Source organism: Acidisoma cellulosilyticum (assembly GCF_020621385.1).
Lineage (GTDB): Bacteria > Pseudomonadota > Alphaproteobacteria > Acetobacterales > Acetobacteraceae > Acidisoma > Acidisoma cellulosilyticum.
Window position 1 is genome coordinate 1 of record NZ_JAESVA010000007.1, and the last position, 221651, is coordinate 221651.

Annotated in this window: 213 protein-coding genes, 2 tRNA genes and 1 other RNA gene (1 of these 216 running past the window's edge); 109 read left to right on the plus strand and 107 right to left on the minus strand. The window is 63.5% G+C overall.

The features are described 5' to 3' along the window. Together ACELLULO517_RS18730 and ACELLULO517_RS18735 are read right to left on the minus strand one after the other, a co-directional pair. Nucleotides 1-283: aldehyde dehydrogenase family protein (locus ACELLULO517_RS18730; protein WP_227308951.1), on the minus strand; the 283-nt coding region annotated here is incomplete at its 3' end. 73 nt (nt 284-356) lie between these two features. Next, entirely contained in the window at nt 357-1790 is a 1434-nt protein-coding gene (locus tag ACELLULO517_RS18735; protein WP_227308952.1) for a DHA2 family efflux MFS transporter permease subunit, read from the minus strand. Between the two features lie 412 nt (nt 1791-2202). On the opposite strand from ACELLULO517_RS18735, the gene lptC reads away from it, so the two are divergent. From lptC to ACELLULO517_RS18765, 6 genes are all read left to right on the plus strand, one after another. Further along, complete coding sequence (gene lptC / locus ACELLULO517_RS18740) at nt 2203-2898, plus strand: LPS export ABC transporter periplasmic protein LptC (protein ID WP_227308953.1); 696 nt, start codon at nt 2203-2205, stop codon at nt 2896-2898. Nucleotides 2899-2926: 28 nt separating this feature from the next. Continuing rightward, nucleotides 2927-4012 (plus strand): LptA/OstA family protein, encoded by a 1086-nt coding sequence (locus ACELLULO517_RS18745; RefSeq protein WP_227308954.1) that lies wholly within the window; start codon nt 2927-2929, stop codon nt 4010-4012. Nucleotides 4013-4054: 42 nt separating this feature from the next. Continuing rightward, entirely contained in the window at nt 4055-4810 is a 756-nt protein-coding gene (gene lptB, locus ACELLULO517_RS18750; RefSeq protein WP_227308955.1) for an LPS export ABC transporter ATP-binding protein, read from the plus strand. A gap of 39 nt (nt 4811-4849) precedes the next feature. Next, complete coding sequence (gene rpoN, locus ACELLULO517_RS18755) at nt 4850-6367, plus strand: RNA polymerase factor sigma-54 (protein ID WP_227308956.1); 1518 nt, start codon at nt 4850-4852, stop codon at nt 6365-6367. A gap of 115 nt (nt 6368-6482) precedes the next feature. Then, nucleotides 6483-7094, plus strand: a complete 612-nt coding sequence (gene hpf, locus ACELLULO517_RS18760) for a ribosome hibernation-promoting factor, HPF/YfiA family (protein WP_227308957.1) — start codon at nt 6483-6485, stop codon at nt 7092-7094. A gap of 232 nt (nt 7095-7326) precedes the next feature. Next, on the plus strand, nt 7327-8073 hold the full coding sequence (locus ACELLULO517_RS18765) for a phosphoadenylyl-sulfate reductase (protein WP_227308958.1): 747 nt from the start codon (nt 7327-7329) through the stop codon (nt 8071-8073). A 75-nt stretch (nt 8074-8148) separates the two neighbouring features. Here ACELLULO517_RS18765 and ACELLULO517_RS18770 read toward each other — a convergent pair whose 3' ends face one another. Both ACELLULO517_RS18770 and ACELLULO517_RS18775 read right to left on the minus strand, forming a co-directional pair. Beyond that, nucleotides 8149-8529 (minus strand): hypothetical protein, encoded by a 381-nt coding sequence (locus tag ACELLULO517_RS18770; RefSeq protein WP_227308959.1) that lies wholly within the window; start codon nt 8527-8529, stop codon nt 8149-8151. 194 nt (nt 8530-8723) lie between these two features. Beyond that, nucleotides 8724-9449, minus strand: coding sequence for a FadR/GntR family transcriptional regulator (locus tag ACELLULO517_RS18775; protein WP_227308960.1), 726 nt, complete (start codon nt 9447-9449; stop codon nt 8724-8726). Between the two features lie 185 nt (nt 9450-9634). On the opposite strand from ACELLULO517_RS18775, the gene rph reads away from it, so the two are divergent. Then, entirely contained in the window at nt 9635-10366 is a 732-nt protein-coding gene (gene rph / locus ACELLULO517_RS18780; protein ID WP_227308961.1) for a ribonuclease PH, read from the plus strand. Beyond that, nucleotides 10366-10983 (plus strand): RdgB/HAM1 family non-canonical purine NTP pyrophosphatase, encoded by a 618-nt coding sequence (rdgB, locus tag ACELLULO517_RS18785; RefSeq protein ID WP_406566278.1) that lies wholly within the window; start codon nt 10366-10368, stop codon nt 10981-10983. Before rph ends, rdgB begins: the two co-directional genes overlap by 1 nt. Nucleotides 10984-11022: 39 nt before the next feature. On the opposite strand, the gene ACELLULO517_RS18790 is transcribed toward rdgB, so the two are convergent. Beyond that, the gene (locus tag ACELLULO517_RS18790) at nt 11023-12081 is read right to left on the minus strand and encodes an AI-2E family transporter (protein WP_227308962.1); all 1059 of its coding nucleotides are present in this window, start codon (nt 12079-12081) and stop codon (nt 11023-11025) included. 95 nt (nt 12082-12176) lie between these two features. On the opposite strand from ACELLULO517_RS18790, the gene hemW reads away from it, so the two are divergent. After that, nucleotides 12177-13340: a radical SAM family heme chaperone HemW gene (gene hemW / locus ACELLULO517_RS18795; protein WP_227308963.1), complete on the plus strand. Its 1164-nt coding sequence runs from the start codon at nt 12177-12179 to the stop codon at nt 13338-13340. 396 nt (nt 13341-13736) lie between these two features. On the opposite strand, the gene ACELLULO517_RS18800 is transcribed toward hemW, so the two are convergent. The 3 genes from ACELLULO517_RS18800 to ACELLULO517_RS18810 all read right to left on the minus strand — a co-directional run bounded on the left by ACELLULO517_RS18800 (nt 13737) and on the right by ACELLULO517_RS18810 (nt 16681). Next, nucleotides 13737-14804: a calcium:proton antiporter gene (locus tag ACELLULO517_RS18800; protein WP_227308964.1), complete on the minus strand. Its 1068-nt coding sequence runs from the start codon at nt 14802-14804 to the stop codon at nt 13737-13739. 145 nt (nt 14805-14949) lie between these two features. Further along, nucleotides 14950-15651 carry a TetR/AcrR family transcriptional regulator gene (locus ACELLULO517_RS18805; RefSeq protein WP_227308965.1) on the minus strand — a complete coding sequence of 234 codons (702 nt, stop codon included), beginning with the start codon at nt 15649-15651 and terminating at the stop codon, nt 14950-14952. 115 nt (nt 15652-15766) lie between these two features. Next, a complete protein-coding gene (locus ACELLULO517_RS18810; protein WP_227308966.1) occupies nt 15767-16681 on the minus strand; it encodes a DMT family transporter in 915 nt (304 codons plus the stop codon). A 153-nt stretch (nt 16682-16834) separates the two neighbouring features. Here ACELLULO517_RS18810 and hrcA point away from each other — a divergent pair, with 153 nt between their 5' ends. Next, a complete protein-coding gene (hrcA, locus tag ACELLULO517_RS18815) occupies nt 16835-17914 on the plus strand; it encodes a heat-inducible transcriptional repressor HrcA (protein WP_227308967.1) in 1080 nt (359 codons plus the stop codon). Nucleotides 17915-17970: 56 nt separating this feature from the next. Here the strand turns inward: hrcA and ACELLULO517_RS18820 are convergent, their stop codons facing one another. After that, nucleotides 17971-18627, minus strand: a complete 657-nt coding sequence (locus ACELLULO517_RS18820; protein WP_227308968.1) for a glutathione S-transferase family protein — start codon at nt 18625-18627, stop codon at nt 17971-17973. A gap of 76 nt (nt 18628-18703) precedes the next feature. Between ACELLULO517_RS18820 and ACELLULO517_RS18825 the strand changes: the two genes are divergently transcribed. Further along, a complete protein-coding gene (locus ACELLULO517_RS18825; protein ID WP_319796440.1) occupies nt 18704-20017 on the plus strand; it encodes a polyhydroxyalkanoate depolymerase in 1314 nt (437 codons plus the stop codon). Between the two features lie 81 nt (nt 20018-20098). Here the strand turns inward: ACELLULO517_RS18825 and ACELLULO517_RS18830 are convergent, their stop codons facing one another. After that, on the minus strand, nt 20099-20833 hold the full coding sequence (locus ACELLULO517_RS18830) for a Crp/Fnr family transcriptional regulator (RefSeq protein ID WP_227308969.1): 735 nt from the start codon (nt 20831-20833) through the stop codon (nt 20099-20101). A 163-nt stretch (nt 20834-20996) separates the two neighbouring features. Here ACELLULO517_RS18830 and ACELLULO517_RS18835 point away from each other — a divergent pair, with 163 nt between their 5' ends. The 4 genes from ACELLULO517_RS18835 (at nt 20997) to ACELLULO517_RS18850 (ending at nt 24152) form a co-directional block, all read left to right on the plus strand. Then, the gene (locus ACELLULO517_RS18835) at nt 20997-21404 is read left to right on the plus strand and encodes a response regulator (protein ID WP_227308970.1); all 408 of its coding nucleotides are present in this window, start codon (nt 20997-20999) and stop codon (nt 21402-21404) included. 662 nt (nt 21405-22066) lie between these two features. After that, nucleotides 22067-22882, plus strand: a complete 816-nt coding sequence (locus tag ACELLULO517_RS18840) for a calcium-binding protein (RefSeq protein ID WP_227308971.1) — start codon at nt 22067-22069, stop codon at nt 22880-22882. Nucleotides 22883-23235: 353 nt separating this feature from the next. Continuing rightward, on the plus strand, nt 23236-23658 hold the full coding sequence (locus ACELLULO517_RS18845) for a hypothetical protein (protein WP_227308972.1): 423 nt from the start codon (nt 23236-23238) through the stop codon (nt 23656-23658). Nucleotides 23659-23666: 8 nt separating this feature from the next. Beyond that, a complete protein-coding gene (locus ACELLULO517_RS18850) occupies nt 23667-24152 on the plus strand; it encodes a hypothetical protein (protein WP_227308973.1) in 486 nt (161 codons plus the stop codon). A gap of 73 nt (nt 24153-24225) precedes the next feature. Here the strand turns inward: ACELLULO517_RS18850 and rsmI are convergent, their stop codons facing one another. Then, nucleotides 24226-25167, minus strand: coding sequence for a 16S rRNA (cytidine(1402)-2'-O)-methyltransferase (gene rsmI / locus ACELLULO517_RS18855; protein ID WP_227308974.1), 942 nt, complete (start codon nt 25165-25167; stop codon nt 24226-24228). Between the two features lie 59 nt (nt 25168-25226). Here rsmI and ACELLULO517_RS18860 point away from each other — a divergent pair, with 59 nt between their 5' ends. The 6 genes from ACELLULO517_RS18860 (at nt 25227) to ACELLULO517_RS18885 (ending at nt 32494) form a co-directional block, all read left to right on the plus strand. After that, entirely contained in the window at nt 25227-26396 is a 1170-nt protein-coding gene (locus tag ACELLULO517_RS18860) for a penicillin-binding protein activator (protein ID WP_227308975.1), read from the plus strand. Nucleotides 26397-26473: 77 nt separating this feature from the next. Next, complete coding sequence (locus ACELLULO517_RS18865; protein WP_227308976.1) at nt 26474-27766, plus strand: sensor histidine kinase; 1293 nt, start codon at nt 26474-26476, stop codon at nt 27764-27766. Between the two features lie 128 nt (nt 27767-27894). After that, nucleotides 27895-28461, plus strand: a complete 567-nt coding sequence (locus ACELLULO517_RS18870) for a nucleotide exchange factor GrpE (protein ID WP_227308977.1) — start codon at nt 27895-27897, stop codon at nt 28459-28461. Between the two features lie 162 nt (nt 28462-28623). After that, the gene (gene dnaK / locus ACELLULO517_RS18875) at nt 28624-30552 is read left to right on the plus strand and encodes a molecular chaperone DnaK (protein ID WP_227308978.1); all 1929 of its coding nucleotides are present in this window, start codon (nt 28624-28626) and stop codon (nt 30550-30552) included. Nucleotides 30553-30708: 156 nt separating this feature from the next. After that, nucleotides 30709-31854 carry a molecular chaperone DnaJ gene (gene dnaJ / locus ACELLULO517_RS18880; protein ID WP_227308979.1) on the plus strand — a complete coding sequence of 382 codons (1146 nt, stop codon included), beginning with the start codon at nt 30709-30711 and terminating at the stop codon, nt 31852-31854. Between the two features lie 73 nt (nt 31855-31927). Then, nucleotides 31928-32494: an RBBP9/YdeN family alpha/beta hydrolase gene (locus ACELLULO517_RS18885; RefSeq protein WP_227308980.1), complete on the plus strand. Its 567-nt coding sequence runs from the start codon at nt 31928-31930 to the stop codon at nt 32492-32494. A 238-nt stretch (nt 32495-32732) separates the two neighbouring features. Here ACELLULO517_RS18885 and ACELLULO517_RS18890 read toward each other — a convergent pair whose 3' ends face one another. After that, a complete protein-coding gene (locus ACELLULO517_RS18890; RefSeq protein WP_227308981.1) occupies nt 32733-34169 on the minus strand; it encodes an aldehyde dehydrogenase family protein in 1437 nt (478 codons plus the stop codon). A gap of 124 nt (nt 34170-34293) precedes the next feature. On the opposite strand from ACELLULO517_RS18890, the gene ACELLULO517_RS18895 reads away from it, so the two are divergent. Further along, entirely contained in the window at nt 34294-35691 is a 1398-nt protein-coding gene (locus ACELLULO517_RS18895) for an FAD-binding oxidoreductase (protein ID WP_227308982.1), read from the plus strand. 122 nt (nt 35692-35813) lie between these two features. Here the strand turns inward: ACELLULO517_RS18895 and ACELLULO517_RS18900 are convergent, their stop codons facing one another. From ACELLULO517_RS18900 to ACELLULO517_RS18925, 5 genes are all read right to left on the minus strand, one after another. Beyond that, nucleotides 35814-36044 (minus strand): tautomerase family protein, encoded by a 231-nt coding sequence (locus ACELLULO517_RS18900; RefSeq protein WP_227308983.1) that lies wholly within the window; start codon nt 36042-36044, stop codon nt 35814-35816. Nucleotides 36045-36135: 91 nt separating this feature from the next. Beyond that, entirely contained in the window at nt 36136-36777 is a 642-nt protein-coding gene (locus tag ACELLULO517_RS18905; RefSeq protein ID WP_227308984.1) for a cysteine hydrolase, read from the minus strand. Nucleotides 36778-37121: 344 nt separating this feature from the next. Beyond that, on the minus strand, nt 37122-37601 hold the full coding sequence (locus ACELLULO517_RS18915; protein ID WP_227308985.1) for a DUF805 domain-containing protein: 480 nt from the start codon (nt 37599-37601) through the stop codon (nt 37122-37124). Between the two features lie 86 nt (nt 37602-37687). After that, nucleotides 37688-38089, minus strand: coding sequence for an SHOCT domain-containing protein (locus ACELLULO517_RS18920; protein ID WP_227308986.1), 402 nt, complete (start codon nt 38087-38089; stop codon nt 37688-37690). Between the two features lie 92 nt (nt 38090-38181). Beyond that, nucleotides 38182-38745 (minus strand): LysR substrate-binding domain-containing protein, encoded by a 564-nt coding sequence (locus ACELLULO517_RS18925; protein ID WP_227308987.1) that lies wholly within the window; start codon nt 38743-38745, stop codon nt 38182-38184. Between ACELLULO517_RS18925 and ACELLULO517_RS18930 the strand changes: the two genes are divergently transcribed. After that, nucleotides 38717-39130: an SDR family NAD(P)-dependent oxidoreductase gene (locus ACELLULO517_RS18930; RefSeq protein WP_264481569.1), complete on the plus strand. Its 414-nt coding sequence runs from the start codon at nt 38717-38719 to the stop codon at nt 39128-39130. The two genes, ACELLULO517_RS18925 and ACELLULO517_RS18930, sit on opposite strands and share 29 nt — an antisense overlap. Before the next feature lie 39 nt (nt 39131-39169). Here the strand turns inward: ACELLULO517_RS18930 and ACELLULO517_RS18935 are convergent, their stop codons facing one another. Further along, complete coding sequence (locus ACELLULO517_RS18935) at nt 39170-40402, minus strand: M20 family metallo-hydrolase (RefSeq protein WP_227308988.1); 1233 nt, start codon at nt 40400-40402, stop codon at nt 39170-39172. A gap of 133 nt (nt 40403-40535) precedes the next feature. Between ACELLULO517_RS18935 and ACELLULO517_RS18940 the strand changes: the two genes are divergently transcribed. The 3 genes from ACELLULO517_RS18940 (at nt 40536) to ACELLULO517_RS18950 (ending at nt 42920) form a co-directional block, all read left to right on the plus strand. Beyond that, nucleotides 40536-40790 (plus strand): type II toxin-antitoxin system Phd/YefM family antitoxin, encoded by a 255-nt coding sequence (locus tag ACELLULO517_RS18940; protein WP_227308989.1) that lies wholly within the window; start codon nt 40536-40538, stop codon nt 40788-40790. Then, nucleotides 40787-41209, plus strand: a complete 423-nt coding sequence (locus tag ACELLULO517_RS18945; protein ID WP_227308990.1) for a type II toxin-antitoxin system VapC family toxin — start codon at nt 40787-40789, stop codon at nt 41207-41209. Before ACELLULO517_RS18940 ends, ACELLULO517_RS18945 begins: the two co-directional genes overlap by 4 nt. Before the next feature lie 88 nt (nt 41210-41297). Beyond that, nucleotides 41298-42920: an ABC-F family ATP-binding cassette domain-containing protein gene (locus tag ACELLULO517_RS18950; RefSeq protein ID WP_227308991.1), complete on the plus strand. Its 1623-nt coding sequence runs from the start codon at nt 41298-41300 to the stop codon at nt 42918-42920. A gap of 79 nt (nt 42921-42999) precedes the next feature. On the opposite strand, the gene ACELLULO517_RS18955 is transcribed toward ACELLULO517_RS18950, so the two are convergent. From ACELLULO517_RS18955 to ACELLULO517_RS18985, 7 genes are all read right to left on the minus strand, one after another. Further along, nucleotides 43000-43443 (minus strand): acylphosphatase, encoded by a 444-nt coding sequence (locus ACELLULO517_RS18955; protein WP_227308992.1) that lies wholly within the window; start codon nt 43441-43443, stop codon nt 43000-43002. A 409-nt stretch (nt 43444-43852) separates the two neighbouring features. Then, nucleotides 43853-44467 carry a phosphoribosyltransferase family protein gene (locus tag ACELLULO517_RS18960; RefSeq protein ID WP_227308993.1) on the minus strand — a complete coding sequence of 205 codons (615 nt, stop codon included), beginning with the start codon at nt 44465-44467 and terminating at the stop codon, nt 43853-43855. Continuing rightward, on the minus strand, nt 44464-45399 hold the full coding sequence (locus ACELLULO517_RS18965; protein ID WP_227308994.1) for a sugar kinase: 936 nt from the start codon (nt 45397-45399) through the stop codon (nt 44464-44466). The genes ACELLULO517_RS18960 and ACELLULO517_RS18965 overlap by 4 nt, the downstream gene beginning before the upstream one ends. A 21-nt stretch (nt 45400-45420) precedes the next feature. Further along, on the minus strand, nt 45421-46047 hold the full coding sequence (locus ACELLULO517_RS18970) for a bifunctional 4-hydroxy-2-oxoglutarate aldolase/2-dehydro-3-deoxy-phosphogluconate aldolase (RefSeq protein WP_227308995.1): 627 nt from the start codon (nt 46045-46047) through the stop codon (nt 45421-45423). Between the two features lie 32 nt (nt 46048-46079). Further along, the gene (locus ACELLULO517_RS18975; protein WP_227309189.1) at nt 46080-47462 is read right to left on the minus strand and encodes a pyridoxal phosphate-dependent decarboxylase family protein; all 1383 of its coding nucleotides are present in this window, start codon (nt 47460-47462) and stop codon (nt 46080-46082) included. A gap of 179 nt (nt 47463-47641) precedes the next feature. Next, nucleotides 47642-47836 (minus strand): hypothetical protein, encoded by a 195-nt coding sequence (locus tag ACELLULO517_RS18980; RefSeq protein WP_227308996.1) that lies wholly within the window; start codon nt 47834-47836, stop codon nt 47642-47644. Between the two features lie 167 nt (nt 47837-48003). Then, entirely contained in the window at nt 48004-48516 is a 513-nt protein-coding gene (locus ACELLULO517_RS18985; RefSeq protein ID WP_227308997.1) for a DUF3429 domain-containing protein, read from the minus strand. Between the two features lie 176 nt (nt 48517-48692). Between ACELLULO517_RS18985 and ACELLULO517_RS18990 the strand changes: the two genes are divergently transcribed. Further along, nucleotides 48693-50000 (plus strand): hemolysin family protein, encoded by a 1308-nt coding sequence (locus tag ACELLULO517_RS18990; RefSeq protein WP_227309190.1) that lies wholly within the window; start codon nt 48693-48695, stop codon nt 49998-50000. Then, nucleotides 49997-50746, plus strand: coding sequence for an alpha/beta hydrolase (locus tag ACELLULO517_RS18995; protein WP_227308998.1), 750 nt, complete (start codon nt 49997-49999; stop codon nt 50744-50746). The genes ACELLULO517_RS18990 and ACELLULO517_RS18995 overlap by 4 nt, the downstream gene beginning before the upstream one ends. 94 nt (nt 50747-50840) lie before the next feature. Here the strand turns inward: ACELLULO517_RS18995 and ACELLULO517_RS19000 are convergent, their stop codons facing one another. Beyond that, nucleotides 50841-51074 (minus strand): hypothetical protein, encoded by a 234-nt coding sequence (locus ACELLULO517_RS19000; protein WP_227308999.1) that lies wholly within the window; start codon nt 51072-51074, stop codon nt 50841-50843. Nucleotides 51075-51460: 386 nt separating this feature from the next. Between ACELLULO517_RS19000 and ACELLULO517_RS19005 the strand changes: the two genes are divergently transcribed. The 3 genes from ACELLULO517_RS19005 to ACELLULO517_RS19015 all read left to right on the plus strand — a co-directional run bounded on the left by ACELLULO517_RS19005 (nt 51461) and on the right by ACELLULO517_RS19015 (nt 55326). Next, on the plus strand, nt 51461-52207 hold the full coding sequence (locus tag ACELLULO517_RS19005) for a hypothetical protein (RefSeq protein ID WP_227309000.1): 747 nt from the start codon (nt 51461-51463) through the stop codon (nt 52205-52207). 284 nt (nt 52208-52491) lie between these two features. Then, a complete protein-coding gene (gene hflX, locus ACELLULO517_RS19010; RefSeq protein WP_227309001.1) occupies nt 52492-53835 on the plus strand; it encodes a GTPase HflX in 1344 nt (447 codons plus the stop codon). Nucleotides 53836-53967: 132 nt separating this feature from the next. After that, nucleotides 53968-55326 (plus strand): hypothetical protein, encoded by a 1359-nt coding sequence (locus tag ACELLULO517_RS19015; RefSeq protein ID WP_227309002.1) that lies wholly within the window; start codon nt 53968-53970, stop codon nt 55324-55326. 148 nt (nt 55327-55474) lie between these two features. Here ACELLULO517_RS19015 and ACELLULO517_RS19020 read toward each other — a convergent pair whose 3' ends face one another. The 6 genes from ACELLULO517_RS19020 to ACELLULO517_RS19045 form a co-directional block, all read right to left on the minus strand. Continuing rightward, nucleotides 55475-56422, minus strand: a complete 948-nt coding sequence (locus ACELLULO517_RS19020; protein WP_227309003.1) for an NADP-dependent oxidoreductase — start codon at nt 56420-56422, stop codon at nt 55475-55477. 413 nt (nt 56423-56835) lie between these two features. Continuing rightward, on the minus strand, nt 56836-57492 hold the full coding sequence (locus ACELLULO517_RS19025) for a TetR/AcrR family transcriptional regulator (RefSeq protein WP_227309004.1): 657 nt from the start codon (nt 57490-57492) through the stop codon (nt 56836-56838). 234 nt (nt 57493-57726) lie between these two features. Then, the gene (locus ACELLULO517_RS19030; RefSeq protein ID WP_227309005.1) at nt 57727-59145 is read right to left on the minus strand and encodes an efflux transporter outer membrane subunit; all 1419 of its coding nucleotides are present in this window, start codon (nt 59143-59145) and stop codon (nt 57727-57729) included. Further along, complete coding sequence (locus ACELLULO517_RS19035; protein ID WP_227309006.1) at nt 59145-60725, minus strand: MFS transporter; 1581 nt, start codon at nt 60723-60725, stop codon at nt 59145-59147. The genes ACELLULO517_RS19030 and ACELLULO517_RS19035 overlap by 1 nt, the downstream gene beginning before the upstream one ends. Beyond that, a complete protein-coding gene (locus ACELLULO517_RS19040; RefSeq protein ID WP_264481571.1) occupies nt 60722-61870 on the minus strand; it encodes an HlyD family secretion protein in 1149 nt (382 codons plus the stop codon). The genes ACELLULO517_RS19035 and ACELLULO517_RS19040 overlap by 4 nt, the downstream gene beginning before the upstream one ends. 192 nt (nt 61871-62062) lie before the next feature. Further along, nucleotides 62063-63475, minus strand: coding sequence for an aminotransferase-like domain-containing protein (locus ACELLULO517_RS19045; RefSeq protein WP_227309007.1), 1413 nt, complete (start codon nt 63473-63475; stop codon nt 62063-62065). Between the two features lie 91 nt (nt 63476-63566). Here ACELLULO517_RS19045 and ACELLULO517_RS19050 point away from each other — a divergent pair, with 91 nt between their 5' ends. The 3 genes from ACELLULO517_RS19050 to ACELLULO517_RS19060 all read left to right on the plus strand — a co-directional run bounded on the left by ACELLULO517_RS19050 (nt 63567) and on the right by ACELLULO517_RS19060 (nt 67100). Beyond that, a complete protein-coding gene (locus tag ACELLULO517_RS19050; RefSeq protein ID WP_227309192.1) occupies nt 63567-63737 on the plus strand; it encodes a DUF1127 domain-containing protein in 171 nt (56 codons plus the stop codon). Between the two features lie 187 nt (nt 63738-63924). Continuing rightward, a complete protein-coding gene (locus tag ACELLULO517_RS19055) occupies nt 63925-65019 on the plus strand; it encodes a branched-chain amino acid aminotransferase (RefSeq protein ID WP_227309008.1) in 1095 nt (364 codons plus the stop codon). A gap of 152 nt (nt 65020-65171) precedes the next feature. Continuing rightward, nucleotides 65172-67100, plus strand: a complete 1929-nt coding sequence (locus ACELLULO517_RS19060; RefSeq protein WP_227309009.1) for an AI-2E family transporter — start codon at nt 65172-65174, stop codon at nt 67098-67100. Here the strand turns inward: ACELLULO517_RS19060 and ACELLULO517_RS19065 are convergent. Then, complete coding sequence (locus tag ACELLULO517_RS19065; RefSeq protein WP_227309010.1) at nt 67090-67470, minus strand: DUF423 domain-containing protein; 381 nt, start codon at nt 67468-67470, stop codon at nt 67090-67092. The two genes, ACELLULO517_RS19060 and ACELLULO517_RS19065, sit on opposite strands and share 11 nt — an antisense overlap. A gap of 107 nt (nt 67471-67577) precedes the next feature. Between ACELLULO517_RS19065 and ACELLULO517_RS19070 the strand changes: the two genes are divergently transcribed. Continuing rightward, nucleotides 67578-67654: transfer RNA gene (locus ACELLULO517_RS19070), tRNA-Pro, on the plus strand. A gap of 102 nt (nt 67655-67756) precedes the next feature. Then, nucleotides 67757-69577 (plus strand): phosphogluconate dehydratase, encoded by a 1821-nt coding sequence (gene edd / locus ACELLULO517_RS19075; protein ID WP_227309011.1) that lies wholly within the window; start codon nt 67757-67759, stop codon nt 69575-69577. A 43-nt stretch (nt 69578-69620) separates the two neighbouring features. Here edd and ACELLULO517_RS19080 read toward each other — a convergent pair whose 3' ends face one another. The 8 genes from ACELLULO517_RS19080 to ACELLULO517_RS19115 form a co-directional block, all read right to left on the minus strand. Further along, nucleotides 69621-71408 carry a sulfatase-like hydrolase/transferase gene (locus tag ACELLULO517_RS19080; protein ID WP_227309012.1) on the minus strand — a complete coding sequence of 596 codons (1788 nt, stop codon included), beginning with the start codon at nt 71406-71408 and terminating at the stop codon, nt 69621-69623. A 171-nt stretch (nt 71409-71579) separates the two neighbouring features. Then, nucleotides 71580-72356, minus strand: a complete 777-nt coding sequence (locus tag ACELLULO517_RS19085; protein WP_227309013.1) for a helix-turn-helix domain-containing protein — start codon at nt 72354-72356, stop codon at nt 71580-71582. 219 nt (nt 72357-72575) lie between these two features. Further along, nucleotides 72576-73379 carry an alpha/beta fold hydrolase gene (locus ACELLULO517_RS19090; RefSeq protein ID WP_227309014.1) on the minus strand — a complete coding sequence of 268 codons (804 nt, stop codon included), beginning with the start codon at nt 73377-73379 and terminating at the stop codon, nt 72576-72578. After that, nucleotides 73366-73623, minus strand: a complete 258-nt coding sequence (locus ACELLULO517_RS19095; RefSeq protein ID WP_227309015.1) for a biotin/lipoyl-containing protein — start codon at nt 73621-73623, stop codon at nt 73366-73368. The genes ACELLULO517_RS19090 and ACELLULO517_RS19095 overlap by 14 nt, the downstream gene beginning before the upstream one ends. Nucleotides 73624-73646: 23 nt before the next feature. Beyond that, nucleotides 73647-76106, minus strand: coding sequence for an alpha-ketoacid dehydrogenase subunit alpha/beta (locus tag ACELLULO517_RS19100; RefSeq protein WP_227309016.1), 2460 nt, complete (start codon nt 76104-76106; stop codon nt 73647-73649). A gap of 174 nt (nt 76107-76280) precedes the next feature. Next, nucleotides 76281-76871 carry an NADPH-dependent FMN reductase gene (locus ACELLULO517_RS19105; RefSeq protein WP_227309017.1) on the minus strand — a complete coding sequence of 197 codons (591 nt, stop codon included), beginning with the start codon at nt 76869-76871 and terminating at the stop codon, nt 76281-76283. Nucleotides 76872-76903: 32 nt separating this feature from the next. Continuing rightward, complete coding sequence (locus tag ACELLULO517_RS19110; protein WP_227309018.1) at nt 76904-77467, minus strand: DNA-3-methyladenine glycosylase I; 564 nt, start codon at nt 77465-77467, stop codon at nt 76904-76906. Between the two features lie 46 nt (nt 77468-77513). After that, on the minus strand, nt 77514-78128 hold the full coding sequence (locus ACELLULO517_RS19115; protein ID WP_227309019.1) for a hypothetical protein: 615 nt from the start codon (nt 78126-78128) through the stop codon (nt 77514-77516). A gap of 123 nt (nt 78129-78251) precedes the next feature. Between ACELLULO517_RS19115 and ACELLULO517_RS19120 the strand changes: the two genes are divergently transcribed. Further along, complete coding sequence (locus ACELLULO517_RS19120) at nt 78252-79130, plus strand: MurR/RpiR family transcriptional regulator (RefSeq protein ID WP_227309020.1); 879 nt, start codon at nt 78252-78254, stop codon at nt 79128-79130. Nucleotides 79131-79453: 323 nt separating this feature from the next. Here ACELLULO517_RS19120 and ACELLULO517_RS19125 read toward each other — a convergent pair whose 3' ends face one another. Then, entirely contained in the window at nt 79454-80266 is an 813-nt protein-coding gene (locus ACELLULO517_RS19125; RefSeq protein ID WP_319796441.1) for an ABC transporter ATP-binding protein, read from the minus strand. Nucleotides 80267-80556: 290 nt separating this feature from the next. Here ACELLULO517_RS19125 and ACELLULO517_RS19130 point away from each other — a divergent pair, with 290 nt between their 5' ends. From ACELLULO517_RS19130 to ACELLULO517_RS19145, 4 genes are all read left to right on the plus strand, one after another. Then, nucleotides 80557-81360: a transporter substrate-binding domain-containing protein gene (locus ACELLULO517_RS19130; RefSeq protein ID WP_227309021.1), complete on the plus strand. Its 804-nt coding sequence runs from the start codon at nt 80557-80559 to the stop codon at nt 81358-81360. Nucleotides 81361-81434: 74 nt separating this feature from the next. Further along, complete coding sequence (locus tag ACELLULO517_RS19135) at nt 81435-82127, plus strand: ABC transporter permease (protein WP_227309022.1); 693 nt, start codon at nt 81435-81437, stop codon at nt 82125-82127. Next, on the plus strand, nt 82124-82828 hold the full coding sequence (locus ACELLULO517_RS19140) for an ABC transporter permease (RefSeq protein WP_227309023.1): 705 nt from the start codon (nt 82124-82126) through the stop codon (nt 82826-82828). The genes ACELLULO517_RS19135 and ACELLULO517_RS19140 overlap by 4 nt, the downstream gene beginning before the upstream one ends. 34 nt (nt 82829-82862) lie before the next feature. Beyond that, nucleotides 82863-83837, plus strand: a complete 975-nt coding sequence (locus tag ACELLULO517_RS19145) for a ketopantoate reductase family protein (protein WP_227309024.1) — start codon at nt 82863-82865, stop codon at nt 83835-83837. Between the two features lie 15 nt (nt 83838-83852). Here the strand turns inward: ACELLULO517_RS19145 and ACELLULO517_RS19150 are convergent, their stop codons facing one another. After that, nucleotides 83853-85148 carry an MFS transporter gene (locus ACELLULO517_RS19150; protein WP_227309025.1) on the minus strand — a complete coding sequence of 432 codons (1296 nt, stop codon included), beginning with the start codon at nt 85146-85148 and terminating at the stop codon, nt 83853-83855. 425 nt (nt 85149-85573) lie between these two features. Between ACELLULO517_RS19150 and ACELLULO517_RS19155 the strand changes: the two genes are divergently transcribed. From ACELLULO517_RS19155 to ACELLULO517_RS19165, 3 genes are read left to right on the plus strand one after another with little or no spacing between them, the layout of a single operon-like run. Beyond that, nucleotides 85574-86179, plus strand: coding sequence for a hypothetical protein (locus ACELLULO517_RS19155; RefSeq protein ID WP_227309026.1), 606 nt, complete (start codon nt 85574-85576; stop codon nt 86177-86179). A 60-nt stretch (nt 86180-86239) separates the two neighbouring features. Further along, the gene (locus tag ACELLULO517_RS19160) at nt 86240-86896 is read left to right on the plus strand and encodes a cytochrome b/b6 domain-containing protein (protein WP_227309027.1); all 657 of its coding nucleotides are present in this window, start codon (nt 86240-86242) and stop codon (nt 86894-86896) included. After that, complete coding sequence (locus ACELLULO517_RS19165; protein ID WP_227309028.1) at nt 86886-87641, plus strand: molybdopterin-dependent oxidoreductase; 756 nt, start codon at nt 86886-86888, stop codon at nt 87639-87641. The genes ACELLULO517_RS19160 and ACELLULO517_RS19165 overlap by 11 nt, the downstream gene beginning before the upstream one ends. Before the next feature lie 614 nt (nt 87642-88255). Here the strand turns inward: ACELLULO517_RS19165 and ACELLULO517_RS19170 are convergent. After that, nucleotides 88256-89431, minus strand: coding sequence for a M20 aminoacylase family protein (locus tag ACELLULO517_RS19170; RefSeq protein ID WP_227309029.1), 1176 nt, complete (start codon nt 89429-89431; stop codon nt 88256-88258). A gap of 83 nt (nt 89432-89514) precedes the next feature. Then, nucleotides 89515-90471 carry a carbohydrate kinase family protein gene (locus ACELLULO517_RS19175; RefSeq protein ID WP_227309030.1) on the minus strand — a complete coding sequence of 319 codons (957 nt, stop codon included), beginning with the start codon at nt 90469-90471 and terminating at the stop codon, nt 89515-89517. Nucleotides 90472-90672: 201 nt separating this feature from the next. On the opposite strand from ACELLULO517_RS19175, the gene ACELLULO517_RS19180 reads away from it, so the two are divergent. From ACELLULO517_RS19180 to ACELLULO517_RS19195, 4 genes are read left to right on the plus strand one after another with little or no spacing between them, the layout of a single operon-like run. Continuing rightward, entirely contained in the window at nt 90673-93891 is a 3219-nt protein-coding gene (locus tag ACELLULO517_RS19180) for an alpha-1,4-glucan--maltose-1-phosphate maltosyltransferase (RefSeq protein WP_227309031.1), read from the plus strand. Nucleotides 93892-93902: 11 nt separating this feature from the next. Then, nucleotides 93903-97235, plus strand: a complete 3333-nt coding sequence (treS, locus tag ACELLULO517_RS19185) for a maltose alpha-D-glucosyltransferase (protein WP_406566282.1) — start codon at nt 93903-93905, stop codon at nt 97233-97235. After that, nucleotides 97232-99430 carry a 1,4-alpha-glucan branching protein GlgB gene (gene glgB / locus ACELLULO517_RS19190; RefSeq protein ID WP_227309032.1) on the plus strand — a complete coding sequence of 733 codons (2199 nt, stop codon included), beginning with the start codon at nt 97232-97234 and terminating at the stop codon, nt 99428-99430. The genes treS and glgB overlap by 4 nt, the downstream gene beginning before the upstream one ends. Then, nucleotides 99430-99858, plus strand: coding sequence for a VOC family protein (locus ACELLULO517_RS19195; protein ID WP_227309033.1), 429 nt, complete (start codon nt 99430-99432; stop codon nt 99856-99858). Before glgB ends, ACELLULO517_RS19195 begins: the two co-directional genes overlap by 1 nt. Before the next feature lie 4 nt (nt 99859-99862). Here the strand turns inward: ACELLULO517_RS19195 and ACELLULO517_RS19200 are convergent, their stop codons facing one another. Next, nucleotides 99863-101278, minus strand: a complete 1416-nt coding sequence (locus ACELLULO517_RS19200) for a mannitol dehydrogenase family protein (protein WP_227309034.1) — start codon at nt 101276-101278, stop codon at nt 99863-99865. A gap of 111 nt (nt 101279-101389) precedes the next feature. On the opposite strand from ACELLULO517_RS19200, the gene ACELLULO517_RS19205 reads away from it, so the two are divergent. Then, the gene (locus ACELLULO517_RS19205; RefSeq protein ID WP_227309035.1) at nt 101390-101719 is read left to right on the plus strand and encodes an antibiotic biosynthesis monooxygenase family protein; all 330 of its coding nucleotides are present in this window, start codon (nt 101390-101392) and stop codon (nt 101717-101719) included. A gap of 63 nt (nt 101720-101782) precedes the next feature. Here ACELLULO517_RS19205 and ACELLULO517_RS19210 read toward each other — a convergent pair whose 3' ends face one another. Both ACELLULO517_RS19210 and ACELLULO517_RS19215 read right to left on the minus strand, forming a co-directional pair. After that, on the minus strand, nt 101783-102277 hold the full coding sequence (locus tag ACELLULO517_RS19210) for a GNAT family N-acetyltransferase (RefSeq protein WP_227309036.1): 495 nt from the start codon (nt 102275-102277) through the stop codon (nt 101783-101785). An 18-nt stretch (nt 102278-102295) separates the two neighbouring features. Further along, on the minus strand, nt 102296-103255 hold the full coding sequence (locus ACELLULO517_RS19215; protein ID WP_227309037.1) for a LysR family transcriptional regulator: 960 nt from the start codon (nt 103253-103255) through the stop codon (nt 102296-102298). Between the two features lie 110 nt (nt 103256-103365). Between ACELLULO517_RS19215 and ACELLULO517_RS19220 the strand changes: the two genes are divergently transcribed. The 5 genes from ACELLULO517_RS19220 to ACELLULO517_RS19240 are packed head-to-tail and all read left to right on the plus strand — an operon-like array spanning nt 103366 to nt 106664. Then, a complete protein-coding gene (locus tag ACELLULO517_RS19220; protein WP_227309038.1) occupies nt 103366-103977 on the plus strand; it encodes an FMN-dependent NADH-azoreductase in 612 nt (203 codons plus the stop codon). A 28-nt stretch (nt 103978-104005) separates the two neighbouring features. Next, on the plus strand, nt 104006-104626 hold the full coding sequence (locus ACELLULO517_RS19225; protein WP_227309039.1) for a YceI family protein: 621 nt from the start codon (nt 104006-104008) through the stop codon (nt 104624-104626). Between the two features lie 27 nt (nt 104627-104653). Continuing rightward, nucleotides 104654-105256 (plus strand): cytochrome b, encoded by a 603-nt coding sequence (locus ACELLULO517_RS19230; RefSeq protein ID WP_227309040.1) that lies wholly within the window; start codon nt 104654-104656, stop codon nt 105254-105256. Between the two features lie 29 nt (nt 105257-105285). Beyond that, nucleotides 105286-105852 carry a YceI family protein gene (locus ACELLULO517_RS19235; RefSeq protein ID WP_227309041.1) on the plus strand — a complete coding sequence of 189 codons (567 nt, stop codon included), beginning with the start codon at nt 105286-105288 and terminating at the stop codon, nt 105850-105852. Then, nucleotides 105849-106664, plus strand: a complete 816-nt coding sequence (locus tag ACELLULO517_RS19240) for a DODA-type extradiol aromatic ring-opening family dioxygenase (RefSeq protein ID WP_227309042.1) — start codon at nt 105849-105851, stop codon at nt 106662-106664. The genes ACELLULO517_RS19235 and ACELLULO517_RS19240 overlap by 4 nt, the downstream gene beginning before the upstream one ends. Nucleotides 106665-106718: 54 nt before the next feature. On the opposite strand, the gene ACELLULO517_RS19245 is transcribed toward ACELLULO517_RS19240, so the two are convergent. The 10 genes from ACELLULO517_RS19245 to ACELLULO517_RS19290 all read right to left on the minus strand — a co-directional run bounded on the left by ACELLULO517_RS19245 (nt 106719) and on the right by ACELLULO517_RS19290 (nt 116192). Continuing rightward, nucleotides 106719-107294: a nucleoside 2-deoxyribosyltransferase gene (locus tag ACELLULO517_RS19245; RefSeq protein ID WP_227309043.1), complete on the minus strand. Its 576-nt coding sequence runs from the start codon at nt 107292-107294 to the stop codon at nt 106719-106721. A 189-nt stretch (nt 107295-107483) separates the two neighbouring features. Continuing rightward, nucleotides 107484-109418, minus strand: a complete 1935-nt coding sequence (gene acs, locus ACELLULO517_RS19250) for an acetate--CoA ligase (protein ID WP_227309044.1) — start codon at nt 109416-109418, stop codon at nt 107484-107486. A 127-nt stretch (nt 109419-109545) separates the two neighbouring features. Next, nucleotides 109546-110487 (minus strand): alpha/beta hydrolase, encoded by a 942-nt coding sequence (locus tag ACELLULO517_RS19255; protein ID WP_227309045.1) that lies wholly within the window; start codon nt 110485-110487, stop codon nt 109546-109548. A 10-nt stretch (nt 110488-110497) separates the two neighbouring features. Then, entirely contained in the window at nt 110498-110779 is a 282-nt protein-coding gene (locus ACELLULO517_RS19260) for a hypothetical protein (RefSeq protein WP_227309046.1), read from the minus strand. Then, on the minus strand, nt 110776-111000 hold the full coding sequence (locus ACELLULO517_RS19265; RefSeq protein ID WP_227309047.1) for a hypothetical protein: 225 nt from the start codon (nt 110998-111000) through the stop codon (nt 110776-110778). The genes ACELLULO517_RS19260 and ACELLULO517_RS19265 overlap by 4 nt, the downstream gene beginning before the upstream one ends. A gap of 71 nt (nt 111001-111071) precedes the next feature. Next, the gene (locus ACELLULO517_RS19270) at nt 111072-111527 is read right to left on the minus strand and encodes a SufE family protein (protein WP_227309048.1); all 456 of its coding nucleotides are present in this window, start codon (nt 111525-111527) and stop codon (nt 111072-111074) included. Further along, nucleotides 111524-112831 (minus strand): ATP-dependent protease ATPase subunit HslU, encoded by a 1308-nt coding sequence (hslU, locus tag ACELLULO517_RS19275; RefSeq protein ID WP_227309049.1) that lies wholly within the window; start codon nt 112829-112831, stop codon nt 111524-111526. Before hslU ends, ACELLULO517_RS19270 begins: the two co-directional genes overlap by 4 nt. Before the next feature lie 98 nt (nt 112832-112929). Further along, nucleotides 112930-113493, minus strand: a complete 564-nt coding sequence (hslV, locus tag ACELLULO517_RS19280; protein WP_227309050.1) for an ATP-dependent protease subunit HslV — start codon at nt 113491-113493, stop codon at nt 112930-112932. Nucleotides 113494-113575: 82 nt separating this feature from the next. Beyond that, nucleotides 113576-115459 (minus strand): DNA mismatch repair endonuclease MutL, encoded by a 1884-nt coding sequence (mutL, locus tag ACELLULO517_RS19285; RefSeq protein ID WP_227309051.1) that lies wholly within the window; start codon nt 115457-115459, stop codon nt 113576-113578. A 385-nt stretch (nt 115460-115844) separates the two neighbouring features. Then, entirely contained in the window at nt 115845-116192 is a 348-nt protein-coding gene (locus ACELLULO517_RS19290; protein WP_227309052.1) for a hypothetical protein, read from the minus strand. A 688-nt stretch (nt 116193-116880) separates the two neighbouring features. Here ACELLULO517_RS19290 and ACELLULO517_RS19295 point away from each other — a divergent pair. The 3 genes from ACELLULO517_RS19295 to ACELLULO517_RS19305 all read left to right on the plus strand — a co-directional run bounded on the left by ACELLULO517_RS19295 (nt 116881) and on the right by ACELLULO517_RS19305 (nt 118470). Then, complete coding sequence (locus ACELLULO517_RS19295) at nt 116881-117162, plus strand: hypothetical protein (RefSeq protein ID WP_227309053.1); 282 nt, start codon at nt 116881-116883, stop codon at nt 117160-117162. 304 nt (nt 117163-117466) lie between these two features. Next, entirely contained in the window at nt 117467-118102 is a 636-nt protein-coding gene (gene queE / locus ACELLULO517_RS19300; RefSeq protein ID WP_227309054.1) for a 7-carboxy-7-deazaguanine synthase, read from the plus strand. Then, nucleotides 118102-118470, plus strand: a complete 369-nt coding sequence (locus ACELLULO517_RS19305; RefSeq protein ID WP_227309055.1) for a 6-pyruvoyl trahydropterin synthase family protein — start codon at nt 118102-118104, stop codon at nt 118468-118470. Before queE ends, ACELLULO517_RS19305 begins: the two co-directional genes overlap by 1 nt. Before the next feature lie 9 nt (nt 118471-118479). On the opposite strand, the gene ACELLULO517_RS19310 is transcribed toward ACELLULO517_RS19305, so the two are convergent. The 6 genes from ACELLULO517_RS19310 to ACELLULO517_RS19335 form a co-directional block, all read right to left on the minus strand. Further along, complete coding sequence (locus tag ACELLULO517_RS19310; protein ID WP_227309056.1) at nt 118480-118773, minus strand: type II toxin-antitoxin system RelE/ParE family toxin; 294 nt, start codon at nt 118771-118773, stop codon at nt 118480-118482. Between the two features lie 6 nt (nt 118774-118779). Continuing rightward, complete coding sequence (locus ACELLULO517_RS19315; protein WP_227309057.1) at nt 118780-119055, minus strand: type II toxin-antitoxin system ParD family antitoxin; 276 nt, start codon at nt 119053-119055, stop codon at nt 118780-118782. Nucleotides 119056-119166: 111 nt separating this feature from the next. Next, a complete protein-coding gene (pgi, locus tag ACELLULO517_RS19320; RefSeq protein WP_227309058.1) occupies nt 119167-120846 on the minus strand; it encodes a glucose-6-phosphate isomerase in 1680 nt (559 codons plus the stop codon). Between the two features lie 28 nt (nt 120847-120874). Beyond that, nucleotides 120875-121810 (minus strand): histone deacetylase family protein, encoded by a 936-nt coding sequence (locus ACELLULO517_RS19325; protein WP_227309059.1) that lies wholly within the window; start codon nt 121808-121810, stop codon nt 120875-120877. Between the two features lie 2 nt (nt 121811-121812). Next, nucleotides 121813-122604: an SDR family NAD(P)-dependent oxidoreductase gene (locus tag ACELLULO517_RS19330; RefSeq protein WP_227309060.1), complete on the minus strand. Its 792-nt coding sequence runs from the start codon at nt 122602-122604 to the stop codon at nt 121813-121815. Nucleotides 122605-122675: 71 nt separating this feature from the next. Then, complete coding sequence (locus ACELLULO517_RS19335) at nt 122676-122909, minus strand: sulfurtransferase TusA family protein (protein WP_227309061.1); 234 nt, start codon at nt 122907-122909, stop codon at nt 122676-122678. Nucleotides 122910-123072: 163 nt separating this feature from the next. Between ACELLULO517_RS19335 and ACELLULO517_RS19340 the strand changes: the two genes are divergently transcribed. The 5 genes from ACELLULO517_RS19340 (at nt 123073) to ACELLULO517_RS19360 (ending at nt 126506) form a co-directional block, all read left to right on the plus strand. Beyond that, complete coding sequence (locus ACELLULO517_RS19340) at nt 123073-123336, plus strand: DUF3126 family protein (protein ID WP_227309062.1); 264 nt, start codon at nt 123073-123075, stop codon at nt 123334-123336. 121 nt (nt 123337-123457) lie between these two features. Then, nucleotides 123458-123694, plus strand: coding sequence for a con-10 family general stress protein (locus tag ACELLULO517_RS19345; protein WP_227309063.1), 237 nt, complete (start codon nt 123458-123460; stop codon nt 123692-123694). Between the two features lie 194 nt (nt 123695-123888). After that, nucleotides 123889-124323 carry a hypothetical protein gene (locus ACELLULO517_RS19350; protein WP_227309064.1) on the plus strand — a complete coding sequence of 145 codons (435 nt, stop codon included), beginning with the start codon at nt 123889-123891 and terminating at the stop codon, nt 124321-124323. Nucleotides 124324-124350: 27 nt separating this feature from the next. Continuing rightward, the gene (locus tag ACELLULO517_RS19355) at nt 124351-125016 is read left to right on the plus strand and encodes a DapH/DapD/GlmU-related protein (protein WP_319796442.1); all 666 of its coding nucleotides are present in this window, start codon (nt 124351-124353) and stop codon (nt 125014-125016) included. Between the two features lie 68 nt (nt 125017-125084). Beyond that, complete coding sequence (locus ACELLULO517_RS19360) at nt 125085-126506, plus strand: aldehyde dehydrogenase family protein (protein WP_227309065.1); 1422 nt, start codon at nt 125085-125087, stop codon at nt 126504-126506. 150 nt (nt 126507-126656) lie between these two features. Here the strand turns inward: ACELLULO517_RS19360 and ACELLULO517_RS19365 are convergent, their stop codons facing one another. From ACELLULO517_RS19365 to ACELLULO517_RS19380, 4 genes are all read right to left on the minus strand, one after another. Then, entirely contained in the window at nt 126657-127427 is a 771-nt protein-coding gene (locus ACELLULO517_RS19365; RefSeq protein ID WP_227309066.1) for an ABC transporter ATP-binding protein, read from the minus strand. Next, complete coding sequence (locus tag ACELLULO517_RS19370) at nt 127427-128527, minus strand: FecCD family ABC transporter permease (RefSeq protein WP_227309067.1); 1101 nt, start codon at nt 128525-128527, stop codon at nt 127427-127429. Before ACELLULO517_RS19370 ends, ACELLULO517_RS19365 begins: the two co-directional genes overlap by 1 nt. Further along, nucleotides 128524-129663: an ABC transporter substrate-binding protein gene (locus tag ACELLULO517_RS19375; RefSeq protein WP_227309068.1), complete on the minus strand. Its 1140-nt coding sequence runs from the start codon at nt 129661-129663 to the stop codon at nt 128524-128526. Before ACELLULO517_RS19375 ends, ACELLULO517_RS19370 begins: the two co-directional genes overlap by 4 nt. A gap of 211 nt (nt 129664-129874) precedes the next feature. Beyond that, a complete protein-coding gene (locus tag ACELLULO517_RS19380) occupies nt 129875-131161 on the minus strand; it encodes a glycosyltransferase family 87 protein (protein ID WP_227309069.1) in 1287 nt (428 codons plus the stop codon). Between the two features lie 623 nt (nt 131162-131784). Between ACELLULO517_RS19380 and ACELLULO517_RS19385 the strand changes: the two genes are divergently transcribed. The 3 genes from ACELLULO517_RS19385 (at nt 131785) to pgm (ending at nt 137382) form a co-directional block, all read left to right on the plus strand. Beyond that, on the plus strand, nt 131785-132882 hold the full coding sequence (locus ACELLULO517_RS19385) for an acyltransferase family protein (protein WP_227309070.1): 1098 nt from the start codon (nt 131785-131787) through the stop codon (nt 132880-132882). Nucleotides 132883-133245: 363 nt separating this feature from the next. After that, nucleotides 133246-135729, plus strand: a complete 2484-nt coding sequence (locus ACELLULO517_RS19390; RefSeq protein ID WP_227309071.1) for a glycogen/starch/alpha-glucan phosphorylase — start codon at nt 133246-133248, stop codon at nt 135727-135729. Between the two features lie 15 nt (nt 135730-135744). Next, nucleotides 135745-137382, plus strand: coding sequence for a phosphoglucomutase (alpha-D-glucose-1,6-bisphosphate-dependent) (pgm, locus tag ACELLULO517_RS19395; protein WP_227309072.1), 1638 nt, complete (start codon nt 135745-135747; stop codon nt 137380-137382). 23 nt (nt 137383-137405) lie between these two features. On the opposite strand, the gene ACELLULO517_RS19400 is transcribed toward pgm, so the two are convergent. The 6 genes from ACELLULO517_RS19400 to ACELLULO517_RS28945 form a co-directional block, all read right to left on the minus strand. Further along, nucleotides 137406-138392, minus strand: coding sequence for a CorA family divalent cation transporter (locus tag ACELLULO517_RS19400; protein ID WP_227309073.1), 987 nt, complete (start codon nt 138390-138392; stop codon nt 137406-137408). Nucleotides 138393-138518: 126 nt separating this feature from the next. After that, entirely contained in the window at nt 138519-139286 is a 768-nt protein-coding gene (locus ACELLULO517_RS19405) for a sugar phosphate isomerase/epimerase family protein (RefSeq protein ID WP_227309074.1), read from the minus strand. An 80-nt stretch (nt 139287-139366) separates the two neighbouring features. Beyond that, nucleotides 139367-140122: an ATP-binding cassette domain-containing protein gene (locus ACELLULO517_RS19410; RefSeq protein ID WP_227309075.1), complete on the minus strand. Its 756-nt coding sequence runs from the start codon at nt 140120-140122 to the stop codon at nt 139367-139369. Further along, nucleotides 140115-141152 (minus strand): ABC transporter permease subunit, encoded by a 1038-nt coding sequence (locus ACELLULO517_RS19415; protein ID WP_227309076.1) that lies wholly within the window; start codon nt 141150-141152, stop codon nt 140115-140117. Before ACELLULO517_RS19415 ends, ACELLULO517_RS19410 begins: the two co-directional genes overlap by 8 nt. Continuing rightward, nucleotides 141149-142141: an ABC transporter substrate-binding protein gene (locus ACELLULO517_RS19420; RefSeq protein WP_227309077.1), complete on the minus strand. Its 993-nt coding sequence runs from the start codon at nt 142139-142141 to the stop codon at nt 141149-141151. The genes ACELLULO517_RS19415 and ACELLULO517_RS19420 overlap by 4 nt, the downstream gene beginning before the upstream one ends. A gap of 131 nt (nt 142142-142272) precedes the next feature. Then, a complete protein-coding gene (locus ACELLULO517_RS28945) occupies nt 142273-143511 on the minus strand; it encodes a GGDEF domain-containing protein (RefSeq protein WP_227309078.1) in 1239 nt (412 codons plus the stop codon). Between the two features lie 70 nt (nt 143512-143581). Here ACELLULO517_RS28945 and ACELLULO517_RS19430 point away from each other — a divergent pair, with 70 nt between their 5' ends. Both ACELLULO517_RS19430 and ACELLULO517_RS19435 read left to right on the plus strand, forming a co-directional pair. Beyond that, nucleotides 143582-145612, plus strand: coding sequence for a M3 family metallopeptidase (locus ACELLULO517_RS19430; RefSeq protein WP_227309079.1), 2031 nt, complete (start codon nt 143582-143584; stop codon nt 145610-145612). Between the two features lie 269 nt (nt 145613-145881). Further along, nucleotides 145882-147135, plus strand: coding sequence for an MFS transporter (locus ACELLULO517_RS19435; protein WP_227309196.1), 1254 nt, complete (start codon nt 145882-145884; stop codon nt 147133-147135). Between the two features lie 181 nt (nt 147136-147316). Here the strand turns inward: ACELLULO517_RS19435 and ACELLULO517_RS19440 are convergent, their stop codons facing one another. The 4 genes from ACELLULO517_RS19440 to ACELLULO517_RS19455 form a co-directional block, all read right to left on the minus strand. After that, the gene (locus tag ACELLULO517_RS19440) at nt 147317-147526 is read right to left on the minus strand and encodes a TOBE domain-containing protein (protein ID WP_227309080.1); all 210 of its coding nucleotides are present in this window, start codon (nt 147524-147526) and stop codon (nt 147317-147319) included. Between the two features lie 28 nt (nt 147527-147554). Next, nucleotides 147555-149405, minus strand: coding sequence for an ABC transporter ATP-binding protein/permease (locus ACELLULO517_RS19445; RefSeq protein WP_227309081.1), 1851 nt, complete (start codon nt 149403-149405; stop codon nt 147555-147557). A 9-nt stretch (nt 149406-149414) separates the two neighbouring features. After that, the gene (locus ACELLULO517_RS19450; protein WP_227309082.1) at nt 149415-150293 is read right to left on the minus strand and encodes an extracellular solute-binding protein; all 879 of its coding nucleotides are present in this window, start codon (nt 150291-150293) and stop codon (nt 149415-149417) included. 86 nt (nt 150294-150379) lie between these two features. Then, the gene (locus ACELLULO517_RS19455; protein ID WP_227309083.1) at nt 150380-150760 is read right to left on the minus strand and encodes a winged helix-turn-helix domain-containing protein; all 381 of its coding nucleotides are present in this window, start codon (nt 150758-150760) and stop codon (nt 150380-150382) included. Between the two features lie 67 nt (nt 150761-150827). Here ACELLULO517_RS19455 and ACELLULO517_RS19460 point away from each other — a divergent pair, with 67 nt between their 5' ends. The 5 genes from ACELLULO517_RS19460 to ACELLULO517_RS19480 all read left to right on the plus strand — a co-directional run bounded on the left by ACELLULO517_RS19460 (nt 150828) and on the right by ACELLULO517_RS19480 (nt 157517). After that, a complete protein-coding gene (locus ACELLULO517_RS19460) occupies nt 150828-151577 on the plus strand; it encodes an acid phosphatase (protein ID WP_227309084.1) in 750 nt (249 codons plus the stop codon). Nucleotides 151578-151892: 315 nt separating this feature from the next. Beyond that, complete coding sequence (locus ACELLULO517_RS19465) at nt 151893-153119, plus strand: MFS transporter (RefSeq protein ID WP_227309085.1); 1227 nt, start codon at nt 151893-151895, stop codon at nt 153117-153119. A gap of 114 nt (nt 153120-153233) precedes the next feature. Further along, nucleotides 153234-154961 carry an IlvD/Edd family dehydratase gene (locus tag ACELLULO517_RS19470; RefSeq protein ID WP_227309086.1) on the plus strand — a complete coding sequence of 576 codons (1728 nt, stop codon included), beginning with the start codon at nt 153234-153236 and terminating at the stop codon, nt 154959-154961. Between the two features lie 22 nt (nt 154962-154983). Beyond that, nucleotides 154984-155910, plus strand: a complete 927-nt coding sequence (locus ACELLULO517_RS19475) for a dihydrodipicolinate synthase family protein (protein WP_227309087.1) — start codon at nt 154984-154986, stop codon at nt 155908-155910. A gap of 29 nt (nt 155911-155939) precedes the next feature. Beyond that, a complete protein-coding gene (locus ACELLULO517_RS19480) occupies nt 155940-157517 on the plus strand; it encodes an aldehyde dehydrogenase (NADP(+)) (protein WP_227309088.1) in 1578 nt (525 codons plus the stop codon). 45 nt (nt 157518-157562) lie between these two features. Here ACELLULO517_RS19480 and ACELLULO517_RS19485 read toward each other — a convergent pair whose 3' ends face one another. Next, nucleotides 157563-159284 (minus strand): putative bifunctional diguanylate cyclase/phosphodiesterase, encoded by a 1722-nt coding sequence (locus ACELLULO517_RS19485; protein WP_227309089.1) that lies wholly within the window; start codon nt 159282-159284, stop codon nt 157563-157565. A 151-nt stretch (nt 159285-159435) separates the two neighbouring features. Here ACELLULO517_RS19485 and ACELLULO517_RS19490 point away from each other — a divergent pair, with 151 nt between their 5' ends. From ACELLULO517_RS19490 to ACELLULO517_RS19510, 5 genes are all read left to right on the plus strand, one after another. Next, nucleotides 159436-160752, plus strand: coding sequence for an LLM class flavin-dependent oxidoreductase (locus ACELLULO517_RS19490; protein ID WP_227309090.1), 1317 nt, complete (start codon nt 159436-159438; stop codon nt 160750-160752). Between the two features lie 356 nt (nt 160753-161108). Then, nucleotides 161109-162071 carry a substrate-binding domain-containing protein gene (locus tag ACELLULO517_RS19495; RefSeq protein ID WP_227309091.1) on the plus strand — a complete coding sequence of 321 codons (963 nt, stop codon included), beginning with the start codon at nt 161109-161111 and terminating at the stop codon, nt 162069-162071. Between the two features lie 96 nt (nt 162072-162167). Then, complete coding sequence (locus ACELLULO517_RS19500) at nt 162168-163223, plus strand: ABC transporter permease (protein ID WP_227309092.1); 1056 nt, start codon at nt 162168-162170, stop codon at nt 163221-163223. 1 nt (nt 163224) lies between these two features. Next, on the plus strand, nt 163225-164040 hold the full coding sequence (locus ACELLULO517_RS19505) for an ATP-binding cassette domain-containing protein (RefSeq protein ID WP_227309093.1): 816 nt from the start codon (nt 163225-163227) through the stop codon (nt 164038-164040). Next, nucleotides 164040-165002: a sugar phosphate isomerase/epimerase family protein gene (locus ACELLULO517_RS19510; RefSeq protein WP_227309094.1), complete on the plus strand. Its 963-nt coding sequence runs from the start codon at nt 164040-164042 to the stop codon at nt 165000-165002. The genes ACELLULO517_RS19505 and ACELLULO517_RS19510 overlap by 1 nt, the downstream gene beginning before the upstream one ends. Nucleotides 165003-165047: 45 nt before the next feature. On the opposite strand, the gene ACELLULO517_RS28950 is transcribed toward ACELLULO517_RS19510, so the two are convergent. Continuing rightward, entirely contained in the window at nt 165048-167513 is a 2466-nt protein-coding gene (locus tag ACELLULO517_RS28950; protein ID WP_227309095.1) for an MFS transporter, read from the minus strand. Between the two features lie 352 nt (nt 167514-167865). Here ACELLULO517_RS28950 and ACELLULO517_RS19520 point away from each other — a divergent pair, with 352 nt between their 5' ends. Further along, nucleotides 167866-168471, plus strand: coding sequence for a VC0807 family protein (locus ACELLULO517_RS19520; RefSeq protein ID WP_227309096.1), 606 nt, complete (start codon nt 167866-167868; stop codon nt 168469-168471). 60 nt (nt 168472-168531) lie between these two features. Here the strand turns inward: ACELLULO517_RS19520 and ACELLULO517_RS19525 are convergent, their stop codons facing one another. After that, a complete protein-coding gene (locus tag ACELLULO517_RS19525; RefSeq protein WP_227309097.1) occupies nt 168532-169242 on the minus strand; it encodes a class I SAM-dependent methyltransferase in 711 nt (236 codons plus the stop codon). 72 nt (nt 169243-169314) lie between these two features. Here ACELLULO517_RS19525 and ACELLULO517_RS19530 point away from each other — a divergent pair, with 72 nt between their 5' ends. Beyond that, nucleotides 169315-170091, plus strand: a complete 777-nt coding sequence (locus tag ACELLULO517_RS19530; RefSeq protein ID WP_227309098.1) for an AraC family transcriptional regulator — start codon at nt 169315-169317, stop codon at nt 170089-170091. Here the strand turns inward: ACELLULO517_RS19530 and ACELLULO517_RS19535 are convergent. Then, a complete protein-coding gene (locus tag ACELLULO517_RS19535) occupies nt 170088-171020 on the minus strand; it encodes an acetamidase/formamidase family protein (RefSeq protein WP_227309099.1) in 933 nt (310 codons plus the stop codon). The two genes, ACELLULO517_RS19530 and ACELLULO517_RS19535, sit on opposite strands and share 4 nt — an antisense overlap. 233 nt (nt 171021-171253) lie before the next feature. Here ACELLULO517_RS19535 and ACELLULO517_RS19540 point away from each other — a divergent pair, with 233 nt between their 5' ends. Then, nucleotides 171254-171685: a CBS domain-containing protein gene (locus ACELLULO517_RS19540; protein WP_227309100.1), complete on the plus strand. Its 432-nt coding sequence runs from the start codon at nt 171254-171256 to the stop codon at nt 171683-171685. 206 nt (nt 171686-171891) lie between these two features. Here the strand turns inward: ACELLULO517_RS19540 and ACELLULO517_RS19545 are convergent, their stop codons facing one another. Then, a complete protein-coding gene (locus ACELLULO517_RS19545) occupies nt 171892-173088 on the minus strand; it encodes an acyl-CoA dehydrogenase (RefSeq protein WP_227309101.1) in 1197 nt (398 codons plus the stop codon). Nucleotides 173089-173402: 314 nt separating this feature from the next. On the opposite strand from ACELLULO517_RS19545, the gene sthA reads away from it, so the two are divergent. Beyond that, nucleotides 173403-174845, plus strand: a complete 1443-nt coding sequence (gene sthA / locus ACELLULO517_RS19550) for a Si-specific NAD(P)(+) transhydrogenase (protein ID WP_227309102.1) — start codon at nt 173403-173405, stop codon at nt 174843-174845. 82 nt (nt 174846-174927) lie between these two features. On the opposite strand, the gene ACELLULO517_RS19555 is transcribed toward sthA, so the two are convergent. Together ACELLULO517_RS19555 and ACELLULO517_RS19560 are read right to left on the minus strand one after the other, a co-directional pair. Next, the gene (locus tag ACELLULO517_RS19555; RefSeq protein ID WP_227309103.1) at nt 174928-176100 is read right to left on the minus strand and encodes a hypothetical protein; all 1173 of its coding nucleotides are present in this window, start codon (nt 176098-176100) and stop codon (nt 174928-174930) included. Beyond that, nucleotides 176097-176999 carry a glucosamine inositolphosphorylceramide transferase family protein gene (locus ACELLULO517_RS19560; protein WP_227309104.1) on the minus strand — a complete coding sequence of 301 codons (903 nt, stop codon included), beginning with the start codon at nt 176997-176999 and terminating at the stop codon, nt 176097-176099. The genes ACELLULO517_RS19555 and ACELLULO517_RS19560 overlap by 4 nt, the downstream gene beginning before the upstream one ends. Before the next feature lie 210 nt (nt 177000-177209). On the opposite strand from ACELLULO517_RS19560, the gene ACELLULO517_RS19565 reads away from it, so the two are divergent. Further along, a complete protein-coding gene (locus ACELLULO517_RS19565; RefSeq protein ID WP_227309105.1) occupies nt 177210-177476 on the plus strand; it encodes an acyl carrier protein in 267 nt (88 codons plus the stop codon). Nucleotide 177477: 1 nt separating this feature from the next. Then, nucleotides 177478-178686: a serine palmitoyltransferase gene (gene spt, locus ACELLULO517_RS19570; RefSeq protein WP_227309106.1), complete on the plus strand. Its 1209-nt coding sequence runs from the start codon at nt 177478-177480 to the stop codon at nt 178684-178686. A gap of 2 nt (nt 178687-178688) precedes the next feature. Here spt and ACELLULO517_RS19575 read toward each other — a convergent pair whose 3' ends face one another. Together ACELLULO517_RS19575 and ACELLULO517_RS19580 are read right to left on the minus strand one after the other, a co-directional pair. Then, the gene (locus ACELLULO517_RS19575; protein ID WP_227309107.1) at nt 178689-179576 is read right to left on the minus strand and encodes a hypothetical protein; all 888 of its coding nucleotides are present in this window, start codon (nt 179574-179576) and stop codon (nt 178689-178691) included. 10 nt (nt 179577-179586) lie between these two features. Further along, complete coding sequence (locus ACELLULO517_RS19580; protein WP_227309108.1) at nt 179587-180567, minus strand: diacylglycerol/lipid kinase family protein; 981 nt, start codon at nt 180565-180567, stop codon at nt 179587-179589. Here ACELLULO517_RS19580 and ACELLULO517_RS19585 point away from each other — a divergent pair. Continuing rightward, nucleotides 180567-181499, plus strand: a complete 933-nt coding sequence (locus ACELLULO517_RS19585; protein WP_227309109.1) for a metallophosphoesterase family protein — start codon at nt 180567-180569, stop codon at nt 181497-181499. The genes ACELLULO517_RS19580 and ACELLULO517_RS19585 overlap by 1 nt on opposite strands. On the opposite strand, the gene ACELLULO517_RS19590 is transcribed toward ACELLULO517_RS19585, so the two are convergent. After that, complete coding sequence (locus tag ACELLULO517_RS19590; protein ID WP_227309110.1) at nt 181474-181899, minus strand: DUF2141 domain-containing protein; 426 nt, start codon at nt 181897-181899, stop codon at nt 181474-181476. The genes ACELLULO517_RS19585 and ACELLULO517_RS19590 overlap by 26 nt on opposite strands. Nucleotides 181900-182079: 180 nt before the next feature. On the opposite strand from ACELLULO517_RS19590, the gene ACELLULO517_RS19595 reads away from it, so the two are divergent. The 6 genes from ACELLULO517_RS19595 to ACELLULO517_RS19620 all read left to right on the plus strand — a co-directional run bounded on the left by ACELLULO517_RS19595 (nt 182080) and on the right by ACELLULO517_RS19620 (nt 189562). Next, entirely contained in the window at nt 182080-183444 is a 1365-nt protein-coding gene (locus tag ACELLULO517_RS19595) for an LptF/LptG family permease (protein ID WP_227309111.1), read from the plus strand. Then, nucleotides 183441-184502, plus strand: a complete 1062-nt coding sequence (locus ACELLULO517_RS19600; RefSeq protein WP_227309112.1) for an LptF/LptG family permease — start codon at nt 183441-183443, stop codon at nt 184500-184502. Before ACELLULO517_RS19595 ends, ACELLULO517_RS19600 begins: the two co-directional genes overlap by 4 nt. Before the next feature lie 390 nt (nt 184503-184892). After that, a complete protein-coding gene (locus ACELLULO517_RS19605) occupies nt 184893-186047 on the plus strand; it encodes a GNAT family N-acetyltransferase (RefSeq protein WP_227309113.1) in 1155 nt (384 codons plus the stop codon). Beyond that, entirely contained in the window at nt 186044-186823 is a 780-nt protein-coding gene (locus ACELLULO517_RS19610; protein ID WP_227309114.1) for a nucleotidyltransferase family protein, read from the plus strand. The genes ACELLULO517_RS19605 and ACELLULO517_RS19610 overlap by 4 nt, the downstream gene beginning before the upstream one ends. 43 nt (nt 186824-186866) lie before the next feature. Then, nucleotides 186867-188618, plus strand: a complete 1752-nt coding sequence (locus ACELLULO517_RS19615) for a fatty acyl-AMP ligase (RefSeq protein WP_227309115.1) — start codon at nt 186867-186869, stop codon at nt 188616-188618. Next, on the plus strand, nt 188615-189562 hold the full coding sequence (locus ACELLULO517_RS19620) for an NAD-dependent epimerase/dehydratase family protein (protein ID WP_227309116.1): 948 nt from the start codon (nt 188615-188617) through the stop codon (nt 189560-189562). Before ACELLULO517_RS19615 ends, ACELLULO517_RS19620 begins: the two co-directional genes overlap by 4 nt. Here ACELLULO517_RS19620 and ACELLULO517_RS19625 read toward each other — a convergent pair. Continuing rightward, nucleotides 189543-190661 (minus strand): hypothetical protein, encoded by a 1119-nt coding sequence (locus tag ACELLULO517_RS19625; RefSeq protein WP_227309117.1) that lies wholly within the window; start codon nt 190659-190661, stop codon nt 189543-189545. The two genes, ACELLULO517_RS19620 and ACELLULO517_RS19625, sit on opposite strands and share 20 nt — an antisense overlap. Nucleotides 190662-190709: 48 nt before the next feature. On the opposite strand from ACELLULO517_RS19625, the gene ACELLULO517_RS19630 reads away from it, so the two are divergent. Next, nucleotides 190710-192005, plus strand: a complete 1296-nt coding sequence (locus ACELLULO517_RS19630; RefSeq protein ID WP_227309118.1) for a lipopolysaccharide biosynthesis protein — start codon at nt 190710-190712, stop codon at nt 192003-192005. A 75-nt stretch (nt 192006-192080) separates the two neighbouring features. Here ACELLULO517_RS19630 and ACELLULO517_RS19635 read toward each other — a convergent pair whose 3' ends face one another. From ACELLULO517_RS19635 to ACELLULO517_RS19665, 7 genes are all read right to left on the minus strand, one after another. Further along, nucleotides 192081-192506, minus strand: a complete 426-nt coding sequence (locus ACELLULO517_RS19635; protein ID WP_227309119.1) for a hypothetical protein — start codon at nt 192504-192506, stop codon at nt 192081-192083. A gap of 118 nt (nt 192507-192624) precedes the next feature. Next, the gene (locus tag ACELLULO517_RS19640) at nt 192625-193482 is read right to left on the minus strand and encodes a glycosyltransferase family 2 protein (RefSeq protein ID WP_227309120.1); all 858 of its coding nucleotides are present in this window, start codon (nt 193480-193482) and stop codon (nt 192625-192627) included. Between the two features lie 33 nt (nt 193483-193515). Further along, a complete protein-coding gene (locus ACELLULO517_RS19645; protein ID WP_227309121.1) occupies nt 193516-194334 on the minus strand; it encodes a TIGR00282 family metallophosphoesterase in 819 nt (272 codons plus the stop codon). A gap of 9 nt (nt 194335-194343) precedes the next feature. Next, the gene (locus ACELLULO517_RS19650; RefSeq protein ID WP_227309122.1) at nt 194344-194952 is read right to left on the minus strand and encodes a 5-formyltetrahydrofolate cyclo-ligase; all 609 of its coding nucleotides are present in this window, start codon (nt 194950-194952) and stop codon (nt 194344-194346) included. Then, a non-coding RNA gene (gene ssrS, locus ACELLULO517_RS19655) (6S RNA) lies at nt 194939-195096 on the minus strand. The genes ACELLULO517_RS19650 and ssrS overlap by 14 nt, the downstream gene beginning before the upstream one ends. A 9-nt stretch (nt 195097-195105) precedes the next feature. After that, nucleotides 195106-195504 (minus strand): cell division protein ZapA, encoded by a 399-nt coding sequence (gene zapA / locus ACELLULO517_RS19660; protein ID WP_227309123.1) that lies wholly within the window; start codon nt 195502-195504, stop codon nt 195106-195108. 40 nt (nt 195505-195544) lie between these two features. Next, the gene (locus tag ACELLULO517_RS19665; RefSeq protein ID WP_227309124.1) at nt 195545-195805 is read right to left on the minus strand and encodes a hypothetical protein; all 261 of its coding nucleotides are present in this window, start codon (nt 195803-195805) and stop codon (nt 195545-195547) included. 80 nt (nt 195806-195885) lie between these two features. Here ACELLULO517_RS19665 and ACELLULO517_RS19670 point away from each other — a divergent pair, with 80 nt between their 5' ends. From ACELLULO517_RS19670 to treF, 5 genes are all read left to right on the plus strand, one after another. After that, nucleotides 195886-196299 carry a hypothetical protein gene (locus ACELLULO517_RS19670; protein WP_227309125.1) on the plus strand — a complete coding sequence of 138 codons (414 nt, stop codon included), beginning with the start codon at nt 195886-195888 and terminating at the stop codon, nt 196297-196299. Between the two features lie 110 nt (nt 196300-196409). After that, nucleotides 196410-197063, plus strand: coding sequence for a thiamine phosphate synthase (thiE, locus tag ACELLULO517_RS19675; protein ID WP_227309126.1), 654 nt, complete (start codon nt 196410-196412; stop codon nt 197061-197063). A 40-nt stretch (nt 197064-197103) separates the two neighbouring features. Continuing rightward, nucleotides 197104-198165, plus strand: coding sequence for a quinone-dependent dihydroorotate dehydrogenase (locus ACELLULO517_RS19680; protein WP_227309127.1), 1062 nt, complete (start codon nt 197104-197106; stop codon nt 198163-198165). Next, nucleotides 198165-199013 carry a TIGR01459 family HAD-type hydrolase gene (locus ACELLULO517_RS19685; RefSeq protein WP_406566281.1) on the plus strand — a complete coding sequence of 283 codons (849 nt, stop codon included), beginning with the start codon at nt 198165-198167 and terminating at the stop codon, nt 199011-199013. Before ACELLULO517_RS19680 ends, ACELLULO517_RS19685 begins: the two co-directional genes overlap by 1 nt. Next, nucleotides 199013-200650, plus strand: coding sequence for an alpha,alpha-trehalase TreF (gene treF / locus ACELLULO517_RS19690; protein ID WP_227309128.1), 1638 nt, complete (start codon nt 199013-199015; stop codon nt 200648-200650). Before ACELLULO517_RS19685 ends, treF begins: the two co-directional genes overlap by 1 nt. Nucleotides 200651-200827: 177 nt before the next feature. Here the strand turns inward: treF and ACELLULO517_RS19695 are convergent, their stop codons facing one another. The 3 genes from ACELLULO517_RS19695 to ACELLULO517_RS19705 form a co-directional block, all read right to left on the minus strand. Continuing rightward, entirely contained in the window at nt 200828-201832 is a 1005-nt protein-coding gene (locus tag ACELLULO517_RS19695; RefSeq protein ID WP_227309129.1) for a Gfo/Idh/MocA family oxidoreductase, read from the minus strand. Further along, nucleotides 201829-202656 carry an SDR family oxidoreductase gene (locus ACELLULO517_RS19700; protein WP_227309130.1) on the minus strand — a complete coding sequence of 276 codons (828 nt, stop codon included), beginning with the start codon at nt 202654-202656 and terminating at the stop codon, nt 201829-201831. Before ACELLULO517_RS19700 ends, ACELLULO517_RS19695 begins: the two co-directional genes overlap by 4 nt. Before the next feature lie 100 nt (nt 202657-202756). Further along, nucleotides 202757-203197 (minus strand): tautomerase family protein, encoded by a 441-nt coding sequence (locus ACELLULO517_RS19705; RefSeq protein WP_227309131.1) that lies wholly within the window; start codon nt 203195-203197, stop codon nt 202757-202759. Between the two features lie 96 nt (nt 203198-203293). On the opposite strand from ACELLULO517_RS19705, the gene ACELLULO517_RS19710 reads away from it, so the two are divergent. From ACELLULO517_RS19710 to ACELLULO517_RS19720, 3 genes are all read left to right on the plus strand, one after another. Continuing rightward, nucleotides 203294-204136: a LysR family transcriptional regulator gene (locus ACELLULO517_RS19710; RefSeq protein ID WP_227309132.1), complete on the plus strand. Its 843-nt coding sequence runs from the start codon at nt 203294-203296 to the stop codon at nt 204134-204136. A 137-nt stretch (nt 204137-204273) separates the two neighbouring features. After that, nucleotides 204274-205167, plus strand: a complete 894-nt coding sequence (locus ACELLULO517_RS19715) for an EamA family transporter (RefSeq protein WP_227309133.1) — start codon at nt 204274-204276, stop codon at nt 205165-205167. Next, nucleotides 205167-205550: a histidine triad nucleotide-binding protein gene (locus tag ACELLULO517_RS19720; RefSeq protein WP_227309134.1), complete on the plus strand. Its 384-nt coding sequence runs from the start codon at nt 205167-205169 to the stop codon at nt 205548-205550. Before ACELLULO517_RS19715 ends, ACELLULO517_RS19720 begins: the two co-directional genes overlap by 1 nt. A 208-nt stretch (nt 205551-205758) precedes the next feature. Here the strand turns inward: ACELLULO517_RS19720 and ACELLULO517_RS19725 are convergent, their stop codons facing one another. After that, the gene (locus ACELLULO517_RS19725) at nt 205759-206763 is read right to left on the minus strand and encodes a Gfo/Idh/MocA family protein (protein ID WP_227309135.1); all 1005 of its coding nucleotides are present in this window, start codon (nt 206761-206763) and stop codon (nt 205759-205761) included. A 238-nt stretch (nt 206764-207001) separates the two neighbouring features. On the opposite strand from ACELLULO517_RS19725, the gene ACELLULO517_RS19730 reads away from it, so the two are divergent. From ACELLULO517_RS19730 to ACELLULO517_RS19760, 7 genes are all read left to right on the plus strand, one after another. Further along, nucleotides 207002-207841: a MetQ/NlpA family ABC transporter substrate-binding protein gene (locus ACELLULO517_RS19730; RefSeq protein ID WP_227309136.1), complete on the plus strand. Its 840-nt coding sequence runs from the start codon at nt 207002-207004 to the stop codon at nt 207839-207841. 16 nt (nt 207842-207857) lie between these two features. Further along, entirely contained in the window at nt 207858-208667 is an 810-nt protein-coding gene (locus tag ACELLULO517_RS19735; protein ID WP_456304395.1) for a methionine ABC transporter ATP-binding protein, read from the plus strand. Then, nucleotides 208667-209326 carry a methionine ABC transporter permease gene (locus ACELLULO517_RS19740; RefSeq protein WP_227309137.1) on the plus strand — a complete coding sequence of 220 codons (660 nt, stop codon included), beginning with the start codon at nt 208667-208669 and terminating at the stop codon, nt 209324-209326. The genes ACELLULO517_RS19735 and ACELLULO517_RS19740 overlap by 1 nt, the downstream gene beginning before the upstream one ends. 14 nt (nt 209327-209340) lie before the next feature. Continuing rightward, nucleotides 209341-210573: an SfnB family sulfur acquisition oxidoreductase gene (locus ACELLULO517_RS19745; RefSeq protein WP_227309138.1), complete on the plus strand. Its 1233-nt coding sequence runs from the start codon at nt 209341-209343 to the stop codon at nt 210571-210573. A gap of 142 nt (nt 210574-210715) precedes the next feature. Beyond that, nucleotides 210716-212089, plus strand: coding sequence for an LLM class flavin-dependent oxidoreductase (locus tag ACELLULO517_RS19750; RefSeq protein WP_227309139.1), 1374 nt, complete (start codon nt 210716-210718; stop codon nt 212087-212089). Nucleotides 212090-212238: 149 nt separating this feature from the next. Next, nucleotides 212239-212988 (plus strand): electron transfer flavoprotein subunit beta/FixA family protein, encoded by a 750-nt coding sequence (locus ACELLULO517_RS19755; RefSeq protein ID WP_227309140.1) that lies wholly within the window; start codon nt 212239-212241, stop codon nt 212986-212988. 25 nt (nt 212989-213013) lie between these two features. Beyond that, nucleotides 213014-213943: an electron transfer flavoprotein subunit alpha/FixB family protein gene (locus ACELLULO517_RS19760; protein WP_227309141.1), complete on the plus strand. Its 930-nt coding sequence runs from the start codon at nt 213014-213016 to the stop codon at nt 213941-213943. Between the two features lie 217 nt (nt 213944-214160). On the opposite strand, the gene ACELLULO517_RS19765 is transcribed toward ACELLULO517_RS19760, so the two are convergent. The 4 genes from ACELLULO517_RS19765 to ACELLULO517_RS19780 form a co-directional block, all read right to left on the minus strand. Then, entirely contained in the window at nt 214161-214331 is a 171-nt protein-coding gene (locus tag ACELLULO517_RS19765) for a type II toxin-antitoxin system VapB family antitoxin (protein WP_227309142.1), read from the minus strand. Between the two features lie 59 nt (nt 214332-214390). Further along, nucleotides 214391-215356: a dicarboxylate transporter/tellurite-resistance protein TehA gene (gene tehA, locus ACELLULO517_RS19770; protein ID WP_227309143.1), complete on the minus strand. Its 966-nt coding sequence runs from the start codon at nt 215354-215356 to the stop codon at nt 214391-214393. A 68-nt stretch (nt 215357-215424) separates the two neighbouring features. Beyond that, nucleotides 215425-216081 (minus strand): 5,6-dimethylbenzimidazole synthase, encoded by a 657-nt coding sequence (gene bluB, locus ACELLULO517_RS19775; protein WP_227309144.1) that lies wholly within the window; start codon nt 216079-216081, stop codon nt 215425-215427. A 34-nt stretch (nt 216082-216115) separates the two neighbouring features. Then, a complete protein-coding gene (locus ACELLULO517_RS19780; protein ID WP_227309145.1) occupies nt 216116-217087 on the minus strand; it encodes an SDR family NAD(P)-dependent oxidoreductase in 972 nt (323 codons plus the stop codon). Nucleotides 217088-217181: 94 nt separating this feature from the next. Here ACELLULO517_RS19780 and ACELLULO517_RS19785 point away from each other — a divergent pair, with 94 nt between their 5' ends. Then, nucleotides 217182-218054: a LysR family transcriptional regulator gene (locus ACELLULO517_RS19785; protein WP_227309146.1), complete on the plus strand. Its 873-nt coding sequence runs from the start codon at nt 217182-217184 to the stop codon at nt 218052-218054. A 44-nt stretch (nt 218055-218098) separates the two neighbouring features. Here the strand turns inward: ACELLULO517_RS19785 and nusG are convergent, their stop codons facing one another. The 3 genes from nusG to ACELLULO517_RS19800 form a co-directional block, all read right to left on the minus strand. Further along, complete coding sequence (gene nusG / locus ACELLULO517_RS19790) at nt 218099-218629, minus strand: transcription termination/antitermination protein NusG (protein WP_227309147.1); 531 nt, start codon at nt 218627-218629, stop codon at nt 218099-218101. A 12-nt stretch (nt 218630-218641) separates the two neighbouring features. Beyond that, a complete protein-coding gene (secE, locus tag ACELLULO517_RS19795) occupies nt 218642-218836 on the minus strand; it encodes a preprotein translocase subunit SecE (RefSeq protein ID WP_227309148.1) in 195 nt (64 codons plus the stop codon). Between the two features lie 114 nt (nt 218837-218950). Then, nucleotides 218951-219027 (minus strand) — tRNA-Trp (locus ACELLULO517_RS19800). 225 nt (nt 219028-219252) lie between these two features. On the opposite strand from ACELLULO517_RS19800, the gene ACELLULO517_RS19805 reads away from it, so the two are divergent. Both ACELLULO517_RS19805 and ACELLULO517_RS19810 read left to right on the plus strand, forming a co-directional pair. Then, on the plus strand, nt 219253-220869 hold the full coding sequence (locus ACELLULO517_RS19805) for a Do family serine endopeptidase (protein ID WP_227309149.1): 1617 nt from the start codon (nt 219253-219255) through the stop codon (nt 220867-220869). A 176-nt stretch (nt 220870-221045) separates the two neighbouring features. Next, nucleotides 221046-221651, plus strand: the 5' portion of a protein-coding gene (locus ACELLULO517_RS19810; protein WP_227309150.1) for an NAD(P)-dependent alcohol dehydrogenase. 429 nt of this gene lie beyond the right edge of the window; only the first 606 of its 1035 coding nucleotides appear in the window; it begins with the start codon at nt 221046-221048; its stop codon lies off the right edge, out of view.

A 221651-nucleotide genomic window follows, 5' to 3' on the forward strand; every position in this document is an offset into this window, starting at 1 on the left:
CCTGGTTCTCCATCATCAGATTGAACAGACGGCGCAGGATGGCGCTGCGATCCTTGGCCAGCATCGCGCCCCAGGCCTTCTGCGCGCGATAAGCGGCGTCGATGGCGCGTGTGGTCTCGGCCGTCTCCATCGCGGGCACATGACCGATCACCGCTCCGGTCGCCGGATTGGTAACGGCGATCGTCTTGCCGCTGTCGGCCTGAACCCATTTGCCGTCGAGCAGATTGGCCTGTCGCAGAAGCGAAGCGTCCTTCAGCGGCAGCGTTGTCACTGTGTCGAGCATCGGATTTCTCTCCCAAATCTCGGAATTATGCGTCCCGAAAGCAGTTTAGTCCTGGACCGGCGTCGCGTCTAAATCACGCCTTGGCGGGTGACGGACGGTTGGTATGGCCGCTCATTTCCGCGCCGGCCGCGGCGGGCAGCTTGGCGCAGATGGGGCCGGCAAACAGGGAGGCGATGCTCGCGACCAGGAAAGCCACGCGGAAATCGGTGACGTCAGGCGCGGACCGGCCGAACAGATGGGCGGAAGCGGCGAGCGTGCCGGCGGCGACGCAGATGCCCATGGACAGCATGAGCTGCTGAAACACCGTGTAGAAGCTGGTCGCAGCACTCATGCGGTCGGCCTTCAGGTCGGCATAGGCGATCGTGTTATAGGCGGTGAACTGGAGCGACTGGAAAAAGCCGCCGGCCAGCAGCACGGCATAGATCGCGAATTTGGGCCAGCCGGGCGTGAAGGTCGCGCAGGCGGCGATGCCGAGGGTGGCCAGAAGCTGATTCCAGATCAGCACCTTGCGGAAACCGAAGCGCTTCAGAATGGGCCCGGCCGTGACTTTCATCAGCATGGCCCCGGCCGCTACCATGAAGGTGACCGCACCGCTGGCCGCCGCCGTCATGCCGAAGCCGAGCTGCATCATCATCGGCAGCAGAAAGGGCACCGCGCCCCAGGTGATGCGGGACAGCGAACCGGCGAGGGTCGAGACCCGGAAGGTCTGCACCCGCATCAGCCGGATATCGAGGATCGCGTTGCTGCGGCGTCGGGCATAGACGACATAGGCGCAGCCGGACGCCGTGCCGACGAGAAGCAGCGGCAGGGCCGTCGCCCATTCCGAACCGCGGCTCGCGACCGTCAGGCCGAAGGTCAGGCAGGCGAGCGCCGTGGCCGAGAGCACGAAGCCCGGCAGATCGAAGGAGGTGCGCTGGTCGGAGCGGATATCGGGAATGAGCAGCGTCGACAGGATGCCGCCCAGAATGCCGATCGGGATATTGATGAAGAAAATCCACCGCCAGGAGAGATAGGTGGTGATGAAGCCGCCGAGCGGCGGGCCGACCACCGGACCGACCAAGGCGGGCACCAGAAACCAGGCCATGGCGGAGACGAGTTCGGATTTCGGAACGCTGCGCAGAAGGATGATGCGCCCGACCGGCACCATCATGGCGCCGCCCATGCCCTGAATCAGCCGCGCCGCCACCAGCAGCGGCAGGCTGGTGGTCTGGGAGCAGAGGATGGAGCCGAGCGTGAACAGGATGATGGCGGCGTTGAAGACCCGCTTGGTGCCGAAACGATCGGCGATGGTGCCGCTGGCCGGAATGAAAATCGCGAGGCTGAGGAGATAGGAGGTCAGCGCGATGCTCATATGGAGCGGGCGGACCCCGAAACTATCCGCCATGCTTGGCAGCGCGGTCGCCAGCACGGTCGCGTCCAGCTGCTCCATGAACAAAGCGCAGGCGACGATCAGCGCAATGGTGCGGACGCGCTTCTGGGATGCGGTGGTGGGATCGGAAAGCGGCATTTGCCCGGCGAGCACAGCGATTGAAATTCAGCGCTGCACCATGCGCCCCGGTTGCCAGCGCGGCCAGAGCCGGCACCGTGTTTTGATCACGCCAGCGTGCAATGCAGCATCGATCTGGCTGACCGAGCGGTCAAATTATCACAACGATTTGATAGTAAAAGATATCTTAGCGATGACGCGGTGCAAAAAATCCGGTTGGTTACGAATTTGCCATGTGACTGCCTTTTTTCCCCGGCTATAAGACAAGCGTCTGTGAAACAGATTGCTAAGAACTGTGATGTGATTCGCAAGGTTGGTGTTAACCGCCTTTGCGACCATCGGCCCTGGGCAATCGGCCTGCGAGCCTTGCGAGACGGTAACTCGATCTTGAGAGACGCTTGTGCGATCGGCTGAGCTGGGTATGGGGGAATGAATGAGCGCGGTTCCTGACCGTCTTCAAATGCTGCGCCCGGCGCAGCAGGATGAACAGCATGGGCTGACGCGCCGGATTTGGCGTGGCCGCAAGATGCCGTCTGCTGGCGCCCTGCGCCGGCGCCGCCTGCTGGTCACCTGGATGAAGCGCCTACTGCCGCTGGGCGCGTTGATGCTGCTCAGCCTGGTGATGCTCTGGCCTGAACTGATCACCCAGCACAATCCGGCCCGCGTCACCTATCACCTGGGAACCGGCCCGGACGGCGCCGATCAGGGCAGCATGACCAAGGCGCATTACGAAGGGATCGACGATACCGGTCGCCCTTACACCATGACGGCGGTGCAGGCCGTGCAGACCGATGCCGATACCGTCGTGCTGACGCAGCCGGCCGGCGATATGACGATGAAGAGCGGTTCCTGGCTTATGGTCCAGTCGAAGGACGGATTGTACCATGCCAAGGCCCAGCATCTGGACCTTACCAATCACGTCGTTCTCTACCGGGATGACGGCACCACCGTGCGCAGCTCCCAGGCCGCGATCAATCTGAAGGATTCCAGCGCGTCCGGCCATGAAAAGGTCAATGCCGATGGTCCTTTCGGCACGCTGACGGCCCAGGGTTTCGATATTACCGACCGCGGCACACGCCTGCACTTCACGGGTCCGTCTAAGCTTGTGCTAGACGGGAGCAATGAGTGACCCCAAGGCGTTAGACCGGAAGACCCCAATGCTGACAATGATGGCGTGGCGCGCGCCCCGCGCGACGCGGCCAGTGCGGTTCGCGGCTGGCGTTCTGGCCTTGTCCTTGGCAGTGGCGCCGCTCGGCGCCCGGATGGCCAGCGCGCAGGCCCTCGATTTCTCGCATGGCGGGCCGGTGACGGTGACCTCCCAGGGGGGTATCGAATGGCGCCAGCAAAGCCAGGAAGTGATCGCCGATCAGGACGCGCAGGCCGTTCGCGGCAATGTCACGGTGACCGGCGACCAGCTGATTGCCCATTACCGCAAAAAAGCCGGTGCGCCGGGCGCGACACCCGCGAAGCCTGCGGCGTCTGGTACGACGACTGGCGCGACAGATGGCACGGCGGCCGGGGCCGACCCGGCATCGAACGGGCTTGAGGGCGATAACGAGATCTACCTCCTCGAAGCGCTCGGCCATGTCCATATTTTCACCCCGACCGATCAGGCCTGGGGCGATCACGGCGCCTATGACATGGATCAGGCCGTTCTGGTGCTGACGGGCCATGCGCTGAAGCTGACGACGCCGACCTATGTCGTGACGGCGCGGGATTCCCTGGAATACTGGTCGAACCAGCATATGGCCGTCGCGCGCGGGGACGCGGTTCTGGTGACGAATACGGGCCGCCGCATCGCCGCTGATGTGCTGGTCGCCTATACCGACCCCAGCCCGAACAATCAGGCCCAGCCCGCGACCAAAACGACCGTCGCGGCGAAGACGCCGGTGGGCAGTGGCACGGCCGCGTCCGATCCCAACGATCCCGCCTCGGGCAAGCTGAAGCGCGTCGATGCGATCGGTCATGTCGTGATCATGACGGCGACCGAAATCGTGCAGGGCGAACGCGCGGTCTACGACCCCAATCTCGACATCTCACGCATTGCCGGCAATGTGCGGATTACGCGCGGGCAGAACGTGCTGGTGGGCGACGAGGCGCTGGTCAATATGAAGACCGGTATCTCCCGCCTGTTGTCGCAGGGCTCGACCCAGGTCAAAGGCCTGATCGTGCCCGATCAGGCATCGGGTGCCGGAGCGCCGGCCGCCGGGGCACCGGCCGCCAAAAAACCGACGTCACACTAGGGTCAGACAAGTAAGATGCAGTCGGTTCAGGAGCCCATTCAGATGGCGGATGCCCCGCGCACGCAGCCTAAAGCCGGTGCCGGTCTTGTCGCGCGGGGCTTGGGCAAAAGCTTCAAGCAGCGCCCGGTGGTGAAGGGCGTCTCGCTCACCGTGAAACGGGGCGAGGCGGTGGGCCTGCTGGGTCCCAACGGCGCCGGCAAGACGACGACCTTCTATATGATCATGGGCTTGGTGCGCCCCGACAGCGGCGAGATCACGCTGGACGGCAATCCCATCACGGCGCTGCCGATGTATCGCCGGGCCCGTCTCGGCATCGGCTATCTGCCGCAGGAAGCGAGCATTTTCCGCGGCCTGAACGTGGAACAGAACATCAAATCCGTGATCGAGATCACCGAGACCGATCCCGACAAGCAGCAGACCATGCTGGACGGGTTGCTGCAGGAATTCGGCATCTCGCACCTTCGCCGCACGCCGTCTCTGGCACTGTCGGGCGGTGAGCGGCGTCGCCTGGAAATCGCGCGCGCGCTGGCCAGCCGCCCCGGCTATATCCTGCTGGACGAACCGCTGGCGGGCATCGACCCGATTGCGGTGGGGGAGATCCGCGATCTTGTCTCCCATCTCAAGCATCGTGGCATCGGCGTGCTGATCACCGACCATAATGTCCGGGAAACGCTGGAGATTATCGACCGCGCCTATATCATGCATGATGGGCAAGTGCTGATGGAGGGCCGGCCGTCCGAGGTCGTCAGCCACGAAGGCGTCCGTCGGGTCTATTTGGGTGATCGTTTTAGCATGTAACCACTTTTGCTGCAGCGCGATGCTGCTAAGCTAGGCCCGATGTCCATTGGAGCAAAAATCGGGCCAAGACTGGTGCTACGCCAGTCACAGTCCCTTGTGATGACCCCGCAGCTGCGGCAGGCCATCAAGCTTCTGCATTATTCAAACCAGGAACTGGCCGGCTTCGTTCAGGAGGAGTTGGACCGCAATCCGCTTCTGGAACAGGATGAGCGGCCTGAGGTTCCTCTGCTTGACCGGCCCGCCACCGACCAGCGGCCTGAAGTTGTCGGCGGCGAGAGCGACAGCCTGTCCCATGCGACCTCCGACCATCTGCCGGCGCCGGAACAGGCGCCGCTGGATGGCGATTTCTCCAATGCCTATGACGCGGGTGGGGTTGCCGATGGCGGCCTGAGCCCAAGCATGAGCTATGCCGGCACCGGCCGGGGCGGCAGCCATTCCTTCGATTCAGACCCGCACGGCATCGACGATCTGGCGGAAAGCCCGGCCAGCTTGCGCGAGCATCTGGCGCAGCAGCTTAGGCTCGGGTTCGCCGATCCTGCTGACAGGCTGATCGGCGCACATCTGATCGCCCTGCTGGACGGCGCTGGGCGCATTACGGCGGAACCCGCGGCGATCGCCACCGCCTTGGGCACGACGCTGGCGCGGGTGGAGGTTGTACGCGCACGGATGATGCGCTTCGATCCGCCCGGCATGTTCGCGCGCGATCTGAAGGAATGTCTGGCCGCCCAGCTGCTTGAACTCAATCGCCTGGACCCGGCGATGGCGCTATTGCTCGACAATCTGGAACTGCTCGCGCGCCGCGAGTTGAAGCGGCTGATGGCGCTTTGCCGCGTCGACGCGGAAGATATGATGGAGATGGTGGCGGAGATCCGCCGTCTCGATCCGAAGCCCGGCGCGACCTATGAAAGCGGTCCGATACAGCCTTTGGTGCCGGATGTTTTGTTGCGCCGCGCGCCCGACGGCAGCTGGCATCTTGACCTCAATCAGGAGACGCTGCCGCGTCTTCTCGTGAACCATGTTTTTCACGCGCGCGTTTCCGCAAGTGCGAAGCGCGAAGACCGCGTTTTCTTGTCTGAGCAGTTGCAAAATGCGAACTGGCTGGTGAAGTCGCTGCGCCAGCGCGCGCAAACGATCCTGAAGGTGACTGCAGAGATCGTGCGTCAGCAGGACGGGTTTCTGCGCCACGGCGTGACGCATCTGCGCCCGCTGACATTGCGCGATGTCGCTGATGCGGTCGAGATGCATGAAAGCACCGTCAGCCGTGTGACCGCCAACAAATCCATGGCGACGCCACGCGGCGTGTTTGAACTTAAGTTCTTCTTCACCACCGCGATCGGCGGTACCAGCGGCGAGACCTTCAGCGCAGAAGCGATCCGCTATCGCATTCGCGCTTTGATCGGCGCGGAACAACCGAACGATATTTTGTCCGATGATGCGATCGTGGCCGCTCTGCGTAAGGAAGGCGTGGACATCGCCCGCAGAACCGTGGCCAAGTATCGGGAGACGCTGCAGATCCCAAGTTCGATGCAGCGCAAGAAGGAGAAGACGGCGGCCTGACGGCTAGTCCGATTACCGATTGACAGAGTGGAAATCAGGCCCAGTCTTCTAAAGACATCCCCTGATCCGCACATCTGCGGATAACGTTCCCGCAGGGGGAGTATCTGGAGGTAAAATGCAAATAACGGTCTCCGGTAAGCAACTTGATCTTTCCGACGCGCTTCGCTTTCGCGTCTCCGACATGCTTGAGACGATCGCCCGAAAATATTTCGGCGATGCTCTTGAAGCAAATGTCACCTTCAGCCGCGCCCGCAGTTTTTTCACTTGTGACATCAACGTTCATGCCGGTCGCGGCTTGACGTTGCGCGGCGAGGGCGAAGCGGCTGACGCGAACAGCGCTTTCGACGACGCGGCGGAACATATTGCCAAGCGTCTGCGCCGCTACCGGCGGCGCGTGAACGAGCATGCGCGCGATATTGCGCAGCAGCGTGAGACGCCGGAAATCCTGGAACCCGCTCAGCATTATATTCTTCAGCAAAGGGACGAGGATTCGACCCCGAGCAAGGAGGCACCCGGTCCGAACGGTTTGACCAATGGGCATTTCGCGACGGTCATTGCCGAGAGCCCCTCGGTCATCGCGCGGTTGACCGTGGGGGAAGCCGTGATGCGCATGGACCTGGCCGATCAGCCGGTGGTGATGTTCCGCAATGCCGTCAGCGGCCAGTTGAATGTCGTGTACCGACGCGATGACGGTCATATCGGCTGGATCGATACCGCCGGCGAATAGGCAGTCCTTGAGACGGATGGATCAGCGATCTATCCGTCTCCTGCCGCAAAATCGCGAAATGCATGCCTGCTTTGTGGCCATGCATTCTTTAAAATCTACCGAAAAACAGAATTTTTTCTAGCCATGCGCAGTCGCGTGGAAGGTCCTACTTATTTTAAATCTGCTTATTGTAATCCGGAGAAAATTCATCTTTTTGGAGAGATCAGCCTCCTAGAATAAGGCTTCGCTAGAGATGGTCTCCGCCTCAGCTTCGCTGCGATCACCCGCTGAACAGATTTCCCGCCAGCTTTGCGCCGATTTGGATCGGCGTATCGCCGACCCGATGGATGCTTCGGCCATTCTGCGTGTTGCGCTGACCGAGGCGTTTGACGGCAGCATCGCGCTGGTTTCCTCCTTCGGCACCGAATCCGCGCTTCTGCTGCAGATGGCGGCTGAGATCGATCGCTCTGTACCGGTCATCTTCCTGGATACCGGGAAGCTTTTCCCTGAGACGCTGGAATATCGCGATCAGCTGGTGGATCAGCTGGGGCTGACCGATATCCGCGTCATCACGCCGCGGGCGGTTGAAATCGCGCGGCAGGATGCCGAGGGCAAGCTATGGCGCGACAATGCCGATCGGTGCTGCAGCCTGCGCAAGACGCAGCCTTTGAACGCAGCGCTGGACGGGTTCGACGCCTGGATTACCGGCCGGAAGCGCTTCCAGTCTCTTACCCGCGCGTCCGTTGGCCTGTTCGAGACGGCGGCTGACGGCAAGATCAAGGTCAATCCGCTGGCCCATTGGAGCGTCGATCAGATCGCCGCGGAATTTGATGCCCGTGACCTGCCCCATCATCCTTTGGAGGCATTCGGCTTCCTGTCGGTCGGCTGCACGACCTGCACGGCGCCGGTCGCGGCGGGCGAGGATCGCCGTGCCGGTCGCTGGCGCGGCATGGCCAAGACGGAATGCGGCATTCACCTGCCGGAACCGGCCTTCGCCTGATCCGTGCGGAGCGCAGATATAAAAAAGGCCGGCCCCGTGAGGGAGCCGGCCTTTTTTGTGGGTTAGGCGCTCAACTTAGGCGAGGTAAGCCGGACGCTGGCTGGGCAACACCTCGCTATTGCGCGCCAGATAGGTGGGGCGCTGGTTCGGCAGCACGGTGCTGTTGCGCGCGAGGTAAGCCGGGCGCTGGCTGGGCAGCACCTCGCTATTGCGCGCCAGATGAGCCGGGCGCTGGCTCGGCAGCACCTCGCTGTTGCGCGCCAGATAAGCCGGGCGCTGGCTCGGCAGCACCTCGCTGTTGCGGGCGAGGTAAGCCGGACGCTGGCTCGGCAAGACTTCGCTGTTACGGGCGATAAGCTGATTGCCCGAACTGTGGTGTGCCTCGGTCGTCGCCAGACCCGCACCGCCAATACCGATCGCCGCAGCGGCGAAAGCCGCAATGATACCCTTGTTCATGGTCCGCTCCATCTCGATGAGGGCCAGCACCCGATGGCGCCGGCGCGGGAGGGTGCTCGGTGAGAGCAAATCCATCCTGTTGCTAAACGATATGGAACCAATGCAGTGCGGAAAAAGGCCTTCGCGCGGATAGCGCTTATACACAAAACGTTTAAAAACGGCTCACGGACTGGTGATTTTGCCAGTTATAATCATCAATCTTGAGGAGCGACCGCGCTTTCGCCGTTCTCCAGATGGAGATCATGGGCCATGGCGGACAGAACGACGCGCATGCCGCGGTCGGCCGCTGCCGGATCACGATTGCGAATGGCATCCACGACGTCGCGATGGGCGGAGAAGGTCGCGTCATAGGAATGGGTGGCGCCCGTCGACAGGCGGAAGGCCGCGAGCAGAACCGAGGACACGGTCTGACCCCATTGCGCCAGGAAAAGATTGGCGCTGGCGCGCAGGATCGCGACATGGAAGTCCAGATCGGCCTGGACCCGATCTTCCAGCGATTCCGCATCCATCTGCGTCAGGGCCGCTTCGATCTCGGCCAGCTGCGCGGGCGTGGCCCGCTGGGCGGCGAGGGCCGCTGCCCCAGGCTCGATAAATTTCCGGCATTCGAGCAGGCTGCGCACGAGATCCTGATCCAGGATCGGGCCGGACCAGCTGAGCAATTCCGGGTCCATGAGATTCCAGGATGAGCGCGGCAGCACCCGCGTGCCGGTGCGCGGCCGCACATCCAGCATGCCTTTGGCGCTGAGGACCTTGATGGCCTCCCGCAAGGCCGAGCGGCTGACGCCGAGCGCAGAGCTGAGATTCTGCGTATTCGGCAAGCTTTCGCCCGGCTTGATGCCGCCCGAGAGAATGCGGTGTGCCAATGTTTCAACCACGTCACGATGAACGCGCGGGCGACTGGAGGTGGGGACGTCAGCCAAGGCGATATCCGATGGTTGCGATTTGCATAATCTGCATATCATAGCGCGCAAGCTTAAGCTTGCGAGGGGAGAGTTTGCCGATCCGATCATTCTCTGCCGCGTGGGGTGCGGCGGCAGGGGTGGTATGGTTTGTCGCTTGCGGTTAATCCTGCGCGCCCGACCGACCGAACTTAAGGGAAAAACCCATGCGACCGTCCGGCCGCGCTGCCGATAGCCTGCGCGCTGTTTCCTTTTCCACCGGCTTTGCCCGCCACGCCGAGGGTTCCGTCTTGATCCGCATGGGGCAGACGGAAGTGCTCTGCACGGCCAGCGTGGAAGGCCGTGTGCCGCCCTTTCTCCGCAACCAGGGGCTGGGCTGGGTGACGGCCGAATACGGCATGCTGCCGCGCGCGACCCATAAAAGGGGCGAGCGCGAGGCGGCGCGGGGCAAGCAATCCGGCCGCACGCAGGAAATTCAGCGCCTGATCGGCCGCTCGCTCCGTGCGGTCGTTGATCGCAAAGCCATGGGCGAGATGACCATTACGCTCGATTGCGATGTGCTGAATGCCGATGGCGGCACGCGCTGTGCCGCCATTACCGGCGCCTATGTCGCGCTGTCGCTCGCCTTCCGTCATCTGGTCGCCAAGCGCGTGATAGCGGCCGTGCCGCTGATCGGGCAGGTGGCCGCCGTCTCCTGCGGGCTTGTCAACGGCGAGGCCTTGCTCGATCTCGATTACGCCGAGGATTCGGCGGCCGAGGCGGACGGCAATTTCGTGCTGACGGCGGACGGCGGCATCGTCGAAATTCAGGCGACGGCGGAACAGAAACCCTTCACCGAGACGGATTGCCTGACCTTGATGACCTTGGCCAAAGCCGGCACGCGCGAATTGTTCGTGGCCCAGAATATCGCCATTGAAGCCGCCGGGAGCATTGTCTGATGGCCCGCCCGCTCGATCCCGGATCGCGTCTGGTTCTGGCCAGCCACAACCAGGGCAAGCTTGTCGAAATCCGCAAGCTGCTGGAACCTTGGGACATTCATGTCGTGCTCGCGGGCGACCTCGGCCTGCCCGAACCGGATGAGACCGAGACGACCTTTGCCGGCAATGCAAGACTGAAGGCGCAGGCTTCGGCCGGGGCCAGCGGCCTGCCGTCACTATCCGACGATAGCGGCTTCTGCGTCGGCGCCTTGCATGGCGCGCCCGGTATCTATTCCGCTCGCTGGGCTGGCCCGTCGAAGGATTTCCGCGCCGCCATGCAGCGCGTGCAGGATGAAGCCGGCGACGGCGGCGACCGCAGTGCCTTTTTCATTTCCGTGCTCTGCCTCGCTTGGCCCGACGGCCATTACGAGCTGTTCGAAGGACGGATCGAGGGGGAGCGCGTCTGGCCGCCGCGCGGCAATCGGGGCTTCGGCTATGACCCGATGTTCGTGCCGCATGGCGAGACGGAGACGTACGGCGAGATGGACAGCGCACGAAAGACTGCGACCAGCCATCGCGCCCGCGCCTTCGCAGCGCTTGTGCGCGGCTGCCTGGGCGTGCCGCCGAAAGCGGAGTGATGGCGGCGGGGCGCAGATTGGTGCTGCGCCCCATGGGATTCAATGGCCGGTGACGTCCCGGCCGCTTTCGTCCTTCAGCACATCGACGACATAGAATTCCGAGACCAGAACCAGCGCGGCGGCAGCCAGCGGGGTGGCGAGCACGATGCCCATCGGCCCGAGCAGGGAACCGAGGAAGGTCATCGACAGAATCAGGAGCGCCGGGGGCAGCTTCACCATGCGGTCCTGCACCATGGGCGACATGATATAGCCTTCGACGAAATGGCAGACGCCGAAGACCACGGCCGTCAGGAACGTCATATGCATGCCCTGGCCCAGCGCGATGGCCAGCGCCGGGATCGCCGCCAGGATAGCGCCGAAATACGGCACGAAGGTCAGGATGCCGGCGATGACGCCTAAGGCAAGGGCCATCGGCATGCCGATGATGAGCAGGCCGATCGTGGTCAGAAGTCCCACGACCGCCATGTCGATCAGCTGGCCGAGAAACCACCAGCGCAGCACCGCCGCGACCTTGCCCAAAACCTCATGCACGCGCGCCCGGCGCGATTGCGGCACCAGATGGATCAGCCCTTTCACGTACAGATCGGGGCTGGAGGCGAAATAGAGCATGGTGACGATCAGCACGAGGGCGGCGGCGATGGCACCGACCGTGGACGTGGCGGCGGTCAGCATGGAGCCGGCCATGGCCTCCGCGGCCTGGCTGCCGGCGCTGCTCAGCTTCTCCAGAATGCTGCGGCCCCAATCGGTATGACCGTAGCGGGAGGCGAGGTTGCCGCCTTCCTGGGTCAATGTCTTGCCGAGGTCGATCCCCTGCTGGACCAGCTGCGGGCCGACCCACCACCAGAAGCCGATGAAGGCCGCGACCACCAGCAGCATGATAACGGCCATGGCCCAGCGCGTCGGCAGCCTTGTATGGCGGCTGATCCATTCGCTCGCACCGCGCAGCGAGACCGCGAAGAGGGTCGCCAGGAAGACCAGCAGCAATTCCTGATGCAGCAGCCAGATCATCAGGCAGCCGGCGGTGACGCCGAAGACCCACAGGATGGTGTCGCGGATGGACCAGCCGGCGGCGGATAGTCTGTTTGTGGTCCCGAACATGGCTGGCCCTTGGGTTGAAAGCGGAATCCCTCAGATGGGGTGCTTCCCGCTCATGTCGATTGTTTCATGATGAGGTCAGGCTTAGGAATTTCGCCATGACCTTGCTCAGCGCCGAACCTCTCGCGCTTTATATCCATTGGCCCTTCTGTCTCGCCAAATGCCCCTATTGCGATTTCAACAGCCATGTCCGCGACATCTTGCCGCAGGCGCGCTTTCGCGCGGCGCTGATCCGCGAGCTGGAATGGGAGGCGGAGCGCCTGGGGCGCCGTCCGCTGCGGTCGATCTTTTTCGGCGGCGGCACGCCGAGCCTGATGGAGCCCGAGACCGTGGCGGCCTTGATCGAGGCCGCCCAGCGGCTATTCGCGCCCGAACCCGATCTGGAAATCACGCTGGAAGCCAATCCGACCAGTATCGAGGCCGGGCGCTTCGCGGGCTATCGCGCCGCCGGGGTCAATCGCATCTCCGTCGGTATCCAGAGCCTGAACGAGGCCGACCTCAGGCGGCTCGGCCGCCAGCATTCGGTGCCCCAGGCAATCGCGGCGCTGGAAATCGGGCGGAAGATCTTTCCGCGCATTTCCTTCGATCTCATCTATGCCCGCCCGGACCAGACCGAGGCGGCCTGGCGCGCGGAACTGGCCCAGGCGCTGGATTTGGCGGCCGATCACCTTTCGCTCTATCAGCTGACCATCGAACCCGGCACCGCCTATGAAGGTCTGCACCGGCGTGGCGAGATCGTGCTGCCGGACGCCGAGACCGCGGCCGGGCTGTACGAGGCGACGGTGGATGAGGCCGCGCGTTTTGGTCTGGCACCGTACGAAGTCTCCAACTACGCCAGGCCCGGTTCGGAAAGCCGCCATAACCTGACCTATTGGCGCTACGGCGATTACATCGGCATCGGGCCGGGCGCGCATGGGCGGCTGAGTCTCGCGGCGGGATTGACGGCGACGCGCCGTCATCGGGCGCCGGAAATCTGGGCGGATCGGGTGGAGGCGGCGGGCCATGGGTCCGGCGCCGATGTGATCGTGACGCCGGCCGAACGCGCCGAGGAAATGCTGCTGATGGGTCTGCGGCTGAGCGAGGGCATCTCGGCCGCCCGCTTTCACGCCCGCACCGGCATCGCGCTCAGCGATGCCGTCGATACCGAGATGCTGCCCGCACTGATCGCGGAAGGCTATCTCCTCCAGGACGGCGACCGGCTGCGCGCGACGCCGGAAGGGCGCATGCGGCTGGACGCCGTGCTCGGCGCTTTGGTTCGGTAGACGGTCTCTGACTTTAACTTAAGCGCATCCCCAATATCGTCATGCCCGGCCCCCGAGCCGGGCATCCATTCGTTGGGGCGCCCGAAGACTGGATGGCCGGGTCGAGCCCGGCCATGACGGGAGAAGGGATGCCATCGATACCGAGATGCTGCCCGCGCTGATCGCGGAAGGCTATCTCCTCCAGGACGGCGACCGGCTGCGCGCGACGCCGGAAGGGCGCATGCGGCTGGACGCGGTGCTCGGCGCTTTGGTTCGGTAGATGGTCTCTGATTTTAACTTAAGCGCATCCCCAATATCGTCATGCCCGGCCTCCGAGCCGGGCATCCATTCGTCATGGCGCCCGAAGACTGGATGGCCATGACGGAATAAGGGATGCTTCCAACGATCTCTAAGACTCTAAGGCACGACGGCAAAGAACAGAAAGACGGCAAACAGCATCAGGTGGATGGCACCCTGAAGGATGGAGGTGCGCCCCGTCGCAATGGTCAGCGTGCTGATCAGCATGGTCAGCGCCAGCATGACCGTCTCCTTCGGATCGAGACCGAGCGTCAGCGGCTGATGGATCAGCACCGAGACCACGGCGACCACCGGGATGGTCAGGCCGATACTGGCGATGACGGAGCCGAAAGCGAGATTAAGGCTGGTCTGCAACCGGTTCATTCGGGCGGCGCGAACGGCGGCCAGGCTTTCCGGCAGCAAAACGACGGCGGCGATGATGACGCCGACCAGGGATTGCGGCGCGCCGCTTTGCTTGACGGCGGCCTCCACCGCCGGCGACAGCGCCTTGGCCAGGCCGACGACCGCGACCAGCGAGACGATAAGCAGGCCGAGGCTGGCCAGCGTCATGGCGTTGGACGGCGGCGCGGCGTGGCTATCCTCATCCGCGACCTCGGGCAAAAAATACTCCCGATGGCGGACCGTCTGCACGAAGACGAAGACGCCATACATGACGAGGGAGACGAGGCCGACGAATTCGAGCTGGGAGACGGTGAAGCTGGGCCCCGGCTCCTGCGTGTAATTCGGCAGGACCATGGTCAGACCGGAGAGCGCGATGATGACGGCCAGCGCCCCATTCGCGCCCTGGATGCGGAATTCCTGTTCCCGATGGCGGGTGGCGCCTGCCAGCAGGCAAAAGCCGACGACGCCGGCGCAGACGATCATGACGGCGGAAAAAACCGTGTCGCGGGCGAGGGCCGCCTTGTCCGCACCACCGCCCAGCATGACGGAGACGATCAGTGCCACTTCGATGATGGTGACGGCCACGGCCAGTACCAGCGTGCCGAAGGGCTCACCCAGCTTATGGGCGATGACCTCGGCGAAATGCACGCCGGCGAAGACAGCGCCGCCCAGGGCCAGAACGAAGATCACGAGGATCGGACCTTCGACCGGAAGGAAGGTCTTGGCCACCAGCAGAACCCAGGCGACGAGCGGGCAGGCCCAACTCCACCATGGTATGGCTTTCACGCGACAGTCTCCGTTGGATCAAACGACCAAGAAGCCTGCCGCGCGACGGCGGTCAACCTTGGGTTGATGGCAAAACGGGTTTATCGCCCGATGGTTCCAAGCCGAGGCGGCCATCGGACGATAATGCGTTGTTTAGTCGCGCGATTCAGCCCTGCGGCTGAGTGTCTTCGGCCGTCACGCTCGGGCGCGCGAATTCCCGCATGAAGACGCCGACGCTCCAATCGACATGACGCGCCAGGTCCTGCTCGGTCGGCGTCTCGCGCAGCGCGAGCAGCAGTTCGGTCTGCAGGCTGGCGAAGGCGAGGCTGAAAAGGGTTTCGGTGGCGAGCGTCAGATCCGCGATCTGAAAGATACCCCGATCAACCTGGGCCGCGAGCCAGCTGCTCATGCCCGTTTTGGTATCGTTCAGACGGCGCGTGACGACTTCGTTGGCCTGCGGGACGCTGGCGATATTAGCCAGGATCAGCCGGGTCAGCGTGACCTGGCGCGGGCTGAGCAGCACGCGGCCGAAAGCCATCAGCATGCTGCGAAGCGCGTCCGGTGCGGCCTCGTCACTGGGGACGGAGGTCGTCGGCAGGGCCACCAGCCGCTCGATCATCAAGGCGTCGAACAGGTCAGCCTTGGAGTCGAAGATCTGGTAGATGGTCTTCTTCGACATGCTGGCGGCGGTTGCGATATCAGCCATGGTGGTGGCGACATAGCCCTTGGCCAGGAAGACCGTTTCGGCGGCGGCGATCAGAAGCAGGCGGCGGTCGGTTTCGCTGATGGAACGGGCGCTCGTCGGCTTGGTTGAGATCTCCTCCATCGGAGTCGCATCCGGGAAGACATCCCCTAGATAGTCCATCATCGCCACTGCTCCACTCTGCCGCTAGGCTGATCACATTTGGATGATCATGGGGCTTTCCCGGCCGAATGTGCCTGTCGATTTTTGGTTCTTTCGGTCGATTCCTACTAATTTAGACTTAAGCAGCTTTAAGCCGGCTCGCGCGGATCTCACTCAATACGACTAATCCGCCGCTGAGGAGGATCAAAGCAGCGCCTAAAAACACGCTGGCCGCCGGAATATCGCCGAAGAAGATAAAGCCGAGGACGAAGCTCCAGAGCAGGCCGCTGAATTCCATCGGCGCGATGACGCTGGCCTGGGCCAGCTTCACACCCTCGATCAGCAGAAGCTGGGCGGCGGTCGAGAGCAGGCCAAGACCCAGCATCAGCGCGAGCTGGGGCAGGCTCGGCGTCTTCCAGATGAAGGGCATCATCGCCCCGCAACAGATCAGGAACAGCATGGCGATGACGAAAACCTGGTCCCAGCCGCGCAGCTCCTTCGAGACCTGTCGCATCAGGATCATGGCATAGGCCCAGATGACGGCCGCCAGCGCCACGCAGATGGCCGGCAGCAAAGGGCTCGACCCATGCGGACGGGCGGCGAGCAGCACGCCGACGAAGCCGATGCCGAGCGCCACCCAGCGCACCAGCGTCACCCGCTCCCCCAGCAAGGGTCCTGCCATGACGGCGATGATCAAGGGGCTGGCGAAATAGATGGTGATCATCTGGGCGAGGCCGAGATAGCGCCCGGCCGAGTAATAAAGCAGCCAGGCGATGAAGGTCAGAACAGCGCGCACCAGCAGCTTGTTGCGCATGGGCGAAAAGAGACCGCGATGGACGACGCTGCGGCCACCGATGCCAAGGCAAAGCACGACGACCGTCAGGCTGCGCATGAAAAGGATCTGCGGCGCGTCGAAATGCGCGACCAGGATTTTGACCAGCGCATCATGCAGCGCGAAGGCGGAATAGGCGATGAGGACAAGGATCAGGCCGGTTCCGGTGGAGGACCGCTCAAGCCTGCTCCGCCAGGCCGAAACACTCGTCGCGAAGCCCATGCCCTGCCCGCCATTCCCTTTGGTTTCTCGGATGCCGAATTAGGCTAAGATCAGCATGAAGGACATGCGGCGCAGTACTCTTCTTGTCGCATGGCAGGGGTTCTGGCTGTTAGGATGACCGCTCCCAAGCCCGGGCCGGCATTAAGGAATTCGATGGACAGGCACGGCTTCTCGTCTCCCCCCAACCAACCCCCGGTTCTGCCGCAAGGGTTGGACAGCCGTTCGGCCGCCGTGCTGCGCGAAATCGTCGAGCAATATGTGGAAACCGGCGAGCCCGTGGGCAGCCGTACGCTGTCGCGGCGCCTGCCGCTGACGCTGTCGCCGGCGACGATCCGCAATGTCATGGCCGATCTGACCGATGCCGGTCTGCTCTATGCGCCGCATACCTCGGCAGGGCGCCTGCCGACCGATCGGGGCTTGCGCCTGTTCGTCGACGGATTGCTGCAATTCGGCGATCTGGCGGAGGAGGAGCGGGACGCGATCGACGCCGCCCTCAGCAGCCATGGCCGCAGCCTGCAGGATACGCTGGCCGAGGCGTCCACGCTCCTCTCCGGTCTTTCGGCGGCGGCGGGGCTTGTGCTGGCGCCCAAGGCCGAGGGCGCGCTGAAACACATCGAATTCGTGCCGCTCGCCTCCGGCCGCGCGCTGGTCGTGCTCGTCTCCTCGGAAGGCCAGGTCGAGAACCGCGTCATCGATATTCCGATCGGCGTGCCGCCCTCGGCCTTGCAGCAGGCGAGCAACTACCTCAATGCCCGGCTGGTCGGGCAGACGCTCGCGGATTTCCGCACCAATATGTCGGATGAGATCGCGCGTGACCGCAATACGCTGGACGAGCTGGCGGCCGGCATCATCGAAGCTGGCTTGGCCACCTGGGGCGGGGAGGGACGTGGCGGCAACCTGATCGTGCGCGGCCAGGGGCGCCTGCTTGCGGATGTCACCCAGATCGAGAAACTCGCCTCCATCCAGACCTTGTTCGAACGCCTGGAAGCGCAGGAGACGATGCTGCGCCTGCTGGAACTGGCCGAGACCTCAGACGGCGTGCGTATTTTCATCGGCGCCGAGAGCGGGTTGTTCGGTTCGGCCGGCGTTTCCATGATCGTGGCGCCGGCGCGCAACGCGACCAATCGCATCGTCGGCGCCATCGGCGTCATCGGGCCGACCCGGATCAATTACGGGAGGGTGATCCCGGTGGTGGATTACACCGCCCGGGTGGTCGGCCGGCTGCTGGGTTAAGCCGCCATTCTTGCCGCTACCGGTCCGGCGCGATCGGTGCTAGCCTTACCGATCGGTTAGAATTCTAGTTCCAGTTCGGTGATTTCTTGGGGTTCTTCCTTCGCGGCAGCTACCCATTCCGCCATGTCCGGCCAGGCCATGATGTCCCGGCAGTAGCGGGCGGCGCGCGCGTTCAGCGCCACGTCATAGGTTAAGAACCGGGTGACGACGGGCGCATACATGGCATCGGCCAAGGACAGCTTCTCCCCGAAGAGATACGGGCCCTTCCAGGTCTCGAAACACTCGTCCCAGATCGTCAGAATACGCTCGATATCCGCGCGCGCGGCGGACCAGATGGCGAAGCCGGGCCGATGGGCATGCAGGTTCATCGGCAGGGAGGAGCGGAGCGCCGAGAAACCGGAATGCATCTCGCCGCTGATCGCCCGGCAGCGCGCCCGCGCATGCCTGTCCTTCGGAAGCATCTCTGCCTCCGGCCGCAATTCGTTCAAATATTCTGCGATAGCGAGAGTATCCCAGATCGAGACGCCGTCATGGATCAGCGTCGGCACCAGGATGGACGAGGACTGCAGCAGAAGTTCGGCCCGCGCGGCGGGATCGGTCGGATCGACGGTCTTTTCTACGAACGGCAGGCCGGAGAGGCGGGCTATCAGCCATCCCCTGAGACACCAGGAGGAATAGTTCTTGCTGCTTATGAGAAGCGTGGCTTCAGCCATGAATACTGTCCTGTCCCCGAAGGATGGAAACCCACTCTATCAGAGCCTTGAGCTCCAACGGAACGGATGGCTTGGCTTGCCCGAAAAAAACCGTCAGTCGCTGTTTTACGAGATGGCAAAGCCCGTGGCCGGCTTGCCCGGTTCGGACGTGATGGCGGCCCTTGGCACGCCGATGCTGTATCAGATGTATCAGGCGCAGCAGGATATAATGGCGCCCGCGCGCCAGTATTTCCAATTCCTGTCCCATGTCCTGAACCAGTTCGACCTGACCCGGCCCGAGGCCCTGCCCTTGCGTATGGCGGCAGCGACTGCCGAGAGCCTGTGGCGCACGGCCAAGACGCATAAACGGCCGGCCTATGGCATGAAGCCGGTCGTGGTCGGCAATGCGCCGGTCGAGATCACCGAGGAGGTCGTGTTCGAGACCCCCTTCTGCGCCCTGTTGCATTTCCGCAAGGAGACCGCCGTCCGTCAGCCGCGCCTGCTGGTGGTGGCCCCCATGTCCGGCCATTTCGCGACCTTGCTGCGCAATACCGTGCAGACGCTGTTGGCCGATCACGATGTCTATATCACCGACTGGAAGAACGCCCGCGATGCGCCGCTGACGGCCGGGACCTTCGGCTTCGACGATTATACCGACCACGTCATCCAGCAGCTGGAAGCGATCGGGCCGGGTGCGCATGTGCTGGCCGTGTGTCAGCCGGCGGTGCCCGTGCTGGCCGCCGTTTCCGTGATGTCGCGCGAGGGCAATATCGCGACGCCCCGCAGCATGACGCTGATGGCGGGACCGATCGACACGCGTCTGAACCCGACGAAGGTCAATGTCCTGGCGCAGGAAAAGCCGATCGAATGGTTCGAGAATTCCCTCATCGGCGTCGTGCCCTGGCAGTTCAAGGGCGCCAATCGCCGCGTTTATCCGGGTTTCATGCAGCTGAATGCCTTTGTGACGATGAATTTCGACCGTCATCTGCGCGCCGAAATCCTGCAGGCACGCAATATCGCCGCGGGCGATGAGATACGCGCCGATCTGCACCGGAAATTCTACGACGAATATCGCGCGGTGATGGACCTGCCGGCGGAATTCTTTCTGGAAACGGTCAAGCGCATCTTCCAGGATCACGACCTGCCGCTGGGCCGCATGACCCATCGCGGGGAGCGTGTCGACCCCGGCGCCATTCGCCGTACGGCGGTGCTGACGGTCGAAGGCGAGCGCGACGACATCTGCGGTATCGGCCAGACGATGTCGGCGCTCGACCTTTGCAGCGGGCTGCCGACGACGATGAAGCAGCATCACCTGCAGACCAATGTCGGCCATTACGGCGTCTTCAGCGGCAGCCATTGGGCGCGGGAAATCTATCCCAAGGTCCGTGCGCTGATCGAGCAGAGCAACTAACCTCCCCGGATGTATTCCGGGGAGCTGCCCGGCGGAGCCTGCGCGTCGTCCGGGGCTGCGTGCCCCGACCCGGTCGGGCGTCTAATCGGCCGGATAAATTCCGTGCATGACCGTGTCGAAATGATTTTCGATGGCGAAGGTGCAGCGGCAGGATAGATCGGCCAGGCCGCGCTCGTTCAAGACCACGAAGACGCCACGGCGCGTCTCGATATAGCCCTGGGCCCGCAATTTCGACACGGTGCGGGTGACGAAGGTGCGGCCGACCCCCAGAAGCTCAGCCAGTTGTTCCTGCGTCATGTCGAATTCGCGCGACCCGGTGCGCCTGAAGGCCGCGATAAGCCATTTGGCGGAACGCTGGGTGATGGTGTGCTTGGCGTTGCAGGCGGCCGTTTGAAAGACCTGCGCCAGAAGGCAATCCGAATAGCGGGAAAACCAATGCCGCAGATGAAGGGAGTCGATTTTCGCGTGTTCCAGCGCCGATGTCTTGATGCGCAGGAATTTTCCTGCGTTGCGGACGGTTGCTGTGGAAAAGGACGGCAGGCTGCCGTTGGAGACGATGCCGCCGACCGCGCCTTCGCGGCCGATGAGGGCCACTTCGACCGCGTCATTGCTCGTGCTTGTGCTGACGATGAAGGAAGCCAAGGCAGAACCGCAGGGAAACCAGGTTTCCGTCACAGGATCGCTGGCCCGTTGCAGAACGTCCCCTGCCTTGAGATCGAAGATCAGCATATGCGGGACCAGACGGTCCCGGTCATTCTCTCGCAAGGTTGATAGGAGCGCGTTCTCGGCCAATTCCTGCGGTGTCGGTGTCGCCATTCCCATCACTCCAAAGACTTTTCGCCCAACCGTCTACAAGTGGACCGACGCCATCGGGGTTCTATGTTACTCGTGAACACAAGTGGTTGAAGTTGACGAGGACGCCAGTGCTTGCCGTTTTGAAAATGCCGTGTGGTCCTGTCGCAAAAGCGACATCGTCGCCGTGACAAGCGACGCAACGCCGTCCAATCTCGACGGGCAGTCCGTCCTCATTCTGGAAGATCAGGTGCTGATCGCGCTTGATATCGAGGACATGGTGCTGGACCTTGGCGCCGGCGTCTGCTGGGTAGTGTCCGGCGCTGTTACAGCCTTGACGCTTCTGGAAACGAAACGGCCGGATCTGGCGCTGTTGGATTTCAATCTCGGTGGGCGTGAAACCTCGGAAGGGGTTGCGGACCGATTGATGGACCTGCACGTGCCTTTCGTGTTTTTAACGGGATACGGGGATGGCCTTGTCGTCCCAGGTCGCTTCGGCGGTATTCCGATCGCCAGCAAACCGGTGACGAAAGCGACCCTGCTCACAAAGATAGCGCTGGCCCAGGACCGCTTCCGGTCAGAGCGCATGGTATAATTTGACCTAACAACTTAATAAAAAGTTAAATGTGAGCAGAGTCTCGGGCGCCGCGACAGTGTCGCGGTGCTAGCAGGAATCTGCGGGTGGATTTGGCCTGACCAGGCCGATAGCCTGACGCGTCGCAGAGCCAGCCCCTCCGGTAATAAAAAATTTAGACAGTTGCCGCCTTCCTGATTCCAGCGGCATCCGGCAGCAGGTTTCGTCATGCAGTATGCAACTAGACAATTATGATTAGCCCTATGCAGAGACCCCTCTCCAAGAAGAAAAAAGCTTTTCATCTTGAGCGAGAGCAAGATGCTAGAGTCAGCGGATCTGGATTAGACAACCGCAAATATTTCGAGACGATCAGGGCTCTATCCAGGAAAGATTCCAAAAATGGGAAAAGGACCCCACCCATTTGATCTAGTCGAAATCCAGAGTTATAAAATTTCGAGATTGGGACTCAGAATTATTCAACAGAAATAATCGAAGCAAAATTGCCCAAAGAAACTTTATGCCAAGAATAACGGTCTTTTCGTTGCAACGCGGCATAATATGATCTAGATACGGCTTCGCAATGTAGAGGCTATCTATTTTGCATGAATTCGAAAAACCAAGTTTTAGACTCGATAAATTCGAATATAACCCACAAACTAAATTTGTAATGGAAAGGTCAGAAGATGAGCACGTCTACCGTGATCGGCGGGACTGTGTTTTACAACTTCGTGCCCGGAACGATCAATCAGGTCTTTGACTTTGCAACAAACGACCTTGTTGTCGGGGGAGCGGGGTCAGCGAGTTATCTCCTGTCAGGAAATACAACGCTATTGCTCACCGGCGGTTACGGTGACAGTACCGTTTTCGCGGAAGGGCAGGATTCCATTTTCGGCGGCACCGGCCATGTTGTTGTCGGCGGCGGCGAGAAGCCACTGTATTTCATCGGCGGTACCGGTGATGCCGTGGTTCAAGCCGGTTCAGGAAGTGCCACCTTGTTGGGCGGAGCCGGGCCAGGCAAGACCAGCTTCTCGGCGGGAAGCGGCAACGCAACCTTGGTCGGCGGCGGGGGCGAAAGCCTGCTGGTCGGCGGATCCGGAAACACCTTGGCTTTCGCCGCGGCCGGACCGACGACGGCCATCGGCGGCAGCGGCAAGATTACCTTCGACGGTGCCGCAAGCCACGCGTCCGAACAGTTCTTCACCGGATCCGGCACGGGTGTTGCCACGATCGGCTCCGGTTCCGCGACGATCACCGGCGGCAGCGGTGCCTCGACGATTACCGCCGGCAGCGGCAAGGAGGTCTTCAATTTCGTATCGGGACATGCGGGCGGGACCGAGATCGTTCACGGCTTCGACCCATGCCACGACAAGATTACCTTCACCGGCTACAGCGATCCCACGCCTGTCGCATCTGAAACCCTGACCGGCAGCGCCGATGTCATCACGCTGACGGACGGAACCCAAATCACGCTGACCGGGATCGATCACAAACTGTTCTGACGCATAGAAGATAATGAGGATAATACTGTCGCGACGACATCTAGAGCAGATCCCGGTCAGATGGACTCATCTGGCCGGGTGAAGATGCTCGCAAAAACAATAATCTAGAGCGGTATCTGTGAGCGTAAGCGAACAGGAAACGCTCTAGGGCCGAAGGCACGGCATGGCCCTAGATGACGTTCATGCCGGCGAAGCGAGCATCCGAAGTTACGACATGATGACGTTTGTCTTATTAGGATATTACATCGTCGTTAAAAGATTTCGGCACAGGATAATATTCTGAAATTGTTTCCAATCTTGTGAAGCAATTGCCAAATGCGGTAGCATCATCCATGAGCCTGAGGGGGACGGATATGAGATCGCGTAATGCGGCATTCGGAGTTTTGGCTTTGCTCGGCTTGATGGCCAGCGGGCCTGCCTTCAGCCAAACGACGACGGCGTCTGCACCAGCCACAGCCCCGACATCGCCAGCGGCCGCGCCGAGCGGCACCGGTCCGGCCACCGTCGATTCGGACGAGGCCTTCATGACCGGCCTGCGCCGTATCGGTGTGATGGCCGGCGAGGTCGTGCAATGCGCGCCCGAGGCTGACCGCAAGGCCGAGATATCCGATGCCATGAGCCTCGCCAATCTGGTCGCCCTTCATTTCGGCCTTGCCGCCGCTTTCAATTTCAGCGGTGCTGTCGGCTATGGGTCGGGCAAGCCCTTCGACAAGGCCGGTTGCGCCGAGGCCAGCAGCGGCTGGAATAATATCAAGCAGAAATACCTCAACCAATGAGAGCGCCCATGGGCAAGCTTTGGTTCTGGGTCGGATTATGGGCCTTGGCCCTGACCGAGGGCGCGATGGCCGGGCCGCTGGTGGTCAAGGCTTTGCCGGCGGCGGAAGCGCCCAGTCATGGGTCTCTGACCTTGGTGCAGTATCAACGTCATGGCGGCGGTGGCCATCGCGGCGGTGGTGCGAACCGTGGGGGTGGCAACCGCCAGTTCAATTCCAATAACTTCCACAACAACGTCAGCGGCAATCGGAATGGCAACCGCAACGTGAACGCCAACCGCAATGTGAACGTGAACCGCAATGCGAACGTCAACGTCAATCGCAACGTCAACGTGAACGGGTATGGCGGCTACCACGGCAATTACGGGCCGAATTGGGGTGGCGTCGCGGCAGGTGTCGCGGTTGGGGCGGCTGTCGGGGTCGCGGTTGGCGCGGCGGCGACCGCGCCGAGCTATCCGCCGCCGCCGCCCTATCCCTATGCCTATCCCGGCTATTGATAGCGGGCGGTTTGACAGAGGACGGTTTGATAGAGGGCGGTCGGTCAGCGGCGTTTGTCACGGTGCGGCGGTCTTACGCCTCCGTCTCGCCGGACAGCGCCAGGGCGCGGGCATAGACCTGCCGGCGCGGCAGACCAGTTTCGGCCGCGACCTGGGCGACCGCTTCCTTCAGCCGGGTGCGGGTAAGCTCGTCCCGCAACCGTGCGTCGAGATCGAAGGCGGGCTGGCCTTCGGCCTCGGGATCATGCGGCCCCAAAACGACGCAGATTTCCCCGCGCGGCGGGTCGGCCTCGACACCCGCGATCAGGGCCGATAGCGGGCCGCGCCGCACCTGCTCGAAATGCTTGGTCAGCTCACGGGCCAGGGCGGCCGGGCGATCGCCGAAGACGGTTTGCAGATCGGCCAGCATCTCGGCCACGCGATGCGGGCTTTCGTACCAGATCATGCTGGCCGAGAGGCCGGCGGCCTCGGCCGCGCGCAGGGCCGCGAAAGCGGTGCGCCGCGCGCCGCCGCGCGGTGGCGGAAAGCCCAGGAACAGATAGGGATGCGGCGGCAGGCCGGACAGCGTCAGCGCCGTCACGGCCGCATTGGGGCCGGGCAGGGCCGTGACGCCGAAGCCTTCGGCGACCGCGGCCCGCACCAGACGGAAGCCGGGATCGGACATCAGCGGCGTGCCGGCATCGCTGACGAGGGCGTATTTCTGGCCCCGGCGCATCGCCTCCAACAACCTGGGCGTGCGGCTTTCCTCGTTATGATCGTGGAAACTCTCCAGTCTTGCCTTCAGGCCGAGCGCAAAGAGCAGGCGCTGGGTGACGCGGCTATCTTCACAAAGCACGATATCGGCCAATCTCAGAGCCGAGATCGCGCGACTTGTCACATCCCCCAGGTTGCCGATCGGTGTAGAAACCAGCACAAGCTGGGCGGGGCTGCCGTTCACGCTCGGCCAGACGCCAAGGGCGGGCTGAACCGGCTCCTGCTCTGACGGAGGATTTTGAAGTGCGTCTAGCTCCGGCATCTGCTCTCCTCGCGGCCCTCGGTCTCGCGGGCTGCGCTGTACCTTACGGGTCCCCCAGCATGGGCGCGCCCCTTGGTGCGCCGCAAGGTCTGGCGGGCGGCGCGGCGCCGCTGCCAAATCCCGCCGGCAGCCGTGTCGCCATTCTGGCGCCGCTGACCGGGCCTTATGCCGGTGTTGCGACCGAACTCGTCAATGCCGCCAAGCTCGGTCTGGGCGCCACGGGCGCCAGCGGGCTGGACGTGCTCGATACCGGCGGCACGCCGCAGGGCGCGGTCGCGGCGGCGCAGAAGGCGATCGCCGATGGTGCCGGCGTTATCATCGGGCCGCTGACCAATTCCGAGGCCGCCGCCGTCGCCGGCGTGACCGGTCCCGCCCATGTCGATGTGCTGGCGCTGACCTCCGACAGTTCGGTGGCAAAGCCCGGCCTTTGGGCGTTGGGCATCACGCCTGCCGAACAGGTGCGGGCCTTGACGGAGGCGGCGAGCACGCAGGGCCATGGCCAATTGGCCGCATTGCTGCCGGAAAATCCGCTGGGTGACGCCATGGGCCGCGCCTTGCAGAGCGCGGGTGGTGGCGGGCAGGTGCAGACCTATGCTTCCGGCAGCTTCTCCTCGATGAATGCCGCTTTGCGCAGCTTGTCCGACTATGCCGGCCGCCGTGGGCCGATCGACGCGCAGATCAAATCGCTGCGCGGGTCGCATACGGTGGATGGCCGCCGCGAGGCCGCCAAGCTGGCGCGGACGCCCATCCCTCCGCCGCCCTTCCAGGCATTGCTGGTGGCCGAGACCGGCAGCGGGTTGGGCGAACTCGCGTCACTGATGCCCTATTACGACGTCAATCCCGGCCCGGTTCTGGTGCTGGGGCCCGGCCTTTGGGCAGCCAATCCGGCCGCCGTCGCTGCTGCCGGCTTCCGTGGCGCGCTTTATGCCGCGCCCGATCCGGCGACGGCCGCGAGCTTCCAGTCCAGCTACGCCCAGGCCTATGGCGGGCCGCCTTCGAACATCGCCGCGATCGCTTTCGATGCCGGGGCGATTGCCCGCGTGACGACGCAGAACGGGCAGATCAATCAGGCGGCGCTGACCAACCCGTCCGGTTTTGCCGGGGCCGATGGTCTGGTGGCGCTGGGCGCCGATGGGTCGGTCAAGCGCGGGCTGGCTGTCTTCCAGGTCTCCCAGGACGGTGCGCAGATCGTGCAGCCGGCGCCCACATCCTTCGCCCCGGGAAGCTGATCCACCATCCATGACCGCCAGCGCCTGCAGAGTATTGTTTGATGGATGATTTGCGGGCGCCCGGTCTAGGCCGGTGGATGCTGCTGATTCTGGTCGTGCCGGTGCTCGGCCAGCTTCTGATGGTGATCGCGGGGACGGCCCCGCTGGATGTCGTCCTCATCCTGATACTGGTCGAGATGCTGGCGGCCATGGTCGTCGCTTTTCTGTGGCGCCAGGATCTGGAGCGGCTGCGGTGTGTCGTGACCGGTGAGCCGACCGATCCGCCGCGCCTGCCCGAGATCGAGCGGGTCGGCACCTTCCTCGGCCAGGCGGTGATCCGGACGCGGGAACGTCTGGCGCTGCTGGAAGTCCAGCTTGGTGCCGAACAGGCGATCCTGGAGCATCTGCCCGAGCCGCTGCTGCTGGTGACGGCGGATGGCACGGTGCAGCGAACCAATGAGGCGGCGCGGCAGACCGTCGGTGCCGATACCGCCGCCGTCCTGCGCCATCCGCTGCTGCGCGGCGCCATTGACCGCGCGCTGGCGACCAGCACGCCGCAGGCGGCTGATCTGCTGTTCGCCGCCCCGGTGACGCGCGAAATCCACGCCATGGTGACGCCGCTGGATGCTGGGCTGTTCGAGGAACGTCATGTCTCCGTCCTGCTGGTCGATCACACGCGGGAGCGTGCGGTCGAACGCATGCGCGCCGATTTCGTGGCCAATGCCAGCCATGAGCTGCGCACGCCCTTGGCGAGCCTGATCGGCTTCGTCGAAACCCTGCAGGGACCGGCCAAGGACGATCTGCCGGCGCGGGAACGGTTTCTGGACATCATGGCCCAGCAGGCCGCGCGCATGAACCGGCTGATCGACGATCTGCTCAGCCTGTCGCGGATCGAGCTGTCCGAGCATCAACCGCCGCAGGGCAAGATCCAGTTCAGCGAGCTGATCGAGCGGACGCTGGCGGCTTTCGAGCCGCGCATCGTCGCCCGTGGGGTCAGGCTCGATTTGCGTCTGGCCGATCTGCCGCCGGTCGCGGGCGACGTCGATCAGATGGCGCAGGTGCTGAGCAATCTGTTCGACAATGCCCTGAAATACGGTCGCGAAGGTGGCGTCATTACCCTGACGGTCGAGGCGGTCGCCGGCTTGCCTTGGCCGACCCGCCCTGGCGTGGTGATGGTGGTGGCCGATGACGGTGCGGGTATCCCGAAAGCCCATCTGCCGCGCCTGACCGAGCGTTTCTATCGGGTGGACAAGGGGCGGTCGCGCGCTGTCGGCGGCACCGGCCTTGGCCTTGCCATCGTCAAGCACATCGTGAACCGCCATCGCGGCCAGTTGACGATCACCAGCGAAGAAGGCCAGGGCACCCGTTTCAGCGTCTGGCTGCCGCGATGACGGCCTATCGTCAGGCTGCAGTCTGATGCGAGACGGTTGACGAAATTCGAGCCATGCGTATCTGGCAGCTCGCAATTTCGTGTATCCGGCGCTTGCACGGTGCCTTTCTCAAACCTAAGTCAGGGGCCATGACCGAAACCGACAAAACCCATTCGAACCCGGCTGACGAAGCGGACCTCTCCATGGCCGCTGAAGACGCGGAGCTTTCCCTGGAAGATCGCCTTGCCGCCGTCGAGGCGGAGCGCGATGAGATGCGCAACAACTGGATGCGATCCGAGGCCGAGATGGCCAATCTCCGCACCCGCACCAAGCGCGAGGTCGAGGATGCGCGGCTTTTCGCCGTGCAGAAATTCGCGAAAGATGTCGTCGAAGTGGCTGAGAACCTCAAGCGCGGCCTGACCAGCCTGCCGCCGCGCGCCGAGGGCGAGGCCGAGATCACCGGCAAGCTGCGCGACGGCTTTGAGGGCATCGAGCGCAGCTTCGTGGCGACGCTGGAACGCAACGGTGTGCAGATGGATGATCCGACCGGCAAGCTGTTCGATCCCAATCTGCATCAGGCGATGGGCGAGCAGGAAACTACGGAGCATCCGCCCGGCACCATCGTGCAGGCCTGGACCCAGGCCTGGACGCTGAACGGGCGTCTGCTGCGTCCGGCCATGGTTGTCGTCGCCAAGGCGCCGGCCGAGCAGGCCTGAGGCCTTATTTTATCGAAACGCGGCCATTCCAGGGTGATGCCCAAATTTTGGGCAGCATCTTCTTGTCTTGGCAATGTCGCGAAGCTATCTAGGTTAAAGTTATTCCCAAGGGGGGCACCGATGCTTCGGGTCGGCTGCCCCCGCTTATAAAGGAGACTAAGCATGAGCAAGGTCATCGGTATCGACCTCGGCACAACCAATTCCTGCGTCGCGATCATGGAGGGCAAGGATGTCCGCGTGATCGAGAATAGCGAAGGTGCCCGCACGACGCCGTCCATGGTCGCCATCACCGAAGGCGGTGAGCGTCTGGTCGGCCAGGCTGCCAAGCGCCAGGCGGTCACCAACCCGACCAATACCCTTTACGCCGTGAAGCGCCTCATCGGCCGCCGCTTTGAAGATCCGTTGGTTTCGAAGGATAAGGGCCTGGTGCCCTATGCCATCGTCAAAGGTGACAATGGCGACGCCTGGGTTGAGTCCCGCGGCGAGAAATACGCGCCGAGCCAGGTGTCCGCGTTCATCCTCACCAAGATGAAGGAAACGGCGGAAGCCTATCTGGGCGAGACCGTCACCCAGGCCGTCATCACCGTTCCGGCCTATTTCAATGACGCCCAGCGTCAGGCGACCAAGGATGCCGGCCGCATCGCCGGGCTTGAAGTCCTGCGCATCATCAACGAGCCGACGGCCGCTGCCCTTGCTTACGGCATGGACAAGAAGTCCGCCGGCACCATCGCGGTCTATGACCTCGGCGGCGGCACCTTCGACGTGTCCGTGCTCGAAATCGGCGACGGCGTCTTCGAAGTGAAGAGCACCAACGGCGACACCTTCCTGGGTGGTGAGGATTTCGATATCCGCATCATCGACTATCTGGCCGATGAGTTCCGCAAGGAAAACGGCATCGACCTGCGCAAGGACAAGCTGGCCCTTCAGCGCCTGAAGGAAGCCGCTGAAAAGGCGAAGATCGAACTCTCCTCCGCCAAGGAGACCGAGATCAACCTGCCCTTCATCACTGCCGACGCCTCCGGCCCCAAGCACTTGGTCCTCAAGCTGTCCCGCGCAAAGCTGGAAAGCCTGGTCGACGACCTGATCCAGCGCACGCTGGAACCCTGCCGCGCCGCGCTGAAGGATGCCGGTGTGACCGCCGGTGAAGTCGACGAAGTGATCCTGGTCGGCGGCATGACCCGCATGCCCAAGGTCATCGAAGCCGTGAAGCAGTTCTTCGGCAAGGACCCGGCCCGCAACGTGAACCCGGACGAAGTGGTCGCCATCGGCGCCGCCGTTCAGGGTGCGGTTCTGCGCGGCGACGTGAAGGACGTGCTGCTGCTGGACGTGACGCCGCTGTCGCTGGGCATCGAGACGCTGGGTGGCGTCTTTACCCGCCTGATCGACCGCAACACCACGATCCCGACCAAGAAAAGCCAGACCTTCTCGACCGCCGAAGACAACCAGACGGCCGTGACCATCAAGGTCTATCAGGGCGAGCGTGAGATGGCGGCCGATAACAAGGCGCTGGGCCAGTTCGACCTCGTCGGTCTGCCGCCCGCCCCGCGCGGCGTGCCGCAGGTGGAAGTGACCTTCGACATCGACGCCAACGGCATCGTGTCGGTCTCGGCCAAGGACAAGGCGACCGGCAAGGAGCAGCAGATCCGCATCCAGGCTTCCGGTGGTCTGTCGGACGCCGATATCCAGAACATGGTGCGCGAAGCGGAAGCGAATGCGGCGACCGATAAGGAACGCCGCGCCTTCGTCGAAAGCCGCAACCAGCTGGAAGGCCTGATCCATCAGACCGAGAAGGCTTTGTCGGAAGGCGGGGACAAGATCTCGGCCCAGGATAAGGGTGAGGCGGAATCCGCGATCGCGGCAGCCCGCACGGCGATGGAAGGCACGGATACCGCCGCGCTGACTGCCGCCAGCGAGCGTCTGACCCAGATCGCCATGCGCGTCGGCGAGGCGATGTACAAGGCGCAGGCCGAAGCCGGCGCGGCGCCGGGTGGCGAAGCGCCGGGTGCGGCCGGTGGCAGCGCCGGTCCGAATGGCGAGCACGTGGTCGACGCGGAATTCGAGGAAATCGACGACAAGAAGAAGTCGTCCTGATCCGTCCGGTTTACGGATTAGCATCTCTGTGACGTGAGAGACGCCTGCGCTTCATCTGAGGCGCAGGCGTCTTCCTTGCATGGGGATCGGTTAGACAGGTGGCTGACCCAGAGGCAAGGGACAGCGCCGCGGCCGCTGAAGGGCTGAGGGCATTCGATGGCGAAGAACGACTATTACGCGACCTTGGGCACGGCCCGCGACGCAAGCGCGGACGACCTCAAGAAGGCCTATCGCAAGCAGGCGATGCAGTTTCATCCGGATCGCAATCCGGGCGACAAGGCGGCCGAGGCCAAGTTCAAGGAAGTGAACGAGGCGTACGAGGTTCTGAAGGACGAGCAGAAGCGCGCGGCCTATGACCGCTACGGCCATGCCGCTTTCGAGAATGGCGGCGCGGGCGCGGGCGGCTTCGACTTCTCGCAGGCCGGTGGCCTGGGCGATATCTTCGACCAGATGTTCGGCGACTTCATGGGCGGCCGACGCGGCGGTGGCGGCGGACGAGCGACGCGTGTCGGCGGCGATATCCGCGCCAATATCGAGATCGATCTCACGGAAGCCTTCTTCGGCACCAAGGCGACGATCAAGGTGCAGACGCGGGTCAATTGCGACGCCTGCGACGGCACCGGGTCGGAAGGCAAGGACCGCGCGGCCAGCGATACCTGCACGACCTGCGGCGGCATGGGCAAGGTCCGCGCTCAACAGGGTTTCTTCCTCGTCGAGCGCAGCTGCCCGACCTGCGGCGGCACCGGCCGCGTCATCCGCAATCCCTGCCGCGTCTGCCATGGCGCGGCGACTGTGCCGCGCGAGCGCAGCCTGCAGATCACCGTGCCGTCGGGCGTGGAGGACGGTACACGCATCCGTCTGACCGGCGAGGGTGAGGCCGCCGGCGCCGGCGGGCAGGCCGGCGATCTCTATGTCCATATCGCGATCCGGCCGCATCAGATCTTTCAACGTGACGGCGCGACCATTCTGTGCCGCGTGCCGCTGCGCATTTCCCAGGCAGCACTGGGCGGCGAGATCGAAGTGCCGGTCATCGACGGTAGTCGCGCCAAGGTGAAGATCCCGGCCGGCACGCAAAGTGGGGAACAGTTCCGCCTGCGCTCCAAGGGCTTCTCGGTTCTGCGCAGCGCCGCGCGAGGCGACATGTATATTCAGGTCGCGGTGGAAACCCCGCAGCACCTGACCCGCCGCCAGCGCGAGCTGCTGGAGGAGTTCGAGCAGGAAGCGACGCAGCATGCCAAGGGCAGCCCCGAGGCCGAAGGCTTCTTCGCCAAGATGAAGGAATTCTTCGACGGCAAGAGCTGAGCCTATCCGTGCTCCCGCCGGTTGACCGGCGGGAGCAAGGGCGCACGAGCTGACACTGCCTGGAGAGTTGCCGTTGAGGGCCATCATACTGCACGGGGCCCATGGCGGGCCCGACACGAACTGGTTCCCTTGGCTGCATGCGGGGCTTGAGGCCGAGGGCATCGCGGTCCTGCGCCCTCGCTTCCCTACCCCCGAAGGGCAATCGCTGGCGGCCTGGCTCGACGTCTTTGACAGGACGCTTGAACCCTTGGCTGCCGCGCAGACCGTGCTTGTCGGGCATAGTCTGGGCGCGGCCTTCGCGCTGCGCCTGGTGGAACGCGCAGCCGCGCCGATCGCCGGATTGTTTCTGGCGGCAGGTTTCGCCGGCGCTTTGGGCCTGCCGGACTATGACCCGATCAATCAGTCTTTCTTCGCGTCTGAGTTCGACTGGCCGGGTATTCGCGCGCGCAAGGGCGCGGCGTGCCGCTGCTGGGCGGCCGACGATGACCCCTATGTGCCCCTCGCCCGCTCGCAGGAGATCGCGACCCGGCTGGCGGCACCGCTCGACATCATCCCGGGCGGCGGGCATCTCAACGCCGAGACGGGTTTTACGACCTTTCCCGCCATGCGGGATGCCATTCTCGCGGCCCGATCCGCTTAGGACAAAAAAAGGGCGCCGCGCGGCGCCCTTTTTTTGTTTTGAGCCTGTCAGATTTAGGTGGAAACGCCGCCAAATCCGTCGCCCGCGGCCTTGTGCCGCGGGTCTACCCATTCAGGCGCCCAGACACCGATGTGGCGCCGCGGCGGGTAGGTCCGGGACGCGCAGTCCGCGCAACAAGTGCGCGGATGACGAATTTATCTATTAAAACCTGACGACCTCCAGACCAGGATGGATCAGATCAGTCGGCGGCTTCGCCGTAGCCGACGATGCCCTTGATCTCCGTGAAATCGTCCAGGCCCCAATGGGACCATTCACGGCCGTTGCCGGACTGCTTGAATCCACCGAAAGGCGCGGAAATCGTGGTCGGCGGCGCATTGATATAGACCGTGCCTGCCCGCATGCGGTTGGCGACGCGGCGCGCCTTTTCCACATCTTCCGACTGCACATAGGCAGCGAGGCCGTAGATGGTGTTGTTGCCTTCCGCGATCGCGCCTTCTTCCGTGTCATAGGGCATGATCGACAGCACCGGCCCGAAGATCTCCTCCTTCGCGATCCGCATCTCAGGCGTCACATTCGCGAAAACCGTCGGGCGGACGTAATAGCCCTTCGAGAGCCCGTCCGGCAGGCCGGGGCCGCCGGCGACCAGTTCCGCACCCTCGTCGATACCTGACTGGATGAGGTTCTGGATCTTGTCGAACTGAACCTTGCTGACGACCGGCCCGAGGTTGGAATTCTCGCTGCGCGGATCGCCGACCGTGAAATTGCCGGCCGCCGTGCGGGCGATTTCCACCACTTCCGCGTGACGGTCGCGGGGGACGAACATGCGCGACGGCGCATTGCAGCTTTGGCCGCTATTGCTGAACATATTGGCGATGCCTTCCGGCACGCGGCGCGAGAAATCGGCCTCGGGCAGCAGGATGTTCGGGGACTTGCCGCCGAGTTCCTGATGCACGCGCTTGACGGTCTCGGCGGCGGCCTTGGCGACCAGGATGCCGGCGCGGGTCGAGCCGGTGAAGGACATCATGTCCACTTCGGGATGGGAGGAGAGTGCGGCGCCGACCACGGCGCCTTCACCGTTCACCATGTTGTAGACGCCCTTCGGCACGCCGACGTCATGCATGATCTCGGAGAAGATGATGCCGGTGATGGGCGCGATTTCGGAGGGTTTCAGCACCATGGTGCAGCCGGCGGCGATGGCCGGGCCGACCTTGCAGGTGATCTGGTTCAGCGGCCAGTTCCACGGCGTGATCATGCCGACGACGCCGATGGCCTCGCGGCTGATCTGCATGCCGCCTTCCATATAGGAGAAGCGGTAGTCCTTCATGACCCGCACCATTTCGCGCAGATGCGCCTGACCGATCCAGGCCTGGGCAGAACGCGCGAAGGCGAGCGGCGCGCCCATTTCCATCGACACCGCCTGGGCGATATCCTCATAGCGGCGGTCGTATTCGGCCAGGATCGCTTCCAGCAGTTCCAGCCGCTCGGCCGGCGAGGTGCGGGAGAAGCTGTCGAAGGCGGCGCGAGCGGCTGTGGCCGCGCGCTCGACATCGGCGACGGACCCGCCGGAGATCTGGGTGAAGACTTCCTCGGTCGAAGGATCGACAACATCGATCGGCTTAGGCGTGATCGGATCGACCCAGGCACCGTCGATATAGAATTTCAAATGGTTGCTCATGGCGGCCTCCGCAGATCGGCTGTTGTGTGTTTTCCGATCATCGCTTTCATTTGCCTGCCCGGCAACTCCCCCACTCTGCGGGCTGCCGGCCGAAACCTGCCATCGCCTGAGGAGAGCCGAACCCATGCGCCAAGATGTGATCGACAGCCTTGTCTCGGAGGCGACGGCTTTCATGGGCAGCCGTATCACCACCAATGTGACCGTGCGCGATCAGCATAGCCATGGCGAGGGTTCCTTCCCGCCCGGCCAGCCGGACGCCGTCGCTTTTGCCGAGACGACGGAGGAAGTGTCCAAGCTCGTGGCGCTCGCCCACGCCCGCGCGCTGCCTGTCATCGCCTTCGGCACCGGGACCTCGCTGGAAGGGCATGTGAATGCCGTCCAGGGCGGGCTGACCATCGACCTCTCCCGCATGGACCGCATTCTGGAGGTCAATCCGGATGACATGGATTGCCGGATCGAGGCCGGTGTGGTGCGCAGCAAGCTGAACGAATATCTGCGCGATCAAGGCCTGTTCATGCCGATCGATCCGGGGGCCGATGCCTCCATCGGCGGCATGTGCGCGACCCGCGCATCCGGCACCAATGCCGTGCGCTACGGCACCATTCGCGACAATGTCCTGGGGCTGACGGTCGTGATGGCGGACGGTCGCGTCATCAAGACCGGCGGGCGCGTGCGCAAATCCTCCACCGGCTATGACCTGACCCGGCTGTTCATCGGGTCCGAAGGTACGCTCGGCATCATCACCGAAATCCAGCTGCGGCTGCACGGCATTCCGGAGGCGATTTCATCGGCGACGTGCCAATTCACCGATATGGCCAGCGCCGTGCAGACCGTGATCGAGGTCATGCAGGCGGGCATCCCGATCGCGCGGATCGAGCTGCTGGACGAGGTGCAGATGGAAGCCTGCATCGCCTATTCCAAACTGACCGGGTTCGAGGTTCTGCCGGCCCTGTTCTTTGAGTTTCACGGCACCCAGGCCGGCGTGCGGGAGCAGGCGGAATTGGCCGAAAGCATTGCGCGTGACAATGGCGGCCGCGCTTTTGCCTGGGCGACCGACACGGAGGCGCGCAACAAGCTGTGGAAGGCGCGCCACGATGCCTATTGGGCCTGCCGTGCCATGCGCCCGACCTATGGCGCTTTGATCACGGATACCATCGTGCCGGTCTCCAAACTTGCCGAGGCGGTGCTGGGCGTGAAGGAAGACGTGGCGGAATCCGGCCTGCTGGCGCCCATGGTGGGGCATGTTGGCGACGGCAATTTCCACACCGTTATTCTCGTCCCGCCGGAGCCTGACGGGCTGGCGCGCGCCTGGGCGCTGGACCGCAAGATCGTCGCGCGCGGCCTGGCGTTGGGCGGGTCCTGCTCGGGCGAGCATGGCGTGGGCGGCGGCAAGCGTGGTTTCCTTGTCACCGAACATGGTGAGGAAACCATCGAGGTGATGCGCATGGTCAAGGCCGCCCTTGACCCCAGCGGCATCCTCAACCCCGGCAAGCTGCTGCCGGATCGGGTCGGGACGAATTGAGACGGCGGTAGACTGGCCATCCGCATCTTCTCGCCGTCGTCCTCGTCTTCTTTTTGTCGTCTTCTTTTTGTCTTCCGCGCACGTGTTGCGCGGATCTGCCCTTTCGAGCAGAAGCGACTCTCTCAACCCGGCGTATAGCCGGGTTTTTTGTACAGCGTCTCGGGCCTGTCCGTAATCTCGGGCTTGAAGACCTTATCGGCCCAGTCACCCTGCTCGAATTCCTCGATACTGACGGAGACGAGGTCTTCCGACAGATGGGCCGAGGACGCGATGGCGGCCGTCACCGCCGCCGTAATCTCCTGTTTCAGTTGTTCGGAACGCCCGGTGGTGAGTTTGACGATGACATGCGGCATTGTTGTTTTTCCTTGGCCAAGCGGCGGCAGATTATCCCTAATCTATCAGCGTGCGGGGAGCATGGGCTGCTTGGCTCAGCAGCCTGCAGCCCTATCGGCCATAACCGCGGGAGGCATCAGTTGCGCTGTCCTCGCCAGTCAGCTCGGCCAGGAAGACGTCATGCGTCATGGGACGTGAGAACATGGGGTAATTCTTGTCGATCGAAAAACGCTGTTCTTCGTCGCTGACCGTCGCTGTGCAGTCGGTCAGCGTGACCACGTCGAAGCCTTTCTCATAGCCGGTCCGCATCGTCGATTCGACGCAGCAATTGGTGAGGAAGCCGCCAAGTGCCAAGGTTTTGATGCCGCGCGCACGCAGGATGAAATCGAGATTGGTGCTGGCAAAGACGTCAAGACCACGCTTGCCCTCGATCACGATATCCTGCGCCTCGGGTGTCAGAACGTCCAGGATCTCGGCCCCCCAACTGCCCTGGCGAAAAGCTTTGGTATCGACCACGCCTTTGAGAATGCCATAGGGGGTGGGACTAAGCTCGCGATAATCGTCGGTGAAAGAGATCGGCGCGAAAATGATCAGTGCGCCGCTGTCGCGCGCCTGCTTGACCAGCGACACCGTATTGCCGAGCATGCCGGTACTCTGCATCACCGGCTTCACCGCCTCATGCAGGGCGCCGCCTTCGGTGGTAAAATCATTCTGATATTCGATAAGGACCAAGGCGGTCGTTTCGGGGGACATCGGACGGCTCCTGTTTTTCTTTTTCCGGATGCATTCCGGGATTTCTGATTTCTTGGAAGCTCACCGCTAGCTTAGCGCATTCCGAAGAAATGAGAAATCCGGTCCGGGTCTTGCCAGGAAAAGGCCGTATGGATCGCCCGATATCCGGGTTACCTTGCCCAGTTGCGCGCCGTTGCCTCTGAAGGCGGCGCTGGCCGATTGGTGCGAGCCCTTCGCGGGCTATCACCTTTACTACCCCAGCCGAAGGCAGCCTTCGCCCGCGTTTTCGCTGCTGGTGGAGCGGTTAAGGTTTCGCGGGTAGTGTTTTGGTGTCAGTGGGCGCCGTGTGGGTGGAAACGCGCCGCCTATAGAAGGGCCGCTTTCTTCATCTGGAATTCCGCCTCGGTCAACACGCCCTTGTCTCTAAGCACGGCCAGCTTCTCGATCTGCTCCAGGTTGTCGAATCCGGTCGCACGCCCCATGGACGCGTTACCCACGAATTCGGAGGCAGGTTTCGGGCAGCGACCGAAGCGGTTTGCGGACGGGTCGCTGTCCTGTGCCCAGAAGATGATGTTTGCAATCGGCAGCAAGGTCCACCAGCCGGACCGGTTCGTATCATGAAGCCGTCTGACGCAGACTGCGAAATAAGGAAAAATCAGCGCAAGGCTGAGGATGCCACTGGGCAAGCGATTGCCGATGCCGACACTGATGGCGCTGACGAAAGTACTCACGATCGTATGAAAAAGCATGAAATACCAGAACTCCCGGCGGCGCGACCTGCCCTGGAATTCCGCATATCGCTTTATGGCGAGGAGAAACCAATCAAAGCCGTTGTTAGGCTGCATATTGACTTAAGCCCTTGCTTGCGTTGATTAAGCATTTTTGCCTAATACTGGGTCAGGACACGGGTCTTTTTGCTTTTGCCGGCAGATTACAAGCTGCCCATATAGACCAGTCCGGACAAACCAGTCAGAACCAGAGCAATGATTGGCAAAATGACATTGGCGCCAGCCCGGCTTAAAAGCCAAATAGAGTGAGGAATCAGCCAAAGGCAGAATAAAATGATCATGCCTAGCGCTGTTTGAAGGTCATCCTGCGACACATGATCAGGAGACAGCAGGCCGACACTAATCAAAAAGAGAATCACCGCACCGATCAGCAAGGATACACCCTGCCCCAGCCTGGGGTTAGGAGTCTGGGCTGATAAGCCGCGCGAAGATGTCTCTTGACTCAGAATTTCAATCTTCTTCCGTTCATATTCGTATTCCGTCAAAACACCCCTGGATTTCAGGTTATGGAGGCGTTGAAGAGCATCAAGATCCGATTGGTGCATCGCTCCACTCCGTATGACCGGTCAGCGGACTATGGAACGCCAATTCATAACGTTTAAATAACGTATAGATTGATTTTTTGTAAGAATCGCCTCTATCCGAACAAGCCGGCTGCTTCGACGACCTTCACCATATGCTCGATGAAAGTCCTGACCCGGCGGGGGACCTGGGCGCCGCCGAGATGGATTGCATGGACGGCCTCGCGGTCGCCCGCATTGAAGGTTTCCAACACCGGTACCAGAGTGCCGCGCGCGATATCATCCGTCACATGCCAGCGGCCGAGCCGGGCCAGGCCAACACCGGCCAGCGCCATCTGTCGCAGCGTCTCCCCGTTATTCACCTGAACCGGCCCGCTGATCGGCACTTCAACCAAGGTACCTTCCTGGCGGAAAGGCCAGCCGATGCGCGAGCGGCGGAAGTTGAAGGTGATGCAATCATGATCACGCAACGCGGCCGGCACCTCGGGCATGCCGCGACGCGCCAGATAGGCGGGTGACGCCACAATGACCCGCGCGCTCTCACCCAGTTTGCGCGCGGTCAGTGCGCTATCCGGCAGATCGCCCATACGGAAGGCGATATCGGCCTTCTGCGCCAGCAGATTGACGATATCTTCCGTGAAACTGAGATCGATGCTGGAGCGGAATGATGGTCGCGTCATCTTCATCTCCAGCGAGACCGGTCTCGCCGTCGATCCAAGCATGATCCATTACGGCATGACGAAGACAGCGCAATTGTCGATCGCGCGCGGCCTGGCCGGGCTGACGCGCGGTACCGCCGTCACCGTCAATTCCGTCATGCCGGGGCCGACGCGGTCTGACGGGATCGTCGATTTTCTGAAGAGCGTTTCCACTAATCCGGATGCGACACCAGCGGAAGCCGAGGCCGAATTCTTTGCCGGTGCGCGGTCAGGCTCGCTATTGCAGCGGATGATCGAGCCGGAGGAGATCGCCTCCATGGTCACCTATCTCACGAGCCCCTTGTCAGCCGCCACCAACGGTGCCGCTATCCGCGTCGAAGGTGGATTGATCAATTCCTTGTCTTAATGCGGAGACGGGCGGGCCGCAAAGCCCGCCCGTCAAGAATCAGGTGCGATTGGCGCGGCGCAGAACGGCATGCATCAACACCTCCGCCCCCGCCGCGCAATGGTCGGGTGACGTGTATTCGTAGTCGCTATGCGAAATGCCGTCCCGGCTCGGCACGAAGATCAGCGCCGTCGGGCAGATCGGGCCCATGCTGAGCGCGTCATGCCCGGTATTGGCGGAAAGCCGCATGACGGAATGGCCGAGATCCTTCGACACATCCTCGATCAGCGTCACCATCTCCTCGGGGAAGATCACCGGTTCGCGGGTTGCATCGGCGCGGATAGTGAAGGTCAGACCCATCTCCGTGCCGATGCTGTCCAGCGCCGCCAGAATCTGCCCGCGCAGGGCCAGCATTTTTTCTTTCTGGGGTTCGACCATCATGACGGAGAAGGTCGTGCGGTGCGGGACATTGACGCGGTTGTTCGGCCAAACGTCGAGCTGAGAGACGGCCGCACGGCTTTCCAGCGTGGTCGCGATCCGCTCGATCTCCACCAGCGCCTTGGCCGACCCCAGCAGGGCATTGCGCTGGGTCGCGAAATGCGTCGCCTGGGTATGGCCGTTGGCGCCCAGGCATTCGACGGTGATGTAGACGAGGTAATTGCTGTGGGAGACGGCGGCGATGGTCGTGCCGGTGCGTTCCAGTTCCGGCCCCTGTTCGACATGCAGTTCGACATAGCTGTCGATCTCCCGGCCGCCGACGGGCTCCTCACCCAGATAGCGGATGCGCTTCAGCGCCGCGCCGAAGCTATCGCCCGCGCGATCCTGCGCGGCGTGGGCGGCCTCCAGCGTCACGGCGCCGGCGAAGACGCCGGACCCCATCAGGCCGGGGGCGAAGCGCGCGCCCTCCTCATTCGTCCAGTTCACGATCTCGATGGCACGGCGGGTCCGGGTGCCGGTGCGGCCGATGGCGCGGGCGGCTTCCAGCGCGGCCAGCACGCCGAGCGGGCCGTCGAACTTGCCGCCAGGGGATTGGGTGTCGAGATGGCTGCCCATCAGCACCGGCGGCAGGCTGGGGTCAGCCCCTTCCAGCCGCGCGAACATATTGCCCATGGCATCGACGCGGACCGTGAAACCGGCATCCTCGCACCACAGCCGGAACAGGTTGCGGGCAGCGGCGTCAGCCTCCGTCAAGCTCAGCCGGTCGCAGCCGCCCTGGGCCGTCGCACCCAGGCAAGCCAAGGCCATGAGGTCCTGCCACAGCTGGTCCGGGTTGATTTTCGGTGCGTTGCTCATCCTGCTGTCCCTATCCGTATGGCCCAGGACTAGCATGCTGCACCTGCGAAGCAAGCCGGCCTTGGGCGGATAGTTTTGACCTTTTGTGACAAAAGTAGTAACATTTATACATACAACGAATGGGTGGCGGACCATGAGCATCACCACGCTATCGAGCCGGGAATTCAATCAGGATACGAGCCGCGCCAAGAAAGCGGCGGCCGAAGGTCCCGTTTTCATTACGGATCGCGGGCGGCCGGCCCATGTGCTTCTCAGTATCGAGGCTTACCAGCGACTGACCAGCCGACGGACCAACCTGGCAGATGCACTGGCTATGCCCGACCTTGCCGATATCGAGGAGGATTTTCCGCCGTCGCGTTCTTTGTCGCGGGCGGCTGACTTTTCGTGACGTTTCTTCTCGATACCAATGTGATCTCCGAACTCCGCAAGGTCGGAGATGGCAGGGCCGACGCCCGTGTTGTGGCCTGGATTGAGGCGGTCGACGCGGGCGCCTGCTATCTGTCGGTCATCACGGTGATGGAGTTGGAGTTGGGTATTGCGCGGGTGCAACGGCGCGATCAGACCCAGGCGGCCAGGCTGCGCCGCTGGGTGGATGAGCTTGTCTTGCCCGAATTCGCAGGGCGCATTCTGTCGATCGATATGGCGGTCGCGGTGCGCTGTGCGCATCTTCATGTGCCGGACCCGCGCCCCGAACGGGATGGCTATATCGCGGCAACGGCGCTTGTGCATGGCATGACCGTCATTACGCGCAATACGGCCGATTATGTGCCGACCGGTGTGACGCTTCTCAATCCCTGGACGCATTAGACGAAAGCGGGGACGGCGGTTCCGCTCTTGCCCGGCATGCGCTAGACCCCCGGCGACTGCCGAAAGCCGCCCGAGGACCTGACCGCCCATGATCCGCCTGGACAATATCAGCAAGCAGAACGGCCAGCGCCTGGTCTTCATTGAGGCCTCTGCCGCCCTGCAGAAGGGCGAGAAGATCGGCCTGGTCGGCCCCAATGGCGCCGGCAAGACGACGCTGTTCCGCATCATCACGCGTGAGGAGGAGCCGGACGAGGGTCAGGTTCTGGTCGAGCGGGGTGTCACCATCGGCTTCTTCAGCCAGGATGTGGGTGAGATGGCGGGGCGTAGCGCGGTCTCGGAAGTCATGGACGGGGCCGGCGACGTCAGCACCGTCGCGGCAGAGCTATCCGAACTCGAAACCGCGATGGCGGACCCCGACAAAATGGACCAGCTCGACGAGATTCTGGAGCGGTTCGGCGAGGTGCAGGCCCGGTTCGAGGAATTGGGCGGCTATGCGTTGGATGCCCGCGCCCGCGAAGTGCTGCACGGATTGGGTTTCAGCCAAGAGATGATGGACGGCGACGTCAGCCGCCTCTCGGGCGGCTGGAAGATGCGCGTAGCCTTGGGCCGCATTCTGCTGATGCGCCCCGATGTCATGCTGCTGGATGAGCCGTCGAACCATCTGGACCTGGAAAGCCTGATCTGGCTGGAACAGTTCCTGGCCAGTTATGACGGCGCGCTGCTGATGACCTCGCATGACCGCGCCTTCATGAATCGTGTCATCAACCGGGTGATCGAGATCGACGGCGGCAATCTGACGGTCTTTTCCGGCGACTACGAATTCTACGAGCAGCAGCGGGCGCTGAACGAAAAGCACCAGCAGGCGCAGTTCGAGCGGCAGCAGGCGATGCTGGCCAAGGAAATCAACTTCATCGAGCGCTTCAAGGCCCGCGCGTCCCACGCCGCCCAGGTGCAGAGCCGGGTGAAGAAGCTCGATAAGATCGAGCGGGTCGAGCCGCCGAAGCGCCGCCAGACCATGGTGTTTGAGTTTGCAACCCCGCCGCGCTCGGGCGAGGACGTCGCCAACCTCAAAGGCGTGCACAAGCGCTACGGCAATCGCGTGATCTATGAGGGGCTGGACCTGATGGTCCGCCGGCGCGAGCGCTGCTGCGTATTGGGCGTAAACGGCGCCGGCAAATCGACGCTGCTGAAGCTCGTCACGGGCTCCACCACGCCGGATGAGGGCACCGTGACCCTCGGGGCGAGCGTGAAGATGGGCTATTTCGCGCAGCATGCGATGGATCTGCTGGACGGGGAGCGGACGGTGTTCGAGACGCTGGTCGATACCTTTCCGCAGGCGGGGCAAGGCGCGCTGCGGTCGCTCGCCGGTGGTTTCGGCTTTTCCGGCGATGAGGTCGAGAAGCGATGCCGCGTGCTGTCAGGCGGCGAGAAGGCCAGGCTGGTGATGGCGCTGATGCTGTATGATCCGCCGAATTTCCTGGTCCTGGATGAGCCGACGAACCATCTGGATATCGGGACCAAGGAAATGCTGATTTCCGTGCTCGCGCAATATGAAGGCACGATGCTGTTCGTGTCCCATGACCGGCATTTCCTGGCGGCCTTGTCCAACCGCGTTCTGGAACTGACGCCGGAGGGCGTTCATTACTACGGCGGCGGTTATACGGAATATGTGGCACGGACCGGACAAGAAGCGCCGGGGCTGCACGTATGAAAGCCGTTTGACAGTCACCTTTGTTTCGTCAAGCCCGAGGGTAGCGATTATGGGGCGGCTGCTTAACGTGTTTCGCTGATCAGCGCTTCGCGTTCAGCTTCTTCAGATCGTCCCGGTCGAGCGCGCCTTCCAGGATTTTATGCCACTCGGCCTCCGCCTCTTCCGGCGTAATCTTGTCGTCATCCTTCCGGAGGGTGAAAATCAGCGTGTAGGGGGTGGTGATCTGACGGCGGCACGAGGTCCAGCCGATGATCGTGAATGTCTCAAGGTGAGGCTGGATCTCGGCAGGTTTCGTCTCGATCGTAAGACCGGAGGATTCCTCCGTTCCCGCGCGCAGAGCGTCGATCGCCTTGTCGATTCGTTTCCCGCGGCCCTGCAGAGTGACCTTGACGATGTTGTTCGCATCGTTCTCGGCCGATCCGGAGAGATTGTAGGCGATGGCCTGTTTCATGACAGCGGCGCGGAAGCCGACCCCCTCGTCGTCTCCGGTGACGATCGCCTGGATGGCTTCTTTCTTGCTCATAACCCTGCCTTTTACCTTGCTTTATTCTGATTACCGGAGCGGGGCTCATCCTATCAGGAATTTGTTCTGAAATCGAATTTTTATCTGAAGGCAGCCGCGAGGGCGTTTCTTGCTCGCTTACGCTCACAGATGCCGCTCTAGATTATTGTTTTTGCGAGCATCTTCATACAGTCAGATCATCCCATCTGACTGTGATCTGCTCTAGAGTCTGTCAGGTTTTAATAGATAATTTGTCATCCGCGCACTTGTTGCGCGGACTGCGCGCCCCGGACCTACCCGCCGCGGCGCCCAGCCGGCCGATTGCTTGCTCCGCCGGGTAGATGCGCGGGTCGGGGTGCGGCCGGCTAGGCCCGCGCACGACAGATTTTTTGGCGTTTCCAACTAAACCTGACGGACTCTAGACTTCCGATTAAAGCGTCTCGGGAATCGCGATGGCCTCGCCACCCTCGATCCGAAAGACCGGGATATGGCCAAGTCCCTTGACGAGACCGGCATCCGCGCCGAGGGATGCTTCCCAGTCATGCCCCTCGGTCAGAATGACGCCGATGCCGACGATCTCGGCGCCCGCGCGGCGCAGCAGGCGCAGCATGGCGGCCAGGCTCGACCCGGTTGATGCGACATCGTCGACCACGAAGACACGACGGCCCGCGAGCAGCGGCAAGGCGCGCTTGTCCAGCATCAGCGTCTGCACACCGTGGGAGGTGACGGAGGTGACGCTTTCGCGCAGCGCATCCGCCAGATGGATCTTTGGCGACTTCTGCAGAATGACATAGTCATCCAGACCCAAGGCCCGCGTGACTTCGATGGCGACGGGAATGCCCAAAGTCGCTGGCCCCACCACGATATCCGGCGCCTGCGGCCGGGCGAGATCAGCGAGTGCCGCGCCGATGCGCGCACCGAAGGCGACCCCGCGATCGATCACCATCAGCAATGCGATGGCGACCGCCTCATTCAGCGCGATGACCGGCAGCTTTTCGTCGATACCGGCGATGGTGACGGTGTGGAATTCGGGGGAGAGGCTCATCGGTTGCGCATCGCCATGGCGGCCCAGACTTCCGGGGCGCGCGGGATAGGGCCGATGGCGCCATAGCCGGTGGTGGAGATGGCGGCGGCGGCGGCGGCGTAATGGGCCGCATCCTCGGGGCTTTCGCCCTTCAGCAGCCGGGCGATGACGGCACCGCAAAAAGTGTCGCCGGCGCCGGTCGCGTCTACGGGTGCCGCCGGGAAAGGCGCGATGCGCGTGCGGCCCTCGGGCGTGCCGAGATAGACGCCTTCGCTGCCCATTTTGAGGAGCACGAGGCCCGGGCCGAGGCCGAGATAGAAATCGAGCACCGCGTCCGGGTCCGTCAGGCCCGTCAGCGCCCGCGCGTCATCCAGGCCCGGCAGCGCGATATCGGCCTCACCGACAGCGGCATGGATGATGGCGGCGGCGCGGCGCGGCGCCCAAAGCGCCGGGCGGTAATTGGTGTCATAGGCGATGGCGACGCCGCTGGCCCGCGCGACGGTGAAGGCATGAAACACGGCATCCGAGGCTGAATCGGAAATGCCGTGGCTGATGCCGCTCGCGAACAGGATGCGGGCTTCGGCGATGGCCTTTTCAGGAATATCGGCGGGCGTCAGGGCGGAAGCGGCCGAGCCTTTGCGGTGATAGTTGAAGCGATGGCCTTGGGCGCCATGCGTCACGAAATAAACGCCGGTCGGGTGAGTCGCCGAGCGTTTCACGTGTGACGCGTCGACGCCTTCTTCCTTCCACAGCGCGAGCAGGGCCTCACCGGCCGGGTCCTGCCCAACCGCCGAGATATAGCCGGCCGAAATGCCCTGGCGGGCGGCCGAGACTGCGACATTGGAGGTGTCGCCGCCGTAACCCTGCTGATACAGGACGCGGCCATCCGGCAGCGCGGGCTGCTGGTTGAATTCCAGCATCGGTTCGCCGATGCAGAGTAGTTCGGCCGCCATCCTGTCCGCTCCCTCTAGCCGTCAGTTCTTGGCGAGAATCTGCTGGGCGACCGCCAGCACCGCTGCCTTGTCATTCGCGGCGACCAGGCTTTCGTCGACCAGCTTGCCGCCCATGCCGACGAAGGATGCACCGGCAGAGAGATAGGCGTCCAGATTGCTGGGATCGACGCCGCCCGTGGGGCAAAAAACAACGCCGGGGAAGACGCTCGCCAGCGCTTTCACGTGGGCAGGGCCGCCGGCCGAGGCCGCGGGGAAGATCTTCACCACCTCGGCCCCGGCCTTCAGGGCCGCGCGGACCTCGGTCGGCGTGGTGGCGCCGGACATCAGGATCGCGCCGGCCGCGCGGCAAGGGGCAACGAGATCGGGATCGACCCATGGGGAGACGACGAAGCGCGCGCCGGCCCGCAGGCAGGTTTCGGCCGTCGCCGCGTCCGGCACAGTGCCGGCACCGACCAGCAGCGAAGGATCGGAGGCGAGTTCGCGGATCAGCGCCGGGGCATCCGGGATCGTCATGGTGATCTCGAAAATGCGCAGGCCGGCATCATGGAGCCAGCGCACGGCGGTTGCCGCATGAGCCGCGTTTTTCATGCGCACAACAGGAACGACCCTTGCGGCTTTAAGCTGCCCGATCAGGGGATGTGCGCTCATCAGATTGTCCTCGTCCTATTCGAATGCTGCGATCAAACCGCTTGTGACACGGCCGCCCGCGCCGCCGCCAGCAGCGCATCGACCAGCGCATCGGCGTCTTCGGCCCGGCTGCGGTGGTTCACGAAAGCCGCGCGGATGGCGAGATGGCCGCCGATGGTGGTGGTCGACGGGGCGGCGAGCCCGGCTTCCTGGACATCGGCGACGATCGTCGCATTCAGCGCGTCCAGGCTGTCGGCCGGGGCCGCGCGATAGCGGAAGCAGACGATATTGAGCGGCACGGGGGCGAGCAGTTCGAGCGCCGGCTCGCGGGCGATGCGCGCGGCCAGATGGCCCGCGACGGCGCAGCTTTGTTCCGCCACCGCGCCCAGGCGATCGGCGCCGAAGACCTGCAGCGCGAACCAGAGTTTCAGCGCGCGGAAGCCGCGTGACAGGTCCGGCCCGAGATCGGCCGGCCAGGGCGCATTGCCGGACAGGCCGCGGTCGGTCGCCGTGAGATAGGCGGCCGGGCTTGCGAAGGTCGCGATCTGATCGGCCTGGTCGCGCACCAGGATACAGCCGGCGTCATAGGGCGCCTGCGCCCATTTGTGGAAATCGAAAGCGATGGAGCGCGCGCGCTCCATGCCCGCGACCTTCGGGCTGAGTTGGGGCGACAGGGCCGCGAGCGCCCCGAAGGCGCCATCGACATGGAACCATAGGTTTTCTATGGCCGCGATGTCGGCAATGGCATTGAGATCATCGAAGGCGCCGATATCGACGGAGCCGGCGGTACCGATGACCAGGAAAGGCGTGAAGCCCGCAGCGCGGTCGGCGGCGATGGCATGGCGCAGGGCATCGAGGTCCATGCCGAAATCAGGCCCGACCGGAATCTGGCGCAGCGCGTCACTGCCGATCCCGGCCATATCCAGCGCATCCGGCACGCAGCGGTGAACCCCGGTGGAGGCGTAGGCGGTGAGCCGCGCGTCACCAAGACCGGTGCGGCGGCTGTCCTGACCCAGCGCCGTGCGTCGCGCCATCAGCACCGCGATGAAATTCGCCATGGAACTGCCGGTGACGAGTAATCCGCCGGCGGTTTCCGGCAGGCCGAAGGCCGTGCTGGCCCAGCGGATGACCTGCCGCTCCGCCTCGATCGGCGCATGGTCGCGCCCGCCGAGATTGGCGTTGAGACCGCCGGCCAGCATTTCGGCCAGCATGCCGAGCGGCGTGCCGCCGCCATGCACCCAGCCCATGAAACGGGGATGCGTATTGCCGGTGCTATAGGGGAGGATGCTTTGCCGGAATCGGTCATAGACGTCTTCGGCGGCAGCACCTTCCACGGCCAGAGGCTGGCGGAAATTATCGCGCAGGTCGGGCGGCAAAGGCTGCCAGACGGGCTGATTACGCCGGTCGCGCAGATGATCGACCATATCGTCGAGCATGCGATGGCCGAGGGCGCGGAAAGCATCCCAATCATCGGGATCGAGATCGCGCGCCTGATCGGCCAGAGTGGAATGGGTCGGAAAATCGTTCACGCGCTGCCTTTATCTGGCGGGGAAAGCGCGTTCAGAAAACCCCCTGTCGCCGATCCGTCAAGCGGTCATCGGCAGCGCAGGCGTGGTTAGCAGCGGCCACCCCAGGCGCCGACCCATTGCTGATCCCGATGCAGGCCGCCGATATCAAGCCCGGTCCGGCCGAAGGTCTCAAAACCTGCAAAGTCACGGTCATCCGTCTTATCGGCCTCAATGGCCAGGGGCGCCGGCGGAGGGCGATGGCTGGCAACAAGGCCGAGGCGGGCTGCAATAGTCTGGAACATAATGTCGCACCACTTTCGTCGTGTTCGTGGCCCAATTAAGACATAATTGAGCCACAATCGCTATCACGAGCCGGTGATGTTTCGGCGGTTTCGATCACGAATTGCGTCACAATTGTGGCGCCACCCTGAATCGGCGCCGCAATTGGCGGGGTTTTGGGGCGGCAGGGTCAGAGAATGATGCGGGCGCCGGAGAGGCGCAGCACCAGCACCGTGACCAGAAGAGCGACCACGATGACGGTCAGAATCCAGCGCAGCCACAGATAGGTGCCCGGCACCCAGCCCCGCCGATGCGCGCCGTGTTCCGCGATATTGGTCGCCAGAAAGCCGGCGATCAGCACACAGAGGGCGATGGCCGGCGCCGGCACCAGAAAACCGATGAGCAGCGCCGCCCAGCCGATCAAGGCTGGCACCACGCCGAGCACCAGCCTTGGCCGATGCGCTGGGTCCTGGCTGCGCGGCAGCGGGGCGAGCCCCGCGAGCGATTGCGGCGGCTCGGTGAGCGCGAAGCCCCAATGCACGGCGCCGAGGAAGGACAGGATGACGGCGCTATAGGTCAAAAGGGCGGTCATCGCCTGGGCGTCGGACGGGCTGCGCCAGGCCGAGGCCAGATAGGCCGTGACGAAAAAAGGCAGCAGACCCAGAAAGCCGAGCAGCAAAACCATGGGGGCGGGGGCGCGCATGCGGTCTTCCTTATGTGATCCGACGATGAGGCCGAGATGTCTCGGAACGAGTGGCAGTTCTGTGGCAACGAGAGGCTTATCGGAATAACGGCTGGAGATGGTTTCGTCCTCCTGCTCTAACATGGGATATGGGCCGATTTTCGGCTTGTGACAGCGGAGGCGCGTAAGGCGTGGAGATCTCGATAGAGGCGATCGGCATTCTGGTGCTGATCCTGATCAATGGCCTCTTTGCCTGCAGTGAGCTTGCCCTTGTCTCAGCCCGGCGGGCGCGCCTGGCCGTGCTGGAACGCAAGGGCGTGGCGGGCGCGGCCGTCGCGCGCAAGCTGGCTGAAAATCCGCATATCTTTCTGCCCACGGTGCAGGTGGGCATCACGCTGGTCAGCGTCATCACCGGCATGTTCAGCGGCGAGCGCATAACGGGCGATGTGGAACATGCGCTGATCCATGTCGGTGTGCCGGTGCGTTTCGCCTATGGCACCGCCTTCTTCGTGACGGTGGTCTTGATCACCTTCCTGACCATGGTGCTGGGCGAGTTGGTGCCGAAACAGCTGGCGCTGCGCCGGCCGGAAATGGTCGCGGCCCGCGCGGCGCCGATGCTGATCGTCATCGCGCGCGTGACGAAGCCCGCCGTCTGGCTGCTGAGCAAGACCTCCGCCGGTATTTTGAGCCTGTTCGGCGTCACCGGCACGCGGCCGGATCATCCGAGCGAGGAGGAGCTGAAGGCGCTGCTGGCGGAAAGCACCCAGTCGGGCGTGCTGGACAGCGAAGAGAAGCTGATGATCGAGCGGGTGCTGCGCCTGGCCGATAAGCCGGTGCGCGCCATCATGACGCCGCGCCCGGAAATCGCCTGGATCGACCGCTCGGCGCCCTTGCCCGAGATGATCGCGCGGCTGCGCGGCAGCCCCCATTCGCGCTTCGTGGTCGGCGACGGGTCGGTGGATAATGCCATCGGCATCGTGCTGGCCAAGAACCTGCTGGATCAATTGCTGGCGGGCGGCAGCGTCAGCGTGGATGACGCGGTTCTGCAGCCGATGATCGTGCCGGATGCGATCTCGGCGCTGGACGCTTTCGAGCGGTTGAAGGGCGACGCCAATGGCATGGCCTTCGTTATCGACGAATATGGCAGTTTCGAAGGGCTGATCACGGCCGCCGATATGCTGGAGGCGATCGTCGGCGATGTTGACGAGAATGTCACCGATCACGGCCCCGGCCATGTCGGCAAGGCCGAGGAATCGAGTTTTGCGCTCGACGGGCTGATGCCGTTGGACGAGCTGATGGAGAAACTGTCCATCAGTCAGGTGCCGGCCCAGGGCACCTATCACACCGCCGCCGGTCTTATCCTGGCGCTGCTGCGCCGCGTGCCGCAGGTCGGCGACCGTATCGTTTTCAGCGGCTGGCGGTTCGAGGTTCTGGCCATGGACGGCAGGCGCGTCGACCGGCTGACGGCCGATCGCGAAACCGATGGTGCGGAGACGACAGAGTGAGCGAAGAGAGTGGCGTTCTCGTCCGGGCCGATGGGGTGGGGCTGGCCTGGAAGCGTATACCTGGCCTTGGACCGACGATCGTTTTCCTGCCCGGATTCCGCAGCGACATGGAAGGCAGCAAGGCGGTTTTCCTCGCGGGCTTTGCGGCGGAGCAGGGCCAGGCGATGCTGCGGCTGGATTATTCCGGCCATGGCGTCAGTGGCGGCCGCTTCGAGGACGGCAGCATCGGGCTGTGGACGGCGGACGCCTTGGCGGTGATCGACGCCGAGACGGAAGGGCCGCTGATCCTGGTCGGCTCCTCCATGGGCGGATGGATCGGCCTCAATATCGCGCTCGCCCGGCCGGATCGGGTCATCGGCTATATCGGTATTGCGGCGGCGCCCGATTTCACGGAGACGCTGATCTGGGGGCAGATGCCGCCGGCCATTCAGGAAAAACTGATGGCGGAGGGCGTTGTCTATGCGCCCTCCGACTACGGCGAGCCGCTGCCCTTGACGCGGAGGCTGATCGAAGACGGCCGCCGCCACCTGTTGCTGGGCGATACCATTGCGCTGACCTGTCCGCTGCGGCTGTTGCAAGGGCAGCAGGATCCGGACGTGCCCTGGCAGACGGCGCTGACCATCGCGGAGAAGGTCGAAAGCACAGATGTGCGCGTTGTTCTGATCAAGGACGGCGACCACCGCCTGTCGCGGGAGTCTGATCTGGCGTTGTTGAAGCAAGCGGTGGTGGAATTGCTGCCCGTTTGATTGGGCAGACAATCGGAAAAGGTTAGACCCAAGGGACTAACCTTGCGTAAAGAAATGCACGTGAGGTCGCCCGGCAGCGCTCGCCCGGAAAGCCTCAGCGCTCGGCGCCGACATAGTGCATATCCATCGAGACCGCCGGGCGGCGCATCAGCTCGAAGCCCGAGAGATGGAGATAATCGACCAGCCGTTCCGCGGTCACGCGCGCCAACGCCTCATCGCCGCGGCGGCGGCCACGGGCGCCCGGCCAGCTGCGCAGCACATAGGCGAGTTCCTTGACCACTTCCTGGTCTTCAGCGGGGCGCAGCGAGCGGTGCAGCGAGTCAGCCATGACGCAAACCTCGTGTTAAGAACAAGGTAAGGTTAGCGAATAAAACGGGAACAAGGCAAGAACATTTTTTGATCCTTGAGTCAGGGGGCTGAGGTTTAGGGGGCTGAGGTTTGATGCCCTGAGGTTTGGGTCGCTTGGACCTAAAGCTCAATCAGCCTTCGACCCCGGTCGGCTATTCACAGCGAACAACCGGATTCCGGAAAGCCGGCAAACGGCGCAGATATCTGCATCAGATTTATTGCTATTTCGTACCTTTACGCGGTGCACGAGATTCCTGCTTTATAAAGGTTGATGTAAATTTCTATCCAACGGATCGGCATTGCCCAGTGACGAGGCTGCTAGCCTAGCCACGATCTACGGAGCCAACCCCGAAGCGGAGCAGATCAATGAAGGCCGCCCGCCATCACAGAGCTTTTCTGATAGCGACCTTAGCGGGATTTCTTGCGATCAGTCTCTTTATGGGCGCGGGAAGCTCAAAGGGCGCTACCCTTCAAGCCAGTGGCGTAATCGCAATCGATGTTCTCCTCCTGCCGGACAGCACGATGGTTCAGCACGCCGAAGCGAACAACACCCGCCTGCGCAATCTCTTCCCGAAAGGCTTCGCCCTGGATGCGACGCACCGGCCGCATATCACGATGGTTCAGCGTTTTGTTCGTTCGGCTGATCTCGACAAGGTGTATGCCGCAGCGAATGCGGTTCTCGCCGGCGTTGACGTGACCGGGATGAAACTGGAAGCATTCAAATATTACTATATTCCTGCCAAAGATCTTGGCCTCGCGGGCATTGTCGCGAAACCGACCCCGGAACTGGTCAAGCTGCAAGCAAGCCTCATCTCGGCTCTCGCTCCCTTTTCCGTGGAGACGGGAGATTCCGGGGCGTTCGTAACCACGCCGGATGATCCCATCATAGATCCGCAATTGATCGCATATGTTTCGAGTTTTGTTCCGAAGGCTTCCGGCGATCATTTCAGTCCGCATGTCACCACAGGCATTGCCTTTCGCCGCGATCTTGATCCGATGCTGGCTGAGCCGTTTACGCCCTTCACTTTTTCTCCTGCCGGCGCAGCCGTCTATCAACTAGGTCAGTTCGGCACGGCAGCGAAAAAACTGAAGGAACTAAATTTGAAGCCCTGAGCCGCTGCGATGGTGCGGACGTCTTGAGTTTGCGCCGATGCGCGTGTTTCGCGTTCCGCGAATTATTCTAACCTCCGGTTGTAGCTGGGGCGTCCGCTTGCTTCGGATTTGGCCTCAAGAGCCGACAGTCTCCTTTCTCCCCACTCGGCCGTTGCGGATAGAGTTTAACCCTAGAGCGTTTCCTGTTCGCTTACGCTCACAGATGCCACTCTAGGTTATTGTTTTTACGGGCATCTTCACCCGGTCGGATGATTCTATCTGACCGGCGTGCTACATCACCGTCCATGGAAACTAAACCCCCGATCCCGCTCGCGATCCTCGTTGGCATCCAGGCGCCTGATGTCGATGACATCGCGCACCAAGGCAGCCTTGAGGAGCTGGGGCGCCTTGTGAAGACGCTTGGCTACGACGTGGTCAGCACTGTATCGCAAAAGCGCGAGGGCACCGGTGCCGCGTTGCTGCTGGGTAGCGGCAAGCTCGCGGAGCTGGCGGCGCTCACCGGGGGCACCGGCGTCGTCGGTCCGATGGCGTCGGCACCGAAGACTAAGGCAAGACAGCGGTTCGAAGGCGCCGCCGAGACGGCTCCGCCCCATCAGGACGCCGCGCGCAAGCCACAGTTTGTCATCGTTGACCATGAGCTTTCGCCCAGTCAGATTCGCAACCTGGAGCGCGCTACCGGTGCCGAGGTGCTAGACCGCACGGGCGTCATTGTTGAGATTTTCCACCGCCACGCCAATACCCGCGAGGCGAAGCTGCAGGTGGAAATGGCGCGCCTGAAATACGTGGCGCCCCGCTTGCGGGAATCTTCGGGAGGTGGCGGGCGTCAGCAGGGCCCCGGTGCCGGCGAAAGTGCACTTGCCCTCGATCGGCGCAAGATCCGCGATCGAATTTCGGAGCTGAAGGACCAGCTGGATGCGGTGCAGCGCGACAGCGACCAGCGCCGGTCTGCTCGCCGCGACCAGCTGCGCGTGGCGCTGGTCGGCTACACCAATGCCGGCAAGTCATCGCTCATGCGCGCCCTCACCGGCAGTCAGGTGCTTGTGGAGGACAAGCTGTTTGCCACGCTCGACACCACTGTCCGTGTTCTGCAGCCTGAGACCCGGCCCCGCGTGCTCGTCTCCGACACGGTTGGCTTTATCAAGCAGCTGCCGCACGATCTGGTCGCGTCGTTCCGCTCCACCCTGGCGGAGGCGCTGGAAGCGTCGCTGCTGCTTTTCGTCGTCGATGCATCGGACCCGACCTACGAAGCCCAGTTGGAGGTCAGTCTGACCGTGCTGCGTGACATTGGGGCGGATGTCGTGCCGTCGCGCCTGGTGCTCAACAAACTGGACCGGGTGGACGCGGATCGGCGCGCTGCATTGATGGAAAAACACCCAGACGCAATCATGCTCTCTGCCCATGCGCCTGAAGATGTGAGCGCATTGCGTGACACCATCATCGCGTTTTTCGAGACGATGATGGTGGAGGATGTGCTGGTGCTGCCTTATGCGAAACAAGGTTTGATCGGCGAAGTTTATGAAAGTGCTCGTGTGCTGTCAGAGGACTACAACGATACCGGCCTTGTGCTGACGTTGCGCGGCTTGCCCGCTGCTATCACAAGGCTGCAGCGGAGCGTTGCCGCGCACTGAGCAGCCCATTCGGTAACCTAAAGCGTCCATTTTCTGGAATTGCCGTTATTGGCTTTTGATGCCCATCCTGGTCATTTGGCGGCAGTTACACCCTCGATGCATAATGAGCGCCTCAACCGAGGACTTACGCGCTTGCCCCAGATGACCGACCGCCAGCTAGCCATCATCGCCGAAAGGGTGGAGCTCGCGCGCGACACGGCCTCCGACCTCAGCCAAGTCCTCCTGACACATTACCAAGACGCCGACACTCTCGACCTTTTCCAGCCCGGGAATACCGACCTCGAACTGACCCAGGCCATCAATCGGGCCGTCGCTGCCGAATTTCTGGAGTCTGGCGTGGAGGTCGTTGTCCAGCGGGCGGACAAGGCCGCCTTCCGGCGCTGGATGACCGACCGGGAGGATAAGCCCGAAACTCGGCATGGCTGGATCAATCGGACAAGGCTGCTTCGGGGCAAGGCCGCGATGGAGCTTCTTGGACTTAAAGACATCGATGGGCCTCCGCCGGCCTTTGGCAAAATCCCCGGACCGGTCGCGGACAGGCTACTGGCCGCCTATGAGGATGACGAAAGCCCGGAATTCGACACGCTTGTGCAAGCCCTTCTCCGGGCGGAGCGGATCGATATTCTCGACCTCGCAATACGGAAAATACGGGAAATGCAAGGCGACGACGCGGCCGATGACCTTAAGTGGGTCTTCCTGGTCGCCGCCGAGGGTGCCGAGATAGGCCCCTCAGGCTGGATGGAACTCGTGGCGCTACCTGTCGCTCTTGCCGCAGGGCGGCCGCCGGACGGAGCCGAACTGGGGCATGATCTTGTCGCCTCCGGTGCCCTCGGCCCGGAGGTTGAGGTTCATCTGCTGCCGGGATGGCGCTCAGCCGACGCGCTCGACGCGCTGTCGTATGGCGCCATTCGAAGCGTCCTGATGGCGGTTGCCGACGGGTGCGAGCCGTCTGACCTGCCGCCCGGTGATACGGACGATCTAGCAAAAAATGGTTTCGGCCTTCTCATCGGGTGCCGCCTCGACTGGGCCATTCCGATCTGGGAGGCCATCGTCGCCGATGGCGGGCTGCCCGAGCCCCCCGAAGAGGACGCCGCGGAGACGCCGGAGGAGGCCCGTCGCACCGCGCTGTTCGATGGCTGGCGAGAGAGGATTTTCGAGGATAGCAAGGGCTGCGTGCCGCTCGAACTGGTGCCCTTCTCCGAAGTGAAGGGCGAAATTGCAGCGTTTTGGGCCGACGCGGGCGACCAGACCAGAGGCCTCAATGATATCCGGGAATTCGTCACCATATGCCGCAACGAGGCCGGAGGGGAGGATGTCGTGTGCCGTCCCGAAGTCATCGGAAACGACCTGGAGTTGACCTTATACACTGTCGATGGCCGTTTTCTTGACAGCCTTACGATGCCCGCCAGCAGGCTCCCCGCCAAGGCGCAAGAGATGCCGAGGCTCATTGCGTCTTTTGTCGATTTGGTTCGCGACGCTCCCGGGCGGTAACGTGCGGTTCGGATCTGCCTCTCCGGTTCTAGCTATTACATAAAACTTCGGTCAATAAATCCGTTTTGAAAACACAATATGAATTCGACGTCGAATTTATTGATCGAAGATCAGATCTTTAAGAATCCTAGAGTTACTCGCCTTGGCTTTAAGCAATCTTGAAGTCCACAATCAGCCGTCCGGTTGTGCCACCGGCCTGGTTGATTGCCATGGCGTCGAGAAGCTCAGCGCGACGGAAAACCCGAGCGACCTTGGACTTGATCTCGCCACGTGCAAGCTGGTCAGCGATGGTCTCAAGCCGATTTGCATCGGCTTGGATGTGAGGGAAGAAACCTCTGTGCCCGTCAGGGATTTTTCCCAAAATGGCCGGATCGGCAACACTCACGATCGCGCCGTTGGGCTTGAGGACAATCCAGGACCGATCGGTGGTGTTCATGTCCCCGCCAAGCAACACAAAATCAAGAACCAGGTCGATATCCTTCACGCGCTTCTCGAACGTCTCCGTCCGGTAGTCGATGAATTCATCAGCCCCCAGCCCCAGCACGTAGTCACGGTTCTTGCCGGACGCCGTCCCTATCACATAGGCCCCTGCAGCCTTAGCAAACTGGACCGCGAAGGCGCCGGTGGTACCGGACGCACCGTGAATGAGCACCCTCATCCCAGGTTGCGGATCACCCGCCTCATACATCGCAGTCCAGGCTGTGAGACCGGGGATAGGAAGGGTCGCGGCTTCGATATCGCCCAGGCCGTCCGGCACGCGAGCCAGGATGGCCTCGTCCACGGCAATGTGCTCGGCATATGCTCCAAGACTGGTCGACAGGGTCATCACCCTGTCGCCGATCTTGAACCGCGATGAACCCTCACCGAGTGCCGCAACGGTGCCGACGAAGTCGACGCCCATGGTTGCGGGCAGGTTTAGATGCATGAAATCTTTCGCGTAGCCTTCGCGGACCTTCCAGTCGAACGGGTTCATGCCCACAGCACTCACGGCCACCAGAACCTGAGAAGTGCCGGGTGTCGGAACCGGCACGTCATCGAGCCGGATGCATTCGGGCCCGCCGTAAGAATGCAGACGATAGGCTTTTTGCGTTGTCACAGGACAATCTCCGTGAGTTGACATACCGGGTAAACCCGGAATTCGCTACGCTACGTATTCGTAGCATTAATACCGCTACCGTGTCGTAGCGTTTGTGTCAACGCTGGTCTTTTCGGGGGGCCGTCTCCAGGGATGTCACCGCTTCCTCTGGGAATTATTGCGGGCCGATAGTTTGGCAGGCTTTGCTATTTTGACCTTCAGGCGAGGATCGGGTCTGCAAAGCGATCACCTGTATCGCGGCAATGCCGGACCAAGGATGCCTCGGCCAGGATTCAGACTAGAGCGTTTCCTGTTCGCTTACGCTCACAGGTGCCGCTCTAAATTATTGTTTTTGCGAGCATCTTCACCCGGCAGATGATTCCATCTGACCGGGATCTGCTCTATGCTAATGCTCGCGTTTTATCGACGGCCGATCATCGAGACTTTTGGCGGCCGGAACGACGGGCGGGTGAGGGTTGCGTGCTCTTCGCGTCAGCGGCTGCCGCTCCCTGCGTCCCGCTCTCTATCGCGGTCTTTACCACGGCATCGATGACCGTATCGACGAATCGATCGTCGATCGTCTCCTTGGAAAACCAGCGCCGATAGAAAAGCGGGCCTAGCGTGGCGGCGATCAGGTCGGCAGCGGGCCTGTCCGACGGTATCTCACCCCGCTCCTTCGCGCGTTCGATGATGGCGTAGAACGGCGCCATATTCCCCTCATGCAGGGCAGACTGCATCGCGGCGATTTCCGAATCACGCTCGGCGGCATCGATGATCGAGGGAAGGACGGCAGGCCATGCAGCCGTCCGAAGTTGTTCCGCGACGGTTGTCGTGAGCACCCGCAAGTCGCCGCCGAAATTACCCTTGTCTGGAACGGCCTGTGGTCCACCGATCCGGGAGCAAGCATCGATCAGTAACGCCGATCGGGACGGCCAATGGCGATAGATGGTTGTCTTTGCCACGCCGGAGTTTCTTGCCACATCGTCGATACTCACTCCGCTCATGCCATTCTGCGTGAGCTGCCGGTAGGTTTCGGCCAGGACAGCGGTTTTCGAGCGCTCGACCCGCTTGTCCTGAGGATTTTCAGTCAATCTCAAACCTTCCGCTAGGCACCGAGCTACACTACGGTATCGGGTTATAGACACGATGCCGTAGTGTATCGTTTTTGAACGGAAAATCACAAGAGAGAAAGAAGAAATCTAGACGTATGACGGGCGATTGTGCCGCGCGTCTAGCCATGCCTGCTTTACCGATATCAGCTTGCGCTCTCCTGAAAGCCGATAGGCTGCTTTCCCCAGCCCGGCCTTGAACGACGACAGGGTTACCTATCGCAATTCCGCCTGCCATCCGCCGCCCAGCGCCTTGAACAGGGCGATCTGGTCCTGAATGAGGGCGGCGTCCGAGGATGCGACGGCGGCCGCCGTCGTCACCTGAGTCTGTTCGGAAGTCAGCAGGTCCAGATTGCTGATCTGCCCGGCCGTGAATTGTGCCTGTGCGAGCGCCAGCGCGTGACTGGCGTCTGCCGCCGCATCCGCCAGCGCGGCATGATGGGCGAGTTCGGCCTCATAGGTCGTGAGCGCCTGTTCGGTTTCCTTCAAGGCCGTCAGCACGGTCTGATCGAAACTCGCCAGCGCCCCGCGCGCACTGGCGCGGGTCTGCGCCAGTTTGGCGAGCGGCCCGGCGATATTCGGAAAGGTCCAGCTGATCGCCGGACCCAGACCCCAGGTGAGGCCGCTATTCGAGCCGAGCAGGTTGAACTGGGTCGCGGCACCGCCGTAGAAACCGGTGAGCGATACTTTGGGAAAGAGATCGGCCTTGGCGACGCCGATTTCGGCGAGCGCGGTGGCAAGCTTGCGGTCGGCTGCCCGGATATCCGGCCGCCGCCGCAGCAGCGCCGCGCCGTCACCCACCGGCAGGGGCGCCGCTAAGCGCGGCGGCGTGACGCAGCTTTCGACATTGAAGGGTGCCTCGGTCGGCGTTTTGCCAAGAAGAGCGGATAGTTCAAAGACCGCCGCGCGGCGCGCGCCGTCCAGCGGCGGAATGCTGGCCTGCACCTGCGCCACCAGTGTCTTTGACCGCGCGACATCGAAATCCGTGCTGGCGCCGGCATCCTCCGACGCTTGCACGATACGAAGCTGGTCGGCCGTGATGGCGAGCGACCGTTCCGCGACGGCGCGTTCCTCACCCAAGGCGCAGACCGAGCCATAGGCGCGCGCGACCTCGGCCGCGATGGTGACGCGCAGACCGTCCAGCACGGCGTCCACGGACTGGGCATTGTCGCGGGCGGCTTCGACCTCCCGCCGCACCTGGCCGAACAGATCGACCTCGTACGCCATGTCGAAGGTCGCGTCGAACAGCCAGGTGTCCTGCGGCTCGCGGTCCGTCAGTTCCAGGACGGTATCGACGGTGACGTCCCGGCCGTAGACCGCGCCGGCGGAGGCTGTCGTCTGTGGCAGTTGCAGGGCGCGCGCGCCTTCGAACAAGGCGCGTGAGGCAGCGAGATTCGCTTCCGCCACGCGGATGTCATCATTCGCCGCAAAGGCCTGAAGAATGAGGGCATCGAGCCGGGGGTCCTGATAAAGCTTCCACCAGCCGTCAGGCAAAGGATCGGCGCTGACGGCTGGGTTCGCGGCCGAGACGAAGCCGCCGGTCGCACTCGGCGGCACGGCAGGGGGCTTGTAGTCCGGCCCCAGCGTGCAGGCGCTGAGGCAGGCGAGAAGGCCGAGAGCGAGACGGCGTTTCATCAGGCGGACCGCCGCGCGAAAAGCGGGCGGTGGGACGCGGGGCCGCGCGGTGGCGCCCGCATGACCACGATCATGACGAAGAGTGCGACGACCGCAAAGGCCGAGACAGCGACGAAACAATCGATGGTGGACAAGGTGGTCGCCATGGCGCGCAGATCCTCGCCCAGAATAAGCGGCGCGGCCTTGGCCGGCTGGTCATGCCGGGCGATGACCTGCCCATAGGCCTGCAGGCGGTGGAGAACGGCCGGGTCGCCCGCTTTCACATGCAGCCCGATGAGGTTGGAGGATCGTTGCTCGCGCACCCGCGCCAGCGTGCTGATGAAGGCCTGGCCGGTCTCGCCGCCGAACAGGCGGGAGATCTGCAGCAGCGCGCCGAAGGAGAGCGCGTCCTGCGGGCGCAGGCGCAGGACGGCGTTGAAGACGATGCCGGACAGCGCACAGCTTTGCCCCACGGCCTGCAGCAATTGCGAGATCAGAAACTGATCGGACCCCCAATTGGGGGTGAGCGTATAGGCGACCGTCATGCAGGCGATGCCGATCAGGCAAAGGCCGAAACAGGCGACGAAGCGCGGATCGGTCCGGCGCAGGAAGACAGCGGCGAGCCAGCAGATGAGAAGCTGCGGCATCGCGATCCAGATCAGCGTATCGCCCACCTGCAGCGCCCGGAAGCCGCGCACGCCGCCGAGGAAATAGGGGATGAGAAAAGAGGTCGAGAGGATCGTCAGGCGCAGCAGCGCGATCATGAGCAGCAGGAAAGGCATCGGGTGGCGCAGCAATACCTGGAAATCCAGCCAGGGTTTCTCGGCCGTCCGCTCATGCAAGACAAAGCAGACGAGCAGGAAGACGCCGGCGATCAGCAATCCCCAGATCAGGCCGGAATTCAGCCAGTCGAGGCGGTTGCCCTGGTCGAGTGCCGCATAGAGCAAAGCGAGGCCCAGGCCGCAGGTGGCGAGGCCGTAGATATCCTTGTTGAGACGCAAAGCCGGCGGCGGTTGCTGACGCACCCCGAAATGCAGGCAGATCGCCATGCCGAGACCCAGCGGCACATTCTGCCAGAAGATCCAGTGCCAGGTGAGATGATCGACATACCAGCCTTCGACCGAGGCCGAGATATTGAGCGATAGTTCGAGGTTGAGCGCGTAAAGCGCCACGCCATAGGCCCAGAGCCGGGGCGGCATGCTGCGCAGGACATAGCCGAGGGTCAGCGGAATGAAGCAGCCCGAACCCAGCCCCGCGAGAAACATGAGCACGAGCATCGTCGGCAGGTTCTGCGAATAGGGGATCACGGCGGAGGCCGCCGTGAACAGAAGCGCTGCCAGAATCAGGATACGGCGCGGGCCGTAGATGCTGCCGACCCAGACCGCGACCGGTGTCACGAGCATCTGCGCGACCGTGAAGGCCGTGGTGATCCAGGCGCCTTCATCGAAACCGGCATGGATCCCGCCACGGACGTCGGCCAGTCCGAAACTGGACAAGCGCCCGGTCAGCGTCGAGATGAAGGTGCCGAGCAGAACGGCGAGAAGGCCGAGCCAAGGGATTGGCGCTTCGGCGGGCGGGGACGGCGTGGCGGCCGCACTCACGGGCGGCTGCCGTCGGGCAAGGTCGTGTCGATCGTCGGGATCGCCGACATGCCGGCGCGCAGGCGCGTCGTCAGGCCGTGGGTGTCGGTGACGGCGATCTTGACCGCGATGCGCTGCACGATCTTGGTGAAATTGCCGGTCGCGTTGTCGGGCGGCAGCAGCGCGAATTCCGAGCCGGAGGCGGGCGAGACCGCGATGACCTTGCCGGCGAGCTTGCGACCGGGGAAGGCGTCGACGGTGATCGTTGCGTCTTCACCGGTCACGACATGGGTCAGCTGGGTTTCCTTGTAATTCGCGATGACCCAGATGAGCGGCAATTGCGTCAGCGTCGTGATCTGCGCGCCGGGGCCGATATATTGGCCGGGCAGCACGTCCCGCAAGCCGATGACACCGTCGGTCGGCGCCGTGATGCGCGTATAGCCGAGATTGATCTGGGCGAGCCGCAGCGCGGCCTGCGCCGCGTTGATATTGGCCCGCGCCTGCTGCTCCTGCGCGCCCAGAAGGTCGATCTGCTTTTGCACGGCATCCGCCTGCGCTTGCACCTGAAGCAGCTTGGCGGCCGCGACCGCGCGGGTGGTCTGGAACTGTTCGAGATCGGATTGCGAGGTGGAACCCGAGGTCATCAGCCGCCTTTGCCGCGCGACATCCCGGCTGTTCTGCCCGAGAGAGGCGGTCGTCTGCGCGACGATCGCCTGCGCGGCCTGAAGATTGGCTTGCAGTAACGGACGCTGGGCCTCGGTCTCCGTCAGCGCGGCTTCGGCCTGGGCTAGGCCGGCCTGGGCCCGCGCGACATCGGCCGTATAGGTGTCATCCTGGATCGTCGCGATGACCTGCCCGGCCTTGACGGTCGCATAGTCCTGCACCGGCACCGTCGCGATATAGCCGGAGATCTGGGCGGCGAGCGGCGTGAGATTGGTCTGCAGATAGGCGTCGTCCGTCACCTGGTAGCGCTGTTCGCCCTCCCAGCGGTTCCATTGCGTGAAGCAGACATAGACGATGGCAGCGGCAAGAACGAAACTCAGCAGCCGCCAGACGATGCCGTAACAAACACCCAGCCATCCTTTCGGCCTTGATGGCACCGGCGCCGGTGCAGGTACCGGTGGTGCGGCTTGCGGCGGCGCGGGCGGCGGATCAGCCGGTGCCAAGAACGAAAACTCCCGCGATCCTGGTCTGCCGCTTCAACAAGATCATTCCGCTCCAAAGCGATAAGAACCAAACCCGTAAGAGATTGAGAGGTTGGACTATTTCAGGCGCGGAATACTAGTGCAGCGGCAGGTTGTCGGTAAATTTTCATGATAAACCGGCCGCAGGATCGGCTTTGGAGACGTTTGGCTGTTTTACGCTGCGGGTGCCGTCTCCGTCGCGATGATGCGGCCGAGGCGGCGGACGGCTTCCCCGATCCAATCCGGCTTCGCGCCGGCGAAGCTCAGCCGCAGATAAGGGCCGGTCGCTTCCGCCGGAAACCAGAAACGGCCGCTGCCCACCAGCACATCCTCGGCCGCTGCGCGGCGTGCGATATCGGTGTCCGATCGGCCGGGTGGCAGGGCGACCCAAAGATGCAGCCCGCCGGCCGGCACATGGGCCAGCGCGGCGTCGCCGAGTTCCGTGTGTACGGCAGCGACAAGCAGATCGCGGCGGCGTTTCAGCTCCGCCCGCAGCGCCTTCAGGTGCTTGGGCCAGCTTGGCGCCGTGACCAGTTGCAGGGCGGTTTCCTGCATCAGGCCGGGGACCGAGAAATCATCCGTCAGCCGCGCCATGCGCAGCCGTTCCAGGGCAGCCCCTCGGGCGCAGATGGCGCCGATGCGCAGACCCGGTGCGGCGCATTTCGTCAGCGACCGGATATAGACGACATGGCCGTCGCGATCGGCGCTGGCGAGGGGCGGCGGCGGCTCCCCCTCCAGGCTGAAATCCCGCGCCCAGTCATCCTCGATCAGGAAGGCGCCGGCACGGGTGACGATATCCAGCACTGCCTGCCGCCGCGCGGTGGAAAGCACAGCGCCGGTCGGGTTGGAGAAGGTCGGCTGGCAGTAGAACAGCCGCGCGCCGGTACGGGCGAAAGCCTGTTCCAGCAGATCGGGCCTGACGCCGTCCTCGTCCATCGGCACCGGGACAAGCCGCAGGCCGGCGCTGGTCGCGGCTGCGATGGCGCCGGTATAGGTCGGGCTTTCGACGATCACCGGATCGCCCGGCTGCGCGAGGGCACGAAAGGCCGCCGCATTGGCGGCCTGGGTGCCAGGGCAGATGGTCACTTCCGACGCCGCATAGGCATCCCCGGTTTCCGTCGCGAACCAGGCGCGCAGCGCTTCCAGGCCTTCGATGGGTACGCGCGCCCAGACGCCGGGGCGGCGCAACGCCCGCCCGCCGGCGGCCGAGAGCAGGGCCTGGGGCAGGCTCTCCTCCGGCAGATAGCCGAGATTGAGCGCCATCACGTCAGGCTTGGGCATCCGCAGCAGCGCGTTCAGCCCATCCGATCGGGTGCGAGGGGAGCCGAGGGCGAGGCTTTGCCAGCCGAAATCCGGCGTCGCAGCGCTCTCCGTCTCACGCCGACGCTCACGCACGAAGGTGCCTTGTCCGGGCAGTGCCTCGATCAGCCCGGCCTGCACCAGCGTATCGATAGCCCGCTGCACGGTGACGGGGCTGACGCCGAGATCGCGCATCAGCGCGCGCACCGAGGGCAGCCGCGTTCCGGGCATGGCAGCCAGCGCCATGTCCCGCAGATATTGAGTAACGCGATGGCTGCTGTTATTCATTTCTATGGAAAACATAGATAACGCTACTGTCTTTTCCCCGATAACGCAACCGCGCCGGCGTATCCGCTCCATCCGGGTCGTCTGGTCGGTCATGCGATCGGTCTGGAAAACGATGCGCAGCCGGCGGGAGCTTGCGCAGATGGATGCGCGGCTTTGGGCCGATATCGGTATTTCCAGGGGCGAGGCGCTGATGGAAACAGAGCGCCGGCTGTGGGATCGGCATCGGACCATCGACCCGAGCCGCCGGTCGCGCGGCGATTAGGCCGAAGCCTTCATCCCCTTCGACAGCCCGGGATGGAACCGGGCTGTCCCCATTCCCAGCTTTCCCAGTGAAACGCTTTTATAGCTCGTCCCAGCGCATAGCTTGTCTGCGGTCCCGCTAGAGGCGAAAGTTGCGCGCAAGTGACATCCTGCGACGCTACGATGATGGATTTGATGGAAGCGACGCAATGAGCGGCAATAGCGTGCAATTTGACTATCGTCCGAACAGCACGCCCGTGCCGGTGGCGGAGCGTGAGGCTCTTTTGGCCAGCCCCGGCTTCGGTCGCGTCTTCACCGACCATATGGCGGTCATCAATTATACCGAGGGCCAGGGCTGGCATGATGCGCGGATCGAGGCGCGCGCCCCGATCCAGGTCGATCCGGCCAGCGCCGTCCTGCATTACGCCCAGGAAGTCTTCGAGGGCATGAAAGCCTATCAGTCCGGTAACGGTGCCGTGCTCTTCCGGCCGGACGCCAATGCCCGCCGCTTCAACGGCTCGGCGAGCCGCCTGTCGATGCCCGACCTGCCCGAGGCGCTGTTTCTGGAATCGGTGCGGCGCCTGGTCGATGTCGACCGCGCCTGGGTGCCGAGCCAGCCCGGCGGCAGCCTTTATCTGCGTCCGTTCATGTTCGCGAACGAGGTCTTCCTCGGCGTCAAACCGTCAGCGGAATACCTTTATATGGTGATCGCCTCCCCGGTCGGGTCCTATTTCAAGGGCGCGGGCGGGCCGGTCTCCGTGTGGATCTCCCAAAACGACACGCGGGCGGCCATGGGCGGCACGGGTGCGGCCAAATGCGGCGGAAACTATGCCGCCAGCCTGCGCGCCCAGGCCGAAGCCATCCGCAACGGCTGCGATCAGACCTTGTTCCTGGATGCCACCGAGCGGCGCTGGGTCGAGGAGCTGGGCGGCATGAACATCTTCTTCGTCTTCGAGGACGGGTCGCTGTCGACGCCGCCGCTGGACGGCACCATCCTGCCCGGTATCACGCGTGACAGCCTCATCACCATCGCGCGGGCGCAGGGCATGACGGTGCGCGAGGAGGCCTATTCCATCGACCAGTGGAAAAGCGACGCGGCCAGCGGCCGTCTGCGTGAGACCTTCGCTTGCGGCACGGCGGCGGTCGTCGCCCCCATCGGCCGGGTGGCAAGCCCGGAGGGCAGTTTCACCATCGGCAATCCCGAGGTCGGCGGCGAGGTGACGATGCGGCTGCGCGCAGCGCTGGTCGATATCCAGCTGGGCAATGCCCCCGACCCGTACGGATGGGTGCAAAGGGTCTTCTGACACCCGCCATCAGGGTCCGGTTGCGCATGGTTTCTGACCGGCGCAATCGTGACCGCAGCCTCCCTTCTGCCTGAACGAGCGGCCCCCATATCGGACTCTGAGCTACACCTGCCGGAATGATCGGCGGGGCCGCTTCTCCGGGGAGGTTTCGCATGGCGGACGTGGATGAGGCGTCGACGCTGCCCGGTGCAGGTGTACCGGCATCAGAGACGCCACGTCCGCAGGGGCTGCTGATATTGCTTGTGTCTGTCGTGGTCGTGACGGCGCTCTATTTCGCCAAGACCGTTCTGATTCCGATTACATTGGCGGTCATGCTCAGCTTCGTGCTGGGACCGGTGGTCGGCCTGCTGCGACGCTGGCATCTGCCGAAGGTGGTGGCGGTCCTGCTGGCCGTGCTGCTGGCGCTGCTGGTCATTCTGCTGCTCGGCGGCATTATCGGCATGCAGATTGCCGATCTGGCCGGCAGCCTGCCGCATTACCAAGCCACCATCATGCAGAAATTCCAGGCGGTGCAGGGCTATTTCGCCCAGCATCTGCAGGCGTTGATGAGCCATTTCGGTAAGGCCGCGGATATGCCCGGCCATCGCGCCCAGGGTCCTGCGGCGCCGCAAATCGCCACCGGCAATCCGTCCGGCCAGATGGTTGAGGTGGCACCCGATACCGGCGCGCCTTCGACCTTCTCCCTGCTCAAGACCGTTCTGGCGCCGGTCGTGGGCCCCATCGAGACGGTCGGCATCGTCATCGTCTTCGCGATCTTCTTTCTGTTGCAGAAGGAAGATCTGCGGGATCGGCTGATCCGTCTGTTCGGGTCCAGCGACCTGCACCGCACGACGCTTGCGATCGACGATGCCGGCAACCGGCTGTCACGCTATTTCCTGGCGCAGACCTGCATCAATGCCGGTTTCGGCGTCGTCATCTGCATCGGCCTCACCTTCCTTGGCCTGCCCAACCCCATCCTGTGGGGTGTGCTGGCAATGCTGATGCGCTTCGTGCCTTATATCGGCTCGCTGATTTCGGCCCTGCTGCCGATCGCGCTCGCCGCCGCCGTCGATCCGCATTGGGGTCTGGCCTTGGCCACGCTGATCCTGTTCCTGGTCTGCGAGGGGATTACCGGCCAGGTCATCGAACCCATGACCTATGGCAGCACGACGGGCCTTTCGCCCGTCGCGGTGCTGGTCGTCGCCGTCTTCTGGGGTTGGATCTGGGGACCGATCGGCCTGATCCTGTCGACGCCGATGACGCTTTGCCTTGTCGTCGTCGGTCGGCATGTGAAGTGGCTGGAATTCTTCGACGTGCTGCTGGGCGACAGGCCGGCGCTGACGCCGGTCGAGACCTTCTATCAGCGCATTCTGGCCCATGATCCGGACGAGGTGCAGGAACAGGCCGAACAATTGCTGCAGACCCGGTCGCTGAGCGCCTATTACGACGGCGTCGCGCGGCGCGGCCTGGAACTGGCGGCCGGGGACATCCTGCGCGGCGCGATGAAGCCGGTTCAGGTGGCCCGGCTGCGCGCCGATGTCGAGACGCTGATCGCGGAGTTGGACGATTACGACGATGTCGATCCGCCGCATCGGCTGCTGATGCAGGAGGAGACGGTGGCGGGCGTGGAGCGGCCGAACCGCGTCATCGTCAAGCAGGCGGCGCCGGGTGTGGAGATCCAGGCGGAGGACGGGGCGGTGGCCGTGGCGCCGCTGGCGCTTTGCGTCGGCGGGCGCGGGCCGCTGGACGATATCCCGAGCGCCATGCTGGCCCAATTGCTGGGCAAGCATGGGTTCGAGACGCGGATTGCGACGCATGACGCGGTTTCCCGCGCGCAGATCGCGACGCTGGACAAGGCGGGCGTCTCCCTCATCTGCGTGACCTGCCTGGAGCTGGTCGGCCAGCCACCGCATCTGCGCTATCTGCTGCGCCGGTTGCGGCAGCGCATGCCGGACGTGCCGATGGTCGTGGGCCTGTGGACGCCCGAGGCCGAGATCCTGGCGCGTCAGGATCTGGCCCAGACGCTGGGGGCGGACGCCTATGTCACCTCGCTGCGCGATATGGTGATCGAAGCCGTGGCGCTGGTATCCGTCACGGCTTGACCGATCGGCGGAAGGCGAGCGACGCAAGGCTGATCCAGCCGAGCATGGTCAGGAAGCCGCCCGTCGGCGCCATGGCCGGCAGTTCGGTGCCCGCCAGCGCCAGCACATAGACCGCCCCGCAGAACAGCAGCGTGCCGAGCAGAAACCCCCAGCCGGCGACCAGAATGCGGCGGCTGCGTGGGGTTTGGCGGGCCAGGATGCCGCAGCCGACCAAAGCCAAAGCATGCCACATCTGCATCTCGATCGCGGTATGGACGAAGGCGAGATCGGGGGCGGTTATGCGGCCCGGCAGGGCATGGGCCGCGAGGGCCGCCATCATCACGCCAGTCAGGCCCAATAACCCGCCGGCGCCGAGCCATACTCTATCCATGCACCTTACCCCTCGTTCCTGCATCGCATTTCCGCGCCGGGTGGCTTGCCCCACCCGGCAGAGCCCGCTATATGCCGGCCCTCGGTCGGAAGCGACCGATCCAGGTACGGGACGTAGCACAGCCTGGTAGTGCGCCTGCTTCGGGAGCAGGAGGCCGGAGGTTCGAATCCTCTCGTCCCGACCAATGTCCTCAGACTGAGCGCTTGCACTTTTTTCGCGTAACGTGACAGATGACGTTGCGTCCAGGAAATGGTATAGCAGACCCTCTTTGAACGAGGAGGGTTCGATGGTTGCTATCCATGCCCGTATCGCTGCCGTGACGGAGCGCGTGCGCGATCGCAGTGCTGCCAGCCGCGCGGGCTATCTGGACCGAACCATGAAGGCCGCCGCCGCCTATCCGGCGCGGTCCGGCCTGTCCTGCGCCAATCTGGCCCACGCCTATGCCCCGATGTCCGCCGGCGACAAGCACCGGTTGGCGAGCGGGGCCACGCCCAATATCGGCATCATCACCTCCTATAACGACATGCTCTCGGCCCATCAGCCCTATGAGCAATTCCCCGAGATCATCCGCCGTGCCGCGCGTCTGGCGGGCGGCTTGGCGCAGGTTGCGGGCGGCGTGCCCGCCATGTGCGACGGCGTGACCCAGGGCAATCCGGGCATGGAGATGTCGCTGTTTTCCCGCGACGTCATCGCCATGGCGACCGCGATCGGCCTGTCGCACAATGTCTATGACGCGGCGCTGATGCTGGGCGTTTGCGACAAGATCGTGCCGGGTCTGGTCATTGGCGCGCTGCAATACGGCCATCTGCCCACGATCTTCGTGCCCGCCGGGCCGATGACCTCAGGCATTTCGAATGCCGAGAAGGCCAAGGTGCGCCAGCAATTCGCGCTGGGTGAGGTGGGGCGGGACGCGCTGCTCGATTCCGAGATGCGCGCCTATCACGGGCCTGGTACCTGCACCTTCTACGGCACGGCGAATTCCAACCAGATGCTGATGGAGGTGATGGGCCTGCATCTGCCGGGGGCGGCCTTCGTGCATCCGGGCACGCCGCTGCGCGATGCGCTGACGGCCGCCGCCGCCCGCCGCGTGCTGGAAATTACGGCGCGGGGCAATGCTTTCATCCCCCTGGCCGAGGTGGTGGACGAGAAGGCGGTCATCAACGGCATCGTGGCGCTGATGGCGACCGGTGGATCGACCAACCACACCATGCATATCGTCGCCATGGCGCGGGCGGCCGGCATTATCATCACCTGGGATGATTTCGACGATATCTCGGCCGTCACACCGCTGCTGGCGCGCGTCTATCCGAATGGCAAGGCGGACGTGAACCACTTCCATGCGGCGGGCGGCATGTCGCTGCTGATCCGCGAGCTGCTGGCGGCCGGATTGCTGCATGATGATGTGACAACCGTGATGGGACGCGGCCTGTCCGCCTATACGCAGGAACCAACGCTGGTCGATGGGCATCTGGTCTGGCAGGACGGCCCCGCCGTCAGCGGCGACCTTGCCGTGCTGGCGACGGTCGACAGGCCGTTTTCACCCGATGGCGGGCTGCGGCTGATGCGCGGCAATCTGGGGCGTGGCGTCATCAAGATTTCGGCTGTCGCGCACGAGCATCGGCTTGTGCGGGCACCGGCGATCGTCTTCGAGTCTCAGGATGCTTTGGCGGCGGCCCATAAGCGCGGCGACTTGCAGCGTGATTTCGTGGCGGTGTTGCTGCATCAAGGACCGCGCGCGAACGGCATGCCCGAACTGCATCAGCTGACGCCGGTCCTGGGCGCCTTGCAGGACCAGGGCTTTCATGTCGGGCTGGTGACGGACGGCCGCATGTCCGGCGCATCCGGCAAGGTGCCGATGGTCATTCACCTGTCGCCGGAGGTCTGCATGGGCGGCCCGATCGGCAAGGTGCGCGACGGCGACATGATCACGCTGGACGCCGAGGCCGGAACGGTGGTGGCCGAAGTCCCGGACGCGGAATGGGCTGCCCGCGCGGTGATGATCGGTCCAGCGGACCCGCTGGCCGAGACGCTGGGCCGTGGCCTGTTCGACGGCATGCGCGCGCATTGCCTGACGGCCGAGGAAGGCGCTTGGGGGTTCGCGGCTTAGGCGCCCTTATCGGTCCTCGGGGGGCACCGGGTAGGTTGCCCTGTCAGGATTTTCGGACCGCCGCTGGCAAGAAACTACCGTCGTTGTCGCCGACCTCGCGCGCGATCAGCCGGTTCAAAAGTTCATTGTGGTACATGATGAGCTCGCGATTGGCATCGGCTTTGACAGCGAGATTGATCATCTCGTCCGGATCGCTTTCGAGATCGTATAGTTCGAGGTCATTGTTGCCGACCAGGTCCTCGAAGGTTGTGGGCGTGTTGAAATTGCCGGGCGCGTAGTAGCGGGCGAATTTGTAGCGCCCGTCAAAGCAGAAGCTGAGGAACCCGCGTGGCGTCATCGCGGGCCGCAACGCGCCGAAGGGCGGCACGTATTGCGCCTTATTGAGTTCCCATGCGGTTTTCGTCATGTAGGTTGAATCGACAGTCCATAGACCGACATAATTGAACAAAGCGCCTTCGCGGATTGCGGTGAGGGACGCCTGCTCGGGCGCCTTCAGGACCGAACTGAAATCGCGGCCGGGCAAGCCTGCGAGCGCTGCGGCGCGCTGCGATGGCTCGGCATTGGTGAGGCCGGCGAGTGTCGTCAACAGGTCTATATGGCTTGTTATCGCCTTGCAGCTGCGGCCGCCGGCATATTCGGGATGGACGACGACCATCGGCACATGCGTTTCCTGCTCGTAGGGTAGCGGGCCCTTGCCGCGGAGCCCGCCGTGGGAGCCGCCGAGCTCGCCATGGTCAGCAGTGCGCACGACGGCGGTCGTGGACCACAGGTTCAGCTCCGAGATCGCATCAAGAACGATCTGCAAGGTGCAGTCATTGTCGCGGATAAGGTTGAGGTAGAAATTGTAATAGTCTTGCCACATTGCCGTGGCGTCCTGTGGAATCTCGCCCAGCCAAGCTGACCAGCCGGTATTATAGGCCAGCTGCGCGGGCGGCCGACCGGGTTTGTCCAGCGGCTCAAGCGCGCTGGGCGAGGGGGGGAATTTCCAGCGCGTGGTGAAGGCCGCGTTGCTGGGCGGTGGTGTTAGAACGGCACCGGTCTGGGATTTCTGCACGATCTGGCCGGGCTGGTTGACGTCCGCATACATGATGTCATGCGGCGAAATGAAGCTCACCACCAGCAACCAGGGAATGCCGTTCTCGTTCAGCGTCTGGCCATGTGTGCGCATCCAGCGCACCGCTTCACTCGCCGTATAGATATCAGTTTCGTAACCCTGGTCAGGGGCGCCGACCTTGTCGCCGTCCGATGAGAAGGTCTGAAAGCCGTAGGCTGCAAGGGCCTCGCTATAGTTCACGGCGGGATTCGCCACGACGATGTCGCTCAGCAGTTCGAATTTGCCGAAATAGGCGGTGTGGTAGCCAAGCTGGCGGAAGACGGTGCCCATGCTCGGCCGGTCGGTTCTCAGGCTTGGCACATAGCCTGTCTCCATCTGGTCGAATACGCCGTTCACCTGCGGCGGCTGGCCGGAATATATAACGCCACGCGATGGCGTGCACATGGCTGAGCCAATGTAGTGATTAAGGAAGGTGGTGCCGCGTTGCTGCAACTCGGCGCGCGCCGGTGTCGTGAAGCCTTCGGCGGGGCGCAGATGAAACGCCTCTTCGTCGGTGGTGATGAGGATCACGTTATACGGCCGGCCGAGCGGCGTATTGCGGCTTGCCGGAAATGGGTCCGCCGAGGCTGAGGTCGATGTGGCGGCAGGTGTCTGCGCCGCTGCGCTTCGTGGCAAGGCAGAAAGGCTTGCGGCACCTAAACCAGCGCCAAAGCCGCCCAGCACAGTTCGGCGGCCGACGCCTTTGGGTTGCTCAGGCTCGTCGTTTCGCTGGTCCATCGAACTACTCCGTTACGAGCAGAGATCAGTTTATGGCACTCCCCGTACCGCTGCAATAGCGCAACGGCGAGCATTGCACGGTCCTGCAAGGTGTGAAGCTTTGCCGCGCCTGTTCCACGCTCTTGTCGCGGCGACCTGTGCGTTATCCACCTCCATTGAGCCATAGGCTCATCAACCTCCATTGAGCCATAGGCTCATCAACCCGGCGCGGCTGCGTACGCCGAATTTGGAGAATAACGCCACCACATGCTGGTGAGTGGTGGATGTTGCCAAGCCCAGTTGGTGGGCGATTTGTGTTTCTGTTCCTTTCGTGAGCAATAGCGCCAGCACCCGGTGTTCCGTTGGCGTCAGTGGCGATGATGCAATGAGAAGCCCATGGCTCAACATCAACCGGCGGTGAAACCATTTGATGCCACGCAGTGCGTAGGACAGCAAAAGGATCTGCTTGTCAGTGAATTTCTCACGCGCATAAAAGCCAAAATGCGATTCAGCATTCGCATTGAGCGGAAACCCGACATAGAGCGCATCGTAGATGCCGCGCGAGCCATAAAAATGCTCGTAGAACGGAGAATCAAACCAATCCGGTGGCAACTGGCGACGAAACGAATAGGTGCGGAAACTGCCGACGCCGGGAATGGGCAGGAGGAACGAAGGATCCATTTTCCGTCGATCCCATAATTGCGCTATTTCCTTCAGTTTCGGCTCGATGGACAGAGGTGGCATCGGGTGCAGTATCTGCAGCACGGCCATGCGCCAGCCCTCCAACGGATCATCGCCGAACTGCTTGTTGACACGCACAGCGCCTGTCCAACGGACATTCCACGGACCTGCCAGCCGGCACAGCGCCTCCTGAAGATGACGCAGGGTCGCTTCCGTCTCGCGGGCGTCGAAGTCGGCCAGTTCATCCCACAATTGGTGAACGGCATCCTGCAAGTCAGGCTCGAGCATAGGCGTTGTTGTCCTTTCTCCCGGCGTGAATGACGGCTGGTCAGATATTCCATCGGGAACCAGCGCAGACTTCATGCACCCGACTATAATCGAACTCGATCATTTGTCAGGAATCGGGGATCGGCACAGGCCGGCGCCCAATCTCCGCTGCTGGGATCGGTTTTCGAGCCGGGCTATGCCTGGGTTGGGCCGATAGCCGCCCATTCCGACGCGCCCTGGCTAAACCCCGAAATCGGCGATCAACGGGTTGACCTGCCGGAAGGCTTCCATATGCGGCACATGGCCGTAACCCGCCATGCGGTGCAGACCCGCCAGCGCGACGGCAGGCGGCGGCGGCGGCGGCAGGACGCGATCTTGCCCGCCCCAGATGATTTGCGTGGGCATCGAAAGGGCCGAGAGCGCGGCATGAAGGTCCGCCGAGCGCGCCCAGATCTCCGCGCCGACCTGCGCCATCGCCTGCCAGGCAGCATAGGTATGGGGACGATTGCGGGCCGCCAGAATGCCGGTGACGATCTGCGGGCTGAGGATGGCCGGGTTCGCCACCAGATCCTGCAACACGGCCCGCGCGCTCGCCTGATCCGTCATCGCCAGCAGACCTTCGATGAAGGCGAGATTGGGCGGCCCGCCGAGACCCGCCGGGGCGATCAGGCTGAGCGCCCGGACAAGATCAGGCCGCAGGCTGGCCGCGCGCAGCGCGATGGCGCCGCCCATGGAATGGCCGACGATATGCACGGGTGCCTTGGGTGACAGAGCAAGGATGGCAGCGATCACAACCGCCGCCTGCCGGTCCAGCCCGCCGAAATCCTGTGCCGGGCTCAGCCCATGGCCAGGCAGATCGATCGCATAGACGGTGGCATTGGCTGCCAGCGCGGGCTGGTTCAGCCCCCAGGACCGCGCGTCCGAGGCAAAGCCATGGATGAGCAGCATGACCTGCTCATCCACGCCGGGCTCACCCAGGCCGGCCGCGCCGCCGCCGGCCTTGAGATAGGAGAGGGTTTCCCCCGCTGCCTCAATCCGTGGCATCGTCTTCGTCAGCCTCGATAATGGCGAGCACGGCACCGACCGCCGCGATCTCATCCTCATCCACGATGATGGTCTTCAGGACGCCGGTGGCCGGGCTTTCCAGATCCATATCGAGCTTCGGCGTGCTGATGACGGCGATGACCTCACCCTGGATCACCGAATCGCCCTCCGACTTCTGCCAGGCGCGCATCTGGCCTTCCTCGATTTCGACGCCCAGCACCGGCATGACCAGTTCGATATCCATGACCCGCTTCCCTTCGATTGATGTCACAGCCCTTGCCGGGCGAGTGCGACATTATCCCACAACCGGTCGCCCGTCGCGGGGCGTGCAAGGTCCGGTATTAGCCGGTTGCAGACGATATCCAGAATGTCATGCGCCTGCGGGAAATAGGAGGATTCCAGGTCGGCCCCCGGCACGATCCAGTTCGGTGTGCCCAGCACCTCGACCGGCGCTTTCAAATGCTTGAAGCCGAAGCGCTGGATATTGGCGGCGAGCGTCATCAGGAAACTGCCGCGCTCGCAAGCTTCCGAGACCAGCAGCAGGCGGCCCGTCTTGGCGAGCGAGGTCAGAACCAGATCGTAGTCGAAAGGCACGAGGGAGCGCGCATCGATGATCTCGGCCGCAATGCCGTGTTCGGTCGCAAGCGTCTCGGCCGCGTCGATTGCCTTATACAGCGACGGCCCGATGGTCAGGATGGTGACGTCCTTGCCGGCGCGCTTGATATCCGGTGTGCCGAGCGGAATGCGGTAATAGTCGGTCGGCACGCCTTCGGGCTGGAACAGCTCGGTCGTGTCATAAAGCCGCTGGCTTTCGAAGAAGACGACAGGATCGTTGCCGGCCAGCGCCGAGGCCATCAATCCCTTCGCGTCATAGGGTGTCGCCGGATAGACGACCTTGAGGCCGGGGATATGGGTGACAAGTCCCGTCCAATCCTGGCTGTGCTGCGCACCATATTTGCTGCCGATGGAGCAGCGCAGCACCAACGGCATGCGCAGCACGCCGCCCGACATGGATTGCCACTTGGCCATCTGGTTGAAGATTTCATCGCCCGCGCGGCCGATGAAATCCGTGTACATCAGCTCGACGATGACGCGGCCGCCTTCCAGCGCATAGCCGACGGCGCTGGCGATGGTCGCGGCCTCCGAAATCGGCGCATTGAACAGGCGGTGATAGGGCAGGATTTCCGACAGGCCGCGATAGACGCCGAAGGCGCCGCCCCATTCGCGGTTTTCCTCGCCGTAGGCGATGAGCAGCGGATCGTGCTGGAAATGATGCAGGATCGGCTCGAACAGCGCATCGCGGATGGTGATGGCCGCCATGGCCGACAGCTTCTTGCCTTCCGGTGACTTGCCGACGCGGCTGCGCTTGGCAAGCTGGGTGACGCGGCTGCAGGTCTCGGCCGGCGCGATCAATGCGCCACCACCGGGCAGGGTTGCCAGTTCATCCGAGAACATCAGCCGGCCGACGGCGAAGGGATCGGCCTTGATGTCGATGGGCGGGGACGCCTCCGGATCGACCGACAGCGCGGTGATCTGCTGGATGGTCTGTTTCACGCCTGCCAGCATCTCAGCCTCAGCCTCATCGTCCAGGATGCCTTCGGCCTTGAGCGAGAGAGCGAAACCGGCGATGGCATCAACGCTACGCCAGGCCTCGATCTCTTCCTTGGTGCGATAGGCGCTGGCGTCCGTCGTTGAGTGGCCAACATAGCGGTAGCATTCGGCATCGATCAGCGCGGGGCCGCGGCGGGCGATCAGCAGATCGCGCTTGCGGCGGACGCTGTCCATGACGGCCAGCGGATTGGTGCCGTCCACCGTCTCGGCATGCATATTATCGGCGTTGAAACCGGCGCCGAGGCGCGACAGGCGATCCCAGGACGCTGTCTCCCCATTGGTTTGGCCGCCCATGGCATAGAAGTTGTTATGGAACAGGAACAGAACTGGCAGGCCGCCCTGATAGGCTTCGTCCCACAGATTCGTCAGCTGGCCCATGCCGGCAAGGTTCATCGCTTCCATGACCGGACCGCAAGCGGTTGATCCATCACCGATATTGGCGACCGCGATTCCTTGGCCGTGAAGTTTCTTGTAGAGCGCGGCACCGGTTGCGATGGCCGCCGACCCGCCGACGATGGCGTTGTTCGGATAGATGCCGAGCGCCGGGCAGAAGGCATGCATGCTGCCGCCCATGCCGCCGTTGAAGCCGTTTGAGCGCATCAGGATTTCGGTCAGCAGGCCAAAGAGCAGAAACTGCTCTGCGCGCTGGCGGATGTCATTGGTGCCCAGCCTGCCTTCCAGCGTGCGCAGCAACTGACCGCCGGCCTGGCCTTCCATGATCTGTGACAGCGCATCGCCGCCCAGCTTTTGGATAGCGGAGAGGCCCTTGGCGATGAACTCGCCATGGCTGCGATGGCTGCCGAAGACATGATCGCCGGCGTCCAAGGCAGCGGCGGAACCGACGGCGACAGCCTCCTGCCCGATCGAGAGATGTGCCGGGCCCGCATAGATATGCTTGATGCCGGCATAGGCGCCTTGGCCCTTGAAGCCCGCGAGCATCGTTTCGAACTCGCGGATGATCATCATATCGCGCAGCATGCGGCGCAGGCGGCCATCGCCCAGCGCCGCGCGCTCGGTCGCAAGCGGCGTGTCATAGGCATGGATGGGAATGCTTTTGATCGCGAGCACGGTCTTCTGGCGCGTCAGCGACGGGTCCACATGCAGAATTTTGGGCATAGAGCGTTTCCTCCCTTGGAAACGGCGGAGCGGCTTCCTGTCCGCTTTGCCAATCCGCCTCGCCTTATCTGCGCGCCCCGCAATAAGGTCAATCAGAAAGTTTCTTTCATATTTTTCTTATAGTGTGAAAATTGCTTTCTTATTTAAAGATGCTCGCCTCGTTACTTGGTATTATCAATAGGGCGGCGCTTTGCGGGCCTTCTGTGCTTTGGCGGCTTCCGTCCACCAGGCCAGATCATCGGCAAAACGGGGAAAGGCTTTCGCGAGGGAGTCGCCGGCGGTGCCGGTCGGCTTGCCCTCGGCATCCAGCGTGGCCGAGATCGGCCCGACCGTGAGTGTCGAGGAAATCACCACCATGCCCATTTCGGAGAGCGTGCAATGCCAGGCGGAATTGGCGCGTGCACCGGACAGCCGCCCGGCCGAATAGCTGGCGATCGCTGCCGGGCGCCAGAACCATTCTTCCAGGAAATGATCGGTGAGGTTCTTCAGCCCCGGCTGCAGACCCCAGTTATATTCGCCGGTCACGAACAGAAAGGCGTCCGCCTTGCGGATTTTGTCGGCCAGACGCTCCATCGCGGGCGGCGCCTCGCCCTGCGGATATTCCTTATACATCCGGTCCAGCATCGGCAGGTCGATCGCTTTGGCGTCGATCAGCTCGGCGTCATCGCCGCGGGCGATCAGCCCCTGCACCAGAAAATCCGCGAGGCGGATGCCCATCCGGTCGGCGCGGTATGAGCCGTAGAGGACAAGAATGCGGTCGCCCATGATGCGTTCCTTTGCCGAACCCGCAGGCGCCGTCAGCGCTTGCGGCAGAAGCAGCCTTTAGCATGATCATCGACCAGCCCGACGGCCTGCATCCAGGCATAGACGATGACAGGACCGACAAATTTGAAGCCGCGCTTCTTCAGCGCTTTGGATATTTCCTGCGACAACGGCGTTTCTGCCGGCAGTGCCACGCCGTCGCCCCGGATGGGTTTGCCGCCGGTAAAGCCCCAGGCGAAATCCGAAAAACTCAACCCCTCATCCTGCATCGCGAGATAGGCGCGGGCGCCGCCGATGGTCGCTTCGATCTTGGCGCGGGCGCGGATGATGCCGGCGTCACCCATCAGCCGCTCGACATCGTCGGGGCCGAATTTTGCCACCACGGCCGGGTCGAAATTCTGGAAGGCCGCGCGGAAACCCTCCCGCCGCGTCAGGATGGTCCGCCAGGAGAGACCGGCCTGGAACCCTTCCAGCATCAGGGTCTCCCATAGCAGACGGCTGTCGCGAATGGGCTTGCCCCATTCCGTGTCATGATACTGGGTCATCAGCGGGTCGCTATTCGCCCAGGAACAGCGCAGCACGGCGGCGGATGCGGTCATAACGACAGGCTAGCGCTGTTCCGAAACGGCGTCACGCCTTCTGGCCTCAGGATGCGACGACGCCGATCTCCTCGCCCTCTTCGAATTCGAAGACGTTCAGCTCGACCAGACCGAAGCAGAGCAGCCAAAGGCAGGCGTCCAGACAATCCAACCATTCCTGCGCCGCGCCCCAGGTCGCGGCGCAGGCGACGAGACCCACATAGAGCACGATTTTCACGCAATTGCGGATCCGCCATTCCAGCCCGTCGAAGTCACCCGGCACGTAGATGTCATAGGCGAGCGAGGCGCAGACGAGCAGCCAAAGCGTGGCATTGGCGAGATCGAGCCATTCGTGATCCATCCCGTAGGTGACCGTCGATTGGATGGCGATGCCATAGCCGATGGTCTGGACGGCGATGAGCAGCCACTTCTCCCATGCGCCCACGTAATTCTGGCGGAGCGTCGAGGACTCATATTGGAAGACGCCGAGCAGCAGCAGCCAGCCGAAGGAATCCATGGCTTCGTTCAGCGTTTCCGCGAAGAAATAAACCAGCAGATCGACAATCAGGGCCGCGAAGATCGTGTATTTGGTCCATTTGAAAATCCGGGGCCAAACCCGGCCAGGAATGGCGATCTTCTTGGGGGCCTGCGGCTGGGCAGGCGCAGGGCGGCTGAGGTCCAAGGCAATTATCCTTCGGCGAGGAACAGGGTTCCTTCAGCCGTAACAGCCGCGCGCCGGCCGTTATGCGAAATTTGGTTGACACTGATGGCCCGGCTTCCCGAATGCCTGAGGACGGAGACAGAGGTGCGGCGCTTGAAACAGGTCAGGGATTTGAGCGCGAGCGGCACCGGCCGCATCCGCCTGTTGCGCGCGGACCTTTCTCCGGCCGAGCAGCTTGCCTGCGATGAGGTTTTGGCCCTTGCCGGTGACCCGATGTCCCTGGCGATAGCGGTGATCGCCCGGGCCGCCAATGTCAGCGAGGCAACCGTCACGCGGATGTGCCGGCATCTGGGATTCCCAAGTTTTTCGGCCTTGCGCATGGCGCTGGTGGCCGAGGCCGCGCGCAATGCGACTCAGATGCTGCCAGGCGGCAGCGCGGGGGAAAGCGTGCCGGCGCGCGCCCTGCGCCACACGGCCGCCGCTTACGCGGCGGCGATCCACGAGACGGCGGCCACGGTGCCGGCGGAGACGATCGCCGAGATAGGCCGGCTATTGCGGGCCGCCAGCCGGATCAGCGTGCTGGGCATCGGCGGCAGTGCGGCGGTGGCGGCCGACCTCTGCCACAAGCTCGGCAAGCTGGGGCTCGCTGCCTCCGCGCAGGGGGACGGGGATATGATGACCATCGCGGCCTCCGCCGCTCGGCCCGGCCATGTGCTGATCGGCATCAGCCATACCGGGCGGACCGAATCCGTGGTCGCGGCCCTGGCCCTTGGCCGTAGCCGTGGCGCCAGCGTGATCGCGGTGACGCATGATCCAAACGCGCCCATCGCGCGCGTCGCCGATCTGCTGGTCAGGACCGCCAGCCGCGCGACCGATCTGCCGACCGATGAGCTATCGGGCCGGATGGCCCAGCTGCTGATCTTCGACGCGGTCTATACGGTGCTGGCGCTGGATGACCTGGGCGAGGGCCGGTCGCGGCTGACGGATGTGACCGAGGCTTTCGATCGGCAGCGGTTGCGGTGACGGGCAGGCAGCCTGCGCGGTTTTCTCGTATCGTTCTTTTGTCATCCGTTTATATCGTCGCCCGCGCACGTGTTGCGCGGGTCTATCCGATGCGGCGCTGAAACGCCGTCCGGGCGTCGCGAGTCTTTCTCGTATCGTTCTTTTATCGTCGCCCGCGGCTTCATGCCGCGGGTCTACCCATTATGGCGCCCAAACGCCGTCCGGGCGCCATAACGGGTGGGTCCGCGCAACAAGTGCGCGGATGACGAATGAAAAACGAGGGCGCGGATAACGATAAGGGGCGGATGACGGCTATTGAAATCGGCGCCGCGATCATCGCGTCTTCAGTTGTGAATCCGCGATAGGAACTGCCGGCAGCGATCGGATTTCGGGTTGAGGAAGACCTCGTCCGGCGTGCCTTCCTCCTCGATCTTGCCTTGGTGCAGGAAGACGACGCGATTGGCGACCTGCCGCGCGAAACCCATTTCATGGGTGACGACCAGCATGGTGCGACCTTCCTCGGCCAGTTTGCGCATTACGGCCAGCACTTCGCCCACCAGTTCGGGGTCCAGTGCCGAGGTCGGCTCATCGAACAGCAAAACGGCCGGTTCCATGCACAAGGCGCGGGCAATGCCGACGCGCTGCTGCTGGCCGCCGGACAATTGAATGGGATAAGCGTCGCGCTTGGCGGTCAGGCCGACTTTCTCCAGCATGGCCTCGGCCCGTTCGATCGCTTCGCGCTTGCCCAGACCCAGCACATGCATCGGCGCTTCGATCAAATTCTGGATGACCGTCATATGGCTCCACAGATTGAACTGCTGGAAGACCATGCCGAGTTCGCGGCGGATACGCTCCACCTGTCGCGCGTCCGCAGGCTCCTGCGTGCCGTCGCGGTGGCGGCGCATTTTGATGAGCTCGCCCTTGATGCGGACTTCGCCGGAATTCGGCATCTCAAGCAAATTGATGCAGCGCAGAAAGGTGCTTTTGCCGGAGCCGCTGCTGCCCAGGATGGCGATGACGTCATGCTCATGCGCGGTCATGGAGATGCCCTTCAGCACCTCATGCGGACCGAAGCTTTTATGCATGCCGTCAACACGGAGCGCTTCCACCCCGGTCTTGAGGACGGTGGTTGCGTGGTCTGCCTGCACCAGAGCCATTGTGCGCTTATGTCTTTCGCGAAAAGCTGATTGATCCCTGCAACAGGCGGCGCCTGTCAAGCAATTGACTCATTTTGTGGAAAAAGACGTTTCGAGTGGGTAGGGAGGAACCGAGCGGCTTGCTGTCGCGCGGATTTAGTAGCAGAGGGGCGGCGGCGACGGCATCGGTCCCGTCGTCTCGTGACGCGCATGGCCTGTCGCTTGCATGTTACCGACCATATCGCCTTTCAACGGTATCAAGCTGACCGGGCGCGCTGCCCGGGTCCGCAAGACCAAAGGGAGACTACCTGATGAAGAAGCTTCTGGCTGCCGGCGCGCTGGCGGTGATGATGCTCGGTCTGACCGGCACGGGTCCGGCCCATGCCAAGGCCTTTACCGAGCTGAAGTTCGGCGTCGACGCGACCTATCCGCCCTTCGAGAGCCTGTCGCCCTCCGGCGAGTTCGTCGGCTTCGACATGGATATGGGCCGCGCCATCTGCGCCTATCTGAAGGTCAAGTGCGTGTTCGTGTCCCAGACCTTCAGCGGCATCATTCCCGCGCTGCAGGCCCGCAAGTTCGACGCCATCCTGTCCTCGATGTCCAAGACGCCGGAGCGCGAGAAGGCCATTTCCTTCTCCACCCAGATGTATGACGAGCCGACCAGCCTGATCGCCAAGAAGGGTTCGGGCATCGCGGCGACGGTCGACAGCCTGAAGGGCAAGACGGTCGGCGTCGAAGCCGGCACCATTCAGGAATCCTACGCCAATGCCTATTGGAAGCCGGCCGGCGTTAAGGTCGTCTCCTATCCCGGTCAGGATCAGGTCTATGCCGATCTTCTCACCGGCCGTCTGGATGCGTCGCTGCAGGATTCCGTCGAAGCCGATTACGGCTTCCTGAAGACCCCGAAGGGCGCCGATTACGCGCTCGTCGCCAATATCACTGACGATCCGAAGGACGTCCTTGGGTCCTACGTCGCCATCGGCGTGCGCAAGAACGAGACGGCGCTGCTCGCCAAGATCGACGAGGCGATCGCGGCGCTGCACAAGGACGGCACCTACGACAAGCTGCAGTCCAAGTATTTCAACTTCAACATCTACCAGACCAGCGCGAACTAAGACTGTTCCGAGAGGGCCGCAGACGCATCAGTCTGCGGCCCTTTTTCTATCGTCGCTGCCGGAAGGGGAGTTGAATGTTCAATCTCGGGGGCTACGGCCCGATCATTCTGTCCGGCACGCTGACGACGATCGAGCTGTCGATCCTCAGCCTGATCGTCTCCTTCCTGATCGGTCTTCTCGGCGCCTCGGCCAAACTGTCCCGCAGCCGCATCGCGGTGGGTATCGCGACCGTCTATACCACGATCATCCGCGCCGTGCCGGACCTCGTTCTCATGCTGCTATTGTTCTATAGCCTGCAGATCTGGCTGAACGATCTGACGGATGCGCTGGGCCTGGACCAGTTCAACCTCGACCCCTTCACCAGTGGCGTCATCACCCTCGGCTTCATCTATGGCGCCTATTTCACCGAGACCTTTCGGGGCGCCTTCATGTCCGTGCCGCGCGGGCAGATGGAGGCCGCCCGGTCCTTCGGCATGCGCCGCTTCTATGCCTTCCGCCGCATCCTGTTCCCGCAGATGATGCGCTATGCGCTGCCGGGCCTGGCCAATAACTGGCAGGTCATCCTGAAGGCGACGGCGCTGGTGTCCATCATCGGCCTGTCCGATATCATCAAGGCGACGCAGGACGCGGGCAAGGCGACCTTCAATACCTTCTTCTTCTCGGTGCTGGCCGCCGTCGTCTATCTTGTCCTGACAACGGCCTCCAACGGCGTGCTGATGCTGCTGCAGAAACGCTATTCCGTCGGCGTGCGGAGGGCCGCGTCATGATCGACATCATCCAGCAATACTGGCGCCCGCTGCTTTATACCGACGGCTATACCATGACCGGCGTCGCCATGACGCTTTGGCTATTGGTGATTTCCTGCCTGATCGGCTTCTGCCTGGCGGTGCCGCTGGCGGTTGCGCGGAATGCGCGCAACCCCTTCATCCGCCTGCCGGTCTGGACCTATGTCTTCGTCTTCACCGGCACGCCGCTTTATGTGCAGCTGCTGATCATCTATACTGGCATCTACAGCCTGAGCATCGTCCAGCATACGAGCTTCCTGAACGCCTTCTTCCGCCAGGGCATTGACTGCACATTGCTCGCCTTCGCGCTGAATACCGGCGCCTATACGACGCAGATTTTCGCGGGCGCGATGCGCGACATGGCCTTCGGCGAGATCGAGGCGGCGCGGGCCATCGGCATGTCGGGCTTCACGCTGTATCGCCGCATCATCATCCCAAGCTCACTGCGGCGGGCTTTGCCGCTGTACAGCAACGAGGTCATCCTCATGCTGCATTCGACGACGCTGGCCTTCACGGCGACGGTGCCCGATATCCTGAAGGTCGCGAATGACGCGAATTCCGCGACCTATGAACCCTTCTGGTCCTTCGGCATCGCCGGCGTGCTGTATGCCTGCATCTCCTTCACCCTGATCTTCACCTTCCGACGCGCGGAGCATCGGTTCCTGGCCTTCCTGCGCCGCTAGCGTTACAGCAGACCAGAGATCGGGGAGTGCCGGTATGAAGGTCTGTGTCTATGGCGCGGGCGCCATCGGGTGCCATGTCGCGGCGCGCCTGGTTTCGGGTGGCGCCGATGTTTCCGTGGTCGCACGCGGGTCGCAGCTTGCGGCCATCCGAGAGCAGGGATTGCGGGTCGAAACACCGGACGGCACGCTGACAGCGCATCCGCGCGCCAGCGATGATCCCGCCGATCTGGGTCCACAGGACGCCGTGCTGGTGACGGTCAAAGCACCGGCGCTGACCGCTGTCGCCGCGGCCATCGCACCGTTGCTGAGGCCGGATACGCCCGTCGTCTTCGTCATGAACGGCATACCCTGGTGGTATTGCCATGGTCTTAAAGGCGATCTGGCAGGCAGGCAGTTTGCGGAGATCGATCCGGACGGCATCGTCTGGCGCCATATCGGCCCCGAGCGCGCCGTGGGCGGCGTCGTCTACTCATCCTGCACCGTTACGGCGCCCGGCACCGTTCGCGTGCTCAGCGCCAAAAGTCGCATCATCCTGGGCGAACCGACAGGCGAGGGATCGTCAAGGGCAGCGGCCTTGGCCGCTATCCTGCGTGCAGGCGGCTTTGTGTGTGAGGTCACGGACCAGATCCGGGACGCGATCTGGACGAAGCTCGCCTGGAATATCGCGACGGGACCGATTTGCGCCTTGGCTCGCGCGCCCATGAATGTCGCCTTGGCTGATCCGACGGTCGAGGCGGCGGTGCGGGCGCTGCTCGCTGAGGGGATCGCGATTGCGCGCGGGCTTGGCTGCATGATCGCGCCGGATATCGACGCGATCGTGAAGGCGGTGCGCTCCAGCCCGCATAAGCCGAGCATTTTGCAGGACCTGGAGCTTGGCCGGCCGATGGAAATCGACGCGCTATATACGATCCCGCTCGCCCTGGCGGAAATGGCATCGGTGCCCGCGCCGACACTCGGATTGCTGACGGCTCTGCTGCGTCTGCAAGCGCAACAGGGCCGCCAGCAATAGCGAGGCCGCGCCCATCTATTGACTGATCGCCTCCAACTCCTGGTTCGGCTTGATGTGACGCAGGAAGATCACGGCGCACATGCCGATCGAGACGCCGACGGCGAGCACAAGCCAGGTGCCGGTCGGCGTGGTCGTGTCGCTCAGCAAGGTCCAGAGCAGCGTGCCGATGACGAAGCCCAGCACCTGCATGGCACTCAGGAAACCGACCGCCGTGCCCCGCATGCGCGTCGGGAAGCTTTCCGCCTGATAGGCATAGCCGGCCGAGGCCCAGGTGCCGTTGGTGACCTGATAGAGCAGGAAATAGACGGTGACCACCAGCCAGGTCTGTTGGGCGTAGAGGAAGATCAGGCTGAGCGGGGCGACCAGGATCGCCGTCACGATGATGACCTCGCGCCGGCCGAAACGCTCGCCCAGCCATCCGCCCAGGATATAGAAGAAGAAGCCGATACCGCCCGTCACCAGCAGCAGGGTGCTGGCCTCTGACGAGGAGAAGCCTTTGAACTTGGTCAGCCAATAGGTGATGTAGAAATTGCTCGCGACATAGCTGGCGCCGTAGCAGATCCAGGCGACGGTCAGCCAGATGAGCTGTCGCCTGATCGCGGGTGACGCCGCAAACAGCTGACCGAGCGTGACGCGCTCGATCTCCTCCACCGCGACTGCGCGCTGGGCGAGCAGCGCCTGCAGCTTTGTGTCATCGCCCTTGGCCTGCGCCTCGCGAACCTGTTGCACATGCTCATAGCGATCGGATTCGCGGACGAACAGGCGCCCGACGATCACGCCGATGATGGGAATGACGCCGAGCAGGAAGACGAAACGCCAGCCGAATTGCCCGAAAGCGAGATAGACGGCGGAGGCGAAGAACAGGCCGAGGGGCCAGCCGCCCTGGACGATGGAATAAAGCAGTCCGCGACCCTTGGCCGGCACCTGCTCGTTGACGATGGTGATGGAGACCGCGAGTTCCGAATAGGCGAGGCCGGAGGCCAGGGCCCGTACCGCCACCAACTCCCAGAAACCCTGCACGAAATAGGTGAGGCCGGTGAAAATGGCGGTGCCGGCGAGGCAGATCATCCAGACACGCCTGCGTCCAAAACGATCCATGCCGTAGCCCGCAAAGATCGTGATGCAGAATTGGGCGCCGTAGACGAAGAAGCCGAGGATACCGATGCCGGTTTCCGAGATATGCAGCGACTTCGCGATATCGGGCAGTGCCAGGACGAGAAGATTGACGTCGTAGGACGCGAGCGCCCAGCCCGCCAGAGCGACAAGCACGAGATAGAAAATATAGCGCTTGTCCTGCGCTGCTTCTGCCATGGGACAATCTCCTCCCGTCCGATCTTCAGACACAGCCACTCACGGGCTGTTGATTGGGCGGAGAGGCATAGGCCACCGCCCGAACGGGAGATGGCGCCGGGACGAAGGCTGTCAACCAGACTGGTATTATGACATCACCAGATGCAACTCAGATGCGCCAGGACGCGAGAGAAAACATTAACTTCAATTTATTTTCGACATCCCGGGAATAAACCCTGCCTGGCCGGTGTCTGCGCCTGAGAACGGCAAGCGTGGCGCGATGGCAATCCGCGTAACCTGGGCGGGGTGACGGACGTATAGCGTTGGTGTGCATCCAACGATCACCAAGCTTGGAATGAGATGTGACGGAACTTTGCCTTGCATCCCGCAAGGATGAAGCTGCGAACTGCCGTCCATTACCGGCTTTCAGTCAGACAGGACAAATCATGCGACAGACATTCATCGCGACGGCGGCCATGGGCCTGGCACTTTTGGGCGGTATCGCCCTTGCCCAGGCGGCCGCACCCAAGCGCGTCCGCGGGACGGTGACAGCCATCACAGCGACTGAGATCAGCATCACGACGCGCAGTGGCGCTGCCGAGACCTTCGCCCTGACCGCCGATACGCATTATCTGGGCGAGACCACGGGCGCCATGACGGATATCAAATCCGGCAGCTATATCGGCAGCGCGGCCGTGCCCGTGGCGGGCGGCGGCGGCAAGCTGCGCGCCGTCGAAGTGACGGTCTTCCCGCCCAGCATGGTCGGCGTCGGCGAAGGCCATTACGACTGGGATCTGGGCAAGAACAGCTCCATGACCAACGGCACGGTCGGCGATCTGGTGACCTCCAACGGCAATACGATGATGGTCAAATACAAGGGCGGCGAGAAGGCGATCGTCGTGCCGGCCGATGTGCCGATCGTGACGATTGCCCCTGGTGCGATGACCGAAGTCACCAGCGGCGTGAAGGTTATCGTCGTTCCTGCCAAGGGCGACGCCAAGACGGCGGCCGCCGTGCTGTTCGGCCGCAACGGCATCACGCCGCCGCAATAACATCGTCATCGGGCCTAAAGGACAGGGGCCGATATCGGCCCTTGTCCGCGGAGACCGCCAATGTCTAACGCAGCTTCCCGACCGGCCAGGGGTCGATCGGTCCTGGTTCACCCGCTTATCGTGCGGATAACGCATTGGGTGAACGCCTTTGCGATCGTCTGCATGGTGATGAGCGGCTGGCAGATCTATGATGCCTCACCGCTGCTGCCTTTCGCCTTCCCGCCGTTCATGACGCTGGGCGGCTGGCTGGGCGGGGCCATTGCCTGGCATCTGGCCATGATGTGGCTGCTGATCGCCAATGGCATTCTGTACCTGGGCTACGGGCTCGCCTCGCGGCATTTCAAGCGGAGCTTTTTTCCGCTTAGTGCGCGTGGCGTGCTGTCGGATTTCCGCTCCGCGCTGCATTTCAATCTGTCGCATACGCCGGGCGTCTATAACGCCGTGCAGAAGCTGCTGTATCTGGCCGTTCTGCTTCTGGGCATTCTGGCTTTCCTCTCGGGTCTCGCGATGTGGAAGCCGGTGCAATTCGAATGGCTTGCGGCCGCTTTGGGCAGCTATCCCTCGCTCCGCTGGCTGCATTTCATCGCCATGACGGGCATCGTCGGTTTCGTCATCATCCATCTGGCGCTTGTCATCATCGTGCCGCGCACCCTGCCGAGCATGATCACCGGTCGCGTGCGGATGGATGATAAGGCAGGAATGCGCCATGAAGCGTGACACCGGATTGATCCGTCCCCGCGATGCCGCGCCCGAACTCAAGCGGGTCGAGCGCCGCCTGCTCCTGAAAACAGGCCTGTCCCTCGGGGCGCTGACCATGCTGACGGGCTGCAACCTGTCGGACGGCGATGAGGTCGACCGCGCCTTGTTCGCCATGTCCCGCTTCAACGATCGCGTGCAGGCCTTGCTGTTCAGCAAGACAAGGCTGGCCGCCACCTTCCCCGCCAGCCGCATCACCAATCCGTTCCGCTTCAACGCCTTCTATGACGAGGATGACGCGCCGGAGATCGATGCGTCGGATTGGAAGCTTGAAGTCTCCGGCCTCGTCGATGACAAGACGCCCTGGACCTTGGCCCGGCTGCGGACCATGCCACAGGAAAACCAAATCACCCGGCATATCTGCGTCGAGGGGTGGAGCCAGATCGGCGAATGGAGCGGCGTGCCGCTGCATCTGTTCCTGAAAAAGATCGGTGCCGATACGCGGGCCAAATATGTCGGCTTCAAATGCGCCGACCGCTATTATTCAAGCATCGACATGCCGAGCGCGCTGCATCCTCAGACCATTCTGGCGCTCGACTTCATCGGCAAGCCGCTGCCGACGGAATTCGGCTTCCCCATGCGGCTGCGCATTCCGACCAAGCTCGGCTTCAAGAACCCGAAATATGTCGTGTCCCTGTTTGTCACCAATGACAATCCGGGCGGCTATTGGGAAGACCAGGGCTATAACTGGTTCAGCGGTAGCTGAGACGATCGACGCCTTCTACTTTGCTTGTAGAATATACCCGACAAGGACAAATTTGACACTGGGCTAGAGTCCGTCAGGCTTAGTCGGAAACGCCCCCAAATCTATCGCCCGCGGACTTGTTCCGCGGGTGTACCCTTGCGCGCAGGCAAGCGGCTGTCTGGGCGCCGCGGCGGGTAGGTCCGCGCAACGAGTGCGCGGATGACGAATTATCTATTAAAATCCGACAGACTCTAATCAAGAGCCAATGGATGAAGACTTCTGCTGTGTCCGTCCCAGATGCTGCTCAAGCTGCATCCGCTGTGTCCCTGCAGATGCTCAAAGTGCTCAGCTTGTCCTGTAGTGCCAGTTTTGTGAGCCCGCACTGGGCCGTGGCATTCAGGGCAGCGCTTCACCAGCTTTCCCTGTTGCAGGAGCGCCTCATCTATACTCATTCGCTCCCAACGGGTGCCGATGCGAACCTGACAATCAATGCTTTTCGGCATCTAGAGCAGATCACAGTCAGATGGAATCATCTGACTGTGTGAAGATGCTCGCAAAAACAATAATCTAGAGCGGTATCTGCGAGCGTAAGCGAGCAGGAAACGCTCTAGTCTGCTCCGAAATCTTGGCTAGTCCTATGCCCGCAGCAACTGCTCCGTCAGCGTCGCCCAATAGGACGCGCCGACGGGCAGAACCTCGTCATTGAAATCGAATAGCGGGTGGTGCAGCCCAGGGTCGTTCGCGCCACGCGCCGTGCCCAGCATGATATAGCTGCCGGGCTTCTCGTTCAGCATATAGGAGAAGTCTTCCGCGCCCATGGTCGGGCGTTCCATCTCAGACACGCGGGCCGAACCCGCCACCGTTTCCGCCGCATACGTGGCGAGCTTCGTTGCCTCCACATCATTCACGGTCGCCGGATAGTTGCGCTTGAATTCGACCACGGCGGTGGCACCGAAGGCCGCGGCCACGCCGGTCGCGATCTGCTTCACGCCCGCTTCGATCACGTCGCCGACCGAGGGGGAAAACCAGCGCGAGGTGCCGGTCATCACCGCGCGTTCGGGGATGACGTTGGAAGCGACACCCGAGACGATGCTGCCGATGGTGACGACGCCGGCCTCGGTCGGCTCCATCCGGCGGGCGACGATCGATTGCAGCCCGGTCAAGATATGGGCGGCGACGAGGATAGGATCGACGCCTTCATTCGGCTTGGCGCCATGGGCGCCACGGCCCGTGACGGTAATGGTGATCTCACCGGTCGCGGCCATCACCGCACCATTGCCCCAGACGAAGGTGCCGGCGGGCTGGGTCGGCCAATTATGCATGCCGAAGACCTGCTGCATGGGGAAGCGCTGGAACAGACCCTCATCCACCATCACCTTGGCACCACCTTCACCCTCCTCGGCGGGCTGGAAGATGACATAGACGGTGCCATCGAAATTCCGCGTCTCCGCCAGGTAGCGGGCGGCGCCGAGCAGCATGGTGGTATGGCCGTCGTGGCCGCAGGCATGCATGACGCCGGGATTGAGCGAGGCATAGGGGACGCCGGTTTCTTCCGGGATCGGCAGCGCGTCCATATCGGCGCGCAGGCCGATGGCGCGGCCGTTCCCGGCATTGCGACCGCGAATGACGCCGACCACGCCGGTCTGGGCGATACCGGTGACGACTTCATCCACCCCGAATTCACGCAGGCGCTCGGCCACCACCGCGCTGGTGCGCGGCAAATCGAAGCCGAGTTCCGGATGGGCATGCAGATCCCGCCGCCAAGCGGTCATATCTTCATGGAAATCGGCAATCCGATTGATGATCGGCATGGGGGCGCTCCGCTCTCGCAAGGCCGCATGGTGCAGCGCAGTGGGGCCAGAGGACAACCCCCTAAAGCGGATAGGACAAGGCCCTAACCGTCAACCGGCTCCGTCAATTCCGGTAACCAGGGCATATCCGCGCCCAGCCTGCCGCAAGTGACCGCCGCGACCTGGACCGCTGCCGCCAGCGCGGCCTCAAGCGCCGTCAGCGGCAGGGTGCCGAGCCTGTCGCGCGTGAGGAAGCCCGCCTTGTGCAACTGCCAGAACAGGCCGGCGGTCAGACTGTCCCCGGCGCCGACGGTATCGATCACCGCGACACGGCGGGCCGGGCAATGCACCTTGCCCTGAGCCGTGAAGCCGGTGACGCCCTCGGCCCCCTGGGTCAAGACCACCAGGGTCGCGCCGTCTTCCTCGATCCAGCGGCGGGCGGCGGCTTCGGGTGGCACGCCGGGCAGGAGATAGGCCAGGTCGGCGAGCGACAGCTTGATGATATCGGCGAGGCTCAGCAGCCGCTGCATGCGCGCATGATAGCGGGTCGGGTCCTCCACCAGGCTCGGCCGGCAATTGGGGTCGATCGAGAGCAGCCGCTGCCCCTGCTGCTCCCGGAACAGCGCTTCCGCCTCATCCGCGACAGGGTCCGCGATGAGCGGGACGGAGCCGATATGGAGAAGGTCGATATCCGGGGTGAGCATCGGCGCCTCTGCCCGGCGCCAGCGACGCATGGCGGTCTCCCGGTCGAAGAAGGCGTATTGCGGCTCCTGGCCTGACAATTCGACGAAGGCGAGGGTGCTGCCTTCCGGCAGGCGGCTGGCGTAATTCAGCGACACGCCGGCCTCGGTCAGGCGCTGGGCCAGAAACTGGCCGAAGAAATCGGTCGAAAGCCCGCCCATGAAGCCGGTCGGCACGCCCAGCCGGCCGAGCCCGAGGGCGACATTGAAGCAGGAACCGCCGGCCACCGGCAGATAAGGCGACAGGCCGCTGGCCTGCCCGGGCACCGGCATCGCCGTTGGCAAAAAATCAATGATGGCATCGCCATAGATAAGGAGCATGGACGTCTCTTGTTTATTTTGGCGAAAGTCTAGAGCGCCGATCCTGGCGGCGGAAGACGTCTGGCACCCAGGCCTCGCTAAAGCCGTTGTGATGAAGGCCGGACTGACACTGGCGGGATCAGCCCCATATCCGTTCGTGGGGGGCGCTTCGACATCCGCCTCCGCCCTCGTGCCGGTATGACGAGACGGAGAGAGAAGCCGATGACATTTCAGAACAAGATCAATGCGCCCAGTGCCGAGAGGCTGGCTTCCGCGCCGGCATCCGCGCGGGAAACGCCGCGCATCTATCTGTTTCACCCTCTTTTGGCCGGGCCGATCGGCGATTGGGGGAAATGGTTCGACCATGCGGCGGGTCTGGGCTTTACCCATGTTCTGAGCGCGCCATTCTTCGCCGGCCCCAGCCTGCAATTGCCGAGCGATTTCTCTCGTGTTTTCGACGGGTTAGGCTGGGACGGTACGGCGGATGAGGCTCTGGCGGCCTATGCCAAGGCGGCCAGAAGCGCAGGGCTGCGGCCGCTGCTGGATATCTATCCTGGCTTTGTCGCGGAGAATGCGGGCGCAGGGCTGTTCACGGTGCCGGCTGCCGATCACGCGCGCGACCCGCGGCATTATGCGGGATTTGCCGGCGCGGCTTCGGCCGATTGGACAAATGCGGCGGCCGAACTGGGTGATTTCTGGGCGTCCCACCTGGCCCAATGGCAGCAAGCCGGGATCGCCGGCTTTCGGGTCGACCTCAAGCAGATTGCGCCTGCCGAACGATTGGCGTTTCTCCGGTCGATCGGCGGCGCTGACACCGGCGAGTTGTTCGGCTGGACGCCGGGACTGCCTTGGGCCGAGGTCAAGGCTCTATCGGGCAGCGGCCTCGATTTCGTTTTCTCGTCATTGCCCTGGTGGGATTTCCGCAGCGATTGGTTCTGGGAGGAGGCGGCGATGCTGGACGGCATCGCGCCGACCATTGCGCCGCTGGAAGATCCCTTCGGCAAGCCCTTGGCCGCGTCCATCGGCGATATCGGTCTGCTCGGCAACGCGCAAAAACGGCTGGTGAACTTCGCCGCCGCTACCGGCCAGGGGCTGATGATGCCGATGGGGTTCGAATCCGGCGCGACCAGGCCCTGGGATGCGCGGCGCGGGCATGATTTGCCGCGCGAAACCTTGCCCGATCTGGCGGCGGCTTTGCGGCAGGTCACGGCCATTCCCGGCAATGGCACGACGCTGCGCATCGGCAGCCCGACCGGCGATGTCTTCTCGTTCGTTCGCAGCGAAGCCGATCTGCGCTTCGCAGAAGAGGCGGAGTTGATGCTGTTCAACCCGTCCTTGCGGCGGCGTGTGACGGCACCGATCGAAAACGCCATGACGGCGCTGAGCGGTCGCTTTCTGCCCGGCACGGCGATGGCGCAGTCGCTGTCGCTGGAACCGGGTGCGTTGAAGACCCTGCTGCTCCGCCGCCACAAGACGGAAGCCAAGCCTGCGCCGGCCTTGACCGAGACGGTGAAAAAGGCGGCCGACCTGTCCCAGCGGGTCGCGATCGAAGCGGTCGCCCCGTCCGTGGATGACGGGCGGTTTCCCGTGAAACGTCTGGCCGGTGAAATCGTCACCGTCACCGCCGATATCCTGTGTGACGGGCATGACCAGCTTTCGGCCGCTTTGCATTGGCGCAAGACAGGGGACGCGTCCTGGCAGCAGGCGCGGTTGAACCTGATCAATAACGACCGTTGGCAGGCGCCCTTCTTCCTCGCTGAAATCGGCGTCTATGAATTCTTCGTCGAAGCCTGGCGCGATCAATTCGCGAGCTACCGCGATGAGCTGGGCAAGAAGCATCGCGCCGGTGTTGATGTGACGGTGGAGTTGATGGAGGGCCGGCATCTGCTGGCCGCCGCCGGTGCGCCGCTGGGCCAGGCGCTCGCGCGCTTTGATCTGGCATCGCAGGAAGACAGGATCGCGTTGCTGCTCTCGGCCGAGATTGCGCAGCAGATGATGGATATCGATCCGCGTCCCTTCGCGACGCGGTCCGGCATTCACAGCATCGATGCCGATCGGCTGGAAAGCCGTTTTGCCAGTTGGTATGAAATCTTCCCCCGCTCGATGAGCGACGATCCCGCGCGGCACGGCACGTTCCGCGATGTGGAAAAGCACCTGCCGCGCATTCGCGATATGGGATTCAACGTTCTTTATTTTCCGCCGATCCATCCCATCGGCCATAGCAATCGCAAGGGCCCCAATAATACTCTGACGCCGGGGCCGCATGATCCCGGCAGCCCTTATGCCGTCGGCAATGAGACGGGCGGGCATGATGCCATTCACGCTGAACTCGGCACGCTGGAGGATTTCCTGCATATGCGGGAAGCGGCGGCGGCGCATGGGCTGGAAATCGCGCTGGATTTCGCCATTCAATGCGCGCCCGATCATCCCTGGCTGAAGCAGCATCCCGGCTGGTTCGACTGGCGGCCGGATGGGTCGATCAAATATGCCGAGAATCCGCCTAAGAAATACCAGGACATCGTCAACGTCGATTTCTATGCGCGTGACGCCATCCCGGGTCTTTGGGTCGCACTCGCCGAGGTCGTGCTGTTCTGGTGTGAGCAGGGCGTGCGCATCTTCCGCGTCGACAACCCGCATACCAAACCCTTTCCCTTCTGGGAATGGATGATTGCGCAAGTAAAGGCACGCTTTCCGGATACGCTGTTCCTGGCGGAAGCTTTCACGCGGCCGAAGATCATGAACCGGCTCGGCAAGATCGGCTTCAGCCAGTCCTATACCTATTTCACCTGGCGCAATACGCGCGCCGAACTGGAAGATTATCTGACGACGCTGACGACCGGTCCGGAAGCGGATTTCTTCCGCCCGAATTTCTTCGTCAATACGCCCGACATCAATCCGGTCTTTTTGCAGACGTCCGGCCGGCCGGGTCATTTGATCCGTGCGGCATTGGCCGCGACCTTGGCCGGTTTGTGGGGTGTCTATTCCGGTTTCGAACTCTGCGAAGCGACGCCGCTACCCGGCCGGGAAGAATATCTCGATTCCGAGAAATACCAGATCCGCGCCTGGGATTGGCAGCGGACCGGCAATATTGTGGCTGAGATCACGCTGCTCAACCGGTTGCGGCAGCAGAACCCGGCGCTGCAATCCCATCTCGGCCTGCGCTTTCTGCCATCCGACAACGACCAGGTCATGATCTACGAAAAATCGAATGCGGATCGCAGCAACGTCGTTATCGTCGCCGTCAGCCTCGATCCGGCCAAGCCGCAGAGCGCCAATACCATCATTCCCTTCTATGCCTGGCGTGTGCCCGACAATGGCGCGTTGACCGTGACGGACCTTGTGCCGGGTCGCCGCCGGACCTGGCAAGGAAAATGGCAAAGCGTTTCGCTTGACCCGAGCTTCCCCTTTGCCCTGTGGCGCGTTGAGCCGGAGATTACCTGACCATGGACAGCATGACCCAGACCCAAACATCGACCCAGACACCGGCCCAAATCCAGACCGGGACCATTATGGACGATCCGCTATGGTATAAGGATGCGGTCATCTACCAACTGCATCTGAAGTCTTTCTTCGATGCCGATAATGACGGCGTCGGCGATTTCAAAGGCTTGCTGCAGAAGCTGCATTACATCGCTGAGCTTGGCGTCACGGCTATCTGGATTTTGCCCTTCTATCCTTCGCCGCGCCGCGACGACGGCTATGATATCGCTGATTACCGCTCGGTCCATGAGGATTACGGCGATCTGGAGGATGTTAAGCGGTTCGTCGATGCAGCCCATGCGCTGGGCTTGCGCGTGATCACCGAACTGGTGATCAACCATACCAGCGATCAGCATCCTTGGTTTCAGGCGGCAAGGCGCGCGCCGCCGGGCTCACCCGAGCGCGACTTTTATGTCTGGTCGGATACGGATACCAAATACGCCGGCACACGCATTATCTTCGTCGATACCGAAAAGAGCAATTGGACCTGGGATGACACGGCCCAGGCCTATTACTGGCACCGCTTCTATTCGCATCAACCGGACCTGAATTTCGACAATCCGGCGGTGATGGACGAAGTGCTCAGCGTCATGCGCTTCTGGCTGGATATGGGCATCGATGGCTTGCGCCTTGACGCGGTGCCTTATCTGGTCGAGCGGGAAGGCACGATCAACGAAAACCTGCCCGAAACCCATGTGCTTCTGAAGCGCATCCGGGCAGAGATGGATGCGCATTCGCCCGGCAAAATGCTGCTGGCGGAGGCCAATCAATGGCCGGAAGATGCGCAGGTCTATTTCGGCGATGGCGACGAATGCCATATGTCCTTCCACTTCCCCTTGATGCCGCGCATGTATATGGCGATCGCCCGGGAAGATCGTTTTCCTGTCACCGATATCATGCGGCAGACCCCGGATATTCCGGACAATTGCCAATGGGCTATTTTCCTGCGCAACCATGACGAGCTGACGCTGGAAATGGTGACGGATAGCGAGCGCGATTACCTGTGGGAGACCTATGCCCATGATCGTCGCGCGCGTTTGAACCTTGGCATTCGCCGTCGCCTGGCCCCGCTGCTGGAACGCGACCGCCGCCGGATCGAGCTGATGAACACCCTGCTGCTGTCGATGCCCGGCACGCCCGTCATCTATTACGGCGACGAGATCGGCATGGGCGACAATATCCATCTCGGCGATCGTGACGGCGTGCGCACGCCCATGCAGTGGTCCTATGACCGCAACGGCGGCTTTTCCCGCGCCGATCCGGCGTCGCTGGTGCTGCCGGCCATCATGGACCCGCTCTACGGATTCCAGGCGCTGAACGTCGAAGCGCAGGAATCGGATCGTCATTCGCTGCTGCATTGGACAAGGCGGATGCTGGCCGTGCGCAAAAGCCATCCGGCTTTCGGCCGGGGTACATTGCGTTTCCTTTATCCCGGCAATCGCAAGATCTTCGCCTATCTGCGCGAAATTCCGGGAGAGAACGGAGAGACGGTTCTGTGCGTCTGCAACCTGTCCCGCACAGCGCAGGCAGTGGAGCTTGACCTGTCGACCATGGCCGGGCGCGTGCCGGTTGATATCGTCGGCGGTTCGGTCTTTCCGCCGATCGGGCAATTGCCTTATCTGCTGACGCTGGTGCCTTACGGCAGTTTCTGGTTCCTGCTGGCGCAGCAGGCGGAATTGCCGACCTGGCATACCCCGGCGCCGGAACCGCTGCCGGAATTCGCGACTCTCGTGGTGCGCAATGGCGTGTCCGACATTGCCATACCGGCCTCGAAACGCGTGCTGGAAGGCGAATCCCTGCCGGCCTATGTCAGCAAGCGCCGCTGGTTCGGCGCCAAGGATAAGCGCGTCGATCGCCTGACCCTGGCCTATACGGTGCCGCTGCCCGGTGCGGCGGATGTTCTGCTCGCGGAAATCGAATGCGAAAGCAACGGGCAGACCGAGCGTTACGTGCTGCCGCTCGGGATTTCCTGGGAGGGGGAGGCTGCCCCGGCCCTGGTGCAGCAGCTCGCTTTGGCGCGCGTGCGCCTGTTCCGCCGTGTCGGTCTGCTGACCGATGCCTTTGCCTTGGACGCCTTTGCGACCGGCATCGTCTCGCATCTGATCGGGCAAAGCCGCCTGAGCATTCCGGGCGGCGAAATCCGCTTCGAGCCGAGTTCCATAGCCGGGACCTTGGCTTTGGCCGAGACGCCCGAGATCCGCCGCTTGTCCGCCGAGCAGTCGAACAGTTCTCTCGTCGTGGGGGACGAGTTTGTCGTCAAACTCATCCGTCATGTCAGCCCCGGCATCAATCCGGAAGGCGAGATGACGCGCTACCTGACCGAGAAGGGGTTCACGAATACGGCGCCTTTGGTGGGTGAGGTCTTGCGCATCGATGCCGACGGCACGCCGAATACTTTGATGATCGTGCAAAAATTTGTCCGCAACCAGGGTGACGGCTGGAGCTGGACACAGGATTACCTCACCCGTGCGGTGGCGGAAATCGCCCTTGTCGGTCCGCAGGACGGGGCGGAGCAAGACCTTTTCGGCCAGTATACGACCTTCGCCGAGGCGCTTGGCCGGCGCCTGGGTGAACTGCATGCCGTGCTCGCCGAACCGAGCAGCGATCCCGATTTCGCGCCCGAGGTGGTGGATGCGGCGATGGCTGAGGAATGGGCGCGTTCGGCGATCGAGCAGATCGATCTGGCCTTCGCGCTGCTGGATGAACGCGCCGATTGGCCGGACGCCGAGGCAGAGGGATTGGCCCGCGACGTGCTGGCCAGAAAGGACGCGTTGATCGGTCTGGTGCGTGAGCGCGCGAAGCGCGGCATCGGGTCGCTGCGCACGCGCATTCACGGCGATTTCCATCTCGGTCAGGTTCTGGTCGTGCAGAACGACGCCTATATCATCGATTTCGAGGGTGAGCCGGCAAGGCCGCTGCATCAGCGGCGGATGAAATCCTCTGGCCTGCGTGACCTGGCCGGCGTCCTGCGCAGCCTTGACTATGCCATGGCGACCGCGGCCGGTGCGCATTCCACCAATGCCTTGCCGCCGCAGGCGGCCGAGCGGCATGTCATTCTGCTGGAGCAGTTCCGTCTTTATGCGGAAGAAGCCTTGCTGGATGCCTATCGGGATGCCTTGCGTGCCGCCGACAACCCTTGGGTCAGACCGGAAGCCGAGGAGGCGCTGCTCGATCTTTTCCTGATCGAAAAGGCGGCCTATGAAATCCGCTACGAGATCACCAACCGGCCGAGCTGGCTCTCCATCCCGCTGCGGGGGCTGCATGATATCGCGGCCCGGCTGCTGATACCGGAGGGTGTGGCATGAGCGCCATCCTGACCGATACGCACGCGCCCGATGGGGGCGCGGTGGAAGCGATTGTGCAAGCCCGGCATGGCGATCCCTTCGCTGTCATGGGCCCGCATGAGGCAGAGGGCGGTTGTGCGATCCGTTGCTTCCTGCCCGGTGCCATCAAGGTGGACGTCCTGTCGCGGGAAAGCGGGCAGAGACTGGGCGAGCTTTTTCTTCTTGATGCGGCGGGTTTTTGGAGCGGTTTTGTTCCCGCCCATGTTCCCTATCGCTTGCGTGTCACCCGGCCCGACAGTCTTGTTGTCATCGACGACGCTTATGCGTTTGGGCCGTCGCTCGGTGATGTCGATATCTATCTTCTGGCGGAAGGCCGGCACCGGGAGATTGGGCGGGTTCTGGGGGCCCATCTGGCCCGTCAGGACGGCGTCACCGGCACGCGGTTTGCCGTCTGGGCACCGAATGCGCGGCGCGTTTCCGTCGTCGGCAGCTTCAACGACTGGGACGGACGCCGGCATCCGATGCGCTATCATCCCGGCGGCGGGGTGTGGGAGATGTTCATCCCCGGCGTGACGGCGGGCGCTGCCTATAAATACGAAATCCTGGGGCCGCAGGGTTGGGTTCTGCCGCTGAAGGCTGACCCGGTGGCGAGTGCCGCGCAGGTGCCCCCGGCGACGGCGTCCCTTGTCACCGATGACCGTTTCGTCTGGACCGATCACGATTGGATGGAGACGCGGCAGGCCCGCGCCAATGCGCATGACGCGCCGATTTCCGTCTATGAGGTTCATGCCGGGTCCTGGGCGCCTGCGGGCGGCGAGGGTCAGGACGTGTGGAGCGAGCTGGCGGAAAAGCTTGTCCCCTATGTCACCGCCATGGGCTTCACCCATGTCGAATTCATGCCGGTGATGGAGCATCCCTTCGGCGGCAGCTGGGGCTATCAGCCTTTGGGGCAGTTCGCGCCTTCCGCGCGCTGGGGCAGCCCCGAAAACTTCGCGCGTCTGGTCGACCGCTGCCATCAAGCCGGGATCGGCGTCATTCTGGATTGGGTGCCGGCGCATTTTCCGGGCGACGCGCATGGCCTGGCGCAGTTCGACGGCACGCCGCTGTACGAACATGCCGATCCGAAGGAAGGCTTCCATCAGGACTGGAATACCTACATCTACAATCTGGGCCGTAACGAGGTGCGTGGATTCCTCATCGGCAGCGCGCTGCATTGGCTGGAGCATTATCATATCGATGCGCTGCGCGTGGATGCCGTCGCATCCATGCTGTATCGCGATTACAGCCGCAAACAGGGCGAATGGGTGCCGAACATATACGGCGGCCGCGAAAACCTGGAGTCCATTTCGTTCATTCGGGAACTCTCTGAAGTTGTCGTCGGCCGCTGCCCTGGCGCTTCCCTGATGGCCGAGGAAAGCACGGCTTTTCCTGGCGTCAGCCGCCCGGTGAGCGAAGGTGGGCTGGGCTTCGACTATAAGTGGAACATGGGCTGGATGCATGACACGCTGCATTACATGCAGGAGGAAAGCATTCATCGCCGCTGGCATCACGATCAGATCGCCTTCGGCCTCGTCTATGCTTTTTCCGAGAATTTCATTCTGCCGCTGTCCCATGATGAGGTGGTCTACGGCAAAGGATCGCTCATCCAGAAGATGAGCGGCGACCACTGGCAGAAATTCGCCAATCTGCGCGCCTATTTCGGTTTCATGTGGACGCATCCCGGCAAGAAGCTGATCTTCATGGGCGGCGAATTCGCGCAGGAACGCGAATGGAACCACGACCTGCCGCTGGACTGGTTTCTGCTCGACAGGCCGGATCATGCCGGTGTGCAATTGCTGCTCAGCGACCTCAATGCCGTCTATCGCAGTCTGCCCGCGCTGCATCGGCGGGACAGCCGTGGCGACGGTTTTCAATGGGTTGTGCTGCATGACAGCGATCAGAGTGTTTTCGCGTATCTGCGCTACGGGGAAGAGGGCGACAAGCCCGTGCTTGTGGTTTGCAATATGACGCCTGTTCCACGGCAAGGATATCGTCTTGGTGTGCCGCGCGGCGGCGGTTGGCGAGAGGTGCTAAACACGGATGGAGAGCGTTACGGCGGTTCCAATCTCGGCAATGGGGGATGGGTAAATGCGGCCGAGGAAGGCTGGGGCGAGTTCCCGGCGAGCTTGACACTCACCTTGCCGCCGCTCAGCACCGTCATATTCGAATCGGCCTGATGCTCACACCCCGCGTCGGCCGCATTCTGGAGACGTCGCTTTACGTGGCGGATCTGGATCTGGCGCAGGGTTTCTATGAACTTGTCTTCGCCTTTCCCGTTCTGTTTCGGGACGCGCGCATGTGCGCGCTGGATGTGCCGGGCCGGCAGGCGCTGCTGCTGTTCAAGCATGGCGCGACGATTGAGCCGAGCGAGACGCCTTTCGGCACGATCCCCGCCCATGGGTCCGAGGGTGTGCAGCATCTGTGCTTTTCCATCGCGCAGGAAGATATCGCGCGCTGGCAGGTGCATCTGGACAGCCTCGGCATCGTCGTGGAAAGCCGTGTTGTCTGGCCCAGGGGCGGCACCAGCCTCTATTTTCGCGATCCGGACGGCCATTCGTTGGAAGTGGGCACGCCCGGATTATGGGCCAATGATCCGATAGGGTGAGGTGTCACCCGACAACGGCAGCGCGGGCGCCTTTCTCCTGAAGCACCGTATAGGCCGCGACAACGGCATCCACGAAACGACTGTCCTGGGACAGATCCTGACCGAAAACCTCCGTCAGGCCGATTACGGCGCGCACGGCGGCAGCGGCGTCGGGCGCGGCGTCCTGCACGGTTTTCAACGTGTCGGCCAGCGGGTCGCGCACGTCGATTAGGCTGCCCTGCTCATCGATACCGCCGACATAGCGGATCCAGCCTGCGATCACGAGGGCGAGGCAAGGCAGCGGCAGGTCCTGCGCCAGTCTTTCGCGAATGGTGCCGAGCAGGCGCTGCGGCAGTTTCTGCGATCCGTCCATGGCGATCTGCCAGGTGCGATGGCGGATCGCCGGATTGCTGAAACGCGCCTTCAGCGCCGCGACATAGGCGAGCAGGTCGGTATCGGGCGGCGCCGGCACCACGGGCACGATCTCCGTCTGCCACAGCCTTTCCACGAAAGCCGCATAGGCCTTGTCCTGCATGGTATCGGCAATCGTCTCATGCCCGCCGAGATAACCGAGATAGGCCAAGGCCGAATGCGCGCCGTTGAGCAGTCTCAGCTTCATATGTTCGAAGGGTTCGACATGCGCCACGAATTGTGCGCCACCGATTTCCCAATGCGGACGCGCGTCCTCGACGAAACGATCCTCGATCACCCATTGGCGGAAGGGTTCATGCACGACAGGTGCGGCATCCGCGAACCCCGTCAGTTTTTCGACCTCCGCGATATCGGCCTCGGTTGTCGCGGGCACGATGCGATCGACCATCGCGCAAGGAAATTGCCCTTCCGCCGCGATCCAACTTGCCAGATCGGGCGACATGCGTTCGGCGAATTCGCGCACAAGGCCAGCGACGACATGGCCGTTCGCCGGCAGGTTGTCACAGCATAGCACGGTGAAGGGCGGCAGACCGGCGGCCTGGCGGCGACGCAGCGCTTCCACAATGAAACCGATCGCGCCTTTGGGCGCGGCAGGGTTGGCGAGATCATGCATAATCGTCGGATGCGACCAGTTCAGCTTGCCCGTCGCCGGATCATGGCAATAGCCCTTCTCCGTAATCGTCAGCGTCACGATGCGCGTCGCGGGCAAACTCATGACGGCCAGCACGGCGTCTGGGTCTTCCGGCGCGACCAGCACGCCCGTCAGGCAAGTGACGAGACGCGGGCGATTGCCCTCCGGCCGGCGCTCCAGCGCGGTGTAAAGACAATCCTGCGGGGCGAGATGGTCGCGCTGGTCCGGCCGTTGCAGGCTGACGCCGATGATGCCCCAGTCATGATCCTGCGCGTCCTCGGTATAAAGCGCCAGATGCGCGCGGGCGAAGGCGCCCAGGCCCAGATGGACGATGCCGGTTTCCCAGCCCTTCTGCTGTTCCGTTCTGTGCAGCCGCATGGCGTTTCTCTCTCACCCAAGCTTCATCCAGGCGCGCTTTGAGCCCGTCCCGGCAATGCGCTAGCTTAACCCCCGCAGTCGTAATTTGGTATAACAGCAAGGAATAGAGCGATGTTCGTGGCAATGAACCGCTTTCGCGTCATCAAGGATGAGGCTGGTGCCTTCGAGGACCGCTGGATCGGCCGCGACAGCCAGCTGCATACCGTGCCCGGCTTCGTCAGCTTCAATCTGCTGCGCGGGCCGGAGCGCGAGGATCACATCCTGTATGCCTCCCACACGATCTGGAAGGACCACGCGGATTTCGAGGCCTGGACGAAGTCGGAGGCCTTCCGCTTGGCCCATGCCGGGGCGGGCGGGGCGAAGCCGCTGACGCTCGGCCATCCCGAATTCGAAGGGTTTTCGTCGGTCGATGCGGCCGCGCGGGGTGAGCAGTCGGTTTAAGGCGCGTTTCGCTCGCGCGGCCGGGTAGGTCCGCGGAAGACGATTTTGGACGGCGGCCAAGCCCTATTTCGACAGCGTTTTCTGCATCAGCACGAGGTCGAGCCAGCGGCCGAATTTCTGGCCGACCTCGGGCATGCGGCCGGTGATCGTGAAGCCGAATTGCTCATGCAGTTTGATGGAGACGGCATTGTCGGCGGAAATCGCGCCGACCATGACATGCATCCCGGCCGCCGTTGCGTGGTCGAGCAAGGCCGTGAGGAAAGCGCGGCCGAGGCCCTGACCCTGAAAGCGCCCATCGACATAGATGGAGTGCTCAACCGTCAGGGCGTAGCCGCCATAGGCGCGAAAGCTGCCATAGGTCGCGAAGCCGGCGATATCCCCATCAATCTCGGCCACCAGAACTGGCTGACCGGCGGCCTCGCGATCCCGCAGCCATTGCCGACGCTGCGCCAAATCTGTGGGCACCGTCTGCCAACTTGCCGTGGTCTGGGTGATGGCGTGGTTGGTGATGGCAAGGATGACAGGCAGGTCCTGCTCATTGGCCGCACGTATCAGCAATCTTCCGGTCTCCAGGCTCTATTCCGCCGCATCGACCAGCGCGCGATATCCGCCCGCGTCGCCACGTTGTGGCCCTCGCTTGCCAGAGATCAACCAGTCCGACAACCAGCGCGCGGCCGGCCCCAGCGCGCGATCGGGTCGGTGGATCAGGCACATGGACAAAGCGGCATCGCCGCCCCGCGTACCCCATTCCTCCGGCCGGATGATCTGCAGCCGTCCAGCCGCGACATCCGCCTGGATCATATGCAGCGGCATGCCACCCCAGCCCAATCCGCCCAGCAGCATGGTGTGCTTGGCGCCCAGATCGCCGATGCGCCAGTTGCGGCGTGACAGGACGCCATGATCCCGCTTGTCCGTCCGTCCGGATGGGTCGGTCAGCACGAGCTGTACGTAATTCTGCAACTCATCGTTCGGGATCGGGCCTTCGATGGCCGCCAGCGGATGGCATTGGGACGCAACAGCCACCATACGCACGGTCTCGATTTCATGCTCTATCAGTTCGGCACCCTGGGACGTGAAGCTCAGCGCGATGCCGATCGCGCAGGTGCCGTCGATGACGAGATTGGCGGTGGCACCCATGGAGGCGACGAAGATGCGCGTCGGCACGGTCGGATAGCGGACGCCGAAGACGCGCAGCGCGTCGACGATCCGGTCCATAGGGAACATGGCATCGACGACGATGGCCAGTTCGGGCTCCAACCCTTCCGTGATGCCGCGCGCCTGATCGGAAAAGGCGCCGACATCGCTGATGATGCGGGTCGCGCGCGGAAGCAGCGCGGCGCCGGCCTCGGTCAGGCTGGGCCGATAGGCCGAACGGTCGAACAGCGAGACCCCGAGCTGATCTTCCAGCTTCTGAATGGCGTAGGTGACGGCGGATTGCGCACGGTTCAGCTGGCGGGCAGCCGCCGAAAAACTGCCGGTTTCAGCCACGGTCACGAAGACCAGAAATTGGTCGAGGGAGAGGCCGCTGAGGTTCATGGCGACACTCTATCGAATTTATAGATGAACTTCAGCTGATTTTTATCAGTTTCTTCTGCGGGCCGATTGCTTTTAAGTCCGCCCCCATCAACCTTCCCTCGGGGATTTCGATGACCCAAGTCCTAGTGATCGAGAGCAGCGCAAATCTTGCCAGCTCCGTCAGCCGCGATCTGACCAAAGCCTTTCTAGCCGGCTATACGGCCGCTCACGCGGACACGACCGTCGTGACGCATGACCTCGTCACCGATACGGTGCCGCATCTGGGCGTCGATCTGATCGGCGGCTTTTTCGGCAAGCCCGAAGCGCTGACCGAAGCCCAGGCGGCGGCGATTGCGCTGTCCGACAAGCTGATCGGCCAGGTGGAAGCCGCCGATGTGGTCGCTATCGGCGCTGCGATGTATAATTTCAGCATTCCGTCGACGCTGAAGGCCTGGATCGACCATATCCTGCGCGCCGGCCGCACCTTCAAATATACCGAGAACGGCCCGCAGGGTCTGCTGACCGGCAAGAAGGTGTTCCTGTTCCTGGCCTCCGGCGGCATCTATTCCGATGGCCCCTACAAGCCCTATGACTTCCAGGAGACCTATCTCCGCGCGGCGCTCGGCTTCATCGGCCTGACCGATGTCACCGTTGTGCGCGCCGAAGGTCTGGCGCTGGGCCCGGATGCGGCCGCGAAGGCCGTGGCCGATGCCAAAGCCGCTGTCGCCGCTCTCTCCCTCTGATACTCGTCCCAGACCCAAGGAATAGACCATGATCCGCAAGATCCTGCTCGGCACCGCCATGGTTGCCGCCATCGCTGTCGCCGCACACGCGCCCGCTTCCGCCCAGGTTGCGACCACAACCGCGTCGAAGGCGACGGCCGGCACCTATAATGTCGAGCCCTACCACACCCGCATCGTCTTCTCGGTCTCGCATATGGGTTTCACCACCTGGTACGGCGATTTCACGACGGCCAGCGGCACGCTGACCTTCGACCCCAAGAGCCCGTCCAAGAGCGCGCTTGACATCAGCTTCCCGACCGACAGCGTCTCGACCACCAATACCAAGCTGGACGGCGAGCTGAAGAGCCCGATGTGGTTCGATGCCACCAAGTACCCGACGATCACGTTCAAGTCGACCAAGATCACGGTGACGGGTCACGACAAGGGCGTGATCGTGGGTGACCTCACCTTCCATGGCGTCACGCATTCCGTGACGCTCGACGCGCATTTCAACGGTGCCGGCACCAACCCGCTCGACAAGAAATACACCATCGGCTTCGATGCCACGGGCACGCTGTCCCGCGCCGATTTTGGCGTGAAGACCTACGAGCCGCTGATCGGCGACAAGGTGAAGCTGCAGCTCAGCGGCGCCTTCGAGCTGGCTAACTAACTCTCGCCTGACCGGAGCGCGATCGCCATGGCGTCCCTGAGAACACAATTTTCGGAACGCTATACGGCGGTCGCGATCCTGCTCCATTGGCTGATCGCATTGGGCATTCTGGCGCTGATCGTCATCGGTCTGCTGATGACGCAGTTCCAGAGCAGCATCGGGCCGATGGAAACTTTCTCGCTGTTCCAACTGCATAAGTCGATCGGCATCACCGTGCTGCTGCTGGCGGTGATCCGCATCCTGTGGCGCTTCACGCATAAGCCGCCGCCGCTCGCCGCCGATATGCCGGCGGTCGAGAAGGGCGCGGCGCATGGATTGCACTGGCTGCTCTATATCCTGATGCTGGGTCTGCCGCTGACCGGCTGGGCTGTCGTCTCCTCATCGCCGTTCAACCTGCCGACGGTGCTGTACCATCTGGTGCCTTGGCCCGATCTGCCGATCCTGCCGCATCTGGCGAATAAGGGCGCCGTCAGCCACGCGCTGGGCTGGGTGCATGCCTATGGCGCCTGGACGCTGATCGGCCTGCTGGTCGTTCACGTCGCCGCGGTCTTCCGCCACCAGTTCATCAAACGTGATAATATCCTGGCGCGTATGGTTCCGGGCATGAAGTCCGCTGGCCGCCGCCAATAACCATTCTTCCCCACCAACAGGGACGGATCATGATGTTTCGCTCTATAGGTTTCGCCGCTGCTCTTCTGGTCGGCGCCAGTGTCTCGGCCCATGCCGCCACCTGGACGATCGACACGGCCAAGAGCACGCTCGGCTTCACCGGCAGCCAAAGCGGTACGCCGTTCAACGGCAAATTCGGCAAATTCTCCGGCACCATCGTGTTTGACCCGGCCAATCCCGGTGCGGGTCACGCTGACGTGACCGTCGAGACAGCCAGCGCCGCGACCGGCGACCAGCAGAAGGACGGCGCCATGCCGGGTTCCGACTGGTTCGCGGCAGACAAATTCCCGACCGCCGCATTCAAGGCGACCAGCTTCAAATCGACCGGCACCGGCACCTATGAAGCGGATGGCACGCTGACCATCCGTGGCATGAGCAAGCCCATCGCGCTGCCCTTCACACTGGCGATTACCGGCGATACGGCCAAGGCGGACGGCAAGGTGCAGCTGATCCGCACCGATTACGGCGTCGGCCAGGGTGCCTGGGCTTCGGCGCAATATGTGGCGCTTGAGGTCGCGGTTACCGTCGCCATCGTCGCGACCAAGACCGCGCCATGAGCAGCGCAGGACGGCTGCCGACTTATTTCATTCCGCATGGCGGCGGTCCCTGCTTCTTCATGGATCCGCCGATGGGCGGTCCCGGCACCTGGGACCGAATGGCGGATTTCCTGCGCAGCCTGCCCGGCGATGTGGGGGAAAAGCCGCGCGCCATCCTGATCATCACCGGGCATTGGGAAACAACGGGCCTGTCGGTCACCGCCGGCGCCCGTCCCGGCCTGATCTTCGATTATTACGGCTTCCCCGAAAACACCTATCACCTCACCTATCCGGCACCGGGCGATCCGGCGCTTGCGGGGCGGGTGGCGGATCTGCTGGAGGATGCCGGTTTTCCGACCGAGCTGGATGCCGAACGTGGCTTCGACCACGGCATGTTCATTCCGCTGAAGGTGGCGCTGCCGGACGCGTCGATCCCGGTCGTGGAACTTTCGGTACGCCGCGATCTGGATGCGGCGGCGCATATCGCGATCGGTGCGGCTTTGGCACCGCTGCGGGACGAGGGCGTGCTGATCCTGGCCAGCGGCATGAGCTATCACAATCTGCGCGGTTTCTTCGCTAATGATACGCGGATCGAGATGATCTCCGAGACCTTCGACGCCTGGCTGGTGGATGCCGTCTGCCAGCCGAAAGCGTCGCGCGAGGCGGCGCTGATCGATTGGGAAACCGCACCCTCCGCCCGCATCTGCCATCCGCGCGAGGAACATCTGATTCCGCTGATGGTGGCGGCAGGCGCCGCCGGCAATGACGCGGCGGTCCATGCCTATTCGGATGTCGTGCTGGGCAAGAAGCTGTCCGGTTTCAGGTTCGGCTGATTGTCTTGCGTCGCCCGCGCATGTGTTGCGCGGGCGACGTGAACGCCATCGAATCTAAGATGTGAGACCCAGGTGCTTGGCGGCCTGGGCGACGCAGCGCTCGAAAACATCCAGCGCATCGAAAGGCCGGTCCTGCCCGTCCTCGGGCAGAACCATCGCGGGGCGGCCAGCGGCCTGGACCGCACCCGGGATCATCAGATTATCGGGCAGGCCGAACCCTTCCACCGTCACGTCAGGCAGCGGGTCCGGCATCTGACGGAGGTAGTCCACCGAGCGCTGCTGAAAGAGCGTGGCGGTATTGGAATAGCCGAAGATCGGGCGCCCGCGCCCCAGGAACCAGCCGATCTCGACCAGCGTGCCGGAATCGGCGGAGGTGCCGCGAAACGGCGTCAGATTGGCGATGATGATATCGGCGGCCTCCATCATCTCCAGATCTTTCGCGAAGATGGCGATACCGGCTTCGGCGCTTGTCATGCTGGCGAGGCTCGCAAGGTCCTCGTTCAGCGGTGGCTGACCGCGAATGCCATACGCCGCGCAGATGGCGACCTTCCGCGCCGCATGCGCGACGGCATTGGGCAGGAAGACGTCAGGACCGGCGAGATAGGCTGTGATCATCGGGGGATGATGCATGGGCTGTCGGTTGCCTGCAATCGTCGTCCGCGCACGTGTCGCGCGGATCTACCCGCTCGGGCGCGCTGACGCCGGTGTGGCGCCACGGCGGGTAGGTCCCCGGGACAAGCCCGGGGATGACGATTGGGTAGGGGGGATGACGATTAGGTAGGGGCGGCGACAATGCGAGATAGGGCGGGCGAGGGGGAGTCACTTCTTCCGGTTGCTGACCAGATCATCGACCACCGCCGGGTCGGCGAGGGTTGACGTGTCACCCAGGCTGTCGACCTCGTTCGCGGCGATCTTGCGCAGGATGCGGCGCATGATCTTGCCGCTGCGGGTCTTGGGCAGGCCGGGCGCCCATTGAATGACATCGGGCACCGCGATCGGGCCGATCTCCTTGCGCACCCAACCGGCGAGTTCCTTCAGCAGCGCCTCGGTCGCCTCGACCCCGTGCTTGAGCGTGACATAGGCATAGATGCCCTGTCCCTTCACGTCATGCGGATAGCCGACGACCGCGGATTCCGCGACATGATGATGCGAGCCGAGAGCGCTTTCCACTTCCGCCGTGCCCATGCGATGGCCGGAGACGTTGATGACGTCATCGACACGGCCGGTGATCCAGTAATAGCCGTCGGCGTCGCGGCGGGCGCCGTCACCGGTGAAATACAGACCCTTATAGGTGCTGAAATAGGTTTTGATGAAACGGTCATGATCGCCGAAGACCGTGCGCATCTGTCCCGGCCAGCTGTCGGCGATGCAAAGATGCCCGTCCGCCTCGCCTTCCAATGGGGTGCCGTTGCTGTCCACGATCAGCGGCTTGACGCCCGGCAGCGGCAGGGTGGCGGAGCCCGGTTTGAGCGGGTTCATGCCGGGCACGGGCGAGATCAGATGGCCGCCGGTTTCCGTCTGCCACCAGGTATCGACGATCGGGCAACGGCTGTCCCCGACGACGGAATAGTACCATTCCCAGGCTTCCGGGTTGATCGGCTCGCCCACCGTGCCGAGTACGCGCAGGCTGGTCCGGCTGCTGCGCTTCACCGGCTCATCGCCGTCGCGCATCAGGGCGCGGATGGCGGTGGGCGCGGTATAGAAGATTTCGACCTTGTGCTTATCGACCACTTCCCAAAGACGGCCGCTATCCGGATAGGTCGGCACGCCCTCGAACATCAGCGTCGTCGCGCCATTCGCGAGCGGACCATAGACGATATAGGTGTGACCGGTCACCCAGCCGACATCGGCGGTGCACCAGAAGATTTCACCGGGACGGTAATCGAAGACGAGCTCATGCGTGAAACTCGCCCAGACCATATAGCCGCCGGTTGTGTGCTGCACGCCCTTCGGCGTGCCGGTGCTGCCGGAGGTATAAAGGATGAATAGCGGATCCTCGGCGCCCATCTCCTCCGGCGGGCAATCGGCCGAGGCATCGGCCACCAGCGTCGCGTAATCATGGTCGCGGCCTGCGACCATGGGGACGGTGGCACCCGTGACAGCGACCACGACGACCGCCGTGACATCCGGGCAAGTCTTCAGCGCCTCATCGGTATTGGCTTTCAGCGGCACGCGCTTGCCGCCGCGCCGGGCTTCATCCGACGTGATGACAACGGAGGATTTGCAATCCTGAATACGGCCGGCGAGACTGTGCGGGGAGAAGCCGCCGAAGACCACGGAATGGATGGCGCCGATGCGTGCCGAGGCCAGCATGGCGACGGCGGCCTCGATCACCATCGGCATATAGATGGTGACGCGGTCGCCCTTGCGGACGCCAAGCCCCTTCAGCGCATTCGCGAACTTGCAGACGCGGGTGTGCAGGTCCCGGTAGGTGACGGAATCCTGGCTGCCCGGCTCATCGCCTTCCCAGATGATGGCGGTCTGATCGCCGCGCGTCTCCAGATGCCGGTCGAGGCAAGAGACGGAGGCATTCAGCGTCCCATCCTCGAACCATTTGATCGAGACATCGCCCTCGAAACTTGTGTTCTTGATCCTGGTCGGCGGCTTGACCCAGGCGATGCGCGACATCGCTTCGCGCTTCCAGAAGCCTTCGATGTCGGCGGCCGCCTCGGCGCGCAGCGTCGCCACGCGCGCGGCACTCTCCGTCAGCCGGGGCGAGGTCGGCTGGCTGGCATAGTCGACATGATCAGGCATAGGGCGTCCTCCGTCATTCATGGCGCCTTTGCGGCGTCCATCGCATCCGGCTTCGTCGTCCGGTTCAGGTCAAAATCCGAGCCTTGATGCCGGAAGTCAAACGCTTTTCCGGCGGCTTTTCAGGCGGTCAGGGTTGCCCGCCGTGGGTGAAATCCCGCAGGGACGAGACGATGGCCGAGAAGGCCTCCGCGATCGTGTCGCTCATCGCCCGGCCGCGCAGATAGCCATGCACAAGGCCATGGCCGGGGTGGAACAGCACGGGCACGCCGCTGTCCCGCAGGGCCGCGCAATAGTCATGCGCGTCTTCGGCCAGGGGGTCGATATCGGCCGCGAAAATGGCGGTCGGCGGCATGCCGGTGAAGTCGCGCGTGGCGAGCGGAGCGATTTCCGGATCTGTGGTCACCGCGGGTTTGCCGCCCTGATAGGCCCCGACATAGAGACTGAGGCTTGATGCCGGCAGCAGCGGCGCATCCGCCTTCGGGCCGCCAAGGCTGCGACGAAAATCAGGATGCAGCATCGGATACATCAGCACCTGCGCCCAGGGCATGGGCTTTTCCTTGCGGCGCAACCGCAGACTGAGCGCTGCGGCCAGGGTCGCGCCGGCGCTGTCGCCGACCAGAATGACATGCTGATGGCTGTCGAGCAGATCGTCATAGGCGGCTTCCGCGTCATCCAAAGCTGCCGGATAGGCGTGTTCGGGCGACAGCCGATAGTCGAGGGCGACGATCGCGACCTCGGCCCCCGCGGCCAGATCGGCGCAGATGCTGTCATGACTGTCCAAGCCGCCGACCACGAAGCCGCCGCCGTGCAGAAACAGCACGGCGCGGCCGGGAATGGCGTCGGGTGTCGCGAAGCTGCGGACGCGCAATTCCCGCGTCGGGTTCTGCGCGTGCAGAATGCCGTCCCGCGCGCGCAGCCCTTTCGGATGCGGCAGGGAAAAGGCAGCGCACATCCGCATATAGGCCTCGCGGACCTCCGCCGTGGTCGCGTCCGGACCCAATCCTTTGCTGAAGCTGTCGGTTCGCTTGATGAAGGCGCGAACCCCTGCGTCCAGATCGAACTGGGTCATGGCCGTGTTCCTAATCGGCTGTGGCTGTTGAGCCTGTTTGAATTTTATAGGCCATGCCGATTTCGACCTCGTCGATGGCCTGGCGGGTAAAGGTCAGCGCGGCCTGGACATGGCCGGCCTTATCCGGCGGCGCCTGGGTCAGTGCGGCGGCGGCCGTGTTGAGCGCGTCGAGCGCGGTATTCATATGGCCCTGATGATGCAGCGCGCAGCCGGCGATAAGGCTGCCGCCGGCAAAGGCGCCGGCCAAAAGGACAGATCGTCCTGCGGTGCGTGAGATGAAGGAGACTGTCATGGGGCCACCGCCTGGATTTCAGCCTGGGCTTTGGCGATCAGCGCCTGGGCCGCTGCCGGATGGCCGCCCTTATTGTCGTGGGTGAGGGCCAGGGCGTCATGCGCGCGCTGCAATGCGCTCATGGCGGTCGCCAGATGCGGCTCCTCGGCAATTGCCGTTGCGGTCAGCGCCCCGGTCGCGAAAGCAACCAAGACCCAAAGTCCAAAACGTCCGCCTGTCATCCCGACCCCCCGTTACAATCCATGCAGGATAGCCGGAACGGTGTCAGGCGCCAGAGCCTAAGATCAAAGGCTTAGCCGACGGGCTGTTCGGCTGCGGCCCTTTCGCGGATCGCCCGCGCCATGGCGGCGATCCCGTTACCCCGGTTGGTCGACAACGCTTCCAGCAAACCCAGTTCTTTCAGGAAGATAGGGTCGGTCGCGAGGATTTCACCAGGGGTACGGCCGGAATAGACACGCAGCAGCAGGGCGACGAGGCCGGAGACGATGGCGGCGTCCGACGCGCCGGCGAAGAACAGCTTTCCGTCGCGCGCTTCGGCTTCCATCCAGACCCGGCTCTGGCAGCCGGGCACGCGATGGGCGTCATTCGCCCAATCATCCGGGAAGGGCGGCAGCTTGCGGCCGAGCTCGATAATATAGCCGTAGCGCTCCATCCAATCGTCGAAAACGCCAAGCTCATCATCGATGGCGGAGACGGCCGCGACGGCCGTCTCCTCCTCGGGCGTCACGAAGGGGTCAGCCTTGGTCACAGGATGAACCGGCTGAGATCACCCTTGGCGGCCAGCGGGGCGACGCGGTCCCGCACGGCGGCGGCGTCCACCGTCACCGTCTCGCCCGGCCGGTCGGAGGCCGTGAAGCTGATCTCCTCGAACAGCTTCTCCAACACCGTCGACAGGCGGCGGGCACCGATATTCTCGACCCGATCGTTGATATCGGCGGCGAGTTCGGCGACCGCGTCGATCGCGTCCTCGGTAATGTCGAGCGAGACCTTTTCCGTGCCCATCAGCGCCACATACTGTTTCAGCATGCTGTGCTCGGGTTCGGTCAGGATACGGCGCATGTCTTCGCGGGAAAGCGGCGACAGTTCGACGCGGATCGGCAGACGGCCCTGCAATTCGGGCAGCAGATCCGAAGGCTTGGCGATATGGAAGGCGCCGGAGGCGATGAACAGGATATGGTCCGTCTTCACGGCGCCATGCTTGGTGTTCACCACGGTGCCTTCGATCAGCGGCAGAAGGTCACGCTGCACGCCTTCGCGGCTGACATCGCCGCCACGGAAACCGCCATCCGAGCGGGCGCAGATCTTGTCGATCTCGTCCAGGAAGACGATGCCGTTATTCTCGGCGTGCGCGACCGCGTCCTTGATCAGCTGCTCATTGTCGAGAAGCTTGTCGGCCTCCTCGCGTTCCAGCGCCTTGCGGGCATTGGCGACGGACATCTTCTTGGCCTGCGGCTGGCGGCCGAACATGCCCTTCATCATATCGCCAAGATTGATCGCCTGACCGGGCTGCACGTCCATCTGGCCAAGGGCGTTGGGCGGGGCTTCGGCGACCGAGACCTCGATCTCCTTCTCCTCGAACTCGCCATTGCGCAGCATGCGGCGGAACTTGTTGCGCGTATCGGCGGCGGCACCCTCACCGACCAGGGCGGTGACGATACGCTCCTCGGCGTTCAGTTCGGCCTTGGCCTGCACGTCCTTGCGGCTGGCTTCGCGCATCATATTGATGCTGGCCTCGACCAGGTCACGGACGATGCTTTCCACGTCACGGCCGACATAGCCGACTTCGGTGAATTTGGTCGCCTCGACCTTGAGGAAAGGCGCCTGGGCGAGCTTGGCGAGGCGGCGGGCGATTTCCGTTTTGCCGACGCCGGTCGGCCCGATCATCAGGATATTGCGGGGCACGATCTCTTCACGCAGGCCGGTCGGCACCTGCTGGCGGCGCCAGCGATTGCGCAGCGCGATGGCGACGGCGCGTTTCGCGTCATTCTGGCCGACGATGAAGCGGTCGAGTTCGGAGACGATCTCCCGGGGGGAGTAGGTGGGAACTTCCATGGTCTTTTATTCCTAGCACCACGGCCCGGCCCCGCCAGGCGGCAACCGGTCGTAGCCTGATACAGTCATTATCCGTCCGAAGACGGCAGAGCATGCGGTCAGATGGTCTCAATCACAAGGCTGTGGTTGGTATAGACGCAGATATCGCCGGCGATCTTCATGGAGCGGCGGACGATCTCCTCGGCCGAGAGATCCGGCATCTCGATGAGGGCGCGGGCGGCCGAGAGGGCGTAATTGCCGCCCGAGCCGATGCCGATGATGCCGTCCTCGGGCTCCAGCACGTCGCCATTGCCGGTCAGCGTATAGGAATGGTCGCGGTCCGCGACGATCATCATGGCTTCCAGACGGCGCAGGTAGCGGTCCGTCCGCCAATCCTTGGCGAGTTCGACGCAGGCGCGTTCCAGCTGGTTAGGGAAACGCTCCAGCTTGGCTTCCAGGCGTTCCAGCAGGGTGAAGGCATCCGCCGTGGCGCCGGCGAAGCCCGCGATGACCTGGCCATTGCCGATGCGGCGGACCTTGCGCGCATTGCCTTTGATGACGGTCTGTCCGAGCGTCACCTGGCCGTCGCCGCCGACAGCGACCTGGTCGCCGCGACGGACGGAGAGAATGGTTGTGCCGTGCCAACCGATAGGATCGTGCGGCGAGGGGGATGTGTTGAACATGGCTCCGACATGGTTCTGCACACGATTTCGTGCAAGCGGTCGATCTCGTCCCGGTCATGCCGTTGACGCATGAGAGATGAGGTTAAATGCCGCGCCGGCCGAACATGGTCTCGATCTCGGCGCGGGAGAGTTTGAGGAAGGTGGGGCGGCCGTGGCTGCAGGTGGCGGCGCGGGGCACTTGTTCCATCTGCCGCAGCATGGCGTTCATCTCAGCCGCGTTCATGCGCCGCCCGGCGCGGATGCTGCCGTGGCAGGCCATGCGGGCGATGACGGCGTCGAGCTTCTGGGACAAGGCCGTGCTCTCCTCCGTCTCGGCCAATTCCTCGGCGATGTCGCGCAGCAGGGGGGCGGGGTCGGAGGTGCCGAGCACGGCCGGCATGGCGCGGACCATGATGGCGCCGGGGCCGAAGGCTTCGACCTCCAGCCCCAATTGCAGCAGGTCTGGCGCGGCCTCGGCCAGCCGGGCAGCGTCGCTGACCGGCAGATCGACGACGACCGATAGCAGCAGCGGTTGCGGGCGCGGGCCGTTGGCCCCGATCACCTGCTCGCGCAGCGCCTCATGCGTCAGCCGTTCATGGGCGGCGTGCTGGTCGACCAGGATCAGCGTCCCGTCATCGGCGACGGCGATGATATAGGTGTCGAGCACCTGGGCGACGGCGGCACCCAGCGGATGGCCCGTTTCGGCCTGGGCCTGGGCCTGGGCGGGGGCGGGCATGGACCGCGCGAAGGGCGCGGCGGCCAGCGGCAGTTGCGTCTCGGCGAAGTGGTTCGGCAGCGGGCGCGGGATCGGCTCGCGCTCTGTCAGAGTCTGCGTGTCGGATTCTGCGTAAGACGGGTCATTGTAAGCGGGCCCATCGTAAGCAGGTCCATTATAAGCCGGCCCAGCATAAGCGGGTGCGGGGATCGCGTCGGGCCGCGCATAGGCATTGACGGCGCGGCCAAACCCCCGGATCGTGGCGCGCGGCTGGTATTGCAAATTGGCCGGACGCGAGAGGGCAGAGCGCAAGGAGCTGATCAGCAATCCGCGGATGCGCTCGCCGTCGCGGAAGCGCAGTTCCGTCTTGGCGGGATGAACGTTCACATCGACCGCGCGATGCGGCAGGTCGAGCCAAAGCCCGGCGACGGGAAAGCGCCCGCGCGGCATGACCTCCTGATAGGCGACCCGCAGTGCGGTCTTCAGCAGCGGGTCCATCACCGGGCGGCCGTTGACGACGAGATATTGCGCCGCGCCGGTGGCGCGATGCGTGGCGGCGGCGCCCGCGAAGCCGGAGAGCGAAACCTCCTCGCGCTCGGCTTCGACCACCAGCAGCGTCTCGGCCTCATCCTTGCTCAACAGGGCGGCCAGGCGCGCGCGGCGATCGGCGGTCGGCAGGTCAAGGATCAGCTTGCCATCATGTTCCAGCCGGAAGGCGGTCTCGGGCGCGGCCAATGCCAAGCGGCGGATGACGGCCTCGGCATGGTCCGCCTCCACCCGCGGGCTGCGCAGAAAGGCGCGGCGGGCCGGGGTCGCGAAAAACAGGTCGGAAACAATGATACGTGTGCCCACCTGCCCGGCGGCGGGCTCGACCTCGCTGACCAGCCCGCCTTCGACGCGGATGGTATGCGCGCTGTCGGCACCGTTCGGGCGGCTGGTGATGGCAAGCCGCGCGGCGGCGCCGATGGAGGGCAAAGCCTCGCCGCGAAAGCCGAGCGTGGTGATATGGACGAGGTCGGCGGCCTCATCCAGCTTGCTGGTCGCATGGCGCTGGATGGCGAGCGGCAGTTCGGCTGCCGTCATGCCGCAACCGTCGTCTGAGACGTCTATGCGGCGAATGCCGCCGTCCTGCAGGGAGACGCGGATATGCCGGGCGCCGGCATCGAGCGCATTCTCGACCAATTCCTTGATCGCGGCAGCCGGCCGCTCGACCACCTCGCCCGCGGCGATGCGGTCCACGACATGGCTGGGAAGAAGACGAATCGTCGGCATGGGGCGATCCTGCCACAGAAGCCGGGGCGGCTCCATCGGATCATGGCTGGGGAAAGCTAGCCCGGGCAGGCTGTTCGCACGGCGGCTAGGATTTCATCATACAAGGGTGCGGCATCGCCTTGGCGCAGCATATGACCACCGCGCGTGACCGGTGGGGCGAACAAATGCCCATTGTAGCGCCGGCCTCTTTCGAGGCCCCAGAATTGTGCCGATCTGAGACAGATGACGACGCGCTCGCTGGCTTCAGCCTGAGGGAAAAGCACGGTCTGCGCCCAATCCACTGCTGTGCGACAAGACGGTAGCGCCGAGAGCAGAGGGTAATCCTGGAAATCTTTTGAGTGATAGGCACCGATATTCAGAAAGGCGATCTGGTCACGCAGTGCGTTCAGGTTTCCGAAAGGTTTGGTTCGGGACGCCCACCATGCCCATGCACTCGGATATCGTCTTCGCTGGGCAGCGGAGAATCACCACGCCGTTGCCTCGTCTGGCGTGCTTGCGCCTCGTGGCTCTCGGCTTCGTTCAAGTCTTGGTCTGCCAAGCCGGCTGACAGATAGAGCAGGACGATCGGTGCCGTGCGGAGAGGTCCCGCAAATGGGACCGGGAGGCATTTGAGATTGAATCCATGTCCGGTATCGGTCCCATCTCCGAGACGCTTGAAAATGGGCAGATCTGCCGGATGCACTTTCGTGTCGGCGGGCAAATCGGCCCAAAAATCGAAAATATTGGCGCTCACAGATGCATATTCCGCATTCTATGCGATCCTTCAGAGCCCGCCATAGGCGCGAGCGTCTTCCGCCCCGGCGTCGAGCGCACTCTCGACCAATTCCTTGATGGCGGCGATGCGGTCCACGACATGGCTGGGAAGAAGACGAATCGTCAGCATGGGGCGATCCTGCCACAGAAGCGGGAGCGGCTCCATCGGATCCTCGGCTAGCCGATATTCTGGAGCCGGTGGCTCCCATTCGCCCAAGGGCCATCATAGATATGAGTAAATTATACTCATAAAATATTTGTATTTTCCATCATTATTGTATACCCCAGGAGTACGCAGCGCGCTGGCCTTCCGCTCAAACGCTTTATTGAGACATTCCGATCGAACCTCAGAAGGGCTCCCTCATGAATTAAAAATGTTGCACATTAGAAATTAATGAAAGAACCCTTCGAGATAAAAAGCCGTTCCAGCCGGCATTTGGAAAAGATGACTTCGAGGTCTCCGAGCCTCAGGTGGTCGAGGCCAAAACCCGAGGGTTCTTGGCCAGATTGGTCGCTGTCATGATCGCGGCGGCAGTGGGCGCTACAGGATTGCATGGTCTTCTGACAGGAGACTATCACGCACTCACGGCAGTTTGGACGGTCGCCGGACCTATCATGGGCGCGATGGTCGCTTACTTCTTTGGTGTGCACAGCAAGGATTCAGGATGATGGCTACTCTGACCTATGAGGCGGAGGCGCGTCATGAGGCAAAGGACGAGGCCAAGAAGGTCGATAAGGTCACGAAAAACCGTGTGCAGCTCGACTTCGCGCCGCGTTCGATGGAGCGCCTCAACTCGCTGAAAGCAAAGACGGAAGCAACTTCCTATGCAGAAGTCGTCAAGAACGCCTTGCGTCTGTACGAGGGGCTGATCGAAGAGGTCGAAAGCGGCAAGACCTTCCTGATCCGCGACGAGAACGGCGCGATCTCGCCGTTCAAGATGTTCCTATAAGGTGCGCATAGGCGCGAGCGTCTTCTGCGCCGGCCCGCCATAGACGAACCGATCCCCGTCCCTTAGCCGGAGCGCATGGCGCACGGCTTGGGGAATCGTGGTTCTGAACCTGGATGTCAGGCGGCTGGTGATCATCGTCAAACCCTAGGGATTTTGTCGGTCTGGCGCCAAGAAAAAGCGCCCTCGCCTTGCGACGCGAGGCAGTGTCCCATTGCGGCCGTCGCCAAATGCCGCGCGACGCGCTAGTGGCAGCGCCCGAATGGCTCGGACGACATCATCGGACGATAGAGTGGCAGCTTAAACGATGGCTTACGCGGTCAAGGAAATTTTCTACACCCTGCAGGGTGAGGGGCGGAATGCCGGTCGGGCCGCAGTCTTCTGCCGTTTTGCCGGCTGCAACCTGTGGTCCGGCCGCGAGCAGGATCGCGCGACCGCTGCCTGCCGCTTCTGCGATACCGATTTCGTGGGAATGGACGGGCCGGGCGGCGGGCGTTTCGCCGGCGCCGAAGCGCTGGCCGAGGCCATTGCCGCCACCTGGCCGCGCGGTGCCGGCGGCAAGCCGCTGGTGGTGCTGACGGGTGGCGAGCCGCTGCTGCAGGTCGATGCCGATCTGACCGCCGCTCTGCATGACCTGGGGTTTGAGATCGCGATCGAGACCAATGGCACCTTGCCCGTGCCGGCGGGGATCGACTGGGTCTGCGTCAGCCCCAAAGCCGGCAACGCGGTCGTGGTGACGCAGGGCGACGAGTTGAAGCTCGTCTATCCGCAGCCAGGCGCCGAGCCCGTTTTGTTCGAGGGGCTTGCCTTCGACCATTTCCTGCTCTCGCCCATGGACGGCGCGGAGACCGCCGCCAATACTCAAGCAGCCGTCGCCTATTGCCTGCAGCACCCGCGCTGGAAGCTGAACCTTCAGACGCATAAGTTTCTTGGAATCGCGTGATGTTTGAATTGACGAAACAATTTCGCTTCGACGCCGCCCATACGCTGAACCGGTATATCGATGTCGAGCCGAGCCGGCGCATCCATGGCCATTCCTATCGCGCGGCGGTCACCGTGCGCGGCAAGCCTGACCCGGAAAGCGGTATGGTGATCGACCTCGGTCTGTTCGAGCGGATTCTGGCCGAGGCGCGGGACGGGCTGGATCACCGTTTTCTGGACGAGGTCGCTGACCTCGGCCCCGCGACGCTCGAAAACCTCTCCGTCTGGATCTGGAAGACGCTCGCCGATCGCTGCCCGGGGCTCGCTCAGGTCGGCGTCTATCGCGACAGCGAAGGCGATGGCTGCGTCTATTACGGCCCGGATGCCTGATCGCGGCCGCTACAGATAAACGGTCTCATAATCCTGGCCGCCGTAATGGATGCCCTCGATCAGTACCGCCGTTGGCATGACGATGAAGGCTATCGTGATGCTTCGCTCAAACCCGATGGTTCGTAATCCGGGGAGGAGATCATCGCGGCGCGCGCCACGTTCGGGGAAGGTCGCAAAACCTCCGCAATAGGCGATGATACGCCGAACAAACGCACCGGCACGGTCTTCGTTGGAATGCAAAGCGACGTAGTCGTAAATCTTACTGAGATGGGTCTCAGCGCGCGGGGTGAAGAGAACCCGCATTTCACGTCACTGATCCCGAGCCGAGGCAAGTCGACGTTTGATACGGTCAAGAATGTCAGAAGCCGGAACCGCTTTTGAGGGGTCGGCCATATATTCGGCATGCCCGGCAACGACTTCGTCGCGCAGCCATCGCTCCACGGCGGCATCGCGCTCCATCAAAGCGCGCATACCGTCACGGACGACTTCGCTGACGCTTGCATAATCGCCAGAGCGGACCTTCTGCTCGACGATTTCGGCCAATTCAGTGGGTAGGGTGATGCTGAACTGCTGTGTGCTGCGCATGTCATGCTCCTCCCCTTCATCATAGCATCAATAGGATTGAATCCTATTGAGATCGACAAGACCGGAGCCCCGACCGGCTGCCCCCCCAGGGCCAGCCGGTTGGAACGACAATCAGCCTTCGCCGCGCAGCGACAGGAAGGTCTTCATCAGGCCGGTGGTGGAACCGTCGTGATGGCCGAGATCGGCATGGGGTTCCAGCGAGGGGATAATGGCCTGGGCGAGCTTCTTGCCCAGTTCCACGCCCCACTGGTCGTAGCTGTTGATGCCCCAGATGGCGCCCTGCACCGCGACCTTATGCTCATACAGAACGATCAGGCGACCGAGGCTATAGGCGTCGAGCTTCTTGTACAGGATCGTGGTCGACGGACGCTGGCCGGTGAAGACGCGATGCGGCCCGACGCGTGCGATGGTCTCCTCGTCCGCGCCAGCCTTCTTCATCTCCTCCGTCACCTCTTCCAGCGACTTGCCGGCGAGCAGCGCTTCGGCCTGGGCGAAGACATTCGCCGCCAGGATGCGATGCGCTTCCGGGCGGTCATGATCGGCTTCGGCCGCCAGGATGAAGTCGACCGGCACCAGCGCCGGACCCTGATGGACCAGCTGCATGAAGCTGTGCTGCGCGTCCGTGCCCGGCTCGCCGAAGACGACAGGGCAGGTCTGATGGGTCACCTGGTCACCCGCGAGGCGGGTGGACTTGCCGTTGCTCTCCATCTCCAGCTGCTGAAGATAGGCCGGGAAACGGGCGAGGCGCGCATCATAGGCGAGGATGCAGAGCGTCGCGGCATGCAGCACGTCGAGATTCCAGATCCCCGACAGCGCCAGCAGTACCGGCAGGTTCTGCTCAAGCGGCGTCGAGCGGAAATGCCCGTCCATGGCACGACCGCCGGCGAGGAAATCCTCGAACGCGTCCCAGCCGGCGGCGAGTGCGACCGACAGGCCGATCGCCGACCAGACCGAATAGCGGCCGCCGACCCAGTCGCGGAAGCCGAAGACGCGGTCTTCGGGAATGCCGAATTTGCCGGTCTCTTTCAGGTTGGTGGAGAGGGCCGCGAAGTGATGGCTGACCGCATCCTCACCCAAGGCGCCAGCCAGCCAGTCGCGCGCGGCATGGCCGTTGGTCATGGTCTCCAGCGTCGTGAAGGTCTTGCTGGCAACAAGCACCAGCGTGCGCGCGGGGTCGAGTTCGCGGGAAAGCTGGGCGAAGGCATGGCCGTCGACATTGGACAGGAAATGCGCATTGACCTTGGCGCCATGGACGAAGGTGAGTGCCAGGGAGACCATGCGCGGCCCGAGATCGGACCCGCCGATGCCGATGTTCAGCACGTCGGTGAAGGGCTTGCCGTCAGCCGCGACGATGGAACCGTCATGCACGCCGCGGACGAACTTCTCCATATGCGCGCGCTCATGCGCGGCGACGGCGGAGGCGTCCTCGAAGCCGCCTTCGGGCAGCACGGCGCGGAAGCCGGCATCGGGCAGGCTGCGCAGCGCCATATGCATCGCCGACCGATGCTCGGTCATGTTCACCGGCTCACCCGCGAACAGGCGCGCGATGAAATCCTCGACCTTCGCCGCGCGGGCGAGTTCGAACAGACCGGTCATCGCCGCAGGGCTGATGGAGGTCTTGGAGAAGTCGAGGAACATATCCTCGAAGCTGGCCGAGAATTTCTTGGCGCGGTCGGGGTCGGCCGCGAAAAGCGGCGTGATCAGCCGGCCGCCGGGGGCAGCCGCCAGCGCGTCGAGCTTATCCCAGGCGGCTTTCGTCGCGGAGGCAGGCAAGGGGGTAGGTTCGGACATTGAGGATTCTCCTTCGAAGAAGCGCGGTTCAGCCGGCAAGAAGCAGCCGTCGGACATGGGCGGCGGTCGAGGCAGCCAAGGCATCGAGATCATAACCGCCTTCGAGCAGGGACACGACCCGCCCGCCGGTATGGCGCCGGGCCAAGGCTAGAATGGCATCGGTGACCCAGGCGAAATCCTCGGTATCCAGCATCAGTCCGGCCAGCGGATCGTCACGATGGGCGTCAAACCCGGCGGAGATGATCAGGCAGTCAGGCGCGAAATCATCCAAAGCCGGCAGAATGCGATCTGTCCAGGCCGTTTCGAAACCCGCGCGGCCTGTCCCGGCGGAGAGTGGCGCATTGACGATCTGCCCGGCAATCCCCCGCTCATCCAAGCCACCCGTCCCCGGATAAAAAGGATATTGGTGGCTGGAGCCGAAGAAGAAATCGGGGTCGTTCCAGGCGGCCGCCTGGGTGCCGTTGCCGTGATGGACGTCGAAATCCACCACCGCGACGCGCTGCTTGCCCCAGGCCGCGCGGGCATGCAGGGCCGCGATCGCAGCATTCGAGAAAAAACAGAAACCCATCGGGCGTGCGGGTTCGGCGTGATGGCCCGGCGGGCGGGTCGCCACAAAGGCGCGGGTGACGCGCCCGCTTTCCACCGCATCGACCGCTGCGATCGCGCCACCGGCGCCATGCAAAGCGGCCTCGGCCGAGCCCGCGCTCATCACCGTATCCGGGTCGAGACGGACCATCTCCCCCTCATCGGGCTCGGTGCTGAGGATGAGATCGATATGGGATTGCGGGTGAACGAGGCGCAATTGCGCCTCGGTCGCTGGCGGCGCTTCCTCGCGGATAAGGGCCGAAAAATCCGGATGGGCAAGGGCTGCCCCCACGGCCTTCAGCCGCGCGATCCGTTCCGGGTGTCCGGGTCCCGTGTCATGCGCGAGGCTGGAGGGATGGGTGAGGAGCAGCAGGCTCATGCTCAGACCGTCCGCAGCATGCCGCCATCGGCATAGAAGGTGGAGCCGACGCAATAGCTCGATCTGTCCGAACACAGGAAGACGAACAGATTGGCGATCTCCGCCGGCGAGGCGAAGCGCTTGATGGGCGCGAGTTCATCGGCGACCGACTGCAAATGCCCCTCCCAATCGCCGCCCGTTTCCGCCGTCAGCTGCTTGGCGGTCTTGACCCAGTCCGGCGTCAGCACAAGGCCCGGATTGACGGTATTGACCCGGATATTGTCACCCACGACCTCATTGGCGAGGTTCTTGGAGAACATGACCAGGGCCGCTTTCGTGACATTATAGATCGGCTCATAGCCCAGCGGCTGGGTCGCGCAGATCGAGGCATTGTGCAGGATGACCCCGCCGCCGCGCTGACGCATGCCTGGCACCAGACCGCGGGCGAGGCGAATGGCGGCCATGACATGCAGGTTCCAGTAGAAGTCCCATTTGTCGTCGGGCGCTTCCATGATCGTCTCATTGCTGCCGGTGCCGGCATTGTTGATCAGGATATCGACGCCGCCAAAGGCGCTTTCGGCGCGGGCGACGATGGCATCGACCGCGTCAGGCGCCGACACGTCGCCTGCCGAGATTTCGACCGTCACGCCGAATGCGGCCGCGATGCGCGCGGCTTCGCGCACCAGCCGCGCTTCGTCCCGCGCGGAGAGCAGAAGATTGACGCCCTCGGCCGCCAGACCCTCGGCGATCGCCAATCCTATCCCGACACTGCCGCCCGTGATCACGGCAGCCTTGCCCTTCAATCCCAGATCCATTTTTTCGTCCCTTGGTGTCGTTCGCCGACCTTCTTGGCGTGAGGTCTTGAACAGTGATGGCGGTGCGGAGGCTAATCCCCCGCGCGCCGCTTGATCGAAAAGCTGTAGACGCCGGCTTCCTCGCTCCAGGAGACGAGGACATGGCCGGTCTCCCGGCAATAGCTTTGAAAATCGGCGACCGAGGCGGCGTCGGTCGCGAGCACGCGCAGCCGCTCCCCCGCCGGCATCGAACGCAGCGCGCGGTTGGCGCGGAGCACGGGCAGGGGGCAGACCAGATCTTTGAGATCGAGCACGGTTTCGCTCATGCCGCCTATCCTGGCCCCAGGCGGTAGCGCGATCAAGAGAGCGGCGGCCGGGTTCGCGACCCGCCTGGGACAGTGCCGTTGTGCGCTGACGGCGTGGCGCTCGCTGTCATGATCCTTTATCTGGCGCCCTTAAGACGATGTCATTGCAGAAAGGACCGGAACCATGACCGGAGCCGAAATCGAGCGCGTACAGACTTACCTGCGCCGCCTTCTGGGCAGCGACAAGCTTACGATCGTGCCGCCCATGAAGCCCGGCTTCCCGATTGAGGTCGCGGTCGAGGGTGAGACGATCGGCACGGTCGACAAGGACACGGATGAGGGCGAGATCTCCTATGCCGTCACGCTGACGATCCTGGACGAGGACCTGCCGCCGCTGCCGAAGGCAGCCGCCAAGCCCGCCGGCAAGGCGCCGACCCGCCGTAGCTGAGACGCGATTGCGCTACACGGCCAGTTGAACAGGCAGGGGTGTAATCGGGCGAGCGGGCTTCCAAACTGTGGGTTACCGGCGGCCAATACAGGGCGTCGGTTGCTAAGCAGGAGGGTCCCACATGGCTCAGAACCACACTGGAAATCCTGGCAATTTCGCTGAGAACCGCACACGCGCTGCAGACGCTGGCCAAAAGGGGGGCCAGCAATCGGGCGCCCCGCGGTCAGGCGGCAACTTCGCCAATGACCGCGAGCGAGCGGCCATGGCCGGACAAAAGGGCGGCCAAAACAGCGGGGGCAATTTCGCGCATGATCGCGAGAGAGCGGCCGAGGCCGGCCGAAAAGGCGGCCAGCATTAGGCCCGCCACGGAGGCCGATGCCGCTTAGCGGCATGACGAGATAAGGGAAAGGGGTGTCGCGCAAGCGGCGCCCCTTTTCTTTGTCCGCTGTTCCGCGGCGCCGGATGCCTCCCCGGCTTGCAGGGCATGCAAACGCCATTGGCAAGATCAACGATAGAGCGTTAATTATTCGTTGTTGCGTATTGGAGACGGTGATGCGGATCCCGCTGGCTGTGGCTGCGCTTTGTCTGCTTGGTGTCGAGACCCTGCCGGCCATGGCCGGGGAGACCAGCGCGGGCGCCACCTTGCTCTCCTGCGCCGTTTTGGCCGGCCAGACGGCGCTGCCGACCGATCTCTGCCGGCACTTGGAGACGGCCTTTCTTGGGGCCACCGACCGGATCGATTTTTCCGGTCTTCTGGCGTCCAATCCCGCTATGCCGCTGTTGGAGCGGCGTCCGGCGGCAGCGACCTCCCCCATGGCGCCTGGAACCGCGCTGAAAACCAGCGCCGGCTGGCAGGCTCACTTGGACAGAGGGGTCGCGAGCTATCGTCAAATCTTCAATGGCCAGGGACTTGCCTATGCGCTACCGGCTGCGCCGAGCGTGCTCTGGCCCGGCGGCAATCCCTTTCTGCCGAACAGGACGGAGTGACGCGCGCAGAGCGGAGAGGCGAGCGGCATGGTCCTGATCAATCAGGGTGAGTATCAGGATCCCTGGCGTGGCGACGGCGAAATGGGCGAGGCGCCCTGGCTGCATGAGAGCGCGCTGATCCGCAATACCGAGATCGGTACCTGGACCTCCATCGGTCCGCGCTGCGAGATTTTCGACAGCACCATCGGCGACTGGACCTATCTCGTGAAGGACGATCAGGTCTTCAATGCCGAGATCGGCAAGTTCGGCAATATCGCGTCCAATGTCCGCATCAACCCGACCAATCACCCCTTCTGGCGGGCGACGCTGCATCATTTCACCTATCGCAGCCGCGTACACGACTTGGCGGAGGAGGATGACATCGAGATCTTCAACTGGCGCATGCAGAACCGTGTCACCATCGGTCATGATGTCTGGATCGGGCATAATGCGACGCTGCTGCCCGGTGTTTCGGTGGGCGATGGTGCGGCGATCGGTGCCGGCGCCATCGTGACCAAGGATGTGCCCGCCTTCACTATCGTTGCCGGCAATCCCGCGCGGGTCATCCGGCGTCGGGTGAGCGAGGAGGTGGAGGCCGCTTTGCGCCTGACTGGCTGGTGGCATTGGACCCACGCGCAGCTGAAAGCGGCTCTGCCCGATTTCCGCGCGCTGGATGCCGCCGACTTCGCGGCGAAATACGCGCCGGAGCCGTGACCGCGCCGTGACGGCGAGCGGTCCCCGCTCTATCCTGCTGGTTTACAGGTAGAGAAATGAGGACCGCCATGACGTCGGATTACACGAAGTTCTATATCGACGGTGCCTTCGTCGATCCGATCGAGGCGCGGCCGCTCGGCGTCGTCAATCCGGCGACGGAGCAGGTTTTCGCGACGATCTCCCTCGGCAGCAGCCAGGACGTCGATCGCGCCGTCGCTGCCGCGCGCGCGGCGTTTGAGACGTTTTCGCTGACGACCCGTGACGAGCGCCTGGCGATGCTGGAGCGCATGCTGGAGATCTATAAAAGCCGTTACGAGGATATGGCCCAGGCGATCAGCGCGGAAATGGGCTCCCCCATTGCGCGGGCCCGCGACAGCCAGGCATTCGCCGGCCAGGGCCATCTGGAAGCGCTGATCGAATCCTTCAAGAGCTTCGAATATGACGAGACGCGGGGCACGACCGTCGTGACGCATGAGCCGGTCGGCGTCGTGGCGCTGATCACGCCGTGGAACTGGCCGATGAACCAGATCATGTGCAAGGTCGCGCCGGCGCTGGCCGCCGGCTGCACGATGGTGCTGAAACCCTCCGAAATCGCGCCGATCTCCGGCATGGTCTTCGCCGAGATCATGCATGAGGCCGGTATCCCGAAGGGCGTGTTCAACCTGGTGAACGGCACCGGGCCTGAGGTGGGTGCCGCGATGTCCGCCCATCCCGGCATCGACATGGTGTCCTTCACCGGGTCGACCCGCGCCGGCACGGATGTCGCCCGCAATGCGGCCGCGACCGTGAAGCGCGTGGCGCAGGAACTTGGCGGCAAATCCGCCAATATCATTCTGCCCGATGCCGATCTGGAGCAGGCGGTGAGCCAGGGCGTGCTGGGTTGTTTCGGCAATACCGGACAGTCCTGCGACGCGCCGACGCGCATGCTGGTGCCGGCGCATCTGCACGATGCGGCGCTGGAGATTGCCCGCAACACCGCGCTTGGCGTCGTGACCGGCGATCCGCGTGACGAGGCGACGGAACTGGGTCCGCTGGTCAGCGACATGCAGTTCAACAAGGTGCAGGCGCTGATCGAGAGCGGCATCGCGGAAGGCGCGACGCTGGTCGTCGGCGGTCCCGGCAAGCCGGACGGCATGAATGCCGGCTATTTCGTGAAGCCGACCGTCTTCGGCAATGTCCAGCCCGGCATGCGCATCGAACGGGAGGAGATTTTCGGGCCCGTTCTCTCCATCATTCCCTATGAGACGGTGGAGCAGGCGATCACCATCGCCAATGACACGCCTTATGGCCTGGCGGCCTATGTCCAGGGCAAGGACAAGGCGGAAGCGCATCGCGTCGCGCGTCGTCTGCGCGCAGGGTCCGTCTATCTGAACTATCCGGATTGGGATCTGTTCGCGCCCTTCGGTGGCTATAAGCAGTCCGGCAATGGCCGCGAATATGCCGATTTCGGTCTGCGCGATTTCATGGAGATTAAGGGCATCGTCTGTTAAGGCACTTCAGGCTGGATGCGCGAAGGCCGACAGCTGCCGAAGGCAGAGTGGATCGCCGGGTCAAGCCCGGCGATGACGATTATTGGGGCGATATTTTTGCTTTGTCATCCCCGGGCTTGACCCGGGGACCCATCTTCTCGTTGCGGTGCGTCAAGCGGTTGCCAGCGGATAGATGGCGGTATGGCCGCCATCTATCGTGTAGATGCCGCAATGGACGCCGAAGACCTCGGCCAGAAGATCGCTCCGCATGGCGTCCCGCACCGGACCGATATGCGCCAAGGCGCCGCCCGTCAGCATCAGCACGCGATCGGCGTAGCGGGTCGCGAGATTGAGGTCATGCAGCACCATGACCGTCGCGATCCCCTGCCGCCGGGTATAGTCGCGCACGATTTCCAATAGGCGCAGCTGATTGGCGAGATCGAGCGCCGATGTCGGCTCATCCAGCAGCAGAAGCCGGGGCCGGCGCACCAGCGCGGCACCGAGCGCCACCATCTGCCGCTGTCCGCCAGACATTTGGCTGGCGACCCGATGGGCGAGCGGCTGCAGATCCAGCAGATCCAGCATCTCCTCAGCCCGTGTCAGGCTTTCTGACGACACGCCCCAGCCCAGACGGCTGCCGTTCTGCGCCAGCAGCAGCAGGTCGAGCGTGGTGAGGTCGGCGCTGGGCTGTGCCGACCCTTGCGCCATATAGCCGATGCGGCGACTGCGCTCGGCCGCGTTCAGACTGTCCAGCGGCGTGCCGTCCAGCGCCACTTGGCCGCGATGGGCGAGAAGCCCGGCGAGGCCACGGACCAGACTGGTCTTGCCGGCGCCGTTGCGGCCGAGCACGGCCAGACATTCCCCGGCGGCGACGGCAAAATCCAACGGCCGGACGATCTCGGCGCGCCCGATGCGGACGGAAAACTGCGCGACCGACAGCATCAGACGCCAGCCTGCCGGCGATTGCCCAGGATCAGCGCCAGAAAGAAGGGAATCCCGAGCAGGGAGGTGATCATGCCGATCGGCAGGATGACGCCCGGCAGCACGATTTTGCTGACGAGGGAGGCGAGCGTCAGGATCAGCATGCCGCAGGCGGCCGTCAGCGGCAAAGCGAAACGCTGATCCTCGCCCACCAGCAGCCGCGCCATATGGGGGGCGACCAGACCGATGAAGCCGACGATGCCGATGCTGGCCGTGGCCGCCCCCGCCATCAACGCGGCGCAGATCATCAGGAGGAAGCGCAGGCGTGCGACGCGAATGCCGAGCACCACGGCCTGTTCGCCGAAGCCGCGCAAAGCCGTCAGCGACCATGATTGCAGCAGCAGGACCGGCAGCAGGGCGACCAGCACGCTGGTATTGATCCAGACTTTCAGCCAGGTCGCGCGGAGCAGGGAGCCGAGCAGCCAGAAGACGAGGGACTGGAGCTGCGTCGCGTCGGCGAAATACTGCGCGAAGGCGAGCAGCGCGCTGAAGGTGAAGTGGACCGCAATGCCTAGCAGCGTGATCGTCTCCACCCTCATGCCGCGACGGCCGGCGAGCAGGGTGATGAGCACGACCGTCAGCAGCGAGAAGACGAAGGCATTGCCGGAGACGAAAAGCTCGCTCGGCATCCAGGCAAATATCGACTCGAAAATGCCCGCCTGGAAAATGCTGGTCTGAAAGACGATGGCGATGGCCGCGCCGAAGCCGGCGGCGGCCGCGATGCCGAGCGTGAAGGGCTCTGCCAGTGGATTGCGCAAAGCCGTCTGCAGCAAAGACCCCGACAGCGCCAGTTCCATGCCGGTGACGGCGGCGAGCAGCGTGATCGGCGCGCGGATATCCCAGAGGATGGCGCGTGTCGTGGGGTCTGCCTGCGACGGGTGGAAGATCGCGCCCGCGACCTGCGCCAGCGTCAGCGTGCCGGAGCCGACGATCAGGTCCGCCACCATGGCGGCAAGACCGAGGAGGATCACCACAGCGAGCAACAGCCCACGGCCCAGGACAGTGCGCCGGTAATGGGCGGCAATGCCGGGCGGCGTGGCAGCCGAGGCCTGTGTGGTCAATGCACGACCGGCGGCGCCGGTTCGGCAAAGGTGAAGGCTCCGACCGGCATATCGGTAAAGCGGGTGATGATTTCCCGATAAGTCGCTGCCGGATCAAGGCCAGCGAACGGCTTCGGATAGGCGAATTTCGCGAGATATTCGAGGCCGACGATATTGAAGGGATGGCTGTAGAACTGGTGCCAGATGCCCCAGACCCTGCCGTCCTGCGCGGCACCCAAGGCCGCGAAACCGGGTCGCTGCTCCAGCCGCGCGAGCGAGGTCTGGATTTCGACGTTATTCGCATTATAGCCGAAATCGGCAAAGACGGGCGGCCGATGCGCGCCCTCCGAGCCGGTCATGACATAGACGTCCGGCTTTTGCGCCAGCACCGTTTCCAGCGTCACGTCGCCGCTTGGGCTATGCAGCAGATCGCCGCCGATATTGACGACACCGATGGCATCCAGCAGCGCGCCCCAGCCGAAATGGCCATGGGTGAAGCAGCATTGATCCGGGCCGGAGCGTCCGGCGAGCGCTTCCACGAAGACCCTTGCCTTGGGGGTGATGGCCTGCGTGACTTCGGTGATATGGGCGAGATGGGACGCGTAGAAATCCGTGTAGTCTTTCGCCTCCGCCTCGCGGTTCAAAACCGCGCCGAGCAGCGTCACGGATTTGGGTGCATCGACCACGGGCTGGACGACGCTATCCACGAAGATCAGCGGGATATGCAAAGCCGCGAGCTGTTGCATGACGCCGGCGCTGTTCAGGCTGCCTTCGGTGCGGCGCTCGGCAATGACGAGATCGGGATGGGATGCGAGGATCCTCTCCATATTGACCTCACCGTCATCGCTGAAACCCATATCGGGGATCTTATCGGCGGCGGGCCATTTCTGGGCGATGAGCCTCCAGAAATCCGTGTCATCGCGCCGTTCCAGATTGTTCCAGACCTTGACCCGGCCGGTCGGATTGGCGCGGTCGAGCAGCGCCAGCAGCATCATGTCCCGCCCGTCTTGGAGGACGAGGCGTTCAGGCTCGTGCTGGATGGTGACGGTGCGACCGGCGGTATCGGTGACGGTCAGCGGATAGGTCGTGGCGGCAGCAGGTTTTGCGGCGATCAGCCCACAGACGAGTGTCGCGGCGGCGAGGCAGGATTTGAGCACAAGACAATCCCTAGGAGTGCGCTCCGCCTCTACTGTTAATGCGACCTAGTCGCAAGTGAAGTCTGGGACATGTCTAGGTCCGAAATTGCGAAGGGCCTCTTCCTTTCCTGACCCGATTGCAGACGTCACAGGCATCCTGTCAGGCCGAGACGGCAGCCTAATATCGGAGGCATATCATCCGGCGCGCGGCGTCCAGATTAGACCTTGCGCCTTACTTGCCGAGGGGGGAGGCGATCGGGAATTCGCGTTCCGCGGCCAGGGCCGGCTGGCGATGCCTGGTCAGCGCCAGGCTCAAGAACCAGATCACCCCGCCAAAGAGATAGGTGGAGACAAGCAATTTATCATAGAGGCCAGACCAGGCAGCGACTGGACTATGAAGCAAGGTCACCGGCGGGGAGATGAGAAGAATAGCCAGGATAGACAGCCAAGGTCGGCGTGGTCCCTCGGTCAGCGCTTTGATCGCGAAGGCGGCCGGCAATAGAAGCCAGCAATAGTAATGGGTCCAGGTTAATGGACTGCTGATCAGACAAAGGGCGATCAGCGCCATATAGTCCCGATCCTGTTTGGCATAGGCCAAGTCAGGCGCGGCTGGCCGGTTCGGCCTTGTGCAGGTCCAGATGAAGACCGCGTAGAAAACAAGGGTCAAGCAGAGCGCGATCCCCTTTATTTGCGGCGTGACAGCGTAGAGCTTCCAATCATTCAGCGCGGGTGCGGGATCACGCAGACGCAGCAGGAAGCTTTGCAGGGATTGGACATTGAAGGCTTCCAATGCATGCCCGTTGAAAGCGCCGATAGCGTCCTGGCACCATTGCAGATGCAGTTTGAGGCCGAAAAGCGCGATGGAGAGCCCTGTGAGCAGGGCGACCAGCCCGAAGAAACCCAAAGCGGCAAAGCGGTCCCGTCGAAAGACGAAATAAAGGCCGACCAGCAGGAGGGGGAGCTTGATCAAAGCCGCCATGCCGAGAAGCAAGCCCGCGAGCAAGGACCGCTTGCGGCGCAGAAGCCACAACCCGCCGGCGAGCATGGCGAGAATGATGTGGCTCGTATTGCCCAGTTTGAGGCTGTAGATCATCGGACCGTTCGCGGCCATGACCAGCAGCAGCCAAGCGCGACCCAGCTTCCCGAGTGCCGCCAGCTCGGCCAGAAGGAAAAAGGCCAGGGCGATCGCGCAGGCGCCGATGAGCGTGAAGATCGAGGCCGCGACCTTGACCGGCAGCAATGCGAAGGGGGCGAAGATCCAGGCCAGAACAGGCAAATTCACAAAACCCAGGACGCCTTTGTGAATCAGCGGCGACAGCGAAACCCCATCGAGAACGGCGACCCCGGCAGGATAATAGGCATTCCGGAAATCCCAAAAGAGGGTCGTGGGGTCGCTGACCTTGAGTTCCAGAATAGCGATGACAATACTCGCGAGAGATAGGACGGCGAGAGAGGAAAGCAGGAAGAACAGGGAGTATAAAAAAAACGAGGAAACAGCGTCTTTTTTTAAGCCATTCATATTCACGCCTTCCGGCAATAGGGATCTTTCCGACCGGATCTATCCAATTTCCGGGTCGAGGAAATGGTGCCGGTTTCGGGCAAAAGTCGCCATAGTCATTTCGATATAGAATAAAATTGGAAAATAGAAATTGGCAAGGAAAGGCTAATCCTTCCGCAATAGCCAGATTCCGAGGCGAGCAGGCATCCCGGCCTCAAGAAGGGAATTCCAAGCAATTTCCCGGAGAGGGTCGCAAATTTCCCCTGACGTCCTGCTGCCTTTGGCAGAGCGATGATTGCAGGCTGCGATCTTAAGAGGGGTAAAAGGCAAGCAGAATGGAGTTTTGCGGGCTCCAACTACTTCCATCGCCCTAATCGTCAAACGCGAAGCTGGGGCGTTACGATCCTCCGGGTTGGGATTTATTGCAAAAGACAGGATTTCGTCTGCGGATTAAAGTATCCGCTGTTTTTATTCGTGCGAGATTTTGACTGGCAAGATTGTAAAGACGGGCAACATTGTAAAGACCGGCACCCTTGTAAAGAATGGTTCGATTCTCTGTTTTGGATGCGACCTAAGGCTGAAAGCAGCGTCATGGGCGAGCGATGAGCGAGACGGCAATAATGGAAGCCGCTAGCAAAACGGTGTTGCACCGTCGATCCTATATCTACGGTATAGACCTGCTGCGTTTCACGGCGGCGGTTATGGTCGCCTTGTTTCATCTGACCTGGTTTGAGGCCAGCACAGCGCAGATCGACTGGTTCGGCTGGATCGGCGTGCAGATCTTTTTCGTGATATCGGGCTTCGTCATCGCGCAATCGGCGCAGGATGCGGGACCTGTGAGCTTCGCAATCTCACGCTTCCTGCGTCTTTATCCCGCCGCCTGGATTTGCGGTGCCATCAGCCTCGCCATTCTTCTCTACAATGGCAGCACGGCTCCTACTCTCCTGCCATTGCTGTCGGAGTTTTTCAGATCGGTCGTTCTTTATCCGATGGGACCGTTTATCGCGACGGCCTATTGGACCCTGCCGATCGAAATCACCTTTTATGCGCTGATCGGATTTGTTCTTTATCTGCGGGCATTCGATGACATTGAAACCATAGCGCTGGGCCTTTGTCTTTGCAGCGGCGCTTATCTCTGCGCTCTCGCTTTGCTGTATCTGGGCATCATCCACACCCCTTGGCTGGATTTCGGCTATGGCTGGAAGAACATTACATTGCTGAGGCATGGGATTTATTTTTCCGCCGGCATATTTTGCTGGCTGATATCGGAGAAACGGCTGGGTTGGCGTGGCGCGATCGGTCTTCTGGTTGTTTGCCTCTGCGCGCCGATGGAAATAACCTGCCGCACCGACGAACTCACGAAGCTCATGCCGCGCGTGATGGATGTCCGGTCGATCGGCTGGGTGCCCGTTCTGATCTGGTTTCTGGCCTTGGCCTTCATTCTGGCTTCCGCCCATTGGCGGGAGCAATGCCAGCATCTTCCTCGACCCGTTTTGAGGACCGTTCGGCTGCTTGGCCTGACAACCTATCCCTTTTACCTGATGCATGAGCGGATCGGGCGCGCGGTGCGGCATATATTCCTGTCCAAGGGCTATAGTTCCGCGCTTGCCATTGCGATCGGCGGGCTGATCGTCACGGCCGTCGTCGCAATACTGGTCGCGCGATACGGGGAACCCCTGCTCAGAAAAGTCATGGCGGCCTGGATTTCTCGGCTCCGGAGACGGCAGAAGCGTCTGGCCTGACCGCCACCGCCACCGCCACCGCCACCGCCACCGCCACCGCAGGCGGGGCAGGGACCTCGACCAGGTCCGGGCGCAAGCGCCTTCGAATTTTAACGTGCCTCCCCCGCCGCCGCGTGAGACGGTCAATCCAGCAGGGGAGTAGCGCGTGAGCGAGGGTCGCGACCGGTGGATTGGCCGAGCTTGGCTGGCCGGATTTCATCCGGGCTAGGCGAGAACCCAAATCATCAAAATGTCCCGGCCAATGAGCGGCTCCGCGATTTGCCCTCCGGCCAAAGCCCTAGCCCTTTCTCCTATCGGTGACAGCGCAGGCCAGTCTGTCGCCCAGGGAACCTAGCCTTATTTTATAAACACGGGAGAAACGTCATGGACGATCTAGCCGATAAGTCGCTCTCGCCGGATCGCGAGCCCTTGGATCTGGCAGCGATGCCGGACGTCGATCAGCTCGCCACGCTCTTCGCGCAAAATCTTTTGTTCGATTCGGTGATCGACCCGTCGCAGGCCGGTCTGCGCCAGGTTTTCGAGGCGGCAGCCGGCTCCGTCCGTGATCTTTTGTCCGAGCGCTGGGTTCAGACCGAGCGCCAATACGACAGCGCCAATCCGAAGCGCATCTACTATATGTCGTTGGAATTTCTCATCGGCCGGTCCCTCGCCAATAACGTCTTCAATCTGATGGTCGAGCCCGTTCTGGAACAGGCCATTCGCGACAAGGCGCTGAACTGGATCGATCTGATCGAGCAGGAACCGGATGCAGGGCTTGGCAATGGTGGCCTCGGTCGTCTGGCCGCCTGCTTCCTCGACTCCATGGCCGCCATGCAGCTACCCGCGATGGGCTATGGTCTGCGCTACGAATACGGGATGTTCAAACAGTCGATCGAGAACGGCTGGCAGCGCGAACAGGCCGATAACTGGCTGCGCAATCAGGACCCATGGGAAGTCCGCCGGCCGCAGGATATCGTCGAGGTCAAGCTCGGCTGCAGCTTCGTCATGAATCATGGCAGGCTGGAATTGATTCCGAACCGTCCCTCCAGCCTTGTCGGTGTCCCTTACGACCGGCCGGTCGTGGGCTACGGCAATAAGACCATCAATACGCTGCGCCTGTGGAGCGCGACGTCCCATGACGATTTCGATTTCCGCGAATTCAGCAGCGGCGATTTCGTGTCTGCCCTGATCGGCAAGATCGCGGCGCATACGGTGACCCGCGTGCTTTATCCGGATGATTCGACCGAGATGGGCCAAGGGCTGCGCTTCGCCCAGGAATATTTCCTGGTCGCCTGCTCGCTCGCCGATCTCGTCCGCCGTTTCCGTCGCGGCAATAGCGACTGGGCGCTTTTGCCCGAAAAATGCGCCATTCAGCTCAACGACACGCATCCGACGCTGGCCGTGCCCGAACTCATGCGTATCCTGCTCGACGAAGCCGGGCTCGGCTGGGATCAGGCCTGGGATCTGACGAAGCGGACCTTGGCCTATACCAACCATACCTTGCTGCCCGAGGCGCTGGAGAAATGGTCGCTGCATCATTTCCAGACCATGCTGCCGCGTCAGCTTGAAATCATCTACGAGATCAACCATCGTTTTCTGGACGATGTGCGCGCGCGCTTCCCCGGCGACGAGGCGAAAGTGCAGCGCGTCAGCCTGATCGAGGAAGGCGCGGAAGACAAGGTCCGCATGGCCAATCTGGCCATCGTCGGGTCCCACAGCACCAATGGCGTCGCCGCCATCCATTCCGAGCTGCTGCGCAAGCTGACGGTCCATGATCTGGCCGAGATATTCCCCGAGCGGTTCAGCAACAAGACCAATGGCGTCACGCATCGCCGCTGGCTGGCGCTGGCCAATCCCAACCTCGCGTCCGCGATTTCGACGGTGATCGGCACCGGCTGGTTGACCGATCTCACGGCGATCGCCGGGCTCAGGTCGGTCGCGGACGATCAGCACGTGCAGGATCTGTTCCTTGCCGCCAAAAGCGCCGCGAAGCAGGATTTTGCCGGCTGGCTGCTGCGCACTAGCGGGCAGAGCGTCGACCCCGAGACCATCTTCGACTGCCAGGTGAAGCGTATTCACGAATATAAGCGCCAGATGCTCAACGCGCTGCGCGTGATCGTTCTCTACAATCGCCTGCGCGCCAATCCGGATATGGCGATGGTGCCGCGCACCTTCTTCTTCGCGGGCAAGGCGGCACCGGCCTATCAGCGCGCCAAGCTCATCATCAAATTCATCAATAATCTTGCCGGCACGATCGACGGCGACCCGGCGGTCAAAGGGCGGCTCAAGATCGTGTTCCTGCCCGAATATTGTGTCTCTCTCGCCGAGCGGCTGATCCCGGCGGCCGATGTCTCGAACCAGATCTCGACCGCCGGTTTCGAGGCGAGCGGCACCAGCAATATGAAGTTCATGATGAATGGCGCGCTGACGCTGGGCACCCGCGACGGTGCGACGATCGAAATGGCACAGGAAGCGGGCGAGGAGAATTTCTTCCTCTTTGGTCTGACGGTCGATGAGGTCGAGGCCAGCCGGGGCTATTACGACCCGCATTGGCATTACGAGAACGAACCTGAAATCCGTGCCGCGCTTGACCTGATCGCCAGCGGCCATTTCAGCGAGAACGAGAAGGGGGCCTTTACCCCTCTGCTCGACAGCCTGCTGAAGGAAGGCGACCGCTATATGCATCTGGCCGATCTCTCGGCCTATATGCGGGCGGACGAAGCCCTTTGCGCCAACTATGCCGACCGTCGGGCATGGGCGCGGAAGGCCATCCTCAATATCGCGGGTTCCGGCCAGTTTTCCAGCGACCGGACTATCGCGCAATATGCTTCCGAGATATGGCAGGTGAAACCCTGCCCGGTCGCGTAAGAGGAGCGAATAGCCATGGCCTTGTCACCCCTTGCTGGAAAGCCTGCGCCCAAGGCTATGCTGATCGACCTGGCTGCGCTTGAAGCAGCCTACAGCGCCGTGACACCCGATCCCGCCAATCCCGAGCAGCGTGTCAGCTTCGGAACCAGCGGCCATCGCGGCTCGTCACTGCGCGGGTCCTTCACCGAAGCGCATATCCTGGCGATTACCCAGGCGATCTGCGATTACCGCCAGCAGCAAGGCGTGACGGGTCCGCTTTTTATGGGCAAGGACACCCATGCGCTTTCCGGTCCCGCCGAGCGGACGGCGCTTGAGGTTCTTGCCGCCAATGGCGTGACGGCGGTGGTGCAGCCGGAGAATGGTTTCACCCCGACGCCCGTCATTTCGCACGCGATCCTGACCTATAACCGCGGCCGGTCCGAAGGGCTGGCCGACGGTATCGTCATTACCCCGTCCCATAATCCGCCGCAGGATGGCGGTTTCAAATACAACCCGACCAATGGTGGGCCGGCCGATACCGATGTCACCAAATGGATCGAGACGCGGGCGAATGCGCTGCTGGCGGAGGGTAACCGGGATGTGAAACGCATCCCCTTCGAGCGGGCGATCCTGGCGGATACGACCCTGCGGCAGGACATGATGATGCCTTATGTCCGGGATCTGGGACAGGTCATCGATATGGAGGCCGTCCGCGACGCAAAGCTGCATCTGGCGGTCGATCCGCTGGGCGGCGCGGCGCTTGCCTATTGGGCGCCGATCAACGCGCTATACGGTCTGGACATCACCGTCACCAATCCTGTCGTCGATCCGACCTTTTCCTTCATGACGGTCGATCATGACGGGATCATCCGCATGGATTGCTCAAGCCCTTATGCCATGGCGCGGCTTGTCGATCTTAAAGACGAGTATCGGGTCGCTTTCGCCAATGACCCCGATTCCGACCGGCATGGCATCGTGACGCCGGGCGGCGGGTTGATGAATCCCAATCACTATCTGGCTGTCGCGATCGATTATCTGCTAGGGCATCGGCCGGGCTGGTCCGATGCGGCGGCCGTGGGCAAGACCCTGGTCAGCAGCAGCATGATCGACCGTGTCGTGCAAAGACGTGGCCGCAAGCTTCTGGAAGTGCCGGTCGGCTTCAAATGGTTCGCGCCGGGATTGTTCGACGGCACCTGCTGCTTCGGTGGCGAGGAAAGTGCCGGTGCCAGTTTCCTGCGCCGCGACGGCCAGGTTTGGACCACCGACAAGGATGGACCGATCATGGATCTTCTGGCGGCGGAAATCACCGCCACGACAGGCCGCGATCCGGGTGAGCATTACGAGGGTCTGGCCGCCGACCTCGGCACGCCGCATTATGTGCGGATCGATGCGCCGGCAACGACCGAACTCAAAGCCAAGCTGGGGAAGATGAGCCCCGAGACGGTGACGGCGAAGGTGCTGGCGGGCGAGCCGATCACCCGTATCCTGACGCGCGCGCCGGGGAATGACGCGCCGATCGGTGGCCTTAAAGTCGAGACCGAGAGCGGCTGGTTTGCCGCGCGACCCTCGGGCACCGAGGCCGTCTATAAAATCTATGCCGAGAGCTTCAAGGACGAGGCGCATCTGCAGGTCCTGGTGTCCGAAGCGCAGCAGCTGGTCGACGGCCTCGCCTGATCAAACCTGACAGGCGCGGCTGCCTAAAGCATGCGGCCGCGCTTGAGCAGCACAAGCGTGACGATGACGGTCACGACCATCAGCAGCATGCCGTACCAGAAGCCGAGATGCGCCTGGCCCCAGGGCAGGCCGCCCAGATTCATGCCGAATATGCCGCTGATCAGCGAGATCGGTAGAAAGAATACCGTGACGATCGAGAGGATATAAAGGTTGCGGTTCGTCGCCTCCATCAGCCGGGCGGAGGCCTGTTCCTGAAGCAGGCGGGCGCGTTCCTGCACAAGGTCAAGGTCATGACCCAAGGCGCCGAGCCCTTCTATGGCGCTGCGCAGCCGCACGGCATCATTCTCGGCGACCCAGTGCGGCAGTTTCGCGAGCAGGGTCAGCAAGGCGTGCTGTTGCGGAACCATATGCCGGCGAAGACGCGCCGCAAGGCGACGAATGCGGCCAAGCTCCTCCCCAGGGCGGCTCGGCCGGCCTTCCAGAATCTTTTCCTCAACGTCATCGACGCTGTCGGCAAGACCAAGGATGAGGTCACCGAGCGTATCGGTTACGTGGAGCAGGAAATTGGTGACCAGCACGATGGGCCGCCCGTCCTGCAGACCCTCGCCGATGGTCTTGCGCAGCTTGTCGATCGCGGCCAGGGGCCGGTGGCGAACGCTGATGAGACAATGATTGTCCAGGTAAAGGCGCAGGACGTCCAGCCCGTCGGTTTGGCTGGCGAATTCATGGTGCAGATCGCCGATGATACCGCATAGCCCGCTACCGATCGCCTCGATGCGCATGTGATTGTCCGAGCCGAGGAGAAGCGCTTTGGCCGCCGGCGGCATTCTCTCGCAATGGCTGATCCATTGTCGCGCGCCGGCATCGCCATGGTCGAAATGGAGCCAGACCAGATTATCGGCCTGATTGAAGTGCAACGCGATATCGGCGGCGCGGATCACCGTCATATTGCCGTCGGGCGCGATGCTATAGCCGCAGACAAGCCCTTTATCGTCGAGGGTCGATTCCATTGAAACGTCTCCGCGGCTGCGACATCAGGCTCGCCCGCACGCGGGAGCAAACCTTCTTCAGGGCGATAATTCCAGCTGCAAATCAGTGACGTTTAGCGGCGATCCGACACGGCTGGGCATTGGGTGCTACGCAGCAAGAGTCCGGAGAAAGGTTGCGACCCTTGGCGCGTCTTCGGCCGCCAGTCCGTGGGTGATGACAGGTCCCGCGAAACCCGTGGCACGCAAATGCTGAAAGAAAAGCGGAAAGTCGATGATGCCTTCGCCGGCAGCGACAATGCTGCCGTCCGCATCGCGATCCTTGGCATGGACGATGGCGATGCAATCCCCGAGCAGCTCCATCGCCTCGGCGAAAATCCAGTCCTGATCGGTTTGCGGGGAGGCGACGATATTGGCCGGATCGAGTACGATGCGAAGATGGGGCGAGCGTATATCGCGCAACAACTGCGCCGCTTGCATTGAAGAGGCAACGACATTGGCCATCTCGGGCTCGATACCGAGATCGACGTCGAACCGGTCGGCGAGGGCGGCCGCTTGTTCCATTTCGGCCAGCAGGGTCGCCCAGGCGCAGGGCCCCTCGTTCTGCGGATGATAGCGCCAGGGATCATGCGGATCGCGCGTGCCGGTGCAGAGCGTGACGAGATCCGTGCCGATGGTCCTGGCATGGGCGAGCAGGTGGGAGAGGCGGGTGAGGCCCTGACGGCGGGCCGCCGCGTCAGGGTGGATCATGTTATAGGTGCCGGAGAGCGCGGCGATGCCGACCCCGCTGTCAGCCGCGGCGGCAGCGATGCCGTTCAGCACCGCCGCGTCCAGATTGTCCGGCATGGCCGGCAGGCCGCAGCAGGAGAGGCTGAACTGCACGCAATCATAGCCGGCGGCCGCGGCACCGGAGAACACGGCCTCCGGCGTTTGGCCGGGAAACGTTCTGGCGAAGATGCCAATCGGGTTCAGCGGCGCGTTTCCTCACGAAAAGGCATTCATTCCTGCCCGACCATCAGGCGCACGATTTCCTCGGGGTCGACATTTCCGACCTGACGCTCGCCCGCCACAATGCCCCGGCGCAAGACGACGATACGGTCACTGACCGCGAACATATCCGCGAGATTGTGGGAAATGAAGATGACGCCGAGACCCTTCTTTTTAAGCGACCGGATAAGGTCCATCACCTTGCGCTGTTCCGGCACGCCCAACGCCGCCGTCGGCTCGTCCATGATCAAGACCCGCGCATCCCAATGGATGGCGCGGCCGATGGCGACGGCCTGACGCTGACCGCCCGAGAGCGCGCGCACCGGACGGTCCAGCCGATCGAGATGCACGTCGAGCACCTCAATGGCCTTGGCGGCCTCTTCCCGCATGCGGCGACGGTCGATGCGCGGCAGGAACAGAAACTTCGTCTTCAGCTCGCGGCCGAGGAAGACATTGCCGCCGATATCGAGGTTATCGGCAAGCGCCAGGTCCTGGTAGATCGTCTCGATCCCCTGGGCGCGGGCCGCCTGCGGCCCATCGAAGGAGACGGGTTTGCCGCAATAGCGGATTTCCCCCTCGCTCGGCTGGAAAACGCCGGAGATGATCTTGGTGAAGGTCGATTTGCCGGCGCCATTGTCACCGGCAAGGGCCACGACCTCCCCGGCGCGGAGCGTGAAGTCCACCCGCTCCAGCGCATGAACGCCGCCGAAACGCTTGGAAATGCCATGCGTTTCGAGAACCGGATCACCGGTCATGATGTCACTCATCCTGTCGCCCTCCCCCGAAGCGTCTTTGGCTCTGATCGACGAGCACGGACACGATGATGACAAGTCCCACGGCGATGAACTGCCAGAAGGGCTCCACATTCAGGAAGACGAGCCCGTATTGGATGACGGCGATGATCAGCGCGCCGATGATGGTGCCGATGATGGTACCCGATCCGCCGAAAAGGCTGGCCCCGCCGATGACAACGGCGGCGATACTGTCCAGCAGCAGCGGTTCGCCCGCCTGCGGTGCGCCGGCGGCGAAGCGGCCCGTGTAGAGGATGCCGTCGATCCCCGCCGTCAGCGCCGATAGCATGTACAAAATAATGGTAACGCGGCGGACATTCACGCCGGCCCGCAAGGTCGCCTGCCGATTGCCGCCGATCGCGTAGGTGTACTGGCCGAATTGCGTCTCCGACAGCAGATAATGCACCAGCGCGACGAAGATCACGGTCACGATGACGATGACGGGAATGCCGAGGATGCGACCATTGCCGAGATAAGTGAGCCAGCTGTTATCGACCGGCACGGTGGTGCCGCCGGCAAACAGATAGGCAGCACCACGCGCCACGCCATACATGCCCAATGTGCCGATGAAGGGCGGGATACGCAGTCGCGCGATCAACAGCCCGTTGATCCAGCCGGGGATGAGGGTCGCGGCCAAAGCAACGACCACACCGGCCAGCAGCCCTATCGGCGCGCCGGCAAATGCGCCGACATCATTGGCGACATGGGCGGCGATCACGGCAGCCAATCCCATGGTGAAACCCACGGACAGGTCGATGCCGCCGGAGATGATCACCAAAGTCTGGCCGAGGCCGAGCAGCACCGGGGCCACCGCGAAGACCGCGACGGAACGGATATTGAAGCTGCTGAAGATGAAGGTGGAGCCATAGGCAATCTGCGACCAGATTTCGAAGACGACCAGAAGCAGAAGCAGAAAAATCCAGGCCCGGGCTGAGGCGACCGCTGCGATTATGCGACGCCCCCGGAGATTTCCGGGGGCTGAACGCGTGGGTAAGGCCGAGCTCATGACGCGTAGATGAACTTCTGAATGCTGGCATCATCGACATTGGATTTGTCGATGACCGTGAATCCGGTCGCGATCGCGGGCGGGATAGATTGCCCTGTCAAATGGGCATAGGCCGCCGCGACACCGAACCAACCGATCTCGGCCGGGTGCTGGGCGATGGCGATATCGATCAGCCCGGTTTTGATATTGCCGATGATCGTCTGCGGCGCGTCGAAAGCGACGACCTTGACCTTCCCGCCGGCGCCGCCCTGCTGCAGGCCATTGGCGGCCCCCATGGCGGAAAACAGATTGGCACCGAAGATGCCGGCCAGATCGGAATTGCGTGCCAGGACCGACTGCGACTGCGATGCCGCCTTATTGGCGTCATCATCATTGAACTGGGTGTTCAGAACGGTGATGCCGGGAAAGCTTTTTTTCATCTCATCGATGAAGCCGTCCTGGCGCTCGTCCGTCGTCGACACGCCGGGCTGCACGTTGGAGACATAGACCTTGCCCTTGCCGCCGATCGCCTTGGCCAGGGCGCGTGCCGCCATCTGGCCGCCCAGCGTATTGTTCGACGCGATATAGGAGAGCGGAAAATCGGCATTGCCGCTGCCCGTCTGGTAGACGCCACCGCCGATATAGGTATCGACCGTGATCACCGGAATGCCGGCGCTGACGGCAGCCTGCAGCGGTTGGATCAACTGCACCTTATCGGTCGGCGCGATCAGCAGCGCATCCGGCTTGCGGGCGATGACGGCGTCCAGCACCGGCACCTGCTCCACCGCGTTGAAGGAGGGCGCGCCCTGAAAGACGAGGTTGACGCCCAGCGCCTTGGCCGCCGCCGCCGCACCGCGATGCATGGTGATATAGAAAGCGTCAGTCGTCAGGCCCGGAATGAGGGCGACCGTGAAGGCCTTGCCCTCAGCCCGCGCTCGGCTTGACGATAAAAGGGTTGCAGCACCTGCCAGGCCCAGCCCCAGACCGCCGATTACGGAACGCCGTTCCATCTTAGGTTTCCCCCGTTTTTGTTCTTCATTGGCCAAAATTCTGGCAGGCGGCCCCGTTCGGGTGCGCGCACATCGCTATCAGGCCAGGATTTCCGAGGCGGGGCTAGCCCTGTTTCGTAAATTTCGTCGAACTAGGTTGACAGGCCGGGGCTCATTCTTGTCCGGCCGCGCAGAGCGACGCCTTCCGCATCCGCCGGCGTGAAGAGGGTCGCGCGGTTGCGGCCGGTCTCCTTCGCGCGATACAGCGCCCGATCGGCCGCCGCGATCAGCGATATACCGTCGATGACGCCGGTGTGGCGGGACTGCGGCTCCATCACCGCGATGCCGAGGCTGATCGAGACGACGCCGATGACGCCGCCTTCATGCGGCAAGTGGCGGGCGGCGACGGCCTGTCGCATGCGTTCGGCCAGCGCCATCGCGCCGCGCGCATCGGTCTGCCGTATGACGGCGGTGAATTCCTCCCCGCCGTAGCGCATCACCTCAGCGCGCTCGGGCGGCAGGCTGGTCTGCAGGCAGGTGGCGACCGTCTGCAGGCAAGCGTCACCGGCCGGATGGCCGTAACGGTCATTATAGGCTTTGAACTGATCGACATCGATCATGATGACGGCAAGCGGCTGTCCATCCCGCTGGGCGCCCTTCACGGCCGCCGTCAGGCGTTCATCGAGCGAGCGGCGGTTGGGCAGGCCGGTCAGCGCATCGGTGAAGGCTGCGCGGCCATGCGCCCATTCCGATTCCTCCTTGACCAAAGCCACGAAGGCGAAGCTGAGCACAAGATAGAAGCCCATGACGGCGAAGGCCGAGACCGGGACGGTGGTGAGGTCGATCCCGAGCCCGAGGTCGCGGAAGATGGAGACCGCCTGCAACAGACCCCAGGCCAGGCACAGCACGGCGAGCAGACCGAGCAGGCCTGAGACGAACAGCCGGCCCGCGCGTTTGGGGATCGGGCTGGGCCACAATGCTCGCAGGGCGAGCAGCAAAAGGGGCACGACCAGCAGATAGGAGACGGCGAACCGCGCGCTGGGATTGTGGAGAAAGCGCGGGATACAGGCGCAAAGCAGCCAGAATGCGCCGGGCAGCGGCAGGGCCGCGATGCGCGGGCGATGACCCGCCGCGACGCGGCAGCCCATCCAGACGCAGCTGACGCCGGTCAGCACGGCGGGCTGCGCGAAGATCACGCCCTCCAGCCCGGGCCAGATCAGTCGCACAATGAATGTCGAGCCGCTGAGGAGGGAGGCCGCCACCATCCATAGCAAGGCGCGCTGCTGCCGGTTCTGGGACCAGATGACGAGATAGTTCAGGCAAGTCGCCAGTATGACCAGGGTCATGGTCAGGGCCATGGTCAAGGGTTCCGGAAGGTGAAATTGCGTCACGCCGCCTCTCTAACATACGCGCAGAACACGCCGCTTGACCGGTGACGGCCATTCTGTCCGACTGGTCAGCATGACCGAAGATAATCCGCTCCTGCTCCCTTGGACGACCCCTTTTGGGGTGCCGCCCTTTGATCTCATCAAGCCGTCGCATTTTTCGCCGGCCTTTACGGCGGCCATGGCAGAGAATCTGGCTGAGATCGCGGCGATCGGCAGCAACCCTGAGAAACCGAGCTTCGCCAATACGGTCGAAGCGCTGGAGCGGTCGGGTCGTGCTCTGAACCGCGTCAGCTCCGTCTTCTACAATCTCGTCAGCAGCCAGGGCGGTGAGGCGCTGGAGGCGCTGGACCGCGATCTGGCGCCGCAGTTGGCACAGCACGGTATGAAGGTGGCGCTGGACCCGGCGCTGTTCGCGCGGATTGCCACGCTGCAAGGGATGAGCGAATTGCTGGGGCTGGAAGAAGACCAGAAGCGGCTGCTGGACCGCTCCTATCTCGGTTTCGTCCGCTCCGGCGCGGCGCTGGACGAGGCCGGCCGCGCCCGCATGACCGCGATTTCCGAGCGGTTGGCGGCACTGCATACGGCCTTCGGTCAAAACGTGCTGCATGACGAAAAGACCTGGTTCCTGCCGCTGAGTGAGGGCGACCTGGACGGCTTGCCGGATTTCGTCCGTGCCGGCGCGCGGGAGGCTGCCGTCGAGCGTGGACGGGACTTCTATGCCATCACCCTGTCGCGCTCGCTCATCGAGCCTTTCCTGACCTTTTCGGCCAGGCGCGATCTGCGCCAGACGGCCTATGAGGCCTGGATCGCGCGGGGCGTGCATCCTGGGGCGCATGACAACCGGGTGCTGATCCCCGAAATCCTGGCGCTGCGCGCCGAGCGCGCCAAGCTATTGGGCTTTTCCGACTTTGCCGCGTTTCGCCTCGCGGATTCGATGGCGGGGTCGCCCGCTTCGGCGGAAGCGTTGTTGGCCGAGGTCTGGGAGCCGGCGAAAAGCAAGGCGGCCGCCGAGCGCGACCGGCTGCTGGCCGCCGCACGCACGGAAGGCTTCAACGATGCCATTCAGCCCTGGGACTGGCGCTATTACGCCGAGAAGGTCCGTCAGACCGATTACGCCTTGGATGAGACGGAGCTGAAACCCTATTTCCAGCTTGAACAGTTGCAGCAGGCGGTTTTCGACACCGCGTCCCGGCTGTTCGGTCTCAGCTTCGTGCCGCTGCCCGATCTGCCGCTGTATCACCCGGACGTGCGCGCCTATGAGGTGCGTGACGCGGACGGGCATGTCGGTATTTTCCTGGCCGATCACTTCGCGCGGTCGGATAAGCGGTCCGGCGCCTGGATGAGCAGTTTTCGCGACCGGGAAAATCTGGACGGGCCGATCTCCCCCATCATCGTCAACAACAACAATTTCGCGAAGTCACAGCCGGCGCTGCTGAGCTTCGACGATGCCGAGACGATGTTCCACGAATTCGGCCATGCTTTGCATGGGCTGCTCAGCCGCGTGCGCTACCCCTCGCAATCCGGCACCTCCGTGCGCCGGGATTTCGTGGAGATGCCGTCTCAGATCTACGAGCATTGGATGTCGGTGCCGGAGACGCTGAAGACTTACGCGACCCATTATCAGACCGGTCAGCCGATCCCCGATGCCTTGGTCGAACGGCTGCTGGCGGCGCGGGGCTTCAATGAGGGGTTCGGCACCGTTGAATATACCTCGGCCGCCCTGATCGACATGGCGCTGCATCAGCATCCTGACCCAAGCGCCATCGATATCGAGGCCTATGAGCGCGCCTTCCTGGCCGGCATCGGCATGCCGAAGGAGATCGGCATCCGCCACCGCCCGGCGCATTTCCAGCATCTGTTTGCCGGCGGCGGCTACGCGGCCGGCTATTACTCCTACATGTGGTCGGAAGTGCTGGATGCGGACGGGTTCGAAGCCTTCAAGGAGGCCGGCGACGTTTTCGATCCCGTCATGGCAGCGCGACTTCGCGTGCTGCTGTCAGCGGGGGATACGCGCGACCCGATGGCGCTTTACATCGATTTCCGAGGCCGGCCGCCGCATACGGCGGCGCTGCTGCGCAGCCGGGATCTGATCCCGGCCGTTTGACCGATGGATTGCCGCACGCTCCGGCAAGATTGGCCGGGGCGTGACTGGCGACATCTGGTTGACTCATTATACCACCAGACATAGTGTCCGCCCCGAATCGCAGCCCGCCGCCATAAGGCCGGTTGGTAGCCGCGACCGTCCAGGAACTTGCGCTCACCTTTTAAGCGCGAATGAAGCCCAGGGGAGGACCTGCCATGTCGGCAGATAATGCGGCCGTGCGCGCGACCGTCAGAAAAATTTCGTTTCGGTTATCAATTTTTATCGGGTTGATGTTTTTCGTCAACTTCCTTGACCGTGTCTCAATCTCCTTCGCCGGTCCGAGCGGGATGAACCACGATCTGGGTCTTTCCGCCGCACAATTCGGCTTTGCCGCCGGCATTTTCTTCATCGGCTATATTATTCTGGAAATCCCGAGCAATCTGGCGCTGCACCGTTTCGGCGCGCGGGTCTGGCTGGCGCGTATCATGGTCACCTGGGGCATCGTCACCGTTCTGTTCACCTGGGTGCAGAACGTCCATCAGCTTTATTGGCTGCGCTTCTTGCTGGGCATCGCCGAAGCCGGTTTCTTCCCTGGCGCGATCCTGTTCCTCAGCCTTTGGGTGCCGCAGCGTTTCCGCAGCCAGGTTCTAGCGAGTTTCTATATCGCGCAGCCGCTGACCATCGTGGTCGGCTCTCCGCTGGCCGCTCTTCTGATGCAGCTGCACGGGCTGACGGGCCTTGCCGGCTGGCGGACGATGTATCTGGGCGTCGGTGCGCTGGCCGTAATCGTCGGTATCGTCACCTTCTTCCTGCTGCCGGACCGGCCGTCCGAAGCGAAATGGCTGACGCAGGGTGAGCGCGACTGGCTGAAGGCCGAACTCGCCCAGGAAGACGGCGTGCCGCGCCATGCCTCTCCGCTGCACGCTTTGACCAATGGCCGGGTCTGGCTGCTCTCCATCGTCTATTTCGGCCTGGTCTATGGGCTTTACGCCATCGCCTTCTTCCTGCCGACGATCATTGCCGGCTTCCAGTCCCACGCGGGCGTGCATTTCGGCGTGATGCAAAAGGCGCTGATCACCGCCATTCCTTATCTGCCGGCAGCGATCGTGCTGTTCCTGTGGAGCCGTGACGCGACCAAGCGCGGTGTCCGCGCCTGGCATGTCGGCATTCCGGCCATCGCCGGGGCCGTCGCCATTCCGCTCGCCGTGCAGGTGTCCGACACCGTGGCGGTGATGGCATTGATGACGGTCGTCGCCTGCGCCATCTTCGCGGCCCTGCCGGTCTTCTGGTCCATCCCCTCCCGCTTCCTGACGGGTGGGGCGGCAGCGGCCGGCATTGCCCTGATCAACACCGTGGGCAATGTCGCGGGCTTCGTGGCGCCTTATATCACCGGCTATCTGAAGGGGGCGACCGGCGGCTATCAGCTGCCGATGCTGATCGTCGGCGTCTTCATGGCGCTGTCGGCGGTCGTCATCTTCAGCCTGACGCTGAAGCCGACGCCGCCCGAGGCGAAGGCGAACCGGGCAAGTCGGGTAGCTTCCTGAGGTGTCTGGGTTAATTGAAACTGCCCAGCTAGACAAAAAAGGGCGGCACAAATCTCTTAAGTTGTCATCCCCAGGCTTGACCCGGGGATCCATTTGCCGTGGCGCCCCAACGACTGGATGGCCGGGTCAAGCCCGGCCATGACGAGTTTGGGGACGTTTCCAATCAATCGTTTGGCAGACCCTAATCAATCGCGACCATCACGTCCGACGCCTTGATCACGGCGATCGCGGGATCTCCGACCTTGAGGTCGAGCTCCGCGATCGCCGCATTGGTGATGGAGGAGGTGATGATGACGCCCTGGCCGATATCGATGCGGACATGGCCTGTGGTCTGGCCGAGCACGACCGAGACGATGGTGCCTTTGATCTGATTGCGCGCGCTGAGTTTCATCGTTTCGTTCCCTGATGCGGAGACCAACTTAGCCTCGCGGCGTCTCCGCGTCTCTGTCCCAAATCTGAATCGCGCCCGGCGGCACAATCACTTGAACAGGGCCGAGGCGAAGGTCTTCATCCGGCGCCTGGATCACGGGCAGTTCGGCATCGCCGAGCCGGATGATCACGCGCTGCCGTCCGGCGACGGGCGGTTCGATCGCGATGATCGCGGCCGGCAATCCGCCATCGGTCAGGATGCGGATGCGATCGGCCGACACCGTCCAGCCGATCGGGGCACCAGGGCGCAGGGCTGGGCCGGAGACCGCAAGCGTCATTTCGCCACCGATCGCGATAAGATCCGGCGCCACGACCTGCCCGAAGGCAGCACCTTCCGCACCGAGAAGGCGCGCGACGAGGGCCGAGCGTGGGCGCAGAAAGACGGTGTTGACCGGTCCCGCCTGCAATACCCGCCCGCCGTCCAGAATGATGATGTCATCGGCGAGCGCGAAAGCATCCGCCGGATCATGCGTGACGAGGACGCTGGTTGCCGCGATCTCCCTCTGCAAGGCCCGCAAAGCGGCGCGTAGCTCTGCCCGCAAGGGCGTGTCGAGCGCCGCGAAGGGCTCATCCAGCAATAGCAGATCGGCGGGACGGCCGAGTGCGCGGGCGATGGCGACGCGCTGTTGCTGGCCGAGCGAGAGGGCCGCGGGGCGCCGCTGTTCCAACCCGGCAAGGCCGAGCGTTCCGAACCAATGTCGCGCCTGGGCGAGGTCGGCATCGCGCGCGAAGCCGAGTTGGCGCTCGGCGGTCAGATGCGGAAACAGGCCGTAGCTTTGCGGCACATAGGCGACGCGGCGGTCCTCGGCCGAGGCGCTGTCCCAGATCCGGTCGCCGATGACCAGCCGATCGCCCCCTCGCGCGTCCAATCCCGCGAGCGCGCGGAGGGTGAGGGATTTGCCGGAACCGGACGGCCCCAGAATGGCGATCCGACGTGCCGTGCCGCTATAGGCGACGTCGAGCGAAAATCCGTCCAGTTGCCTTGCGAGCGCGAAGGTAAATTCTTGTACGGCCGCCGGTTCGGTCAGGGCAAAGGCTGGCGGCGGCAGCGCGCTGCCTGTCTCGGCCGGCCGTTCTCTCCTGCGGTTCGGGCTGACGATTGCTGTCGCTGCCAGCATGACGAGAAGAGCGGCACCGAGTGTCGGCAGCAGCACCGGCACCATGGCCGGCAGGCCTTCGCCGCCGAAAGCGACATAGGTGTAAACGGGCAAGGAATAGGGGTGATAGGCGACCATGACGGTCGCGCCGAATTCACCGAAGGCGCGCAGCCAGGCGAGCAGCAGCCCGGCCAGAATGCCGCGGCCAGCGAGCGGCAGGGAGACGCGCAGAAAGACGCTGCCGGGCCGATGACCCAGTGTGCGCGCCACGTCCTCCAATACCGGATCGACCTCCGCGAAGGCGGAGCGCGCGGCGATGATGAGGAAGGGTGCGGCGACGAAGGTTTCCGCGAGGACGATGCCAATGAGGCTGTCGGTCAGTGCGCCATGGGTAAGCTGGCCGATCGGGCTGGCATAGCCGAGCAGGAACAGCAGCAGGATGCCGCTGGACAGTGGCGGCAGTGCCAGCGGCAGCTGCACCAGAAAGCCGAGCAGACCCATGGCTGGGCCTGGGCGTTTGGCGAGCAGATAACCGAGCGGAATGCCGCCCAATGCGATCAGCACCGTCGCGGCAGTGGCGCTGAAGACCGAGACAAGAGTTGCCTGACCCAGTCCCTGCCAATCCGCGCCGCGCCAATCCGCGAGGCCGAGATGGGCGATCCCGGCGACGAAGGGGGCGGCAAGATAGACAGCGAGGAGCGCGCCCAGGACCGGAAGAACCGGCCAGCGACCTCTCCTCGCCATAGGCTGCGATTACTGGCCGGACTTCGCGAGGGCCAGGATGGCAGGCGGCACCTTCGCGGCATCGCCCGTCACCTTAATCGCTGTCAGGCCGAGCCCATGTGCGCGCATGATGGCCGAACCCTCGTCACCCAGCAGGAAGGCGAGGAAAGCGACGCCGGCATCCGCATGCGGCGCGCCGTTCAGCACCGTCGCGGTGTAGTGCGCGCTGAGCGCGGTCTCCTTGGGCAGAGTGACGAAGGGGATCTTCAGATCGGTCGTCTCGGTCGAATAGAAGAAGGCGGCATCCATCTGGCCGGATTGCAGCCGGCCGACCAGGGTTTCCTCGGGCAGGACCTGGGCCGGGTTTTCCGCCGCACCGAGGACTTTTTCGCTGAGGCCGGGGAGCTTGTAGACGGTCTCGGCCTTCTTCAGCAGGTCGACCGTCAGCTTGCCCTTGGGGTCCAGCTTCGGGTCTGTGCGGCCGATGCGGATGCCGGGCATCTGCAGCACTTCGTACCAGGGCTTGGTCTTCAGCGCGTCGGCGAATTTGCTGCTCGGGTTATAGCCGATGACCAGCGGGGACTGCGCGAAACCGACATACCAATCGACCCAGGCGCCATTGGCCGCACCCATCAGGCTGTCATTCACCTTGGGGGAGGCGCTGATGAAGACATCGCCCGGAACCAGCTTCCCCTTGATTTCATTGGCGAGCTTGTTCGATCCGCCGGCATAGCCGCGGAAGCTGCCGCCTGTGGCTTTGTCGAAGGCCGGCCCGACGCCGTGTTCCATCATATTCACCATGGAACCGGCATAGAGGACATTGACGGTGCCGATGCCGGTCCCCGCGCGGGCGACGACGGGAAGCAGAGTGAGCGACAGGCCAGCCAAAAGAACGTCACGACGTTGCACGGCAAGTCTCCTGAACCATGTGACGCGCTTGATGCGCGTTATTCCCGGATGACGATAACGGGTGACAGGGCATCCGGCCAGACAGGCTAGCTCTCGGTTGGCTTGTGAATTTCGGCTTCGAGCGCCGCGATATCATCCTGTGACGCGGCGGTGATGGCAGCCTCGGCCGCGCGAAAGCGGGCGATGACCGTCTGGCCCAGCGGCGTCAGCTTGGCCCCGCCGCCATGCCGTCCCCCGGCATGGCGCGTGGTGACAGGCCGGCCGAAGATTTGGCCGGTTTCCCGCACCAATTCCCAGGCGCGGCGATAGGACATGCCCATCTCCCGCCCGGCGGCGGCGATGGAACCGAGCCGCTCGATATGTTCCAGCAATTCGACCTTGCCGGGACCGATATGGCCGCCGTTATCCAGATAAATGCGAAAGCGGATCGCGGGCAGAGCGGCGTCTCCTGTCGTTTGCCGGGTCATAGTCCGGCCAGATGACCGGAAGACAAAACTGAATTATAAAATTTTCAAAACAAACCGGAGACCGTCTGTGGCGCGTGCATGGCTTTACTGGGCGGTTTCAGGCTGCGTTTTGGTGCTAAGCGGGCCGGTCGCATCGGCGCATAAGGCTGGCACTAAGGACAAGAGCGTCACGGCCTATTACATCGACCCGTCACAGGTCGATCTGGATCTGCTGCTGGCGCCGCCGCCGGTTCTGGGTTCTGCAAAGGAATCCGTCGATCTCGCGACCGTCGTGAAAGCGCAGGCGGACCGGACGGCTGAGGAGGCGGTCGACGCCGAGGCCGATCACGAACGCTCGGTCTTCCGCTTCGCCGATGTCCTGGGGCCGCAGTTCACGCCCGAAAATCTTCCCTTCGCGACAGGGTTTTTCGCGCGGGTCTATGCCGACGAGAAGCAGATCGTCTTTCAGACCAAAGCCCATTTCAACCGCCCCCGCCCCTTCATGGTGGATGCCAATCTGTCGCCTATGGTCGAACCGCGGAAGACGCCGTCCTATCCCAGCGGGCACACCACCTTCGCCTATGTCATGGCGATCATCCTGGCCAATATGGTGCCGGAGAAGGCGGGGCCGATCTTCGACCGGGCTGCCGAATACGGCTATAACCGCGTCGTCGCCGGGGCGCATTTCCCGACCGATATCGAGGCCGGCCGCATTTCCGGCACCGTCATCGACAGCGTGTTTTTCCATGATCAGGCGTTTCTGGGCGATTTCTATCAGGCGCGGGCAGAGGTGCGGCAGGCGCTGGGCCTGCCCAGCATGGGCGACATGGACCGCTAAGACCTCGTTGGATTTAGTCGAGGGCGCGCCCTGATATGTCGCCCGCGGGCTCGTCCCGCGGGTCTACCGTCTGACCCGGCACAAGGCCGGCGAGGCGCCACGGCGGATCGCACTCGACCGGGTCGCGCTCGACCGGGTAGATCCGCGCAACAAGTGCGCGGACGACACATTCCAATGGACCTGGCCAATGGACCTAGCCGAACCGAGGCGTCCGCTCATACAGGTTTGAGGGCAGGACCGGATGAGTCCAGACTTTCCGCGCGGCTTCGCCACTCCATCTAAGAAGGGCGCTGCACCCAAGGATTCCCCTCCGTTTTGATCTCCGCCTCCACCCACCTCGCCCTGATCAACTTCTTCACCGGCGATATCCAGGGCGGCCTTGGGCCGTTTCTGGCGACCTGGCTGGCCTGGCAGGGCGGATGGAGCCCGGCGCGCGTCGGCTCCGTCATGACCGTCATCGGTCTCTTTGCCCTGCTGCTGAACGGGCCGGCGGGTGCGATCGTCGATCATACGCGCTATCCGCGTCTGGTTCTGGCGACGGCCTGCGGTGCCATTCTGCTCGGCACGGCGATCATCGTGCATTGGCATGGGCTGGTCTGGGTCATCGTCTCGCAATGCCTGGCCGGGGCCGGCGGCACGCTGATGCTGCCGGCGCTGACGCTGTTTACGCTCGGCATCGTCGGCAAGGACCGCTTTCCGAAACAGCAAGGGCGCAATCAGGCCTTCAACCATGCCGGTATCGTCGTCGCGGCCCTGCTGATCATCGGCCTGAGTTCGCTGGTCGGTCCGACCGCGCCCTTCTGGGTTTTCGGCACCATGGCGCTCGGCGCCATCATCGCGATTTTCGCGACGCCGGCGCAGGCCTTCAACGGTCGCCGTGCCCATGGCTGGGAGGAGGGGGAGCCGGACCATGTCGAGCATCGCTCGGCCATCGGCGATATCCTGCGCAATGCCGGTCTGGCGCGGCTGGCCTTGGCGCTGACGCTGTTCAACCTCGCCAACGGCTATATGCTGGCTTTGATCAGCCAGCGCCTGGTCGTCGCCGGGCATAACGGCACCGGCTGGCTGGCGGCCTATGTCGTCATCGCCCAGGGCGTGATGATCCCGGTCGCCCTTTGGGCCGGACATCTGGCGGACCAAAAGGGCCGGCGCCGGCTGCTGACCATCGCCTGCCTGGCCTTGCCCCTGCGCGCGATCCTGTCGGCTTTCACGACCGATCCCTGGGTGCTGATCGTCGCGGAAGTGCTGGACGGGGTGAGTTCCGGCCTGATCGGCGTCGCCATTCCGGTCGTGGTCGCGGACCTGACCTGGGGCACGGGGCGGACGCAGACGGCGCTGGGCGCGCTCAATACCATCCAGGGTGTGGGCGGCGCGCTGTCCGGCCTGTTCGGCGGCACCATGGTCAGCTGGCTCGGCTGGCAGAACGCTTTTTTCGCCCTCGCCATTCCTGCGGCGGTCGCGGCCGTTCTGGTCTTCGGCATTCCGGAAAGCCATCGTGACATTGCGGGCGGTGTGCGCGAAGCGGTCCAGCCCGGCGATTAAGGGGGCGATTAATTACGCCCGCCCCGGTAGCGGAGCTTGATTGCTGGCGTTATCATCCGAACATTCGCACCAAGACGATAACGGCAAAACAGCCAATAAGCGGAAACGGATGCCATGACGACAAAGAAGCCCCTGCGCAGCCAGGAATGGTTCGGGCGACAGGATAAGATGGGGTTCTACTACCGGTCCTTCCTCAAGAACCGGGGTTTTCCCCAGGATCAGTTCGAAGGCCGCCCGGTCATCGGCATCTGCAATACCTGGTCCGAACTCAACCCCTGCAATTCCCATTTCCGCACCATTGCCGAGCATGTCCGCTACGGCATTCTGGACGCGGGCGGCTTTCCGCTGGAATTCCCGGTCTCTTCGCTCGGCGAAGTGACGATGCGGCCGACCGCCATGCTGTATCGCAATCTGGCGTCGATGGATGTCGAGGAGGCGGTGCGCGCCCACCCGCTGGACGGTGTCGTGCTGCTGATGGGCTGCGACAAGACAACGCCGGCCTTGCTGATGGGCGCGGCCTCCGCCGATCTGCCGACGATCGGCGTTTCCGGCGGGCCGCAGCTGCGCGGCGTCTACCGGGGCAAGATCATCGGTTCCGGCACCAATATCATTTCCATGAGCGAGCAGTTGCGGGCCGGCGAAATCACGCTGGAGGAGTTTCATGAGGCGGAAGCCGGTATGAACCGCTCCTCCGGTCACTGCATGACCATGGGCACGGCTTCCACCATGGCGAGCATGGTCGAAGCGCTGGGCGTGTCGCTGCCCGGCAATGCCGCGATCCCGGCGGTGGACGCGCGGCGCAACGAATTGGCCCGGTTTTCGGGCCGCCGCATCGTCGAGATGGTGAACGAGGATCTGACCCTCTCGAAGATCCTGACGCTGGATGCCTTCGAGAATGCCATCCGCACGCTGGCCGCGATTGGCGGATCAACCAATGCCGTCGTGCATCTTCTGGCGATCGCCGGACGCATCGGGGTCGAATTGTCGCTGGATGATTTCGACCGTCTGGGCAAAGGCGTGCATTGCCTGGTGAACCTGATGCCCTCCGGCCAATTTCTGATGGAGGATTTCTATTACGCGGGCGGTCTGCCGGTGGTGCTGAAATCCCTGATCGAACAAGGCTTGCTGCATGAAGGCGCGTTGACCGCGAACGGTCGCAGCATCGGCGAGAATGTGGCGCGCGCCGAATGCTGGAACGAGGAGGTGATTACCCCCTTCGCCGAGCCCTTCAAGCCCGACGCCGGCATTGCCATTCTGCGCGGCAATCTGTCGCCGAACGGCGCGGTCATCAAACCCTCCGCCGCGTCGCCGGAATTGATGAAACATACCGGGCGCGCGGTGGTTTTCGAATCGGTCGAGGAGATGCATCACGCCGTCGATGATGACGACCTCGACATCGATGCGTCCTGCATCATGGTGCTGAAGAATTGCGGGCCGAAAGGCTATCCGGGCATGGCCGAGGTCGGGAACATGCCTTTGCCGCACAAGCTGCTCCGCGAAGGTGTGCGCGACATGATCCGCATTTCGGATGCGCGCATGTCGGGCACCGCTTACGGCACGGTCGTGCTGCATGTGGCGCCCGAGGCCGCTGCCGGCGGCCCGCTGGCGCTGGTGCGGAACGGCGATATGATCACGCTCGACGTCTTGGCCGGCAGCCTGCATCTGCATGTTACGGATGAGGTATTGGCCGAGCGCCGGGCGGCCTGGGTGCCGCCGGCCCGCGCCGCCGATCGCGGCTATACCCGGCTTTACGTCGATCACGTCTTGCAGGCCGATAAAGGCGCCGATCTGGACTTTCTGGTCGGTCGCAGCGGTGCGCCCGTGCCGCGCGACAACCACTAATAGAAGATAAAGGGAGAAAAAAATGGCCGATATCACAAGGCGCTACACCGGTATCTTTCCCGTCGCCCCCACGATCTTTCATGAGGACGGCAATATCGATCTGCCGGGCCAGCTGCGCGCGATCGATTTTATGATCGATTCCGGCTCCGACGGCATCTGCATCCTCGCCAATTTCTCCGAGCAGTTCGTGCTCTCGGATGAGGAGCGGGAGATGCTGACGACCGCCATCCTTGACCATGTCGCGGGCCGTATTCCGGTGATTGTGACGACGACGCATTTCAGCAGCCGCGTCACGGCCGAGCGCAGCCGCCGCGCGCAAGACCAGGGTGCGAGCATGGTCATGATCATGCCGCCCTATCATGGCGCGACCTTTCGCGTGCCGGAACATGCGATCTACAGCTATTTCCAGGTGGTCTCGGACGCGATCGACATTCCGATCATGATCCAGGATGCGCCGGTCGCCGGCACGCCGCTGTCGGCAGCCTTCCTGGCGCGCATGGCGCAGGAGATCGAACAGGTTTCCTATTTCAAGATCGAGACGCCGCAGGCCGCCCAGAAGCTGCGCGAGCTGATCCGCCTGGGCGGGGACGCCATCGAAGGCCCCTGGGATGGGGAGGAAGCGATCACCCTTCTCGCCGATCTGGATGCCGGTGCCACGGGCGCCATGACTGCCGGCGCCTATGCCGATGGTTTGAAACCCATCATTCACGCCTATCTGGCAGGCGACCGGGAGGCGGCTGTGGAGGGTTACGGCCGCTGGCTGCCGCTGATCAATTACGAGAACCGGCAGGGCGGGTTGCTCGCCTGCAAGGCTCTGATGAAGGAAGGTGGTATCATCGCCTGCGATGCGCCGCGCCACCCGCTGGTGCCGCTGTCGCCTGAAACGCGGGCCGGGTTGCTGGATGCCGCCCGGCGGCTTGATCCGCTGGTCCTGCGCTGGGGCAAGTGAGTGTCGGGCCTGAAACAAAGGAGAGACGCATGAGCTTGACGGGTGAGATGCTGATCGGGGCCAGCGCATTGCGCGGCACCGGGCAGAGTTTTTCGGGTTTTGACGCAGCAAGCGGCGCGGAACTGGCGCCCCACTATGGCAGCGCCACGGAGGCGGATGTCGCCCGCGCCTGCACGCTGGCCGAGGAGGCTTTCGCCCCCTATCGCGCCGCTTCGCCCGATATCCGCGCGAAATTTCTGGAACTCGCTGCCAGCAAGATCGACGCGCTGGGCGATGCGCTGACGGACCGCGCCTGTGCCGAGACCGGCCTGCCGCGCGGACGTATTGAGGGTGAGCGTGGCCGCACCGTCGGCCAGCTGCGCCTGTTCGCGCAGGAAGTGCGGGAAGGCAGCTGGCAGGATGTTCGGCTTGATCCGGCGCTGCCGGATCGCAAGCCGCTCGCCCGGCCGGACCTGCGCATGCGCATGATCCCGCTCGGGCCCGTGGGTGTTTTCGGCGCCAGCAACTTCCCGCTCGCCTTCTCGGTCGCGGGTGGCGATACCGCCTCGGCGCTCGCTGCCGGCTGTCCGGTGGTGGTGAAGGCGCATCCCGCGCATCCCGGCACGTCCGAGATGGTCGGCCGCGCGATGCAGGCGGCGGTGAAGGAGGCTGGATTGCCGGAAGGCGTCTTCTCGCTGCTATTCGGTGTCGGTGACGCTCTCGGCACGGCCCTCGTCGCCGATCCGCATATCAAGGCCGTGGGCTTCACCGGCAGCCGCGCCGGCGGTCTGGCGCTGGGCAAGATCGCCGCCGCGCGGCATGAGCCGATCCCGGTCTATGCCGAAATGAGCAGCATCAATCCCGTGTTGCTTCTGCCCGGCGCGCTGGCTGCGAGTGGCGCGGCGCTCGGGAAGGCCTTCGTCGGTTCGCTGACCATGGGCGCGGGACAGTTCTGCACCAATCCCGGTCTGCTGCTGGCGATCCCCTCAGACGGGCTCAATGCTTTCGTGACGGCGGCCGGCGAGGCCATGGGCGACGCCGCTGCCGGCGTCATGCTGCACAAAGGCATTCTGGCGGCCTATGAGAAGGGCGTTGCCAAGCTGGGCGATACGGCCGGCGTGAAATCTTTAGGTGCGGGCCATAAGGCCGAGGGCAAGGCGGGTGCTGCCTTCTTCGGCACCGACGCGGCGACCTTCGAGAAGACACCGCATCTGGCGGATGAGGTTTTCGGGGCCGCCGGGCTGCTGGTCGCGGATGCCGATCTGATGGCGCTCGCGCGTCTCATCCAGGGTCTGGAAGGGCAGCTCACCATCACCGTGCATATGACGGATGATGACGAGGCGCTGTTCACGGCCCTGCTGCCGGTGCTGGAGACCAAGGCTGGTCGCATCCTGATAAACGGTTGGCCGACGGGCGTGGAGGTTTGCCATGCCATGGTGCATGGCGGGCCGTTTCCAGCGACATCGGATGCGCGCACGACCTCGGTCGGCACGCTCGCCATCCGCCGCTTCCTGCGGCCGGTCTGCTACCAGAATGTCGCCGAGCCGCTGCTGCCGGATGCATTGCAGGATGCCAATCCGCAGGGTCTGTGGCGCCGGATCGACGGTGTCATGACCGCGCCGGTCTGAAACACGAAGCGGGAGACGGGGCTGCCCCCGTCTCCCGCTGTCCGACTATAGCGAAGCCGGCAGCGCCTGTTTGGGCAGCAGGCGCGCGAAATCCTCGCTCGGCACCGGCCGGCCGAAATGGAATCCCTGGAAGATGGTGCAGCCGTAGCTTTGCAGCACCGTCACTTCCGCGCCGCTCTCCACCCCTTCGGCCAGTACCGCGATATCGAGACCATGCGCGAGTTCGATGAGCGCCTTGCAGATGGCGCGGCCGCTGGGCGATGTATCGACATCGCGCACGAATTCCCGGTCGATCTTCATGGTGTCGAAGGTCATGTCGCGCAGATGGCTCATGGTCGAATAGCCGGTGCCGAAATCGTCGATGGCGACGGTGATGCCGAGTTCGCGGAGTTCGCCGAAGACGCGCCGCGTGACCGCGCGGTCCTGCATCGCCGCCGTCTCGGTCATTTCCACTTCCAGCCGATGCGCGGGCAGGGAGACGCGTCCGATGGCATCCGCGATCATCTGCACCAGGCGACGGTCGCTGAACTGCCGGGCCGACAGATTAACGGCGAGGCGCAGCGGCGGCAGCCCGCTTTTGTCCCATTCCAGCAGCTGGCGGCAGCCGGTGGCCAGAATCCAGGGGCCGATATCCTCGATCAGGCCAAGACGCTCGGCGATCGGGATGAATACCGCCGGCGAGATGGCGCCGAGGCTGGGGTGGTTCCAGCGCAGCAGCGCTTCCGCGCCGATGATGCGTGGCGCGACCATTCCGTCATCCAGGGTCACCACCGGCTGGTAGTGCAGCGAAAACTCCCGCCTTTCCAAAGCCTGGCGCAATTCGCGCTGCAGTTCCATCTGCCGCCGCAGGGAAGACTGCGTTGCCGGGACGTAGAAGGCGATGTCCGGTTGCGTGGCGGCCGGGACAGCCGTCTGCGCCGCATTCAACAAGGTCTGTGCGTCCTCGGCATCGTCCGGCGCGAGCGCGATGCCCATGGTGATCAGCGGTGTGATCTGGAAGTCGTCATCCCGAATGTCCTGGCAAAGGTGAGCCAGGATCAGCTTCGCCTGATCGGCGAGGCTGGGCGCGTCCGGCGCGACGGCGGCGGTCAGCGCGAAACGCCGACCGTCGATACGAGCGACGATCGCCTGTTCCGCCGCGACCGATTGCAGGCGTGCCGCCATGGTGCGGAAGGCCGTGACCGCGCCGGGCTCGCCATAGGCAGCGATGATCTCATCCAAATTTTGCAGTGCCAGAACGCAGAGTGCGACAGGTCTGTGCTCGGCGAGCTGGCTTTCCAGGCGCCGCAGCAGATGGTCGCGGTTGGGCAGTCCGGTCATCTGATCGACATAGGTGAGCGTGTTGAGGGTCGCATCCAGCCTGAGCAGGGATGAGGCGGTATCCGCCATCAAGCGGCCCGCGTCATCCGTGAAGGTGAGCGGCAGCGACGGAAGGCGCCCTTGCGTCACATAGGCGCTGACCGCTTCGCGCGTCATGAGGATGGGCCGCAGCAGGCCGTTGAGGATGAACAGCGTGGCCCCTGTCCCCAGCAGCGTGGCGGCGAGCGCGACGCCGATGACCGGCAGGGCATGCCAGAAGCTGCCGCTGCGTAAGGCGAAGAAGATCAGGAGGGTTAGGAGCGGTACATGCGTGCCGAGGAAGGCGATGAGCATGATCTTATTGCGGTAGCTGACCGGCAGGAAACGCGCCACGACCCCATAAAGCCTGAGCTGGCTTAACGTGGAGGCCGAGGATTCGGGCCTCGCAATTTGGTCCAAGCGGTTCATCGAAGCCTTTCAGCCCAGAGGATCTCAGGTAGCGGCCTACATTATGCTGATAAATTGTGGCGGGCGGTAAAAATCTTCCGAGCAGCGCCGATAGGCGGTACCGATTTTGCTGGGATAAAGACGATTGAGCGGACAGCGAGGACAAGGCGCGATGAGCGGACGGAAGATGCATCTGGTGGCTTTCCTGATGGCAGGCCCAACCTGCCATCACCATGGCGCCTGGCGGCATCCTGAAACGGATGTCGACGATATCCTGACGCCGGAGCGCTACGAGCACATCGCCCGCGTGCTGGAAGCCGGCAAGTTCGATGCGCTGTTCTTCGCCGATATTCTAGGCATTTACGACACCTATAACAGCAGCTTCGCGACGATGCTGGGCCGCGGCGGGCAGCTTTGCCTGCTCGACCCCGCCATCATCCTGCCGATGATGGCGCGCGTCACCGACCGGATCGGGCTTGGCCTGACCTGCTCCACGACCTTCTTCAACCCTTATCAGATCGCCCGGCAGCTCGGCACCTTGGACCATCTGAGCCGAGGCCGGGTGGCCTGGAACGTGGTCGCTTCGCATTCGACCCTGGAGGCGAATAATTTCGGCCTCGCCGAAATGCCGAGCCGCGCCCATCGCTATGACCGGTCGGATGAGGTGCTGGAAGCCTGCATGGCGCTGTGGAATAGCTGGGACGAAGGCGCCCTTGTTCTGGACAAGAAGCAGGGCATCTTCGCCGATGCCTCGAAAGTCCATTACGCCGATTACAACGGGCAATGGATCAAGACCCGTGGGCCGCTGACGGTGCCGCGCAGCCCGCAAGGCCATCCCGTCATCATGCAGGCCGGCAGTTCCGACCGTGGTCGGGATTTCGGCGCGCGCTGGGGCGAGATCATCTTCACGCTGCAGCACCAGAAAGGCGACATGCAGACCTTCTATAAGGACTTCAAGGGTCGCATGGCGGCGCGGGGCCGCGCGCCGGAAAGCTGCGTGGTGCTGCCCTCCATCGATGTCGTGATCGGGGAGACGGAATCGATCGCGCGGGAGCGCGCGGATTACGTCAATGGCCTGGTCGACACCCAGCTCGGCATGGCCTGCGTCTCCGGCCAGATCGGCTATGATCTATCCCAGCTCGATCCGGACCAGCCGCTGAAGGACGTGAAGGTGGAGACAGGGTCGCGCGGAACCATGGACGTCATCCTTCAGGGGACCGAGGCGGAAGGGCTGACCTTGGGCGAGGCCGCGCGGCGGTTTGCCACGAGCGAGCTTTGCCCGCAGCTGGTCGGCACGCCGGAGATGATCGCGGACAAGCTCATCGATCTGTTCCAGGACTATGCCTGCGACGGTTTCGTGCTGACGCCCACCACCTTCCCCGGCATGTATGAGCAGTTCGCCAAGACCGTGGTGCCCATCCTGCAGGAGCGTGGCGTCTTCCGAAAAGACTACGCGGGCAGCACGCTGCGGGAGCATTTGCAGGACTGATTTTCCAGGCCGCATTCGAGTTTTGAGCGATTTCAAGGAGATGGCTTGGTAGGCCTGTCTTGCCAAGCCGATCCCGTATGGAATTTGCGGTCGATATAAACAAAAAACTGGAATTCATGATCGAAATAGGCCAAAACCGCTTCTGCAGGATGCGGCCCTAAACGGCCGTGCTCGGGCGCCCGACTGAACCGCTCATCGACTATTACAAGAAGAAGAAAAAACCTTCGGGAGGAGGATAAAGCCGGCAGCCGGTCGCCGCGCCAGTTGTCTTCGTACGTCGCAAACAAAAGTCCAAATCAAAATCAGATGCGTCTGCGTTGATTGCCCTTAAGGGCAACAGGGAAGGAACAAAAAGAATGAACACTATTCTGCGGAAGCTCGTCGGTTGCTCTGCGGCCGTCGCTGCCATTGCTTTCACGACATCGCTAAGCCCGGTGAGCGCACAGGCGCAATCCGCGCACGACTATACCTTCGCCATGATCACCCATGCCCAGCCCGGCGATACGTTCTGGGACATCATCCGCAAGGGCGCCAATGCGGCGGCCAAGAAGGATCACGTCAAGCTGCTGTATCTGTCGAACCCGACCGCCTCGGGCGAGGCGCAGCTTGTCACCAATGTCGTGGCACAGAAGGTCGACGGCATTGCGATCACCCTCGCCTTTCCGGATGCCGAGGAAACGACGATCAAGTCCGCGATCGCTGCCAATATTCCGGTCATCGGTTTCAATGCCGGCACGGATGCCTGGAAAAGCGCTGGCCTGCTCTCCTATGTCGGGCAGGACGAGACGATCGCCGGTAAGGCTGTCGGCGACAAGCTGAACAAGCTTGGCGCGAAAAGCGTCGTCTGCGTCGATCAGCAGCAGGGCGCGGTGCAGCTGGAAGCGCGTTGCGACGGCATCAAGGACACGTTCAAGGGCAGCTTCTACGTTCTTTACGTTCCTGGCTATGACATGGCCCAGACGCAGTCCCGCATCGTCGCCAAGCTGCAGCAGGATAAGAGCGTCGATTATATCGTGACGCTGGGCGCGCCTTTCGCACCGACCGCCATTCAGGCGGCCGATACGGCGGGCAGCCAGGCCAAGGTCGGCACCTTCGATCTGACGCCGCGTGCAGTCACCTTGATTCAGCAAGGCAAGCTGCAATGGGCGATTGACCAGCAGCCCTTCGTCGAAGGCTATCTGGCGATCGACTTCCTTTGGCTGAACAAGGTGAACGGCGATGTCGTCGGTGGCGGCCAGCCGGTGCTGACCGGCCCTGCTTTCGTCGACAGCACCAATATCGCCGATGTCGCGAAATTCGCCAAAGCCGGCACGCGCTAAAGCAAGATCCCATCAGGTGACATCACCTGATGGGACAAATTGCGGTCTTTACTAGGACCAAAAATTTCGGTCGGCAACGGCCGGGAGGAGGATCAGGTGAACGCTATCACGGAGAGCGTGGAGACACGCGTCAAGCGACGTCAATTGCAACAGACGCCGCTATGGAAACGCATTCTGAAGCGGCCGGAAGTTGGTGCCTTGGGCGGCGTTATTCTTGTCTTCGCGTTTTTCTACGTGATGGCACCGCCCTTCCGACAACTCTCGGCCTTGTCGACCGTTCTGTACCAGGCGTCCATTCTCGGCATTCCGGCGGTCGCCGTCGCTTTGCTGATGATCGGCGGCGAATTCGACCTCAGCGCCGGTGTGGCCGTAGTGTCATCATCGCTGGCGGCGTCGATGTTCGCGACGGAAGTGACGGGCAATCTCTGGACCGGTATTCTGCTCGCGCTCGTTCTGTCCCTCGCGATCGGGGCCTTGAACGGTTACTTGCTGGTTCGCACCAAGCTGCACAGCTTTCTGGTGACGCTGTCGACCTTTCTGATGCTGCAGGGCCTGAACATCGCCATTACCAAGCTGGTGACAGGCAATGTCGCGACCGAGGATATCAGCGGCATGGTCGGGTTCGATCTCGGCCAGCGGATCTTTGCCTCCAACTTTCATCTTTTCGGCACGACCGTCAGCATTGCCATCGTCTATTGGCTGATCTTCGCCGTGATCGCGACCTGGGTTCTGCTGCGCACCCGCATGGGCAACTGGATTTTCGCGGTCGGCGGTCAGGGCGACAGTGCGCGCGCCGTCGGCATTCCGGTGAAGCGCGTGAAGATCGGCCTGTTCATGGTCGTCGGCTTCTCCTGCTGGTTCACCGGCATGCATATGCTGTTCGCCTATGACACCGTGCAGTCCGGCGCCGGTATCGGCAACGAGCTTCTGTATATCGCCTCCGCCGTGGTCGGTGGTTGTCTGCTCACCGGCGGCTACGGATCGGCGGCCGGGTCCGCGCTCGGTGCCTTCATCTTCGGCATGACGACCGAAGGTGTCATCTATGCCGATTGGGACCCGGATTGGTTCATGTTCTTCGTGGGGGCGATGCTGCTGCTGGCGACTGTCTTCAACGGTTGGCTGCGTATCCGCGCCCTGAGCCGGAGCAAGTGAGATGACGAGCACCAATACACCGATCATTCAGCTGAGCAATGTCGGCAAAAGCTACGGCAATATCAGCGCCCTTCGCGATGTCAGCCTGACGGTACGCCAAGGCGAGGTCACCTGCATCCTGGGTGACAACGGCGCCGGCAAATCGACGCTGATCAGCATCATCGCCGGGCTGATCAGCCACGACCAGGGCACCTATGCCGTGGACGGCGCGCCGATGCATTTCACCTCGCCGCGCCAGGCGCTCGATCTTGGCATTTCCGCCGTCTATCAAACGCTCGCCCTGGTGCCGCTGCTGTCCGTCTGGCGGAACTTCTATCTCGGCTCCGAAATCCGCAAAGGCAGCGGGATTTTCAAGCGGCTTGACGTGAAGACCATGCAGCAGACGGCCGAGCGCGAGGTGGAGCGCATGGGCATCAATATCCCTGACCTGGAGCAGCCGGTCGGCACGCTGTCCGGCGGTCAGCGGCAGGTCGTCGCTATCGCCCGCGCCGTGCATTTCGGTGCCCGCGTGCTTATTCTGGATGAACCGACGGCGGCGCTGGGCGTCACCCAATCCGGCCTCGTGCTGCGCTATATCGCGACGGCGGCGCGGGAGCAGGGGATCGGCGTCATCTTCATCACCCATAATCCGCATCACGCCTATATGGTCGGTGACCATTTCATGGTGCTGTCGCGCGGCGAGGTGGAGCTGGATACGCCACGCGCCGACCTCAGCCTGGAAGACCTCATGTTCCATATGGCGGGCGGCGCGGGGCTGAACGCTCTGCAGCACGAACTCCATCGCGGTGAGCCGACAACGGCCGGGCAGGCCGCCTGATGAAAATCGGTGTCGTCTCAGACAGTCTCGGGCATCTTCCTTTCGAGGAGATGCTGGATAGCGCTGCCTCTCTCGGTATCGAGGGGGTGGAGATCAATGCCGCCAATTGGACGGCCGCACCACACTTGGACCTGCCCGGCGTTTTGGCGAGCGCCGAAAAGCAGCGGCAGTTCACCCGCGCCTTTGCGGCGCGCGGGCTGGATCTGATCGCGCTGAACGCCAACGGCAATCAGCTGCACCCGACGGAGGGCGAGCGGCAATCGGCCGCATTGCACGACACGATCCGCCTTGCGGGCGCGCTTGGCGTCGATACGGTCGTGCTGATGTCCGGCCTGCCGGCAGGCGGCCCGGATGACCGGACGCCCAATTGGATCATCTCCTCCTGGCCGCCGGAAACGCAGACGATCCTGAAATGGCAATGGGAGGAGAAGCTGCTGCCCTATTGGCGGAAGCTCGCTTCTTTCGCCGAAACGCAGGGGGTGAAAAAACTCTGTGTGGAAATCCATGGCAATCAGCTTGTCTATAACGTCCCTGCCCTGCTGCGGTTGCGGCAGGAGATTGGGCCCATCGTCGGCGCCAATCTGGACCCCAGCCACCTGATGTGGATGGGCGCTGACCCGCTGGCGGCGGTGGATGCGCTGGGCGAGGCGATCCTGCATTGCCACGCCAAGGACACCTATCTCAACAAACCGCGTCAGGCGGTGACGAGCCTGCTGGAGAATGGGTCGCTGACCGATATCGCGGCGCGGTCCTGGAGCTATATCACGCTCGGCTTCGGCCATCCTGAGGGCTGGTGGCGGGACTTCTGCTACCGGCTGCGTCTGGCCGGGTATGACGGCTGGCTGTCGATCGAGCATGAGGATGTGATCCTCTCCCGTATCGAAGGGCTGCGCCGGTCGGTGGATCTGTTGCGGTCGGCTGCCCCGATCGAGGCGAGTGACTTCAAGCTGCAGGCGTTCTGATCCGGGGGTGGGGGGCCGTCGCACCCCCATCCATCCTGGCGTCGGTCAGATGCCCCGGCGTCTCACCAGCGCCAGGATGGTAAAGAGACCGCAGGCGAGGGCTGCGAAATACGGCAGGCCATGCGTGGTGATCTGCATCGCGAGGCCCGCGCCGAAAGGCCCGACTGCGGCGCCTGCCCCCCAGGCGACGGACATGACGGCATAGACCGAGACCAGGTCGCCGCCTTTGAAATGGCTGCCGACCTGCGCCATCATCACCGTATAGATGCCCACGAAAACGCCGCCCCAGACAAAGAGCAGCGGGTAGGCGAGGAAGGGCGAGTGGATCGCGATCGGCCACATAAGAGCACCGATCGTCGAGATGACGCCCAGCACGATGGCCAGACGGCGGCGATCCATCCGGTCACCCAGCAAGCCGATGGGCAGTTGCAAAGCGATTGCGCCCACGAGCAGAACCGAAAGCAACAGCGTCGCGGCTTCCTCCGCCCAGCCGAGATGCATGGCGTAGATCGGCAGGAAGGACATGCCGGCCGTCTCCAGCGCCGCGTTGACGAAGGTCGCGAAGAGGGCGACCGGCGCCAGCGCGAGGTAGCGCAGGGGGTTGGAATGCTGCGGCTGTTCGAAGGCCGGCGCGCGGACCCAGGGCATGGCGACCGACATCAGGGCCACCAGGGCGATGCCGGCTGCGATGAGGAAGGGCAGCATGCCGTCCGTGCCCACCGCCGTGAGGATGAGCGGGCCGAGCGCGAAGCCAGCCGAGAGCGCCACCGTATAGCTCGCGATCGTGCGCGTGCGGCTTTTGTCGTCGCTGAGCTGGTTCAGCCAGGTCTCGGACATCACGAACATCGTTTCCGAGACGATGCCCAGCAGGATACGGAGCGGAAACCAAAGCCAGACCGTCGGCATGGCCGGGAACAAGGTTAGCAGGATCGCCGCCCCCAGCAGGGCCGCGGTCATGGGCAGTTTCGGCCCCATCCGCCAGGCGATGCGCGGCAGAACCGGCGCCACCAGCAGCACGCCGAGCGCATGCATGGCGGCATTGGCACCGATGAAACTGTCGCCGAAGCCCATCTGCCGCAGCACGAGCGCGATGAGCGGCGCGGTCAGCCCGTAGGTCAGGCCGAAGATCAGGCCGGTCGCGATGAGCGATATGATGGCGGGCAGGCTCGATCGGGTCTGGTGCCCCTCCGCCGCCAGGTGTTGGCGCTGTTGCACGTATCGACTTCTTGTTTCGCGCAGACGGGCGAACCAGGTCATACGGCGGCCATCCAGAATATCCTTCAGCGTATGGGCGTAATCGACGATGAGGCCCGGGGTCCAGGTCATCGCTTCGGCCCGCGCGCGCCATAGCGCCAGTAGCCACATCGCGGGATCGGTGAGCAGAAGAAACAGCCGGCGCCAGGGCCGCTCCTGGCCGAGCGCGCCCTCCATCGCGGCGTCGAGCGCGAGGGCGACGGTTGAGGAGCAGTTGCGGCTGGTCAGGTTGTAGATCGGCTTGGCTTTGTAATCGGTCAGGAAGGACCGCAGGGCCGCGCCGTTGTAGCGGTGGAAGACGATCTCCTGGTCCGGCCGGCGCCAGCCCTCGCATTCCTCCTCAAGCGACGGCCGGTAGGCTGCCGGCACGTCATTCTCGGCAGTGGCGCGCAGCAGGCGCGTGAATTCGCCCGTGGAGTGGTCAATGTCATTGGCAGGGCAAAGACTGATGTAGATTTCCGGCGGCAGCGACATGGCGGCATGGCCGGTTGAAATGACACCGTTCTTGTCGGCGGCGGCGATATAGCGGTCGACCAGAAAGCGGCGCTGGGCGTTCGGCATGGAGCCGAGCGGCGTCCAGACATGGACGACGAGACCGGTCTCGTTGGTCCAGGAATCGGGCTCCTCGTGGGAGGAATGCAGCAGGCCGCGCGCATGCCAGTTGGGGCCGGCGTAAAGCGGCAATTCGGTGACCGACTCACCAGGTTTGAGGCGGCGCAGCTGGACGCTGAGATGCGCCAGGCTCCATGCCGCCGCGACCAGCGCGACGCCGATGCAGAAGGGCACCGTGTTGCGATAGGGCAAGGGATAGGGCAGCCAGATGAGGATGGCCATAACGAGTTCGATCAGGCCGACGATCGCGGCCCGGACCCAGCGCACCGAGCGCACGATGATCGCGGCGGCGAGGCGAAACAGACCGTCGAGCAGAAGCGCGCCGCCCAGCATGAAGGTCGCGACAATGTTGTCATCCCAGGGCACGTCGATCGCCATCAGGCCGAGCGCGAGGAAGCCGAGCGATTTCAGGACCGGCACCGTCGCATTGGGAAACCCGATCGCCGCGAGGGCGAGCAGCCGGACGCAGCCTTCAAGGATGAGCAGGGCACCGATGATGTCGGTCACGACGACGATGCCGATATGGAAAAGGTGCAGCGAGAAAACGATGCCGACAGCGACACAGAAAAGAGACAGTAAGGCGAAGACCCACCAATGCGTCCGCAACGAGCGTGCCCCGAGCAGGAGCAGGATAAGACGAATCACGAATTAGTCCTTACGATCCAATGTGAGGCCAGCTCTGTCGGCGCTGACGCTGCGGCATGAACGGCTGGTCCTCACCGGCGAAGCCTGGGGTTGGTCGAGCGCGCAAGCTGAGACTGACACCGATCGGCGATAACATCCGGTTGGCATTGCAACGTCAATACATGCGGCAAGTGTCGACGCGGGGTGTTGCAGAAATGCCAGTGGGGCGCGGCCAGTGCTGCGGCGGTGACCGGGCTCCGGCCCGGCCAGAGGTGCGGCCAGGGGTGCCAGAGATGCGGTCGGTTGCCGAGGATGCAGGGCCGGCCTAACCTCTGTGGCTGCAATGCTGCGCGCCGCAGGAATGACGCCGCCCGTGAAACGCCTCCCGATCAACCTGATTCTGGAACTGGCCGTGAATATCCTGGCCCCTTGGGCCGTCTATTCGCTGCTGGCGCCGCATTGCGGCGATACGATCGCGCTGATCGGCTCCGTCGCGCCGCCGCTGGTCTGGAGCATCGGCGAGCTGATCGTCCGCCGCCGGGTGGATGCGATCAGCGCCGTGGTGGTCGCCGGTATTCTGTTGACCGTGGTGGCGACCGGCCTGGGCGGCAGCGCCAAACTGCTGCAGATCCGCGAAAATGCCGTCACCGGCCTGGTCGGCGTGGTTTTTCTAGCGACGCTGCTGATGGAACGGCCGTTGCTCTATCACCTGGCGGTGGCGACCTTCGCGCGGCAGGGGCCGGAAGCCGCCGCACGGCTGCAAGGATTCGGGTCTTCCGCCAGGGGCCGCGCCTTTTTCCGGCACCTGACGGTGTTATGGGGCGTCGGGCTGATTTTGCAGACGGTCGTCATGGTCTGGCTGGTCTTTGTCTGGCCGATCGGCCGCTACCTGCTGCTGTCGCCGATCATCGGCTACGGCATCCTGGGCCTGCTCCTCGCCGGCACCTTCTGGTACCGGCGCCGCGCGCAAGCGATTTAGAGCAGATCACAGCCAGATGGAATCATCTGACTGTGCGAAGATGCTAGCAAAAACAATAATCTAGAGCTTTCGCGCGATCCACGCGCCCCAGAACAGGCTGCTGAAGAAGCGCAAGGGCGCATCGAAACCCGCTTCCGCCAGCAGAGCTGCCACGGCCTGCTCCCCATCCGGCGGGTCCGCGCCTTGTAGAATGCGGCCGAGCTTGGCTTGCACCTCATCAGGCGTCGCCCCCAGCATCCGCCAGCGTTCGCCCCAGGCCGCGAGCAGCAAGGGCTGGCTGGCATAGGGATAATGGTTGCAGGCCAGCACGAAGGGCGCCCCGGGACGCAGGCGCGCGGCGATATCGGAGAGGATCGCCCGCTTGGCCCCATCCCCAGGCAAGTGATGCAACACGCCGATCAGTGTCGCGGCATCGAATATGTCATCCAAAGGCAGATCGGCGACGGTGCCGGAGACCGCTGTCGTCCGGTCGCCAAGCCCCGCGCGCGCAACGCGATCCATGGCCAGATCCAGCATCGCCGGGGCCGGGTCTACCGCGACGAAGCGCCAGCCCGGCTCCAGACCGCCGGCGGTCAGGATTTCATTTCCCGTGCCGCCCGCGCCCGCGACCAGAAGTAGCGCCTCGGTGCCACTTCCCAGCGACGCCGCGAGAAGACAGGCTGCGAGCTCATGACACGCCTCATAACCGGCGAGCGCGATGCGGCTTTGCCGCTCGTATTCCTCGGCCCGGCTGCTATCGAATTTCTGCGCCGCCTGATCTGTCTGGCTCATCTATGTGGTCTTTGTCCGATGTCGATTGGGCCCCTTTATGTCATCATTAGGATCAAGCTTGGGACCAAAGGCATGATCGAGAATACGAAGGCCGACCGGAAATATGATCGGCTGACGGCGTTTCTTCGGGCCTATGATTTGCGGGTCGAGGTTTTGGCAGCGGGTCAGATGTCAGCCGATGCGCAGCTTTTCATCGCCCGCGACCCTGAAACAGGCTCGGCGCGGCGCGTCGTCCTGTCCATGCAGGGTGGCACCGCCGACGCGGACGGCATTGCCGCAGAGGTCATCTTCGGCGGCGCGGTCAATCCGTTGCTGGCGGCTTTGCCTGAGCGACTGGTGGTCGATCTGGAGGCGGGGACGGCGATGCGCGCGATCGTGGACCTGTTCGTTGCAGAAGCCTGCAGCCCTAGTTGTGGCGGGGCGACCGTGCGGTCCCGGCTGGGTGAGGTCATCGTCGTCCTCGCCATTCGCCGCGCCATCGATCGCGGCGTCGGCGCTGGCCTTCTCGCTGGATTGGCGCACCCGACGCTGCATCGCAGCCTGGTCGCGATGCATGACGATCCTGGCCGCGCCTGGACGGTGGCGGAACTGGCCGCGCTGGCCGAGATGTCGCGCGGGCATTTCATCGCGCGTTTCCGCGACGTGGTGGGCCAGACGCCGACCGCCTATCTGACGGCCTGGCGCCTGACCCTCGGCCGGCAGGCTTTGCTGTCGGATGCGAGCGTCAAGACGGTCGCTTTCCGCAGCGGATTCGGCAGCGCGGCCGCCTTCTCTCGCGCGTTCTCCCGCCAGTTCGGCTATGCGCCGAAGACCGTCCGGGAAAACGCTCTTGAGCCCAGGCCGGCTTAGAGGTTGGCCTTCGCCATCATCATATGGCAGCCCTTATTGCCGTCGACCGTCTGCGTTACCCGCAGGTCGCCGATCAGCGAGCACAGCATATAGGCCTGGTTGCGGGAGAGGTTGGTGCGGGCCGCGATATGATCGACCATTTCCCGCACCGCCTGTTTGGCGGCGTCGTCCAGATCCTCATCAAGGCCAATGGAGATGAGATGCGTGGCACTTTCCGCGAAGGGCCGCTCGATCTTCATGTCCTTCCGCACGGTCAGACGGAAGGTGCCGGTCAGCGCGGTTTCCAGCGCCGTGACGCAGACCTCGCCGTCGCCCTGCACGCCATGGCCATCACCAGCCGTGAACAGCGCCCCTTCATTGAAGATCGGCAGATAGAGCGTCACGCCGGGCTTCAGCTCCTTATTGTCCATATTGCCGCCGAAGGCGCGGGGTTGGATGGTGCTGACCTCACCCCAGGCGGCGGGGGGCGCCACGGCCATGATGCCGAAGAAGGGGTCCAGCGGCAGTTCCGTACCCCAGGGCAGCGTCATCACCTGCCGGTCATGGTCGATGGTCGGGTGGATCGTCTCATAGTCGAATTCCTCCGGCAGGGTGCCGACCAGCGGCATGATGCTGACGAAGCCGAAATCGATGCATGGCTTGGCTTCCAGAATGTCGATCTGCAGCGTGTCGCCGGGCATGGCACCGCGCACGAAGACCGGACCGGTCAGGAAATGCCCGCCCTCGCGCGGATGAGCAGCCACACCTTGGCGCCAGATCTCCGGCACATCGGCGGCATTGGGTGGGAAGGCCGAAGCCCCGCCTGCGGGGAGTGAGGAGAGGCTGACGGTATCGCCTGAATCGATGGTCAGAATCGGCGGAAACGCCGCCGACATGACGGTGCGGATCATCGTCTCCGGCGTGAAGGGGATCTCGTGATGCTGAGCCATGGCAGGACTGTTCCAGATGTGCGGCTGCTATCGAACCGTCTCTATGCTGTGTCGCGCAACCAAAACCACGCATGGCACGGCAAAAATCTGCGGCCTTCGGCATGGCTCGCAGAGATGTGGCCCCGCCGGGGGGCAGAATTTTGAAACGAATCTGACATGACCCTGATATGATTTCGACCGGATCACCAAGCGGGACGCAGACGCCCGCGATCGGCAAAGCCGGGAGAGGGACAATGTCAGTCGAAAGGATTCTTCGGGGAAAAGGGCGCGACGTCGCCACGGTGGAGCCGACACGCACATTGCGCGAGGTCGTCCAGAGCCTGGTGCAAAGGCGGATCGGCGCGATGCCGGTGGTGGCAGGGGATGGGTTGATCGGCATTCTGAGCGAGCGCGACATCATCCGCGCCTTGTCCGTCCATGGGCCGGCGGCGCTCGATCTGCCGGTCTCCTCCGTCATGACCCAGTCGGTTCAGACCATCACGCGGCAGACCAGGGTCGAGGAGGCCATGGCGGTGATGACGGAAGGGCGTTTCCGTCATTTGCCGGTGCTGGAAGAAGGGAAGCTGATCGGCATCGTCAGCATCGGGGATGTCGTGAAGGCGCGGCTGGATGCGCAGCAGATGGAAGTGGACGAGTTGCGGTCCTATGTCGCCGGCGCGGCTTGAGCGCAGCCGACTGATTCGACGGCCGCCCGCGTTCATGCCGCTTCGGCCGTCGCCCGCGGCCTGTCCGGCCGAGCTTCATGCCGCGGGTCTACCCATTAGGGCGCCATCACGGCGTCTGGGCGCCGCGGCGGGTAGGTCCGCGGGCTAGGCGCCCCCCAACAAGTGCGCGGATGACTAAAGAGAGGGCCGGCGACAGTCGTTTGGTCTCAGAATGCCGCCAGGCCCGTAATCGCGCGGCCGAGAATCAGCGCGTGGACGTCATGCGTGCCTTCATAGGTATTCACGGTTTCCAGATTGGCGGCATGGCGCATGACGTGGAATTCGGCGGAAATGCCGTTGCCGCCATGCATGTCGCGGGCGGCGCGGGCGATATCCAGCGCCTTGCCGCAATTGTTGCGCTTGACGATGGAAATGGCTTCCGGTGCCAGGCGCCCGTCCTCGAACAGCCGGCCGACGCGGAGCGCGGCCTGCAGGCCAAGCGCGATCTCGGTCTCCATATCCGCGAGCTTTTTCTGCACCAGCTGGGTCGCGGCCAATGGGCGGCCGAACTGCTTGCGGTCCAGCGTATATTGCCTTGCTGCGTGGAAGCAGAATTCGGCGGCGCCCATGGTGCCCCAGGCAATGCCGTAGCGCGCCCGGTTGAGGCAGCCGAAGGGGCCCTTGATGCCGGAGACGCCGGGCAGCAGGTTTTCCTCCGGCACGATGACCTCATCCATGACGATCTCACCGGTCACCGAGGCACGCAGGCTGAGCTTGTTCTCGATCTTCGGCGTCGTCAGCCCCTTCATGCCGCGTTCGAGCAGAAAGCCACGAATGGCGCCGTCATGCGCGTCCGACTTGGCCCAGACGACCATGACATCGGCGACCGGGCTATTGCTGATCCACATCTTGCTGCCCGAGAGGCTGTAGCCGTCCGCGACTTTCACCGCCCGCGTCCGCATGCCGCCGGGGTCCGACCCGGCATCGGGTTCGGTGAGGCCGAAGCAGCCGATGAATTCCCCGGTCGCGAGTTTCGGCAGGAATTTCATGCGTTGTTCCTCCGAGCCATAGGCGTGGATCGGATACATGACGAGGGAGGACTGCACGCTCATGGCCGAGCGATAGCCGCTGTCCACGCGCTCCACTTCCCGGGCGACGAGGCCGTAGGAAACATAGCCCAGACCGGCGCCGCCATACTCGACCGGGATCGTGGGTCCCAAAAGCCCGAGGGCTCCCATCTCCTCCATGAGTTTGCGGTCGAAGTTTTCCGTCATATAGGCATCCGTGATGCCTGGCTGAAGCCTTGCCTGGGCGAAATCGCGCGCGGTATCGCGCACCATACGCTCCTCCTCCGTCAGCTGGTCATCCAACTGAAACGGGTCGGCCCAATCAAAGGCCGGCTTGCTTACGCGTTCATGCGCCATGGTTGCTTCCTCGGTCTGGATCGCCCCCGCTGCTTTCGGGGATCGGTCATGAAATCGTAGTGGCGATGGGCTAGTGTGGCGATTCGGAAATTCGCTATCGCATGGGGCAAGCGCGATGCGAATTTACCAATCGGCGCCAGACTAGCAAATATATGATTTTAGGGTGCTTTTCGAATTTGACCTTCGCAACGCGGTGCTGGCCAGGATCAAGCGAACGTCACATTCAGCACACGAGGGGCGGTAACGATCCGGGCGTTTCATAGCCGCCCGGTCGTGCTAGAGTGATGTTGCGGCTGCGAAGGGACACACATCGCGTGTTGGCATATGACTTCCTCGTCATCGGTAGCGGCCCTTCCGGTCGCCGCGCCGCCATTCAGGCTGCGAAGCTGGGCTATTCCGTGCTGGTCATCGAAAAGGGCCGGCGGGTCGGCGGCGTATCCGTGCATACGGGCACCATCCCGTCCAAGACCATGCGGGAAACCGTCCTCAACCTGACCGGATACCGGGAACGCGGCTTTTACGGCCGGGCCTATCGGGTCAAAAAGGATATCGAGGCCGAGGATCTCATGTCGCGTCTGCATAAGACGCTGGACCATGAGGTGGATATTCTGGAGCATCAGTTCGCCCGCAATTCCGTCCGCACCATGGCCGGCGCGGCGCGCTTCGTCGATCCGCATACGGTGGAAGTGACCGCCGAGCATGGCGAAGTCACTCTGGTTCGTGGTGAAAAGATCCTGGTCGCCGTCGGCACCCGGCCTTATCGGCCGAAGGACGTCCCTTTCGACGGCGTCAGCGTGCTGGACAGCGATGAGATCGTCGACCTGAAAAAACTGCCGCGCAGCCTGACCGTGGTCGGTGCCGGCGTCATCGGCGTGGAATATGCGACGATCTTCAGTGCGCTCGACGTCGCGGTCACCCTGGTCGAGAGCCGCAGCACCTTCCTCGATTTCATCGACCACGAGATTATCGAGGATTTCGTCCATCAGCTGCGCGACCGCAATATGGCGATCCGCTTCGGCTCCAAAGTCGCTTCCATCGCCATGGAAGACGGCTGGCCGGTGACGATATTGGAAAGCGGGCGGCGCGTGCGCAGCCAGATGCTGCTCTATTGCGCGGGGCGGGTGGGTGCGACCGATTCCATCAATATGGAGGCTGCCGGACTGACCGCCGATGATCGCGGGCGCCTGCATGTCAATCCGCAGACCCTGCAGACGAATGTGCCGCATATCTATGCGGCGGGGGATGCGATCGGCTTCCCGAGCCTCGCCTCCACCTCCATGGAGCAAGGGCGGATTGCCGCCTGCCACGCCTTCCATATGCCGCTGCCGCCGGCGCCGGAATTCTTTCCCTACGGCATCTATGCCGTGCCGGAGATTTCGACGGTCGGGATGAGCGAGGAGGATGTCCGCAGCCGGGGCATTCCCTATGAATGCGGCATCGCGCGGTTCCGCGAAACGTCGCGCGGCCATATCATGGGTCTGGAAACGGGGATGATGAAGATGATCTTCTCCATCCGCACCCATCGCCTGCTCGGCGTGCATATCGTGGGCGAAGGGGCGACCGAACTCATCCATATCGGGCAGGCCGTGCTGAACCTGAAGGGTAAGCTCGAATACTTCATCGAGAATACCTTCAACTACCCGACGCTGGCGGAGGCGTATAAAATCGCCGCGCTCGACGCCTATAACCGGCTCGCCAAGGGCGCGACCGGTGTCGCGCCGGTCTCCTCGGAGACCGAGACCAAGGCGGCGGAGTAGTTTTCCGTTTGATCGGGTAGACCCGCGGAACAAGTCCGCGGGCGATACTTTTCTTCGTCATCCGCGCAGTCGTTGCGCGGACCTACCCGGTGGCGCTGGCGGAACGGGCCATGAACGCCAAAATCGCTTCGGCCCCGCGCTCCCCGGCCGGGGTTTCGGTCATCGAAAACGTCAAATCCCGTCGTAATTCTTGTGCAGTCTTGAACGCGTCCGGATTGGTGATCGCCCGGTCAAGCGCGGCCGGTAGCGCATCGACACGGGTGATGACCTCGCCCAGCGACCAATGGCCGAAATCGGGGGAGGTTGCGCGATCCTCCCCGCCGGTATTGAAGAAGATCGCCGGACGCGGTTGCGCGATCCACTCATAGATCTGGCTTGAGACGTCGCCGAGATAGATATCGGCCGCGCGCGTATAGCTCATGTCGACGGAGCGCCGGCTGCCGGTATCGATGCGGATGCGCGGATGATCGAGCAGCGTTTTCGGCAGGTTGCCACGCCAACCGATGCGCTTGTGGATGGGCGTGATATGAATCGCGCGCTTGAACAGCATGGTATGCGGCGCGAAAATCAGGTTGAAGCGATCCTGTTGCGCGAACCAATCCAGCACGGCGCGTCCGAAGGGATAAAAGGACGAAATATGCGGATTGAAATGCGGATTGTAGACGACCGTCGGCAGGTCGTTGTCAAAGAAGCGCTCGACCGGCCTTCCGAGCGCAATATCGAATTTGGGATAGCCGATGATGGCGTGGTTGTCTGGGGTGATCAGTCCCCCTGACAGCATCCGGTCCCGCACCTTCTCACCCGACAGCAGCACCAGGTCGAAATGGCGCGTGGTCTTGCGGAAGCCGGCCGCACCGTCACCGGCGCCATGCGGGATATAGATCAGTTTCGGTGCGCTGACACCGAAGCGGGTGCGCAGCAACGTCGTCGTCGTCTCCGGCACGACGATGGCGTCGAAACTGCCGAGAAGGGTCGCATGTTCGCGTAAGATAGCGATGCGCTTGAAGGGCAAGACAGGCCGCAGCAGATGATCCGCCAAGCGGTTCGGCCAGCTGAGCGTCAGGTCATGGAAGGTGACGGCGGTGCCCGGCGCAGCGACGCCGGGCGCAATCAGACTCGCCGCCGTCTCTCGCTGCTCGGCGCTCGATGTCAGCACATGCACATCGACACCACGCGCCGCGAGGGCGGAAGCCACCGGGATCGTATGCGGGATCTGGTGGACGGCATCGTGATTATAGAGGAAGGCGATCTTCATGCGGCTTTCGCCAGCTTATGCCGAAGGATGTGATAGAGCCGAGACACCGTCGCCGGCAGCGAGGCATCCATCCGCTTGACGTCGAGCAGCGTCATCTCCCCCACGGCCGAGAGCGTATGCAACCCGTCCGTATAGGGTGTCATCCAGGCGGGCGCTTGCAATCCGTCGCGGTCTGTCGCGGCGAAGGCGGTCTCGTCGAGATGCGCAATCTCCAGAAGACGGATCGCGGCGCCGTAGGTTCTGCGGCAATCCTGAACTGGTAGGATGATCGATCCACCTTGCAGGATCGGCGTGCCGCCCGGCCGCGCGCTGGCGATGTCGATATGCACCGGATTGCCGGGATGGAGATGCCAAGGTCCGGTCAGACGATCGGCATAGGCGATGTGAAGATGGCTCTGCTTCGCGCGCTTGCTGTGCGATGGCGCATAAAACAGCCACCAGCGGTCTTGCCAGAAGAAGGGCGTCGCATCGATGGCGGCCCCGTCCAGCGGGATCTGGCACACGGCCTCCCATTCACCGGGAAACGTCTTGGCGCGGTAGAGCGTCAGCGTGCCGGACTGGAAGGCTTCCGGCAGCATCCAGATCTCCCCCTCCGCCTCGAACACGAAGGGGTAGGACAGATGCCAGGGTTCCCGCAGCACCGTGCGGCTGTCGAGCAGGGTCAATTGCGCATCATAGACAAGAAGGTCGATATAGCCCCGGCGGTCGCGATAGCTGAAACCTTCGGCGAAGACATGCAACAGGCCGTCGCGCCAGAGGCCGAAGGGATCGGCCCGGAAGGATTGCGCCGGCATTGCTGGCCCCCAGGTGACGCTTGGCTCATCAAACCCTTCCGCCAGGATCGCGGTCAGCGGGCGGTTGATGATCGCGACACGCCAAAGATCCATCGGCCGCAGCATTCTCGCCTCAATCCTTCCTTCGAGAGACCCCATCCTGAGGGCAAAGCGGGGGTCAGCGTGACGGTCGGAGACCCATGGCAGGGGTCAGGACCATGCATGTACCGCTAGATGCGACCGACCGACATTCGTGATAGAGGAGATCCAGAAAATCGATAGGACTGTCCGTGTCATGCCATGCGCACGGACGCTTTTAGTCATGGAGACAAGACCTTGCCCAGCGAAGAGGACGTCATCGCGACGATTGTCGCGGTAATCCGCACCCTGGACGGCGTGACCCCCGCCATGGCGGATGCCGTGACGCCCGAGACCAATATCCTGCGCGATCTCAGCCTCGATTCCATCGCGGTGATGGATTTCATCATGGAGCTGGAGACCGCCTTCAACACCGTCATTCCGCTGGATACCGTGGCCGAAATCGCGACCGTCGGCGATCTCGCCCGGGCGATCACGACCGAACAGGCGCGGACTGCCGCCTGATATGCTCGGAAAATATGCGCATCTCGCCCAGTCCCTGTCGGGACTGCGCGAGGCTGGCACCAATCCCTTCACCGTCGCCTTCGACGAGATTCTGTCGCCGACCACGGCGCGGCTGAACGGCCAGACCGTCGTCCTGCTCGGGACCAATAACTATCTCGGCCTGACCTTCGATGAGAGCTGTATCGCGGCAGCGGTCTCGGCGCTTGAGACCGAAGGCACCGGCACCACCGGGTCCCGCATCGCCAACGGCACCTATAGCGCGCATGTCGCGCTGGAAAAGCAGGTCGCCACATTCCTTGGCCGGCAGGATGCGATGGTCTTCACGACCGGGTATCAGGCCAATCTTGGCATCATGGCGGCGTTGGCCGGGCGCGACGATCATCTTCTGCTCGATGCCGACAGCCATGCCAGCATCTATGACGGCTCGCGCCTCAGCGAAGCGCAGGTGACGCGATTCCGCCATAACGATCCGGACGACCTCTATCGCCGCTTGCGCTATCTGGCCGATAAGCCGGGCGACAAGCTGATCGTCGTCGAAGGCATCTACAGCATGCTGGGCGATGTGGCGCCCTTGGCCGAATTCGCTGCCGTGAAGCGCGAGACGGGCGCCTATCTTCTCGTCGATGAGGCGCATTCGCTGGGTGTGCTCGGCGAACACGGCCGTGGCCTTCAGGAAGTGGCGGGCGTCGAGGCGGATGTCGATTTCGTCGTCGGCACCTTCAGCAAAAGCCTAGGCAGCATCGGCGGCTTCTGTGCCTCCGACATGCCGGGTTTCGAGGTGCTGCGCGTCGCCTCCCGCGCCTATATGTTCACGGCCTCGATGCCGCCGTCGATCGCGGCGAGCGTGACCCAGGCTTTCGAGGTGATGGCCGCGCGTCCGGACCTGCGGCAGGCGCTGACGCGGAACGCGGAGGCTCTGTATCAGGGTCTGTCCAAGGCCGGGTTCCGCCTGGGCCCGACGCCGAGCCCGATCGTCTCCGTCCGGCTGACCAAGCCGGAGCTTGCGGTCGCCTTCTGGAACAAGCTTCTGGCGCGCGGGCTTTACGTCAATCTGGCTTTGCCGCCGGCGACGCCGGCGCGCGAATCTCTTCTTCGCACCAGTGTCAGCGCCGCCCATAGCGAAGCCGATATCCGCTTCGCGGTGGACGCCATCGCCTCCGTCGGCGAGGAGCTCGGTATCATCGGGGCGACGGTCGAAGCGGCGGAATAAGGCTAGCTGAGCGCGCCTATCCTTCTGAGCCGCCAGAGTAGGAACGGGGCGGCGAGGATCGGGTGGCGGCGCTGCCAGGGCGAAAGCTCCAGGCGGACGCCGCTATGGCGCTGCAGCTTCCACAGCAGATAATCGGCGCCGCCGGCGAAGGTGAAGGCGGCTTTCACCAGCCGCAGCAGATTGAGCGGCTTGCCGCAGAAGCGGCGCAATGCCCAGCCGCCGAACGGGGCCTTGGCCGCCGGATGCCCTCCGGCATCGAACAGCCCGTCGAACCAGGCGGCATTGGTCTCATACAGCACGCTGGGCTGGTTCGCTCGCTCCGGCCGCAGCTCCGCCCGATAGGTTTCGCGGAAGAGCCCTTCCCAGACAGTACCCGCGTTTTCGGCGGCCGGGTTCAGCCAACGTCCCCAGGCGAGCGCGGTGCCGGCGGCTTGCGTCAGCAGGGCGGTCACGCGTTTTCGTGCCGCATCATCGCGTGCATAGAGGAGAGACGACGGCTGGGAAAAGCGCGTCCAGATCGTGGTGTCGAGCGAGCCTGGCCGCACGCGACGGTCGAATTGGCGGACCGAGAGCATGGCGACCTTGGCGCGCAATCCATCAGTCCCGGCCCCAGCGGCCATCAGCATGACATTGGGCGGCAGTGCCGCATTCATCAGCGCCGGAAAGGCGCGCCGATGAAAGGCGCGATGGCCATCGTACAGAATATAAAGATCGATGAGACCGGTCAGATCGCCCGTCCGACGGCAGGAGCCATAGAACAGAATAGCCGCAACCGCTTTGCCTCGGCTGTCGAGAATCTCCTGGACCAAGGCGGCCATTGCCGGTGGGGCAGGGCGGTCCAGTTCCGCCGCGATCAAAGGCCCGAGCGCCTGTTCGGCGCCCACGGTCATAAGGCGGATGTCACGGGGCGACGACCGTGACGCTGGCGGCCGCAGAGAGAAGAACACCACCCGAGCGGGGCTCGAAAGCCTCCCCGTCCAGAATAAAAGGCTGGGTCAGCATCAGGCGCAGCGCATTGCCCCGACCGGAGCGGTAGCCGCCGCGTAGCATCCAGGGTTTGGGGCGGCGCATCAGCATATTGGTGAGCCCGGCGACAAGGCGCCGGGGCGAGGCGTCGATATCCAGCCAGCGGATGCCGCCCTGACCCTTGCCCCAGAAAGGCCAGAGGCCGAGCATGAGGCTGTCCAGCGTTGTCGCCATCACCAGCATGCGCTGACCGTCGATCGCTGGGCGATCACCCACCGTCAAGGTCATCGGCCAGCCCTGTTTGATGGCGGGGTCGCGGCCGAGAATGGCGCGCAGCGCCGTCAAAGTGACGGTCGCGGCGACCTCCGCCCCATGGCGCAGCCCGCCGCCGCGCACGGCCGCATTGGCGGTGCGCTTGACCTCGGTGAAGCTCGCCGCGCCGAACAGGAAGCCGAAGATGGGGTCGCGCGCCGGTTCGTCCGGCCAGGAGACCTGCAGCAGCGGGCAGACCTTGCGGGTCAGCCGGTTCTGAGCTGCCGCGATGAGAATCTTTTCGAGGGCGGCGCTGTCGCTGCCGGCACTGCCCAGAACGCGGGCCGCCAGATTGGTATTGCCAGCCGATAGAATGGCGATCTCAGGCATGTCGTCGGGATAGGCGTGCGGCATGGCGCTGATGACGTCGCGCAAAGTGCCGTCGCCGCCGCAGACGATCAGCAGCGTCACACCGTCCGCCGCGAATTGGGCGAGGGTCTTGTGCAGTTCGGGCAGACCATCCGGAGAGGCTGCCTGCACTTCAGGGTGGCGTGCCAGGACCGCGGTGAAGTCGGCCGGCTTCGTCTTGTTGGCGTGGCTGCGCGGATTGATAATCAACCCGATGCGCCGGGGCGCCTGCGTAGAAGAGGTTATCTGACCCAATGCAATTCAGCCTTGCCCATCTCTCCGACCTGCATCTGCCGCCCCCGGCGGAAGCGATGTCGATGCGGGATCGAAATCTGAAAAGCGTCCTTGCCAAACTGTCTTGGCACAGGAAGCGCAAACGAATTTACACACTGCACCCGGCCGCGGCTTTACTTGCCGATATCGCGGCGCAGGCACCCGATCATATTGCCCTGACAGGAGACATCACGAATTTCGGCCATCCGGCGGAATTCGTGGCGGCTAGACGCTATCTCCAACAGATAGGAGCACCGCATGATCTTTCGGTAGTTCCCGGCAATCATGATCGGACAGTTCCGTTGCCATGGCAAGATAGTCTTGAGCAATGGCAAGACTGGATGTGCAGCGATGCAGAAGAAGCCGTCTTGAGCGAGGGGGGATTTCCTTTCCTGAGACGTAGAGGCGATCTGGCGATTATCGGGGTCGATTCGGCCATTTTGACCCCGGTCTTTAAGGCCTATGGCGAGATCGGCATGACTCAAATGCACAGGCTGGCAGAGCTGCTGGAGGCAACCGGACGCCAGGGGCTGTTCCGTGCCGTCCTCATCCATCATCCCCCGACCATGAGCCTGGGCGGGGAACGCAAGGCACTGCGCGACCGGGCTGCGCTATGCGCGGTTTTGGCGCAGCATGGTGCTGAGCTCATGATTTCAGGCCATCACCACATCACTCGATTGGATGGAGTGCAGGGGCCCAGCTATAGAATTCCCTCTTTCGGCGTGCCGGCGGCTTTGGCGAGCAAAGCGCGGCCCGAATGGGCTGGTTGGCATCTGCATCGCATCGAAAGGGTGGAGAGCGGTTGGCATCTCACCTCCGCCCTGCGTCGCTACAATCCGATACGCAATGTGTTTGAGCCTGGTGGGGAGTGGAGCTTCAGGCTTCCCGTCAGAACGGATGCAATGACATGGTGATGTGGGCACCTGCCGCCGTCACGGTGAAGGCGACGGCGTGAAAGCCCGGCGGCGCCAGCAGATTGCGCGGATTGTTGGAGAAACCGTAATCCTCGGCCGGCAATCCGAGGAAAGTCTTGTCGAAGCGGTGGTTGTTATTGGCGTCGTCATAGATCGCCACCGCATAGGTGCCAGGACCCGAGAGCGCGAAACAGCCCTGCACGCTATTCGCTGTGACCGGCACGCGCATGATGTCGATGCTGCCGTGATGGGCCAGGAATTTGGCCGGGTCGTCGCCATAGAGCGTGAAGGTGATATTGCCCCCGGCATGGCGGATATTGGTGACGGTCATCAGCAGGCGCGGCGCCGAGGGCGACACGCCGGGCGCGTCACAGGCGACGCCGGACTCTGTCGCCGCCAAGGCGGGAAAATCGCCTGAAACGCCTAACAGAAGCCCAATCAGACAAGCCATAAGCCAGCGGCCGGGCGCAAATGTCATCGGAACTCAGCCTCGAGGCAAGAATACATGACGCGGATCACGCGACTGAATGATATTGCGACGCAATAGCATTGGAGGTCATAACAGTCAGCACACCAGCGCATGATGGCGGGCAGTCTCGCCGCCGTGACCTTTTTCTGCAAGAAGACCTTATCATCATCGGGCGCCCGGCGATCCATCGCCCTCGGCACCGACGCCGACTGGAATGAAACGGTAGATCTCTTGGGCTTTTCTGTGCGCGCCCCTCACGCGCGGTCCCCCCGCACGCTGGAACGCTATCTTCTGTCGCTCTGCGCCCGCCCTTTCGCGGCGACGTTGCTCGTGGTGCTGCCCGCGCTGCTGCTGGAGCGCCTGCTGAGGCTGTTCAACCTGTTGGCCGACCAGAACGTGCCGGCCCAGTTCGTCGGCCGCATGCTGGTCGATCTGGTGCCGCAATACCTGGGTCTGGCCCTGCCGGCGGCGCTTTTCCTGGGTATCTACTTCGTCATCGCCCGGATGAGCGCCGATAACGAGTTGGAGGCGATGCAGAATGCCGGCCTGTCCATGGTCTGGATCAGCCGTCCCTTCTTCATCCTCGGCTTCCTGCTCATGCTGGTCGCCTATGGGCTCTACGGCTATGTCCAGCCGCTGGCGCGCTACGCCTTCCGCGAGGCCTTTTGGGCCGCGACCGAAAGCGGCTGGAACGCGACCATTCCACCCGGCCAGATCATCCATGTCTCGAAAAACCTCGTCGTCACGGCCGATGGCGCCGAGCGCGGCACCGGCGCGCTGCGGCATGTGCTCGCCTTCCAGCGCAAGACGGATGGGACCGAGCAGGTGACGACCGGCGTCACCGGAACCGTCTCCCTGGTCGGCCGGGGCGCCGATGTCCTGCTCACGCTCGACAACGGCAAGCGGCTGGATCTGAAGCCCGACGGCACGATCGGCACCGAGACCTCGGCGACCTCGGCGATGGAGCGCCCCTTCGTGCTGCCGATGCGCGCCTTTCGCGCGCGGGGCAGTGACGAGCGCGAGATGACGACCGGCGAACTTTGGTCCGCGCGCCACGACAAGAATCCTCCGCAGCCGCTGCGCCGGATGAACGGTGAGCTCTACAGCCGCATCATCCGGTCGATCTCCATGGCGGTGCTGCCTCTGATGGCCGTTTCCATCGGCATTTCGGCCAAGCGCGCCAAGCGCCAATACGGCATCAGCGTCGGTTTCCTGATCCTGATCCTGTACGATCACGCGATCCAACTGACGGCCGCGCTCGGCACGGCCGGGCTGATCGATCCGCGTGCGCCGCTCTGGGCGATTTTCGTTGTTTTTAGCGCTTTCTGCTTCTGGATGTTCCGCCGCGCCTCCCGTCATACCAGCGAGGGGCCGCTCGATCCGCTCTTCGCCCGGATGGAAGATGCGGCGTCCTTCTGTCTGCGCGGCGTGCGATGGCTGGGCGGCGGTTGGGCTCGGAAGCAGCCGGCCCGATGATCCGCGCCTATCTCACCAGGCTTTTCCTCGGCCGGATGCTGGCGGCGCTGATCGGCCTCTCGGCCATGCTTCAGATCCTCAATCTGCTGGAGAATGCTGGCACCATCTTCGCCCATGGCGGCTTTCGGGACATCCTGCATTTCATCGCGCTGCAACTGCCCGCCATCGTCAGCGAAATGCTGCCGCTCTCAGTCCTGATCGGCGCGCTGATGGCCTTCCGCCGCCTTGCGGCGGATCTGGAGGTCACGACGCTGCGCGGCGCGGGGATGAGCCTGTGGCAGATGGTGGGCGCGCTGATGCCCGTCTGTCTGGTCCTTTGCGTCTTGCAATTCGCCCTGCAGAACGAGGTGGCGCCGAAGGCCGACCGCGCTTTCGCCAATTGGTGGGCGGCGACCATACCGCCCGCCGCGGATAGTCCGCCGCCGCGCATCTGGCTGCGCGCCGGCAGCGACGTTGCCGCCGTCGACAGCGTTTCCACGGACGGGCGCACGCTGCGCGGTGTGATGGTGCTGGAGCGTGACGGGCAGGGTGAGATCAGCCTGCGGCTGGACGCGCCGATCGCCCATTTCGGGCCGGCCGGCTGGGTGCTGCAGCAGGTCCGCGTCACCCGGCCCGAGGCCGCGCGGGTGCAGGATGTGGCGACGATGCCCTGGCCGCAGGGACCCGAGCCCGCCAATATGCAGGCGCTCGCCTGGCCCACGGATAGCATCACTTTGGGCCGCATCCTCGCCGTGCTGCACGGGCATTGGGCAGGCTCGCAAGGGCTTGGCTATTACCGGACGGAATTGCAGGCGGCCTTCGCCGCTTTGCTCAGCCCGATGATCATGCTGCTGCTGGCGGCCCCCGTTCTGCTCGCCCCGCCGCGCTCCACCGGCAATACGCGGGCGACCGCGACCGGCCTGGCGTTGGGCCTTGGCTTCGCTGCCTCGGCCGGGCTACTGAATGCCTTCGGCCAGTCCGGCGCGCTGCCGCCCTGGCTCGCCGGCTGGATGGCGGCGCTGTTCTTTTTCGCTTTCGCCTGCCTGCGTTTGAGCCAGGCGGACGACAGCGAAGCATGACATTTATTCAAAACAAGCCGGCTAATTTCCTTGACAGTCTTACGCGACAGGATGTCTTGCGACGGCTGAGGAGAAGGTAATGCACAGGCGCTGGCGGAAGGAGGGCCGAGATATCGATCTCGGCCGCATGCTGTTGAAGGACCCTTGTCCGGCCGATGCCGTTCATCCAACCATCCCATTTGATGTTGTGCTGGCATTTATCGCGGGCGTCTGTGAGATTGGACTAGCGCCCGTCCTGCGGCGTCTGACGGATGCCCATCGCCTCATGAGTCGTTTCTGCGCTAGAACGGTGGAATTCTTCGTCGCGCGCGTCATGTCTGGTCCTATGCCGGGACGCTGTTACGCCTCCAGACGCAACCCGCTGTTCTGCTCCGGCGAGGCCAATTGATCATGGCAAGCACGACATTCGGCGATATCGAGATTCTGTCCGTGACGGGGCCTGCGCTGCTCAAGCGCTTCATCCGTCTGCCCGACCGCATCATGGCGCCGGATCCAAACTACATCCCGCCGCTGCATTCGGAACGGCAGGCGGCGCTGACGCCCAAGGGCAATCCCTTCTTCGGCCATGCCGACGCGGCTTTCTGGCTGGCGCGAAAGAACGGCGTCGATGTCGGCCGTATCTCCGCCCAGATCGACCATCTGACGAAGCCCGAGCCTGAGGCGCCGATCGGCAATTTCGGCATGCTGTCGGCCATCGACGACAAGGCGGTCTTCGCGGCGCTGCTGGCGACCGCCGAGGCCTGGCTCGCCGAGCGTGGCATCAAGCGTGTGCAGGGACCGTTCAGCCTTTCGATTAATGAGGAATCGGGGCTGCTGATCGACGGTTTCGATACGCCGCCGATGCTGATGATGCCGCATGACGCGTCCTATGTGGCCGCGCATATCGACGCTGCCGGCTATGGCAAGATCCGCGATCTTTATGCCTATCTCTGCGACACCACGGCCGCCTTGCCGCCGCGTTCGGCCGCCATGGTGGCGCGCGGATTGCCGAGCAACGTCACCCTGCGCCCGATGCAGTTCAAGACGCTGAAGCAGGACATCGCCTCCCTCGTCAGCATCTTCAACGATGCCTGGGCGACCCATTGGGGCTTCGTGCCGATCACCGAGCCCGAGGTCGATCACATGGCCAAGGCCATGCGCCCGCTGCTGCATGAAAAGCTGATCTGGTTCGCCGATGTCGACGGCGAGCCGGCAGCCTTCGGCCTCTGCCTGCCCGATCTGAATGCCGCGATCCGCGATCTTTCGGGCAGCCTATTGCCGCTGGGCTGGGCCAAGCTGCTGTGGCGCCTGAAGGTTTCAGGCGTGCCGACCGCGCGCGTGCCCCTGATGGGCGTGCGCAAGCGTTACGGCGAAGGCATGCTCGGCCGGCTGCTGGCGTTGCATGTGGTGGAATCCCTGCGCCGCGAGGCCTTGGCGAAGGGCATCAAGGCGGTCGAAATGTCCTGGATTCTTGAGGACAATCTGCCGATGCGGCATTTGGCGGAAGCGGTTGGCGGCCGCCAGTACAAAACCTACCGCGTCTACGAGAAAACCCTCACGGCATGACCGGCCCGGCCACACTGACGGCCCTGATTCTGGCCGGCAGCCGCGACGGGGCTGCCGATCCGCTGGCGATCCAGGGTGGCGTCTCGCATAAGGCGCTGCTGCCCGTGGACGGCACGCCGATGGTGCTGCGGGTCATTCGCGCGCTGCAACAGAGCCCTGCCGTCGGTCGAATAATCGTCGTCTGCGAGCGCAAGGATCTGCTCGATGACTTGCCCGAAGCCGCCTCTGTTGCGGTCCGTCACGCCGAGACTTCACCAAGCGCCAGTGTCGCTGCCGCTTTGGCAGAATTCGGCACGCCGTTGCTTGTGACGACGGCGGATCATGCGCTGTTGACGCCTGAGATCGTAAAATCTTTTCTCTCCCTGGCGCCATCCAGTGCCGACGCTGTGGCCGCAGTGGCACGGTCGGAGATTATTTGCGCGGCTTACCCTGATACGCGACGCACATGGCTGCGTCTGCGCGACGGGCTGTTCAGCGGCTGCAACCTCTTCCTGTTGCAGCACGAAAAAGCCAGTCTTGCCGTCGTTTTTTGGCGAAAATTGGAAGCCCATCGGAAGCATCCCTGGACCATGGCGCGACTGATCGGTTTATCGGCGCTCGTCGGTTATGCATTCAAAACCTTGACAATGGACAAGGCAACTAGGCTTCTTAGCCGTAGAAGTGGTGCTTCACTTGCGGTTATTACTCTTCCTTTCGCGGATGCGGCGGTCGACGTCGATAAACCCGCGGATCTCTTCCTTGTCGAAAGGACTCTGGCGGCGCGACGTGCGGCCTGAGTTCTCCCTTATGTCAAACGTTGCTTAGTCTGGATCACCGAATTTGGATCTCCATCTTTCGACTGGACCGACTCCCACGCTGAGCGGGCTTGCTCTGCGTGCCGGTGATTTCAGAACTTTGCCCGAAGCGCTCGACTATGCGGCGGAGGGTCTGACTGGTCTCAACTTCTACTCCGCGCAGGGCGAGCTCAGCGAAGCGCTCGGCTATCGCGGTCTGCGCCACGATGCGATCGATCTTGCCTATCGGCTGATGGGCCTGGGTCTCACCCGCGGCGACAGCGTCGCGATCATCGCCGAGACCAGTCCGAATTTCGTGCGGATCTTTTTCGCCTGCCAATATGCGGGGCTGGTGCCCGTGCCGATGCCGCTGCCCTTCGCCTTCGGCGGGCGCGAGACCTATATCGCGCATATCGAGCGGCTGGCGGATGAGGCTGAAGCGCGCGCGCTTTTCGCCCCCACGACGCTGATTTCCTGGCTGGCGCCGATGGCCGAGGCCCGCAGCATGCGCCTGTGCGGCACCGTCGCCGATCTCGCGGAGATGGAGATACAGGACGTCGTCCTGCCGGAGATTAGGCCCGAGGATACCGCCTATCTGCAATTTTCCTCCGGCAGCACGCGCTTCCCGAAGGGCGTCGTCATCCAGCAGAAAGCGCTGATGGCCAATGCCGCCGGCATTTTGGCCCAGGGCATGGAAATCGGCCCGCAGGACCGTGCCGTCTCCTGGTTGCCGCTGTATCACGACATGGGTCTGGTCGGCTTCCTGCTCAGCCCGCTCTGCGGTCAGGTGACCGTCGATTTCATCGCGACGCAGGATTTCGCGCGCCGCCCGCGCCTATGGTTGTCTCTGATCTCCCAGAACCGCGGTACGGTGTCCTATTCCCCGAGCTTCGGTTTCGATCTTTGTACCCGCCGCCAGCGGACCATCGACCGTGACAGCCTCGATCTGTCGACCTGGCGCATCGCGGGCATTGGCGGCGATATGATCCGCCCGGCCGTGCTCTCCCAATTCGCCGATACCTTTGGCAGCTGCGGTTTCAAGCCGGAGGCTTTCCTGCCGAGCTACGGCATGGCCGAGGCGACGCTTGCCATCAGCTTCGCGCCGGTGGGCCTGGGCATCGAGACCGAGACGATCGATCTTGACCGGCTGGAGCAGGACGGACTGGCCATGCCGCCGCAGCAGGCGGACGCGCGGGCGCGCACCGTCGTTCACTGCGGCTTGCCGTTGAAGGGCCATAAGGTCGAGGTGCGCGGCCGTGACGGTGCCGTGCTGGGCGACCGCCAGGTCGGGCGCGTCTTCGCGCGCGGCCCCAGCATCATGCAGGAATATAAGGGCCGTCCGGTCGAGACGCTGGAAAGCCTGTCGGATGACGGCTGGCTGGAGACGGGCGACCTTGGCTACCGCATCGGCGAGACGCTGGTCATTACCGGCCGCGCCAAGGATCTGATCATCATCAACGGTCGCAATATCTGGCCGCAGGATCTGGAATGGACGGTGGAACGCGCCGTGCCGCAGGTCCGTACGGGCGATTGCGCCGCCTTCTCGATCGAAGAAAACGGCGGTGAAGTGCTGGTGGTGGCGGTCGAAGCCCGCGGCATTGCGGACGCCGCCGCCGGCAAGCTGCTGATCGAGGAAGTGCGCGGCGCTTTGGTCAGCTATCATGGTGTGGACAGCCGGGTCGTTCTCGTGCCGCCGGGCAGCCTGCCTTACACCTCCTCGGGCAAGCTCAGCCGTGCCAAGACGCGGCAGAGCTACCTGACAGCTGCGCTGCCGACCGTGGCCGCGATGGCGGCATGACGCTTCCGGTCGCGGCCCTTACGGGCGGCACCGGTTTCCTCGGTCGCTATATCGCCCAAGCCTTTGTCGCTGCCGGCTGGCGCATTCGTCTGCTGACGCGCGGCGCGCCCATTCACCCCATGCTGGAAGACCTGCCTCTGGATCTGGTTCTGGGCGGGTTGGACGATGCCCGCGCGCTGACCCAACTGGTCGCGGACGCGGATGTCGTCATCCACGGGGCAGGTCTTGTGAAAGCCCGCAGCCGGGCCGAATTCCTGTCCGTCAATCGTGACGGCGCGGCGCGGGTGGCGGCGATCGTCGCCCGTGCTCCGCAGTCCCCCCGCCTGGTCATGATCTCCTCTCTCGCCGCCCGCGCGCCGGCGCTGTCGCTTTACGCCGAGAGCAAACGGGCGGGGGAGGAGGCGGTCAGGGCCCTGCTGGATGAGACGCGCGGTATCATTCTTCGCCCCTCCGCCATCTACGGACCTTGGGACCGCGAAGGCTTGGCGATACTGCGTCTGGCCGCCGGCCGCTTTGCGCCGGCCATCGCCGCGCCCGAACCGCGCATTGCCATGATCCATGCGCGCGACGCGGCGGCGGCGGCGCTGGCTGTCGCGACGTCGGACAAGGCCCGTGGCACATACGACATCGCGGATGCGCGCTGGGATGGTTACGGCTGGCGGGAATTGCTGGGCGTCATCGGCGGCGCGCTGGGCCGTGCGCCGATTGCCTTGTCCATTCCGGATGCCGTTTTGCAGACAGCCGGCGCGATCAGCGACGGGTTTGCCGCATGGTCCGGTCAGGCCGCGATCTTCGGGCGCGGCAAGGTGCGGGAAATTCTGCATCGGGATTGGAGCATTGATCCCGCGAACCTTATCCCAGCCGATCTGTGGCAGCCGGTGATCGATTTGGAGACCGGCATGCGAGAGACGGCCGCGTGGTGGCTCAGTACGAAGCGCCCATAAAACCCAGAATCGCGTCTGCGGCGCGGATGGTTGCGCCCTGACGTTCGCCGAGGGACGCCGCCGCAAGGTCTTCCTGCTTCGCCCGATACAACGCATGCCGCGCTGGCGCGGCGCGGATGGCTGGCATCAGGTCCTTCGGATCGTCGATGACATCGCCCAATTGCCAATGCGCGAAATTGGGATCGCCCTGCCATTTGATGCCATGGGCGTTCAGAAAGACGCAGGGGCGCGGCGTCGCCAGGAACTCATAGACCTGGCTGCTGACATCGCCGACATAGATATCGGCGGCACTCGTATAGGTCATGTCGAGCAGCCGGTCGGAACTGGTGTCGATCAGAATGCGGTCCGTGCCGCGCGCTTCCCATGACGCGCGCAGGCCGGACTGCTGCCGGCGGAACATCTTCACATGCGGCGCGACGATGAGATTGAAGTCGTCCTGGGCCGCGAAATCATCCAGCATCGGCGCGATGAAACGCGACCAGGACGTCAGTTTCGGCGCCTTATGCGCGTTATAAAGCACGATCGGGCCGGTATCTTTGAATAACGGCGCCTGCGCCCGCTGCAACTGCGCGCAGACATCGAGTTTCACGGCGCCGACCATGGCATAGCCGTCCGGGGAGACGAGGGTCTGCTCCAGCATGCGCTTGGCGATCTTCGGCCCGGCGACGAGCACGAAGTCGAAGCCCTTGGTGTGGTGGGTGAAGCCGCGCGCGCGATCCCCGAAACCATGCGGCAGCAGAATAAGCTTGGGATGCGTGATGCCCAGGCGCCGCGCGTAGCAAACCGTATCCTCGACCGCGAAGATGGCGTCATAGGCGTCAAGTTCGCTGTGATTGTCCCACATGGTCAGCATTTTGAACATGCCGAAGCGGCGCAGCGCGGTTTGCAGAAGGCGCGTCAGCCAGGACCCCTTCAGCCGGCGATAGGCCATGGGCTCTGCGCCATAGGCCTGCCTGATCCGTTCGAGGTGATGGGGCGATTGCGGGTCGTTGTAGTAGCTGACGACATCCACGCCCGGACGCCTGGCCAGTTCCAGCGCGATGGACGCGCCGTGATAGCATTGATAAGCCTCGGCAATGTAGAGAAAGGCGATCTTCATCTTGGCTCCTGTCTACAAACTCCCTGCGCCGCCTGGCAACGGACGCTGATGGCGCAGCAGTGGCGCGAGGGTTCGCTCGGGAAGGTCTTCGCCAATCTCGGCTGGCTTCTGGCCGGCAAGGGCGTCGGTGCCGTTCTCAGCCTCGTCTATCTGGCGCTCGCCGCCCGCACGCTGGGGCCGCGCGGCTTCGGTGAGTTCACGCTCATCACCGGTGGCGCGCAGGCGGTGGCGGCTTTTGTGAGTTTCCAGACCTGGCAGATCGTCGTCCGCTACGGATTGCCGCATCTGAAGGCGGGACGGGGCGAGGCGGCAGCGCGTCTCGCGAGTTTCTGTCTGATGCTCGATCTGGGCGGTGCGCTCGTCGGTTGCGTCGTCGCGACGCTCGCCGTCTGGCTGCTCGGCGACTGGCTGCGCTGGCCAAGGGGATTGGCCTGGGCCGGGCTCGGCTTCACCTTCGTCATTCTGCTGACCGTGCGCTCGACCGCTGTCGGCATTCTGCGCCTGCACGACCGCTTCGGTGTCGGGGCAAGTGCCGATGCGGTGACGCCGATCACCCGTTTCGTCGGTGCGCTGACGGTGGTGGCGGTTGGTTCTTCGGTTAGCGGGTTTCTGCTCGCCTGGACGGCCGGCGAAATTCTGACGGCGGCCGCCTATTGGATTGCCGTGGGCCGCACGGTGCCGGGGCCGCTGGCCTGGCCCAGTCAGCGGCGGCTGCGTCTGGCGGTGCTGGAGAACAAGGGCATCTGGCGCTTTTCCTGGCTGACCAATCTCAACACCACGCTTGATGCCGGGGCGAAGCAGGCCGTGGTCCTATTGGTCGGCCTGGCCGCCGGGCCGGTCGGCGCCGGGCAGTATCGCTTGGCCTATCAGCTGACCCAGTCGCTGGCGCGGATTTCCGACATGGCGTCGCGCGCCATTTTCTCGGAACTCGCGCGCGCCCATGCCGCCGGCGGGCGAGAGGATTTCCGTCGTCTGATCCTGCGGGCGGTGAGCCTGGCGACCGGGGCCGGCACCGTCATCATGCTCATTCTGCTGATCGCGGGACGGCCCATTCTGGGTGTCATCGGCGGCGATGCCTATCGCGGCGTCTATCCGCTGCTGGTGCTGCTGGGCTTGGCATCGGCTTTCGACCTGGCGAGTGCCATTTTCGAGCCGGCACTGATCGCCATGGGGCGCGCGACCCAGGTGATTATCGCGCGCATTCTGTCCTGTCTGAGCCTTTTCGCGATCCTGGGTATCTTTCTGCCGCTATGGGGCACGCGCGGCGCGGCGGAAGCCGTTCTTGTCTCCTCGGCCATAGCGCTGCTGCTGTTCGCCACTGCATCCTGGCGTGCGATCCGCTAGCCTCCGTCAGGTGTTTGACCGGAAGCTTGCCCTTTGTGTCGCCCGCGGCTTCATGCCGCGGGTCGGTGGCAGAGTCTAACCGCCCCGGCTGGCATTGATCGTATAGCTGCAGATGGTTGCGTTATTGTCATAGGCAGCGCCGAGTTTCGCGGGCGTTTCCGGCACGGTTTCGCTGGCCGTCAGGTTATTGGCGACGATGCTGCCGGTGACATGGGCGATTCCGCCGCCGTCCTGCATCGAGAGATTGCCGCTGGCATCGACCTGGCCGGCCAGTCGGTGGTGATGCGTCCAGGCCTCGCCATTCCTGACATGGATGGTGATCGACTTTGCTGTCTGGCCGCAGCCGGAAATGGCCATGGCGGGTGTGGAGAAGCCGGAATAGACGCCGTCATAGGTGCTGAGACCATCGGCGTGGGCGGGCAGCGATTGCGCCGCCAGGGTCATCGCCGCAGCGGCGATCGCGATCGGCAGGAGAAAGCGGTGCTTGGGGTGCTTGGTCATCGTTTGTCCTCGTCTTAGAGCAGATCACAGTCAGATGGAATCATCTGGCTGTGTGAAGATGCTCGCAAAAACAATAATCTGGAGCGGTATCCGTGAGCGTAAGCGAACGGGAAACGCTCTAGAAGCGACCTTTGAAGCGGCGGGGGATTGGCAACAGACTCAGGCCGTGAATGCCAAGATCGATCTTATAGGTATCTGTCTCTCGACCAAGCTGGCTGCCGATGGTTTGCTGCAGCAGGTTGCCGAGCGGCGGTCGTGCGGTATCGAGATCGGCGTCGCGGGCTTTGGGCAGATTGGCGACATCGCGCACCAGTCTGAGCCAGGCCTCATCCGGCTGACGTTGATGCAGCCCGGCATGGTCGTTCGCCCAGGGCATCGCCCGCGTGCGGGCCAAGCGTGACAGACCGCGTTCGACATCGAAATAGCGCAGGTGGAACAGGTAAAGCTTGTCGAAGGCGAGCGGCGCGTCGACGCTGTGGAATCCCGGTACCCAGCGCATGGGTTCACGGATAAGGTTCGGCTTGCACAGCGCGGAATTGAACCAGACCCAACTCCGCTGATCACTGATCGGGCGGGCGAGGTCGATAGCCGGTTCGTCCTTTGCCAGATGCCAGACTTCCAACCCGATCGCATGCATCACCGGGCCGCGCATGGCGCGCGCCGCATCGGCCAGATTGCGATGATAGCGAGGGTCGGCGACCAGGATTTCGTCGATATCCGTGTAGAGCACGCAGTCGTATCGGCCGAGAAGCTCGGCGGCGAAATCGGAGATGAGTTTTGATCGCCAGTCATCATCCTGCGGGCTGCGCGCTAGGCGGATGATGTTGACGACGCCCAGATCGTCAGTTGTTCCGTCATCTGACCCGTGGTCGATGACGAAGCAGTTCTCAGGCCCCACCTGGGCGCCGTAATGGCGGCGCCACAGATCCATGTAATCCGGCTCGTTATAGACCATGGTGACGGCAGCGAGCTTCACAGTCTTCGGTCTCCGTCGTCCTGGGACAAGCGTTCAGGTGAGGTCGGGAAAGCTCTGCGACAGGCGGCCGCCCTGGCGGAGGGGCGCGATGCGGCGGGCAAGGCCGGTTGCGTCATCCGTCTCGACAAAGACACCGCAGATGGTCGCCGGACCGTCCGCCGGCTGCAAGCGCTCCCCCGGCATCTTGCGCCAGAAACGCTCGGCCGCGCCGGCCTTCGCCATGCCGATGACGCTGTCATAGGACCCGCACATGCCGGCATCCGTCATATAGCCGGTGCCCTTTTCCAGGATCTGGTAATCCGCGGTCGGCACATGGGTATGGGTCCCCACGACGAGAGACAGCCTTCCGTCGAAACTATGCCCGAAGGCTTCCTTCTCGCTGGTCGCCTCGCCATGGAAATCGACGATGGCGGCCTGGATATTGGCGCCGAGCTTGTGGCGGCTGAGCAATTCGTCGGTCGCGCGGAAGGGACAGTCGAGCGCATCCATGAACAGCCGGCCCATGGCATTGACGATCAGCGCGCGCCGGCCATCGGCCAAGGTGAGTATCACGCTGCCGGCGCCGGGCGTGCCGGCGGGGAAATTGATCGGCCGGATGACCCGCTTTTCAGTCGCGATATAGGGGATGATCTCGCGCCGGTCCCAGGCATGATTGCCGAGCGACACCACATCCGCCCCGGCCTCGAAGAACGCGCGGGCCATTTCCGGCGCGAGGCCGAAGCCGTGAGAGGCGTTCTCTCCGTTGACGATGACAAGGTCGAGGCGCAGCCGGGCCCGATAGTCGGGCAGGGCGGCGGTCACCGCGTCCCGCCCGCCACGGCCGATGACGTCGCCTAAAAAAAGAATACGCATGAAGTCCCTTTACAGCCCGGCCACAGACGGGGGCGGAAACGCGCGCACGCCTGTTTCAGTCAGGATCGCATTGAGCTTCTGGTCGAAGGGACCGGTCGGCACAAGCGGCATCTCCTGCGCGGCAAAGGCGCAGCCGATGCGGAGCGCGCCCGGCAGTTGCGCCAGGCTGCGGTCATAGAAGCCGCCGCCATAGCCGAGGCGGTTGCCGAAACGGTCGAAACCGAGCAGCGGCATGAGCAGGATCGCGGGCTTAACCTCCAACCCGTCCGGGTGGCTGGTGCCGAAGCGGCCGGGCAGCAGGGCGTCGCCCGGACGCCAAAGGCGGAAAACCAGCGGCTCCCCCCGTTTGCCGGTGACGGGCAGTCCGATGGGATGACCGCGTTCGGCCAGGGCGACGAGGAGCGGGCGGATATCGATCTCATCCCCCATCGGCCAGAAGCCGGAGATGGTCGCGCCCGCGGGCAGGCTGAAATGGTTGAGAAAATGCGGAACGAGCGCCGCGCCGAGCGCCGGGTCCATGCCCTGCCGCCGCTCGGCCATCGCCAGACGCGCCGCCGCTTTGGCGGCAATCAGCGCGGCATCTTCGACCGGAGGGGAGGGAAAGTGCGGAGCCGCCATGGCCGTTGGCGTATTCATCCTCCTAGAGCCTGCTTGTGCAGGTGGGCACCAGATACCATGACCAGGATCATGACAGAGCCAGTTCCCAAGGAGAATGCTTATCGGCCCCAGGGATGATTTACCTATCGAACCGGGCAGCCCCGCACAGCATACTTAGGCGCGTTCGAGAGCGTCTGCAATCTCTTCCGCCTTGGCCGCAAGGCGCTGCACGGTTGCGTCGAATTCAGGGTCGATGACCGTCACATAGACGATCTCGGGTTCCGGCGCGGGCTGGACTGCGGCCGCCGGCTGCACGGGGGCCGGCATGGTCGCGGGCGCCGCCTGGATTGCGGCATGAGCCTCGGCCAGAGCCGCTTCCTTGTCATGCAAGTCGTCGGCGAGCAGCAGGGAGGCCAGCAGCAAAAGGCGGGCTTCACCTTGCTGGCCGATGGCCTTCACGCTGTCGATACGGCGCTGCAGCAGCTGCGCCATGGCGCTGAGATGACCTTCCTGGCCATCCTCGCAGCCGACGAGGTAGTTGTAGCCGTTAATATACAAATTTACCTGTGCCATGCCGGCCTCCGTCCTGCTTGCTGTTCCCGGTCAGCGGGGATCAGGATTGCCGCTCGATACCAAGGGCATTCCGCAAGCCGCCGATGAGATCGTCAAGCTTGGCCACGATTTCCTGGCGGGGCGTCTCATCCGCCGCCGGGGCGGGGGCTGCGGCAACCGCCGGTTGGGCAGGCAAGGTGCCGTCAGTTTCAGATGGGTCAAAGGCCAGAGCGGGACGAGGTTTGCCAACCTGCGCAGCGATTCTATTCAATGCTGCTTCCAGCCGGCCGAGCGCCAAGCTGGTGTCCTCGAATTCTGCCATTGGGCCTCTAGTCTAATATGTCTGAACCGTGCTTCGTCGCATCAGCACAGGTCAGGCGATTAAGGTCAAGGATTTCGCTTATGCGGGCGGGGCCGCCGGCTGTCACGATTCACGGGCTTGAGGACGGCGAAATGGTGCTGCGCCTGCGGCGGCCGGTGACGCTGCTTTCGGCGCCGGGGGCCGCCCTTTATGCCGGTGCCGGCTGGTGGCGGGCGCTGATCGCGACGCTGCGCGCCCGGCATCCGGATAGGGTTTTCACGGATGTTCTGGACTGTGCCGACGCCCCGGGTCGTGCGGCCGAGGCCTTGCGGGCCGGCCAGACGCGCATTCTGTTCTATCCTGAAAATCCGGCGAATGTCGTCGCCGTCCAGGCGATGGCCGAGGCCTGCGGGGCAGAGGTCTGGACCGCGCGACCCGAAGCGCTCGACCTGGCCGTCAGAGGCGCAGACCGGAAGCTTGCGGCCTGGCTTGCGGGGCCTGAGACCTCGGGGTGACAAGCGGGGGGAGTTTCGCTAACTCCTTCGGCTTATCCTGACGCTCGTTTTCCCTTGTCTTCACCCGCGGCGATCAAAATGATCCTCGCCTTTTTTCGGGCCGCTCGATCATGTCCGGTGATAGTCCCTGCCGCCTCTACCTCATCACGCCTGCGGCCTTCGACCCTGCGATCTTTCGTGATCAGCTGGCCGCCGCCCTTGATGCCGGCGATGTCGGTGCCGTGCAGCTGCGGCTGAAGGACGCGAGCGACGATGACGTGCGCCGGGCGATCGACCTGCTGCGCCCGGTCGCCCAGCAGCGCGACGTCGCCTTTCTGCTCAATGACCGGCCGGATCTGGCGGTCGCGACCGGCTGCGACGGCGCCCATGTCGGGCAGGACGATACCAAGGCGCGTGACGCGCGGCGCATCCTCGGCCCCGATCTCACGCTCGGCGTCTCCTGCCATGGCAGCCGTGAACTCGCCATGGAAGCGGGGGAGGCGGGGGCGGACTACGTCGCCTTCGGCGCCTTCTACCCGACAGGGTCGAAGGCCGATGCGCCGGTCGAGGCCGAGCTTGAGGTATTGGCCTGGTGGCATGAGATCATGGAATTGCCCTCCGTCGCCATCGGCGGCATCACGGTCGAGAATTGCGCGCCTCTGGTGACGACAGGCGCGGATTTCCTGGCCGTGATCAGCGCCGTCTGGTCCCATCCCGATGGCCCGGCCGCCGGGGTGCGCAGCATGAATGCGGCGATCGCAGCGGCCCCGCCCGCTGCGGTGTAAAGCCGCTTAAACATAAACATATCGTTATGGATTGCCGCCCATGGCCCCGCTGACCGCGCTGGCACTGCCCCTTCTGCGCCGTATGGAGGCGGAACGCGCCCATAGGCTGGCCATCCTGGCCATGCGGCTTGGTTTCGCGGCCGAAAATCAGAAGGCCGACCCACTGCGCCTGGGTCTGAAGGTCGCCGGCATGACCTTCAAGAACCCGATCGGTCTGGCCGCCGGTTTCGACAAGGATGCGGTGGCGCTGCGCTCCCTCATGCGGATGGGTTTCGGCTTCGTCGAAGCTGGCACCGTGACCCCGCTTCCGCAGGCGGGCAATCCCGAGCCGCGGCTGTTCCGGCTGACCGAGGATCAGGCGATCATCAATCGCATGGGCTTCAACAATAAGGGCATCAAGCCCTTCGAGCGGCAGCTGGCGCGCCATCGCCGCATCGTGCCCGTGGGCGCTAATATCGGCGTCAACAAGGAAGGCGCGGACCCCGAGCGCGACTATCCCGAACTGCTGCGACAGGTGGCGCCCGTCTGCAATTACGTCGTCGTGAACGTGTCCTCGCCCAATACGCCGGGTCTGCGCGATCTGCAGAGCGAGGAGCGGATTGCCGGCATTCTGGCCGCCATGCGCGCCGCCGTCCCCGACGCGCCGCCGATCTTCGTGAAGCTCGCCCCCGATCTGTCGGTCGAGGGGATGGAGGCGGTGATCGAGGTCGCGGTCAATGCCGGGATCGCCGGTCTGATCCTGACCAATACCACCACCGCCCGGCCTGATAGCCTGCGCAGTCCGCATGCGACGGAGACGGGTGGTCTGTCCGGCCGACCGTTGTTCACGCGCTCCACCGCCATGCTGGCCCGCGCCTCCCTCGCCGCGCGCGGACGGCTGGCGCTGATCGGTGTCGGCGGTGTCGCGTCCGGCGCGGATGCGCTCGCCAAGATCCATGCCGGGGCCGATCTGGTGCAGGTCTATACGGCCTTCATCTATCAGGGACCGAAGCTGATCGCGCGCATCAAGGCCGATCTGGACAAGGCGGTGAAATCGGCCGGCGTGAAAAGCATCGCCGAGCTGAAGGGCATCGGCGCGGATGCGCTGGCAAAAGGGATTTGATGATGCGTCACCTGGAAGGCCTCGCTCCGATTGCGGATGATTATGACGGCTTCATCCTCGATCTGTGGGGCGTCATCCATGACGGACGAAAGCTGTTACCGCATTCCAAAGCGACGCTGGAAGCGCTGCGGGCGCGGGGCAAACGCATCGTCATGCTGTCCAATGCGCCGCGCCGGGCCGAAATGGCGGCGAAAGGCCTGACCCGGCTTGGCATTCCGCCCGAACTTTATGACGGCGTCATGACGAGCGGCGAGAATGTGTGGGAGGCGCTGCGCACGCGTGACGATCCCTTTTACGCCAAGCTTGGCCGCCGCGTCTTCTTTCTCGGGCCGCCGCGCGACCTGCCGCTGATCGAGGGGTTGGACCTCGACCTGGCATTGACCCCGGCGGAGGCCGATTTCGTGCTGAATGTCGGCGCGGATGAGGGGATCAACGACCGCGATTTGGCGCCGCATCTGCCCGCCCTGGAAGCCTGCCTGGCGGCCAAACTGCCGATGGTCTGCGCCAATCCCGACCTGATCATCGTGCGCGACGGCGAGCAGATCATCTGCGCCGGTCTTCTGGCTGAACATTATGCCCGGATGGGCGGCGAATTCCGCTGGCGCGGCAAGCCCAGCCCCGAAGTCTATGGCCCGACGCTGGCCATGCTGGGCGTCGCGCCCGAGCGCGTGCTGGCCGTGGGCGATGCGCTGCGCACCGATATCGCGGGCGCGGAAACGGCCGGTCTCGCATCCTGCTGGGTTCTGGACGGCATCCATGACCTGGCCGGCAAGCACGACCTGGCCGAGCAGGAAGCGACGGCCGCGGGTCTTGCACCCTTGGCGACGCTTCCTAGCTTCCGGTGGTGATGACATATTCCTTTCGCCTCACCGTCCTCGCCGCCGGGGTTCTGGCCCCCATCCTGAGCCATCAGGCCCTGGCGCGAACGCCCGAGCCTCAGCCGCCCTCGGTCATTTTCGGGGATCTGTATCGCGCCGTCGAAATGGCGCAGATCTTCCCTGATCAGAAGACCTTCGCGGACGCGATCCCGATGTCTTCTCCCGCCAGCATCATGAAGGATTACGCGGCCGAGAAGGGAAAGCCTGACTTCAAACTCGCCGATTTCGTGCAGGCGCATTTCAAGCAGCCGGTGCTGAAGACCGTCTCCTACCAGCGCCGCGCGGGCGAAACCGTCAGCGATTACATCAACGACATGTGGACGGTGCTGCTGCGCCAGCCCGACGAGGCCGAGCCTTATTCGTCGCTCCTCACGCTGCCGGCACCCTATATCGTGCCGGGTGGGCGCTTCAGCGAAATCTATTACTGGGACACGTATTTTACGATGCTTGGCCTGGAGCAGGACGGTCAGGGCGCGATCGCGCGGGATATGCTGCGCAATATCGCCTCCCTCATCACCCGCTACGGTCATATGCCCAACGGCAATCGCAGCTATTACCTCAGCCGGTCGCAGCCGCCTTTCTTCTCGGCCATGGTCGATCTGCTGGCGCAGAAGAATGGCCCCGCTGTCTACAAGACCTATCTGCCCGTGATGCGGACCGAATATGAATATTGGATGCAGGGCGCGGCCGATCTGAAACCCGGCCAGGCAAGTGGCAATGTCGTGAAACTGGCTGACGGCACCTTGCTCAATCGTTTCTGGTCTGCCAGCGACACGCCGCGCGACGAAAGTTTCCGCGAGGATATCGAGACCGCGAAAACGTCGCGGGAGACGCCGTCCGTTCTGTACCGCAATCTGCGCGCGGGCGCGGAATCGGGTTGGGATTACAGTTCCCGCTGGTTCGCGGACGGCCGCACGATGTCGACGATCGACACGACCGATATTCTGCCGGTCGATCTGAACAGCGAGATGTTTCATTTGGAAAGTGCGCTGTCCTATGCTTATGGCCTGGACGGCAATAAGGCAGAGGCGAAGGTCTTTGCAGCCCGCGCCGCCAAGCGTCAGGCAGCGATCCAGCATGTGATGTGGGACAGCGCCGAGGGCGACTTCCATGATTATAACTGGAAGACCAAGCAGCTGACGCCGGTTCTGTCGGCCGCGACCGTGGTGCCGCTGTTCTTCCATGTCGCGACGGATGCGGAAGGCGCGCGCGTCGCCACGGTGGTGCAGGCGAGGCTGCTGGCGCCAGGCGGTATTCTGACCACGACCGCCAATACCGGTCAGCAATGGGACGCACCGAACGGCTGGGCGCCGCTGCAATGGATGGCGGTGCAGGGATTCCGCAACTACGGCAATCCTGATCTTGCCAAGACCATCGCGGAGCGCTGGGAAACCCGCGTGAACGAAGGCTTCGCCCGCGACGGCGTGCTGGTCGAGAAATACAATGTCGCGGCGCCTGCGGGCAGCAGCGCGGGCGGCCATGGCGGCGAATACGCGCTGCAGGTCGGCTTCGGCTGGACCAATGGCGTGCAGGCGGCGCTGATGGCGGAATACCCGCTGCCGCAGCCGAAGGCGGCGACCACAGCGCCGGCTGCGGCATCGCCCTGACAAAAATGCACTCAAATCTGTCTTCCGCGCACGACAGATTTGGGGCGTTTCCAACTAAACCTGACGGCTGCTAGGCGTAAGGATGATGAAACAAATTTTTCTTTCCTGGAAGCGTGATCATTGAACTTGTTCTGTTGGTCCATCTGCAGTCCAGGTGGCAGACGCCATCCTGGGCAATTACCGATAAAACGCCGGGCGGTCTGGCTGCTCGACCTCCACCCGCGCGCCGCTGCGCCAGGCTTTGAGGCAGGCATCCGTCACCAGCATGGTCATGTAACCGTCCCAGGCGGTTGATCCCTCATTCGTGCGCCCGGTGAGGATGGAGAGGATCCAGGCCTCGAATTGCAGCCGATAGGCATCGGCGAAGCGTGCGCGCCAATCGCCCGGCACCACCAGCCCGTCCCTTGCGGCATGGCGCAGCGAGGTCGGCGGTCCCGGACGCAGGGACAGCGTGCCCGTCTCACAGACAAGTTCGGCCTGCACGTCGTAGCCGTAGCGCGCGTCGGTATAGACTTCGATATCGACGACCGCGCCCGACGCGCTTTGCAGCACGATGAATTGCGGCTTCCGTCCGGGCGCGTGGCGCGGTTCCGGCGGGCTGATGACGGTGGCGGAAGCGATCTCCTCGCCCAGCACGAAACGCGCGGCATCGAATTCATGGCCGGCGGAACTGGCGATGATGAGGTCCGAGGTAAGATAGCTGGGTGAGCTTTCATTGCGGTGCTGGCAATGGAGGAACAGGGGTGCGCCGATCTCACCATTGGCGACGACCCGCCGCATCTCGGCATAGCCTGGGTCGAAGCGGCGCATATAGCCGACCTGCACAAGCCGCCGCCCCGCTGCCATCTCGGCGTGGAGAATGGCCTCGGCTTCCGTGCGTTCAGCGGCCAGCGGCTTTTCGATCATCACGGGCTTGCCGGCGGCGATGGCTTTCAGGCCGAGGGCCGCATGCGTGCCGTCCGGCGAGCAGACGAGGACCGCATCGACCTCCGGATGCGCGATCAAGTCATCGGCTTGCGCCAGGGCAATGACATCGAGTTCTCGGGAGAGGGCCGAGGCCCGCGCCGCGTCGAAATCCTGTACCGCGGTCAATCGCGCGCCGGGAATGCCACCGGCGAGCTTGCGGGCATGGTCGGTACCCATGACGCCGGTGCCGATGACACCGATTCTAACCTCGCTCATTGGGCAAGCTCCGGAAGGGACAAGGGCGCATCCGGGATCGGCATCTGGTCTGCCGCCCCCCAGATCGACTGATCGTAATTCACGACAGCACCGGTCATCAGCCCGGCATCCTCCGAGACCAGGAAATTCACGGCCCGCGCGGCCTCGGCTGGGTCGATGAGGCGGCCGAAGGGCTGCTCGCTTGCGACCTTGCTCAACCAGTCGGCGTCGCCGCGCTCGGTCGTTTGAAGGGCAATCTCATGATCGGAGGCCATCCAGCCGAGGTTGATCTGGTTGACGCGGATGCGGTTCTTCATGACGGCGAAGGCAGTATTGGCGGTCAGCGTCGCCAGCGCGCCCTTGGAGGTGGAATAGGCGCTGAGGAAGGGCTGGCCCGAGAGCGCGGACATGGAGCCGATATTGCAGATGGCGCCGGCAATGTTGTGGCGGATCATCTGGCGGATGGCGGCCTGCATGAGAAAAAACGGCCCGCGCAGATTGGTCGCCATCATGCGGTCGAATAGTTCGGGCGTGGTATCGAGGATGGTACCGCGGTCGGTCAGCGCCCCGGCATTGACCAGCACATGCAGCGCGCCGGATTCGGCTTCCGTTTCATTGACGACGCGTTTGCAATCAGCGACGGAGGTGAGGTCCGCTCGGATGAAATGGGTGGAGCATCCGGTCTCTGCCTCAATCCTTTGGGCGAGAGCCTTGCCCTTCTCGGCGGAGCGCCCGGTGATGACGAGGCCGGCGGCACCGGCCTCCGCCAGTCTCAGCGCGATCGCTGCCCCCAGACCCTGCGTCGCCCCGGCGACGAGGCAGATTTTGCCGTCCATTTTATTCATGTTCTTGGTCTTCGGGCGTTTCCAGGCGCCCTTGATGGACGCTCCGATTGATGGCGCCGAGAATAGGCCGCGTTGCGGTTCAGGAAAGCTCAGAAATCCATCAGAATTGCCTCAAAAGACGATCATTATTGCTCGGCAAGCTGGGATGGGCCTCGGCCCAGCGGCCGTTCTGCGTGCGCCCGCCATAGCCGTAGGCGTCACCGTCAACCGCTTGGACCAGGACGTAGCATTCCGTGTGCAGAGGCCCGAGGAGTTTTTCCATCTCGGTATAAGTCGCCTTCACGAAGCTTGCCGTGTCCGCCTTCGTATTGGTCCCCGCCGTGATCTTGATATCGAGCCAGAAAGCGGACAATCCGGCCGCCGTCGGATGCTGGCCGGCAATGAACCAGCCTTCGGGATCGGCGGATTCGACGAGCACGGCCGTCACCTCCGGCTGCTTGCCGAGTTTTTCTGCCGCCAGCTGCGATGCCAGGGCCGCGATCTGCGGGCGGAGATGCGGCTGCGGGTTCGGCGTCGTGTAGCGGATGGTGATCATCGGCATCTTGGTCTCCTTTTCGGTTTTGCTGCCGATGATGATGGCGGCCTGTCTTTGATATGAAAATACTATCTTATGAAATACCAATGATAGTAGATTTCTATGATGCTTGACCTTGAATCCGTCCGCCTTTTCGTGCTCACCGCTGAATATGGCAGTCTGACCCGGGCGGCAGAGGCGGCCGGCACCGTGCAGCCGGTCGTGAGCCAACGGATCAAGGGTCTGGAGCAGATGCTCGGGCGTCGCCTGCTGGACCGCACGCCGCGCTTCGTCAGGCTTACGGAACACGGAAGCATTTTTCTGGAACGAGCGCGGGTTCTGCTTGCGGCGCATGATGCGGCCTTGGCCGAGGATGACGTCGATCCCCGGCGCATCGCGCTAGGCGTGAGCGACCATGTGCTTGGTGCATCTTTCGATACGGCGCTGCGCCATATCCGCACTGCCTTGCCGCCGCGGGCCTTCCTGACCGTCAAGCTTGGCCAATCCCAGGCGATCCGAGAGCATTTCGACAAGGGTGATATCGACCTCGCGATCATCAGGCGTGATGCGGGTGCTTCAGACGGCGAGGTGCTGGGTGAAGACCCGCTTGAATGGCGCGTGCCACCGGGCTGGGTGATGCCGCAGGGACCGGTGCCGCTCGTCACATTGCCGCCGCCCTGCGGCGTGCGTGCCGTCGCGCTCAAAGCGCTCGATCGTGCCGACATTCCTTGGGATGAAGCCTTCATCGGCGGCAGTTGTCTTGCGCTGATGGCGGCCGTCCGGGCCGGGCTCGGCGTAGCGCCCCTGGGCCGCATTGTCGGCGCGCATCAGCATGACTTGGGGCTTGCGACCGGGCTGCCGTCCTTGCCCTCGTCCCAGATCGTCATGCTGGCGCGCACGCCCGATCACTGTCTTGCAGGCATTGCCCGAGCGCTTGCGGCGAGTGTCCGGGAGATGCTGTCCTAAGCGCCCCCGGCGAGGCTGACGCCGTATGCCGCGCATTCACGCTGAGCGCGCGCTCGGCTAAAGAGGCGGCAGATCGTGTGACCCTGCCGTGATGCGGTTGGAAAACGCGGCCCCGACCATGTCTGAATCGAGCGTCCATGATCTCCAATCTGACCAGGTGGCGAAACCTGGCCGAAAAAATCCCGGTCGTGCTTTGGCTGGTGACGGCCATCTGCTCCGCGCAGCTGGCCTCCTCCCTCTCGGTATCGGTCATTCACCGTATCGGCAGCCCGACCGCGACTTCGCTGCGGCTGATCTGGGGCGCGGTCTTTTTTCTGGCCGTGGCGCGACCGCGCATCTGGTCCATCGGCCGCAAGCAACTCACGGCAGCCTTCGTGCTCGGCCTGATCACCACCGGCATGTCCTTCTTCTTTTTCGCGGCGGTCGGGCGCATTCCGCTCGGCATGGCGGTCTCGATCGAGTTTCTGGGACCGCTGGCCGTGGCGCTTGCCGGCTCACGGCGTCTGCTTGATCTGCTTTGGGTCATCCTGGCGGCGCTGGGCGTGTGGCTGCTGACGCTGCAGGATCACGGCCGAGCCGATACGCTGGGATTGATCCTGGCGGCGGCCTCCGGCCTCTGCTGGGGCGGTTATATTTTGATGACGCGGCGGGTCGGCCGCGCCTTTTCCGGCATGCAGGGCCTGGCACTCTCCATGGCCGTCGCGGGCCTGGTCGGCCTGCCCATCGGCATCGTCCCGCATTGGCAGGTTCTGGGCTTCGGCTCCGTTATCGCCATGGCGCTGATCTCCCTTTTGTCCCCCATCCTGACCTTCGGGCTGGAGATGGCGTCCCTGCGGCGGATGGAGCCGCGGCATTTCGGCATCCTGATGAGTCTGGAGCCGGTGATGGCGGCGGTGATGGGTTTTCTCGTATTGGGACAGCGGTTGAGCACGGCCCAATTGGCCGGGATGGCTTGCGTAACGCTCGCCAGTTTCGGAACAGTGGCGGCGCGGCCGAAACAGACGCAGACGACCAGCAACGGAGAGGCATGATGCCCGTGACCGGCCTTGAGCCCTATGACGACCAGAATATCTTTGCCAGGATTCTGCGCGGCGAGATTCCGAACAAGACGGTCTATGAGGACGAATGCGCGCTCGCCTTCCATGACATCAGCCCCCAGGCGTCAGTGCATGTGCTGGTGATCCCGAAGGGGCCTTACGTCTCCTCGGTCGATTTCGCGGCGCGCGCGTCGGATAGCGAGATCGCCGGTTTCTGGCGCGCGGTCGGTAAAGTGGCGGCCGCGCTAGGCCTGGAGACCGAGGGCTACCGCCTGCTCAGCAATCATGGGCTGAATGCCGGGCAGGAAGTGCCGCATTTCCACGTTCATGTCTTCGGCGGCGGTCCGCTGGGCCGGATGATCAGCGCGAACCACTAGAGCGTTTCCTGTTCGCCTACGCTCACAGACGCCGCTCTAGTTTATTGTTTTTACGAGCATCTTTACCCGGCAGATGATTCCATCTGACCGGGATCTGCTCTAAGCGCGGCCTCTCCATCGTCATGCGCGCATCTACCCGGTGCCGCCTGCGCAACTGGGTAGATCCCCGGCATGAAGCCGGGGACGACGGTGATTTTAGGGGGCGCCGTTACGGCGCTTCCCAGCTGCCCTTGTCGCCGGCGCGGAAGATCGCCTCGATCACACGCATATTGGCGATGGCGTCTTCCAGCGGGAATTCCAGTTTGGCCTCGCCCAGAATGACGCGGGATACGGCGTCGCCCTGCAGCGTGTATTGATCGGTCGGGCTGAATTCTTCGGTCAGCGCCGCGACGCCGCCCAAAGCCTTCCCCTCGTCGATCAGGATTTGCACAGGCTCATCGGGTGACGCGTTGAAGGGGATCAGCACTTCGATGCGGGCCTTGGTGCCCATCACCGTCACCCGCTGATGGGGGACAAGCTGGGTAGAGCAGGTGAAGGTGAGATGCCCTTCCGGGAATTGCACCAGCGCGCTGGTCAGCCGGTCCGTGCCCATGGCCGGATCGCGATCGATGAGGGCGGCAGCGCGTGTCGGTTCCGACCCCCAGATATAGCGGGCGGTCGCGATGGCGTAGCAGCCGATATCCATCAGCCCGCCGCCGCCGATCTCCGGCATGTTGCGGATATTCTGCGGGTCATCGAGGAAATAGCTGAAGGCGGTCTGGATGGCGGAGACGCGGCCGAGGCGGCCTTCCTGGACCAAGGCCCGCACGCGCTGCCACCAGGGCGCGTAACGCACCATGAAGGCTTCGGCGACGACGAGGCCGGTGCGGTCGCGCGCCGCCAGCAGCAGCTCGGCTTCCTTGGTATCGAGCGCGACCGGCTTTTCGCATAAAACATGCTTGCCGGCTTCCAGGGCCTTGATGCTCCACGGCACATGCAGATGGTTGGGCAGCGGATTGTAGATCGCCTGGATGTCGGGGTCCGCGAGCAGCGCTTCGTAGGTGCCGTAAGCGCGCGGGATGCCCAACGCATCGGCCGTTGTCTGCGCGGAAGCCTGATCGCGTGACGCGATGCCCAGCACGCGGCTGACCGCGCCCTTCTGCATCGCGGGGATGACTTTCTCCCGGCCGATCTTCGCCGTGCTCAGGATTCCCCAGTTAACCGTCTGTCCCATTTTTCTTTCCCGTCTCTGGCTTGGCCGACCTCTCAGGCAGGCCTGCCAGACTATCGGCCGAGCGACGCGGGAAGGCCAGAGAGCAGGCGGGGGACAAAATGCTTTTACAATTCGTATTTTATAAAATAAAATCGTAAAAATCGGAAAATATTTCCCATCAAAACACTAGACATTCGTGTTTAAGAGAATCTACCCTGCCTTCAGGCACAAATGTGCTGGTCTTCAGGAGAGATGCTTCATGTCGGCATCAGGCGAATTCGAGATTGAAACCCAGCCGGGCCTGGCCCGGCGCATGCTGATCGCCGGACTGATCGCCTTGGCATTATGCGCGGTCGGCCTGATCGCTTCCGCCAATGCGGCCCAACCGCTGACGATTGCGGCCACGCCCGGACCAATGGCGGATGCCGTGCAGCACGCCGCCGATCTGGCGGACAAGCAGGGTCTGCCGGTGAAGGTCATCGTCTTCTCGGATTGGGTGACGCCGAATGTCGCGGTGAACGAAGGCTCGGTCGAAGCCAATTTCTATGAACACAAGCCCTTCCTTGCAGCCGCCATCAAGGCGCGCGGTTTCAAGCTTGTGGCCGTGGCACCGGCCGTCATCATGCCGGTCGGGCTTTTTTCCCATAAGGTCAAAAGCCTGAATGACGTGAAGGATGGTGCGACGGTCGCCGTCGCCAATGACCCGGTCAACCGTGCCCGCGGCCTGCAGCTTTTCGCCAAGGCAGGGCTGATCACCCTCAAGCCCGGTGTCGGTGACGGCGCAACCTTGCACGACATCACCGTCAATCCGAAGCATCTGAATTTCATCGAATTGCCGGCGCCGCAACTGGCCCGCGCGCTGGATGACGTGACGGTCGCCCAGGTCAGTTATTCTTTCTTTCTCGCCTCCGGCGGGGATCCGAATGCGGCTCTGATCTCGGACGGCACGGGCAACAAGCATTACGCCATCCAGTTCGTGGCCCGCCCGCAGGATGCGACGGACCCGAAGCTGCTCAAGTTCATCAAGATCTTCCAGTCCGATGACGAGCGCGCCTATCTCACGCAAAAATACGGCAATGCCGTCATGCCCGCCTGGTAACGAAGGAGCGGACAGAATGGACCATTATCTGGGCCAGTCCCTGCCGCAGATGGATGCAAGGCTTGAGCAGCCCTTTCTGAAGGTCACAGGCCTGTCGCGCCGCTTCGGTGCGACATCGGCGCTCGATGACGTTTCCTTTTCGCTGCCGCGCGGTCAGGTGCTGGGCATCATCGGGCGCTCGGGCGCCGGCAAATCCACCCTCATCCGCTGCCTGAACGGGTTGGAACGGCCGGATAGCGGGTGTGTTGAGATCGACGGGCGGGATATCACGCCGCTTACCGAGACCGCTTTGCAGGCCGAGCGTCGGCGCATCGGCATGATCTTCCAGCATTTCAATCTGCTCTCCTCCCGCAGCGTGCTGGATAATGTGGCACTGCCGCTGAAACTTGCGGGCTTGCCGAAGCGCGAGCGGCGGGACCGCGCGGCGGCGTTGTTGGAACGTGTGGGCTTAGGCGGGAAAGAGAAAGACTACCCGGCGCAGCTTTCGGGTGGTCAGAAGCAGCGCGTCGGCATCGCCCGCGCGCTGGCGTCCGACCCTGTGCTGCTGCTCTGTGACGAAGCAACCTCTGCGCTCGATCCCGAGACGACGGTGTCGATCCTGGCCTTGCTGCGCGATATCAACCGCGAATTCGGCCTCACCATCGTCATGATCACGCATGAGATGAATGTCGCCCGTCGCATCGCCGACCGCGTGCTGGTCATGGCGAAAGGCCGCGCCGTCGAGGAAGGCCCGATGCGGCAGGTCTTGACCGCGCCGCAGGCCGAGGAAACGCGCGTGCTGCTGCATGCGGCCTCGCTGGGCTTCGAGGACGGGGAGGGGATCTGATGTTCGATTTGCCGATTTCGGGCGATGATCTTTGGACCGCCTTGCAGCAGACGGTGGAGATGGTGGGGGTCGCCGGCATCATCGGTTTCGTCGTCGGACTGCCGCTGGCGCTGCTGCTTGTCGCAACCGCGCCGAACGGCATCTGGCCGCAGAGGGCGATCAACCGGTCGCTGGGCCTGCTGGTGAACGGCGTGCGCTCCGTGCCCTTCATCATTCTGCTTGTCGCCCTCATTCCGCTGACGCGGCTGATCGTGGGCTCCTCCATCGGCACGGCGGCCGCCATCGTGCCGCTGGCGATCGGTGCCACGCCCTATTTCGCGCGGATCGCGGAGGTTTCTCTGCGTGAGGTCGATGGCGGGCTGGTGGAGGCCGTGCGGGCCATGGGCGGCAGCCGGTTGAGCGTGATGCGGGAGGTATTGATCCCGGAAGCCTTGCCCGGCCTCGTCTCCGGCTTCGTGGTGACGCTCGTTACCCTCATCGGGTCCTCGGCCATGGCGGGCGCGGTCGGCGCCGGGGGGCTGGGCGATCTTGGCATCCGCTACGGCTATGACGAGTTCAGCACGGCCGTCATCGTCATCGTCGTCGCGATTTTGATTGTGCTGGTCTGTGGCGTGCAGTTCCTTGGCGATAGGCTCGCCGCACGTTTCGACCACCGCTGACCGGGATGCGCTCCATGACCGAGACTTTTGTTCCCCAAGTGGCTGCCCCCCTGCCGTTGCCGGATGTCATGCCGCCGCTGATCACGAGTGCCGCGCAGGCGATTGCCGTCGCCCGGGATTTTGCCGCGAGCATCAGGGATGGCGCGGCCGAGCGCGACCGGTCGCGGATTTTGCCGATCGCGGAGATTGAGCGGTTTTCCGCAACCGGTCTTTGGGGCATTACCGTGCCGCGCGACTATGGCGGCCCCGAACTGTCGGTCGCGACTCTGTCCGAGGTCATCCGCATCGTCTCGGCGGCCGACCCCTCCATCGGACAGATTCCGCAAAACCACTGGGCTTTTCTGAACCTTCTCCGCGCCGAGCGGGATGAAGCCCGCAAGCAGTTTTTCTTTCAGAAGGTGCTTGAGGGTTATCGTTTCGGTAATGCGCTGGTGGAGGTTGGCACCAAGACGGCGGCCGACTGGAAAACCACCTTCACGGCGGAGGGTGACGACTTCATTATCGACGGCACGAAATTCTATTGCACCGGCGCGTTGTTTTCCCATTTCATCCCGACCGTCGGCCGCACGGAAAGCGGCGCCGTGCTGCGCGCGATCGTGCCGCGTGACACGCCCGGCGTCACCATCATCGATGACTGGTCAGGCTTCGGTCAGCGCACCACGGCAAGCGGCACGGTGAAATTCGATCAGGTTCGGGTGTCAGCCTTCAATATCATCGGCCTGGGCGGATTGCGGGAGCAGCCGCTGGTCTATGGTCCGATTTCGCAGATCATGCAGGCGGCGATCGATGCCGGCATCGCGGCCGATGCGTTTGAGGACATGCTGGACTTCATCCGCCGCAAGTCGCGCCCCTGGGTCGATAGCGGGAAGGAGCGCGCATCAGAAGATCCGTTGACCATCACGCAGGTGGGCGATACGCGCATCAAGCTGCGCGCGGCCGATCTTGTCCTCGCCTATGCGGCCGGCGTGATCGACGAGGTGCTACAGGACGAAACGGTGGACGGCATCGCCCGCGCATCTCTCGCCGTCGCGGAAGCCAAGGTGGTGACGACGGAAGCGGCCCTGCATGCGGCCAATCAACTGTGCGAATTGGCCGGTACCAGCGCGACCTTGTCGAAATACAACTACGACCGCCATTGGCGGAATGCCCGCGTGCATACGCTGCATGATCCGGTGCGCTGGAAATACTATGCCATCGGCGATTACGCGCTGAACGGCACGGCGCCCCCGGTTCATTCCTGGATCTGATTGCCTTTCGCTCTCTCTTGTCGTCATGCGCGGCTTTATGCCGTGCATCGACCCGATGTGGCGCCATGCCATTGCGTGCCACGGCCCTGGGTAGACCCGCGGACCAAGTCCGCGGGCGACACTAAAATTTAGGACGCAATCAATGAAGCAGATTCGCCTGAATGCCTTCGCGATGAACGCGCCCGTGCATCAGTCGCCCGGCCTGTGGCGGCATCCGCGCGACCGGTCGACCGAATTCAATAAGATCGGGCTTTGGCTTGACCTGGCAAAACTATGGGAACGCGGTCTGTTCGACGGCGTGTTTCTGGCCGATGTGCTGGGTCCCTATGACGTCTATGGCGGCAATGCGCGCGCGGCCTTGGCCCAGGCCGCGCAGCTACCGGCGAATGACCCGCTGCTGCTGATCCCGGCCATGGCGGCGGTGACCCAGAATCTGGGTTTCGGCGTCACCGTCTCCCTCTCCTACGAAAATCCCTATCAGCTGGCCCGGCGTTTCTCGACGCTCGATCATCTGACCGGCGGGCGTGTCGGCTGGAATATCGTGACCAGCTATCTGGACAGTGCCGCCCGCGCCATGGGGGCGGACCGTCAGCGCGCGCATGACGATCGCTACGCGGTCGCGGAAGACTTCATGACCGCGACCTACAAGCTTTGGGAAGCGAGCTGGGAGGAGGGCGCGGTCCTCGCCGACAAGACGCGGGGGATCTATGCCGATCCCGACCGCGTCCATGTCGTGCGTCACGAAAGTCCTTATGTGCAGATGGAGGCGCTGCATCTGGTCTCCCCCTCGCCCCAGCGGACGCCGGTTCTGTATCAGGCGGGCAGTTCGCCGGCCGGTCTGGCCTTCGCCGCCCGCCATGCGGAATGCGTCTTCGTCTCCGGCCCGTCCGCTGCCGTCATCCGGCCGCGCGTGGCGCGGCTGCGCCAGGCTCTGGTGGCCGCAGGCCGAGCGCCGGACAGCGTGAAGGTCTTTGCCTTGGCCACCGCCATTACGGCCCCGACCGAGGCGGAAGCGCATGACAAGCTCGCCGACTATCGCAGCTATGTGGACCCGGTCGGCGCATTGGTGCTGATGGGCGGCTGGCTCGGCGTCGATTTCTCGGTCTACGAGCTCGACCAGAAGATCCGCTATATCGACAATGATGCCGGCCGTGCGGCGATGGAGAATTTCACCCGCGCCGACCCGAACCGGGATTGGACGGTGCGCGAAGCGGCCGCCCATGTCGCGATCGGCGGGGCCGGGCCGGTTTTCGTGGGATCGGCCGCTCAGGTCGCCGAGAGCATGGCCGATTGGGCGGCGGAGACCGATATCGACGGTTTCAACCTCTCCTACGCTGTCCTGCCCGAGAGCTTCACGGATGCGGTTGAGCTTCTGGTGCCGGAATGGCAGGCGCGCGGCATCTATAAGACCAGCTACGCCGAAGGCACCTTGCGCACTAAGCTGTTCGGCGAGGGGCCGCTGCTCTCCGCCCCGCATCCGGCGGCAGGCTTCCGGATGTCGCAATCGGGCAGATAGCCGGTCGCGTACGCTCCAGTCTTGTTTCCCGTCACTCGGCACCTATGGCGGCTCTGGCGAGGCTGGGGGAGGGGATTTGCGCCCTCGCCGCCCTGCCTATAAAAATCCCCAGCGGCATGGCCGTGCCCTTTAGTGACTGTGGAGGCTTGATGAAGATCCTGGTGCCGGTGAAGCGGGTCGTCGATTACAACGTCCGCGTGCGCGTGAAGGCCGATGGTTCCGGCGTCGAGCTGGCCAACGTCAAAATGTCGATGAATCCCTTCGATGAGATCGCGGTGGAAGAGGCGCTGCGCCTGCGTGAAGCCGGCAAGGCGACCGAGGTCGTGGCCGTTTCCATCGGGCCGGCGCAGGCGCAGGAAACCGTGCGCACCGCGCTCGCCATGGGCGCCGATCGCGGCATCGTGGTCGAAGTGGCCGATGCCGTGGAGCCGCTGACCGTCGCCAAGATCCTCAAGGCCGTGGTCGCAGAAGAGAATCCGGAAGTGGTTATCCTCGGCAAGCAGGCGATCGACGATGATTGCGGCCAGACTGGCCAGATGCTGGCCGCCCTGCTCGGCTGGGCGCAGGGCACTTTTGCCTCGAAGGTCGAAGTCGGTGACGGCACCTTGTCCGTCACCCGCGAAGTGGACGGCGGTCTGCAGACCGTGTCGCTGAAGCTGCCGGCCATCATCACGACCGACCTGCGCCTGAACGAGCCGCGCTATGCCAGCCTGCCGAATATCATGAAGGCGAAGAAGAAGCCGATCGCGATGAAGCCAGTGGCCGAATACGGGATCGATCCGGCGCCGCGCCTGAAGGTGCTGAAGACGGTTGAGCCGGCGGGCCGCAAGGCCGGCGTGAAGGTTGCCTCCGTCGCTGAGCTCGTCGCCAAGCTACGCGACGAAGCCGGCGTGATCTGAACCCAAGAGCGAGAGGACAATACAGATGAAGACGCTCGTTCTGGCCGATCACGATAATGCGGCGCTGAAGGAAACCACGGCCCGCACCATCTCGGCCCTGGCCGCCATTGGCGGTGAGATTGATGTTTTGGTGGCGGGGCAGGGCGCCCGTGGCGCCGCCGAGGCTGCTGGCAAGCTTGCTGGTGTTTCCAAGGTTCTGCTCGCCGAGGATGCGGCGCTGGCCCATGCGCTGGCCGAGCCGCTGACGGCGCTGATCCTGTCGCTGGCGCCTGGCTATGACGTGCTGGCGGCCCCGGCTTCGGCGACCGGCAAGAATGTCATGCCGCGCGTCGCGGCCCTGCTCGACGTCATGCAGGTCTCGGACGTGGTCAAGGTCATCTCCGCCGATACTTTCGAGCGGCCGATCTATGCCGGCAATGCCATCCAGACGGTGCAGGCGACGGACGCGAAAAAGGTGCTGACCATCCGCACGGCCGGCTTCCCGCCAGCCGCCGAAGGCGGCGCAGCCCCGATCGAGACCGTTGCGGCCGCCGCCGACCCGGCACTGTCGAGCTTCGTGGGTGAAAGCCTGTCGAAATCCGAACGCCCGGAACTGCCCTCGGCCAAGATCATCGTCTCGGGCGGCCGCGCGCTGGGCTCGGCCGAGAAGTTCCAGGAGTTCATTCTTCCCGTCGCCGACAAGCTGGGGGCGGCCATCGGCGCGTCCCGCGCGGCGGTCGACGCCGGCTACGCGCCGAACGACCAGCAGGTCGGGCAGACCGGCAAGGTGGTGGCGCCGGATCTGTATATCGCCGTCGGCATTTCCGGCGCGATCCAGCATCTGGCGGGCATGAAGGACAGCAAGGTCATCGTCGCCATCAACAAGGACGAGGATGCGCCGATCTTCCAGGTCGCCGATTATGGCTTAGTGGGCGACCTGTTCACGATCCTGCCGGAGCTTGAGAAGGCGCTGTAATCGCGCTTCTCCTCTCTGTTTCACAGGAAACGCCGCCGGGGTCTCTCGGCGGCCCCCCTCAAATCTGTCGTGCGCGGGCCATGACCCGCGCATCTACCCGTTTGGGTAGGGACCACGGTCGGCCAGGCGCCGCAGCGGGTGGGTCCGCGCAACGAGTGCGCGGATGACGAATATTAAAACCTTGCGGACTTCAGTCTCGCCCGGAAGCAGTCGTGCTTCAACCCTCTCCCCAGCCCAGACCCCTCATATCTTCGATTGCGGCACGCTGCGTGTCGGCTTCGATAAGCTGCCGAAGCGCGTACTCGACGACCGCCTTCTTGGTCTTCAGGCCGGTAATCTCAAGAGCTTCGGTCAACAGCCTGTCGTTGATGACGATCGTTATGCGCATGCCACCTGTCTAGCGCCATAATCCATCGAGCAAGTTAACGGCGAGGTGGAGTGCTCCGCTTAGGCTGCGTTTGGCTGAGGCGCAGCCGGTTTCGGGAAAAGTTTCCCGGCCATCAGCAGCCGGACAGTGCCGACCGCAATGATTCCGACCAGGATATTGGCACCGACGAATAGAATGGGTGCCAGGATACCGACCGCGCCATGGTCGCCGTGCAGCAGCATGAGCATCGGCGCGGCGGCGAGCGCTGTGCCGCCGAAGGTAAAGGCCCAGTAGGAGGCAGCGAAAGGCTGTTTCCGGATCCAGGGAATGAGCCGGATCAGCAGCAGCGACAGGAACAACCCATAGCCCAGCATGCCGTGCACGATGGTCGCGGGCGGGCCGGGCGTGACGGCCAGATAGGTCACCGCGCCCACGACCGGCGGGGCGAGTTGGATGCCGAGCGTCGGGCGCAGCGGCACCGCCATCTGCGGGCCGGTATAAAGCCGGTGCAGCAGCACCGATTCGATGGCGATCCAGGTGAAAAAACCCATACCGAACAGCAGCGAACCCCATTCGGTGAGGCCGAGCCCGGCGGCACTGGTGCCGGCGACGAAGGTGCCGGCCACCGCCGGCAGATAAAGAACGGCGGTGGTGTCGGCATGTTCCCGCTCGCCCTGCCAGAGCAGACCAGTGCGCCAGAGCGCGAAGCCGAGCGTGAAAACGAGGCCGCAGGCGAATAGAAACACGGTGACCGGCCGGCTATAGGGCAGCATGGCATTGCCGATCAGCATGGTGGCGGCGCCGATCAGCCCGATGAAGCAGCACTGCACGGGATGGCCGAGTTCCGCGATGGCCTCGGTCCGCGCATTCAGCCATTTGCCGATATAGGCGATGATGAGCAGCGCCCAGATGACGGTCGCGGCAGCGAGGATGATTTCACCCACCGCGCTGGGCATTCCCCAAAGCCGGTGGGCAAGACGCCAGCAGGTGCCGAGCCCGGAAAGCCCCAGCACAATTCCGAACATGGCGGCCGGCACGCGGGGCATGGCTTTGCTCTCTGACACTGCAATTCTCGACAGAAAGGTTACCGAAGCGGGCGGAAGCCGTCGACGGTTTACCGCTGCAATCGGGCCGGCGCCGCGCCGCGGCGATGTTCCCAGCCCAGCCGTTCGAGCTCAGGAATGTCGTTTTCCGCGCTGGCATAGCCGAGGCAGAAATAGCCGATGAAGGTCCAGCGCAGCGGCACGTCCAGCACGGCCGCGATATCGGCGGGATCGAGGATGGAAACCCAGCCGAGCCCAAGACCTTCGGCGCGGGCCGCCAGCCAGATCGTATAGACCGCCATGACAGCGGAATAGGCCGTCGTTTCCGGCATGGTGCGGCGGCCGAGGCCATGGCCCTGTTCCGGGTCGCGCTCGGCAAATACCGCGACGTGACAGGGCGCCTGGTCCAGCCCGGCGAGCTTCAGCCGCGCGTAATGGGCGGCATTATCGTCCGACTGGCCCGCCAAAGCCTCGGCATTGCTGCGCGCGAAATTGTCCCGCATGGCCGCCCGGCGTTCGGGATCATCCACGGTCACGAAGCGCCAGGGCTGGCTGAGCCCGACGGAGGGCGCGAGGCAGGCGGTTTCCAGCAGCCGATCCAGCAAAGCAGGATCGACCGGGTCGGACCGGAAATGCCGCACATCGCGCCGCCAGCGGAACAGATCCAGCAAGCGCGCGCGGAAGGCGTCATCGAAATCGGGGCAGGATTGGACAGGATGGTCCGTCATGGTCGGGGCAGGAAGCACGCGCCGGGGGGCGCTGTCATCCCCCTTTTGCCGCGCGCAGCCCCGCGAGCGTGGCGGTGACCGCCTGATCGAGCGGGGTATGCGGCTCCTCGCCCAGAATGCCGCGGAGACGGGTATTGTCGAGCGTGATCTCCTCCCGCCAGAGGTAGCGCATCTCCAGCAGCTCCCGCATCGTCGTGTTGAAGGGCGCGGCGACATAGACGAGCGCCCAGGGAAAGGCGCGGACCGGCAAACCATGGCCTTCGGCGCGGGCGACCGCTTCGGCCATCTGGCGGTCCTGCAGGCGATGGCCGCCGAAATGCAGGGTCTCGGCTGCCGGCAGATCGCGCTCCCGCTGCGCGAGACGGGCGATGGTTTCGGCGACGTCCGGCAGATAGGCCCAGGCCCGCCGCACGCCTTGCCGCTCCGGCGTCTGAATGCTGCGAAGCGCTTTGCCACCCTGCAGCATGATCATGCTGACCCAGGAACTCGGCGCATGCGGGCCGAAATAGTCGCCGGCTCGGACGGTCAGATAGCGCAGGCCTTGCTTGGCCTCGGCCGCCAGCATCGCCTCCATTTCCACCCGGATCCGGCCCTTGCGGGTCGTCGGATGCTGCGGCGCGCGTTCATCGACCACCGGCCAGGCGTCGGGCCCGTAGGGGTAGACGGAGCCGGGATAGATCAGTCGCGCGCCGCTGGCCTTGGCGGCCGTGATGGCGTTCTGCAGCATCGGGATCGCGAGGCCGCGCCAGTTGCGGTAGCCTGGCGGATTGGCGCCGTGGAACAGAATGTCGACGCCTTCCGCCGCGCGCTTCATGTCCGCCGGGTTCATCGCATCGCCCTGGATCCACTCGATGCCTGCATGATCCGAAGCAGGGCGATCCGCCATCGTCCGGCGGGTCAACGCCCGCACATGCCAGCCTTGGCGCAGCAGGGCTGCGGCGACCGCACCGCCGATACCGCCTGTGGCGCCGGTCACCAGTGCCGTCTTTTGGGTTCCTGTCGTCATCATCCGTCTCCATTCCTTGTGTGTGAGCCAAGAATGGGCGCGAAAGGCCTAAAGAGAAATTGCGGAAAATTCTGTCGTCGCTATACAAAAATGTATGATTGATCCTGACTGGACCCTGTGGCGCTCCTTCCTTGCCGTGCTGCAGACCGGCAGTCTGTCGCAGGCTGCACGGCGTCTGGCGCTGACCCAGCCGACACTCGGCCGGCATATTTCCCTTCTCGAAGAGGCGCTGGGCGCGGTGCTGTTCACCCGGTCCAATGACGGGCTGCGGCCGACCGGGGCGGCGCTGACCTTACAGCCCCAGGCTGAGACCATGGCGGCGGCCGCCGATCTCCTCACCCGCATTGCGTCCGGCGAGGCAGAGCAGGCGGAAGGCCGTGTCAGACTGACCACCAGCGAATTCATGGGCGTCGCCGTGCTGCCGCCGATACTGGCTACCTTTCGGACGCTTTACCCGAAAATCGACATCGATCTGGTGATGAGCGACCGCAATCTGGATCTGCTGCGCGGGGACGCCGACCTTGCCGTGCGCAATGTCGCGCCGGCGCAGGATGCGCTTCTGGTGCGGAAAATTGGCGAGGCACCGGTGCGGCTGTTTGCCCATCAAAGCTATGCTGGTCGGCATGATCTGCCCGGGTCGCTGCCAGCGCTGCAGGATCATGCGCTGATCGGACGGGAAGAATATGCCCGGCGCGTGCCGGCCTTTGCCGGCCTCAGCCTGCGCTTCGGCTTCGCCTCGGAGAGTGATATCGCCTTGCTGGCCGCGCTGCGGGCGGGAATGGGGATCGGCGCCTGCCAGCAGGGCGTGGCGGATACGGACCCGTCCCTGATCCCGGTGCTGCCGGCGGTGACGATCGTGCAGCTACCCATCTGGATGGCGATGCATGAGGATCGGCGGCGGCTGCGTCGTCTGCGCCTGCTCTTCGATCATCTTGCGGAGAGTTTGAAAGCCTATCTCGCAGGCTAAGCAAGGCGGGCAGCGAAGCGGCCCAAAGGACCGCTTCGCTGGGCTCAGACCTTCTCGACCTGGCTGTATTCGAGATCGACCGGGGTGGAACGACCGAAGATGGAGACGCTGACCTTCACGCGGCCCTTCTCCTCGTCGACTTCTTCCACCGTGCCGTTGAAGCTGGTGAAGGGGCCGTCGGCGACGCGAACCTGCTCGCCCACTTCGTAGACCACGGACGGACGCGGACGTTCCACGCCTTCCTGGCTCTGCTTCATGATGCGATCGGCTTCGGCTTCGGTGATCGGGCTCGGCTTGTTGCGATTGCCCAGGAAGCCCGTGACCTTCGGCGTGTCCTTCACCAGATGCCAGGCTTCGTCCGTCAGCTCCATCTTCACCAGCACATAGCCAGGGAAGAACTTGCGTTCGGTATTCACCTTCTGACCGCGGCGGACTTCCGTCACTTCCTCGGAAGGCACCAGGATTTCGTCGAAGTGGTCAGCGAGACCCTTCTGGCCGGCCTGTTCGCGGATCTGCTGGGCTATCTTCTTCTCGAAGCCCGAATAGACGTGAACGACGTACCAACGTTTTGCCATGACCAGCTCTCCTCAGCTGCCGCTGCTGAACAAGGTGCGCACACCAAGTCCGATGAGCTGATCGGCGGCGAAGAAGAAGAAGGACGCGATCACGGCCATACCGATCACCATAGCGGTGGTGATCAGGGTTTCCTTGCGGGAGGGCCAGGTAACCTTGGACACTTCACTCCGCACATCGCGGAGAAATCCAGCGGGATCGAAGCTCACAGTCACCACGCCTGCCCGAAAATCGTCTTCAACGCGCACACCTATCTTGAACTATCTTGAAACAGCGGCGCCGGCCGGATGGTTCAAGGTCCGGCCGGTGCAAATTTTTCCGAATGGCAGGGGTGGAGGGTCTCGAACTCTCAACCTCCGGTTTTGGAGACCGGCGCTCTAGCCAATTGAGCTACACCCCTGCAAGCTCGGTAAGTGACGCTAGACACATTTTACGGTCGCTTCTGTCAAGCCCCTGCAATCATAACGCTTCCGAACGGGAGGGTGACGATATGTCCATGTGACGCGCTGTTCACGATCTCGAATGCAGACGGAACGGTTAACGATCCTATTTAACTCGTAACAGGATGTTGTCCTGGCGCTGATATCAGCGTCGCATCCGCGTCTTGAGCATAGGAGTTACGCATATGACCCGTCGCCTCCGTCTGAGATCCTCCCTGGCCGTCGCTTTGCTCGCCGGTAGCGCGCTGGGCGGCTATGCCCTTTATTCGCCGACCTTCGCGGACGCGACGGCATCGGCCCCCGCCGGTGCGATCGTGCCGGGCGATGTCAGCCACCTGCCGGCCGGTGCGACGGCGCAGGTGCTGCCGGACTTCACCGAGCTTGCGTCCCGCGTGAAGCCGGCGGTGGTGACGATCCTCTCCGACCTCAATCCGAATGCGATGTCCGACGATACCCCCGGCGGTGACCAGGGTGGCGATCAGGGCGGAGACCAGGGCGACAACGGCTCGGGCGATCAGGGCGCACCGCAGGCGCAGAACGGCATGCCCGCCTTGCCCTTCCCCTTCAACATGATGCCCGGTGCCCCCGGCATGGGTGGCGCGCAGCCGCGCCCGCAGATGGTGGAAGCCGCCGGGTCCGGTTTCATCATCAACGGCAACGGCACCATCGTGACCAACAATCACGTGGTCCAAGGGGCGAAGACCATCACCGTCACCCTGTCCGACGGCACGCGCCTGCCGGCCAAGCTGATCGGCCGTGACCCCAGCACGGATATCGCCGTTCTGAAGGTCGAGGCCAAGCAGCCCCTGCCTTATCTGGATCTGGGCAGCTCGGCCAAGGTGCAGACCGGCCAATGGGTGGTTGCCATGGGCAATCCCTTCGGTCTGGGCGGGACGGTGACGGCGGGCATCGTCTCGGCCGAGGGCCGCGATATCGGCGACGGCCCCTATGACAGCTTCCTGCAGATCGACGCCCCCATCAACAAGGGGAATTCCGGTGGTCCGCTGTTCGATCAGGCGGGCGAGGTCATCGGCATGAACACTGCCATCCTGTCGCCCTCCGGCGGCAGCATCGGCATCGGCTTCGCCATCCCGGCCGATACTATCAAGGCGATCGTCGCGCAGATCATCAAGGACGGCCATGTCACCCGCGGTTTCCTGGGTGTCGAAGCGCAGTCCATCGATGCTGGCATGGCGCAGGCGCTGCGTTTGCCGGGTAGCGGCCAGGGTGCCCTGAACGGCGCGCTGATCGCCCAGATCGAGCCGAGCAGCCCGGCCCAAAAGGCAGGTCTGCAGCCCGGCGACGTGATCCAGAAGGTGAACGGCACCGTCATCCACACCCCGCGCGATCTGGCGGTTTCTATCGCCAGCATCAATCCGGGCACGGCCGCCACGCTGAATATCGTTCGCGACGGCAAGGCGCAGGATGTCTCCGTCCAGATCGCGCAGCTGAAGAGCAAGGTCGCGAGCAACACGTCCGGCTCACCCGCGACCAGCCAAGGCGGTGTGGGTCTTGCCTTGGCGCCGCTGACGCCGGATCTGCGTGGCCAGCTTGGCGTGCCGGACGGCACGGATGGTGCGGTCGTGGCGCAGGTCCGTCCGAACTCGCCGGCCGATCAGGCCGGTATCCAGCAGGGCGACGTGGTGCTGGGCGTGAACAGTGCCGCGATCGGCTCCCCCAACCAGGCGGCGAGCGCCATCCGCGCGGCGCTGCAAGGCGGCGGCGGTGCGGTGGCGCTGCGTATCCTGCGCCAGGGTCAGCCGATCTTTGTCGCCATCACCCCCGACAAAACCGCGGGGTGATCGCCGCGGCTTCGGGGCGGCTGCCAGTCGCCTTTATGTGAAAAAAAGAACCCGGTTGAGACTTTCGTCTCAGCCGGGTTCTTTTTTGCGTGAAACCGTGCTCAGAGTCATAATCACGAGGGAAAAAGCGGCCGACAAAGGCTGTCGGGGACCGCAGGGCCTCATGGGGAGAAACGATGATGAAAGCCACCGTTCTGGAAGAGATCCGTCGCATCCAGTTGCGCGACATCGATGTGCCCACGGAAGCAGGCCCCGGCGAGGTCAAGATCGCCATGAAGGCGGTCGGCATCTGCGGCAGCGACCTGCATTTCTATCTGCACGGCCATATCGGACCTTTCTGGGTGAAGGAGCCGATGATCCTGGGCCATGAAGGCGCCGGCCAGATTGTGGCCGTGGGTGAGGGCGTCACCAATCTGAAGGTCGGCGACCGTGTGGCGATGGAGCCGGGGATTCCGGACTGGACGTCCCGCGCTGCGCAGCTCGGCCTTTATAACCTCGACCCTGCCGTGCGCTTCTGGGCGACCCCGCCGGTGCATGGCTGCCTGGTGCCGGAAATCGTCCATCCCGCGAACCTCACCTTCCAGATTCCGGATAGCGTCAGCTTTCAGGAAGGCGCCTTCGTGGAGCCGCTGGCCGTCGGCATGCAGGCTGTCAACAAAGCCCATATCCTGCCCGGCCAGACGGCCGTGGTGCTGGGCGCCGGCACGATCGGCATGATGGTGGCCTTGGCCGCCCTGGCCGCCGGTGTCTCCCGCGTCATCATGACCGATGTGCAGAAGGAA

What these genes read in the sequence shown, in the direction of transcription:
- ACELLULO517_RS19400 (WP_227309073.1), bottom strand. Translation starts at nt 138,392, where the DNA reads ATGGAATCGACCCTCGACGATAAAGGGCTTGTCTGCGGCTATAGCATC.
- ACELLULO517_RS19745 (WP_227309138.1), top strand. Translation starts at nt 209,341, where the DNA reads ATGACCGAGACTTTTGTTCCCCAAGTGGCTGCCCCCCTGCCGTTGCCG.
- ACELLULO517_RS19585 (WP_227309109.1), top strand. Translation starts at nt 180,567, where the DNA reads ATGCAATTCAGCCTTGCCCATCTCTCCGACCTGCATCTGCCGCCCCCG.
- ACELLULO517_RS19135 (WP_227309022.1), top strand. Translation starts at nt 81,435, where the DNA reads ATGTTCAATCTCGGGGGCTACGGCCCGATCATTCTGTCCGGCACGCTG.
- ACELLULO517_RS19560 (WP_227309104.1), bottom strand. Translation starts at nt 176,999, where the DNA reads ATGCTGCGGCCGATGGATCTTTGGCGTGTCGCGATCATCAACCGCCCG.
- ACELLULO517_RS19735 (WP_456304395.1), top strand. Translation starts at nt 207,858, where the DNA reads ATGGACCATTATCTGGGCCAGTCCCTGCCGCAGATGGATGCAAGGCTT.
- ACELLULO517_RS18925 (WP_227308987.1), bottom strand. Translation starts at nt 38,745, where the DNA reads ATGACGCGACCATCATTCCGCTCCAGCATCGATCTCAGTTTCACGGAA.
- ACELLULO517_RS19360 (WP_227309065.1), top strand. Translation starts at nt 125,085, where the DNA reads ATGACGTCGGATTACACGAAGTTCTATATCGACGGTGCCTTCGTCGAT.
- ACELLULO517_RS18765 (WP_227308958.1), top strand. Translation starts at nt 7,327, where the DNA reads ATGGTCTCCGCCTCAGCTTCGCTGCGATCACCCGCTGAACAGATTTCC.
- ACELLULO517_RS19630 (WP_227309118.1), top strand. Translation starts at nt 190,710, where the DNA reads ATGGCGCAGCAGTGGCGCGAGGGTTCGCTCGGGAAGGTCTTCGCCAAT.
- ACELLULO517_RS18985 (WP_227308997.1), bottom strand. Translation starts at nt 48,516, where the DNA reads ATGCGCGCCCCCGCCCCCATGGTTTTGCTGCTCGGCTTTCTGGGTCTG.
- ACELLULO517_RS18850 (WP_227308973.1), top strand. Translation starts at nt 23,667, where the DNA reads ATGGGCAAGCTTTGGTTCTGGGTCGGATTATGGGCCTTGGCCCTGACC.
- mutL (WP_227309051.1), bottom strand. Translation starts at nt 115,459, where the DNA reads ATGCCGACGATTCGTCTTCTTCCCAGCCATGTCGTGGACCGCATCGCC.
- ACELLULO517_RS19265 (WP_227309047.1), bottom strand. Translation starts at nt 111,000, where the DNA reads ATGACAGGCGGACGTTTTGGACTTTGGGTCTTGGTTGCTTTCGCGACC.
- ACELLULO517_RS19470 (WP_227309086.1), top strand. Translation starts at nt 153,234, where the DNA reads ATGACGACAAAGAAGCCCCTGCGCAGCCAGGAATGGTTCGGGCGACAG.
- ACELLULO517_RS18860 (WP_227308975.1), top strand. Translation starts at nt 25,227, where the DNA reads ATGGGCGCGCCCCTTGGTGCGCCGCAAGGTCTGGCGGGCGGCGCGGCG.
- ACELLULO517_RS18865 (WP_227308976.1), top strand. Translation starts at nt 26,474, where the DNA reads ATGCTGCTGATTCTGGTCGTGCCGGTGCTCGGCCAGCTTCTGATGGTG.
- ACELLULO517_RS18840 (WP_227308971.1), top strand. Translation starts at nt 22,067, where the DNA reads ATGAGCACGTCTACCGTGATCGGCGGGACTGTGTTTTACAACTTCGTG.
- ACELLULO517_RS19180 (WP_227309031.1), top strand. Translation starts at nt 90,673, where the DNA reads ATGACATTTCAGAACAAGATCAATGCGCCCAGTGCCGAGAGGCTGGCT.
- ACELLULO517_RS19055 (WP_227309008.1), top strand. Translation starts at nt 63,925, where the DNA reads ATGAGCGGCAATAGCGTGCAATTTGACTATCGTCCGAACAGCACGCCC.
- ACELLULO517_RS19730 (WP_227309136.1), top strand. Translation starts at nt 207,002, where the DNA reads ATGTCGGCATCAGGCGAATTCGAGATTGAAACCCAGCCGGGCCTGGCC.
- ACELLULO517_RS19050 (WP_227309192.1), top strand. Translation starts at nt 63,567, where the DNA reads ATGCGATCGGTCTGGAAAACGATGCGCAGCCGGCGGGAGCTTGCGCAG.
- ACELLULO517_RS19595 (WP_227309111.1), top strand. Translation starts at nt 182,080, where the DNA reads ATGATGGCGGGCAGTCTCGCCGCCGTGACCTTTTTCTGCAAGAAGACC.
- ACELLULO517_RS18890 (WP_227308981.1), bottom strand. Translation starts at nt 34,169, where the DNA reads ATGAGCAACCATTTGAAATTCTATATCGACGGTGCCTGGGTCGATCCG.
- ACELLULO517_RS19475 (WP_227309087.1), top strand. Translation starts at nt 154,984, where the DNA reads ATGGCCGATATCACAAGGCGCTACACCGGTATCTTTCCCGTCGCCCCC.
- ACELLULO517_RS19170 (WP_227309029.1), bottom strand. Translation starts at nt 89,431, where the DNA reads ATGCCGATCATCAATCGGATTGCCGATTTCCATGAAGATATGACCGCT.
- ACELLULO517_RS19295 (WP_227309053.1), top strand. Translation starts at nt 116,881, where the DNA reads ATGGCTACTCTGACCTATGAGGCGGAGGCGCGTCATGAGGCAAAGGAC.
- hslV (WP_227309050.1), bottom strand. Translation starts at nt 113,493, where the DNA reads ATGTTCAACACATCCCCCTCGCCGCACGATCCTATCGGTTGGCACGGC.
- tehA (WP_227309143.1), bottom strand. Translation starts at nt 215,356, where the DNA reads ATGCCCCGCGTGCCGGCCGCCATGTTCGGAATTGTGCTGGGGCTTTCC.
- ACELLULO517_RS19160 (WP_227309027.1), top strand. Translation starts at nt 86,240, where the DNA reads ATGTCTAACGCAGCTTCCCGACCGGCCAGGGGTCGATCGGTCCTGGTT.
- ACELLULO517_RS19415 (WP_227309076.1), bottom strand. Translation starts at nt 141,152, where the DNA reads ATGAGCTCGGCCTTACCCACGCGTTCAGCCCCCGGAAATCTCCGGGGG.
- ACELLULO517_RS19535 (WP_227309099.1), bottom strand. Translation starts at nt 171,020, where the DNA reads ATGGCTCAGCATCACGAGATCCCCTTCACGCCGGAGACGATGATCCGC.
- ACELLULO517_RS19440 (WP_227309080.1), bottom strand. Translation starts at nt 147,526, where the DNA reads ATGAAACTCAGCGCGCGCAATCAGATCAAAGGCACCATCGTCTCGGTC.
- acs (WP_227309044.1), bottom strand. Translation starts at nt 109,418, where the DNA reads ATGCCTGATCATGTCGACTATGCCAGCCAGCCGACCTCGCCCCGGCTG.
- ACELLULO517_RS19380 (WP_227309069.1), bottom strand. Translation starts at nt 131,161, where the DNA reads ATGAATGGCTTAAAAAAAGACGCTGTTTCCTCGTTTTTTTTATACTCC.
- ACELLULO517_RS19220 (WP_227309038.1), top strand. Translation starts at nt 103,366, where the DNA reads ATGACCCAAGTCCTAGTGATCGAGAGCAGCGCAAATCTTGCCAGCTCC.
- ACELLULO517_RS18955 (WP_227308992.1), bottom strand. Translation starts at nt 43,443, where the DNA reads ATGAGCAAGAAAGAAGCCATCCAGGCGATCGTCACCGGAGACGACGAG.
- ACELLULO517_RS19310 (WP_227309056.1), bottom strand. Translation starts at nt 118,773, where the DNA reads ATGCGGGTTCTCTTCACCCCGCGCGCTGAGACCCATCTCAGTAAGATT.
- hslU (WP_227309049.1), bottom strand. Translation starts at nt 112,831, where the DNA reads ATGGAAGTTCCCACCTACTCCCCCCGGGAGATCGTCTCCGAACTCGAC.
- ACELLULO517_RS19335 (WP_227309061.1), bottom strand. Translation starts at nt 122,909, where the DNA reads ATGAGCGAAACCGTGCTCGATCTCAAAGATCTGGTCTGCCCCCTGCCC.
- ACELLULO517_RS19325 (WP_227309059.1), bottom strand. Translation starts at nt 121,810, where the DNA reads ATGAGCCTGCTGCTCCTCACCCATCCCTCCAGCCTCGCGCATGACACG.
- ACELLULO517_RS19710 (WP_227309132.1), top strand. Translation starts at nt 203,294, where the DNA reads ATGATGCTTGACCTTGAATCCGTCCGCCTTTTCGTGCTCACCGCTGAA.
- ACELLULO517_RS19245 (WP_227309043.1), bottom strand. Translation starts at nt 107,294, where the DNA reads ATGCATCATCCCCCGATGATCACAGCCTATCTCGCCGGTCCTGACGTC.
- ACELLULO517_RS19760 (WP_227309141.1), top strand. Translation starts at nt 213,014, where the DNA reads ATGAAGACGCTCGTTCTGGCCGATCACGATAATGCGGCGCTGAAGGAA.
- ACELLULO517_RS19030 (WP_227309005.1), bottom strand. Translation starts at nt 59,145, where the DNA reads ATGAAACGCCGTCTCGCTCTCGGCCTTCTCGCCTGCCTCAGCGCCTGC.
- ACELLULO517_RS19350 (WP_227309064.1), top strand. Translation starts at nt 123,889, where the DNA reads ATGCGGATCCCGCTGGCTGTGGCTGCGCTTTGTCTGCTTGGTGTCGAG.
- ACELLULO517_RS18950 (WP_227308991.1), top strand. Translation starts at nt 41,298, where the DNA reads ATGATCCGCCTGGACAATATCAGCAAGCAGAACGGCCAGCGCCTGGTC.
- ACELLULO517_RS19110 (WP_227309018.1), bottom strand. Translation starts at nt 77,467, where the DNA reads ATGACCGCATCCGCCGCCGTGCTGCGCTGTTCCTGGGCGAATAGCGAC.
- ACELLULO517_RS18935 (WP_227308988.1), bottom strand. Translation starts at nt 40,402, where the DNA reads ATGAGCAACGCACCGAAAATCAACCCGGACCAGCTGTGGCAGGACCTC.
- ACELLULO517_RS19215 (WP_227309037.1), bottom strand. Translation starts at nt 103,255, where the DNA reads ATGAACCTCAGCGGCCTCTCCCTCGACCAATTTCTGGTCTTCGTGACC.
- thiE (WP_227309126.1), top strand. Translation starts at nt 196,410, where the DNA reads ATGTCCGGTGATAGTCCCTGCCGCCTCTACCTCATCACGCCTGCGGCC.
- ACELLULO517_RS19420 (WP_227309077.1), bottom strand. Translation starts at nt 142,141, where the DNA reads ATGGAACGGCGTTCCGTAATCGGCGGTCTGGGGCTGGGCCTGGCAGGT.
- ACELLULO517_RS19555 (WP_227309103.1), bottom strand. Translation starts at nt 176,100, where the DNA reads ATGAAGATCGCCTTCCTCTATAATCACGATGCCGTCCACCAGATCCCG.
- ACELLULO517_RS19105 (WP_227309017.1), bottom strand. Translation starts at nt 76,871, where the DNA reads ATGGGCGACCGCATTCTTGTCCTCTACGGCTCATACCGCGCCGACCGG.
- ACELLULO517_RS19205 (WP_227309035.1), top strand. Translation starts at nt 101,390, where the DNA reads ATGTTCGTGGCAATGAACCGCTTTCGCGTCATCAAGGATGAGGCTGGT.
- ACELLULO517_RS19390 (WP_227309071.1), top strand. Translation starts at nt 133,246, where the DNA reads ATGGACGATCTAGCCGATAAGTCGCTCTCGCCGGATCGCGAGCCCTTG.
- ACELLULO517_RS19315 (WP_227309057.1), bottom strand. Translation starts at nt 119,055, where the DNA reads ATGCGCAGCACACAGCAGTTCAGCATCACCCTACCCACTGAATTGGCC.
- dnaK (WP_227308978.1), top strand. Translation starts at nt 28,624, where the DNA reads ATGAGCAAGGTCATCGGTATCGACCTCGGCACAACCAATTCCTGCGTC.
- ACELLULO517_RS19145 (WP_227309024.1), top strand. Translation starts at nt 82,863, where the DNA reads ATGAAGGTCTGTGTCTATGGCGCGGGCGCCATCGGGTGCCATGTCGCG.
- ACELLULO517_RS19605 (WP_227309113.1), top strand. Translation starts at nt 184,893, where the DNA reads ATGGCAAGCACGACATTCGGCGATATCGAGATTCTGTCCGTGACGGGG.
- ACELLULO517_RS19125 (WP_319796441.1), bottom strand. Translation starts at nt 80,266, where the DNA reads ATGGCTCTGGTGCAGGCAGACCACGCAACCACCGTCCTCAAGACCGGG.
- ACELLULO517_RS18845 (WP_227308972.1), top strand. Translation starts at nt 23,236, where the DNA reads ATGAGATCGCGTAATGCGGCATTCGGAGTTTTGGCTTTGCTCGGCTTG.
- ACELLULO517_RS19165 (WP_227309028.1), top strand. Translation starts at nt 86,886, where the DNA reads ATGAAGCGTGACACCGGATTGATCCGTCCCCGCGATGCCGCGCCCGAA.
- ACELLULO517_RS19650 (WP_227309122.1), bottom strand. Translation starts at nt 194,952, where the DNA reads ATGGCGGCTCCGCACTTTCCCTCCCCTCCGGTCGAAGATGCCGCGCTG.
- ACELLULO517_RS19755 (WP_227309140.1), top strand. Translation starts at nt 212,239, where the DNA reads ATGAAGATCCTGGTGCCGGTGAAGCGGGTCGTCGATTACAACGTCCGC.
- ACELLULO517_RS19155 (WP_227309026.1), top strand. Translation starts at nt 85,574, where the DNA reads ATGCGACAGACATTCATCGCGACGGCGGCCATGGGCCTGGCACTTTTG.
- ACELLULO517_RS19740 (WP_227309137.1), top strand. Translation starts at nt 208,667, where the DNA reads ATGTTCGATTTGCCGATTTCGGGCGATGATCTTTGGACCGCCTTGCAG.
- ACELLULO517_RS19345 (WP_227309063.1), top strand. Translation starts at nt 123,458, where the DNA reads ATGGCTCAGAACCACACTGGAAATCCTGGCAATTTCGCTGAGAACCGC.
- ACELLULO517_RS19225 (WP_227309039.1), top strand. Translation starts at nt 104,006, where the DNA reads ATGATCCGCAAGATCCTGCTCGGCACCGCCATGGTTGCCGCCATCGCT.
- ACELLULO517_RS19725 (WP_227309135.1), bottom strand. Translation starts at nt 206,763, where the DNA reads ATGGGACAGACGGTTAACTGGGGAATCCTGAGCACGGCGAAGATCGGC.
- ACELLULO517_RS19680 (WP_227309127.1), top strand. Translation starts at nt 197,104, where the DNA reads ATGGCCCCGCTGACCGCGCTGGCACTGCCCCTTCTGCGCCGTATGGAG.
- ACELLULO517_RS19670 (WP_227309125.1), top strand. Translation starts at nt 195,886, where the DNA reads ATGCGGGCGGGGCCGCCGGCTGTCACGATTCACGGGCTTGAGGACGGC.
- ACELLULO517_RS18870 (WP_227308977.1), top strand. Translation starts at nt 27,895, where the DNA reads ATGACCGAAACCGACAAAACCCATTCGAACCCGGCTGACGAAGCGGAC.
- ACELLULO517_RS19700 (WP_227309130.1), bottom strand. Translation starts at nt 202,656, where the DNA reads ATGAATAAAATGGACGGCAAAATCTGCCTCGTCGCCGGGGCGACGCAG.
- ACELLULO517_RS19455 (WP_227309083.1), bottom strand. Translation starts at nt 150,760, where the DNA reads ATGACCCGGCAAACGACAGGAGACGCCGCTCTGCCCGCGATCCGCTTT.
- ACELLULO517_RS19065 (WP_227309010.1), bottom strand. Translation starts at nt 67,470, where the DNA reads ATGGATAGAGTATGGCTCGGCGCCGGCGGGTTATTGGGCCTGACTGGC.
- ACELLULO517_RS18965 (WP_227308994.1), bottom strand. Translation starts at nt 45,399, where the DNA reads ATGGCGGCCGAACTACTCTGCATCGGCGAACCGATGCTGGAATTCAAC.
- zapA (WP_227309123.1), bottom strand. Translation starts at nt 195,504, where the DNA reads ATGGCACAGGTAAATTTGTATATTAACGGCTACAACTACCTCGTCGGC.
- ACELLULO517_RS19545 (WP_227309101.1), bottom strand. Translation starts at nt 173,088, where the DNA reads ATGGCGCATGAACGCGTAAGCAAGCCGGCCTTTGATTGGGCCGACCCG.
- ACELLULO517_RS19685 (WP_406566281.1), top strand. Translation starts at nt 198,165, where the DNA reads ATGATGCGTCACCTGGAAGGCCTCGCTCCGATTGCGGATGATTATGAC.
- treS (WP_406566282.1), top strand. Translation starts at nt 93,903, where the DNA reads ATGACCCAGACCCAAACATCGACCCAGACACCGGCCCAAATCCAGACC.
- dnaJ (WP_227308979.1), top strand. Translation starts at nt 30,709, where the DNA reads ATGGCGAAGAACGACTATTACGCGACCTTGGGCACGGCCCGCGACGCA.
- ACELLULO517_RS19705 (WP_227309131.1), bottom strand. Translation starts at nt 203,197, where the DNA reads ATGCCGATGATCACCATCCGCTACACGACGCCGAACCCGCAGCCGCAT.
- ACELLULO517_RS19150 (WP_227309025.1), bottom strand. Translation starts at nt 85,148, where the DNA reads ATGGCAGAAGCAGCGCAGGACAAGCGCTATATTTTCTATCTCGTGCTT.
- ACELLULO517_RS19085 (WP_227309013.1), bottom strand. Translation starts at nt 72,356, where the DNA reads ATGCTCGAGCCTGACTTGCAGGATGCCGTTCACCAATTGTGGGATGAA.
- ACELLULO517_RS19505 (WP_227309093.1), top strand. Translation starts at nt 163,225, where the DNA reads ATGACGAGCACCAATACACCGATCATTCAGCTGAGCAATGTCGGCAAA.
- ACELLULO517_RS19485 (WP_227309089.1), bottom strand. Translation starts at nt 159,284, where the DNA reads ATGAACCGCTTGGACCAAATTGCGAGGCCCGAATCCTCGGCCTCCACG.
- ACELLULO517_RS19495 (WP_227309091.1), top strand. Translation starts at nt 161,109, where the DNA reads ATGAACACTATTCTGCGGAAGCTCGTCGGTTGCTCTGCGGCCGTCGCT.
- lptB (WP_227308955.1), top strand. Translation starts at nt 4,055, where the DNA reads ATGGCGGATGCCCCGCGCACGCAGCCTAAAGCCGGTGCCGGTCTTGTC.
- lptC (WP_227308953.1), top strand. Translation starts at nt 2,203, where the DNA reads ATGAGCGCGGTTCCTGACCGTCTTCAAATGCTGCGCCCGGCGCAGCAG.
- ACELLULO517_RS18830 (WP_227308969.1), bottom strand. Translation starts at nt 20,833, where the DNA reads ATGGCGACACCGACACCGCAGGAATTGGCCGAGAACGCGCTCCTATCA.
- ACELLULO517_RS19140 (WP_227309023.1), top strand. Translation starts at nt 82,124, where the DNA reads ATGATCGACATCATCCAGCAATACTGGCGCCCGCTGCTTTATACCGAC.
- ACELLULO517_RS19195 (WP_227309033.1), top strand. Translation starts at nt 99,430, where the DNA reads ATGCTCACACCCCGCGTCGGCCGCATTCTGGAGACGTCGCTTTACGTG.
- ACELLULO517_RS19765 (WP_227309142.1), bottom strand. Translation starts at nt 214,331, where the DNA reads ATGCGCATAACGATCGTCATCAACGACAGGCTGTTGACCGAAGCTCTT.
- ACELLULO517_RS19510 (WP_227309094.1), top strand. Translation starts at nt 164,040, where the DNA reads ATGAAAATCGGTGTCGTCTCAGACAGTCTCGGGCATCTTCCTTTCGAG.
- hflX (WP_227309001.1), top strand. Translation starts at nt 52,492, where the DNA reads ATGGAAACTAAACCCCCGATCCCGCTCGCGATCCTCGTTGGCATCCAG.
- ACELLULO517_RS19130 (WP_227309021.1), top strand. Translation starts at nt 80,557, where the DNA reads ATGAAGAAGCTTCTGGCTGCCGGCGCGCTGGCGGTGATGATGCTCGGT.
- ACELLULO517_RS19445 (WP_227309081.1), bottom strand. Translation starts at nt 149,405, where the DNA reads ATGGCGAGGAGAGGTCGCTGGCCGGTTCTTCCGGTCCTGGGCGCGCTC.
- ACELLULO517_RS19435 (WP_227309196.1), top strand. Translation starts at nt 145,882, where the DNA reads ATGTTTTTCGTCAACTTCCTTGACCGTGTCTCAATCTCCTTCGCCGGT.
- glgB (WP_227309032.1), top strand. Translation starts at nt 97,232, where the DNA reads ATGAGCGCCATCCTGACCGATACGCACGCGCCCGATGGGGGCGCGGTG.
- pgm (WP_227309072.1), top strand. Translation starts at nt 135,745, where the DNA reads ATGGCCTTGTCACCCCTTGCTGGAAAGCCTGCGCCCAAGGCTATGCTG.
- ACELLULO517_RS19785 (WP_227309146.1), top strand. Translation starts at nt 217,182, where the DNA reads ATGATTGATCCTGACTGGACCCTGTGGCGCTCCTTCCTTGCCGTGCTG.
- spt (WP_227309106.1), top strand. Translation starts at nt 177,478, where the DNA reads ATGCTCGGAAAATATGCGCATCTCGCCCAGTCCCTGTCGGGACTGCGC.
- rph (WP_227308961.1), top strand. Translation starts at nt 9,635, where the DNA reads ATGCGACCGTCCGGCCGCGCTGCCGATAGCCTGCGCGCTGTTTCCTTT.
- ACELLULO517_RS19045 (WP_227309007.1), bottom strand. Translation starts at nt 63,475, where the DNA reads ATGAATAACAGCAGCCATCGCGTTACTCAATATCTGCGGGACATGGCG.
- ACELLULO517_RS18895 (WP_227308982.1), top strand. Translation starts at nt 34,294, where the DNA reads ATGCGCCAAGATGTGATCGACAGCCTTGTCTCGGAGGCGACGGCTTTC.
- ACELLULO517_RS19575 (WP_227309107.1), bottom strand. Translation starts at nt 179,576, where the DNA reads ATGACCGTGGGCGCCGAACAGGCGCTCGGGCCTTTGATCGCGGCGGAA.
- hemW (WP_227308963.1), top strand. Translation starts at nt 12,177, where the DNA reads ATGACCTTGCTCAGCGCCGAACCTCTCGCGCTTTATATCCATTGGCCC.
- ACELLULO517_RS19695 (WP_227309129.1), bottom strand. Translation starts at nt 201,832, where the DNA reads ATGAGCGAGGTTAGAATCGGTGTCATCGGCACCGGCGTCATGGGTACC.
- ACELLULO517_RS18980 (WP_227308996.1), bottom strand. Translation starts at nt 47,836, where the DNA reads ATGTTCCAGACTATTGCAGCCCGCCTCGGCCTTGTTGCCAGCCATCGC.
- ACELLULO517_RS19715 (WP_227309133.1), top strand. Translation starts at nt 204,274, where the DNA reads ATGATCTCCAATCTGACCAGGTGGCGAAACCTGGCCGAAAAAATCCCG.
- ACELLULO517_RS18745 (WP_227308954.1), top strand. Translation starts at nt 2,927, where the DNA reads ATGCTGACAATGATGGCGTGGCGCGCGCCCCGCGCGACGCGGCCAGTG.
- ACELLULO517_RS19600 (WP_227309112.1), top strand. Translation starts at nt 183,441, where the DNA reads ATGATCCGCGCCTATCTCACCAGGCTTTTCCTCGGCCGGATGCTGGCG.
- ACELLULO517_RS18805 (WP_227308965.1), bottom strand. Translation starts at nt 15,651, where the DNA reads ATGATGGACTATCTAGGGGATGTCTTCCCGGATGCGACTCCGATGGAG.
- ACELLULO517_RS19240 (WP_227309042.1), top strand. Translation starts at nt 105,849, where the DNA reads ATGAGCAGCGCAGGACGGCTGCCGACTTATTTCATTCCGCATGGCGGC.
- ACELLULO517_RS18790 (WP_227308962.1), bottom strand. Translation starts at nt 12,081, where the DNA reads ATGTTCGGGACCACAAACAGACTATCCGCCGCCGGCTGGTCCATCCGC.
- ACELLULO517_RS18810 (WP_227308966.1), bottom strand. Translation starts at nt 16,681, where the DNA reads ATGGGCTTCGCGACGAGTGTTTCGGCCTGGCGGAGCAGGCTTGAGCGG.
- rsmI (WP_227308974.1), bottom strand. Translation starts at nt 25,167, where the DNA reads ATGCCGGAGCTAGACGCACTTCAAAATCCTCCGTCAGAGCAGGAGCCG.
- ACELLULO517_RS18930 (WP_264481569.1), top strand. Translation starts at nt 38,717, where the DNA reads ATGCTGGAGCGGAATGATGGTCGCGTCATCTTCATCTCCAGCGAGACC.
- ACELLULO517_RS19620 (WP_227309116.1), top strand. Translation starts at nt 188,615, where the DNA reads ATGACGCTTCCGGTCGCGGCCCTTACGGGCGGCACCGGTTTCCTCGGT.
- ACELLULO517_RS18970 (WP_227308995.1), bottom strand. Translation starts at nt 46,047, where the DNA reads ATGAGCGCACATCCCCTGATCGGGCAGCTTAAAGCCGCAAGGGTCGTT.
- ACELLULO517_RS18735 (WP_227308952.1), bottom strand. Translation starts at nt 1,790, where the DNA reads ATGCCGCTTTCCGATCCCACCACCGCATCCCAGAAGCGCGTCCGCACC.
- ACELLULO517_RS19525 (WP_227309097.1), bottom strand. Translation starts at nt 169,242, where the DNA reads ATGAGCCAGACAGATCAGGCGGCGCAGAAATTCGATAGCAGCCGGGCC.
- ACELLULO517_RS19095 (WP_227309015.1), bottom strand. Translation starts at nt 73,623, where the DNA reads ATGGATATCGAACTGGTCATGCCGGTGCTGGGCGTCGAAATCGAGGAA.
- ACELLULO517_RS19305 (WP_227309055.1), top strand. Translation starts at nt 118,102, where the DNA reads ATGTTTGAATTGACGAAACAATTTCGCTTCGACGCCGCCCATACGCTG.
- hrcA (WP_227308967.1), top strand. Translation starts at nt 16,835, where the DNA reads ATGGACAGGCACGGCTTCTCGTCTCCCCCCAACCAACCCCCGGTTCTG.
- ACELLULO517_RS19720 (WP_227309134.1), top strand. Translation starts at nt 205,167, where the DNA reads ATGCCCGTGACCGGCCTTGAGCCCTATGACGACCAGAATATCTTTGCC.
- ACELLULO517_RS19480 (WP_227309088.1), top strand. Translation starts at nt 155,940, where the DNA reads ATGAGCTTGACGGGTGAGATGCTGATCGGGGCCAGCGCATTGCGCGGC.
- ACELLULO517_RS18975 (WP_227309189.1), bottom strand. Translation starts at nt 47,462, where the DNA reads ATGCTCGACGATATGGTCGATCATCTGCGCGACCGGCGTAATCAGCCC.
- rpoN (WP_227308956.1), top strand. Translation starts at nt 4,850, where the DNA reads ATGTCCATTGGAGCAAAAATCGGGCCAAGACTGGTGCTACGCCAGTCA.
- ACELLULO517_RS19330 (WP_227309060.1), bottom strand. Translation starts at nt 122,604, where the DNA reads ATGGATCTGGGATTGAAGGGCAAGGCTGCCGTGATCACGGGCGGCAGT.
- ACELLULO517_RS19780 (WP_227309145.1), bottom strand. Translation starts at nt 217,087, where the DNA reads ATGACGACAGGAACCCAAAAGACGGCACTGGTGACCGGCGCCACAGGC.
- ACELLULO517_RS19000 (WP_227308999.1), bottom strand. Translation starts at nt 51,074, where the DNA reads ATGGCTGACTCGCTGCACCGCTCGCTGCGCCCCGCTGAAGACCAGGAA.
- ACELLULO517_RS19100 (WP_227309016.1), bottom strand. Translation starts at nt 76,106, where the DNA reads ATGCCCAAAATTCTGCATGTGGACCCGTCGCTGACGCGCCAGAAGACC.
- pgi (WP_227309058.1), bottom strand. Translation starts at nt 120,846, where the DNA reads ATGTCCGAACCTACCCCCTTGCCTGCCTCCGCGACGAAAGCCGCCTGG.
- ACELLULO517_RS19340 (WP_227309062.1), top strand. Translation starts at nt 123,073, where the DNA reads ATGACCGGAGCCGAAATCGAGCGCGTACAGACTTACCTGCGCCGCCTT.
- ACELLULO517_RS19645 (WP_227309121.1), bottom strand. Translation starts at nt 194,334, where the DNA reads ATGCGTATTCTTTTTTTAGGCGACGTCATCGGCCGTGGCGGGCGGGAC.
- queE (WP_227309054.1), top strand. Translation starts at nt 117,467, where the DNA reads ATGGCTTACGCGGTCAAGGAAATTTTCTACACCCTGCAGGGTGAGGGG.
- ACELLULO517_RS19260 (WP_227309046.1), bottom strand. Translation starts at nt 110,779, where the DNA reads ATGACAGTCTCCTTCATCTCACGCACCGCAGGACGATCTGTCCTTTTG.
- ACELLULO517_RS19235 (WP_227309041.1), top strand. Translation starts at nt 105,286, where the DNA reads ATGATGTTTCGCTCTATAGGTTTCGCCGCTGCTCTTCTGGTCGGCGCC.
- ACELLULO517_RS18905 (WP_227308984.1), bottom strand. Translation starts at nt 36,777, where the DNA reads ATGTCCCCCGAAACGACCGCCTTGGTCCTTATCGAATATCAGAATGAT.
- ACELLULO517_RS19365 (WP_227309066.1), bottom strand. Translation starts at nt 127,427, where the DNA reads ATGCTGTCGGTCGCGCAGTTTTCCGTCCGCATCGGGCGCGCCGAGATC.
- ACELLULO517_RS19255 (WP_227309045.1), bottom strand. Translation starts at nt 110,487, where the DNA reads ATGACCCAGTTCGATCTGGACGCAGGGGTTCGCGCCTTCATCAAGCGA.
- ACELLULO517_RS18900 (WP_227308983.1), bottom strand. Translation starts at nt 36,044, where the DNA reads ATGCCGCATGTCATCGTCAAACTCACCACCGGGCGTTCCGAACAACTG.
- ACELLULO517_RS19665 (WP_227309124.1), bottom strand. Translation starts at nt 195,805, where the DNA reads ATGGCAGAATTCGAGGACACCAGCTTGGCGCTCGGCCGGCTGGAAGCA.
- ACELLULO517_RS18820 (WP_227308968.1), bottom strand. Translation starts at nt 18,627, where the DNA reads ATGGCTGAAGCCACGCTTCTCATAAGCAGCAAGAACTATTCCTCCTGG.
- ACELLULO517_RS19005 (WP_227309000.1), top strand. Translation starts at nt 51,461, where the DNA reads ATGAAGGCCGCCCGCCATCACAGAGCTTTTCTGATAGCGACCTTAGCG.
- ACELLULO517_RS19540 (WP_227309100.1), top strand. Translation starts at nt 171,254, where the DNA reads ATGTCAGTCGAAAGGATTCTTCGGGGAAAAGGGCGCGACGTCGCCACG.
- ACELLULO517_RS18940 (WP_227308989.1), top strand. Translation starts at nt 40,536, where the DNA reads ATGAGCATCACCACGCTATCGAGCCGGGAATTCAATCAGGATACGAGC.
- ACELLULO517_RS19530 (WP_227309098.1), top strand. Translation starts at nt 169,315, where the DNA reads ATGATCGAGAATACGAAGGCCGACCGGAAATATGATCGGCTGACGGCG.
- ACELLULO517_RS19750 (WP_227309139.1), top strand. Translation starts at nt 210,716, where the DNA reads ATGAAGCAGATTCGCCTGAATGCCTTCGCGATGAACGCGCCCGTGCAT.
- edd (WP_227309011.1), top strand. Translation starts at nt 67,757, where the DNA reads ATGGTTGCTATCCATGCCCGTATCGCTGCCGTGACGGAGCGCGTGCGC.
- ACELLULO517_RS18920 (WP_227308986.1), bottom strand. Translation starts at nt 38,089, where the DNA reads ATGCACCAATCGGATCTTGATGCTCTTCAACGCCTCCATAACCTGAAA.
- ACELLULO517_RS19635 (WP_227309119.1), bottom strand. Translation starts at nt 192,506, where the DNA reads ATGACCAAGCACCCCAAGCACCGCTTTCTCCTGCCGATCGCGATCGCC.
- nusG (WP_227309147.1), bottom strand. Translation starts at nt 218,629, where the DNA reads ATGGCAAAACGTTGGTACGTCGTTCACGTCTATTCGGGCTTCGAGAAG.
- ACELLULO517_RS19490 (WP_227309090.1), top strand. Translation starts at nt 159,436, where the DNA reads ATGAGCGGACGGAAGATGCATCTGGTGGCTTTCCTGATGGCAGGCCCA.
- ACELLULO517_RS18915 (WP_227308985.1), bottom strand. Translation starts at nt 37,601, where the DNA reads ATGCAGCCTAACAACGGCTTTGATTGGTTTCTCCTCGCCATAAAGCGA.
- ACELLULO517_RS18960 (WP_227308993.1), bottom strand. Translation starts at nt 44,467, where the DNA reads ATGAGCCTCTCCCCCGAATTCCACACCGTCACCATCGCCGGTATCGAC.
- ACELLULO517_RS19090 (WP_227309014.1), bottom strand. Translation starts at nt 73,379, where the DNA reads ATGCCACGGATTGAGGCAGCGGGGGAAACCCTCTCCTATCTCAAGGCC.
- rdgB (WP_406566278.1), top strand. Translation starts at nt 10,366, where the DNA reads ATGGCCCGCCCGCTCGATCCCGGATCGCGTCTGGTTCTGGCCAGCCAC.
- ACELLULO517_RS19230 (WP_227309040.1), top strand. Translation starts at nt 104,654, where the DNA reads ATGGCGTCCCTGAGAACACAATTTTCGGAACGCTATACGGCGGTCGCG.
- ACELLULO517_RS19805 (WP_227309149.1), top strand. Translation starts at nt 219,253, where the DNA reads ATGACCCGTCGCCTCCGTCTGAGATCCTCCCTGGCCGTCGCTTTGCTC.
- ACELLULO517_RS19625 (WP_227309117.1), bottom strand. Translation starts at nt 190,661, where the DNA reads ATGAAGATCGCCTTTCTCTACATTGCCGAGGCTTATCAATGCTATCAC.
- treF (WP_227309128.1), top strand. Translation starts at nt 199,013, where the DNA reads ATGACATATTCCTTTCGCCTCACCGTCCTCGCCGCCGGGGTTCTGGCC.
- ACELLULO517_RS19080 (WP_227309012.1), bottom strand. Translation starts at nt 71,408, where the DNA reads ATGGACCAGCGAAACGACGAGCCTGAGCAACCCAAAGGCGTCGGCCGC.
- ACELLULO517_RS19610 (WP_227309114.1), top strand. Translation starts at nt 186,044, where the DNA reads ATGACCGGCCCGGCCACACTGACGGCCCTGATTCTGGCCGGCAGCCGC.
- ACELLULO517_RS19355 (WP_319796442.1), top strand. Translation starts at nt 124,351, where the DNA reads ATGGTCCTGATCAATCAGGGTGAGTATCAGGATCCCTGGCGTGGCGAC.
- ACELLULO517_RS19200 (WP_227309034.1), bottom strand. Translation starts at nt 101,278, where the DNA reads ATGCGGCTGCACAGAACGGAACAGCAGAAGGGCTGGGAAACCGGCATC.
- ACELLULO517_RS19175 (WP_227309030.1), bottom strand. Translation starts at nt 90,471, where the DNA reads ATGCTCCTTATCTATGGCGATGCCATCATTGATTTTTTGCCAACGGCG.
- ACELLULO517_RS19410 (WP_227309075.1), bottom strand. Translation starts at nt 140,122, where the DNA reads ATGAGTGACATCATGACCGGTGATCCGGTTCTCGAAACGCATGGCATT.
- ACELLULO517_RS19060 (WP_227309009.1), top strand. Translation starts at nt 65,172, where the DNA reads ATGGCGGACGTGGATGAGGCGTCGACGCTGCCCGGTGCAGGTGTACCG.
- ACELLULO517_RS18770 (WP_227308959.1), bottom strand. Translation starts at nt 8,529, where the DNA reads ATGAACAAGGGTATCATTGCGGCTTTCGCCGCTGCGGCGATCGGTATT.
- bluB (WP_227309144.1), bottom strand. Translation starts at nt 216,081, where the DNA reads ATGACGGACCATCCTGTCCAATCCTGCCCCGATTTCGATGACGCCTTC.
- ACELLULO517_RS19430 (WP_227309079.1), top strand. Translation starts at nt 143,582, where the DNA reads ATGACCGAAGATAATCCGCTCCTGCTCCCTTGGACGACCCCTTTTGGG.
- hpf (WP_227308957.1), top strand. Translation starts at nt 6,483, where the DNA reads ATGCAAATAACGGTCTCCGGTAAGCAACTTGATCTTTCCGACGCGCTT.